Source organism: Phyllobacterium sp. 628 (assembly GCF_014189505.1).
Taxonomy (GTDB): domain Bacteria; phylum Pseudomonadota; class Alphaproteobacteria; order Rhizobiales; family Rhizobiaceae; genus Phyllobacterium.
The window spans coordinates 2,238,829-2,469,514 of sequence record NZ_CP050301.1 but is presented as its reverse complement, the minus strand read 5'-3'; the positions used below and the strand labels follow the sequence as shown (position 1 = coordinate 2,469,514).

General features: G+C 54.7%; 201 protein-coding genes, 2 tRNA genes and 9 pseudogenes (2 of these 212 running past the window's edge). 78 read left to right on the top strand and 134 right to left on the bottom strand.

The window, feature by feature from the left end; translation table 11 throughout:
- The 3 genes in view from ntrC to dusB are tightly spaced (at most 2 nt apart) and all read right to left on the bottom strand, a layout consistent with a single transcriptional unit that may run on beyond the window.
- On the bottom strand, nt 1–830 hold the 5' portion of the coding sequence (gene ntrC / locus HB779_RS13655) for a nitrogen regulation protein NR(I) (protein WP_188342909.1). It extends 637 nt beyond the left edge of the window; 830 of the gene's 1,467 nt are visible here — the first part of the coding sequence; the start codon lies at nt 828–830; its stop codon lies off the left edge, out of view.
- 2 nt (nt 831–832) lie between these two features.
- Nucleotides 833–1,987, bottom strand: a complete 1,155-nt coding sequence (locus HB779_RS13650) for a nitrogen regulation protein NR(II) (protein ID WP_188342908.1) — start codon at nt 1,985–1,987, stop codon at nt 833–835.
- Nucleotides 1,987–2,985 (bottom strand): tRNA dihydrouridine synthase DusB, encoded by a 999-nt coding sequence (gene dusB, locus HB779_RS13645; RefSeq protein ID WP_188342907.1) that lies wholly within the window; start codon nt 2,983–2,985, stop codon nt 1,987–1,989. The genes HB779_RS13650 and dusB overlap by 1 nt, the downstream gene beginning before the upstream one ends.
- Before the next feature lie 192 nt (nt 2,986–3,177).
- Between dusB and HB779_RS13640 the strand changes: the two genes are divergently transcribed.
- Both HB779_RS13640 and HB779_RS13635 read left to right on the top strand, forming a co-directional pair.
- Complete coding sequence (locus HB779_RS13640; protein WP_188345924.1) at nt 3,178–4,371, top strand: bifunctional 2-C-methyl-D-erythritol 4-phosphate cytidylyltransferase/2-C-methyl-D-erythritol 2,4-cyclodiphosphate synthase; 1,194 nt, start codon at nt 3,178–3,180, stop codon at nt 4,369–4,371.
- On the top strand, nt 4,368–4,859 hold the full coding sequence (locus HB779_RS13635; RefSeq protein ID WP_188342906.1) for a CinA family protein: 492 nt from the start codon (nt 4,368–4,370) through the stop codon (nt 4,857–4,859). The genes HB779_RS13640 and HB779_RS13635 overlap by 4 nt, the downstream gene beginning before the upstream one ends.
- Here HB779_RS13635 and HB779_RS13630 read toward each other — a convergent pair.
- The 19 genes and pseudogenes from HB779_RS13630 to tpiA all read right to left on the bottom strand — a co-directional run bounded on the left by HB779_RS13630 (nt 4,856) and on the right by tpiA (nt 21,966).
- Entirely contained in the window at nt 4,856–5,284 is a 429-nt protein-coding gene (locus HB779_RS13630; protein ID WP_188342905.1) for a GNAT family N-acetyltransferase, read from the bottom strand. The two genes, HB779_RS13635 and HB779_RS13630, sit on opposite strands and share 4 nt — an antisense overlap.
- Nucleotides 5,285–5,543: 259 nt before the next feature.
- A complete protein-coding gene (locus HB779_RS13625; protein WP_188342904.1) occupies nt 5,544–6,002 on the bottom strand; it encodes a type II toxin-antitoxin system RatA family toxin in 459 nt (152 codons plus the stop codon).
- Nucleotides 6,002–6,967, bottom strand: a complete 966-nt coding sequence (gene lipA, locus HB779_RS13620) for a lipoyl synthase (protein ID WP_188342903.1) — start codon at nt 6,965–6,967, stop codon at nt 6,002–6,004. Before lipA ends, HB779_RS13625 begins: the two co-directional genes overlap by 1 nt.
- Nucleotides 6,968–6,982: 15 nt before the next feature.
- On the bottom strand, nt 6,983–7,261 hold the full coding sequence (locus tag HB779_RS13615; RefSeq protein WP_188342902.1) for a GlsB/YeaQ/YmgE family stress response membrane protein: 279 nt from the start codon (nt 7,259–7,261) through the stop codon (nt 6,983–6,985).
- A 9-nt stretch (nt 7,262–7,270) separates the two neighbouring features.
- A complete protein-coding gene (locus tag HB779_RS13610; RefSeq protein ID WP_371823853.1) occupies nt 7,271–7,534 on the bottom strand; it encodes a hypothetical protein in 264 nt (87 codons plus the stop codon).
- 189 nt (nt 7,535–7,723) lie between these two features.
- Nucleotides 7,724–9,169: a dihydrolipoyl dehydrogenase gene (gene lpdA / locus HB779_RS13605; RefSeq protein WP_188342901.1), complete on the bottom strand. Its 1,446-nt coding sequence runs from the start codon at nt 9,167–9,169 to the stop codon at nt 7,724–7,726.
- A gap of 23 nt (nt 9,170–9,192) precedes the next feature.
- Complete coding sequence (locus tag HB779_RS13600) at nt 9,193–9,831, bottom strand: SGNH/GDSL hydrolase family protein (RefSeq protein WP_188342900.1); 639 nt, start codon at nt 9,829–9,831, stop codon at nt 9,193–9,195.
- Nucleotides 9,832–9,839: 8 nt separating this feature from the next.
- The gene (locus HB779_RS13595) at nt 9,840–11,207 is read right to left on the bottom strand and encodes a pyruvate dehydrogenase complex dihydrolipoamide acetyltransferase (RefSeq protein ID WP_188342899.1); all 1,368 of its coding nucleotides are present in this window, start codon (nt 11,205–11,207) and stop codon (nt 9,840–9,842) included.
- A 16-nt stretch (nt 11,208–11,223) separates the two neighbouring features.
- Entirely contained in the window at nt 11,224–12,621 is a 1,398-nt protein-coding gene (locus tag HB779_RS13590; protein ID WP_188342898.1) for a pyruvate dehydrogenase complex E1 component subunit beta, read from the bottom strand.
- A 13-nt stretch (nt 12,622–12,634) separates the two neighbouring features.
- Nucleotides 12,635–13,666 carry a pyruvate dehydrogenase (acetyl-transferring) E1 component subunit alpha gene (gene pdhA, locus HB779_RS13585; RefSeq protein WP_188342897.1) on the bottom strand — a complete coding sequence of 344 codons (1,032 nt, stop codon included), beginning with the start codon at nt 13,664–13,666 and terminating at the stop codon, nt 12,635–12,637.
- Nucleotides 13,667–13,794: 128 nt separating this feature from the next.
- Nucleotides 13,795–14,127 carry a septum formation initiator family protein gene (locus HB779_RS13580; RefSeq protein ID WP_188342896.1) on the bottom strand — a complete coding sequence of 111 codons (333 nt, stop codon included), beginning with the start codon at nt 14,125–14,127 and terminating at the stop codon, nt 13,795–13,797.
- A 177-nt stretch (nt 14,128–14,304) separates the two neighbouring features.
- A complete protein-coding gene (eno, locus tag HB779_RS13575) occupies nt 14,305–15,582 on the bottom strand; it encodes a phosphopyruvate hydratase (RefSeq protein ID WP_188342895.1) in 1,278 nt (425 codons plus the stop codon).
- Nucleotides 15,583–15,724: 142 nt separating this feature from the next.
- Nucleotides 15,725–16,078 carry a PRC-barrel domain-containing protein gene (locus HB779_RS13570; RefSeq protein ID WP_188342894.1) on the bottom strand — a complete coding sequence of 118 codons (354 nt, stop codon included), beginning with the start codon at nt 16,076–16,078 and terminating at the stop codon, nt 15,725–15,727.
- A 99-nt stretch (nt 16,079–16,177) separates the two neighbouring features.
- Nucleotides 16,178–17,011: a 3-deoxy-8-phosphooctulonate synthase gene (gene kdsA / locus HB779_RS13565; protein ID WP_188342893.1), complete on the bottom strand. Its 834-nt coding sequence runs from the start codon at nt 17,009–17,011 to the stop codon at nt 16,178–16,180.
- Nucleotides 17,011–17,907, bottom strand: coding sequence for a VOC family protein (locus HB779_RS13560; RefSeq protein ID WP_188342892.1), 897 nt, complete (start codon nt 17,905–17,907; stop codon nt 17,011–17,013). Before HB779_RS13560 ends, kdsA begins: the two co-directional genes overlap by 1 nt.
- 55 nt (nt 17,908–17,962) lie before the next feature.
- Nucleotides 17,963–19,592, bottom strand: a pseudogene (locus HB779_RS13555) (CTP synthase).
- Between the two features lie 145 nt (nt 19,593–19,737).
- Nucleotides 19,738–20,409 carry a L,D-transpeptidase gene (locus HB779_RS13550; RefSeq protein ID WP_188342891.1) on the bottom strand — a complete coding sequence of 224 codons (672 nt, stop codon included), beginning with the start codon at nt 20,407–20,409 and terminating at the stop codon, nt 19,738–19,740.
- A gap of 208 nt (nt 20,410–20,617) precedes the next feature.
- The gene (secG, locus tag HB779_RS13545) at nt 20,618–21,100 is read right to left on the bottom strand and encodes a preprotein translocase subunit SecG (protein WP_188342890.1); all 483 of its coding nucleotides are present in this window, start codon (nt 21,098–21,100) and stop codon (nt 20,618–20,620) included.
- A gap of 101 nt (nt 21,101–21,201) precedes the next feature.
- Nucleotides 21,202–21,966, bottom strand: coding sequence for a triose-phosphate isomerase (tpiA, locus tag HB779_RS13540; protein ID WP_188342889.1), 765 nt, complete (start codon nt 21,964–21,966; stop codon nt 21,202–21,204).
- Between the two features lie 154 nt (nt 21,967–22,120).
- On the opposite strand from tpiA, the gene HB779_RS13535 reads away from it, so the two are divergent.
- The 5 genes and pseudogenes from HB779_RS13535 (at nt 22,121) to glp (ending at nt 27,581) form a co-directional block, all read left to right on the top strand.
- Complete coding sequence (locus tag HB779_RS13535; RefSeq protein WP_188342888.1) at nt 22,121–24,013, top strand: SurA N-terminal domain-containing protein; 1,893 nt, start codon at nt 22,121–22,123, stop codon at nt 24,011–24,013.
- An 18-nt stretch (nt 24,014–24,031) separates the two neighbouring features.
- Nucleotides 24,032–25,051 (top strand): anthranilate phosphoribosyltransferase, encoded by a 1,020-nt coding sequence (trpD, locus tag HB779_RS13530; protein ID WP_188342887.1) that lies wholly within the window; start codon nt 24,032–24,034, stop codon nt 25,049–25,051.
- Between the two features lie 2 nt (nt 25,052–25,053).
- Entirely contained in the window at nt 25,054–25,872 is an 819-nt protein-coding gene (trpC, locus tag HB779_RS13525) for an indole-3-glycerol phosphate synthase TrpC (RefSeq protein WP_188342886.1), read from the top strand.
- Nucleotides 25,869–26,369, top strand: coding sequence for a cyclic pyranopterin monophosphate synthase MoaC (gene moaC, locus HB779_RS13520; protein WP_188342885.1), 501 nt, complete (start codon nt 25,869–25,871; stop codon nt 26,367–26,369). The genes trpC and moaC overlap by 4 nt, the downstream gene beginning before the upstream one ends.
- 2 nt (nt 26,370–26,371) lie before the next feature.
- A pseudogene (gene glp / locus HB779_RS13515) lies at nt 26,372–27,581 on the top strand (gephyrin-like molybdotransferase Glp).
- A 33-nt stretch (nt 27,582–27,614) separates the two neighbouring features.
- On the opposite strand, the gene HB779_RS13510 reads toward glp, so the two are convergent.
- Entirely contained in the window at nt 27,615–28,268 is a 654-nt protein-coding gene (locus HB779_RS13510) for a TetR/AcrR family transcriptional regulator (RefSeq protein WP_188342884.1), read from the bottom strand.
- 113 nt (nt 28,269–28,381) lie between these two features.
- On the opposite strand from HB779_RS13510, the gene HB779_RS13505 reads away from it, so the two are divergent.
- Nucleotides 28,382–29,575, top strand: a complete 1,194-nt coding sequence (locus HB779_RS13505) for a TCR/Tet family MFS transporter (RefSeq protein ID WP_188342883.1) — start codon at nt 28,382–28,384, stop codon at nt 29,573–29,575.
- Nucleotides 29,576–29,726: 151 nt separating this feature from the next.
- Here the strand turns inward: HB779_RS13505 and HB779_RS13500 are convergent, their stop codons facing one another.
- The 6 genes from HB779_RS13500 to HB779_RS13475 form a co-directional block, all read right to left on the bottom strand.
- Nucleotides 29,727–30,776 (bottom strand): Gfo/Idh/MocA family protein, encoded by a 1,050-nt coding sequence (locus HB779_RS13500; RefSeq protein ID WP_188342882.1) that lies wholly within the window; start codon nt 30,774–30,776, stop codon nt 29,727–29,729.
- Nucleotides 30,777–30,884: 108 nt separating this feature from the next.
- Complete coding sequence (locus HB779_RS13495) at nt 30,885–31,667, bottom strand: ThuA domain-containing protein (protein WP_188342881.1); 783 nt, start codon at nt 31,665–31,667, stop codon at nt 30,885–30,887.
- A gap of 53 nt (nt 31,668–31,720) precedes the next feature.
- On the bottom strand, nt 31,721–32,731 hold the full coding sequence (locus HB779_RS13490) for an ABC transporter ATP-binding protein (RefSeq protein ID WP_188342880.1): 1,011 nt from the start codon (nt 32,729–32,731) through the stop codon (nt 31,721–31,723).
- A 5-nt stretch (nt 32,732–32,736) separates the two neighbouring features.
- Nucleotides 32,737–33,567, bottom strand: coding sequence for a carbohydrate ABC transporter permease (locus tag HB779_RS13485; RefSeq protein ID WP_188342879.1), 831 nt, complete (start codon nt 33,565–33,567; stop codon nt 32,737–32,739).
- Nucleotides 33,567–34,514: a carbohydrate ABC transporter permease gene (locus HB779_RS13480; RefSeq protein ID WP_188342878.1), complete on the bottom strand. Its 948-nt coding sequence runs from the start codon at nt 34,512–34,514 to the stop codon at nt 33,567–33,569. The genes HB779_RS13485 and HB779_RS13480 overlap by 1 nt, the downstream gene beginning before the upstream one ends.
- A gap of 114 nt (nt 34,515–34,628) precedes the next feature.
- Nucleotides 34,629–35,891, bottom strand: a complete 1,263-nt coding sequence (locus tag HB779_RS13475; protein ID WP_188342877.1) for an ABC transporter substrate-binding protein — start codon at nt 35,889–35,891, stop codon at nt 34,629–34,631.
- A 463-nt stretch (nt 35,892–36,354) separates the two neighbouring features.
- Here HB779_RS13475 and HB779_RS13470 point away from each other — a divergent pair, with 463 nt between their 5' ends.
- The 6 genes from HB779_RS13470 to HB779_RS13450 all read left to right on the top strand — a co-directional run bounded on the left by HB779_RS13470 (nt 36,355) and on the right by HB779_RS13450 (nt 42,436).
- Complete coding sequence (locus tag HB779_RS13470) at nt 36,355–37,383, top strand: substrate-binding domain-containing protein (RefSeq protein WP_188342876.1); 1,029 nt, start codon at nt 36,355–36,357, stop codon at nt 37,381–37,383.
- 245 nt (nt 37,384–37,628) lie between these two features.
- Entirely contained in the window at nt 37,629–38,207 is a 579-nt protein-coding gene (locus tag HB779_RS13465; RefSeq protein ID WP_188342875.1) for a spore coat U domain-containing protein, read from the top strand.
- A 23-nt stretch (nt 38,208–38,230) separates the two neighbouring features.
- Complete coding sequence (locus HB779_RS13460; RefSeq protein WP_188342874.1) at nt 38,231–38,959, top strand: molecular chaperone; 729 nt, start codon at nt 38,231–38,233, stop codon at nt 38,957–38,959.
- A gap of 1 nt (nt 38,960) precedes the next feature.
- Nucleotides 38,961–40,436 carry a fimbria/pilus outer membrane usher protein gene (locus HB779_RS25435; RefSeq protein WP_244642364.1) on the top strand — a complete coding sequence of 492 codons (1,476 nt, stop codon included), beginning with the start codon at nt 38,961–38,963 and terminating at the stop codon, nt 40,434–40,436.
- Nucleotides 40,437–40,460: 24 nt separating this feature from the next.
- Nucleotides 40,461–41,369: a fimbria/pilus outer membrane usher protein gene (locus tag HB779_RS25430; RefSeq protein ID WP_371823927.1), complete on the top strand. Its 909-nt coding sequence runs from the start codon at nt 40,461–40,463 to the stop codon at nt 41,367–41,369.
- A gap of 11 nt (nt 41,370–41,380) precedes the next feature.
- On the top strand, nt 41,381–42,436 hold the full coding sequence (locus tag HB779_RS13450) for a spore coat U domain-containing protein (protein WP_188342873.1): 1,056 nt from the start codon (nt 41,381–41,383) through the stop codon (nt 42,434–42,436).
- Nucleotides 42,437–42,489: 53 nt separating this feature from the next.
- Here the strand turns inward: HB779_RS13450 and HB779_RS13445 are convergent, their stop codons facing one another.
- The gene (locus tag HB779_RS13445; protein ID WP_188342872.1) at nt 42,490–42,714 is read right to left on the bottom strand and encodes a hypothetical protein; all 225 of its coding nucleotides are present in this window, start codon (nt 42,712–42,714) and stop codon (nt 42,490–42,492) included.
- 315 nt (nt 42,715–43,029) lie between these two features.
- Between HB779_RS13445 and HB779_RS13440 the strand changes: the two genes are divergently transcribed.
- The 5 genes from HB779_RS13440 to HB779_RS13420 are packed head-to-tail and all read left to right on the top strand — an operon-like array spanning nt 43,030 to nt 47,779.
- Nucleotides 43,030–43,575: a spore coat U domain-containing protein gene (locus tag HB779_RS13440; RefSeq protein WP_188342871.1), complete on the top strand. Its 546-nt coding sequence runs from the start codon at nt 43,030–43,032 to the stop codon at nt 43,573–43,575.
- The gene (locus tag HB779_RS13435) at nt 43,575–44,321 is read left to right on the top strand and encodes a molecular chaperone (RefSeq protein WP_244642363.1); all 747 of its coding nucleotides are present in this window, start codon (nt 43,575–43,577) and stop codon (nt 44,319–44,321) included. Before HB779_RS13440 ends, HB779_RS13435 begins: the two co-directional genes overlap by 1 nt.
- Complete coding sequence (locus HB779_RS13430; protein ID WP_244642362.1) at nt 44,293–46,701, top strand: fimbria/pilus outer membrane usher protein; 2,409 nt, start codon at nt 44,293–44,295, stop codon at nt 46,699–46,701. The genes HB779_RS13435 and HB779_RS13430 overlap by 29 nt, the downstream gene beginning before the upstream one ends.
- Before the next feature lie 14 nt (nt 46,702–46,715).
- Nucleotides 46,716–47,387, top strand: coding sequence for a hypothetical protein (locus HB779_RS13425; protein ID WP_188342869.1), 672 nt, complete (start codon nt 46,716–46,718; stop codon nt 47,385–47,387).
- The gene (locus HB779_RS13420) at nt 47,384–47,779 is read left to right on the top strand and encodes a spore coat U domain-containing protein (protein WP_188342868.1); all 396 of its coding nucleotides are present in this window, start codon (nt 47,384–47,386) and stop codon (nt 47,777–47,779) included. Before HB779_RS13425 ends, HB779_RS13420 begins: the two co-directional genes overlap by 4 nt.
- A gap of 399 nt (nt 47,780–48,178) precedes the next feature.
- On the opposite strand, the gene HB779_RS13415 is transcribed toward HB779_RS13420, so the two are convergent.
- The 4 genes from HB779_RS13415 to HB779_RS13400 form a co-directional block, all read right to left on the bottom strand.
- Nucleotides 48,179–49,045: a DUF2971 domain-containing protein gene (locus tag HB779_RS13415; RefSeq protein WP_188342867.1), complete on the bottom strand. Its 867-nt coding sequence runs from the start codon at nt 49,043–49,045 to the stop codon at nt 48,179–48,181.
- 243 nt (nt 49,046–49,288) lie between these two features.
- On the bottom strand, nt 49,289–50,224 hold the full coding sequence (locus HB779_RS13410) for a Mu-like prophage major head subunit gpT family protein (protein WP_188342866.1): 936 nt from the start codon (nt 50,222–50,224) through the stop codon (nt 49,289–49,291).
- A gap of 18 nt (nt 50,225–50,242) precedes the next feature.
- Complete coding sequence (locus tag HB779_RS13405) at nt 50,243–51,274, bottom strand: phage protease (protein WP_188342865.1); 1,032 nt, start codon at nt 51,272–51,274, stop codon at nt 50,243–50,245.
- Nucleotides 51,271–51,702, bottom strand: coding sequence for a hypothetical protein (locus HB779_RS13400; RefSeq protein ID WP_188342864.1), 432 nt, complete (start codon nt 51,700–51,702; stop codon nt 51,271–51,273). Before HB779_RS13400 ends, HB779_RS13405 begins: the two co-directional genes overlap by 4 nt.
- Nucleotides 51,703–51,975: 273 nt before the next feature.
- Between HB779_RS13400 and HB779_RS13395 the strand changes: the two genes are divergently transcribed.
- Nucleotides 51,976–52,236 (top strand): hypothetical protein, encoded by a 261-nt coding sequence (locus tag HB779_RS13395; RefSeq protein ID WP_188342863.1) that lies wholly within the window; start codon nt 51,976–51,978, stop codon nt 52,234–52,236.
- 111 nt (nt 52,237–52,347) lie between these two features.
- Here HB779_RS13395 and HB779_RS13390 read toward each other — a convergent pair whose 3' ends face one another.
- The 4 genes from HB779_RS13390 to HB779_RS13375 all read right to left on the bottom strand — a co-directional run bounded on the left by HB779_RS13390 (nt 52,348) and on the right by HB779_RS13375 (nt 56,089).
- Nucleotides 52,348–52,779 (bottom strand): regulatory protein GemA, encoded by a 432-nt coding sequence (locus HB779_RS13390; RefSeq protein ID WP_188342862.1) that lies wholly within the window; start codon nt 52,777–52,779, stop codon nt 52,348–52,350.
- Nucleotides 52,779–53,198: a hypothetical protein gene (locus HB779_RS13385; protein WP_188342861.1), complete on the bottom strand. Its 420-nt coding sequence runs from the start codon at nt 53,196–53,198 to the stop codon at nt 52,779–52,781. Before HB779_RS13385 ends, HB779_RS13390 begins: the two co-directional genes overlap by 1 nt.
- 93 nt (nt 53,199–53,291) lie before the next feature.
- Nucleotides 53,292–54,068, bottom strand: coding sequence for an AAA family ATPase (locus tag HB779_RS13380; RefSeq protein WP_188342860.1), 777 nt, complete (start codon nt 54,066–54,068; stop codon nt 53,292–53,294).
- Complete coding sequence (locus HB779_RS13375) at nt 54,068–56,089, bottom strand: helix-turn-helix domain-containing protein (protein WP_188342859.1); 2,022 nt, start codon at nt 56,087–56,089, stop codon at nt 54,068–54,070. Before HB779_RS13375 ends, HB779_RS13380 begins: the two co-directional genes overlap by 1 nt.
- A 210-nt stretch (nt 56,090–56,299) precedes the next feature.
- Between HB779_RS13375 and HB779_RS25745 the strand changes: the two genes are divergently transcribed.
- Together HB779_RS25745 and lexA are read left to right on the top strand one after the other, a co-directional pair.
- Nucleotides 56,300–56,830 carry a helix-turn-helix domain-containing protein gene (locus tag HB779_RS25745; RefSeq protein ID WP_371823852.1) on the top strand — a complete coding sequence of 177 codons (531 nt, stop codon included), beginning with the start codon at nt 56,300–56,302 and terminating at the stop codon, nt 56,828–56,830.
- 366 nt (nt 56,831–57,196) lie between these two features.
- A complete protein-coding gene (lexA, locus tag HB779_RS13365; protein ID WP_188342857.1) occupies nt 57,197–57,916 on the top strand; it encodes a transcriptional repressor LexA in 720 nt (239 codons plus the stop codon).
- 7 nt (nt 57,917–57,923) lie between these two features.
- On the opposite strand, the gene HB779_RS13360 is transcribed toward lexA, so the two are convergent.
- Complete coding sequence (locus tag HB779_RS13360) at nt 57,924–60,389, bottom strand: ComEC/Rec2 family competence protein (protein WP_188342856.1); 2,466 nt, start codon at nt 60,387–60,389, stop codon at nt 57,924–57,926.
- 112 nt (nt 60,390–60,501) lie between these two features.
- Here HB779_RS13360 and gltX point away from each other — a divergent pair, with 112 nt between their 5' ends.
- Nucleotides 60,502–61,926 (top strand): glutamate--tRNA ligase, encoded by a 1,425-nt coding sequence (gene gltX / locus HB779_RS13355; RefSeq protein ID WP_188342855.1) that lies wholly within the window; start codon nt 60,502–60,504, stop codon nt 61,924–61,926.
- 263 nt (nt 61,927–62,189) lie between these two features.
- Entirely contained in the window at nt 62,190–63,482 is a 1,293-nt protein-coding gene (gene gltA, locus HB779_RS13350) for a citrate synthase (RefSeq protein WP_188342854.1), read from the top strand.
- 127 nt (nt 63,483–63,609) lie between these two features.
- On the opposite strand, the gene lpxB is transcribed toward gltA, so the two are convergent.
- The 13 genes and pseudogenes from lpxB to rpsB form a co-directional block, all read right to left on the bottom strand.
- Nucleotides 63,610–64,782 (bottom strand): lipid-A-disaccharide synthase, encoded by a 1,173-nt coding sequence (gene lpxB, locus HB779_RS13345; protein WP_188345921.1) that lies wholly within the window; start codon nt 64,780–64,782, stop codon nt 63,610–63,612.
- Nucleotides 64,779–65,669, bottom strand: a complete 891-nt coding sequence (locus tag HB779_RS13340; protein WP_188342853.1) for an LpxI family protein — start codon at nt 65,667–65,669, stop codon at nt 64,779–64,781. Before HB779_RS13340 ends, lpxB begins: the two co-directional genes overlap by 4 nt.
- Nucleotides 65,653–66,486, bottom strand: a complete 834-nt coding sequence (gene lpxA, locus HB779_RS13335; RefSeq protein ID WP_188342852.1) for an acyl-ACP--UDP-N-acetylglucosamine O-acyltransferase — start codon at nt 66,484–66,486, stop codon at nt 65,653–65,655. The genes HB779_RS13340 and lpxA overlap by 17 nt, the downstream gene beginning before the upstream one ends.
- A complete protein-coding gene (fabZ, locus tag HB779_RS13330; protein ID WP_188342851.1) occupies nt 66,486–66,971 on the bottom strand; it encodes a 3-hydroxyacyl-ACP dehydratase FabZ in 486 nt (161 codons plus the stop codon). The genes lpxA and fabZ overlap by 1 nt, the downstream gene beginning before the upstream one ends.
- Nucleotides 66,964–68,022 carry a UDP-3-O-(3-hydroxymyristoyl)glucosamine N-acyltransferase gene (lpxD, locus tag HB779_RS13325; RefSeq protein WP_188342850.1) on the bottom strand — a complete coding sequence of 353 codons (1,059 nt, stop codon included), beginning with the start codon at nt 68,020–68,022 and terminating at the stop codon, nt 66,964–66,966. The genes fabZ and lpxD overlap by 8 nt, the downstream gene beginning before the upstream one ends.
- Before the next feature lie 53 nt (nt 68,023–68,075).
- Nucleotides 68,076–70,460: an outer membrane protein assembly factor BamA gene (gene bamA, locus HB779_RS13320; RefSeq protein ID WP_188342849.1), complete on the bottom strand. Its 2,385-nt coding sequence runs from the start codon at nt 70,458–70,460 to the stop codon at nt 68,076–68,078.
- 228 nt (nt 70,461–70,688) lie between these two features.
- A complete protein-coding gene (gene rseP, locus HB779_RS13315) occupies nt 70,689–71,828 on the bottom strand; it encodes an RIP metalloprotease RseP (RefSeq protein WP_188342848.1) in 1,140 nt (379 codons plus the stop codon).
- Between the two features lie 54 nt (nt 71,829–71,882).
- Nucleotides 71,883–72,735: pseudogene (locus HB779_RS13310) on the bottom strand (phosphatidate cytidylyltransferase).
- A complete protein-coding gene (locus HB779_RS13305) occupies nt 72,732–73,451 on the bottom strand; it encodes an isoprenyl transferase (protein WP_188342847.1) in 720 nt (239 codons plus the stop codon). The pseudogene HB779_RS13310 and the gene HB779_RS13305 overlap by 4 nt, the downstream one beginning before the upstream one ends.
- 39 nt (nt 73,452–73,490) lie before the next feature.
- Nucleotides 73,491–74,051, bottom strand: a complete 561-nt coding sequence (gene frr, locus HB779_RS13300) for a ribosome recycling factor (RefSeq protein ID WP_188342846.1) — start codon at nt 74,049–74,051, stop codon at nt 73,491–73,493.
- Between the two features lie 57 nt (nt 74,052–74,108).
- Complete coding sequence (gene pyrH, locus HB779_RS13295) at nt 74,109–74,831, bottom strand: UMP kinase (protein ID WP_188342845.1); 723 nt, start codon at nt 74,829–74,831, stop codon at nt 74,109–74,111.
- 101 nt (nt 74,832–74,932) lie between these two features.
- Nucleotides 74,933–75,856: a translation elongation factor Ts gene (gene tsf, locus HB779_RS13290; RefSeq protein WP_188342844.1), complete on the bottom strand. Its 924-nt coding sequence runs from the start codon at nt 75,854–75,856 to the stop codon at nt 74,933–74,935.
- A gap of 119 nt (nt 75,857–75,975) precedes the next feature.
- Nucleotides 75,976–76,773, bottom strand: coding sequence for a 30S ribosomal protein S2 (gene rpsB / locus HB779_RS13285; RefSeq protein WP_188342843.1), 798 nt, complete (start codon nt 76,771–76,773; stop codon nt 75,976–75,978).
- A gap of 307 nt (nt 76,774–77,080) precedes the next feature.
- Here rpsB and HB779_RS13280 point away from each other — a divergent pair, with 307 nt between their 5' ends.
- Entirely contained in the window at nt 77,081–77,398 is a 318-nt protein-coding gene (locus HB779_RS13280; protein ID WP_188342842.1) for a type II toxin-antitoxin system RelE/ParE family toxin, read from the top strand.
- A gap of 5 nt (nt 77,399–77,403) precedes the next feature.
- Nucleotides 77,404–77,685, top strand: coding sequence for a helix-turn-helix domain-containing protein (locus tag HB779_RS13275; protein WP_188342841.1), 282 nt, complete (start codon nt 77,404–77,406; stop codon nt 77,683–77,685).
- 2 nt (nt 77,686–77,687) lie between these two features.
- Here HB779_RS13275 and HB779_RS13270 read toward each other — a convergent pair whose 3' ends face one another.
- On the bottom strand, nt 77,688–78,512 hold the full coding sequence (locus HB779_RS13270) for a cell envelope integrity EipB family protein (RefSeq protein WP_188342840.1): 825 nt from the start codon (nt 78,510–78,512) through the stop codon (nt 77,688–77,690).
- A gap of 119 nt (nt 78,513–78,631) precedes the next feature.
- Between HB779_RS13270 and HB779_RS13265 the strand changes: the two genes are divergently transcribed.
- The 4 genes from HB779_RS13265 (at nt 78,632) to HB779_RS13250 (ending at nt 81,638) form a co-directional block, all read left to right on the top strand.
- Nucleotides 78,632–79,096 (top strand): RidA family protein, encoded by a 465-nt coding sequence (locus tag HB779_RS13265; RefSeq protein WP_188342839.1) that lies wholly within the window; start codon nt 78,632–78,634, stop codon nt 79,094–79,096.
- 2 nt (nt 79,097–79,098) lie between these two features.
- A complete protein-coding gene (locus HB779_RS13260; RefSeq protein ID WP_188342838.1) occupies nt 79,099–79,818 on the top strand; it encodes a glycerophosphodiester phosphodiesterase in 720 nt (239 codons plus the stop codon).
- A gap of 118 nt (nt 79,819–79,936) precedes the next feature.
- Nucleotides 79,937–81,121: a GNAT family N-acetyltransferase gene (locus tag HB779_RS13255; RefSeq protein ID WP_188342837.1), complete on the top strand. Its 1,185-nt coding sequence runs from the start codon at nt 79,937–79,939 to the stop codon at nt 81,119–81,121.
- 85 nt (nt 81,122–81,206) lie between these two features.
- Entirely contained in the window at nt 81,207–81,638 is a 432-nt protein-coding gene (locus HB779_RS13250) for an HIT family protein (RefSeq protein ID WP_188342836.1), read from the top strand.
- 3 nt (nt 81,639–81,641) lie between these two features.
- Here the strand turns inward: HB779_RS13250 and HB779_RS13245 are convergent, their stop codons facing one another.
- The 5 genes from HB779_RS13245 to HB779_RS13225 form a co-directional block, all read right to left on the bottom strand.
- The gene (locus HB779_RS13245) at nt 81,642–81,989 is read right to left on the bottom strand and encodes an AzlD domain-containing protein (RefSeq protein WP_188342835.1); all 348 of its coding nucleotides are present in this window, start codon (nt 81,987–81,989) and stop codon (nt 81,642–81,644) included.
- A complete protein-coding gene (locus tag HB779_RS13240; RefSeq protein WP_188345920.1) occupies nt 81,986–82,750 on the bottom strand; it encodes an AzlC family ABC transporter permease in 765 nt (254 codons plus the stop codon). Before HB779_RS13240 ends, HB779_RS13245 begins: the two co-directional genes overlap by 4 nt.
- 66 nt (nt 82,751–82,816) lie before the next feature.
- On the bottom strand, nt 82,817–85,294 hold the full coding sequence (clpA, locus tag HB779_RS13235; protein WP_188342834.1) for an ATP-dependent Clp protease ATP-binding subunit ClpA: 2,478 nt from the start codon (nt 85,292–85,294) through the stop codon (nt 82,817–82,819).
- 6 nt (nt 85,295–85,300) lie between these two features.
- Nucleotides 85,301–85,654: an ATP-dependent Clp protease adapter ClpS gene (gene clpS / locus HB779_RS13230; RefSeq protein WP_188345919.1), complete on the bottom strand. Its 354-nt coding sequence runs from the start codon at nt 85,652–85,654 to the stop codon at nt 85,301–85,303.
- A 196-nt stretch (nt 85,655–85,850) separates the two neighbouring features.
- Nucleotides 85,851–86,183, bottom strand: coding sequence for a phasin family protein (locus HB779_RS13225; RefSeq protein WP_188345918.1), 333 nt, complete (start codon nt 86,181–86,183; stop codon nt 85,851–85,853).
- A gap of 249 nt (nt 86,184–86,432) precedes the next feature.
- Between HB779_RS13225 and HB779_RS13220 the strand changes: the two genes are divergently transcribed.
- Both HB779_RS13220 and HB779_RS13215 read left to right on the top strand, forming a co-directional pair.
- Nucleotides 86,433–87,815, top strand: coding sequence for a D-alanyl-D-alanine carboxypeptidase (locus HB779_RS13220; protein WP_188342833.1), 1,383 nt, complete (start codon nt 86,433–86,435; stop codon nt 87,813–87,815).
- A 48-nt stretch (nt 87,816–87,863) separates the two neighbouring features.
- Nucleotides 87,864–88,124: a hypothetical protein gene (locus tag HB779_RS13215; RefSeq protein WP_188342832.1), complete on the top strand. Its 261-nt coding sequence runs from the start codon at nt 87,864–87,866 to the stop codon at nt 88,122–88,124.
- 15 nt (nt 88,125–88,139) lie between these two features.
- Here HB779_RS13215 and HB779_RS13210 read toward each other — a convergent pair whose 3' ends face one another.
- From HB779_RS13210 to HB779_RS13200, 3 genes and pseudogenes are all read right to left on the bottom strand, one after another.
- On the bottom strand, nt 88,140–88,574 hold the full coding sequence (locus tag HB779_RS13210; RefSeq protein WP_188345917.1) for a DUF1489 family protein: 435 nt from the start codon (nt 88,572–88,574) through the stop codon (nt 88,140–88,142).
- 165 nt (nt 88,575–88,739) lie between these two features.
- A pseudogene (locus tag HB779_RS13205) lies at nt 88,740–90,209 on the bottom strand (nucleobase:cation symporter-2 family protein); the annotation flags it as partial.
- A gap of 152 nt (nt 90,210–90,361) precedes the next feature.
- Nucleotides 90,362–91,763, bottom strand: a pseudogene (locus HB779_RS13200) (L-serine ammonia-lyase).
- Between the two features lie 589 nt (nt 91,764–92,352).
- Between HB779_RS13200 and HB779_RS13195 the strand changes: the two are divergent.
- Entirely contained in the window at nt 92,353–93,072 is a 720-nt protein-coding gene (locus HB779_RS13195) for a DUF599 domain-containing protein (RefSeq protein WP_188342831.1), read from the top strand.
- On the opposite strand, the gene HB779_RS13190 is transcribed toward HB779_RS13195, so the two are convergent.
- Nucleotides 93,067–94,266: an MFS transporter gene (locus tag HB779_RS13190; protein WP_188342830.1), complete on the bottom strand. Its 1,200-nt coding sequence runs from the start codon at nt 94,264–94,266 to the stop codon at nt 93,067–93,069. The genes HB779_RS13195 and HB779_RS13190 overlap by 6 nt on opposite strands.
- A gap of 214 nt (nt 94,267–94,480) precedes the next feature.
- Between HB779_RS13190 and HB779_RS13185 the strand changes: the two genes are divergently transcribed.
- Nucleotides 94,481–95,455: a heparan-alpha-glucosaminide N-acetyltransferase gene (locus HB779_RS13185; protein ID WP_188342829.1), complete on the top strand. Its 975-nt coding sequence runs from the start codon at nt 94,481–94,483 to the stop codon at nt 95,453–95,455.
- A gap of 3 nt (nt 95,456–95,458) precedes the next feature.
- On the opposite strand, the gene HB779_RS13180 is transcribed toward HB779_RS13185, so the two are convergent.
- The 7 genes from HB779_RS13180 to HB779_RS13150 form a co-directional block, all read right to left on the bottom strand.
- Nucleotides 95,459–96,967, bottom strand: a complete 1,509-nt coding sequence (locus HB779_RS13180; RefSeq protein WP_188342828.1) for an FAD-dependent monooxygenase — start codon at nt 96,965–96,967, stop codon at nt 95,459–95,461.
- 453 nt (nt 96,968–97,420) lie between these two features.
- Complete coding sequence (locus tag HB779_RS13175) at nt 97,421–97,807, bottom strand: MerR family DNA-binding transcriptional regulator (RefSeq protein WP_188342827.1); 387 nt, start codon at nt 97,805–97,807, stop codon at nt 97,421–97,423.
- 127 nt (nt 97,808–97,934) lie between these two features.
- A complete protein-coding gene (gene mgtE, locus HB779_RS13170; protein WP_188342826.1) occupies nt 97,935–99,347 on the bottom strand; it encodes a magnesium transporter in 1,413 nt (470 codons plus the stop codon).
- Nucleotides 99,348–99,494: 147 nt separating this feature from the next.
- The gene (locus HB779_RS13165) at nt 99,495–100,943 is read right to left on the bottom strand and encodes an aldehyde dehydrogenase family protein (protein WP_188342825.1); all 1,449 of its coding nucleotides are present in this window, start codon (nt 100,941–100,943) and stop codon (nt 99,495–99,497) included.
- Between the two features lie 141 nt (nt 100,944–101,084).
- Nucleotides 101,085–101,687, bottom strand: coding sequence for an aminodeoxychorismate/anthranilate synthase component II (locus HB779_RS13160; RefSeq protein WP_188342824.1), 603 nt, complete (start codon nt 101,685–101,687; stop codon nt 101,085–101,087).
- Nucleotides 101,684–103,087 carry an aminodeoxychorismate synthase component I gene (gene pabB / locus HB779_RS13155; protein ID WP_188342823.1) on the bottom strand — a complete coding sequence of 468 codons (1,404 nt, stop codon included), beginning with the start codon at nt 103,085–103,087 and terminating at the stop codon, nt 101,684–101,686. The genes HB779_RS13160 and pabB overlap by 4 nt, the downstream gene beginning before the upstream one ends.
- 27 nt (nt 103,088–103,114) lie before the next feature.
- Nucleotides 103,115–103,540: an Lrp/AsnC family transcriptional regulator gene (locus HB779_RS13150; RefSeq protein ID WP_188342822.1), complete on the bottom strand. Its 426-nt coding sequence runs from the start codon at nt 103,538–103,540 to the stop codon at nt 103,115–103,117.
- A gap of 176 nt (nt 103,541–103,716) precedes the next feature.
- On the opposite strand from HB779_RS13150, the gene rocF reads away from it, so the two are divergent.
- Nucleotides 103,717–104,700, top strand: coding sequence for an arginase (gene rocF / locus HB779_RS13145; protein ID WP_371823926.1), 984 nt, complete (start codon nt 103,717–103,719; stop codon nt 104,698–104,700).
- Nucleotides 104,701–104,725: 25 nt separating this feature from the next.
- Nucleotides 104,726–105,934, top strand: coding sequence for an ornithine--oxo-acid transaminase (gene rocD / locus HB779_RS13140; RefSeq protein WP_188345915.1), 1,209 nt, complete (start codon nt 104,726–104,728; stop codon nt 105,932–105,934).
- Nucleotides 105,935–106,111: 177 nt separating this feature from the next.
- Here rocD and HB779_RS13135 read toward each other — a convergent pair whose 3' ends face one another.
- The 3 genes and pseudogenes from HB779_RS13135 to HB779_RS13125 form a co-directional block, all read right to left on the bottom strand.
- Nucleotides 106,112–108,556: an FAD-dependent oxidoreductase gene (locus tag HB779_RS13135; protein WP_188342820.1), complete on the bottom strand. Its 2,445-nt coding sequence runs from the start codon at nt 108,554–108,556 to the stop codon at nt 106,112–106,114.
- A pseudogene (locus HB779_RS13130) lies at nt 108,553–111,001 on the bottom strand (FAD-dependent oxidoreductase). The gene HB779_RS13135 and the pseudogene HB779_RS13130 overlap by 4 nt, the downstream one beginning before the upstream one ends.
- Before the next feature lie 40 nt (nt 111,002–111,041).
- Complete coding sequence (locus HB779_RS13125) at nt 111,042–112,274, bottom strand: aromatic ring-hydroxylating dioxygenase subunit alpha (RefSeq protein ID WP_188342819.1); 1,233 nt, start codon at nt 112,272–112,274, stop codon at nt 111,042–111,044.
- Between the two features lie 152 nt (nt 112,275–112,426).
- On the opposite strand from HB779_RS13125, the gene HB779_RS13120 reads away from it, so the two are divergent.
- A complete protein-coding gene (locus HB779_RS13120; RefSeq protein WP_188342818.1) occupies nt 112,427–113,323 on the top strand; it encodes a LysR substrate-binding domain-containing protein in 897 nt (298 codons plus the stop codon).
- 190 nt (nt 113,324–113,513) lie between these two features.
- On the opposite strand, the gene HB779_RS13115 is transcribed toward HB779_RS13120, so the two are convergent.
- Both HB779_RS13115 and HB779_RS13110 read right to left on the bottom strand, forming a co-directional pair.
- The gene (locus HB779_RS13115; protein ID WP_188342817.1) at nt 113,514–113,993 is read right to left on the bottom strand and encodes a thioesterase family protein; all 480 of its coding nucleotides are present in this window, start codon (nt 113,991–113,993) and stop codon (nt 113,514–113,516) included.
- 103 nt (nt 113,994–114,096) lie between these two features.
- Entirely contained in the window at nt 114,097–115,080 is a 984-nt protein-coding gene (locus HB779_RS13110) for a GlxA family transcriptional regulator (RefSeq protein WP_188342816.1), read from the bottom strand.
- Nucleotides 115,081–115,159: 79 nt separating this feature from the next.
- On the opposite strand from HB779_RS13110, the gene HB779_RS13105 reads away from it, so the two are divergent.
- From HB779_RS13105 to HB779_RS13080, 6 genes are read left to right on the top strand one after another with little or no spacing between them, the layout of a single operon-like run.
- Complete coding sequence (locus HB779_RS13105; RefSeq protein ID WP_188342815.1) at nt 115,160–116,065, top strand: 3-keto-5-aminohexanoate cleavage protein; 906 nt, start codon at nt 115,160–115,162, stop codon at nt 116,063–116,065.
- A gap of 4 nt (nt 116,066–116,069) precedes the next feature.
- Nucleotides 116,070–117,134 (top strand): carnitine 3-dehydrogenase, encoded by a 1,065-nt coding sequence (locus HB779_RS13100; protein ID WP_188342814.1) that lies wholly within the window; start codon nt 116,070–116,072, stop codon nt 117,132–117,134.
- A gap of 3 nt (nt 117,135–117,137) precedes the next feature.
- Nucleotides 117,138–118,301 (top strand): acyl-CoA dehydrogenase family protein, encoded by a 1,164-nt coding sequence (locus HB779_RS13095; protein WP_188342813.1) that lies wholly within the window; start codon nt 117,138–117,140, stop codon nt 118,299–118,301.
- Between the two features lie 8 nt (nt 118,302–118,309).
- Nucleotides 118,310–120,385 carry an acetate--CoA ligase family protein gene (locus tag HB779_RS13090; protein ID WP_188342812.1) on the top strand — a complete coding sequence of 692 codons (2,076 nt, stop codon included), beginning with the start codon at nt 118,310–118,312 and terminating at the stop codon, nt 120,383–120,385.
- The gene (locus HB779_RS13085; RefSeq protein ID WP_188342811.1) at nt 120,378–121,160 is read left to right on the top strand and encodes a carnitinyl-CoA dehydratase; all 783 of its coding nucleotides are present in this window, start codon (nt 120,378–120,380) and stop codon (nt 121,158–121,160) included. The genes HB779_RS13090 and HB779_RS13085 overlap by 8 nt, the downstream gene beginning before the upstream one ends.
- Nucleotides 121,157–122,107 carry an alpha/beta hydrolase gene (locus HB779_RS13080; RefSeq protein ID WP_188342810.1) on the top strand — a complete coding sequence of 317 codons (951 nt, stop codon included), beginning with the start codon at nt 121,157–121,159 and terminating at the stop codon, nt 122,105–122,107. Before HB779_RS13085 ends, HB779_RS13080 begins: the two co-directional genes overlap by 4 nt.
- A 164-nt stretch (nt 122,108–122,271) precedes the next feature.
- On the opposite strand, the gene HB779_RS13075 is transcribed toward HB779_RS13080, so the two are convergent.
- The 9 genes and pseudogenes from HB779_RS13075 to HB779_RS13035 form a co-directional block, all read right to left on the bottom strand.
- Nucleotides 122,272–123,933, bottom strand: a complete 1,662-nt coding sequence (locus HB779_RS13075; RefSeq protein ID WP_188342809.1) for an ABC transporter ATP-binding protein — start codon at nt 123,931–123,933, stop codon at nt 122,272–122,274.
- A complete protein-coding gene (locus tag HB779_RS13070) occupies nt 123,926–124,756 on the bottom strand; it encodes an ABC transporter permease (protein WP_188342808.1) in 831 nt (276 codons plus the stop codon). Before HB779_RS13070 ends, HB779_RS13075 begins: the two co-directional genes overlap by 8 nt.
- Before the next feature lie 8 nt (nt 124,757–124,764).
- Nucleotides 124,765–125,724 carry an ABC transporter permease gene (locus HB779_RS13065; protein WP_188342807.1) on the bottom strand — a complete coding sequence of 320 codons (960 nt, stop codon included), beginning with the start codon at nt 125,722–125,724 and terminating at the stop codon, nt 124,765–124,767.
- A gap of 5 nt (nt 125,725–125,729) precedes the next feature.
- Nucleotides 125,730–127,320 (bottom strand): annotated as a pseudogene (locus HB779_RS13060) (ABC transporter substrate-binding protein).
- 123 nt (nt 127,321–127,443) lie between these two features.
- Complete coding sequence (locus tag HB779_RS13055) at nt 127,444–129,450, bottom strand: CocE/NonD family hydrolase (protein WP_188342806.1); 2,007 nt, start codon at nt 129,448–129,450, stop codon at nt 127,444–127,446.
- A gap of 193 nt (nt 129,451–129,643) precedes the next feature.
- Nucleotides 129,644–130,483, bottom strand: coding sequence for an ABC transporter permease (locus tag HB779_RS13050; protein ID WP_244642361.1), 840 nt, complete (start codon nt 130,481–130,483; stop codon nt 129,644–129,646).
- Complete coding sequence (locus HB779_RS13045) at nt 130,483–131,148, bottom strand: ABC transporter permease (RefSeq protein WP_244642635.1); 666 nt, start codon at nt 131,146–131,148, stop codon at nt 130,483–130,485. Before HB779_RS13045 ends, HB779_RS13050 begins: the two co-directional genes overlap by 1 nt.
- Nucleotides 131,149–131,466: 318 nt before the next feature.
- Nucleotides 131,467–132,245: pseudogene (locus HB779_RS13040) on the bottom strand (transporter substrate-binding domain-containing protein).
- 59 nt (nt 132,246–132,304) lie between these two features.
- The gene (locus HB779_RS13035) at nt 132,305–133,117 is read right to left on the bottom strand and encodes an ABC transporter ATP-binding protein (RefSeq protein WP_244642632.1); all 813 of its coding nucleotides are present in this window, start codon (nt 133,115–133,117) and stop codon (nt 132,305–132,307) included.
- A gap of 179 nt (nt 133,118–133,296) precedes the next feature.
- Between HB779_RS13035 and HB779_RS13030 the strand changes: the two genes are divergently transcribed.
- The 4 genes from HB779_RS13030 to HB779_RS13015 are packed head-to-tail and all read left to right on the top strand — an operon-like array spanning nt 133,297 to nt 137,592.
- Complete coding sequence (locus HB779_RS13030; RefSeq protein WP_188342804.1) at nt 133,297–134,169, top strand: dimethylarginine dimethylaminohydrolase family protein; 873 nt, start codon at nt 133,297–133,299, stop codon at nt 134,167–134,169.
- Entirely contained in the window at nt 134,166–134,822 is a 657-nt protein-coding gene (locus HB779_RS13025; RefSeq protein ID WP_188342803.1) for a TetR family transcriptional regulator C-terminal domain-containing protein, read from the top strand. Before HB779_RS13030 ends, HB779_RS13025 begins: the two co-directional genes overlap by 4 nt.
- Nucleotides 134,822–136,009 carry a pyridoxal phosphate-dependent aminotransferase gene (locus tag HB779_RS13020; RefSeq protein ID WP_188345912.1) on the top strand — a complete coding sequence of 396 codons (1,188 nt, stop codon included), beginning with the start codon at nt 134,822–134,824 and terminating at the stop codon, nt 136,007–136,009. Before HB779_RS13025 ends, HB779_RS13020 begins: the two co-directional genes overlap by 1 nt.
- Nucleotides 136,006–137,592, top strand: a complete 1,587-nt coding sequence (locus HB779_RS13015; RefSeq protein ID WP_188342802.1) for a 5-guanidino-2-oxopentanoate decarboxylase — start codon at nt 136,006–136,008, stop codon at nt 137,590–137,592. The genes HB779_RS13020 and HB779_RS13015 overlap by 4 nt, the downstream gene beginning before the upstream one ends.
- A gap of 30 nt (nt 137,593–137,622) precedes the next feature.
- On the opposite strand, the gene HB779_RS13010 is transcribed toward HB779_RS13015, so the two are convergent.
- Complete coding sequence (locus HB779_RS13010; RefSeq protein ID WP_188342801.1) at nt 137,623–139,047, bottom strand: aldehyde dehydrogenase family protein; 1,425 nt, start codon at nt 139,045–139,047, stop codon at nt 137,623–137,625.
- Between the two features lie 365 nt (nt 139,048–139,412).
- Between HB779_RS13010 and HB779_RS13005 the strand changes: the two genes are divergently transcribed.
- The 5 genes from HB779_RS13005 (at nt 139,413) to dprA (ending at nt 144,754) form a co-directional block, all read left to right on the top strand.
- Entirely contained in the window at nt 139,413–140,414 is a 1,002-nt protein-coding gene (locus HB779_RS13005; protein ID WP_188342800.1) for an ABC transporter substrate-binding protein, read from the top strand.
- Between the two features lie 328 nt (nt 140,415–140,742).
- A complete protein-coding gene (locus tag HB779_RS13000; RefSeq protein ID WP_188342799.1) occupies nt 140,743–141,708 on the top strand; it encodes an aspartate carbamoyltransferase catalytic subunit in 966 nt (321 codons plus the stop codon).
- Entirely contained in the window at nt 141,705–142,991 is a 1,287-nt protein-coding gene (locus tag HB779_RS12995; RefSeq protein ID WP_188342798.1) for a dihydroorotase, read from the top strand. The genes HB779_RS13000 and HB779_RS12995 overlap by 4 nt, the downstream gene beginning before the upstream one ends.
- A 24-nt stretch (nt 142,992–143,015) precedes the next feature.
- Complete coding sequence (plsY, locus tag HB779_RS12990) at nt 143,016–143,624, top strand: glycerol-3-phosphate 1-O-acyltransferase PlsY (protein ID WP_188342797.1); 609 nt, start codon at nt 143,016–143,018, stop codon at nt 143,622–143,624.
- Nucleotides 143,621–144,754: a DNA-processing protein DprA gene (gene dprA / locus HB779_RS12985; RefSeq protein ID WP_371823851.1), complete on the top strand. Its 1,134-nt coding sequence runs from the start codon at nt 143,621–143,623 to the stop codon at nt 144,752–144,754. The genes plsY and dprA overlap by 4 nt, the downstream gene beginning before the upstream one ends.
- Here the strand turns inward: dprA and HB779_RS12980 are convergent.
- Entirely contained in the window at nt 144,722–144,922 is a 201-nt protein-coding gene (locus HB779_RS12980; protein WP_188342795.1) for a hypothetical protein, read from the bottom strand. The two genes, dprA and HB779_RS12980, sit on opposite strands and share 33 nt — an antisense overlap.
- 351 nt (nt 144,923–145,273) lie before the next feature.
- Between HB779_RS12980 and topA the strand changes: the two genes are divergently transcribed.
- From topA to rpmG, 8 genes are all read left to right on the top strand, one after another.
- Nucleotides 145,274–147,886, top strand: a complete 2,613-nt coding sequence (gene topA / locus HB779_RS12975; RefSeq protein WP_188342794.1) for a type I DNA topoisomerase — start codon at nt 145,274–145,276, stop codon at nt 147,884–147,886.
- Nucleotides 147,887–147,896: 10 nt separating this feature from the next.
- Complete coding sequence (gene rnr, locus HB779_RS12970) at nt 147,897–150,245, top strand: ribonuclease R (RefSeq protein WP_371823850.1); 2,349 nt, start codon at nt 147,897–147,899, stop codon at nt 150,243–150,245.
- On the top strand, nt 150,242–150,670 hold the full coding sequence (locus HB779_RS12965) for a DUF983 domain-containing protein (RefSeq protein WP_188342793.1): 429 nt from the start codon (nt 150,242–150,244) through the stop codon (nt 150,668–150,670). The genes rnr and HB779_RS12965 overlap by 4 nt, the downstream gene beginning before the upstream one ends.
- A 4-nt stretch (nt 150,671–150,674) precedes the next feature.
- Nucleotides 150,675–151,427: an NUDIX hydrolase gene (locus tag HB779_RS12960; RefSeq protein WP_244642360.1), complete on the top strand. Its 753-nt coding sequence runs from the start codon at nt 150,675–150,677 to the stop codon at nt 151,425–151,427.
- A 32-nt stretch (nt 151,428–151,459) separates the two neighbouring features.
- Complete coding sequence (locus HB779_RS12955; RefSeq protein WP_188342792.1) at nt 151,460–152,605, top strand: MFS transporter; 1,146 nt, start codon at nt 151,460–151,462, stop codon at nt 152,603–152,605.
- A 422-nt stretch (nt 152,606–153,027) separates the two neighbouring features.
- Nucleotides 153,028–156,858, top strand: coding sequence for an autotransporter domain-containing protein (locus HB779_RS12950; protein ID WP_188342791.1), 3,831 nt, complete (start codon nt 153,028–153,030; stop codon nt 156,856–156,858).
- 8 nt (nt 156,859–156,866) lie between these two features.
- Nucleotides 156,867–157,493 (top strand): 2OG-Fe(II) oxygenase, encoded by a 627-nt coding sequence (locus HB779_RS12945; protein WP_188342790.1) that lies wholly within the window; start codon nt 156,867–156,869, stop codon nt 157,491–157,493.
- A 153-nt stretch (nt 157,494–157,646) separates the two neighbouring features.
- The gene (gene rpmG, locus HB779_RS12940; protein ID WP_105735448.1) at nt 157,647–157,814 is read left to right on the top strand and encodes a 50S ribosomal protein L33; all 168 of its coding nucleotides are present in this window, start codon (nt 157,647–157,649) and stop codon (nt 157,812–157,814) included.
- 84 nt (nt 157,815–157,898) lie between these two features.
- Here the strand turns inward: rpmG and HB779_RS12935 are convergent, their stop codons facing one another.
- Nucleotides 157,899–159,278, bottom strand: coding sequence for a PleD family two-component system response regulator (locus tag HB779_RS12935; protein WP_188342789.1), 1,380 nt, complete (start codon nt 159,276–159,278; stop codon nt 157,899–157,901).
- A gap of 28 nt (nt 159,279–159,306) precedes the next feature.
- Nucleotides 159,307–159,678 (bottom strand): response regulator, encoded by a 372-nt coding sequence (locus HB779_RS12930; protein ID WP_008122893.1) that lies wholly within the window; start codon nt 159,676–159,678, stop codon nt 159,307–159,309.
- 301 nt (nt 159,679–159,979) lie between these two features.
- Between HB779_RS12930 and HB779_RS12925 the strand changes: the two genes are divergently transcribed.
- The gene (locus HB779_RS12925; RefSeq protein WP_188342788.1) at nt 159,980–160,267 is read left to right on the top strand and encodes a DUF3572 domain-containing protein; all 288 of its coding nucleotides are present in this window, start codon (nt 159,980–159,982) and stop codon (nt 160,265–160,267) included.
- Nucleotides 160,268–160,337: 70 nt separating this feature from the next.
- On the top strand, nt 160,338–161,654 hold the full coding sequence (locus HB779_RS12920) for a DNA polymerase IV (RefSeq protein WP_188345909.1): 1,317 nt from the start codon (nt 160,338–160,340) through the stop codon (nt 161,652–161,654).
- A gap of 372 nt (nt 161,655–162,026) precedes the next feature.
- Here the strand turns inward: HB779_RS12920 and HB779_RS25740 are convergent, their stop codons facing one another.
- Complete coding sequence (locus HB779_RS25740; protein ID WP_371823925.1) at nt 162,027–162,443, bottom strand: OB-fold nucleic acid binding domain-containing protein; 417 nt, start codon at nt 162,441–162,443, stop codon at nt 162,027–162,029.
- A gap of 408 nt (nt 162,444–162,851) precedes the next feature.
- Nucleotides 162,852–165,531 (bottom strand): annotated as a pseudogene (dnaE, locus tag HB779_RS12915) (DNA polymerase III subunit alpha); the annotation flags it as partial.
- A 302-nt stretch (nt 165,532–165,833) separates the two neighbouring features.
- Between dnaE and HB779_RS12910 the strand changes: the two are divergent.
- Nucleotides 165,834–166,415 carry a histidine phosphatase family protein gene (locus tag HB779_RS12910; protein WP_188342787.1) on the top strand — a complete coding sequence of 194 codons (582 nt, stop codon included), beginning with the start codon at nt 165,834–165,836 and terminating at the stop codon, nt 166,413–166,415.
- A 367-nt stretch (nt 166,416–166,782) separates the two neighbouring features.
- Here HB779_RS12910 and HB779_RS12905 read toward each other — a convergent pair whose 3' ends face one another.
- The 3 genes from HB779_RS12905 to proS are packed head-to-tail and all read right to left on the bottom strand — an operon-like array spanning nt 166,783 to nt 170,101.
- Nucleotides 166,783–167,466 carry an ABC transporter ATP-binding protein gene (locus HB779_RS12905; protein ID WP_188342786.1) on the bottom strand — a complete coding sequence of 228 codons (684 nt, stop codon included), beginning with the start codon at nt 167,464–167,466 and terminating at the stop codon, nt 166,783–166,785.
- On the bottom strand, nt 167,466–168,755 hold the full coding sequence (locus HB779_RS12900; RefSeq protein ID WP_188342785.1) for a lipoprotein-releasing ABC transporter permease subunit: 1,290 nt from the start codon (nt 168,753–168,755) through the stop codon (nt 167,466–167,468). The genes HB779_RS12905 and HB779_RS12900 overlap by 1 nt, the downstream gene beginning before the upstream one ends.
- Nucleotides 168,752–170,101 carry a proline--tRNA ligase gene (proS, locus tag HB779_RS12895; RefSeq protein ID WP_188342784.1) on the bottom strand — a complete coding sequence of 450 codons (1,350 nt, stop codon included), beginning with the start codon at nt 170,099–170,101 and terminating at the stop codon, nt 168,752–168,754. Before proS ends, HB779_RS12900 begins: the two co-directional genes overlap by 4 nt.
- Nucleotides 170,102–170,938: 837 nt before the next feature.
- Between proS and HB779_RS12890 the strand changes: the two genes are divergently transcribed.
- Nucleotides 170,939–171,937, top strand: coding sequence for a glycosyltransferase family 2 protein (locus tag HB779_RS12890; protein ID WP_188342783.1), 999 nt, complete (start codon nt 170,939–170,941; stop codon nt 171,935–171,937).
- Between the two features lie 186 nt (nt 171,938–172,123).
- Here the strand turns inward: HB779_RS12890 and HB779_RS12885 are convergent, their stop codons facing one another.
- The 23 genes from HB779_RS12885 to HB779_RS12775 all read right to left on the bottom strand — a co-directional run bounded on the left by HB779_RS12885 (nt 172,124) and on the right by HB779_RS12775 (nt 195,170).
- Nucleotides 172,124–172,393, bottom strand: coding sequence for a DUF1467 family protein (locus tag HB779_RS12885; protein WP_188342782.1), 270 nt, complete (start codon nt 172,391–172,393; stop codon nt 172,124–172,126).
- Nucleotide 172,394: 1 nt separating this feature from the next.
- Nucleotides 172,395–172,799, bottom strand: a complete 405-nt coding sequence (gene mce, locus HB779_RS12880) for a methylmalonyl-CoA epimerase (RefSeq protein ID WP_188342781.1) — start codon at nt 172,797–172,799, stop codon at nt 172,395–172,397.
- A gap of 5 nt (nt 172,800–172,804) precedes the next feature.
- Nucleotides 172,805–174,484 carry a ribonuclease J gene (locus HB779_RS12875; RefSeq protein ID WP_188342780.1) on the bottom strand — a complete coding sequence of 560 codons (1,680 nt, stop codon included), beginning with the start codon at nt 174,482–174,484 and terminating at the stop codon, nt 172,805–172,807.
- A 19-nt stretch (nt 174,485–174,503) separates the two neighbouring features.
- Nucleotides 174,504–175,334 (bottom strand): biotin--[acetyl-CoA-carboxylase] ligase, encoded by an 831-nt coding sequence (locus HB779_RS12870; RefSeq protein WP_188342779.1) that lies wholly within the window; start codon nt 175,332–175,334, stop codon nt 174,504–174,506.
- A 19-nt stretch (nt 175,335–175,353) separates the two neighbouring features.
- Nucleotides 175,354–176,790: an NADH-quinone oxidoreductase subunit NuoN gene (nuoN, locus tag HB779_RS12865; protein WP_188342778.1), complete on the bottom strand. Its 1,437-nt coding sequence runs from the start codon at nt 176,788–176,790 to the stop codon at nt 175,354–175,356.
- A gap of 19 nt (nt 176,791–176,809) precedes the next feature.
- Entirely contained in the window at nt 176,810–178,315 is a 1,506-nt protein-coding gene (locus tag HB779_RS12860; protein WP_188342777.1) for an NADH-quinone oxidoreductase subunit M, read from the bottom strand.
- Complete coding sequence (gene nuoL, locus HB779_RS12855; RefSeq protein ID WP_188342776.1) at nt 178,315–180,303, bottom strand: NADH-quinone oxidoreductase subunit L; 1,989 nt, start codon at nt 180,301–180,303, stop codon at nt 178,315–178,317. Before nuoL ends, HB779_RS12860 begins: the two co-directional genes overlap by 1 nt.
- Nucleotides 180,304–180,310: 7 nt before the next feature.
- Entirely contained in the window at nt 180,311–180,619 is a 309-nt protein-coding gene (gene nuoK / locus HB779_RS12850) for an NADH-quinone oxidoreductase subunit NuoK (protein WP_188345908.1), read from the bottom strand.
- Nucleotides 180,620–180,621: 2 nt separating this feature from the next.
- Nucleotides 180,622–181,242 carry an NADH-quinone oxidoreductase subunit J gene (locus tag HB779_RS12845; protein ID WP_188342775.1) on the bottom strand — a complete coding sequence of 207 codons (621 nt, stop codon included), beginning with the start codon at nt 181,240–181,242 and terminating at the stop codon, nt 180,622–180,624.
- A 167-nt stretch (nt 181,243–181,409) separates the two neighbouring features.
- Nucleotides 181,410–181,901, bottom strand: coding sequence for an NADH-quinone oxidoreductase subunit NuoI (gene nuoI, locus HB779_RS12840; protein WP_091883764.1), 492 nt, complete (start codon nt 181,899–181,901; stop codon nt 181,410–181,412).
- Nucleotides 181,902–181,912: 11 nt separating this feature from the next.
- On the bottom strand, nt 181,913–182,959 hold the full coding sequence (nuoH, locus tag HB779_RS12835; protein WP_188342774.1) for an NADH-quinone oxidoreductase subunit NuoH: 1,047 nt from the start codon (nt 182,957–182,959) through the stop codon (nt 181,913–181,915).
- A 16-nt stretch (nt 182,960–182,975) separates the two neighbouring features.
- On the bottom strand, nt 182,976–185,057 hold the full coding sequence (gene nuoG, locus HB779_RS12830; RefSeq protein ID WP_188342773.1) for an NADH-quinone oxidoreductase subunit NuoG: 2,082 nt from the start codon (nt 185,055–185,057) through the stop codon (nt 182,976–182,978).
- Nucleotides 185,058–185,160: 103 nt separating this feature from the next.
- Entirely contained in the window at nt 185,161–185,754 is a 594-nt protein-coding gene (locus HB779_RS12825) for a helix-hairpin-helix domain-containing protein (RefSeq protein WP_188342772.1), read from the bottom strand.
- A gap of 13 nt (nt 185,755–185,767) precedes the next feature.
- Nucleotides 185,768–187,072, bottom strand: coding sequence for an NADH-quinone oxidoreductase subunit NuoF (gene nuoF, locus HB779_RS12820; RefSeq protein WP_188342771.1), 1,305 nt, complete (start codon nt 187,070–187,072; stop codon nt 185,768–185,770).
- A 66-nt stretch (nt 187,073–187,138) separates the two neighbouring features.
- Nucleotides 187,139–188,326, bottom strand: coding sequence for an NADH-quinone oxidoreductase subunit E (locus HB779_RS12815; protein WP_188342770.1), 1,188 nt, complete (start codon nt 188,324–188,326; stop codon nt 187,139–187,141).
- On the bottom strand, nt 188,326–189,516 hold the full coding sequence (locus HB779_RS12810; protein ID WP_188342769.1) for an NADH-quinone oxidoreductase subunit D: 1,191 nt from the start codon (nt 189,514–189,516) through the stop codon (nt 188,326–188,328). Before HB779_RS12810 ends, HB779_RS12815 begins: the two co-directional genes overlap by 1 nt.
- Before the next feature lie 52 nt (nt 189,517–189,568).
- Complete coding sequence (locus HB779_RS12805; RefSeq protein ID WP_188342768.1) at nt 189,569–190,174, bottom strand: NADH-quinone oxidoreductase subunit C; 606 nt, start codon at nt 190,172–190,174, stop codon at nt 189,569–189,571.
- Between the two features lie 9 nt (nt 190,175–190,183).
- A complete protein-coding gene (locus tag HB779_RS12800) occupies nt 190,184–190,765 on the bottom strand; it encodes an NADH-quinone oxidoreductase subunit B family protein (RefSeq protein WP_188342767.1) in 582 nt (193 codons plus the stop codon).
- Complete coding sequence (locus tag HB779_RS12795) at nt 190,756–191,121, bottom strand: NADH-quinone oxidoreductase subunit A (protein ID WP_188342766.1); 366 nt, start codon at nt 191,119–191,121, stop codon at nt 190,756–190,758. Before HB779_RS12795 ends, HB779_RS12800 begins: the two co-directional genes overlap by 10 nt.
- Nucleotides 191,122–191,563: 442 nt before the next feature.
- Nucleotides 191,564–192,775, bottom strand: coding sequence for an MFS transporter (locus tag HB779_RS12790; protein ID WP_188342765.1), 1,212 nt, complete (start codon nt 192,773–192,775; stop codon nt 191,564–191,566).
- Nucleotides 192,776–192,948: 173 nt separating this feature from the next.
- A complete protein-coding gene (locus HB779_RS12785; RefSeq protein WP_188342764.1) occupies nt 192,949–194,160 on the bottom strand; it encodes a glycosyltransferase in 1,212 nt (403 codons plus the stop codon).
- Nucleotides 194,161–194,176: 16 nt separating this feature from the next.
- A complete protein-coding gene (locus tag HB779_RS12780) occupies nt 194,177–194,692 on the bottom strand; it encodes a hypothetical protein (RefSeq protein WP_188342763.1) in 516 nt (171 codons plus the stop codon).
- Nucleotides 194,670–195,170 (bottom strand): glycosyltransferase family A protein, encoded by a 501-nt coding sequence (locus HB779_RS12775; RefSeq protein WP_188342762.1) that lies wholly within the window; start codon nt 195,168–195,170, stop codon nt 194,670–194,672. Before HB779_RS12775 ends, HB779_RS12780 begins: the two co-directional genes overlap by 23 nt.
- 294 nt (nt 195,171–195,464) lie before the next feature.
- On the opposite strand from HB779_RS12775, the gene HB779_RS12770 reads away from it, so the two are divergent.
- Nucleotides 195,465–196,379, top strand: coding sequence for an NAD-dependent epimerase/dehydratase family protein (locus HB779_RS12770; protein WP_188342761.1), 915 nt, complete (start codon nt 195,465–195,467; stop codon nt 196,377–196,379).
- 271 nt (nt 196,380–196,650) lie between these two features.
- On the opposite strand, the gene HB779_RS12765 is transcribed toward HB779_RS12770, so the two are convergent.
- Nucleotides 196,651–201,726 carry an autotransporter-associated beta strand repeat-containing protein gene (locus HB779_RS12765; RefSeq protein ID WP_188342760.1) on the bottom strand — a complete coding sequence of 1,692 codons (5,076 nt, stop codon included), beginning with the start codon at nt 201,724–201,726 and terminating at the stop codon, nt 196,651–196,653.
- A 206-nt stretch (nt 201,727–201,932) separates the two neighbouring features.
- Nucleotides 201,933–202,859, bottom strand: coding sequence for a bifunctional 2-polyprenyl-6-hydroxyphenol methylase/3-demethylubiquinol 3-O-methyltransferase UbiG (locus HB779_RS12760; protein WP_188342759.1), 927 nt, complete (start codon nt 202,857–202,859; stop codon nt 201,933–201,935).
- A 65-nt stretch (nt 202,860–202,924) separates the two neighbouring features.
- Here HB779_RS12760 and HB779_RS12755 point away from each other — a divergent pair, with 65 nt between their 5' ends.
- A complete protein-coding gene (locus HB779_RS12755) occupies nt 202,925–203,758 on the top strand; it encodes a glycosyltransferase (RefSeq protein WP_210302591.1) in 834 nt (277 codons plus the stop codon).
- An 86-nt stretch (nt 203,759–203,844) separates the two neighbouring features.
- Nucleotides 203,845–205,004 (top strand): IS3 family transposase gene (locus HB779_RS12750; protein WP_188342757.1). Its coding sequence is split into 2 segments (ribosomal slippage): nt 203,845–204,109 and nt 204,109–205,004, totalling 1,161 coding nucleotides; the frame shifts between segments, so codons are not numbered across the junction.
- Between the two features lie 52 nt (nt 205,005–205,056).
- Here HB779_RS12750 and HB779_RS12745 read toward each other — a convergent pair.
- The 5 genes from HB779_RS12745 to HB779_RS12725 all read right to left on the bottom strand — a co-directional run bounded on the left by HB779_RS12745 (nt 205,057) and on the right by HB779_RS12725 (nt 210,384).
- Nucleotides 205,057–206,001, bottom strand: a complete 945-nt coding sequence (locus HB779_RS12745; RefSeq protein WP_188342756.1) for a methyltransferase domain-containing protein — start codon at nt 205,999–206,001, stop codon at nt 205,057–205,059.
- Nucleotides 206,002–206,021: 20 nt separating this feature from the next.
- Nucleotides 206,022–206,891 (bottom strand): hypothetical protein, encoded by an 870-nt coding sequence (locus tag HB779_RS12740; RefSeq protein ID WP_188342755.1) that lies wholly within the window; start codon nt 206,889–206,891, stop codon nt 206,022–206,024.
- A gap of 8 nt (nt 206,892–206,899) precedes the next feature.
- Nucleotides 206,900–208,789, bottom strand: a complete 1,890-nt coding sequence (locus tag HB779_RS12735; protein WP_188342754.1) for a class I SAM-dependent methyltransferase — start codon at nt 208,787–208,789, stop codon at nt 206,900–206,902.
- Nucleotides 208,790–209,244: 455 nt separating this feature from the next.
- Nucleotides 209,245–209,961 carry a DUF1796 family putative cysteine peptidase gene (locus HB779_RS12730; RefSeq protein ID WP_188342753.1) on the bottom strand — a complete coding sequence of 239 codons (717 nt, stop codon included), beginning with the start codon at nt 209,959–209,961 and terminating at the stop codon, nt 209,245–209,247.
- A gap of 346 nt (nt 209,962–210,307) precedes the next feature.
- Nucleotides 210,308–210,384, bottom strand: a tRNA-Asp gene (locus HB779_RS12725).
- A 188-nt stretch (nt 210,385–210,572) separates the two neighbouring features.
- On the opposite strand from HB779_RS12725, the gene HB779_RS12720 reads away from it, so the two are divergent.
- The 3 genes from HB779_RS12720 to HB779_RS12710 all read left to right on the top strand — a co-directional run bounded on the left by HB779_RS12720 (nt 210,573) and on the right by HB779_RS12710 (nt 212,399).
- Nucleotides 210,573–210,648: transfer RNA gene (locus HB779_RS12720), tRNA-Val, on the top strand.
- Nucleotides 210,649–210,866: 218 nt separating this feature from the next.
- On the top strand, nt 210,867–211,631 hold the full coding sequence (locus tag HB779_RS12715; protein WP_188342752.1) for a glycosyltransferase family 25 protein: 765 nt from the start codon (nt 210,867–210,869) through the stop codon (nt 211,629–211,631).
- A gap of 165 nt (nt 211,632–211,796) precedes the next feature.
- Complete coding sequence (locus HB779_RS12710; RefSeq protein WP_188342751.1) at nt 211,797–212,399, top strand: HupE/UreJ family protein; 603 nt, start codon at nt 211,797–211,799, stop codon at nt 212,397–212,399.
- A 65-nt stretch (nt 212,400–212,464) separates the two neighbouring features.
- Here HB779_RS12710 and lon read toward each other — a convergent pair whose 3' ends face one another.
- The 5 genes from lon to HB779_RS12685 form a co-directional block, all read right to left on the bottom strand.
- A complete protein-coding gene (gene lon, locus HB779_RS12705; RefSeq protein ID WP_188342750.1) occupies nt 212,465–214,897 on the bottom strand; it encodes an endopeptidase La in 2,433 nt (810 codons plus the stop codon).
- 746 nt (nt 214,898–215,643) lie between these two features.
- Nucleotides 215,644–216,918, bottom strand: a complete 1,275-nt coding sequence (gene clpX, locus HB779_RS12700; protein WP_188342749.1) for an ATP-dependent Clp protease ATP-binding subunit ClpX — start codon at nt 216,916–216,918, stop codon at nt 215,644–215,646.
- 228 nt (nt 216,919–217,146) lie between these two features.
- Entirely contained in the window at nt 217,147–217,776 is a 630-nt protein-coding gene (locus tag HB779_RS12695) for an ATP-dependent Clp protease proteolytic subunit (RefSeq protein ID WP_188342748.1), read from the bottom strand.
- Nucleotides 217,777–217,936: 160 nt separating this feature from the next.
- A complete protein-coding gene (locus HB779_RS12690) occupies nt 217,937–218,722 on the bottom strand; it encodes a transporter substrate-binding domain-containing protein (RefSeq protein ID WP_188342747.1) in 786 nt (261 codons plus the stop codon).
- A 38-nt stretch (nt 218,723–218,760) separates the two neighbouring features.
- Nucleotides 218,761–219,864: an FAD-binding oxidoreductase gene (locus HB779_RS12685; protein ID WP_188342746.1), complete on the bottom strand. Its 1,104-nt coding sequence runs from the start codon at nt 219,862–219,864 to the stop codon at nt 218,761–218,763.
- 40 nt (nt 219,865–219,904) lie between these two features.
- Between HB779_RS12685 and HB779_RS12680 the strand changes: the two genes are divergently transcribed.
- A complete protein-coding gene (locus HB779_RS12680; RefSeq protein ID WP_188342745.1) occupies nt 219,905–220,240 on the top strand; it encodes a barstar family protein in 336 nt (111 codons plus the stop codon).
- A 26-nt stretch (nt 220,241–220,266) separates the two neighbouring features.
- On the top strand, nt 220,267–221,517 hold the full coding sequence (locus tag HB779_RS12675; protein WP_188342744.1) for a cytochrome P450: 1,251 nt from the start codon (nt 220,267–220,269) through the stop codon (nt 221,515–221,517).
- 337 nt (nt 221,518–221,854) lie between these two features.
- On the opposite strand, the gene HB779_RS12670 is transcribed toward HB779_RS12675, so the two are convergent.
- From HB779_RS12670 to HB779_RS12650, 5 genes are all read right to left on the bottom strand, one after another.
- The gene (locus HB779_RS12670; RefSeq protein ID WP_188342743.1) at nt 221,855–222,205 is read right to left on the bottom strand and encodes a cupin domain-containing protein; all 351 of its coding nucleotides are present in this window, start codon (nt 222,203–222,205) and stop codon (nt 221,855–221,857) included.
- A 4-nt stretch (nt 222,206–222,209) separates the two neighbouring features.
- Nucleotides 222,210–223,496, bottom strand: a complete 1,287-nt coding sequence (locus HB779_RS12665) for an O-acetylhomoserine aminocarboxypropyltransferase (protein ID WP_188342742.1) — start codon at nt 223,494–223,496, stop codon at nt 222,210–222,212.
- A 62-nt stretch (nt 223,497–223,558) separates the two neighbouring features.
- A complete protein-coding gene (locus tag HB779_RS12660) occupies nt 223,559–224,083 on the bottom strand; it encodes a CoA-binding protein (protein WP_188342741.1) in 525 nt (174 codons plus the stop codon).
- Nucleotides 224,084–224,085: 2 nt separating this feature from the next.
- Nucleotides 224,086–224,901, bottom strand: coding sequence for an enoyl-CoA hydratase (locus HB779_RS12655; protein WP_188342740.1), 816 nt, complete (start codon nt 224,899–224,901; stop codon nt 224,086–224,088).
- 23 nt (nt 224,902–224,924) lie between these two features.
- Nucleotides 224,925–225,473: a hypothetical protein gene (locus HB779_RS12650; protein WP_188342739.1), complete on the bottom strand. Its 549-nt coding sequence runs from the start codon at nt 225,471–225,473 to the stop codon at nt 224,925–224,927.
- Between the two features lie 65 nt (nt 225,474–225,538).
- Here HB779_RS12650 and HB779_RS12645 point away from each other — a divergent pair, with 65 nt between their 5' ends.
- From HB779_RS12645 to HB779_RS12620, 6 genes are all read left to right on the top strand, one after another.
- A complete protein-coding gene (locus tag HB779_RS12645; RefSeq protein ID WP_188342738.1) occupies nt 225,539–225,979 on the top strand; it encodes a PaaI family thioesterase in 441 nt (146 codons plus the stop codon).
- A 293-nt stretch (nt 225,980–226,272) separates the two neighbouring features.
- Entirely contained in the window at nt 226,273–226,737 is a 465-nt protein-coding gene (gene rplM, locus HB779_RS12640) for a 50S ribosomal protein L13 (RefSeq protein WP_091883815.1), read from the top strand.
- A gap of 2 nt (nt 226,738–226,739) precedes the next feature.
- Entirely contained in the window at nt 226,740–227,216 is a 477-nt protein-coding gene (rpsI, locus tag HB779_RS12635; RefSeq protein ID WP_188342737.1) for a 30S ribosomal protein S9, read from the top strand.
- Nucleotides 227,217–227,470: 254 nt separating this feature from the next.
- A complete protein-coding gene (gene speB, locus HB779_RS12630) occupies nt 227,471–228,421 on the top strand; it encodes an agmatinase (RefSeq protein ID WP_188342736.1) in 951 nt (316 codons plus the stop codon).
- A 202-nt stretch (nt 228,422–228,623) separates the two neighbouring features.
- Nucleotides 228,624–229,559, top strand: a complete 936-nt coding sequence (argC, locus tag HB779_RS12625; RefSeq protein ID WP_188342735.1) for an N-acetyl-gamma-glutamyl-phosphate reductase — start codon at nt 228,624–228,626, stop codon at nt 229,557–229,559.
- Nucleotides 229,552–230,406: an aminoglycoside phosphotransferase family protein gene (locus HB779_RS12620; RefSeq protein WP_188342734.1), complete on the top strand. Its 855-nt coding sequence runs from the start codon at nt 229,552–229,554 to the stop codon at nt 230,404–230,406. The genes argC and HB779_RS12620 overlap by 8 nt, the downstream gene beginning before the upstream one ends.
- On the opposite strand, the gene HB779_RS25735 is transcribed toward HB779_RS12620, so the two are convergent.
- A complete protein-coding gene (locus tag HB779_RS25735) occupies nt 230,395–230,604 on the bottom strand; it encodes a hypothetical protein (RefSeq protein WP_371823849.1) in 210 nt (69 codons plus the stop codon). The genes HB779_RS12620 and HB779_RS25735 overlap by 12 nt on opposite strands.
- Nucleotides 230,544–230,686 carry the 3' end of an MFS transporter gene (locus tag HB779_RS12615; protein ID WP_371823848.1) on the bottom strand. It continues 922 nt past the right edge of the window, so 143 of the gene's 1,065 nt are visible here — the last part of the coding sequence; its start codon lies beyond the right edge, outside the window; it ends in the stop codon at nt 230,544–230,546. Before HB779_RS12615 ends, HB779_RS25735 begins: the two co-directional genes overlap by 61 nt.

Sequence of the window (230,686 nt, the reverse complement as noted above, 5' to 3'; positions counted from 1 at the left end):
ACGATCCGCACATCGGTTTTAATCGGCGTGCGTCCGCCCACGGTCATGTATTCGCCCTGCTGCAGCACCCGCAATAGCCGCGTCTGTGCTTCCATCGGCATATCGCCGATTTCATCGAGAAAGAGCGTACCGCCATCGGCCTGCTCGAAGCGTCCGCTGGAGCGGTTCTGTGCGCCTGTAAAGGCACCGCGTTCATGGCCGAACAGTTCGGATTCAATCAGGTCGCGCGGAATGGCGGCCATGTTGATGGCAACAAACGGACCCTTGCGGCGGCGGCCATATTCATGCAGCGCCTTCGCCACCAGTTCCTTGCCTGTGCCGGACTCGCCGGAGATCATCACCGTCAGGTCAGTCTGCATCATGCGGGCAAGAACCCGGTAAATGTCCTGCATGGCAGGCGAGCGCCCCACCAGCGGCATTGTATCGGGCTGTTCCTCATTGGCCCATTTTTCCGGCTTTTTCTTAGGCTCGGCCAAAGCCCGGCCGACAATGCTGACAAGCTCGGTCAGATCGAAGGGTTTCGGCAGGTATTCGTAGGCGCCTGCCTCAGAAGCGCGGATTGCCGTCATGAATGTGTTTTGCGCACTCATAACGATAACAGGCAAGTCCGGCCGTGACTTCTTGATCCGTGGCAGCAGATCAAAGGCGTTCTCGTCGGGCATGACCACATCGGTAATAACCAGATCGCCGTCTCCGGCCGAAATCCAGCGCCACAGGGTTGCTGCATTCGATGTAATGCGCACGTCATAACCGGCGCGGGAAAGCGCTTGATTGAGGACCGTTCTGATCGCCGCGTCGTCGTCCGCAACGAGAATGCTGCCCATGCTCATGATCAGTATCCTGCCTTTTTCGAAACTATCATTTCATCCGCATGATCATCGTCGGTGGGGTCGCTCTGCCATGCGGGCATCAAAATACGGAAAGTGGTCTTGCGCGGCACGGAATCGCATTCGATCACGCCGCCGTGGTCGCCGACGATCTTGGCAACGAGCGCCAGACCAAGGCCCGAACCGTTCGGCTTGGTCGTCACGAACGGATCGAACAGATGCGGCATGATATCGGGCGAGACGCCAGCCCCGGTATCCTGCACGCAGAACTCCAGCGGCAGTGAAACGCGGTTGCGAATTCCTGGAATGGACAGGCGAATACCCGGACGGAACGCTGTCGACAGGGCGATTTCGCCCGGTTCGTTCGAACCGATGGATTCAGCTGCATTCTTCACCAGATTGAGAAAGACCTGAACCAGTTGGTCGCGGTTGGCGAAGACATAAGGCAGTGACGGATCATAGTCTTCATGGAATTTGATGTGGCTGCCGAAACCGTTCTTGGCAATGGCTTTGACATGGTCAAGCACCACGTGAATGTTCACCGCCTCACGCTCAATCGGGCGTTCATCTGAAAACACTTCCATGCGATCGACAAGCGAGACGATCCGGTCGGTTTCATCGGTGATCAGCCGTGTCAGCGCACGGTCATCATCATTCAGTCCGCCTTCCAGAAGTTGTGCCGCACCGCGAATGCCCGAAAGCGGGTTCTTGATTTCATGCGCCAGCATGGATGCAAGTCCGGTGACTGAGCGCGCCGCGCCGCGATGCGTCATCTGCCGATCTAGCTTTTCTGCCATGGACCGTTCTTTGAACAGGATAACGATAGAGCCCGGCGCCTCGCTGACCGGCGTGACATAGAGATCGACGACACGGTCCTGGCCTAAACGTGGCGATGACACATCGACGCGATATTCATTGACCGGCGACGGGCTTTCCCGCACCTGCTTGACCAATGCCAGCAGCGGACTGCCGAAGGGCAGCAGCATTTCCAGCGTATTGCGGCTCAAAATGCTGGCACTGGAACGGAAAAAAGCTTCCGCATCGGCATTGGCATATGAGATGTGGCCGCTTTCATCGAGCATGATTACCGGATGACGGATCGCGTTGAGCACGATCCCTGCCAGCTTATCGCCTATCGCAACATTGTCTGCCGCTGTCATTATGCAACCTTCTTCATGTCATGTTCGTCCGGCCGCGACAGTGCGGCATGCAAGCGTTCTGCCACCAGATGCGGATTGGTTTCGGTCATGATCGATATGCGTTCCGCTGTGCTGATATCGATACCGTGCTTTTCCAGATACCAGCCGAGATGTTTGCGCGAATGGCGAATGCCGGTCTGCTCGCCGTAGTGGGCGAGCATCGCTTCGTAATGCGCCACGGCGTAATCAGCAATCATGCTTTGGTTGATGCCATTGCGGTTGCCATGCACAATCATTCCGGGGAGCCAGGGCTGGCCGTAGGAGCCGCGCCCCACCATGACAGCGTCGGCGCCCGATGCTTCCAGAATACCTGCGGCGTCGGCTCGGTTCAAAACGTCGCCATTAGCAACAAGCGGGATCGATACGGCCTGCTTGACGGCCCGAATGGCACGCCAGTCGGCTTTACCCTCATAGAACTGGCAGCGGGTGCGCCCATGCACGGTGACCATCTGAACACCAGCCTGTTCAGCGCGCGAGGCGAGTTCCGGCGCATTGATTGTATCGTTATCCCAGCCGAGCCGCATTTTCAGCGTCACGGGAATTTTTACCGCAGCAATTGTCGCTTCGATCAGCGTCAGGGCATGATCGAGATCACGCATCAGCGCCGAACCGGAAAAGCCGCCCGTTACCTTCTTGGCCGGACACCCCATATTGATATCGATGATATGCGCGCCCTCGCCCTCGGCAATGCGGGCTGCTTCCGCCATCCATTTGGTTTCGCGACCGGCGATCTGCACCACATGGGTGCCCAAACCATCACCCCGCAGCCGCAAGAGATTGCCGCGTTCGCGGGTGCACAGTTCGGCGCTGGCAACCATCTCGGACACAACCATACCCGCTCCGGCCTTCCACGCCAGCTGGCGGAACGGCAGGTCGGAAACCCCGGACATCGGTGCAAGGAACACCCGGTTGCGCAAGGTCACGCCGCCTATCTCGAGTGGGTCATTCAGATCAGTCACGTCGCTATTGCCTGTTTCGTATGCAATTTTCCAATCGCCTATCCTTTAGACAGGAACACCCGACTAGGCAAGGCAAAGAGCGCTCTTCAATGACGAGATTTCGTTTAAACCTCTGGTCTTTCGCTTCGGCAACAGGTAACGCAGTTCGGAGTTACGGAGAGAAGTGTGGCGGCAAGTACAGACGACAAGCAGATGCGGGTAGCAGCCGTCATTGTGGCGGCTGGTCGCGGCGAGCGCGCGGGCCAAAGCGTTGAAGGACCAAAGCAATATCGCAAGATCGGCGGTGAAGCGGTTCTGGCGCATACGCTGCGCGCTTTTCTGGGTTGTCCGTTCATCAATCATGTCGTTGTTGTCATTCACAAGGAAGACGAAGGCCTGTTCGCGCAAGCCGCCGGAGACTATGCGGCGCAGGTAACCTGCGTCACCGGTGGCCCTACCCGGCAGGAATCAACCCGCCTTGGGTTGCTCGCGCTGAAAGACCAGGCACCTGATCACGTGCTGATCCATGACGGCGTGCGCCCCTTCATTGCAGCCGACCTGCTGGAGCGGGTGATCTTTAACCTGACGCCGCATATCGGCGTGCTGCCGGTTCTTGCGGTTTCCGACACACTGAAAGCAGCCGGCCACGATGCCATGGTCAGCGCAACAATACCGCGCGCCGGTCTCTATGCCGCGCAGACGCCGCAGGCTTTCCCCTATGGTCCGATCATGGCGGCGCATGATGCTGCCTTCGCCATTGGACGTTCTGATTTCACCGATGATTCTGCCATCGCCGAATGGCAGGGTCTACCGGTCCGTATTGTCGAAGGTTCTGCTGACAATACAAAACTCACCTGGGCAAAGGATATCGATATGGCTGATGACCGCCTGTCCGAAAGACATGCCGCCTTTCCTGATGTGCGCACCGGCAACGGTTATGATGTGCATTCCTTCGAACCCGGCAATGGCGTGACGCTGGCCGGGGTTTTCATCAAGCATGACCGCAAGCTCAACGGCCATTCTGATGCGGATGTAGCGTTGCACGCGCTGACCGATGCGCTGCTCGCCACGCGCGGTGCAGGCGATATCGGCACGCATTTCCCGCCCTCTGATCCTCAATGGAAGGGCGCGGCCTCGCATATTTTCGTGGAGCACGCGGTGAAGATCGTCAAGGCAGCGGGCGGGCGGATCGCCAATGCGGATATTACATTGATCTGCGAGGAGCCCAAGGTTGGGCCGCACCGCGAGGCGATGACGGCGGCCCTATCAAAAATGCTCGGCATTACGCCTGACCGGGTTTCGATCAAGGCAACCACCAACGAAAAAATGGGTTTCATCGGCCGCAAGGAAGGTATCGCTGCCATCGCGACGGCGTCGGTGATCTATCCCGGCGGACTGCCGGAATGAGCGGGCTCATTGCCGAAGCAAAGGCCCTTGCGGTTCTTGAGGCCTGCCGCGCTAGAGGTATTCTGTTGGCAACAGCTGAATCCTGCACCGGCGGCCTTATTGCAGCCTCGCTGACGGACATTGCCGGATCGTCCGACGTGGTTGATCGCGGCTTCGTTACCTATTCCAACGAGGCCAAACATGAGATGCTCGGCGTTCCCTCGGAACTGATCGCGGCGCATGGTGCGGTGTCGGAGCAAGTAGCACTTGCCATGGCAACTGGCGTGCTGAACCACTCCCGCGCGGGGATTGCCGTATCAGTCACCGGCGTTGCTGGTCCCGGCGGCGGCTCGAAGGAAAAGCCGGTTGGTCTTGTCTGGTTCGGTGTCGCTCTTAAAGGACAGGCACCGGTCGCGGTCCGCCACGTCTTTGCCGACAATGGCCGCGCTGGCATTCGCCATGCGGCGGTAAATACTGCGCTTGATCTGGTGTTGAAGGCTCTGGTTTAAGCCTTGCGCACCGGCAGCGCCATGCCGATGGATGCAGGCGTCACTGGCTCGAAACCATATTTGGCATAAAGATATTGTGCCGGACCATCGGCGATCAGGCTGATATAAGCACCGGCCGGTGTCTCTGTTTTCACATAATCCACGAGCGCGGCCATGATCATCTTGCCCAAACCTTTGCCCTGATGAGCGGGATCAACAGCAATGTCGACAATCTGGTAAAAACAGCCGCCATCGCCAACAATGCGGCCCATGCCGACAGTTTCATCCTGAAAATGAATGGTCACGGCGAAGAGCGTATTCGGTAGTCCGCGCAGTGCCGCTTCCTCGCTTTTCGGGCTCATACCGGCAATCAACCGCAGCCGCCGGTAATCCTCGACGGTCGGAGTTTCAATGTGGAGCTGATAGTCGGGGTTTTCGTGTTGCATGATCAGCCAGCTCCAAGAGAATCTGTGGTTGTTAGGTAGCATCACTATTGTGCGTGGTTCGACAAGCTCACCATGAGGGAGAGGGTTTGATTGCAAAGTTGATCGAAACCGCTGCAGAATATGGCTCCTTGCAATCCTCCATCTCCCTCATGGTGAGCTTGTCGAACCACGCACAACGCCTATGCTGGCAATGAACCCACACATCCACGAGATAGATTGTTTATTTAATTAGCCAACAAAAGAACGCAAAAACCTGCCCTCAGCCATTCCGCCCATAAATCTGATCGGCGCGTTTTTCGAACGCTTCGGTAAACCTCCGGAAGGCAATATCAAACATCGATCCCATCAAAAAACCAAGTGTGCGGCTTTTGAATTCATAGTCGATATGGAATTTCACTTCGGAATGTTCCGGATTGGCGGACGGGACAAATTGCCATTTGTTGTCGAGATAGCAGAAGGGGCCGTCGATATATTTGGTCTCGATAATTCCCTCGTCGGGCTTGAGCAAAACCTGACTGGTGAATGTCTCACGGATCAGCTTGTAGCCAACCGTCATGTCCGCGATCAGCAAGGTCTTGCCGTCACGTTCCTTGCGGGAGCGCACTTTCAGGCTCTCACACATGGGCAGAAATTGCGGATAGCTTTCCACATCAGCGACCAGATCAAACATCTGCTCGGCCCGATGCACCACGGGGCGTGTCGTATCAAATTTCGGCATCAGCTGCGATTTGCGTGCAACGCCTCGCGTGCAGCTTTCAGCTTGGCAAAATCATCCCCCGCATGATGTGACGAGCGGGTCAGCGGGCTTGAGGCAACCACAAGGAAACCCTTGGTCTTGGCAATCGTCGCATAGGACTTGAACTCATCCGGCGTCACATAATTGAGAACCGGGTGATGCTTGCGCGTCGGCTGCAGATATTGGCCGATGGTCATGAAATCCACGTTGGCGGAACGCAGATCATCCATCAGCTGCAACACTTCATTGCGCTCTTCGCCGAGGCCAACCATGATGCCGGACTTTGTGAAAATGGTCGGATCGATTTCCTTGACCCGCTGCAACAGGCGGATGGAGTGGAAATAACGGGCACCCGGACGCACCTTCAGATAGTTTGACGGCACTGTTTCGAGATTGTGGTTGAACACGTCAGGACGCGCAGCAACGACGATCTCGAGAGCGCCATCCTTGCGCAGAAAATCTGGCGTCAGGATTTCAATCGTGGTGCCGGGTGAAATCTCGCGGATTGCGTTGATCACATCGGCAAAATGCTGGGCGCCGCCATCGGGAAGATCGTCACGATCAACCGAAGTGATGACAACGTGGGTCAGGCCCATCTTCTTGACAGCCTTGCCGACATTCTCGGGTTCGTTCGGATCAAGCGCAGTTGGCAGGCCTGTCGCTACGTTGCAGAATGCGCAGGCACGGGTGCAGATTTCGCCCATGATCATGAATGTGGCGTGCTTCTTGTCCCAGCACTCGCCGATATTCGGGCAGCCGGCCTCTTCACACACCGTCACCAGGTTATGCGAGCGCACGATATCGCGCGTTTCGGAATAACCCTTCGAAACAGGCGCCTTGACGCGGATCCAGTCCGGCTTCTTCAGAATCTCCGAATCCGGGCGATGCGCCTTTTCCGGGTGCCTGACGCGCTGCTTTTGGTCGATCGTATCGAGAACCGTTACCATCAAAGACTTCCTAGTTTAATTCGAGGACCTGGCTTTGCCGAAGACCCACAGAATGACAATTGCGCCTGCAGTCGCAACAATCAGATTTCCAAAAAAGCCGTAGAAGTTGAAATTCAACAATCCGGCAAGTGTACCGCCAACGAAAGAGCCGGCAATACCGACGAGAATGTTGGTGAACAGGCCATGGCTGCGGCTCATCGCTTTTTCAGCGATATAACCGGCGATGAAACCGATCAGCAGCATACCGAAGAAACCGACACCGGGCATGCTCATGATACCGACTGGCTGATCCATATGTCCTCTCTATCGTCCTGACGCAATTGCAATGGCACGAAACACCAGAGCGCATATAACACCAAAAAGGAAACCACCCAACCCGCAGGCAAGGGTCACGCTCCAGACACCGCTCCATCCGGCAATGGCAGTGCCATTGATGGATATGGTGTTGCCCGAAAGCATACTCAAGGCCGATGGCACAAACCCCAGCAGCAGGCCAATCAATGTTGACCATTTGAGGATCGCCCATGACAGGCGTATCCAGGGTTTGCCGTCCTTGATCGTGACCAACGGGCCGGGAATCCTTTCCAGTTAAACCAAATAGCACTGCCCTTATCTCCCCCCTTGTGGGGGAGAAAGGATTTTCTTGGATTTAGCCTCTTCGCTAAATGCTTAGAAAATCCCAGAGAGGGGAAATAACAGACGTTTCCAATCCCCTCACTTGCGATTTCTCTCCCGCAAGTGGAGAGATAACCAGAATCAGGCGTTCAACACACGCCCATAGGCATCCAGCACGCTTTCCTTCATCGTTTCCGAGATGGTCGGATGCGGGAAGATCGTGTGCATCAGCTCTTCTTCTGTGGTCTCAAGATTCATGGCGACAACAAACCCCTGAATGAGTTCGGTCACTTCCGCGCCGACAAGATGCGCGCCGACAAGCTGGCCGGTCTTCTTGTCGAAAATGGTCTTGACCATGCCCTGATCTTCACCAAGCGCAATGGCCTTGCCATTGGCCACGAACGGAAAGCGGCCGACGCGAATGTCATAACCTTCAGCCTTCGCCTTGGCCTCGGTCAAGCCAACCGATGCGACCTGCGGGTTGCAATAGGTACAGCCAGGAATCTTGGCCTTGTCCATAGGATGCACATTCGGCAGTCCGGCGATCTTTTCCACGCAGATGACAGCTTCATGCTCGGCCTTGTGCGCCAGCATGGGTGGACCGGCAACGTCGCCAATGGCATAGATACCGGGCACATTGGTCTTGCCGCAGCCGTCGATGACGATGCAGCCGCGATCGGTCTTGATGCCAAGTGCTTCCAAACCGATGTTTTCAATATTGCCCTGAACGCCAACGGCGGAAACCATACGGTCGGCAGTGATCTTCTCGATCTTGCCATCCTTCTTTTCCACATGCGCGGTGATGGAATTGGCCGCCTTTTCAACCTTGGTGACCTTGGCGTCGAGGATGATTTTCATACCCTGCTTTTCGAACTGCTTGCGGGCGAAGTTGGAAATCTCGGTGTCCTCAACAGGCATGACCTGCGACATCACTTCCACAACCGTCACATCAACACCCATTGTCCGGTAGAACGAAGCGAATTCGATGCCGATGGCGCCGGAGCCCATGACGAGCAGCGATTTTGGCATTTCTTCCGGCTTCATCGCCTCAAAATAGGTCCAGATCAACTTGCCATCGGGCTCGATGCCCGGCAATGCACGTGGACGCGCACCGGTGGCAATGATGATGTGCTTGGCCGTGTAGGTGCCCTCGCCCAATGTGTTCTTGGGCAGCGGCGCCTGCGGTTCCATTGGTTTCTTCGTGGTCTTGGCAACAACGATCTCGCCCGGCTTGGTCAGCTTGGCTTCGCCCCAGATTACGTCAACCTTGTTCTTCTTCATCAGGAAGCCAACGCCGCCATTCATCCGCTCGGCAATGCCGCGCGAGCGCGCAACAACCGCTTTCAAATCAGCTGTCACGGTGCCTTCGATCTTCAGACCATAATTTTTCGCATGTTCGGCATAATGAAAAATCTCAGCGGAGCGCAGCAGCGCCTTGGTCGGTATGCAGCCCCAGTTGGAGCAAATACCGGCAAGATGCTCGCGCTCGACGATTGCGGTCTTCAATCCCAGCTGTGCGGAACGGATGGCGGCGATATAGCCGCCCGGGCCGGAACCGATGATGATCACGTCGTAATTATTGGCCAAGTCTCGGTCCTCCTAAGACTGAACTAAATATCGAGTATGCCTCGAACGAGTGGTGCAACGGCCTTGCCGATTGCCCGTGTGTTGTTTGCATCCAGATGCACACCATCAACGGATGATGTCTTTGCCACCGATCCCGCATCGAAAAATTCGCAATCGGCCTGTTTGGCAGCATCTTCATAAAAAGCGGCCAGAAGGCGTGATTGTTCGATACCTTGCTCGAACACCAGCCGGAATTCCGGCCCGTCCGTCTCGCCAAGAGATGGCGGCGACATGATCAGGATCTTTGGCGGTGTCACGCTCTGCTGATACGGTGCAGTGCGGACAATTTCGATCAGCCGTTGCATACCGCGCTTGGTGCCAAGCGCATTGCCGCAGATAAAGGTCTTCATGTCGTTGGTACCGAGCATGATGATGACCAGATCGAGCGGAAAATGCGTGCCAAGCGCTGTGGTCAACGTTTTGGATGCATTGCGCTCGAAGCCGGACAGATGGTCATCGAACGCGGTCGTGCGTCCATTCAGGCCATCGGCAACAACGTGAACGCCATTGCCGAGTTCAGCCTGAAGCACTTGCGGCCAGCGGTCTGCAAGGGCATGACGCCCTGACCCGTCAGGCTTGTAGCCCCAGGTCAGAGAATCGCCATAGCAGAGCACCGTTTTCATTGTCGGCCTCAGACCAGCATGCCCATCGGATTTTCGATGTGACGCTTGAAGGCCTGAGCAAGCTCGGCACCCAAGGCTCCATCGACTGCCCGGTGATCGGTCGAGAGCGTCACGGACATGACCGTGGCAACCTTGATCTCGCCCTTCTTGACGACTGCGCGTTCTTCACCCGCACCGATTGCCAGAATGGTGGCATGCGGCGGGTTGATGATGGCGGCGAAATCCTTGACGCCGAACATGCCGAGGTTGGAAACCGCTGTGGTTCCGCCCTGATACTCTTCAGGCTTCAACTTGCGGTCACGGGCGCGCTTGGCCAGATCTTTCATCTCGTTGGAGATGGTCGACAAGGTTTTTTCTTCAGCCTTGCGGATGATCGGAGTGATCAGGCCGCCGGGGATCGACACGGCAACGCCCACATCAGAGTGCTTATGCTTGACCATGTTGGCTTCTGTCCAGGATACATTGGCATCCGGAACATCACGCAGGGCCAGAGCCATTGCCTTGATGATCATGTCATTGACCGACAGCTTGTAGGCTGGAACATCGCCCTTCTCTGTCTTGCGCATTGGCGAAGCTGCATTGATCTGGGCCCGCAACGCGAGAAGCGCGTCCAGTTCGCAATCAACCGTGAGGTAGAAATGCGGAACGGTGGATTTGGCTTCCAGCAGACGCTTGGCAATGGTCTTGCGCATACCGTCATGCGGCACGAGCTCATACGAACCCTGCTCGAACAGCTTGAGCACAGTGTCGTCGGACATGGGCTTGGGAGCCGACGCCGGTGCAGATGTACTCGCCGCTGCGGCAGGCGTTGCTTCCTTCGCACCACCACCTGAGATTGCGGCCTCGACATCCTTCTTGATCACGCGACCATGCGGGCCGGAGCCTGTTACACCAGACAGATCAATACCGGCGTCCTTGGCAATGCGACGGGCAAGCGGCGACGAGAATGGACGGTCGCCTGATTGCGCAGGCGCTGCGGCTGGCGTTACCGCTGGAGCAGGAGCAGCTTCCGGCTTCTTCTCTTCCTTGGGTGCGTCGGCCTTTGGGGCTTCAGCTGTGGCAGCGGCAGGCGCTGCTTCAGCTTTCGCCGGTGCGGCATCGCCGCCACCCTTGGCGGCAGCACCAACATCTTCGCCCTCAGCCGCCAGAATGGCGATCAGGGCGTTGACCTTGACGCCTTCCGTACCTGCCGGAACCACGATCTTGGCGACAGTGCCTTCATCGACTGCTTCGACTTCCATCGTTGCCTTGTCGGTTTCGATCTCGGCGATCACATCGCCGGGACCAACCTTATCGCCTTCCTTGACGAGCCATTTGGCAAGATTGCCCTCTTCCATCGTGGGAGAAAGCGCCGGCATGGTGATATTGATCGGCATATCGATTTCCTCCCCTTTACGCTGTGTATGTCACAGCTTTGACGGCCTCGACGATTTCAGCAACGTTCGGCAGCGCCAGCTTTTCCAGATTGGCAGCGTAAGGCATGGGAACGTCCTTGCCGGCAATCGTCAGGATCGGCGCATCGAGATAATCGAAGGCCTGCTGCATGACGCGGGTGGCAATTTCCGTACCGACCGAAGACTGTGGGTAGCCTTCCTCGATGGTGACGCAGCGGCCGGTCTTTTTGACTGATTCCACAACAGTCGGAATATCCATCGGGCGGATCGTACGCAGATCGATGATTTCTGCATCGATACCGAGCTTGGCAAGTTCTATCTCGGCCTTGACCGTGTAGTTCATGCCAATGCCGAACGAGACGAGCGTAACGTCCTTGCCCTTCTTGTGGATACGAGCCTTGCCGATCGGCAGCACGAAATCATCCAGCTTCGGCACATCGAAAGAATGACCGTAGAGGATTTCGTTTTCAAGGAAGATGACCGGGTTCGGATCGCGGATCGCAGCTTTCAGCAAGCCCTTCGCGTCGGCAGCCGTGTAAGGCATGACGACCTTGAGGCCCGGAATGTGGCTGTACCATGCGGCGTAGCACTGGGAGTGCTGTGCAGCAACGCGGGCAGCGGCGCCGCTTGGGCCGCGGAACACCATCGGTGCACCCATCTGGCCGCCAGACATATACAATGTCTTGGCTGCTGAATTGATGATCTGGTCGATCGCCTGCATGGCGAAGTTGAAGGTCATGAATTCCACGATCGGGCGCAGACCGGTCATTGCAGCACCTACACCAACACCGGCAAAACCGTGTTCGGTGATGGGCGTATCAACAACGCGCTTGGGCCCGAATTCGTCGAGCAACCCTTGCGTGATCTTGTAGGCGCCCTGATATTCCGCAACTTCTTCACCCATGATGAAGACGTTGGGGTCGCGGCGCATTTCTTCCGCCATGGCGTCGCGCAAGGCTTCACGCACGGTGGTTGAGACCATTTCAGTGCCAGCCGGAATATCGGGATCGGCAGCAATTTCGGCCTTTGGTGCAGCTGGAACAGATGCTGGCTTTTCAGCTGGCGCTTCCGCCTCCTGCTTTGGCGCTTCTTCCGCCTTGGCAGGCGCTTCTGCAGCGGCAGCTTTCGGTGCGCTGGCGGCGTCGGCACTTTCGCCTTCACCCAGGAGAACAGCGATAACGGTGTTCACCTTCACGTTGTCAGTACCTTCGGCAACAAGAATCTTGCCGATTGTGCCTTCATCGACAGCTTCCACTTCCATCGTCGCCTTATCGGTTTCGATTTCTGCGAGAACGTCGCCGGAAGTGACCTTGTCACCTTCCTTTTTCAGCCATTTTGACAGTTTGCCCTCTTCCATGGTCGGCGAGAGCGCTGGCATCAGAATATCTACAGGCATGATCGCGCCTCCCTTAGAGCAGAATGTCGGTGTAAAGCTCGGATGCATCCGGCTCCGGATCGGACTGGGCGAAATCCGCTGCATCAGCAACGATATCGCGCACATCCTTGTCGATCTTCTTGAGGTCGTCCTCAGTGGACCAGCTCTTTTCGATCAACCGGTTTTTCACCTGCTCAATAGGATCGTGGTCGGAGCGCATTTTCTGCACTTCGTCTTTCGAACGGTACTTGGCCGGATCCGACATGGAGTGACCGCGATACCGGTAGGTCTGCATTTCCAGAATCATCGGGCCCTTGCCGGAACGTGCCCATGCGGTGGCTTCTTCGCCTGCAGCCTGAACCGCACGCACATCCATGCCGTCAACCTGCATGCCTGGAATATTGAAGGAAATACCGCGACGGGAGAAATCGGTTTCGGCCGAAGCGCGGGAAACCGAGGTGCCCATGGCATAACGGTTGTTTTCAATGATGTAGATGACCGGCAACTTCCACAGCGCCGCCATATTGAAGCTTTCGTAGACCTGGCCCTGATTGGCCGCGCCGTCACCGAAATATGCGAGGGATACATTGCCGTTTTCGCGGTAGCGATTGGCAAAAGCGAGGCCCGTACCGAGCGAAACCTGCGCACCGACGATGCCGTGACCGCCGTAGAAATGCTTCTCTTTCGAGAACATGTGCATGGAGCCGCCCTTGCCTTTGGAAAGGCCGCCGCGGCGTCCGGTCAATTCAGCCATCACACCCCGGGCACTCATGCCGCAGGCCAGCATGTGGCCGTGATCGCGATAACCGGTGATGACCTGATCGCCTTCAATCAGCGCGGCCTGCATTCCGGTAACAACAGCTTCCTGACCGATATAGAGATGGCAGAAACCGCCGATGAAACCCATACCGTAGAGCTGACCGGCTTTTTCTTCGAAACGCCGGATCAGCAGCATCTCGCGGTAGGCTTCGAGCTCTTGCTCTTTGGTGAACTGGATTGGTTTTGGTGCTTTGACAGCAGAGGTCTGCGCGGGACGCGCAGGGCTTTTTTTCGCCCTCGTAGCCATATCTCACTCCCTGTTATTTTGTCGGGCGAGAATAGCAGCGAAAGCAGAACTTACAATATGCAGAATTGAATAAGAGCTATGCAAATAAGACGTTCAAAATGCACAACAAAACGTCAATTAACTGGAATTCAGTTAATAGCTAAATCACCGGAGCCACGCATAATTGTGACTTCGTCCGGCCGGGAAACGTTCAACGCTTTGCGGGCTTGTTCATCCAGCATATCCCGCTCAATTGTCCCATCATGCATAAGTTGGACCTCCCGTTCAAGCTCCGTGCGCGAAGCCTTCACTGCATCGAGCTGCGCACGCAACAATTGAGTCTGCTCCTGCAGCTTGATCGAGGAATAGAGACCGTATTCGCCGTGGTAAGCGTGGAAGCCGAAATAGGCGAAAAACATAGCGGAAAGGATCGGCACAACAAGCCGGCCGCGATTGGTTTTTCGTCTTTGTTTTGTCCACATGGCAATGACCCGAGGCAAACAGAGATCAGGTCAGAATGGCCCGATTAGTCACTACGCTATAAAACAATGTTTTGCTTAACAGCCGATTAAATTCGCAGGTTTCAGTCCATGGCTTCGTGCCGTTGAAAACAAAATGGCGGGCACAAGGCCCGCCATCGTTGCATTCTATTGCGCCTATCACAGGCTGCGGAAAATACCGCGGCCGGCATAACGAGCCTGCGGTCCAAGCTCTTCTTCGATACGGATCAGCTGATTGTACTTTGCGATCCGGTCCGAGCGCGAGAGCGAGCCGGTCTTGATCTGTCCGCAATTGGTGGCGACGGCGAGATCGGCGATTGTTGAATCTTCCGTTTCGCCCGAACGGTGCGACATGACAGAGGTGTAGCCAGCGCGATGCGCCGTATCGACCGCGTCAAAGGTTTCTGACAGCGTGCCGATCTGGTTGACCTTGACGAGGATCGAGTTACCGACACCCATCTTGATGCCATCGCGCAGGCGGGCAGAGTTGGTGACAAACAGATCATCGCCGACGAGCTGGCACTTGTCGCCGATGAGGTCCGTCAGGTATTTCCAGCCTTCCCAATCGTCTTCAGCCATACCGTCTTCGATGCTGATGATCGGATAATCGGCAGCAAGCTTGGCCAGATATTTTGCCTGAGTCTTTGGATCGCGGCTCTTCTTCTCGCCCTCATAGACGTAGTTGCCGTCCTTGAAGAATTCGGTTGCAGCGCAATCAAGACCAATGGCGATTTCTTCGCCTGGCTTGAAACCGGCCTTTTCAATCGACTCGAGGATGAAATCCAGTGCAGCCGGTGCTGTCTTCAGGTTCGGGGCGAAACCGCCCTCATCGCCCACATTGGTGTTGTGACCGGCATCCTTCAGACGCTTCTTCAGTGTATGGAACACTTCCGCTCCATAACGCACGGCTTCAGCCAGTGACGATGCGCCAACGGGCAGAATCATGAATTCCTGAAAATCGATCGGATTGTCCGCATGAGCGCCGCCGTTGATGATATTCATCATCGGCACAGGCAGCACATGGGCGTTTGGTCCGCCAAGATAACGATAGAGTGGCAGGCCGGATGCTTCAGCAGCAGCCTTGGCAACGGCCAACGAAACACCGAGAATGGCGTTGGCGCCGAGACGGCTCTTGTTGGGTGTGCCGTCGAGATCGATCATCGTCTTGTCTATGTGGATCTGGTTTTCGGCTTCAAGACCGCCGATAGCATCGAACAGCTCGCCATTGACAGCATCAACAGCCTTCAAAACACCCTTGCCGAGATAGCGTGTGCCGCCATCGCGCAATTCAACAGCCTCATGTGCACCAGTCGATGCGCCGGAGGGTACCGCAGCGCGGCCCATGGAGCCGTCTTCGAGAATGACATCGACCTCAACAGTCGGGTTCCCGCGACTATCCAGAATTTCACGGCCAATAATATCGACAATAGCAGTCATAAGGCTTTTCCTTCAATTTGCATTGGGCAACATTCGCCACTGGAATAGCGAATGAAGATGACAAGGAAAATCCCCATAAGGACGAATTGTTGGTCAAAACAGAAAAAAGCCGTCAGAGACGGCCATTTTTCGTATGAAGCCGTCAGGCCGCCTTAAAATACGAGAACGAAAGATCGCGTGCTTTGCGCCCGTCATTCTCCGTCAGCTCCGAAATCGTGTGCACCGGAGCCTGCTCCAGCTGCGAACGGGTGAACGGAACGACGTAGCCGCTGCTATCCTTGTTATAGTCGAGCATCGACCATGGAACCGCATGATATTTTTCGCCGATCCCGAGGAAACCGCCGAAGCCGACAACGGCAAACATGATGCCGTCCGCAGACTTATCGAGCATGACGTCTTCGATTTCGCCGATCTTTTCACCGCCGGTATTGTAGACGTTGGTGCCGATAACCCGCGATGCGCGGATCGCTTTTGTATGACCGGAATTGGTTGGCATTTGCTCACTCCTTTTCTGTTGTCACTGAAAGGGAAATGGGCAAAGCCACTCAAAGTTGCATAAAAATTTCGAGTTTTTCTGTAGAACCTTTGCTCACACTCAGACCGATTTGGCGATCCGGTCGAATTCCAGCAGCTTTTCCAGAAGCCGCGGCATCTGATCAAGCGGCACCATGTTCGGGCCATCCGACGGTGCATTGTCCGGATCCTGGTGCGTCTCGATGAACACACCAGCAACGCCAACGGCAACCGCCGCGCGCGACAATGTTTCAACGAATTCGCGCTGTCCGCCGGTTGAGCCACCCTGTCCGCCCGGCTGCTGCACCGAATGGGTTGCGTCGAAAATCACCGGCGCACCAAAGCCCGCCATGATCGGCAGCGAACGCATATCCGAAACAAGCGTATTGTAGCCGAAAGATGCACCGCGCTCGGTCACCATCACATTCGGATTACCGCTTTCGGTCACCTTGGCGATGACATTCTTCATGTCCCAAGGCGCAAGAAACTGACCTTTCTTGATATTGACCACCTTGCCGGTGTTGGCGGCAGCGATCAACAGATCAGTCTGGCGGCAAAGGAATGCCGGGATCTGCAGGACATCAACAACCTCGCCCAAAATCGTGCATTGTTCTTCGGTGTGCACGTCGGTCAGGGTCGGCAGACCAAATTCCTTGCGGATATCGGCAAACACCGGCAGCGAATTTTCCAGACCAAAACCGCGTTTGCCAGTCAGCGATGTGCGGTTGGCCTTGTCAAAACTGGATTTGTAGACAAGCCCGATGCCAAGCTTCCCGGTCATTTCCTTCAATGCGCCTGCCATATCAAAGGCATGCTGGCGGCTTTCCATCTGGCATGGTCCGGCAATCAGCGAAAACTGCGCTGTGTTGGAAAAGGCGACAGAGCCGGCGGAAACGGTGGAATTCAATGCAGACATCAGGAAGCCTCGAATACGATGGCCGCACCCTGTCCTGGTGCCTTATGCACTATCAGGCGGGAGCCGCGCTTTTCGGTGGAGATATTGTTGTTGGCAAGCAAAGTTTCAACCGCAGCCAGATCGGACACGCCAAGCACAAAGGCTTGCAGACGCAAACCGCGCTCGCTCTCCGGCGCGTCCATCCCAAAGAATGAGCGCAGGCCCGCCGGGGTCAGCACGGTAATATTCGCATTGGCCGCCCGCAAATCCATGCCGAAGGAATGAGCATTCACATCGCGCTGGTTGATAACTTCCTGCAAGGGATACTGAAAATCCGTGGGATTGATCTCGGACAACACGAGTTCACGCAAACCGGTCACACCGTTTTTGTGCGTTTGCAACTTGGTGCGATCGACATTGGGTGTGTTCACACGCTGGACCGTAAAGAAAAACGCGTCCGGTGCGCGCAAATCAGCCGCAAAGGCCAGCCGAAAACTTGCTATGTCCTGCGTGCCATCGGGCAGAGCAAAAGGCCGGGAGAACTCCAGCATCTTTCCAGCTGAGATGCCCGAGGCGACAAAACTCTCGTGATCCGCCTTGGCGTCCTCTGTTCCCATGACAAAGGCCGAAAAGCCCTCCTGCCCGTTGCGGAAACGGTAGGCCTGGTCCCGCGCAACAAACACATTGCCGTTTCTGGCTTCCGTCTCGCAGGTCTCTCGCTGAGCGATGGCCAACGGTTCGAGATAGGTATTGTCGCTGAAGAACACACAGGCATTTTCGGTGCCGAAGGGATGCTGAGCCGATAGCGCCACGGTAAAACCAAGCGCTTCCAGACGCTGCCGCGCCGTCTCAAGCTTTACGGTTGGCAGAACCAGATGATCAACGGGACGGGGCGTGCGTGGGGTTGTTGTGGTCATGGGGAAAGGGTGTGCCTTAAAGAGCAATGCAATTCAAGCCACACCCTGTGTTGTTTTAAACCAGCCGGCTTTGATCCATTGCCGCCTCAATGAAGGAAGCAAACAGCGGATGCGGTTCGAATGGCCGGGATTTCAGTTCCGGATGGTACTGAACGCCAATGAACCATGGATGATCGGCATATTCGATGGTTTCTGGCAGAACGCCATCCGGCGACATGCCCGAGAACACCAGACCGCATTCTTCCAGACGGTCCTTGTAGTCGATGTTCACTTCGTAGCGGTGACGATGCCGCTCGAAAATATCGGTTGAGCCGTAGATATCAGCAATACGTGTGCCGGATTTCAGCATGGCTTCATAGGCGCCAAGCCGCATCGTGCCGCCAAGATCGCCCGCTTGCGTGCGCTTCTCCAGCATGTTGCCCTTGAGCCATTCGGTCATGAGGCCGACAACCGGTTCGGATGTCGGACCGAACTCGCTGGACGATGCTTTTTCAACGCCGGCCAAGGAGCGTGCTGCCTCGATCACCGCCATCTGCATGCCGAAACAAATGCCGAAATACGGAACCTTTTTCTCACGGGCAAATTTCGCCGCCAGAATTTTGCCTTCGGAACCACGCTCGCCAAAGCCACCAGGCACCAGAATACCGTGAACCTTCTGCAGATAGGGCGTCGGGTCTTCCTGCTCGAAGATTTCCGATCTCGATCCAGTCGAGATTGACCTTCACCTTGTTGGCCATACCGCCATGGTGCAGAGCTTCGATCAGCGATTTATAGGCGTCTTTCAGGCCGGTATATTTGCCAACAATGGCAATCGTAACCTCGCCTTCCGGATTGTGGATGCGGTTGCTGACTTCGTCCCAACGCTCCATACGGGGTTTTGGTGCCGGATCGATGCCGAATGCCGCCAGAACTTCAGAATCAAGCCCTTCCTTGTGATAGGCCATCGGCACATCATAGATCGTATCGACATCGAGAGCCTGAATGACCGCCGATGCGCGGACATTGCAGAAAAGCGACAGCTTGCGGCGTTCCGATTCGGGAATCTCGCGATCCGCACGAATCAGCAGAATATCCGGCGCGATGCCGATTGAGCGCAGTTCCTTGACGGAATGCTGGGTGGGTTTGGTTTTGAGTTCGCCCGCGGCGGGGATGTAAGGCATCAAAGTCAGGTGAATGTAAACGGCGCTGCCGCGCGGCAGATCATTGCCGAGCTGGCGGATAGCCTCGAGGAACGGCATCGCTTCGATGTCGCCCACGGTGCCGCCGATTTCGCACAGAACGAAATCGTAATCCTGATTGCCGTCCACGATGAAATTCTTGATTTCATCGGTCACGTGCGGAATCACCTGAACCGTCGCACCGAGGTAATCACCCCTGCGTTCCTTCTCGATGATGTTCCGGTAAATGCGTCCGGTGGTGATATTGTCCTGCTTGTTGGCAGGACGCCCCGTGAAGCGCTCGTAATGACCAAGATCAAGGTCAGTTTCAGCGCCATCGTCGGTCACAAAGACCTCGCCGTGCTGATACGGCGACATCGTGCCGGGGTCGACGTTGAGATAAGGATCAAGCTTGCGAATCCGTACACGGTATCCACGAGCCTGGAGGAGAGCCGCCAAAGCGGCTGCAGCGATGCCTTTTCCGAGGGAAGAAACCACGCCGCCAGTGATGAAAACATATCGGGCCATGGGCTTATCTCGTTAGTCCTTTGTGAGTGATTTGGCCACAAAAAAATCGGCATGAAAGCCGTTTTTCCCGTGCAAATATTTTTTGCAAAACAACAAAACGGCCAGACGTTAGGTCTGGCCGTTTCAATCTAAAGACGAATAGTTCTTACAGAACAACCACTTCCGTGCCGACAGTGACGCGGTTGTAAAGATCGATCACATGATCATTGACCATGCGGAAACAACCGTTTGAAGCGGAGCTGCCGATTGTCCAGGGCTGAACGGTGCCGTGAATCCGGATATAGGTATCCTTGTTGCCCTGCGACAGGTAGAGCGCGCGGGCACCAAGCGGATTGCCCGGACCACCATCCATGCCATTTTCATATTTGGCATAATGGTTCGGCTCGCGCTCGATCATTTCTTTGGTCGGGATCCAACGTGGCCATTCACGCTTGGTGCGGATTTCGGCAGTGCCCTTGAATTCGAGACCTTCCTTGCCGACGGCAATGCCATAGCGGCGCGCTGTCGTGGACGATTCAACCAGATAGAGGAACTTCTGCTTTGGATCGATAACGATCGTGCCGGTCTTGTAACCGGTGAATTCGACGTCCTGTGGCAGGAACTTGGGATCAAGCGAGTAGTTGCGCTTGGGGGCGGCCGCTGCAGCACGAGCTGGCTTGCGGACCTGCGATACTTTGGTTGGCTTTGTTGTTGAAGCGGTAGGCGCCGCATCAACCTTGGTGGCATCCTCAGCCGTCGTGATGGCGGATTGAGCGAATGCCGGTCCGGTCAAGGCCAGAACGGAGATTCCGATGAGCAGAGAGCGACGTGAAATCATAATGTTAGTTCCCGGATAATATGCACGGCACCGTTACGGCGCTTGCCAGGCCCCCAAAGGCCAAACCTGATTAAGGCGATATCCGAAGAGTGATTTCTTCTCAACGCAAATCGCTGTGAACAGCGAGCCCGGCTGATTCTTCACCTCGGAGGGTTGCGAAAGCGCAACACTTTCTGCGCCTCCGCCGATATTTGTCTATTATAGCCGATTACTGCGAATTGGGAACCGGATTTGCAGGCTGTGCTGGCGTGACCGGTGCAGTTGGCGCAGGCGGCGTCGATTCGGCCGGTGCAGGAGCAGCCGGAGTGGTCGCAGGCGCTGCTGAATTGGCAGCGGCCGGTGCTGGTGTGCCCGCTGGCGGCGTTGTCGTCGCTGCACCCGGAAGCTGGTTGAGAATGCCGCCCGAACCTGGCTGCGCCGGCTGACCATTGGTTGTCGCCGGAATACGGTTCAGAATGTCTGTCGGGCTTTCGGCGTAACGCGACATGATGCCGAGTGCCAGCGACGTAATGAAAAAGCCGGTTGCCAGAATTGCAGTCGTACGGGTCAGCACGTTTGCCGCACCGCGGGCGCTCATGAAACCGGAGCCGCCGCCAACTCCCAGACCACCACCTTCGGAGCGCTGCATGAGCACAACTCCAACGAGGGCAAGTACAATCAGAAGATGAATGACGATAACGACGGTTTGCATGGGGTATTTCTGCTTTCTAGGTATCGGACGCGGCTCTTTACACTGTATCTGTCAATAAACCAAGCCCGTCAGTTGACAGTTTCTCGCGCTTTTAAGGCCGATTAGAGTGAATGGTATGTTTCACAGATGGCCAGGAAGTCGGTCGCTTTCAAGCTTGCGCCGCCAACAAGTGCCCCATCGACGTTTGCAATGCCGAGAAGTTCAACCGCATTGGCAGGTTTTACCGAGCCGCCATAGAGAATGCGCAGCTTTGCCCCTTCCGCCCCGAAGCGCTTGACCAGAGCGGCGCGAATGAAGGCATGAACCTCGCGTACATCCTCGGCGGTTGGGGTTAATCCGGTACCGATCGCCCATACGGGTTCATAGGCAATAACCGTATTTTTGGCGGTTGCAGCGCCGGGAATCGATCCGGCAAGCTGGGTTGCAATAATATCGAGTGTTTCGCCCGCTTTGCGCTGCGCTTCGGTTTCGCCAATGCAGATAATGGCAATGAGATCGGAATCCCAGGCCGCCGATGCCTTGGCATTGACCATTGCATCAGTTTCGTCGTGGTCGGTGCGGCGCTCCGAGTGGCCGACAATCACATGCGATGCACCGGCATCTTTCAACATGGCCGCAGAGATATCGCCCGTATGCGCGCCGGACTTTTTCGCGTGGCAATCTTCACCGCCAATAGCCAAAGCTTCACCCTCGACAGATTGGGCAGCACGGAAAACCAGTGTAGCCGGCACACAAATCAGCGCGTCGATCTTCTCGCCAATAGCGGAATTCGGGCGATTGACGATAATGCGCAATTCTTCCAGAGACTCTCCCGTCCCGTTCATTTTCCAGTTTCCGGCGACAAGTGGACGGATATCAGGGGTCATTCGGCGTTCCTCGAGGCGATAGATTTGATCATTTCTCGTTCATTTGAGTGTCTGACTAGCAAATTCACTTGATAAAGCAATCGACACAAGCCCTGCATGACGCTATTCCCCTATGCAATTCAATTTGAGCCTCATACTGTTACGGTGACTTTCTATGCTCGACTCTCTACGCGACGTGGCCCAGACTTGGGTGGCAAAGCTGCTTCTTGGCCTTCTTGGTGTTAGTTTTGTTGGATGGGGTGTCTCCAATACAATTTTGAGTGCGGTTGGCAATGGCTCGGCCATGAGCGCCGGGAGCTCGACTGTTTCTCCGGTCGAATACCGCCTCGCCTATGATCGTCAGCTTGCCTCGCTCCAGCAGCGCTTCGGCCAGCGCTTTACGCGCGAACAGGCCGATGCCATTGGCGTCAGCAAACAAGTCCAGAGCCAGCTTGTCGCCGGCGTGGTGCTCGATGAACAGGCGCGCAAGATGTCGCTTGGCCTGTCGAAAGACCGTCTGGCGCAGCTTGCTGCCGAAGATCCGGCATTCCAGGGTGTTGATGGACGCTTTAATCCCACACAGTTCGATGTGGTGCTGCGCAATGCCGGCATGACCCCGCAGGCTTATCTCGACAATCGCGGCAAGGTTGCACGCCGTCAGCAGATCGTTGAAGCGGTTGCCGATGGAATCGCCGTACCCAATACGCTGCTCAAGGCTGTCGCTCTCTATAAGGGTGAATCGCGCACGGTTGATTATGTCTCGATGCCGAAGTCTTTCATCACCGACGTTCCAGCGCCGACAGATGCGGAGCTCAAGACCTATTACGACGCGAACAAGGAAGCCTATGGCGCTCCGCAATATCGCAAAATCACCTATGTGAAACTTGAGCCAAAGGACATTGCCGACGAAGCTTCGGTTTCACCAGAGGAGATCAAGGCGGAATATGACAAGAATATTTCGCGTTACACCTCGCCGGAAAGCCGCACCATCGAACAGTTGACCTTTGCCAATGCCGATGCCGCCAAGGCAGCGCATGATCGCTTGGCCGCAGGCACCTCGTTTGATGACGAAGTGAAGTCTGAAGGCAAATCCATGAATGATGTCGCGCTTGGCACGTTCCAGAAGAACGCCCTGCCCGACCAGACTATTGCCGATGCGATTTTCAAATTGCAGGCCGGAAATGTCAGCGATGTGCTCACTGGCACTTTTGGACCTGTCATCGTTCGTGTGACTGCAGCTGCGCCGCAGGTGATCAAGCCGCTCTCCGAAGTCGAGAAGGACATTCGCGAGACGATTGCTCTCGCTATTGCCGCTTCGTCTGTCATGACCGTGCATGATGCCTACGAAAGTGCCCGCGCCGACGGTGCAACCATGGCAGATGCCGCTGCCAAGCAAAATCTCAAGATGGTCACCATCGATGCGATTGATCAGTCCGGCCGTGGACTGGACGAAAAAGAAATCCCGAACATTCCCTATGGCGAAAATCTGCTGACTGCGGCCTTTCTTGCCGATCAGGGTTTTGACAATGAACCGCTCAATGTCGGTTCCAACAGCTTCCTCTGGTATGATGTGGCCGGCATTACTCCGGCGCGCGACCGTACCCTCGATGAAGTGAAGGCTCGCGTAACCGAGAACTGGCGCACTGCCGAGCTCGAAAAGCGCCTGAACGAAAAGGCCGAGGAAGTCCGCAAGCGGGTGGCTGCCGGCACGTCGCTTGACGATATCGCCGCTGAGTTCAAATTCACCAAGGAAACCAAGCGTGGCATCACCCGCCAGTCGAAAGACACGGATCTGGGCGAAGGCGGCGTAGCTTCCGTATTCGATGGACCTCAGGGCGTTGTCGGCGTGACAGAATCCGCAGCCGACCAGTCGAAGTTGATCTTCAAGGTCACGGAATCGATTGAACCGCTGGATGCCGGACCGGATTCGATCAGCAAGGCCGAGAAGGATTCGTTCACCTCGCGTCTTTCCGACGATCTGCTCGACCAGTTGGTCATGCAGTTGCAGACGGTTTACCCCGTCACCGTCAACAAGACCGTTATTGATCAGGCGCTGGCCCGCCAATGAGTGTTATGAGACCGAACAATGGCTGAGCTGAAGCGTTTTATCGGAATTGCAGCGGCGGGAAAGGCTCTTTCCCGCGAAGAAGCGGTCGAAGCTTTCGACATCATGATGTCGGGACAGGCGACACCGGCACAGATCGGCGCGCTACTGATGGCGCTGCGTGTGCGCGGCGAAAATGTGGATGAGATCGCCGGTGCCGTCTCTGCCATGCGTTCCAAGATGCTGAAAGTAACAGCTGTGCCCGGCGCTATCGATATCGTCGGTACCGGCGGCGACCAGTCCGGCTCCTATAATGTATCCACCTGTGCGGCTTTTGTAGCGGCCGGTGCAGGCGTACCCGTTGCCAAGCATGGCAATCGCGCTTTGTCGTCCCGCTCCGGTGCTGCCGATACATTGGCGGCGCTTGGCATCAATATCGAAATCGGGCCGGACCTGATCTCAACCTGCATCAAGGAAGCTGGTATCGGCTTCATGTTTGCTCCATCGCATCATCCGGCGATGAAACATGTCGGTCCTGCCCGGGTGGAACTCGGCACGCGCACCATTTTCAATCTGCTTGGGCCTTTGACCAATCCTGCTGGGGTCAAGCGCCAACTGGTTGGTGTCTACGCGCCGGAATGGGTGGAACCGATTGCGCACGTGCTGAAAAACCTGGGGTCCGAATCCGTATGGGTTGTGCACGGCGACGGTCTCGATGAAATCACCACGGCAGGAATCACCAAAGTTGCAGCGCTCGAAAACGGTGCGATCCGTACCTTTGAGATCGAACCGGAAGCCTTTGGCCTGCGCCGCGTTGATCCGCAGGATCTCAAAGGCGGCACCGCCGATGAAAACGCGGTTTCGCTTCTATCCGTTCTGGATGGTGCGCATGGCGCTTATCGCGACATCACCCTGTTCAATGCGGGCGCCGGCCTTGTCGTAGCCGGTGCTGCAGAAGATCTGAAGACCGGCATCAGCATGGCTGCCCATTCAATCGACAGCGGCGCCGCACGGAATGTGCTAAAGAAGCTGATCCATGTATCCAACAGCGAGGCGGTCTGAATATGGTTGATATTCTTCGCAAGATCGAAGCCTACAAGCGTGAAGAAATTGCTGCCGCCAAGGCCCGTATCTCGGTTGATGAGCTCAAGGCACAGATTAAGGATCAGGACGCGCCACGTGGTTTTCTCGTTGCCTTGCAGAGGAAGCGTGCGGCCAACGAATTTGGACTGATTGCTGAAATCAAGAAGGCCAGCCCTTCCAAGGGTCTCATTCGTCCGGATTTCGATCCGCCTGCACTGGCAAAGGCGTATGAAGCAGGTGGTGCAGCCTGTCTTTCAGTTTTGACCGATGCGCCATCCTTTCAGGGTGCGCCGGAATTCCTGACGGCGGCCCGTGCGGCTGGCAACCTGCCCGCTTTGCGCAAGGATTTCCTCTTTGACACTTATCAGGTTTACGAAGCCCGCAGTTGGGGTGCCGATTGCATCCTGATCATCATGGCCAGCGTTGATGATGGACTGGCCAAGGCGCTGGAAGATACAGCCCTGTTGCTCGGCATGGATGTGCTGGTTGAAGTGCATGACGAAGCCGAGATGGAACGGGCGCTGAAACTTACCTCGCCGCTTCTCGGCATCAACAATCGCGACCTGCGGACGTTCAATGTCGATCTGGCTGTGTCGGAACGCCTGGCGACGATGGTACCTGCAGATAAGCTGCTGGTCAGTGAAAGCGGCGTCTTCACCCACGCGGATTGCCAGCGTCTGGCAAAATCCGATATCGGCACATTCCTTGTCGGCGAAAGTCTGATGCGGCAGGACGATGTGGCTGCGGCGACGAAGATTCTGCTGCATGGTACAACAGAGCGGCAGACAAGCGCCGCATGAGCACCGCGCCGAAACTCACCCATCTCGACAGTGCCGGCGCGGCACATATGGTCGATGTTGGCGACAAAGCCGAGACGGAGCGCGTTGCTGTGGCGGAAGGCTCCGTGCTGATGCAGCCGGAAACACTTGAGCTTATTCTCTCGGGTAACGCCAAGAAGGGTGATGTTATCGGCACTGCCCGTATCGCCGGGATCATGGCTGCCAAAAAAACCCACGAGCTTATCCCGCTTTGCCATCCCTTGCTCCTCAGCAAGATTACCGTCGATATCGACGCCGATGCAAAACTGCCGGGACTGCGCGTCCGCGCCACGGTGAAGCTGACTGGCAAGACGGGTGTTGAGATGGAGGCGCTGACTGCCGTTTCCGTCGCCTGCCTTACCGTCTATGACATGGCAAAAGCCGTTGATAAAGGCATGATTATTCAGGATATTCGGCTTTTGCAGAAATCCGGCGGCAAGTCCGGAGACTGGGCAGCAGAAGCCACAGACAGGAAATGAACATGGCAGGCCTGCTCCCCGTTGCCGAAGCGCTGAGGCGTATTCTTGCCAATGTCGAATTGCTGGAAGCAGAAACTGTTCCCCTGAATGAAGCGGGCGGACGTGTTCTGGCAGCCGATATGCAGGCCAAGCGCCAGCAGCCGCCATTTGCCGCCTCGGCCATGGATGGTTATGCGGTGCGTGCTGCCGATGTCACCGCTGTTCCCGTCCGTCTGAAACTTGTTGGACAATCCGCTGCAGGCCATGCCTTTCACGGCCAGCTTCAGGCAGGTGAAGCAATCCGTATCTTTACTGGCGCACCGGTGCCGGAAGGTGCCGACAGTGTGGTCATTCAGGAAAATACTGTTGCACACGGCACTGAGATCGAGATTGTCGAAACGATCACTTTAGGCCGCAATATCCGCAAAGCCGGTCTCGATTTCAACAAGGGCGATGTGTTGCTCGATGCGGGCCGCCAGCTTGATTCATCCGCAGTCGCCCTCGCCGCCTCGGCCGATCATCCGCAGCTATCGGTTATCCGCCGCCCGCGTGTAGCCATTCTTGCGACCGGGGACGAACTTGTCAGTCCGGGTGAGCCCTACCGGCCGGACCAGATCATTGCTTCCAACAGCTACGGCCTTGCCGAGATTGTCCGCAATTCCGGTGGTACAGCTATCGATCTTGGCATTGCCGAGGACAGTCTGGAAGCCCTGAGCGCAGCGCTGGACCGCGCCATCGCTGCCAAGGCCGATATTCTTGTGACGCTTGGCGGTGCCTCCGTCGGAGATCACGATCTGGTACAGCCCGCCCTCGCCGCACGCGGCATGGAACTGGACTTCTGGAAGATCGCACTGCGCCCCGGCAAACCGCTGATGTTCGGGCATCTGCAAGGCATGCGCATTCTTGGCCTGCCGGGTAATCCCGTATCCAGTCTGATCTGCGCCCATATTTTCCTGACACCGCTGATCCGCGCTTTTACCGGCTTGCCCCATGCACCGGATTTGCGCGCTGCTGTGCTTGGTGCCGATATGAACACCAATGACCAGAGGCAGGATTACGTCCGGGCACGCATCACCACCGGCGCCGACGGCACACTGACGGCAACGCCGTTTGAACTGCAGGATCTCGTCCATGCTGAAATTTCTTGCCGACGCCAATGGACTGATCATACGCGAGCCGCATGCGCCATCGCTGCCCGCTGGCGCGCCCTGCACCATACTGATGCTGCGCTGACCGCAAATATCACCGCCATCCGGAGTTGGTCGATCAGGCGTAAGACGTGCCCGCCATTGCAGCTTTCAAGCCGATTGTTCCCTTATCAATAAGAGCGAGAAAGATGGCTTCCGCTTGCTCTGTATTGCTCCCCTGCCGAAACGCGCGGTGTCCTTCGATAAAGGCCACGCTCCACATTGCCAGAAGCAAACCCGCCACCAGATGAGCGTCGGGATCGGCAGATCCCCGCCCGGCGGATTCGGATAGCCCCACCGTAACGACTTGCACGAGTTCGTCGCGTATGGCCCTCGCTCGCGCCTTGAGGGTTTCACTGCTTTGAATCGTCACTATGAAATCTTGGCTTCTGGTCGAAAACTCGACATAGGGGCGCTGTTCCGCCACCAACTGATAGGCAAGCAGGCGCAGTGCCTCAATCGGCGCGACATGATCATCGCGCTGCCGCAAGGCTTCGCGCAAGGTGTCACGCGCTTCCTCATCGCGATCAAAGAACATGTCCTCCTTGCGGGGAAAATGATTGAACACTGTCATCCGGCCAACGTCAGCTGCTGCCGCGATCTCGTCCACCGTCACATTTTCGAAGCCCCGCTCCCGAAAAAGGCGGTCAGCAACCTGCGAGATAGCGCGTCGCGTGGCGAGTCGTTTACGGGATCGGCGGTCAGATGGGATTGAGTCGGAAGATGGGGTCATGACGTCCTGATAGCACATTTTTATACTGAGTACACATTTTGGTTGACATATGAGTTCAGCAGGTACATTTATGTACTGAGTATACATTAACACTAGGTACATAAATAGCCATCATGAACAAAGCTCTCATCGTCATTTTTGCAACCATAAGCCTCGACGCCGTCGGTATCGGGCTTATCTTCCCCATTCTGCCACGACTGATCGAGGACGTGACGCATACCGGCAACGTGGCAGCCTATATCGGCATCATGACCGCGCTCTACGCGGTGATGCAGTTCATTTTTGCCCCAATACTTGGCGCACTCAGCGACCGGCTCGGCCGCCGACCCGTGCTCCTGATCTCGCTCGGCGGTGCCGCCGTCAATTATTTGATCATGGCATTTGCACCGCAGCTCTGGATGCTGCTGATCGGCCGCGCGATCGCCGGTTTGACCAGTGCCAACATGTCCGTTGCTACGGCCTACCTCACCGATATCTCGGCTGAAGACACCCGGGCACGCCGTTTTGGGTTGTTCAACGCGATGTTTGGCGTCGGCTTCATCATCGGGCCGGTTCTTGGCGGCATACTTGGCGATTACTGGCTGCGACTGCCATTCATTGCTGCGGCGGTTCTTAATGCCGGCAATCTGCTGCTGGCCTTGTTCGTCCTGCCGGAGTCGCGCACACCCAGCCGTGAGAAGATCGACTTTATGGCGCTCAATCCGCTCCGCCCGTTCCGCTGGATGTTCTCAGTGCAGCGTCTGCTGCCGGTCATCATCGTGTTCTTCATTTTCAGCGGTGTCGGCGAAGTTTACGGCATCTGCTGGGCATTGTGGGGTTACGACGTGTTCGGATGGAACGGACTGTGGATCGGCCTCTCGCTCGGAACCTATGGCGCGTGCCAAGCGCTTGCGCAGGCGTTCCTGCCGGGACCTGCCGTGAAGCTGCTCGGTGAGCGTGCAACGATCCTCACCGGTCTTGCCGGCACAAGCGTGGCATTGATCGTCATGGCCTTCACGACACAACCCTGGGTGGTCTTTGCTATCATGCCAGTGTTCGTTCTTGGCGGTATTGGCGTGCCATCGCTTCAATCACTGGCAACCCGCATGGTCGACGACGACAGCCAGGGTCAGTTTCAAGGCGTGCTGGCCTCAGCCATCAGTCTCGCGTCGATTATAGCGCCGCTTGGCTTTTCCAGCTTTTACTTCGTTGTGCAGAAGCAATGGCCGGGCGCAATCTGGCTGTCCGTGGTCGCTATCTACGCAATTACCGTACCGCTGGTGCTCAGCCTTCATATTCCCAAAGTAAAAACCGCTGCCGCCATCTGATCTTAACGATCGAAAGTCACCGGTTTCAGATGTGTATTTCAGGTTTTGATGGACAGGATGGGAACGTTGCAACCGGACAGGCCATGTCTCTTCACATGGCCTGTCCGAAGGGTGCTGCCTGAGAGCAACCCAAGGCAACACCGATAGTCTGTCAAACGCCGAGGCGATGTTCCCGGCGGTCGCTTTCCGTTACATTGGCAAGATCGATCGCCTTTTGCAACCTAGCCGCGTGGCGGAAGGATGGTTCCAGCGTCTTGCCCTGCTTCACGGCTTCAACAAAGCGCTGATAATTGGTTGCCACCGGCTCAACCTCGACCTCTTTCCAGATTGCATTCTCGACATCTTCACCAAGGCAAACCGACAGTTTTGAGCCGTCATGGCGGTGTACGACTTCAAAAGCACCCTTGTCGCCATAAACGCGCAGGCGCAGCTCGTTGACGTGCCCTGTGGCCCAGCGGCTTGAATGCACCACACCAAGCGCGCCATTGGTAAAGCTCACCGTCATAGTGAAACTGTCATTGGCGTCGAGTTCATACTCGCCAATGCGATTGTCCGGCGCCTTGTCAAAAGCCTTGAGCCGGCAAAACACCTCGTCGATTTCGGTATCGGTGCCATAGACGACAAAATCAAGGATATGCACGCCGACATCACCGAGCGTGCCATTAGAGCCGTGCTTCTTCGACAGACGCCAGAGCCAGCGGCTTTCCGTTTGCCAGTCACCCCACATTTTGGAGACGAGCCAGCTTTGCAAGTAGGAAGCCTCGACGTGCTTGACCTTGCCGATCTGGCCGCTCGTTACCAGTTTGCGTGCCGCCTGCAATTGCGCCACGTTGCGGTAGGTCAGATTGACCATGCCAACCAGATTGCCTGCCTCGATTTTATCCGCCATTTCGGTAGCGTCTTCGTAATTGGCTGCAAGCGGCTTTTCGCAGAATACGTGTTTGCCAGCCGCGATACATTGCAGCGTGGTGGTGTGGTGAATGCTGTCGGGCGTCACATTGGCGACGGAATCGAACTCGCCCCATGCCAGCGCATCCTCAAGAGAGGTGAACGCACGTTCGATGTTGTATTGTGCACGAAATGCTTCAGCCCGTCCGGGATCGACATCAACTGCGCCAGCCAGAGTTACGCCTTCAATTTCCGAGAAATTCCTGGCGTGGGAATTGGCCATACTGCCGGTACCCAAGATCAAAAGACGCATCGGTCCAGTCCTTCAAAAAATATGCTGCGCACTCGTGAGGGTGCGCCGGGATTACGATAGTTGTTAGTCCGGGCGGCAATCAAGCCGCCGCTTTGTTCTGGAACTAACTCAGCGGAAGCCTTCTTCGCCGGATTCGTGCAAGCTGCCACCGCGCGCTGTGATCGGCTCAATCGATTTTTCCACCGGCGTATTCGGCGCTGTGTTGAGCTCGGGATAGCGATTGACATTATAAGCCCAGTTCACCGCGTTGCGCAGCACAAGGCCAACCATCTCGTCGTGATAGGTCGGATAGGTTTCATGGCCGGGCCGGAAATAGAACACATTGCCCGCGCCCTTGCGGTAGGTCAGACCGGAACGAAACACTTCGCCGCCCTGAAACCACGATACGAACACGGTTTCGAGCGGTTCCGGCACGGAAAACGGCTCGCCGTACATTTCCTCGTTCTCAAGCTCGAAATAGCGCGGCAGACCCTTGGCGATGGGATGGCCGGGATTGACCACCCAGAGCCGCTCACGTTCGCCGGCTTCGCGCCAATGCAGCGCACAGGGTGAACCCATCAGGCGCTTGAAGATTTTGGAGAAATGGCCGGAGTGCAGGATGATGATACCCATGCCTTCCCAGACGCGTTTCGCCACGCGTTCCACCACTTCATCGGCCACATCGCCATGCGCGCGATGGCCCCACCAGATCAAAACATCCGTCTCATCCAGCACCTTGTCAGTGAGACCGTGTTCGGATTCCTGCAAGGTGGTGGTCTTGACGGAAATATTGCCGTCGGATTCGAGAAGCTTGGCAATCTGGTTGTGCATGCCTTCAGGATAAATCTCTGCGACGGTCTTGTTCATCTTCTCATGAACATTTTCGCCCCAGACGAGCGTACGGATAGTCATTTTCGTCTTCCTATTCATTCCTTAAGCGTCGGGAGGATGCTTAATTTCTGCTTTCAGTTTGACGCTGCCGGCCTGCCTGACTGATCAAAGCGGTGGACATTGTCGTTGATCGGCGAAATGTGGAGCAGCTCGCCGGGCTGCTGGCTTGCAGTTCCATCCTGCCTGACGACAAGCGGGTCCTTCGCGCCAATATCGATGTAGAGATAGGTTTCCGAACCGAGATTTTCGGACAGGATCAGCTTGCCGTTCCAGGCACCGCCCTTGTCCTTGACCTCGAGGTGTTCCGGCCGCACGCCAAGCGTATGCGCCCGGTAGGTTTCAGCGTGTTTCTCCGTGAGGAAATTCATCTTCGGTGAACCGATAAAGCCCGCAACAAAAATCGATTGCGGCTTTTCATACAGCTCGAGCGGCGTGCCCACCTGCTCGACAATGCCGTCGCGCAGCACGCAGATCCGGTCCGCCAGCGTCATCGCTTCCACCTGATCGTGGGTGACATAGATCATCGTGGTTTCGTGCATCTTGGCGTGGAGTTTGGCGATTTCGAGCCGTGTCTGTACGCGCAAAGCCGCATCCAGATTGGACAGCGGCTCATCGAACAGGAACACTTTCGGATCGCGCACAATCGCCCGGCCAATGGCCACGCGCTGACGCTGACCGCCCGAGAGCTGCTTTGGCAGACGGTCGAGATAGGCGGTGATCTGCAGCATTTCCGCTGCCTCATTCACCCGCCGCTTGATCTCGTCCGTGCCACCCTTGGCGAGCTTCAGGCCAAAAGCCATGTTGTCGAAGACGGTCATATGCGGATAGAGCGCATAGGACTGGAACACCATGGCGATGCCGCGCTGCGACGGCGTCAAGCTGTTGACCACCTTTTCGTCAAAGGCGAGCGTGCCGTCCGTGATATCTTCCAGCCCGGCAATCAGACGCAGCAGCGTGGACTTGCCGCAGCCTGACGGGCCAACGAATACCATGAATTCACTGGGCTGGATTTCAAGGTCAACACCCTTGATCACATCGAATGTACCGAACGACTTGCGAACATTATTGAGATGAATAGCTGTCATTTGAGTTACCCCTTGACGCCGCCGGCAGTGAGGCCGGAAATGATTTTGCGTTGGAAAATCAGGACGAGAACAACGAGCGGCACCGTCACAATGACGGATGCAGCCATGATCGTGCCCCACGGGATTTCATGTGAACTGGCCCCAGAGAGAAGTGCTATGGTGACAGGCACCGTGCGCACCTCTGTCGATGAGGTAAAGGTCAGGGCAAAGAGGAATTCGTTCCATGCCGCGATGAAAGCAAGCAGCCCTGTTGTCACCATGGCCGGCCACATCAGTGGCAGGAAAACCTTGGTGATGATCACCCATGGCGATGCGCCATCGACGATCGCTGCCTCTTCGATTTCAATCGGCAGATCACGCATGAAGGTGGTGAGCACCCAGACGGTGAACGGCAGCGTGAAAATCGTATAGGAGAAGACCAGGCTCCACAGGGTGTTGTAAACACCGAGGAAGCGAACGACTTCGAACAGGCCCGCCAGCACCGCAATCTGCGGGAACATGGAAACGGACAGGATTGTCAGCAGCAGCAGCGAACGGCCGCGAAACCGGACACGGGCCAACGCAAAGGATGCGGTGACGGCAATCAGCAGCGCCAGCAGAACCACCAACGTCGAAACAATCAGTGAATTGAGCAGATTGCGGCTGAAACTGCCTGCCTTGATGACCGACACATAATTCTCGAAAGAGAAGGATGTCGGAAAATACTCGACGGTGAAAAGTGCACTGCCGGTTTTGAAGCTGGTGATGATGGCGTAATAGAACGGAAAGACCGCCAGAACGACAATCAGAACCACGAGTGCATAAAAGGCGGTGCCTTTGGTGAGTTTCCACAACATCAGCGGTCTCCTCCATCCAGACGGACGCGGCCGAGCCAGATTGCCAGCACAGTCATCAAAGCAATCAGCAGGAACAACAGGGTCGATTGCGCCGAGCCATAGGCAAACTTGTCGAACTCGATGAGATTTTCACGTGCCAGCACCGACATCGTCTTTGTCTGCGAGCTGTTAGGCGTCAAAACATAGATCAGATCAAAAATGCGCATGGCATCGAGCAGGCGGAAGATGATCGCTACCATCAGTGCCGGTTTGATCAGCGGCAAAGTAATGCGGAAGAACTGGCGGACCGGGTGGACGCCGTCGATATGCGCCGCTTCGTAAATGTCTTTTGGAACCATCTGCAGCCCGGCCAGAATAAGCAGCGCCATAAATGGTGTGGTCTTCCAGACATCCACGATCAGCACCGCTGTCATGGCCGTGTCGGCACTGGCAGTCCAGGCGATGGGCTGGCTGATGAAACCGAGACGCAGGAACAGATCGTTGAGAATGCCGAACTGATCGTTGAGCATCCAGCCCCAAAGGCGCGCAGACACAATCGTCGGGATCGCCCATGGGATAAGGATGGCGGCACGGACAATGCCCCTGCCCTTAAATTCGGCATTGAGTACAAGCGCGACGATCATGCCCAGAAAGGCTTCAAGGGCCACGGAAATGATGCTGAAACGCACCGTATTCCAGACGGCGTTCCACCACGTTGGATCGACCAGCAAGCCGGAATAGATGGTGCGGCCGCTTTTCAGCTGGATCCACGACAGGTAGTTTTTGAAACCTACCCATTTCGCCGCGCCCATATTGGTGAGCGAGGCATCGGTGAAGGAGAAGTAAATGGTGCGAAGCAATGGCCAGCCGGCCACAACAGCCAGCGCGACAATCATCGGGATGAGAAACAGCTGCGCCGACCGGACGCGCTGCTTGAGAAGTTCGGAACGTGCGGTGGAATGCGTCATGTCGTTTCCTGCCCGTATTGGTTCTGGTTGAGCGAAAATGTCAGGCAAACGGTGCGAACGAAGTTCGGGAGGTGATGAACACCATCCGCACCGTGCCCTTCTGCCGGCAGAGGTCTACCAGCTGTCTCCTTTAAGCTCCGTCAGCTTGGCTTCCAGAAGCTCAAAGTTTTCAGCGCCGGTTCCATTACCCGATAATGTATCGTGGACGGCGCTCCAGAACATGTTGGACACTTCGTTGTATTTAACCTTCGTTGGTGCGGACGGACGCGGAACGGCGCTTTCAAACACCTGCTTCCAGTTTGGAATCAGCGGTTGGGCAGCAGCGATATCCTTGTCATCGTAGAGGGCTTTGATTGTCGGCATGCTGGCCTGCGAGATGGCGCGCGCCTTCTGCTGTTCGGGCGAACCGAGGAACAAAGCGAGTTTAATGGCTTCGTCAGGTGCCTTGGAATATTTTGACACGGCCAAATTCCAGCCGCCGAGTGTTGCTGCGGAGCTCTGACCTTCCTTGCTGCTTGGCAGCGGTGCTACATCAAACTTACCTTTGACTGTGCTGCCTTCGGCTGTGCCCAGAGCATAAGCGTAAGGCCAGTTGCGCATGAAAACCGAATTGCCGGTCTGCCAGACGCCACGTGCTTCTTCTTCCGTATAGGCAAGCACGCCCTTGGGCGAAATCGTGTCGATCCATCCTTTGGCACGATCGACAGCTGCTGCTGCCTCGGGATTGTTGATGGAAATCGTGCCATCGGCTTCGACAATCTGGCCGCCGCCCGAGGATTTTACCCATTCCAGAGCATTGCAGGTCAGGCCCTCATAGGCATTGGCCTGAAATACGAAACCGAACATACCCTTGTTGCCGGCCGAGCGTTCACCATCCTGAATTTCCTTGGCGGTTGCCGCCATCTCATCCCAGGTTTTCGGCACGGGCTTCTTGTACTTCTCAAGCAGGTCCTTCCGATAATACAGTGCCGGCGCGTCGGTATACATCGGCAGAGCTACAAGCTTGCCGTCCACCGTCTGGCTTTCGATGATCGATGGAATGTGCTGATCGATTACGTCTTTCGCGGCGGCTTTCAAATCAAGAAACTGGTCGGCCAATTGCGGCGCCCAGATCACATCGGTGCGATACACGTCGATATCGCTGTTACCGGCAGCCAGCCAAAGCCGGTACTGACCGAAATTGTCGGAACTGTTGGCGGGCATCGCCACAATGGAAACCTTATTGCCGGTTTCCTTTTCAAACTGATCAAGCTGCTTGCGCAGGAATTCGCGCCCATTGCCGGTATCACCGGAAACAATTGCCAGATTGGCGGCAAATGCCCCCGAAGCCAGCAACGTCGTGGTCAAAAGGGTAGCGATAAATGACTTGGCTTTCATGATTTCCTCCCAAAAATCGGAACGGATTCGGACATCCCACGTGTGAGCAATGTCAGTCCCCTCGTTTAAAATTCCTCCTCAAAGCGCTTTGGATCTTACTTTCATTTCGAAAATTCAAAGCGCTTTGAATGAAAAATGACAAAGCTCTCCATGACTGTCAAGTTGCAATTTTCGAGAAATGGAATGCGTTGATAAACGATTGATCGACCAATTCCATTATATAACGCAAATTCAATGGCCTATTGGAAATTTCTAACCGCGCAATTTCTGCCGGGGTTCGAGGACAAAAGATCGTTTGATAATAGTTTGATCACTAAATATTGATGTTTCATTCAAAGCGCTTTGAATTTATGCTATAGTTGTGCTTAGTATTTGGAGTCATATCTCGGCTATGGATGTTTCGCTCCGGTAACACGAACGCGCATCTTTAACGCTGAACCATACTGCGCATTGGATCGCTGCCATGAAACTGAAGGACTTGGCTGAACAACTCGGGCTCTCCCAGACGACAGTCAGCCGTGCCCTGAACGGTTATCCCGAGGTCAACAAGGCGACCCGTGAACGGGTTGCCCAGGCGGCACAGAAATTCGGTTACAGCGCCAATGCCAATGCCCGCCGTCTGGCTATCGGCCGGGTTGGCGCCATTGGTATTTTAATGCCGCGCGACCGCAGCCAGCGCTTTGGCCCGCATACGAGCGAATTCTTTTCCGGTCTGGCCGAGCGGTTATCTCTGGACGAAATGGATCTGTTGATGAGCCCGGTCGTCAACAATGACGAACTTGGCGCCTACCGGCGGCTGATTTCCAGCAAGCGCGTCGATGGTATCATTGTCACGGGCCCTACCCTGATGGATGAGCGCGTGGCGATGCTGATCGAGGCGAAGTTTCCCTTCGTCCTGCATGGCCGCACCAATATCCAGGCGCCGCATGCCTGGCTTGATATCGACAATGCCGGCGCGTTTCGCCAGGCTACATCGCATCTGATCGACATCGGTCACCGCCGCATAGCCATGATCGACGGCCACAAGGGCCATACATTCTCGGAGCACAGGGAAACCGGTTATCGCGAAGCACTGCTTGAGCGGCGTATTCCTGTCGATCCGCGTTTTATCGCACACGAACACTTTTCCGATGAGACCGGCTTTCATGAGGCGCAACGGCTTCTATCCTACGATCCGCATCCAACCGCGATTCTTGCCGGCTCCATGATGACGGCGCTGGGGGTTTTCCGCGCCATCCGTTCAAAGGGCTATGAACTGGGCAAAGAAGTTTCCGTTATCGCCCATGATGACGTTTTTCCCTATCTCAATGCCAGCAATATGGTTCCGGCCATGACAACAACGCGCTCATCGATACGCTCGGCCGGTTCGCGCATTGCCGAGCTGCTTGTCCAAATCATCGATGGCGAGCCAGTAGAAAACATTCATGAGATCTGGCCGGTCGAGCTGATTCTGCGGCAATCAAGCGGACCTCCGGTTCCGCCGCGCCGTTAAGATCGCTCAAAAAAGCTCAAATATTATCTGCTGAAGCGGCCGCTCAAGTGCCTGATGCTATGCATCCGCACTATTTCCATGGCTGGAAGTTCGCAATCTCACGGTCAGCAACACGCCACCGTTCTCTCAAATCCATAAAATCTTCTCCTCCTGCCACATGGCAGTACCGGCCCAACTGGCTCGTTCCTATTGAGATGGAAAGTCAGGGGTTTGGCACATCGTCATAATTCAATTGACCAGGAAAAATGGAGAAGATGATGAAAATTTGCCACCTCTTATTCACAACTGCCGCCGTAATTGCGGCAGGCCTGCCTGCCGTTGCGAATGCTGGTACCGCCACCGGTACATTGGAAGTCAAGGTCATCATACAGGCGGGTTGCACTGTGAATTTCGCCGGAAACGCCAATGCTCAGAACGCGGTTCTGGATTTCGGCACTCGAAGCCATTTGGCTGGAGATAAGGCTGGTGGCGCAGATGCTCAGACGGACGCGACAAGTTCAGGCGCTATCCGGGTACGGTGCACCAAGGGTCAGAAATACAGCATCGGTTTGGGCAACGGCAAGAATTACGACACCACAAGCAACAGCCGAAGGATGTCGAACAACGCTGCCGCTGGTCCAGAATTTATCAATTACGCACTCTACAAGGATTCGGCACGCACGCTTCCCTGGGGTGATACCAATGATAGCGACAAATACGTTTCGAGCACTGACGACGCCTCCGTAGAGGATCACACCTACGCGATTTATGGGCGAATTCCACAGAAAGACCTTCCGACTGCGGGACTGTATACCGACACCGTTGCCATTAACGTGACCTATTGATGCGTGCGGGAAAGATGTCCGTCATGCGTGGTTGTTTTGCCCTGATTGGCCTTTCCGCCAGTCTGCTGGTTGCACAAGGGTGTCAGGCTGCCTCACTTCAGGTGTCGCCGGTTACCCTTGATCTGACCGCGCCTGCACAATCCGCTACCCTCAATTTACGCAATATGGGCGACAGTCCGGTCAATGTTCAGGTCCGTGCCTATCATTGGGCTCAGGTTGGCGGCGAGGATCAGCTGATTCCTGCCAAGGACGTCGTTGCCAGCCCTCCCGCCGCAAAGCTGCAGCCGGGCACGACCTATACAATCCGGGTTGTCCGGATGGGGCCGCCGGTTGTCAAAGGCGAGGAAGCGTACCGGCTGATGATTGACGAACTGCCGGAGGTCAACCTCCGGCGGCCAGCCAATTCCATCAATGTGGATATCCGTTATTCCATTCCTGTTTTCTTTACAGCAGCACATGGAGCCGGCGCCGATGTGCACTGGAAGGTTGCTCGCGACAGCAGTCACTTGACTGTTGAGGGAAGCAACACAGGCAACCGTCATGCCAAGATCGCCGATTTGGCGTTGGCCTCGCCGACTGGAACCATTTCCGTCGGTGGTTCGGGGCTGAATGGTTATGTCCTGCCGGGCTCCACGCGCCGCTGGGCGACCACCAGAGGGATGCAGCGCATTCAACCGGGCAGCAGCGTCCGCGTGACAGCCAAGGGCGATGATTACGCGGTCAATCAGCCGGTGGCTGTCGAGAAGCATTGATATGCGGGCGGGCGTTTGGATTATAACTCTCGCTGCGTGGGGAGTTGCCTCACCCACTATGGCGCAGGATGTGCCCGGCGATAGCGTTTCGTCGGCTGACGTCCAGGACCTTATGCTGGGCGTTACCATGAATGATCATGGCACCCGCACCGTGGCCACGTTTAAGCGCTTGCCGGATGGCGAGCTGGAGGCAGCTCCTGACGATCTGCGGACAGCCGGCATAAAGCCGGAAATGGGTACAACTGATGCCCGTGGGTGGATCCCGCTTGATAGTCTCAAAGGCGTAACCTGGCGCTACGATGAACCGGCGCAGATGGTATTTTTTCAAGCTCCCGACAGCGCTCGGGAGCCCGCCAAAATCAATGTCAGCAATGCAACAGGCCCAATTGATTTTTCCACGGTTCGCTCCAATCTCGGTTTTGTCCTGAACTATACTTTGTATGGTACGTCTGACTATGACTGGGGATATAGCGGTGCGACCAGCAGCAGCTTGAATGGCAGTTTCGATGCACGATTGCTGACGCATTTTGGCACCGGATCAACCACCCTACTGGCACGCCTCAACCCATTTGAGAATTTTGATATGTTTGACCGTCCAAACGGTAGTTTCACCCGACTGGACAGTTCCTGGCGCTACACGGATCCGGAAAATCTGCTGGTTTATCAGTTGGGCGATGCCATATCGGGGTCGTTGCCGTGGAGTTCATCCTATCGCTTTGGCGGCTTTCAGTTGAAACGCAACTTTAATTTGCGCCCGGATTTAATCACGAGCCCTGTGCCAAACTTAAGCGGTTCCGCCTCGGTGCCCTCAACGCTTGATCTGTACCTGAATAACATGAAGGTATTTTCCGGTGAGGTGCCCGCAGGACCTTTCGATTTCACCGGCCTTCCCTTTCTTGGTGGCGGCGGTGACGCGCGTATTGTCATGCGCGACGCGCTTGGCCGCGAGGTGGTAACACAACGGCAATATTTCTTTGCACCCAATATGTTGAGCCGGGGCATAGCCGATTTTTCGGTCGATGCGGGATTTGTGCGCCTCGGCTTCGGCGATCAGTCATTTCTGTACGATCGAAACGTCGCCGGATCCGCCAGCATCCGCTATGGTCTCAGTGATTGGGTGACGCTGGAAGGTCATGCGGAAGCCACGCGCGGCCTGATAAATGGCGGTGCCGGTGTCGCTTTGGGGCTGGGTTCCTACGGCTCGCTCAGCAGTTCGTTTGCGGGCAGCAGCTACAACAGTCAATTAGGCGGCAAGGCATCGGCCTTCTATCAGGCATCGTACAAAGGCTATTCCTTTTATATCGGCGCCGATCGCACCTTTGGTGATTATAGTGATGTTGGTCTGGCCATTGATCGCAGCCGCGATAATGACATCCCTATTTCTGCCAGCGCCCAGAAAGTCGACCGTATCGGTTTTTCATTTCCGCTTGGCTTCGATCCTTCATCGCTCAATCTCAGTTTTTCCCGTATTCGCTGAGCCGGCAGGGACAACGATTCAAGCATTCTGACGGGATCCTGGTCCCGCACGATTTTCAAGAACATTTCAACCTATGTCACCGCCTATACAGATCTCAACCACCACAACCAGAATGGTATTTATGCCGGCTTCAACGTCTCATTCGACAATGGCCTGTCCGCCTCAAGCAATGTTTCCACCAGCGGCGACCACATCAATTTCAGCAACAGCCTGTCCAAATCAGGCAACCGGCAGGGTAATGCATTTGGCTGGTCCGTACAGGACAACGAGGCAGCTGACGGGGATGGCGGAAGCCGTTCTGTCAACGCCAGTTATCAGACAGATCTGGCATCCCTGTCCGGATCGGTCGATCAATCGGATAATCAGGGCCGCATTACTGGCACCGTTGAAGGGGCAGTTGTTGCAGCGGGTGGCGGTGTATTTTTAAGCCATACGGTCGATGACGCCTTTGCTGTCATCAAAGCAGGCGGGCCGGATGTCGATGTCTCGCTGAACCATGCTCATGCTGCCAAAACCAACAAATCCGGCCGCGCACTGATTTCCAATCTGAATTCTTATCAAAGGAACAGGATTTCCATCGATCCGGCCAATCTTCCGCTCGATATCCAGCCAGAAACCACCGAAGAGATTGTAATTCCGGCGGATCGTTCCGGCGTTGTGGTGGATTTTGGCACGAGGCAAGTCAGCGCTGCCGTGGTGGACTTTACCGGTCCCGATGGGAAGGCGCTCCCGGTTGGCGCGGGCGTGCTGCTCGATGGCGTCGGAGAGCCGACAATCGCCGGCTATGACGGCCGCACTTACCTTACCGGCCTGGCTGGTCACAACAGCGTCACCGTCACTTTGCCGGACAATGCCGGGACATGCCGCGCAACATTCGATTTCCATTCCATTGCGGGCACACAACCCGAAATTGGCCCCGTTTCATGCCGTTGACGGAGATTTTTATGCGCCTTGTTCATTTGCTCCGAAACGCTGGAAGTGGATCGGCGTTCCGCACATTTATATTTGTCTCGATTGCAGCAACCATGTTGATGATTTCAACGGAGGCAAGTTTCGCCAAAACGTGCACCTTTAATCCCATGCCCGCATTGCCAGATGTTGCTCTCGATATTGTTGTCAGCCGTACCTACAGCTCCTCAGAAAGCACAACGAATGTTACCATGAATTGTGAAACGGCTTTGATTTCACTCGCTACCAAGGCTTGCATCCTCCTCGACACTGATCAGGCGCCGATATCTTCAAAAACAGATATGGGGGAAACTATTTTCTTTTTATCCAAAGCTGGTTCAACAGCGAATAACGCTTCCCGCCTTGCTATAAAGGTTATGGTGGACGGCGTTGCACTGGGAAGAAAAGAAGGAAGCTTTATGGGAAAAACGGCAGCTACAGTGGCTGAGGGCTTTCCTGTACAGATAGCCATAGGATGGGTGCGGCAAAAAATTAGTTTCGGCAAAATTGGATTTCAAGTCGTTCCCCGAGAATCTCAGGACCTGGTCAGCGAGGGCACCTATACGGGCAGTTTCAGGATATATGGCCAATATGGCGGCTATTTTATGCGCGACGACTGTTCAAACGGAAGTTTGATAACCAGCGAATATTTCACAATTACCGCAAGAGTTCAAAAAACGTGTCAGTTTGAAAATATGAAAAATATTGATTTCGGCACCATTGAATTATCCCAAGCGCAGGCAAGCGCGACAGGCAATATCGGCGTTCGCTGCACCTATCAAACACCCTATAAAATCAGCATCGGCAGCGGCAAAAACCCCACGGATACCGGCATAAGACGCATGGCAAATAACGGCAATCTCCTGCCGTACGAGTTGTTTCAGCAGGATTGCAAAACTCCCTGGACGGCAAATTCAACGCTTTCCGGTCAAGGCACCAGGGTGAACGATCTCAACAACCATTCCGTATGCGCAAAACTATCCCTGCCGAAGACCGGGGGAGTTATGCCCGGAGCCTATGCCGATGAGGTCATCACCACGATTGAATTTTAGGAATAAACTGAAGCCCCTCGAGGGCTCGTTTATTTTTTGACTCGGCGCGCCATTCATTCGGCACGGCCATCACTGTATCGCTTGCTGCGACCTTGCCCAATTTGATCTGGAGCGCGGTGCTGTTTGGCTGTCTGCATGCGAACGTGCCAAGGGCTTCCGGCAGCACCCCCTGATAGGCTGTCGATATAGCCTTGAATACGATCTCCGGATTTAAGCCCCGCCACGCTGACAAAACAAAACATAATTAATAGGTCCTGCCCCTCAGCGCGCAGCGCCATGGCCAAATATCCTTACCATTGCCAGCAGTTGCTGACGTGCCAAGGATCGGGCCTGAAACCATCCCTTTCAAGAATGACTGCGGTTGTATTCAAATCTACGTTCATTAATTCGCGAATCTTGCTATACATACATACAGCAAAAATCATTATCCAATGAGTTATACCAAAGTATTACTGTTTGTTTTAAATAAAAACGCATACCTATATTTAGTTATTTGATTTTACACTTAAGTATCATGGAATTATCCGATGTTTTTTTGATAAAGCTTTTTCCAGGCGAGCATGAGCGCCATCACGAATATATCTGGAGTAATTATGAAAATTAATTTCGCAATACTTGCGACAGTTTCCGTTGTGGCAACCGGCGTATCGTCGAATGTGAATGCCGGGTCGTCGACCGGTAATTTGGAGGTGAAGATCGTCATCACCAAAGAATGCCAGGTTAATGTGGGATCGGGCGGTACTGTTTCAAACGCCGTGCTGGATTTTGGGTCCAAGGGCGTTCTCAACAAGGCCGTGGATGGTGAGACAGCAGCTAAGGGGACCGGCTCCATTCAGGTGCAATGTACAAATGGAACTGCTCTCAAGATCGGACTTGGTGCCGGAACCAATGCATCCACTGCCAACGATGTGAATACCCGCCGCATGAAAAGCGGCACTGAATTTATCAGCTATCAGCTTTATCAGGATACGGCACACAAGTCGGTTTGGGGCAATACGACTGACACGGCGAGCAATGTGGTCTCCCTGACTGCGGATGGCACAATACAATCCAAACAAATATTTGGTCAGATTCCGGCTCAGACCACCCCTGCAGACGGAACCTACACAGATACCGTCGTTGTTTCTGTCAGCTACTGATGCGTTTGTATCAGCCATCGGCCATGCGGACGCTTATCGCACTTTTTGCTTTGTCAACCGGGCTGTTTTCCGTACAGGAAAGTCAGGCGGCATTCCTGCAAGTGTCACCTGTTACCCTTGATCTGACTGCTCCAGCGCAAACTGCTTCGGTCAATCTGCGCAATAATGGCGACCGTCCGGTCAACGTTCAGGTGCGGGTTTACCGCTGGACACAAAACAGCAATCAAGATTTTCTGACACCCGCCACAGACGTTGTCGCCAGCCCTCCTGCGGCTACTTTGCAGCCGGGAACGACCTATACGATTCGGGTAGCCCGTACCGCCGCTCCGGTTGAAAGCGGAGAAGAAACCTATCGCCTCCTCATCGACGAATTGCCGGAGATTAATGTCCGGCGCCGGGCGGAATCCGTCAATCTAGCCATTCAGTATTCAATTCCCGTGTTCTTTTCAGATCGCGGCGCCGGGGCCGATCTGCACTGGAAAGTGGAGCGCGAAGGCAATCGTCTGGCAGTCGAAGTCACGAATACGGGCAACCGCCACGCCAAAATTGCCGATCTCGCAGTTACATCTCCGTCGGCAAAAGTCTCACTGGGCGAAGGGCTCAACGGTTATGCATTACCCGGTGCAACCCGCCGATGGACGGTGACATCAGGCGCACAGCGTATCCTGCCCGGAAGCAATGTCAGCATTACCGCAGCGGGTAATGACTTCGCAGTGCGTGAGCCGGTGGTTGTCGGACGGCAATGAAATGCAAGCCGGTGCATGGTTGCTGCCTGTCATATTCGGAACGGTTGCTTCGGCAATGGCGCAGGATATGGCCGCCACTCAAGACCTCCTGCTTGAGGTGGTAATCAACGGCCAAGCCACCGGCAATATGGCCATGTTCAAGCGCCTGCCGAACGGCAAGCTTGCCGCTTCCCCCGCAGATTTGCAAAAAGCCGGGATAAAATTAAAACCCGGACACATCAATGCCGATGGTTTGATTCCGCTGGACAGCCTGAAGAGGGTGACGTGGGTTTATGATGAACCAAGGCAGATGATCTTTTTTCAGGCTGTCGATGGTGCCAGAGAATCCACAAAGCTTGATGTAAATGCCGCGAGCCGCCCGGTTGATTTCTCATCGGTTCACTCTGATTTCGGCCTTGTCGTCAATTACGTCTTGTATGGCACATCTGACGTCCGCTGGGGTGGCGATACCAACAGCAATTTGAGTGGCGATTTTGACAGCCGTTTGCTGACACCTTTTGGCACAGTCTCAGCCACAGCACTGGCTCGCCTGAACACTTTCGATACAACGGACACCTGCTTTCAGCTCAATAGCGGTCTGACCCGGCTGGAAACCGGATGGCGTTACACCGATCCGGAAAACCAGCTGGTTTATCAGGCCGGGGATTCCGTTTCCGGTTCCCTGTCGTGGAATTCGTCCTATCGCTTCGGCGGCTTGCAGTTGAAACGCAATTTCAATATCCGCCCCGACCTGATCACCAGTCCGGTACCGGCCTTGGGCGGTTCCGCATCGCTGCCTTCGACGCTTGATCTCTACCTCAACAATATCAAGGTTTTTTCCGGCGACGTCCCGGCTGGTCCGTTTGATTTCACCGGTCTTCCCTTCCTTGGCGGCGGCGGTGATGCCCGTATTGTCATGCGTGATGAGCTTGGCCGCGAGGTGGTTTCACAACGCAAATATTTCTTTGCACCGAATATGCTGCGCAGCGGCTATCTGGATTTTTCCACGGAGATCGGCTTCGTTCGCCGAGGCTATGGGGAAGAGTCGTTCGTATACGATCACAATCTCGCTGGCTCGGTGAGTGCCCGTTATGGTCTCAACGACAGCATCACACTGGAAAGCCATGCCGAAACGATACGCAGCCTGATCAATGGCGGCGTGGGTGCCTCCGTCGGGCTTGGGCCCTACGGTGCTGTCAACGCTTCCTTTGCCGCCAGTACCTATAACAGCGAGATGGGTGGAAAGGCATCGGCGTTCTATCAGGTATCGCGCAACGGCTATTCGTTTTATGTCGGCGCGGACCGCACGTTCGGTGAATACAATGATGTGGGCCTTGTGGTTGACCGCCACCATGACGATGATATTCCGATTTCTGTCCGTGCACGCAAGATCGATCGCGTCGGCTTCTCCTTTCCACTCGGCTTTGATACCTCCTCGCTCAGCCTTGGTTTTTCGCGCATTCGCGGTGGCGGTAAAGGCGACGATTCCAGCATCCTCACCTCGTCATGGTCACGGACGGTTTTCAACGACGCCAGTATTTACGTCACCGGGTACATGGATTTCGATAACCATGGAAACAATGGCGTATTCGCCGGCCTAACCATTCCTTTTGCCGGTGGTCTTACCGCATCCAGCAATGTTTCGCTCAATGGAAATCATGCCAGTTTCGATAACAGTTTGTCGAAGACAGCGGGACAGGAAGATGGAGCTTTCGGCTGGTCCGTCCACGATCAGGAAAACGCCGATGGCATCGGCGGCAGCCGCTCTGTCAACGTCAATTACCGTGCGGAAACAGCGGAACTATCCGGATCAGTCGATCAATCCGACGATCAGGCCCGCATCACCGGCACGGTCGAAGGCGCCATTGTTGCTGCGGGCGGCGGGATATTCATGGCCAATCGCATCGACGATGCTTTTGCCGTGGTCAAAGCTGGCGGCCCGAATGTCGACGTCTCGCTCAACAATCGGCGTGTTGCCACCACCAACAAATCCGGCCGGGCACTGATTTCCTATCTGCAGTCCTATCAGAACAACACCGTTTCGATAGAACCAGCCAATCTTCCGCTCGATATCCAGCCAGAGTCCACGCAAGCCACGGTAATACCCGCCGACCGTTCCGGCGTGGTCGTGGATTTCGGTGTCAAACAGGTAAGCGCCGCCGTCGTTACTATCACAGGACCTGACGGCAAAGCGCTGCCGGTGGGTTCGCTGGTGCAACTCGATGGCAATGGCTTGCCTGCAGTGGCCGGCTATGACGGGCGAACCTACCTCATTGGCCTGGCAAACCGGAATGCTGTCACCGTCGCCTTGCCGGAGAACGCTGGTTCTTGCCGCGCCACATTTGAATTTCAGCCTGTCCAAGGCATGCAACCTGAGATCGGCCCGATAGAATGTCGCTGAATAGAGAGTTTCTCATGCCCCCTGTTCTTTCCCGCAATACAGCAGGGCTGAAAGCGCTGCTTTGTGTTCTGGTTCTTTCGTTTCTTCTGCCGGTTAAGGTTTATGCATTACCACCTGAAGTAGCGGGAACCTGTACAGCTACAACACCCAGCTTTGGCACAGTCACTCTGGATGTTGTATCGAATGAAACTCTGGAGACATCAACGACTGGTCAATTAAAAATCACCTGCAGCAGTTCCACCCTTGTTCCCTTCAAATTTGCTGCAGTATGCCTTTATATTCGAGCGACTGAGAACCAAAACGGCTCAGATAATTATTCTTTTTACCAAACCCAGACGGGGTCAGTGGCGACCGACACGTCTCGCCTCGCATGGAAAATTGTCGACCACACAGCAAGCGGTTTTAACAGACTGTTAGCTCGCGAGGATGACGCCGGGAGAGCAACTGGTGGCCTGAAAATTGCCGCGGTTATGTTCGGAGAGTTTGTAACCACCCTTACGAGATCATTGGATATTAATCCGAAAGTCAGCTTTTTAGATAGAAAATTTCAAGATCGAGTGCGTCCTGGAACTTATACCGGTAACTACTCACTGGTTTTTCGATATTATTTATTTAACGATACTGCAGAGGTCCCTTGTAGTGGCGGTCTTCCCTCCACAGTTCATTCATTGTACCTTTCACCTTGACGACAATTGTTTCCACCAAATGCCAGTTCGAGAATTTCGGGAATATCGATTTTGGCACTGTGGGAGCTCTATCCTCGGCAAAGGTGAAAGCGACAGGCAATATCGGTGTGCGCTGCACCTACGAGACACCCTACAAGATCACCATTAATGATGGGCAAAATGCCAGCAATGGCGTCAGGCGAATGAAGGGCGAAAAAAGCTTCCTGCCATATGAGCTGTTTCAGCAGGACTGCAAGACATCCTGGACCAACGCTTCTCCGCTTTCCGGTAAAGGCACCACTGTCAACACAATCAACAATCATCCAGTCTGTGCGAAGATTGTCGCCCCTCTGGCTACAGCTCCGGACAGTGGAACCTATACAGATACGGTGATCGCGACGATTACTTTCTGAGAATCAAGAATGGTTGACCCTCCCGCCTGCCGAGGAAGAATCACACTGAACGGCGACAGCTTTTAGCGAAGATCAGATGAAAAATGGCATGCCTGTACTTGGCGTATTGATTTTATGCTTCCGGTTCAAGGAGAAAGCGTTACTTCGCGCATCAAGCGCATTGCCTGATAAAATGTCGTTAGAATCCCATAAATTGCGCGTATATCACTGCATTCTGCCGCGATGACTTTGCATCCATCGTCCGGAGACCGCGATCCCGCATTCCCAACAGATCCATGTACTTATTACATTTAAATCGGAACGAACGAGTTTATGCGGGAATATCTGGGATTTCGCGGGAACAACTGATTACACACAATTCAATATTGAAATCAGCGAATTTATAAACCGATGCAAAGACTAATCGATCTCTACTGAGAACGAGTTTGTGGAAAGACGCGCCCTTCGAATGGGCAAATGTGCCAACCGCGATTGGCTCACCAAATCACGCAAGCGCTCTTCATCGACCGACGACATACGCGGTCCCAATATAATAGAAACGAGACCCTCTTCCAAAAAGTTCACGGCAGGACGCTTCGACATATCGTAGATAATTCTCATCTCGCATTCATATTCCCAGTCTGATGCTTTGCAGAAGAACTGCATTTTCTCTAGTTCAAATTCGTATACAGAACGAAGACTGGCTTTCTTGGAGCTATGGGAGACGCGCAGCGCTAAACTAAGGGGCAAAGTTGGCCTATGAGCCGAGTAACTCACGTAAAAGGGCGTATACCCTTTAAAGCCACGTCCTAAAAAATGGAGGCACGCGCCTCTATAACTATTAGCATAATGCGACCAAAGAAGCGGCGAATCTGAACGCTCACAAAAACAGATTATGCGAGAATTCTGTACACGTAGATTAAGAAATTCCTTGGCTTCTTCACGATAAGGTTCAAGGTCTGAATACGTTTCATCCACCGAGGGTATCGGCTGGCCTCGCAGCCTATAGTCAAGTGGAGAAAGCGGTATAATGCCCAGAGCCGAGTGAATAACTTTCGGGCGTAGATCATCGAAAACGTGAGGTGACAATTCAAAAGGATCATTTAGTGCTTGAGCGCTTGAACCAACGAGCTCCAATTTATTGAGCATATCTCCAAAAAAAGTCCACGATGTTTCACTATTCAAACCAATATACTTGAAAATGGACTGATGCGCGTTAACAGGACGATGAGCCAAACCGCCTGATAGCAAGGTCAATTCTCTGCCTGCCCAATCCTCGAAGTCCATTTTATCTCCGATACTAACGAAACTCGCATGAGCACCCGATCAGTTGGTCTATTCGCACTCAACTGTGATCGGCAGTTAACGATGCTCTTTTATAAGAAGCGGCGACTTGGGAGAAATCAAGCCGCCGCAACCGTAGGGCCACAATAATTACAGGGTGCGGCTCCCAAAATCCCATGGCTGATTATTGACCATGGGCTTGTATTGCGCGGAAACTGAGTCGCCAAACAACGTCCGCGCAAACTGTTATGCAGCATTCGCCCAGACTGTAACGATGGGCTTTGCCGTATTGGCCCATTCGTTCTGTACGGAAATGGGAGTTGTCCCGCCGCTACCATTGTCCACGGACACAATACGAGTGCCATTGTTAAGCAGCCGCATTGCCGCCCCTTCAAGGGTCGTCGGGACAACCAGAACATTGGGCTTGATGCCCAACGGCCTGCCCTCATCGCCCGTCAAGTTCAACATCCGTTGTCGGGCCAGTTCATAGTTTTCGGCGTTCAGTTCGGCCTTGGAGGCATAGGCAAGCTGCCAGAGACCAAAACCCGCGTTTGCACGCGCTCGCACGCCATAGATGTATTCATCTTGGAAAAACACATTCGCATCGCGATCATCATCAAGAGCGGTCAGCTTGTAGGGAATACGTTCTTGATAAATCAGCGGCTTCATGGCGCGGCTAGTATCCATCAAAAACCACGCAGGACCGGAACCGGTTTGCATATTGGTAACAGATACGGGATCACCTGCTGCATTCCTGACAAGATGATCGGCGTCGAAGAAGTATTGACCGTCATAGCACTTGGTGGAAAATCCGTTCGCCAGAAGTGTGAAGATCAGCTCGTCAGGATGCTCTTTTGCAGCTCTACCCATGTCAACAAAGAACGGCGCATAAATTCCGTAATTGTCATCTTCGATACTGGGCCTGTCCACTGAGACCGTATCTTCAAACTTCCGGTTCTTGATGGCAAAGCCATGCAGTTCCAGATTCTTAATGATGCGATCCCCAATCCATTCACGCATCTTCGGCATCTGACCGAGCCAACCATATTGCTCACTGGTATTGGTTGACGGAACTGTCATTGCAACTTCGGCGTAGGCGCTCGCGGCGCTCTCAAAGCCCTTGTTGTACGCACCTTTAAAACCAGTGAATATCTCGCCAAGATTTTGTTTATTGATAATCATTTTCTTCTCCGAACTGGGTTAAGCGTCGTTTCGCGCTTTGGTGAATTCTTCCGCTGTCAACCCCATTTTGGAGCATATGGCATTGGCTGTTTCATCGAGCGCATGGCGCTCTGTTTCACGTCGGTTCATTGATAGCCGCGTCGTCTGCGGTTCAATAATTGCCCGAAAAGCCGGACCAGTATTGGCGGCAAAGCTATCAAAAGCTGGCATGTTGACCTTGCACAACGAGACGGCCCAATCTTTGAGGAATGGCGCAAGAACGCCACGCCGGATGTGATCCTCTACATGCGATAAGGCGGCCTGTTCCGTAACGCCCTGGCGAAGTTGATTAGCGTCAGCAACCACCCGTTCAAATTCGCTAATTGGCACATACTTGGCGGGATCAGGTCTTGCTGAATTCTCTGCAGGAGTTAGCTGTTCATCGCCAGTTAGAGCGGCAAGATCAGTTGCTATTTGCACAAGAGGCCTGAGAACATCAATCATTGCCTTTGCGTCAGTATCGGCAGGCAACCCAAGCACTTTGGCCGCATTCGCAACTAGCTCAGCAATTTTGTCATTGGACATAGGAAACTCCGTTCGGCAAATTGCCGTCAATTGATCAAGATTGGGCGAGTTGGTCAGAGCGACGTTGATAATGCCGACAACTGTTCCGTCTTCTCGGTGAGTAAAGACCGGAGAAAGATAGCGGTATTGACGGCTGGCGATCTGGGCAGCGGCTTCCTTCGTCCATTCGACAAGGCCCCAAATACCGTCCCGTCGTGCATCTAGGTCGATTATCCATCCAGCTGCCGGGGCAGGTTTGCCATTGTTTTTGGTGTTGATACTCTGGTGTTCATAGTCAACGACGATCTGTGTTTTGCCGTGGTATGACTTTGTGCTCTTGATCACGGATGCGGCACTGAGTGTGATGAAAGGACCGCGACCATCACGCCCTGAGAATGTGCCGCTTGGCACTAGGTGCACCCACGATCTGCGATCCGAAGATGCAGACATTACTTCGATGCGTAGGGACGCGATGTTAGTATGTGCATGTTCGCCCACGTTGCTCATGCCAGATCAACCTTGGCACGTTCAAAATACTCTTTTGAGTTCAAGGTCGCATCACGCAGATATTGATCACTCCTGCGATATTTTCTGGCAGTGACATCGGTGATGCGCAGAATTCGTGTAATCTCGCGCATTGACCGCCCTTGTGAGGTCAAATATCGAACCATGAATTTTGTTGCTAAGGGAATGCGCATCCATCCCAAATCGCCAAAACAGTCACCTAGTTTCCGAACGACCTCTTCGCCTAGAATTCGGAGTACGGCATTGTTTGCATTTGGTCCGCGTTTTCCGACATAAATCATTGAGCCGCCGAAATTTAGGAAGAAATCGGCAGCGTCATCGAGACCTAGAGCTTCAACAAACGGCTGTACATTCGCTTCAATGCGACCTGATAGGTAGTTTCCGTCGTGATCAGTCCATGAGATTTCCATGGAGAGACGGATATACCGGCAAAGACTTGCGCTATAGACACAAACCCTTGCGGGTACGTGGTAAAATCAAGCTGGGGGAAGGTTTAGAGAACTTCTCTTCATAAACCCTCACACTGAAAATCGCAATGAAGCCGACAATACGGACATTAAGCCGATATCAAAACTGTGTGCGAAATGAAGCAAGGGATTACTCGGCCATTGCGAACGCCCTACCCTTATTTTGAACTCGAAAGATTCGCCCGCTCAAAGCAATTCAATCCAGTGAGGGAAGCCATGGCATGCAGTGATGATATGTTTGAAGTGCTGACCGCAACATATGGCAATGGTCTCGGCTTCAAAGCTATTCATGTCAGTCTGAAAGAGTGGGTACGCCCGCCGGGTTTCTCCAAGGATAAGTACATCGTCTGCCTGACAAATGAAGCCATTACCGCGGAGGAATTTGATCAGTCCATTGATGAAGTCATCAACCAGCTACAGGCGCTCAAAGCCAAGGGTCGCAAAAAGCTGGCTGCATTGCAAAAAACCGCGATCTGAGTTTTTTCACTAGAAACGCCCTGTCGCGAGGTTCCACGCCCACAATGAGGAAACGCCGCTCCATTTCTGAAACGGCGTTCCATGGGCTTTGAAAGCACTTCGAAACCGATTTTAAACGCGAGCCACCATCGCCTTTAGCGCTGCAATGACCTTGGTGGCTTTTTGGACATCGACAAACCGCAGAGCCGCAACTTTCTGAAAACGATTCAGCCATGCATTCAAGCCGGAGTCACTGGGATCGTCTTCGCCGGTATACTGCCGCCACAGTGATCGGATCAGATCAATTTGCGCAGGGCTTGCCATCCCACGACGTTCACCAAAAGTACGCTTGGTCCAGTCAGAGCGGAAACCAAGTGCAGTGAAGTATTTCATCACGTGATCGAAGCCAAAGGCATCGAGCTCCTTACTGCTGCTACAACCACCAAAACGTAGAAGGATATCGCGGTAAGTCTCGTCGTCCAATGCAAGGTCGCGCTTGGCCACGTGCAGCAACGCAATCTGCTTTTTTCCGACAGCACCACTAATTTTTGAATGTGCTACCATTACTGGGCGCTCCGCGTGTTGGCATGGGCAACCTCATCGCCAAAAGCTTCATTGAAGCCCTGTACCGCCATATTTGTGTTGGCATCAGATGGAGCGGAAGAATTGTGCACGCGGATGCCAGTAGCCATTCCGACGACCGTTTCTACTACCTTCCGGGAAAGACCCGTCCATTGGGCAATCTGATCAAAATCCCGGCAAGCAAGTTTGCTTTCGAGCAATGCTCTGGCATTGCCACGAACCGCCGTAAGGGCACCATCTAAACCATCACTCTGTTGCCCCAATAACAGGTACATTCCACGCGCATGTCTGCTGATATCTGTGCCCGTCTGAACGGTGTGAACCAACATTTCATTGAAAGCGCGGATTGCATCTGCCGCGTCGTCAAGATCGTCGATTGTATCAAATATACCGGTATTCATATTGTTCTCCTGCTTAAACTGGTTAGATGGGAGCGCAACGCGAAACAAATACGCAGGATGGGTTGAACAAGGCATGCAAGGCGGTTGCAGCGGTTAAGCTGCAACCGATTGTTGAAGCTGCAAATTGGTAAGGTCAGGCTTGGCCTTGAGAACCGTCTGGATATGATGGAGACGAATGCCGCCTGTTCCAGAGGTCAGCATTTTGGCGTCGTTTAGCAAACGCCCAAGAAAGCGAGCATTTGTGCGGCTACCAAAATCGGCAATGGCATTATAGGTATCCATACCTTCGACGCCGTAGGCAGCGCCCATAAGGTCACAATCCTGCCTGTCTAACCGTGGAAGCTTGATCTTCATGCCAAGACGTTCATCCACCTGTTTCCACGCGGTGTGATCAACCTTCGTTCTGGCTAGCCGTGTTCCGTTTCCGCTGATCACAAGAGCAAGGTTGCAGGTCTCCTGAATATTCTGAAGCTCGCGCTGTGCGGTTGCTTCCAGTGTCTGGATTTCGTCAACAATCAACAGCTTGCGCGGCTCGTGCTCAAGTGCATATTCCGATGGCCGGAGGCTGCGAATGAGCACACCGTAAAGGTCACGGGTATAGTTGCAGTCGTGATAGATACCGCAAGCGGCTAGCAGCATCCGGTACATATCCGGGACGCTTTTATGAGATTGGCCAACATGGCAATAAACTCCGCCCATATCTTTGGCGAGATAGTATAGAGCAGTGGTTTTACCGTATCCGGGATCGCTGACGATCTGGACCGGCGAACCGATATTTTGCGCATACTGGATACCGTCGCGAATACGCTTTACGGCGCTGATCTCCACGAATAATTCCTGCTTTGGCACGTAGGGATGAACCAATTCCATCAGCTTGCCCTCTTGTTCATAGCCGCCGCTGCATTGACGAGGAGCGAACGTGCTTCATCGACAACACGCTGCTCGTCTTCCATTTGCTGGCGGGTTTTCTTTTCCGATCTGGACGGCACGATTGCGCGCTCGTCCACGTCGTTCATTGCAACGGAAATTACTCCGGCCGGTTCATTAGGTATGATGGGGACGGCATGTGCGCCGATCTCAATCAGTTTGCCCAAAACATCGATTTCCGGCACCGACCGCTTCATATCACGCAGTGCTTTACGCCGATCCTTGTCGCGCGCAGCACTGGTTTGTGCACCGCGTGGATCGAGATAATTGAATTTCCGGTCTGGTGTTGCCCAACCGATATGCTTGCCGCCAGTTGTTTCAACAAGTAACTGATTGAAGCCGTGATATGCTGGAACGCGAACCGACACCGTGCGTTCGAAACAGCAATCAAGTTCGTGGCAACTCCAAAGCCGACCACCCAAACGAAACGCATGTTTCTCAAGTTTACGGGTCTCAGATTTGGAGAAGGCAAGATAGAACCGTTCTTCATCTATCACGGTCGCGGCCCATCCGGCATTGACATGTGATTCAAACACTTGCGACGGTGATTTGCCTTCAAGTGCGCCCTTTTGCGGGATTTGCTCATAGGTTTTTAGAAGCTGAAAGACGAGTTTCCAGAATTCTTCGATACCGTTTTCATAAGGCGGCATTACTTTGCCAAGCTCACGGCGTTTTGGGTTCATCCGGTTGTCGTCAATCCAACCGGGAACGTACCGGAAAAACTGCTGGTTCATCTGCCGGAAAAAGCCTTCCACGACTTTTGCTGAGGCATTATAGGGCTTGGCTCTGATGATCCTGTTGCGGTCGGCATCGGTGAAAGGCGTGACGCGGCAGTTGAGCTTTAAGGCGTCTTCTAGATAGTCTGCAAACCCATACTCGGAACCATTATCGCAATAGAGTGTTTCCGGCATGCCGAAGGCGGAATGCTGGCACATCCGTTTGAAAGCCTCGATAACATCAATATTGCGGACACCGCCGCGCTCGTTAAGAAAGACGATTTCACCAAAAACCCGGTTGGTGCCAACATCGTGAAATGCCAAAAACTTCGGACTAGCCACGGTACCGTCTGCGCGCCGTACCATGACGTTGATGTGGTGAACGTCCATCACGACAATTTCCATTGGCGCAATACCGGCAATGGTGCGTTGAATGCGCGGCTTGTTGTCCTCGCTGGCCTTGCGGTCGAAATCATGCCGGTAGACGGCCTTGAACCGCGTTTCAGCAGTCACGATCTCGTCAGGAATGTTGAAAACCTTAACCGCGACTAATGGATCATTGACCGAGAAACCATACGCGGCGGTCAAGCGGCGCAATTCATCGGAAGCCATGTAGCGAATAAGCTTTCGGGTTGTTCCCTTCACGATCAATCCGCGAATGAACTGGGTGATGTCTTCGGCAATCACTTTCTTTGTCGCCTCATCAAATGATACGGCTTTTGACCACGCCCGGTTGATGAAAACCTTTTTTAAGCCCCTGTCGCTGCGGACCTTTTGAGCAAGGCCATGAATGCCCTCAAACTCGTAGATGTCGATCCATTTATAAAGTGTGGTTCGCGTCAGCCGCCGCCGCTGGCCTGTCCAATCCAGCCGCATAATTCCGTGCAGGCGATCAATTTCAGCCTTACGCTCAGAGCTATGTTTCGGATGCACAAGCGCAGCGCTGATAACTTCATACTTCCATGCGCGTTCGAATTGCGCCTCTTCACCGAAACGAAGCTTCGAAACGCCTTCATCAGATGATTCAAGGGCCTTTAAACGGTCTTGAAGATGGACAGGAAGGCTGGAAACTTTAACCTGATACTGAATGCCAGAGCGGCCACCACAGCCATGAGCGATACGTACTTGGAGCGTGTGACTACGCCACGCATACTTAGGGTCGGCCGAACACTTTTTAAGCAGGCGCGCAGCACGTTCACGAGTAATACCGGCCAACTTGCAAAATGTGCGTGTAGAAACATATCCCATCAGCGTTCATACTCTGGAAAAGCGCTGGAGATGGCTTCCTCAACTAAATTCAATGCCCGTTTACTGGTACTGAGGCCTTTAAGTGCTTTCTCAACAGATTGCCTATTGATACCACGTTGCAAGGACCATTGATTTAATGAGGTGCCTTGGTTGACAAAACCTGCCCGTACAGCGGAATAGAGGTCCGACGAGCCAATAACGGAAATCTGTATGGTTTTCTTTAATTGGTGCATGATGCATGAATTTATACACCTAATTAGGTATACGTCAATGAGCAACCTAGACCAAAAAATCCGGGACGGATTAAAAAATACGCTTTCCCGTATCGACTGGACCATGCGCGACCTGAGCGAAGCCACCGATATCCCATACCGGACGCTTCAAAATTACTTATCGGGTAAAACCAAAATGCCTGCATCCACTCTTATCGCTATTTGCGACTTGTTGAGGATCGACTTGAAGTTCATTTTGGAAGGCGAGTTCGACGTTGCACATTGGCCTCTATATGACGCGCTATGGGCAACATTTGGAGATTTTCTTCTGGACCTGAAGCAAAAAGATGATCTCATAGGCCTTGAAAACATGGAACTTCATAATAAAAAGCGCGAACATGCAGACGCATACTCAAAGCTAATCAAGCGCTACTATCAAGATTACAGATACAGAAATTTTGAAATGCTGCGGCACTCGAGGTCGTGTAGCAGCCGAGAACGAACTCGACGATCATGGTCCAGTTCATAGGTAGGTCACCAATAGGGTCACCAATAATCATTCCGCGAGACTTACAACAGCGCATTAGTCACCAATAAACCCAGCAAAATCAATGCATTGACAAATAAGCGGGAATGAACACTTTCAAATAGTTCCACTGCCGTATTGGGGACCCCTTTTTTGGTCAAAAAGAGCTAATAAATTCAACAAAAATTGGTCGTTTTCATTCCCGTTTAAATGTCTACGTTTTGGGCGGTTCATTCCCGAATAGCTTTCGCGCCTCCATCCACACCGCCCGGTATAGGCAACGGAATATTAAGCACTTGTAGAACAATGCTGGAACAGATAGTGTTTGTTCTGGTTTTGTTTTTCCGATTCCCTGCTAAAGGATCGCCGATGCTCACGCGTAAACAACATGAACTTCTTCTCTTCATTCATGAGCGTCTGAAGGAGACGGGCATCCCGCCATCCTTCGACGAAATGAAGGATGCGCTGGATCTGGCGTCCAAATCCGGCATCCACCGGCTGATCACCGCGCTGGAAGAGCGTGGTTTCATTCGCCGGCTTGCCAACAGGGCCCGTGCGCTGGAAGTGTTGCGCCTGCCCGATTCCATTGCCCCCGGCCTCAACAGCCAGCGCAAGTTCGAACCAAGCGTTATCGAAGGCAGTCTGGGCCGCAACATCGCGCCGCCACGGCCACTGCAGCACAGTTCGAGCGACCGTGATATGCCGGCCAATGTCAGCATCCCGGTCATGGGCCGCATCGCCGCCGGTGTGCCGATCTCTGCCATCCAGAACCAGACCCATATGTTGAGCCTGCCGCCGGATATGATCGGCAGTGGTGAACATTACGCCCTTGAGGTCAAGGGTGACTCAATGATCGAAGCCGGTATTTTTGACGGCGACACGGTTGTCATCAAGCGCGGCGATACGGCCAGCCCCGGCGAGATCATCGTGGCTCTTGTCGATGATGAGGAAGCAACGCTCAAGCGGTTTCGCCGCAAGGGTGCATCCATTGCGCTTGAAGCTGCCAATCCTGCCTACGAAACCCGGATTTTCGGACCAGACCGGGTTCAGGTGCAGGGCAAGCTCGTCGGATTGATCCGCCGTTATTGATTGTCGGCTATTCATCAATTGGCGCGCCCCGTCCGGCACTGTCCGGGGCGCTTTTATCAGTCCTTGGCTTGTGTACTCGTTCCGGCAGATTACGCGACGCCAATGAATGAATGCGATAGGTATTCCATGGCCGTTCGGGCGGGCCGACTGCATAGGTGATCTCGGCTGAATGCAGACGGTCTGCCAGCGCTTTGCGGGTTGCATCCGCATCCGAATTGGCGTCTTCCCCCTGCCCGCTCATCTGACGCATGGCCTCAAAGCGAATTTCAGCCGCGCCGTTCAATGCAAGATCTTGCCGGGTAATGACGCGCACCGCGCCGTTCGAGCATGTGGTGTTCGCGCCGGCAAAGGCCAGAATAGCAATATCCCCCTCGCTGCACGCCGCTTCCCGCTGGGCCGGATCGTCGGTATAAGCCACAATCAGGCCACCCGGTTCTCGCACAACACAGAGCTTTTCCGCACATTCAAACCCGCCTTCCCCGCCATTGCTTTCGGCCTTTACTGGTTTGCTCACTGCACCAAGACTATAACCTTGCTGCCAGTTCCTGAGGCTGAATGTTCCGCCCAATGCCCGGTTGACCAGCAGGTTACCGCCCTCGCGCACGCCAACCAGCCTGCCATCCTCGGACAAGATGATATCCGGCGGTGTGGTTCGCGCCATGATCAGGAGTCCGGCTGCAAAGAGCGGCAGACTGCACAGACGCAGCCACGACGAAAGCAACAGAATGATTACCAGTCCCGCACTCAACAGGATCAGGCTTGTCTGCGGCATAAGCCCCGGATTGCTTGCGGGCGATAGCGCAGCAATGTGATTGGCTATGATGGTGACGAGTTCGAGCCCCTCTCCCATCACCTGGAATGGCAGCCAGTCGAGATCGAATGGCATCATAAGCAGCGCCAGCACGGCGAATGGCATGACCAGAACCGAAATAACCGGCAATGCCAGTCCATTGCCAAACAGGCCTAGCGGTGCAGTGTTGTTGAAATGATAGGCGGCAAAAATCGCACTGGCCGATCCCGCAACCAGAGATGTCATGGCGGCATCGGTGACGTGATCCATAATCTTACCCGGCAATATCAGGAGGAAGCCATTGCTGCGTTTGGCCTGCCCTTTCCTGTTTGCCTTCCTCCGTGCCCGCCAACCGTAAAATGCGATGAGCGCTGCGGTAGCAGAATAAGACATCTGGAAACTCGGCCCGAGAATTTCGTGCGGCGCGATCGCGATCGTCACCAAGGCCGCAAGAGCGACGTTGCGCAGCGAGAGAGCCGCCCGGTCGACCGTCATGGCCAGAAGCATGATTGCCAGCATGACGAAGCTGCGCTGGGCCGCCACGTCCAGTCCTGAAAGCAATAGGTAGAAGGCCGAGGCGATCAGCGCGATAATCGCGCCAAACTTCTTGATCGGGTAGCGCGCGGCAAAACCCGGAAAGAATGCCATGCATGCCCGCAGAGAGCCAATAACCAGTGCCGCGACAAGCGCCATGTGAAAACCGGAAATCGACAGTACATGTGACAGGCCGCTCAAGCGCATCGCATTGTTGGTTTCGTCGCTGATACCGTCCCGTTGTCCGGTAATGAGTGATGCCGCGATGGCTCCGGGCTCGCCATGGATATTGCGTTGAATGCGGCTGGACAGTTGCTGGCGCATCGCCGCGACGGTGATCAGGATTTCCGCAGTGATACCAGGCGGATCGGCAAGTTGCAGGCTTTCCGGTTTGCCAAGGAAAAAACCGTTGCCGCCAATGCCGCGATAATAGTTGTAAAAGGCAAAATCGTAATTGCCTGGCCGAACCGGTCCCGATTGCGGCCGCAAATGCACGAGCCCGCGCACGCCGCCGCCAATATGAATATCCGGCGGCAATGAACGGGCTGATATCGTCAACCGCTCGGGGGCGAAACGCAGTTGCGGGCGCTCGGTGGCTATCACATCCATGGTCAACCGCCAGCCACCCTTCTCACCTTGGCTGATTGCAACGATACGGCCGGTTAGGCGCGTGGTGATGCTGGAGCCCAGCATGACAGTGTCCATGCGCAATGTTTCCAACTTGCCGCAGAGCATTCCGGCAATGATAGTCAATGCAATTGTCAGACTGAATTTTATCCGCTGGCGGTTCTCTGCCAAAAACCGCAATCCGGTCAGCGTGGTCAGGCCAAAAAGCATGGCGCTGAGCTTCGGCTCCTCCGGCAGGTTGAAATAGCCGATTGCGCCGCCACCGGCAAAGACCGGCACAAACAGGAAGAAACTGCCGCGATCATATTCCCGCGCCAATGCCCGCGGAAAGGCAAGGAGCACCAGCCGGAAGTACAAGCGGGCTCGGATTGCCAGCCGACGCTCCCGGGCCGCCAAGCTTTCGCCTGCCGATGCAACAATCTCATTCTGCGTCGTTTGACCGGCAATAGCCACTTCATCCGCCATCGGAGGCAGAAAAAAGTGCCGTTCACTCGTTTGTGTATCCGTCTCCCGACGTTGCATGGGCCCTCAAATCCGCCAATGCCCTTGCACAGTGGCGCTCCTATGCTACATCAACGCCAGATCAAATCGATTGGATGTTAGGTTAATGGCCGACGCGTCTATTGGAGTCCTTATGTCATCACCTGTTGTTACCCGTTTTGCCCCTTCTCCGACCGGTTACCTGCATATTGGCGGTGCCCGCACGGCCCTGTTCAACTGGCTCTATGCCAAACATACGGGTGGCAAGATGCTGCTGCGTATTGAAGATACGGATCGCGAACGTTCCTCGGAAGCCGCTGTCACCGCCATTCTTGACGGTTTGAAGTGGATCGGGCTCGACTGGGACGGCGATGCCGTTTCGCAGTTTGAGCGCGCACCGCGCCACCGCGAAGTAGCAGAAGAACTCGTCACCAAGGGCAAAGCCTATTATTGCTATGCCTCACAGGCCGAGCTTGAGGAAATGCGCGAAAAGGCCCGGGCCGAAGGCCGCCCGCCCCGGTATGACGGCCGCTGGCGTGACCGCGACCCGAGCGAGGCACCTGCTGACGTCAAGCCGGTTATCCGCATTAAAGCGCCGCAGGAAGGCGAAACCCTCGTGCGCGATCTGGTGCAGGGCGATGTGCGCTTTCCGAACAAGGATCTCGATGATTTCATCATCCTGCGCTCCGATGGCAATCCGACCTATATGCACGCAGTCGTTGTGGACGATCATGACATGGGCGTCACGCACATTATCCGTGGTGACGATCACCTGACCAATGCGGCACGTCAGACCGTGATTTACACTGCCATGGGCTGGGATGTGCCTGTCATGGGCCATATCCCACTGATCCATGGTGCCGATGGCGCGAAGCTATCCAAGCGCCACGGCGCGCTGGGTGTCGAAGCGTACCGTGCCATGGGTTATCTACCTGCAGCCCTGCGCAATTATCTTGTCCGCCTCGGCTGGAGCCATGGCGACGATGAAATCATGTCCGATGCGCAGATGATCGAATGGTTCGAGATTTCCGATATCAATCGCGGTGCCTCGCGCTTTGATTTCCAGAAGCTGGAGGCTATCAACGGTCACTATATGCGCATTTCCGAAGATGCCGGTCTGGTGAAGGCCATGATTGACATTCTGCCGGAAATCGAAGGTGGCGCAGAAATTCTGGCGCGCCTCAACGACCGCACCAAACAGCAATTGCTGGCAGCAATGCCCGGCCTGAAGGAGCGCGCCAAAACGCTTGTTGAACTGGCAGACAGCGCAAAATACCTCTTTGCACAACGCCCGCTTGCGCTTGACGAAAAGGCAGTTGCATTGCTCAACGAGGAAGGCAAAAGCGTCCTTTCCGGCGTTCTTCCGTCGCTTGCCTGTGTGAATGACTGGAGTGCCGAAGCTCTGGACGCGGCGGTGCGTGTTCACGCGGAAGCGACAGGCCTGAAACTCGGTAAAATTGCCCAACCTTTGCGTGCTGCATTGACCGGAAGAGCAACATCTCCGGGTGTTTTCGACGTTTTGGCTGTGCTTGGCCGCGAGGAATCATTGGGCCGTATCGAGGATCAGATAAAAGGTTAATTCGGCACTGTCGCGGTGCATTTTTTGCATTGCAACATTACGCCGTTCGAGTACGGTGGCGTGCCTGAGGATATCAGGATAAGTACCTCGTGAAGGGGTCAGCGCTTTGGGCCAGTATGCTGAACAAAGAGGTCATGCTGGAATGTGAAGTAACTCGTGTCCTTTCAGTTCCGAAGTTCGACGAGAGTCTACTGCTTATGCAGCGAACTTCGGGAATCGGTACACGAGATGTCAGCGGGAGCTGAAGCAAGAAAGGAACTGCAATGTCTGAGAACAACGTCAACATCGATCTGAATGGTCATGAGTTTGCGTTACCGATTAAAAAAGGGACCATCGGACCTGATGTCGTAGACATTGGAACACTCTACAAGAACACCGGTGCCTTCACGTATGATCCGGGTTTTACCTCAACAGCCTCCTGCGAGTCGCAGATCACCTATATCGATGGTGATGAAGGCATTTTGCTGCATCGCGGCTACCCTATCGAACAGCTCGCCGAAAAGGGCGATTTTCTCGAAACCTGCTATCTCCTGCTCTACGGCGAACTGCCGACCAAGAGCCAGAAGCATGATTTCGACTTCCGCGTAACGCACCACACCATGGTGCATGAACAGATGTCGCGCTTCTTCAGCGGCTTCCGCCGTGATGCCCATCCCATGGCAGTCATGGTTGGCTGTGTTGGCGCCCTGTCGGCCTTCTATCACGATTCAACCGATATCTCCGATCCGCATCAACGCATGGTTGCGTCGATCCGTATGATCGCCAAGATTCCGACCCTGGCCGCCATGGCCTACAAGTATCATATCGGTCAACCCTTCGTTTACCCGAAGAACAATCTCGATTTCGCAACCAACTTTTTGCACATGTGCTTTGCTGTGCCATGTGAAGATTACGTGCCAAATCCGGTTCTTGCTCGCGCAATGGACCGGATTTTCATTTTGCACGCTGATCACGAACAGAACGCTTCGACATCAACAGTGCGCCTTGCCGGCTCATCCGGTGCCAATCCGTTCGCGTGCATTGCAGCCGGCATTGCCTGCCTCTGGGGTCCTGCCCATGGCGGCGCCAATGAAGCCGCACTCACCATGCTCGGCGAAATTGGTACGGTCGACCGTATTCCGGAATTCATCGCCCGCGCCAAGGACAAGAACGATCCGTTCCGCCTGATGGGCTTTGGCCACCGCGTTTACAAGAACTACGATCCGCGCGCCAAGATCATGCAGCAGACCACCAAGGAAGTTCTGGCCGAACTCGGCATCAAGGACGATCCATTGCTCGACGTCGCCATGGAGTTGGAACGCATTGCCCTGACCGATGAATATTTCATCGAAAAGAAGCTTTACCCGAATGTCGATTTCTATTCCGGTATCACCTTGAAGGCTCTCGGCTTCCCCACCACCATGTTCACCGTTCTGTTCGCCGTTGCGCGCACCGTCGGCTGGCTGGCCCAGTGGAAGGAAATGATCGAAGATCCGCATCAGAAGATTGGCCGTCCGCGCCAGCTCTATACCGGCGCAACCCAGCGCGATTATGTGCCGGTCGGCAACCGCAAATAAAAGCCCTTAAAACCGGCATTAAAAAAGGCGCCACATGGCGCCTTTTTTGTGTTTGAAACCCTTTGGATTGTGGCGAAAAAGTGGAATCCGTTGACTTGGTGTATCTGGGAATGGCGCTTTTGATGCTTTAACGCAGGTGCGCAAGCACCACATCGGCCGCAATTTCACCCGACGGACGCTCGGTCTGCATCAGATTGGCGATCTTGTCGAAGCCCTGTAACTGGGCCGTGCGGTAGATGCTGGGTCGCAAAAGCTGCTCGATCTGACGCGCAAGCGGCCCTGGGCGCACGAACTGATTGAAATATTCCGGCACAACCGGCTCATCGGCAATAATGTTTGGCAGCGCAGCGCTCCATATCTTGATGCGCGGTGCAATGATCAGACGGGCCAGCCAGTCAGGTCTGTAGGATAAAACCGTTGGTATCCGCGCCAATGCCAGCTCCAGTGAAACCGTGCCTGATGCGGCCAGAGCAGCATCCGCAGCAGCAAATGCTTTCAATCTTTCTGCTTCGCCAACGACGATATTAGGCTTAACTTTCCATCCTGCCGTGAGCTCGCGTACCAGATTTTCGACTTTTGGCAGGGTTGGCAGCGTGATTCTAAGGCGATTGCCGCGATCAATCAAAAGCTCAACAGTTTCGCCGAAAGCTTTGGCAAGACTTGTGATTTCCGACCGACGTGAGCCCGGAAGTACCACGAGGCTACGCTCGGATGTATTCGCCAGCTCAGTTTCACGTGCCAGGTTTTGTGCCGCCGCCGCCATGAGCGGCGCATAGGTGACAAGCCGATGTCCGACATAGGTGGCAGATGGCCCATCCAGATCCTTCAGCGCCTGCACTTCGAACGGCAGGATGGCAAGAACGTGGTCGATATATCCACGCATGGCCTTGGCGCGTTCCGGCCGCCAAGCCCAGACCGACGGGCTGATATAGTTGATAATCGGGATCGACGGATCAGCAGCGCGCACCTTGCGCGCAACCCGATGGGTGAAATCCGGGCTGTCGATAATAACGAGACAATCCGGCTTGGCTTCTATAATGGCACTGGCCAATTGCGCGATGCGGCGGATGAGTTGCGGCAGTTTGGTGACGATTGCCGAAATACCCATAAGGGCAATTTCATGCTGATCAAACAAAGACTTAAGCCCAAGTACAGCAAGGTGTTCACCGCCAAGACCGGTCAAAGTCACCTCGCCCGGATACTTCCGCCGCAATGTTTGAACGAGATCCGCGCCCAGCAGGTCGCCGGATTCTTCGCCAGTAACAATCGCCAGCCGAAGCGGTCTGGTTGCGGCCATTATTTGGCCTCCTGCTCGAAGGTCTCGATAAAAATACCTGCTGCGTTGGCTGCCGCGATCGTCTCGCCATACCCTAGAATCAACGTGCGCCGCGCTTCGATCGCGATGCCCTTTAAACCCGCTTTGACAGCGTTTTCAATGGTGCTAACCCCGATGGCTGGCAAATCCGCCCGCACTTCCTGCTGCGGTTTGGCGCATTTCACCAAAACGCCACCCTTGCGATTGATGCGCTTGGCACTGCGCAATTCAGCCACCCGTTGCAGCATTGCGTCGGTGCCTTCGACCCCTTCGAGGGCAACCACACGTCGACCAACAGCTATCGCGGCCTGTCCGATGTCAAGCGAGCCAATCAGTACAGCTGCTTCGCGCGCAGCGTGCATATCAGCCTGGCTTTCCTTATCAGCGCGTTTTCTGGTGATCGTGCCAACATCCGGTGCAAGAATGTCCGGAACGATCTCATGGGCGCCCAAAACTCGGAAACCGTAGGATTCAATGGTGGAAATCACGGCCCGAAGCAAGCCGTCATCCCCGAGCCTAAATGCACGCAGGAAGCGAAACAGGGCCACGAGATTGCCATTACCAGGATGCAGCGCGGCTTTGAATTCCGGACGGTGTCGCACGCCGCCAGCCAGCACAACATTGGTAATGCCTTCGGATTTCAGGATTTTCATCAAGCCGCCAAGCTCGACAATGGAAATCTCGGCATGCTTTGCAGCGTGGATTTCGGGGGAAGCCTCACCCTTTATCGCAATGATCAGAGGGTTAGTGCCATGTTTTTGCAGGCTTTCTGCAATCGCAATGGGGAGCAGGCCATTGCCGGCGACAATCGCCGTGCGGCCTGTTATGGCCGCTGGCAAACCTGTATCCGGGGTTTTAGCTTTTGTCGTCACTGTCGCTTGTCTCGATTCCGGAACCGAGGGGCGGTGTGCAATAGGCGCGCTTTGTATCCGTCGTGATGAAATCGATCAGATCTGCAACCGCAGGTGATTGCGGAAATGCCTCCCGCACATCATCAGCCCGTGCGCGCACCGGCTTGCTGCGATCAAACAACATGCGCACGGCACGCCGCATATTGTGGATCTCCGGTCGTGCCATGCCGGAGCGTTTCATGCCGACAATGTTTAACCCGCCGAGATAGGCGTGATTGCCGATAACCATACCGTAGGGAATGACATCCAGCGCCACGGCGGCAAGCCCGCCGATAAATGCGTGATGGCCAACACGAACGAACTGGTGCAAGGCGGCACCGCCGCCAATAATAACATTATTTCCGATAGTTACGTGGCCGCCAATCATGACATTGTTCGAGAACGTCACGCTGTTGCCGATCTCGCAATCATGTGCGACATGCGAATACGCCAGAAACATGCAGTTGTCGCCCACCGTCGTCGTGCCACGGCTGCTATCCGTGCCACGGTGCATGGTAACACCTTCACGGATCACGCAATTCTTGCCGATGATCAGCGTTGTCCGTCCACCCTTGTGCTTGGTGTTCTGCGGATCACCGCCCAGAATGGCATGCGGAAACACCTCGGCGCCATCACCAAGGGTTGTAGCGCCCAAGATGACCACGTGGCTGGCAATCTCGACGTCGTTGCCGATAACAGCTTCAGAACCGATATGGCAGAACGGACCAATATTTACCCTGTCACCAATTTTTGCGCCCGCTTCAATAATAGCAGTCGGATGAATGCTGGGATTGGACATCAGGCTCCGGTCTCGTCGTCTTCTGGAAAACTGACCATTGCTGCAACTTCAGCTTCCGCGACCTTGAAGCCATCAACTTCGGCGACACAGGCATATTTATGAATATTGCCGCGCTGCTTAAGTTTGGTGACGCGCAGCTTGAGCTGGTCGCCGGGAACAACAGGCCGTCTGAATTTCGCACCGTCAATGGTCATGAAAAAGACCTTGCCCGGTTTGCCGCTTCCGTTATGGAGCAGCACGATGGCACCGGCCGTCTGAGCCATGGCTTCGATGATCAGAACACCAGGCATAATCGGCAATTCCGGAAAATGTCCGGCAAAATGCGGCTCGTTGATACTAACGTTCTTGATGCCTGTCGCCGAGACGTCGCGATCGATATCTACGATACGGTCGATCAGCAAAAAGGGATAGCGATGCGGCAGGCTTGCCAGAAGCTTCTGGATGTCCGCGACGCCAAGGCTGCTTGCTTGTACATTATCACTCATCTGAGCTGCTCTCCTTCTTGGTTCTGGTCATCGCGCGGACACTCGCAATTTCACGGAACCATTGCTTGAATGGCTGGGCGGGCGCTCCGGCCCATCTCTCGCCATCCGGAATATCATTCATCACACCGCTTGCCGCGGCAATTTCAACGCCTGAGCCAATATTGACATGGTCCTTGATGCCAACACTGCCACCAAGCCTCGTCATGTCGCCGAGCACTACGCTACCGGAAATGCCACATTGTGCAGCTATCACGCAATGGCGTCCGATATGAACATTGTGGGCAATTTGCACAAGATTATCGATTTTTGTGCCTTCACCAATAACGGTGTCGCCTAAAGCACCACGATCAACCGTCGTGTTGGCGCCAATCTCGACATTATCCTGGATAATGACACGGCCAAGCTGCGGCATCTTATCGAGTCCCGCCTTGCCCGGCACATAGCCGAAACCATCCTGGCCTATGCGCACACCCGGGTGCAGCAGTACTTTGTTGCCAAGAAATGCATACTGAACAGAACTGCTTGGGGCGATATAGCAATCACGTCCAATCTTGCAGCCATTGCCAATCACCACGCTGGCGGCAATGACGGTGCCGGAGCCAATGGAGACATTGCTGCCAATGATGACGCCCGGTTCGATCGTAACACCGGCTTCGATCTCAGCTGTCGGATGAATGATTGCGTGCGGTGAAATACCTGTTTCGCCGCCACTCCATAGATGCGCATTCACCGCATGAGGATAAAGCGCCCGGCCAACGGCTGCGAAATCCTGCTGCGGATGGCGAGTCACTATAATTGCGATGTTTTTGGGAATGCTTGATTTGACGTCGTCGGTGCAAAGCACGCAAGCCGCCTTCAAATTCTCAAGATTGTGCGCGTTCTTCTTGCCATCAATGAAAACAAGTGCATCAGGTCCAGCATCCGACAACGATGCGAGGCGTACAACAGGTCTGTTTGCAAGGGAGCTGTCAACAAGAACGCCATTGGTCAGACCGGCGATCTGACCAATAGTCACATTCAACAGTGGCTCATAAAAAATCGGATCGGCCATCGACTAACTTTCTCCCCCGGGGAAATATGCTCCCCCGGGAGGTCAGCAATCTATCAGAATTTGCTCGACATGCCGAAGTTGAAGTTCTGGACCTGATCGCCTTCAACCTTCTTGACCGGAATAGCGTAGTCGAAGCGCAGCGGACCGAACGGCGATGCCCACATGATACTTGCACCAACGGACGCACGCCATTCCATGCCAGTGGTATCAACGGGGCTCTTCGCCTGAGCAAGATCACTTCCATAGAGTGTTGCCGCATCAGCAAACAATGCACCGCGAATACCAAGGCTCTCGGGAACAACTGGCAACGGGAACTGTGTTTCAACACTTGCGTTGAAATACGTGGTGCCGCCGAGGAAGCTTCCCTTATCGTCTAGACCGGGCCGACCGTCACGCGGACCGATACCAGCGTACTTGAAGCCGCGAATCATGTCCTGATTGTTCTTGAATGTATCAAAAACGCGCAGCGGTTCGTCGCCGAAGCCCTTGATATAGCCGGCACCTACGCCAACGAGACCGACAATGTCCATCTCTTGCGAAAGCGTCTTGTAATAACTACCCTTGAAGGTTGTCTTCAGGTAATTCGCATCACCGCCGACGCCAGCATATTCCTGATTGAATTTCGCATAGAGACCATCACGTGGATTCTTGCGATCATCAATCGTATCATACACTAACGACCAGCTAACTGATGATTTGATCCAGGTACCGCGATTCGCCGCATCAGCAAAAGCCTGCGAAATCTCGTCCAGATTGACAGAGCCATCAGGGTTACGAGCTTTATCATCGATCTCGTACTTTTCCTGAGTCAGGTTGTACGCGACACCAGCAGTCAAAGTTTCCGTGATCGGCAGACCAAAGCGGATCGTGCCGCCGGTCAAATCGGTCTCATACTTGTCGTTCACACCGGACTGACGCTTGAACAGATCGAAACCAGCCGAAATGCGCTGACCGAGGAAGTATGGCTCGGTGAACGACAGCGAATAGGTACGGTTGTTGTTCAGGCCACCACCGGCGCCAATACGAATGAACTGACCGCGACCGAGGAAGTTGCGCTCGGTGATCGAGCCTTCCACTGTTGGTCCGGGGCTTTCGCCGCCCGTTGTATAACCGCCGCCGATGGAAAACTCACCGGTTGACTTCTCGATAACATCAACAACCAGAACAACCTGATCAGGCTGCGAACCAGGAGCAGTCGTGATGTTGACTGTCTGGAAGAAATCAAGGTTTTCAAGACGCTTCTTGGCGCGCTGGATGAGAACCTGATTGAATGCATCGCCTTCGCTGACATCGAATTCACGACGAATGACATAGTCGCGTGTCTTTTCGTTGCCACGGATCTCAATGCGCTCAAGATAGGCGCGCGGACCCTGATCGATGTTGTAGACAACCGAAATCGTGTGGTTCTCGAAATTGCGATCACCGCGTGGCTCTACCTTGGCAAAGGCATAACCCTGACCAGCTACCTTTTCAGAAAGCTTGATGATCGAATTTTCGACTTCCTTGGCGTTGTATGTCGAACCCTGGCTGGTTTCTACAAGACCGCCGAGCTTGGACGCATCAACACCCTCAACCGAGCTCTGAACCTCTACACCGCCGAATGTGTACTTCTCACCTTCTTCAACTGTAACGGTGATCGTGTATTCATTGGTCGCCGCATCGAGATTGGCTGTCGATGAGATAACGCGGAAATCCGCATAACCACGGTTGTAATAGAAACGGCGCAATGCCTCTTCGTCAGCGCGCATACGATCTTCGCTATAGACGTCGTTGCGTGTCAGCCAAGACAAAGGATTGGACTTCTTGGTCGAAATCACGTCGCGCAAGCGGCGTTCGCCAAAGGCATTGTTGCCAACAAAGACAATGTTGTCGATCTTTGTACGGTCGCCTTCGTTGATTTCATAAACAACGTTAACCCGGCCCTGCCCCAAATCCATGATGCGCGAGTTTACCGTAGCATCGCTACGTCCGATGTTGCGATAAGCAGCGCGGACGGCCTCCGTGTCGGCATCAAGCGTCTGCTGATTGAAAGCATCACGCGACTTCAACTGCACAGCACTGGAGAGCTGAACGTCCTTGATCTTCTTGTTGCCTTGGAAAATGACCTGATTGACAACCTGGTGCTCGGAAACCGTAACGATCAGAGCGCCACCGGACTGAGTAATGCGCACATCGCCGAACAGGTTTGTTGCAAACAAACGCTTGGTGGCAGCATCGATATCATTATTGGAGAAAGGCTTGCCTGGCGTAATGCCGAGATTGTCCTTGACCGTCTGTGCGTCAACACGGGAATTCCCGCGCACTTCAATACGGCTGACGGTTGCTGCCTGGGCTGTTGTTACCCCGGCAATCGTTGCGACGATTGCACCTGGGCCCACAAGAGCCGCTGAAATGGCGAGCGCCGACGCTGCACCAACGAATTTTGAACTTGCCGCCATAGGCCTACTAAACCTTTGTTTCTCGTTGTCCCCGGGCGAGATCCCGGACTAAGCACTTACTCGCACACCGTCATAACCGGTTTTTACATACACGCAAGGCTTACGGTTAAAATCTGTTTACTTCGCACGAAAGCGTGGCATCCATGCCACTCCATTCACAGCTTATAGTAAACAGATCATAACGCTTTTCCAGCCCACCTGCATATTTTCACTAATGTTTAATTTTTCTCACCGGCAGGCGAAAAGGTCATTAAACACCACAAATCCCATAAATCCCAACACCAGCAAGAAGCCAACTCGGAAGAAAATCTCCTGAATGGCGGGTTTGACGGGTCTGCGTATGACAGCTTCTACTGCATAAAAGATCAAATGACCGCCGTCCAGCGGCGGCAATGGAAATAGATTAAGCAGTCCAATGCCAATTGAAAGCATGGCCGTTAGCTGAATAAGCCAGTCAATACCCTGACTTGCCGCCTGTCCCGCCATGGTTGCTATCTTTACCGGACCGCCGAGCTGACACTTATCTTCGCGGCCGGCAAAGAATCGGCTGAAAAATTGGCCTGTACGCGCAATAATAAACCCGCTCTCGCGCACCGCCTGCCCCACTGATTCGACAGGGTTATAGGTGATCCGGCGAAAGTTCCCGACTTCCTGATTGTTGACGACGCCAATAGCTGCAATTTTGACGGTGTTACCCAAGGGATCTTTTTGCTCAACCAGTTCCGGCGTAGCGGTGAGATCAACCTGCTGCCCGTTGCGCTCCACGACAAACTTAAGAGAATCACCCGCACGGGCGGAAACGTGCCGCTGCACGTCGGAAAATGTATAAACCTTGTCGCCGTCAACGCTGATGAACCGGTCACCCGGCTGAAAGCCTGCAACAGCCGCTGGTCCGCCCGGGCGCACTTCCGCAACGATCGGGTCCGCAACCATGCGTCCATAGAGTGCAAAGAATACGGAAAAGATCGCAACTGTAAGAAGAATATTGAAGGCGGGTCCGGCAAACACCGTTGCCGCCCGTTTCCATACGGGTTGCGTGTGAAATGCGACGGCACGTTCTGCCGCGCTCATGTTTTCCGGCAAGGTTACGGGTGAACTCGCAACGCTTTCATCGCCTGCAAACTTCACATATCCGCCAAGCGGAATCGCCGAAAGCTTCCAGCGCGTTCCATTTCGGTCATTGAAACCAAACAGCTCCGGTCCAAATCCAATCGAGAAAGCCTGCACCCCAATGCCGCACCAGCGGCCAACGAGGTAATGGCCCATCTCATGAACAAAGACGACAACGGTCAATATGACCAGGAAGGGTAGAATTGTACCAATAAGCAAACTGTGAGGGCCGAAAAGATAGCTCAGCGTATCCGTCAAAATGTCCTCCGGGCGTTGCTATAAACCCGCAGAGGGTTGCCGAAGCGCGGCCAGCTAGAAAAGAATATCGTAGGGCGTTTCCGGTTTAACCAGAATTGCTCCGATGAGGTACAGCAATGCCGCTGCTGCTACAAGTCCGTCCACCCGGTCCATCACGCCACCGTGACCGGGGATCATATGCCCCAGAATCTTTCACGCCAAACCTGCGCTTGACCCATGATTCCCCCAGATCGCCAATCTGAGCCGTAACGGACAGCACGAATGCGATCAATGGAATGGGAACACCGCCTGCCGGCGTTATGAAGGCTGCACAGGCAACACCGGCAGCAATGCCGGCTGCGGCTCCGCCAATGGCTCCTGCCCACGTCTTGTTGGGTGAGAAACGCGGCGCCAGCTTTGGTCCTCCCAATGCGCGCCCGTTGAAATAGGCAAAAATGTCCGTGGACCAGACAACAGCAAACAAAAACAGGACTGCCGCAAACCCATCCCCCGTGTCACCACGCACAAATGTCAATGCAATGGCGGGGAAACCGGCATAGAGCAGCCCCGTCGCCGGCCAATAGCCTGACGCCCTGCCTCCAAGCACAGCCACTATGGCCGCTCCTGCCAGCAGCACAGCAATAATCAGCAGTCCATTATGGGAAAACAGCAGCATTCCAAGGACCACGATCAGACAGATCCACGCGACACTGCGGGTCAACGCAGTTGAACGCGGCGCCGTGATCGAATGCCACTCGTAGAAGACGCCGAGCCCGATAGCGCATGCCATCAGGGTAAACGGCAGACCGCCGATCCATGTGAGGGCTAGAGCAATGGCAATAAGGATGATGGCGCTAAAGGTGCGTTTGTACAGATTTGAGAACCGGCTGCCTGTCTTGACCGGCGGAGTGGGCTCTGCAGCCGTCACAGGGCTATTTCCTGTTGATTTACCCCACCGAACCGGCGTTCGCGCATATGGAACGTCTCAATCGCTTCAGCGAGGTGCGTAGAGCGGAAATCAGGCCAATAACACGGCAGGAACATGAATTCTGAATAGGCAGCCTGCCAAAGCAGGAAATTTGAAAGACGCATCTCGCCGCTGGTGCGGATAATGAGGTCCGGATCAGGGATATCGGCTGTATCGAGCCGGGCAGAGATGGCTTCGGCTGTCACGTCCGCTTGGGTGATGACACCCGCACTCACGTCTGCCAGCAGTTGCTGAACCGCACGGGTAATCTCATTGCGTGAGCCGTAGTTGAAGGCAATGACCAGAGTCAAACCCGTATTGCGACCCGTCAGCGTCTCGGCTTCCATCAGAAGGCCGCGAATATCCTTCGCCAGCCCTTCCCGCTCGCCAATGATACGCACGCGCACATTCTCACGATGCAATTCAGCAAGATCGCGGCGGATGAAAAGCTTGAGCAATCCCATCAAATCCGAAACTTCAGACCGTGGACGCGACCAGTTTTCCGACGAAAACGCAAACAGCGTCAAAAATGGAATGCCCATTTTACCGGCCGCACGGATCGTATCGCGCAGCGCTTCCAAGCCGGCCTTGTGCCCCGCCGCACGCGGCAAGCCCCGTGCCTTTGCCCAACGGCCATTTCCATCCATGATGATGGCAATGTGGCTCGGATTGGACATAGTATTCAACCTCCGGTGGCAACAATATTGGGCAGCAGGTTAAACCTGCATAATTTCCGCCTGCTTGACGGCAACGACCTTGTCCATCTCGGTAATCGTCTCGTCCGTCATTTTCTGGACTTTTTCCGAAAGGACCCGGTTGTCATCCTGACTGATATCGCCGTCCTTTTCGAGCTTCTTCAATTCGTCCATGCCGTCGCGGCGTACATGGCGGGCGGCAACCTTTGCCTGCTCAACATATTGGTGGGCGATCTTGACCAGTTCCTTGCGGCGCTGTTCGTTGAGTTCCGGCAATGGAATACGAAGATTATTGCCATCCGTAATAGGATTGAGGCCAAGACCGGATTCGCGAATCGCCCGTTCCACCTTACCGACCATGGACTTGTCCCAGACGGAGACGGCCAGCATGCGGGATTCAGGGACCGTAATATTGGCAACCTGATTGAGTGGCATATGTGAGCCGTAGGCTTCAACGGTGATTGGTTCAAGCAAGCTTGCCGAAGCTCGCCCCGTACGAAGACCGTTAAGGTCATGTTTCAAAGCCTGCACAGCGCCATCCATGCGGCGCTTCAGATCATTCAAATCGAGTGCATCACTCATACTCAATGCTCCTATATTCTTTCCGGTATTCCGCTCAACCTGTGCGGGAATGTTGGATCATTCGTCAGAAACGATGGTCGCACGCCCTCTGCCCTGCAGAACTTCCGCAAAACCACCTTTTTCGTGGATTGAATAAACAATTATTGGGATATTGTTCTCGCGCGCAAGAGCAACAGCCGTTGTATCCATTACAGAAAGGCCGCGATCCAGCATCTCCTTGTGGGTAAGTCGGTCAAACCGGACGGCATTCGGGTCTTTCTTGGGGTCAGCGGTGTAAACACCGTCAACCTGCGTGCCCTTGAAGAGAGCATCGGCGCCAACTTCGGCCGCGCGCAAGGCTGCAGCCGAGTCAGTGGTAAAAAATGGATTGCCTGTACCGCCGGCAAAAATCACGACTTTTCCCATATCCATATAAGCCGTTGCCTGTCTCTGCGAGAAAGTCTCGCACAATTCAGGCATGGCGATGGCAGAAAGTACAACTGTATCAATACCAATCTTGACGAGGGATGTGCGCAGCGCCAATGAATTGATGACTGTCGCGAGCATGCCCATATGGTCGCCGGTTACCCGGTCGCCGCCCTTGGACGCCACAGCGACGCCGCGGAAAATATTACCGCCGCCGATAACAACGCCAACTTCTACACCCAATGCACGCGCTTCAGCGATATCGCTGGCAATACGGTCGGCAACCGTGACGTCGATACCGAAGCCCTGATCACCCATAAGAGCTTCACCGGAGGCCTTGAGCAGAACGCGTTTATACACAGCCGTACCAGCCATAAAACCTCCCTCAGAGTCGTGCATGTCAGATATTTGAAGTCCGGATACACCAAGGGCACCGCGTTGTCACGCGGTGCCCCCGGATTTAGTCAGTCGTGAAATTACTTCTTCACAGCTGCTGCGACTTCAGCAGCGAAATCGGTTGCTTCTTTCTCGATACCTTCACCGAGAGCGAAACGCACGAATGCTGTGATTTTTGCCGGTGCGCCGATTGCCTTTTCCGCATCCTTGAGAGCGGCTTCAACAGTCAGGTCAGGATTGATGACGAAAGCCTGAGAAAGCAGCACAACTTCTTCGTAGAACTTGCGCAGGCGGCCTTCGACCATCTTTTCGATAATGTTTTCCGGCTTGCCGGACTGACGAGCGGATTCGGTGAAAACCGCCTTTTCACGCTCAACAGCTGCCGGATCAACTTCAGCTGGTGTCAAAGCAAGCGGGTTGGTTGCAGCAACATGCATTGCAACCTGACGGCCGAATGCGTTTGCAGCGTCCGCATCGCCTGCGGTCTCGATTGCAACGAGAACACCAAGCTTGCCAAGGCCGTCAGAAACGCCGTTGTGGATGTAGGTTGCCACAACGCCTTCGCTGACGCTGAGCGCAGCAGAGCGGCGGAACGAGAGGTTTTCACCGATCGTGCCAACAGCGTCCTTGATCGTATCGACAACCGACTTGCCGGAAGCTGGATAGGTCGCAGCGGCAACGGCAGCTGTCGAACCATCTGTCGTAAGGGCCACATTGGCTACGTTGCGGACGATGTCCTGGAACGCGTCATTGCGGGCAACGAAATCGGTTTCGGAGTTGACTTCGACAACGACGGACTTTTTGCCGTTCGAAGCAACACCAACCAGACCTTCGGCAGCCGTACGGCCTGCCTTCTTGTCAGCCTTGGAAATGCCTTTTGCGCGCAGCCAGTCAACGGCGGCTTCCATGTCGCCATTGGTTTCAGTCAGGGCTGCCTTGCAGTCCATCATGCCAGCGCCGCTGATTTCGCGGAGTTCTTTTACCTGTGATGCAGAAATGCTCATTATGTCGCCTCTTCTCAAAGCGAAGGCATACTGGGGAAACCAGCATGCCAACTTTTGCGGCGCGTCATGCGCCAATCGATATGGTTTTAATCACCCGATTAAGACGGGTGTATGAAGCCTCAAGCGGAGGCTTCACCTTCCTGTGCAGGAGCTTCGGCAGCCGGAGCTTCGAGCGTTGGCTCAACAGGAGCTTCTTCCTGAGCGCCGACATCGATGCCGAGCGAACCCTGCTGGCGCAGAATGCCATCAAGAGCAGCCTTGGCAATCAGATCGCAATACAGCGAAATAGCGCGCGATGCATCGTCGTTGCCTGGGATCGGGAAGTCGATCTGGTCCGGATCGCAATTGGAATCGATAACGGCTACAACCGGAATACCAAGACGCTTGGCTTCCTGAATAGCAATCGCTTCCTTGTTGGTATCGATGATGAAGATGAGGTCCGGAACCGAACCCATGTTCTTGATACCGCCGAGAGCGCGGTTGAGCTTCTCACGTTCGCGATCAAGATTCAGACGTTCCTTCTTGGTGAAGCCCTGTGCTTCGCTGGAAAGAAGTTCGTCGAGCTTGCGCAGACGCTGGATGGAATTCGAAATCGTCTTCCAGTTGGTCATCATGCCGCCGAGCCAGCGGGCGTTGACGTAGTACTGAGCCGAACGGGTTGCGGCATCAGCAATGATGTCCGAAGCCTGACGCTTGGTGCCAACGAACAGAACGCGGCCGCCACGGGCAACGGTGTCCGAAACCTTCTTCAGCGCGGTGTGCAGCAGAGGATAGGTCTGGGCCAGGTCAAGAATGTGAATATTGTTGCGGGAACCATAAATATATGGTGCCATTTTCGGGTTCCAGCGATGTGTCTGGTGGCCGAAGTGAACGCCAGCTTCAAGGAGCTGACGCATGCTGAAATCAGGCAATGCCATCTCTTAGTTTTCCTTTTCCGGTTGAACCTCCACGGGAAAGAGGCGGAAACCCGCCACCGGAGGCCATATCGGATTTCTCCCGATATCAACCCAAATCCCGTGTGTGGAATGAAGCGGCTGTTAAGCGATATTCCCGGCAAACGCAAGAGCAAGGGAGAGAAAAGGTAGTTTCACGTCGGATTTATTGGGTTTATGAGCGTGCGTCAGTGGTTTGCTGTCGCTACTATCGGGGAATATCCTTCTGGTTGCCACGCCGCTATCGTCTTGTCAGACTTATACAAAAACTGATATAAAAAGAGGCGATATTTTGAAGCGCTTGGAATTTCTCGGAGATTCACTGGTTCGATTGCGTGACTTTCCTGAAACCATTCGAAGGGAGATCGGCGTGCAATTGCATAAGGTGCAGCTTGGGTTGGAACCAAGTGATTGGAAGCCAATGGCCACCATTGGCACAGGTGTTGGTGAAATCCGCGTTCGAGACCATCAGGGAGCGTTTAGAGTGCTCTACGTCGTGAAGCTCGCAGAAACGATATATGTTTTGCACGCCTTCCAAAAGAAAACGCAAAAAACGATAAAGCGCGACTTGGATATCGCTGCTCTGCGTCTGAGACAAATCCAGGAGTGAAAACGATGGAACGCTTGAGTTTTGGTAATGTATGGGATGCGCTGGAAAACAATCCTGCTGAAGCGGCCAATATGTCGATGCGGTCCAATCTCATGATCGCTATAGAACAGCAGATAAACAGCTGGAAACTGACCCAAACCGAGGCCGCGCGCCGTTTGGGAATAACGCAGCCTCGTTTGAATGATCTACTGAAGGGTAGAATTATGAATTTTAGCTTGGATACACTCATCAACATTGCCACGGATGCCGGGCTTTCCGTGCGAATGGATATCACTCTGGCCGCGTAATTCTATTTCGAGCACTTCGGTGCGTCAAACAGCTCCAAATTGACCAGCTTGCCGATCATGGAGAAATCGCCGTAATCCATTTTCAGATCGCGCGTTACGCCATTGCGATACATTTTGAAATTGATGCGATAGCTTGGCAGGCCTTCTGATTTGTCCTTGTCATCAAAATAGGCAATCGATACGGGCCAGGTGTTTTCCTTTTCCAGCGGCCCCATCTTCTTCGTCTCGTCATCGGAGTCACCTACCCCCGGTTTGCCAATGACAACGGTCGTCGCCATGACCTTGTCGGCATCTTCAGAGCCATCGAACAGTTTGGTCTGATAAAACACATCGCCGGCAATCGCCTTTTCGATCAATTCCTGCATGTGCCGAGTTGGAAATTGCGAGAGTTCGAGATTTTCCTTGTTTGCCTCTGGTTTGGTCAGCGCAACTTCGGTCTTGTCTTTGGCAAGGAGCGCATCGCCGCGAACTTCCTTTGTCAGGCTCTGGTCAACGAAAGTCTTGTTGACGAACCGAAACTTTGCGCCGTCGCCTGATTCAAAAGTCGTTGTCTGCTGGTCCGTCACGCGTTGCGGCTGTTCTTCCATATCCACGCGGGTAACGAAGCGGAAATTTGTCGTATAACCTTCGCAATCCGATCCATTGAACTCATAGACCATGCGGCCTGTCAGCCCCGTGATACCACTGCTTTCCTGCGCATTATCCAGTTTGAGATCATAAATGGCGCGGTGTGGCACGAGAGTCGCTGTTCCAGCGGCTAGAGCCATGGATGATCCGGACAGACCCATGGCGCTGAGGCTGAAAACGAGGACAGGAATTAGACGCATTGACAAGATTCTCCAATTTTCGAATGTCATATTAAAAAAACTCTTGGCGGAAGCGAGGCAAAAATCGCAACTTCCATCACAATCAATTGCGATTCCGCAACATAAGGACAGGAAAGCCCATGACCAATACCATCGAAAGCCGCCTGAGCGAGCTTGGAATCACTCTCCCGGTCGCAGCGGCACCCGCCGCAAACTACGTTCCGTTTGCTCAAAGCGGCTCATGGCTGCTGACTTCAGGTCAGTTGCCATTGGCTGCAGGAAAACTCATCCACACCGGTTTATTGGGTGGTGAATTGACCGTTGCGCAGGGGCAGGAAGCCGCCAAGGCCTGTGCCATCAATATTCTTGCGCAAGCCAAGGCTGCGCTTGGCGATCTGGAAAAGATTGCCCGCATCGTCAAAATCACCGTATTTGTGGCGTCGAAGCCTGATTTCACTGAACAGCATCTTGTTGCCAATGGTGCATCTGATCTGTTGGTTGCCGTGCTGGGCGATACTGGCCGCCACGCGCGATCTGCCGTCGGCACAGCGTCCCTGCCGCTGAACGCACCGGTCGAAATCGAAGCCATCATTGAGGTCAAGTAATCATGCCTTCTCCTGATTGGCTCGCAAAAGCTCCGATTGCCCATCGCGGATTGCATGATCTCAATAAAATCCGGTGGGAAAACACCCTTTCGGCTTTTGATGCCGCAGCAAGTGCCGGATTTGCCATCGAATGCGACGTTCATCTTTCGGCTGACGGGGAAGCGCTGGTCTTTCACGATGGAACACTGGACCGGCTTGTTGGCAAGCCGGGCAACATTCATGACATGACCGTCGCTGCGGCAGCGGCGTTACGGGTGGGTGGTACAAAAGATCACGTGCCTACATTGGCCGAAGCGCTCCGGCTGATTGCTGGCCGGGTTCCCATTATCATTGAACTCAAAGGCATTCCCGGCCGCGATGACGGTCTCGTTAAAGCTGTTGCCAGGGATTTAGCCGGTTATGAAGGCGATGCTGCGATTATGTCCTTCGATCACCACCTCATCCGCTTGTTCGGCAAAGATGCTCCGGGCATACCGGCCGGGTTGACTGCTGAAGGGTTGAAAGACAGCGATCTCGAAGCGCATTTTTCCATGCTTGCCTATGATATCGATTTTGTCTCGTACAATGTCCATCACCTCGAAAATCATTTCGTCGCGTTTGTGCGAGGCAAGCTTGACCTCCCGGTCATTTCATGGACGGTGCGCAGCCCTGATGACAAGGCGAAGAGCGATGCCCATGTGAATCAAATCACCTTTGAAGGGTTCGATCCGCGAACCGCCTAATGCCGCGGATGTTCCACATTATTGCCTCTTGTATCGCCGGGTGAAATACCTAGCTTAGACCAAGGGGCAGCGACGTGTTCATCGTCCTGCCGGCAACGTCAGGAAGCCAAATTCACCAATGCCAAATCTTGATCAGGGCGAGTTCACCTTGCGCGTTGGCGACGGCATCGGCGCGTTTACGCCGGAGGAATGGTCAAAACTGACCGGGACATCAAGAGATGCGCCGGATTACAATCCATTTCTTTCTCAAGCATTTCTATCATCACTCGAAGATTCCGGCTGCGTTGCCCGTAAATCCGGCTGGCTGCCACAGTTTTTACGCCTTGAAGATGCGACCGGTGCCGTCATCGGAGCAGTTCCTTGTTATCTGAAGGGTCACAGCCAGGGCGAGTATGTCTTCGACCACGGCTGGGCCGATGCTTTTGAGCGCGCCGGTGGCCGGTACTATCCGAAACTGCAGGCCAGTATCCCATTCACCCCTGCAACAGGCCCTCGTCTGCTTGTCCATCGCAACTGGGACGGCGCCGCCGTGCGCGCCGCACTTGCCAATGGACTGCGGCAATTGACCGGACAGCTTGGTGTTTCATCAGCACATTCAACGTTCGTCAATTCGGATGATTTACCAGCATTCGATGAAGCTGGCTTCCTGCACCGCATCGATCAACAGTTTCACTTCTTCAATAAAGGCTATGAAACATATGATGATTTTCTGGAAAGTCTGGCGGCACGCAAGCGCAAGGCGTTAAAACGCGAACGGCGCGAAGCGCTGGCCAACGATATCACCATTGACCGACTGACAGGCAGCGCCCTGACAGAGGCCGTGTGGGATGATTTCTATACATTCTATACGGACACGGGCAATCGCAAATGGGGTCAGCCCTATCTCAACCGCGCGTTCTACCGGCTCATCGGCGAGCGTATGCCTGACGATATTGTGTTGATAATGGCAAAGCGCGACGGCCGCTATATTGCCGGGGCGATCAATTTTATCGGTTCAGACCGGCTTTTTGGCCGGCATTGGGGCTGCATCGAAGATCATCGCTTCCTGCATTTCGAGGTTTGCTACCATCAGGCCATCGATTTCGCCATTGAACGCAAACTGAAGGTAGTGGAGGCAGGCGCGCAGGGTGAACACAAGCTGGCGCGGGGCTATCTGCCAGTTACGACCCATTCTGCCCACTACATTGCACACGAGGGCCTGCGCCGCGCTGTCGCTGACTTTCTGAAACACGAGCGCAACGACGTCGCCCAAATGAGCGAGATTCTGAATGAGCACGCACCGTTCAAAAAATCTGATTGCTGAGGGCATCTTTTGATCCACACGGCTTGACCTTCGCGTCTCTGATGGCGAAACATCGGGTTCATTCGACAGAACAGACAGGTGCCTTATGAGCCAGCCCTACGAAGACAACAATGTGTTTGCCAAAATCCTTCGTGGTGAGATTCCATCCCACAAGCTCTATGAAGATGCCGACACTTACGCTTTCATGGATGTCATGCCGCAGGGTAATGGTCACTGTCTGGTCATTCCCAAATTACCTTCGCGCAATATTCTGGATGTTGCGCCGGATAGTCTGGCGGCAGTCATTGCCACCACACAGAAACTGGCACGTGCGGTAAAAGCGGCTTTCGATGCCGATGGCGTCACTGTGATACAATTCAACGAGCCTGCCGCAGGCCAGACCGTATTTCACCTGCACTTTCACATCATTCCACGCTTCGACGGCATTGCCTTGAAACCGCATACGGGACAGATGGAAGATCAGGGCGTTCTCGCCGCCAATGCAGAGAAGATCCGGCAGGCATTGGCCAGCCTTTGAAACTCAGGAAAACAGCAGACCGGCAATCAATACAATCTCGGCCGCAATCACACTGACGATCACATGACGACCGAGACGTAGATATGCCACGAACCCGACAGCCGCCGCGCCAATACGCAGAAAAACCGACGATTCGGCCAGCGATCCGCTGGGATACAGGATCAATTGCGCAATCACTCCGGCAACAAGCGCTGTCGCAACAGCGCGAACAGCAATGAGCGCCTCCAGATCTTCGCGCACTCGGCCGCCAATCAGTACGCCGAGATAGCGCCAGATATCGGTAGGGAGCCATCCGGCGAGCAGGATGAAGAGGTACGGCCACCACCAGTCCGTCAGGCTATGCCACGTCATGCCGCCTGCCCCCTCGCCTTGGCCCATCGCACATAGGCCATTGTAACGATCCCTCCGGCAAAACCGGTCAGCAGCAGGTCATAGGCTGGTGCAAGGTGATGGATCAGCGGAAACAGCAGCAATCCGGAAACCATGGCCACATGAATCGAGCGATCACGCGCTGACCCCCATAACGATGTCAGGAAATACATCGGTGTCAGGAAGAACAGCGCTGCAAAGACGATGGGCGGAAAGTCAGTCGAGAGAAAATAGACGAGCGCCACGACCAGGGAATTGGTCAATGTCAGCGTCATTCCAAGACCGGCAAAATAGCTGGTGCGCATATTGCGGGGAATGTGTTGAAAGCGCTCCATCCCCATAACCCACGCGGTCACAGCAATAAAATGGCACAGCAAAAGCAGCGTAATTTTACGTGTTTTCGGCCCACGCAATTCCGGAATGAACGCTGCAACCATCGGCATCAGCCGGATTGACGACAGAGCCACCGCAATGGCGGCTCCCACAAGCGAATAGCCTCCTGAGATCGCGCCAATAAGGACAATATTGGCTGGCAATGCCCAGATCGTCGCCACCATGAACGACGCCTGTAACAAAGACACGCCATTCTCGCTGGCAAAACCGGCAAAGCCGACATGTGCCGTCATGAGAATGAAAGCAGGTACGCTGATGATTCCAGATACCCCTGAAAGAAACCAGGAAAATCTGGTTTTCAGATCGTCATCATCCTGATCTTGCGGCGGAGAAAGTGCGGAATCGGCCATGCCATCATCGATAACCCGAAGCGGCGGTGCCAGCAAGAAAAAGGCCGCCCGGAGGCGGCCTTCTGATTACTTCTTGCGCGGTACCTTGGGTACCGAAGCCTTGCCACGCGAAGGCGGTGCAGGCTCATCAAAAACCGACGGTCCAGCCGACGCTTTCTCGAGTACAGGCTTTTTCGGCGCTGGCTTCTTCTTCGCAACCGGTTTTTTCTCGACCGCGATCTCTTTCTTCGGCTTCACCACGACTTCGTCGGCGATGTAATCGAGAACAAGACCCTTCGAACCATCGGTCTTCTCGGCAACCGAGACAACAACCGTGCCACCCTTCTTCAGCCTGCCGAAGAGCACTTCATCAGCCAGAGGCTTCTTGATGTACTCCTGAATGACACGGCCAAGCGGACGGGCACCCATGCGATCATCGTAGCCTTTTTCAGCCAGCCAGGCGATTGCCTCAGGCTTCAGATCGAAGGTCACGCCGCGATCAGCCAACTGGGCTTCAAGCTGAATGACGAACTTCTGCACCACCTGATGAATAACCGGAACCGGCAAAGGACCGAATGGAATGATCGCATCGAGACGGTTGCGGAATTCCGGTGTGAACAACCGGTTGATCGCTTCCATATCGTCGCCTTCACGACGGGAAGAACCGAAACCGATCGCCGACCGTGCAGCATCCGAAGCACCCGCATTGGTTGTCATAATTAGAATGACATTGCGGAAATCGATCTGCTTGCCGTTATGGTCGGTCAGCTTGCCGTGATCCATGACCTGCAACAGGATGTTGAACAGATCCGGATGCGCCTTCTCGATTTCATCGAGCAGCAGCACGCAATGCGGATGCTGATCAACGCCGTCGGTCAGAAGCCCCCCCTGATCGAAACCGACATAGCCGGGAGGTGCACCAAGCAAACGCGATACCGTGTGACGCTCCATATATTCGGACATGTCAAAACGCAGGAGTTCCACGCCGAGCGACAGCGCGAGCTGCTTGGCCACTTCGGTCTTGCCTACGCCGGTAGGACCGGAGAACAGGTAAGAGCCGATTGGCTTTTCCGGTTCACGCAGACCAGCACGTGCCAGTTTGATCGACGATGACAGCGCTTCGATGGCCAGATCCTGACCGTAAACAACGCGCTTCAGTTCAGCCTCAAGATTGGACAGAACGGCTTCGTCATCCTTGGAGACAGTCTTTGGCGGGATGCGGGCCATCGTGGCAATCGTTGCCTCGATTTCTTTGACGCCAATCGACTTCTTGCGCTTCGACTCAGGCAACAGCATCTGGCTGGCACCTGTTTCGTCGATCACATCGATTGCCTTGTCCGGCAACTTGCGGTCGTTGATATAGCGCGCTGACAGTTCCACAGCCGATTTAATGGCTTCCACAGTGTACTTGACCTTATGGAAGTCTTCGAAATACGGGCGAAGACCCTTCATGATCTCAATGGCATCCGGGATGGATGGCTCGTTGACATCAATTTTCTGGAAGCGGCGAACAAGCGCCCTGTCCTTTTCAAAGAACTGGCGGAATTCCTTGTATGTCGTTGAACCGATGCAACGAATCGCACCCGAAGACAGAGCCGGCTTCAGAAGGTTCGACGCATCCATTGCGCCACCTGACGTTGCACCCGCACCGATGATGGTGTGAATCTCGTCGATGAACAGGATCGCACCTGGGAACTCCTCGAGCTCCTTGATGACCTGCTTCAGGCGTTCTTCGAAATCACCGCGATAGCGTGTACCGGCAAGCAACGTGCCCATATCCAGCGAAAACACTGTGGCATCGGCCAATACGGACGGAACCTTGCCTTCGACAATACGCTTGGCGAGACCTTCGGCGATGGCAGTCTTGCCAACACCGGGATCACCGACATAGAGCGGATTGTTCTTCGAGCGGCGGCACAGAATCTGAATAGTCCGGTTGATCTCCTGATCACGGCCGATCAATGGATCGATCTTGCCCGCTTTCGCCCGGTCATTCAGGTTGTTGCAGTAAGCCGTCAGTGCGTCCTGCTTCTTCTTCGTTGCGCCACCCTCTTCCGACTCGGGCGCGTGGTTTTCTTCATTGTTGCTCTCGGCACCCAGCGGGGTGCGTGGCTCCGATGCGCCTGGACGCTTCGAAATCCCGTGCGAGATATAGTTGACCGCGTCATAGCGGGTCATCTGCTGTTCCTGCAGGAAGAATGCCGCATGGCTTTCCCGCTCGGCGAAAATAGCGACAAGGACATTGGCCCCGGTCACTTCTTCACGGTTGGAGGATTGGACGTGGATAACGGCACGCTGGATGACGCGCTGGAACGCGGCAGTCGGCTTTGAATCCTCGTCATACCCGGTGACAAGGTTATCCAGCTCGTGATCGACATAATCGGTCACGGTGCGCGTCAACTGTGCGAGGTCAACATTGCAGGCGCGCATGACACTGCTCGCATCCTGATCATCGATCAATGCAAGGAGCAAATGCTCCAGCGTTGCATATTCATGATGATGCTCGTTCGCGATTGTCAGCGCCTGGTGGAGGGCTCGCTCCAGACTAGGTGAGAAGGATGGCATGAAACCTCACTTTTTCTCCATCACGCATTGCAGCGGATGTTGGTTTTGCCGCGCATAGTCCATGACTTGGGTCATCTTGGACTCGGCGACCTCATAGGTAAAGACACCACATTCGCCTACCCCATGATTATGCACATGAAGCATGATGCGCGTGGCATCTTCTTTGTTCTTCTGGAAAAAACGTTCCAGAACATGAATGACGAATTCCATGGGAGTGTAATCGTCATTCAGGAGCAACACCCGGTAAAGACTCGGTTTCTTCAGTTTAGGCTTGGTTCTTGTGATGACAGCCGTTCCCCGGCCGGGGCCATTGCCGCTGCCTTTGTCGTCATCCTGCATTATGGGTGCAAACCGCTTCATCTCTTCCAGTACCCGCATTTCGTGTCGTGAGTTGCCCTGTGTATCCTATGTAGGTCGCAACGCGTCAATTTTAAGCCCTCTCCCGAAGCATGCAATATCAACTTGCCGCTGCACAGTGCGATTTGATGTACAGAAACAAAAAAAGTCCGGTTGCGCGGGCAACCGGACCTTATTTACGCCAGAAAAGCGACTGGATTTATTTTGTGACCTTGGCCACGGCAGCCTCGTAAGGCTTGTAGGCTTCCTTGGCGAGATCAGCATAGAGTTCGCCGAACTTGGTTGCCTGAGCAACAAATGCCTCGTAGGCCTTCTTCGAAAACGCGGTGTGCGTTTCGTAAAGCTGTTCTACCGACTTGGTCGCGCCCAGCTTTTCAACCAATGCTGTGCCTTCCTCGAGGGACTTCTTCGAGTACGCAGCTGCTTCATTGGCGATTGTCTGCAAGCCCTGCGAAAGAACATTGACGCTCTTCAGGGAATTGTTGACAAATTCTTTGCTGGATTCATTCAGAGTTTCGAACGGATTGGCCATGACAGGTCCTTTCACAAATTGAATTTCCTCTTGGCCGTCATTTAGGGTGCGCTGCACAAAAAGTCAATAATATTGTGCACTGCAATATTTCATTAACTTTGAAACCAAATGCCACCTAATGTGTGAACTTTCCGGTTACCATAAACAGTTTGGTAACGCTGTTGCAGCTAAAGTCTCGACATCCGTATCTGAGGCTTCTTTGCCGTCAGTTGAATTCCATTATACGCTTCGTATGAGCAGGTGTTGATTGTGCTTTATCCAGCCGGCCAAGGTTCCAGACTTTTTACCAAACTAACGCATGCCTTTCTGGCTTTGACGCTCGCTTCCGGAATAAGTTTGATCGAGACGCCGTCCGCGTCGGCGGCAAGTAAGGCGTCGGCCGTTGTCGTTGATGCCAACACCGGCAAGACGCTGTATTCATCCAATGCCGATGCACAGCGTTTTCCTGCGTCGCTCACGAAGATGATGACGCTTTACATGCTCTTTGAGGCGATGGACTCGGGCAAAGTATCCAAATCGACACCGATACCTGTTTCAGCCTATGCCGCAGCGCAGCCCCCGACAAAAATCGGCTTCAAGCCCGGTCAGACTATCAGTGCAGAGGCAGCGATTCTCTCCATCATCACGAAATCGGCAAACGACTCGGCAACCGCAATCGGCGAATTTCTTGGCGGATCAGAACAGCGCTTTGCGCAGATGATGACCAACAAGGCGCGCCAGCTTGGCATGCGCAACACCACATTCCGCAATGCATCGGGACTTCCCAATCCGCAGCAGCATTCCTCTGCACGCGATCTGGCTATCCTTGGCATCGCGCTGCGTGAACATTTTCCGCAATATTATGATTATTTCTCCGCGCGCAGCTTCAGCTATCGCGGCCGCCGGATCGCTGGTCATAACCGGCTTCTGGGCAAGGTGCGCGGTGTGGATGGCATCAAGACCGGTTACACGCGCGACTCAGGCTTCAATCTTGTTTCCTCGGTCAATGTCGATGGCAAGAAAATGGTAGCCGTAGTCATGGGTGGAACCAGTGGCGGTGCGCGCGATGCACAGATGGCCAAGCTGATTGAACAATATCTTCCCGGCGCATCCCGCCGCAACGGCGGCAATCTCCTAGCATCGCGCAAGAACAGCAAAGTTCAGGTTGCTGCAGTAGATCTGCCGGAAGATGATGACGCACCTATGCCCATTCAGCGCGAAGAAGTGGTGGCAAAGACCAGCAATGTCGTGACGGCCTATGCGGCAGCCACACCATCGTCCCCCACCGCGCAAATCCTCACAGTTCCCACCCCGACAGCACGGGTCCAGGTTGCTGACGCCGAAGACGAAAACGATGTTGATCCGGTTACCACCGCTTCCGCATCAGGTCAGAGTTCCGCAAGCGGCTGGATGATCCAGATTGGATCGATGGGAAGCACGGACGAAGCCAAAGCCATTCTGGCGCGCGCAGCATCAGAAGTGGGCGGTCCTGTTGCTTCTTTGTCCACCTATACCGAAAAATTCCAGAAGGGCTCAGCGACCTATTACCGGGCCCGCTTCACCGGCATTGCATCGGCCAAGGCTGCAAACAGTGCCTGTGTTGCTCTCAAGCGCCAAAATTTCAACTGCTTCGCGATTGCGCCGCAATCGTAAAGCTACTGATCCGAAAGACCCGGATGTACCGAGTAGAGGGTTTTGCGAATGTCTAGTGTAAACGACTACCACGGCCCCGTTGCCAAAGAATCCCGTTCACTGTTCGGGGGTGTATACGCCCTACAGCAAGCGGCCCAGCGTATCGCTGATCTGCGGCGGGGCAATTCTGCATTCAAGACCATGGATCTGGTGAATGTGCTGTTGTGCCAGGCGGCCAGAACACGGCGTGCGGCAATGCCTCCTGTGACCCTCCGCATCCGTTCAAACAATCACAACGGCGTCTCGGCAGTCAGGCTGCGTATTTCCTGATCATGGCCGGGTTGGTTAGAGCAGCCCCAGGGACGCAAGCTCATTGCGTAGCTCGGGTGGCAGTTTGGCCCTGCCCCTACCTTGGCCTTCATCTGGCGGCACATCGTCACTTGTAAGATAGCGCCATCCCTGGAAAGCACGGCGGGGTTGCCATTCCGTGGCTATTACCCGCGGGTCCAGCACCAGATGACAGCGTGATATACCCTCATTGTCGGTAAAGGTGCGAATGTCGGTCAAAACCTGACGGCACTGGATATTGCCCTTGATCACCCAATAGAGCGAACCGCCTGCGAGCAATTCCTCGCCGCGTTTGGGCACCATACGTGTTGTATGAAACTGCTCCGCGGAAAGTCCGGCGCGCCTGCGTTCGTCGAGACGAAAGTCGATCCACGCGACGAGATCTTCGATCGCTGTGCAGCCGACGCAAAGTTTGACGAGATTGAGAGCCATCGTAGAGATTTGACGCTTTCCGGTTGTAACGTCAACCATATCGCACCGCTTCTCCACAAACCCGTAGCGAACGGCGCATGCAGCGCCATTCGCTGTCGTTGCTCAACTGTGTCCTGTGGCAGCCGCCAGTGTCGATGGTCCCGGCCGCCGTGCCGAAGACGTGGAGTGGCTTTCCGGCACCTCAACAGGCACTTCAACACCTTTCGCATCGTACAGCTTGCCGTTGAGGAAATAATCGCCGTCGTGCAACTGCGCGATATCCTGATAGCGCAAGGTTCGTTCTGTTCCGGCGACGAAAACCGATTGCTGATCCGAGTTTCCAGCCGTCAGATGGTTGAACACGAGGTTTAACACAATCGCCATGACGGCAGCCGAACTGATGCCCGAATGGAAGATGGTGGCAAACCAGACCGGAAAATGATCATAAAAGCCCGGCGAGGCGATGGTTATCATGCCGAAGCCAAGCGACGTCGCCACAATGATAAGGTTCATATTGTTGCTGTAATCCACCTTGGACAGCGTCCGGATGCCGCTGGCAGCCACTGCACCGAACAGGACTATGCCTGCACCGCCAAGAACAGCACTGGGCACGGCAGCGACGATACGGCCCATCACAGGCAGCAAGCCAAGGGCGACAAGAAAAACCCCGCCTGTCGCCACGACATAGCGGCTTTTGATACCGGTGACCGCAACCAGTCCGACGTTCTGGGCAAATGCGCTTTGCGTGAATGAGCCGAAGACCGGGGCGATCATACTGGAAAGCATATCAGCGCGCAGACCATCACCGAGGCGGCTTGAGTCGACCTTGGTTTCAATGATCTCTCCCACCGCCAGAATATCAGCTGATGTTTCGACAAGGGTCACCATAATGACGATGAACATCGAAACAATCGCCGCGATATGAAAGGTCGGATACCCCCACTGGAAAATAGATGGCAGCGCGATAAACGGTCCTTCGCTGACTTTTGAAAAATCAGTCATTCCAAGCGCCAAGGCGATCAACGTCCCGATGACGATGGCTAACAAGATGGAAAGCCGTGAAATTCGTGCACTGCCGACCTTGCTGAGCAGAAGGACAATGACCAAAGTCATCGCCGCCAGCTGAATATTGGCCATACTGCCAAAATCCGGTGCCTTGCTGTTACCGCCCATTGCCCAGCGCGCCGCAACCGGCATCAGCGTCAGACCGATGGTTGTGATCACGATGCCGGTAACCAATGGCGGAAAAAACCGGGTAATTCTGGAAAAAATCGGCGTGATCAGCAGTCCGATAAGCGAGGCCACCATGACAGCGCCCAGCACCGCTTCAATGCCGCCATTGCCTGTTATGGCGACCATAGTCGCCACGCCGGAGAACGATACGCCCTGAACGAGCGGCAAGCGGCAGCCAAAGAACGGTAAGCCTATCGTTTGCAGGATTGTTGCCAACCCTCCGGCAAATAGCGATGCGGTAATCAATTGCCCGATTTCGGATGATGATAGTCCTGCAGCCTGACCCAGAATCAGGGGAACCGCGATAATCCCGCCATACATAGTCAGTACATGTTGCAGGCCGTAGGCCATATTGGATCCGAGGCCCAGATTTTCGTCTTCAGGTCGCTCTTGTGGTGAATTCCCGATTGGATTTGATGCCAAGGTAGTGTCCTCCCAATACCTTTGTGCAGCCCAACCAACAATGTCAGTCGGGCGGGAGCAAACTATGGCACCATTTTGGGATTAGACTGTATCTGAATTATTGAAAGTCTTTGCGGCAATGCGCAGGTATTGGCACGGCCCGAACTATCGCGTCAGCATTCAACCACATTGACGGCAAGGCCACCAAGGCTGGTTTCCTTGTAGCGTTCGTTCATGTCCCTGCCTGTCTGACGCATCGTTTCGATACAGGCATCCAGCGGCACAAAATGCGTGCCATCGCCTTTGATTGCGAGTGACGCGGCGGTGACAGCCTTGACCGCTCCAAGCGCATTCCGTTCGATACACGGAACCTGCACGAGCCCCGCCACAGGATCACAGGTCATGCCCAGATGATGTTCAAGCGCGATTTCCGCAGCATTTTCGATTTGCGCGGCAGAGCCGCCCATAACAGCAGCCAAGCCGGCAGCCGCCATAGCGGAAGCAGATCCGACTTCGCCCTGACATCCGACTTCCGCGCCCGAAATCGAAGCGTTGTGCTTGATCACGCCGCCGACTGCGGCAGACGTCAGCAGAAAGTCCCTGATACCATCGGCATCGGCATCCTCATGGAAATGCAGGTAATAACGCAGCACGGCCGGAACAACGCCAGCGGCACCATTGGTTGGGGCTGTCACAACGCGCCCACCTGCAGCATTCTCCTCGTTGACAGCCATGGCGTAAACCGAGAGCCAATCATTGGCGAGCAGAGGATTCATACGGTTCTGCCGCCATTCCTCCTGCAGCCGGTCATGCAGATAACGGGCGCGGCGTTTGACCTTCAGCCCTCCCGGCATGATGCCCTCCTGCTCCAGTCCCCGGTCAATACACGAGCGCATGGCTGACCAGATACGATCGAGACCGGTGTTCAGGTCGTCGCGACTCATGAACATTTCTTCATTGCGTCGTTTCATTTCAGCAATGGAAAGCCCGCTTTGCTCAGCCATGGCCAGCATCTGCGCCGCATTCTTGAACGGAAACGGTACCGGATTCTCCGCTTTCGGCGCAGTCCGGGTTTTTGCGCTTTCAAGCTCTTCTTCAGTCACGACAAACCCGCCGCCGATGGAATAGAAAATACGACGCAGCAACAGACGTTCATCCGCATCATAGGCTTCGAATGCCATCCCATTGGCATGGCCGGGCAGTGGCGTTCTACGATCCATGATCAGATCAGTGGCGGGATCGAAGCGATAGATCGGATGCCCTTCAGGTCGAATGCGCTTTTCCTGTTTCACCGTTTCCAGCAAGGTGTCCATCGCATTTGGATCAATTGTTGCTGGCAGCAGCCCGCAAAGCCCCAGAGATCACCGCGCGGTCGGTTGCATGGCCGATTCCCGTGAAAGCCAGTGAGCCATGCAGGTGCACGCGCAGGCGATCGACTTTCACACCAGTCGGGCGCGGCCATTGCCCGCTCTTCAATTCATCAAGGAATTGACCGGCAGCCGTCATCGGGCCCATCGTATGGGAACTGGAAGGACCAATGCCGATTTTATAAAGATCGAAAACCGACAGGAACATTCAGGGCTACCTCCACGGGTGAAATTACATACGGCACATAATGGCCGGTCTGGTGCGAATGCCGCAGCCAGCAACCGACCTGACCTTGCGTTTCTACGACATGCCAGACCAAAGAAAAAGGGTGCAGACACGCTGCACCCTCACAAAGGAACTTTATTCCGGCTCAACTGAACGGGAGCCTGTTGTTTTGCTTCAGTGAATGGCCACGAGATAGGTAATCAACATAATCACTGCGAAACCTAGAACTGCCCAGGCTGTAATGCCCCAGCAGGATTTTTGAACGCTATCGTCCATGAAATTTGTATTTCCCTGTTTCTTTCGGAAGGTCACGATTCTTGTCAAACGCTCCCTCTCTGGGAGAATGGGTATAACCACCTGTGCCCCGCTTCGCAACGGCAAACATGGCAAAATCAGGGCATAGTCACGCATAACAGCATTGTGCTCGGCGCATGACTTCAATAATATCAACACCTTATATAATTTTTCTTGCAATCCGCCCGTTTACGATTGGGGTAAATTCATGTTGAGTGAATCTGCAAACGGAGTAACCTTTGCCCGATAGCCTTTGCTTCAACAGCGAGACAGCCGCATGCAATCTGTAACCTATATTTCCTATTGGCTCGATGCTCTGGCACTGGTGTATTTTTTCGCCGTTTGGGGGCTTTATTCCCATACGACTGCCAACGGCTTTCTCAATCGCCGCTCTCTTACGTCGGAGATGAACCTGGCCCGGCGGCAATGGATGACGACCATGTCGAGCCGCGAATTGCGCATGATCGACACCAGTATCATGATTGGCTTGCAGCAAGGCACCGGCTTTTTTGCGTCAACGTCGATTCTGGCCATCGGCGGTTGTTTTGGTCTGTTGAATTCCTCCGGCCGGGTGGTGACACTCTTCCACGAATTGTCTTTTTTAGGCGAAACCACGGAGCGATTGTTCGAAACAAAAGTGCTCGGATTGCTGGTGTTGTTTGCCTATGCGTTTTTCAAATTCGCGTGGGCATACCGGCTGTTCAACTATTGCTCGATCCTGATCGGCGGCGTGCCGATGGCGCGCGACAAGGCGCCGGATGATCCGCAGGTCGTATTCGCCGTCAATCGTGCAGCAGAAATCAACATTCTTGCAGGCCAGCACTTCAACAGCGGATTGCGCGGCATCTTCTTTTCCATCGGCTATCTCGGATGGTTCCTCGACCCGATCCTCTTCATGATCACAACAAGCCTTGTAGCTATTGTCCTGCTGCGGCGTCAGTTCTTCTCAAATGCCCGCGATGCACTCATGCGCAACGACGTGAACTCCGGCTTATAGACCGCGCGGCAGATACCGCCAGACAACAATCGCCGTAAACACCATCAAGGTTCCGAGCGCGATGAAGATCGCGCCGAGACCGAAGAACGTGAGAATGATCGAATAGAAAAATGCAGGCAGAAGTTCGGAAAAGTCGAGATATGTCCGGTAGACAGAAGTCATCTGCGCCCGTTCATGCGGATGCACCGCACGGATAAATGTCGTTGAAGCCAGTGTGTCCAGCGCCACGCAGAAGAACGCACCCGCGAGCAGCATTATTGCCGCAATCATCGGATGCGTTTCACCCGCAAGCCCTGCTCCCGCCAAGGCTGTTGCAAGCAGCAGGAAAACGCCTGAAATGGTACGCATCAGCCCCTTGGCCATGCCAACCTTGCCCCACAGGATAGAGCCAAGCAAAAACAGGTTGCCCAACGATACGAGCAGCCCGCCGGCGAGTTTACCCTGCCCTGTCGCCACCATCAGAATGGGCCCATAGACAAAGAATGTGCTCCAATAGCAGGACCGGGAAAAAGCAATCAGCCAAGCCAGCCGCAATCTTGGCTGCGCGATGAATCGTCGAACATTGGCGATGGGATTGGCCGCCCGGCTCGGGCCTTTCTGCAGGGCGGGATTGTCACTGAGCCGAAAGTACCAGAACAGGGTCAGAAGCAACAGCGAGAAGCCAATTGACAGAAGGAAAGGCGCGATCATGCCAATCGTGCTGTACAGGAATACACCAAGGAATGGGCCCGCGGTCCATGCGACGGTGGCCGTTGCCATACGCACGGATTCAGCGCGAACCAGTTCGCCCCGTTTGATATGATCCATGATGTAGAGGCTGAGCGTGATCGACAGGGTTCCGGCGCCAAATGTGCGCAGGAAAAGCCCCGCGGCCTGCCCAGGAACCGTATCAAGTGCAAAGGCACCGCACCCCAGCATCAAAGACACCGCCCCGGCCGTATAGACCCAGCGGCGTGGTATGCGGACAATAAGCAACGGAATGGACAGCGTCACGATCAGCCCAAGCATCGACATAATTGTATAGAGGATGCTGACGCTGCGTTCGCTTTGCAGCAGATCGTAGGTCTGTATCGGCACGACACTGGTGATGATCGCTCGCGCCATGGATTCAATGCCGAACAGGATCGCAAACACCCGCGCTGTCGGACGTTTGGCCGAGCTGATCCAAATAGGATGACGAACTTGATTGATCACTGGTTTGACTATCGGGAGCGTATTGATTTGAGTGCCCGGAGAATGTCGGGCTTAACGCAAGGGATAGCAGTCAATGCAGCGACATAATATGTCTGTTTCATATAAACTATTGAAACAAGTGCGAAATAACTCGTGTACTGACCTGAAGAAAGGTCATGGATTTTGTTTTGCATCTCCCCTAGCCTTGCGCACATAACAATAGAGATTCCATGCCATGAGCCAAACCGAGACGCTGACCCCGCCTGCAAAGTCCCGTCTCGGCAAGCTGGATGTTTTGCGCGGCATAGCGCTCATTGCCATGGCCACCTATCACAGCGGCTGGGATTTTGAGTTCTTCGGCTATATGGAGCCCGGCACCACCGGCCACGGCCTTTGGAAACTTTACGCCCGTATCATTGCCTCGACGTTCCTGATGCTCGTTGGTTTCAGCCTCGTTCTGGCGCACCGCAACGGCGTTCGCTGGCGGCCTTTCGGCATTCGCCTTGCGCAGATCTTGGTTGCTGCACTGGCGATTACTTTGGTCACCCGGTATTTTACCCCTGACAGCTTTGTATTCTTTGGAATCCTGCATGAAATCGCAGCAGCCAGTGTCCTTGGTCTGCTCTTCCTGCGGCTTCCAGCACTTATCGTTGCCGTGGCAGCGGCAGCCGTCATTGCCGCCCCGCATTTTCTGGCATCAGCAAACTTCGATGCGCCGGTATTCTGGGCATTGGGTCTCTCGGAAATACCCATCCGCTCGAATGACTATGTGCCGATATTTCCTTGGTTTGGTGCGGCGCTGGCGGGTATGGCTCTCGCCAAGACGCTCTTGCACTTCAACCTGATGAATGTTTTCTCAGGTGGTATCCGGCCTGATTGGCTGGATCGCGGATTGCGGTTTATCGGCCGCCACAGTCTGGCGTTTTACCTTATCCATCAGCCAGTGCTGATCGGCTGTGTCTTTCTGATCTCACACGTTTTCCCGCCTGCAACGCTCACGCCGCACGAGGTCTTTGACCGTGAATGCACGCGCAGTTGCTCTGTGGAGAGTGACAAAGCGTTCTGTGAACGCTTCTGCACCTGCACAATGAGCCAATTGGAAACAAAGAAACTTTTCGATGACGTCTATTCAGGCAAGCGCAGTCAGGACAATGACCCACAGGTGCAGGATGTCATCGGCATGTGCTCGCAGGAAGCGCTGCAGCCTTAAGTATCAGCTACCGGGTTGTGTCTCGGCGGTGCCGAACCAGGTGCTCATCGCTTCTTGAAGACCATCCTGTGTCCCTTCGCCCACCCACGCCACATATCCATCGGGCCGGATCAACACTGCAGTGGGAGCGGTAACCACGCCGAGCGCCGGCAGCTCCCATGAACCATCATAGTTGGCGCAAACCAACTGGACGCGGTTTGACCACGGCGCAATATCCAAACTGCCGGATGCGCCGAGATTCAAAAGCACGGGCCGTGCATTTTGGAGAAGCGTGAAGATACGCGTGGGACCATCGGGGGTGACCAGATCGAGGTCAGGCATGCGACGGCCAAGCAATGGATGCCCTTCGCCGAGATAGTAATGGATCCCAAGTCCTGACATTTCGGCAGCGATGCGTTTACGAGACTCGTCAATGCCGAGAAGCTCCAATACGATTTCACGCAGGGCGTCAGTGCGATCATCGGTGCGCTGTAATGCAACCTGCGCCATTGTCGTGCGCAACACGCGGGCTGCAATCGGATGCCGTTCGGCGTGATAGGTATCGAGCAAGCTTTCGGGCGAAGTTCCTTTCACGACCTGTGCCAGCTTCCAACCCAAATTCACTGCATCCTGCACACCCGTATTGAGGCCTTGTCCGCCCACCGGAGAGTGCACATGTGCGGCATCACCAGCCAAGAAAACCCGGCCCTTGCGGTAAGCCGCCGCCTGCCGCGACATGTCGCTGAACCTGGAAATCCAGGTTGGACTATGAATGCCGTAGTCTGTTCCGAATGCAGTGATGAGCGCTTCGCTGATATCCTGCAGCGAAGGCTCGCTTGTGCCGCGGACATCCTTTTCAGGTACCATGACACCCACGGGACCTTCATTGGCAAAGACGACCTTGCCGTCACGGATTTCGTACTCTTCCCTGCCGAAGGCAAAGAGGCCGAGCGCTGTGCGGTGGACTCCCAATGGCAGCTCCTCCGTCATCTCGACCTCAGCGAGAATATTGCTGGTCGTTGCATCCCATCCCGGAAACTCAATGCCAGCCGTTTTGCGAACCAGACTGCGGCCTCCATCGCAGCCGATGAGATAGCTCGCCCGCAAAGGCCCACCATCGGATAGTTCGATGGTGACGCCAGTGGAGTCTTGCGTGAAACCCGTTAATTCACGGCCACGATAGATCGGCACCTGCAACTCGCTTACCCATTCAGCCAGAATGCGTTCAATATGCTTTTGCCTCAGCGCCAGCCCATAATTGTGCCTGGTCGGAAAATCGCTGATGTCCAAACGGGTGACCGCGAATCCTGCGACTTGAGCCTTTTGTCCTTCCGCGAGAAACCGGTCCACGATTCCACGCTGATCCAAAACCTCAAGAGTGCGTGAGCTCAGACCACCGGCACGCGAACCGGCCAGCTTCTGGTTGGGGCGGCGTTCAACAATGGCCACGCCGATGCCTGCCAAGGCCAGTTCACCCGCAAGCATCAGGCCTGTCGGACCTGCTCCAACAATCACGACTGCATGGTCTGTCACGCGTAAACTCCCTTGGCGATTTCGGCTACAACCGCCTGAAACATGGCTTTGAGAACGGCACCCGCATTGGCACGATTCGCTGGAAACAAAAGAAGGTTTTGACGACGTTTATATGGCCAAGCGCTGTCAGGACAATGACTAGCAGGGGCAGGATGTTATCGGCATGTGCTCGCAGGAAGCTTTGAAGCCCTGATTTGATGGCACAAGCAGCGTGCGTGGTTCGCCCTAATGCCAATCGGAAAGATTGCAGAAGATGGTGCCGCTATCTCTCCCCTTGCGGGAGAGAACGGATTTTCTTGGATTTAGCCTCTCTTTGCTAAATCCTTAGAAAATCCAAGTGAGGGGGAAATTGCGGTTTACGTAAAATCCCCTCTCTTGCGATTTCTAGCACTTAGCCAAGTGGCTAAGATGCTGAAATCGCTTTCTCCCCACAAGGGGGGAGATAAATAACAGTCAGGTATTAACCCCAAGCTCAGCCAATCGTTCGATACACGCTTCCTCAACCTGATCGAGTTCCGTCAGCGTTTCCTCGATATCACGGCGCTTCTGGCGCAAGTCACCACGTTTTTCTTCCACGCGCTTCATCAAGAGGTGCAGTTGTCCCATTTCGCCCGGCGGGTCCCGGTACATCTGCACGATTTCATGGATTTCGGCGATGGAAAAACCGAGGCGCTTGCCGCGCAAAATCTGCTTGAGAAGATGCCGGTCCGATGGGCGGAACAAGCGCGTACGACCACGGCGAACCGGGTGGATCAGGCCTTCATCTTCATAAAACCGCAATGTCCGCGTCGAAACGCCGAACTCCCGTGTCAGCTCAGTAATGGAATAATATTCGCGCATGACAGACACTGCTCTGTTTTTTCTAATTGTTTCCTTTGAATGTTTGGCCATGCAATTACGTAAAAGTCAATTGCACCTTTGTAAGTACAAACAGACTTTAGTTTCAAAAGTCGGAAGCAATGCGCGATCAGCCCAACCCGAACCACCACGTCGCCAGTCCCAAAAATGAGAAAAAGCCGACAACATCCGTCACCGTTGTTACAAATACAGCGGAAGAAATAGCAGGATCAGCGCCAAACTTATCGAGCAGAAGCGGGATCAGGATGCCGCCAAGCGCCGCCGCCATCATGTTGATAATCATGGCTGTTGCGATGATACCGCCGAGTTCGGCATTCTGAAACCACAGGCCCGCCACCAATCCAATCATCAAGGCAAACAGTAAACCGTTGATCAACCCGACTGACGCCTCACGCCGAATAATGCGGCCCGCATTGTAGATGTCCATGTCGCGTGTCGCCAAAGCGCGCACGGTCACGGTCATTGTTTGCGTCGCGGCATTGCCGCCCATGGAGGCGACAATCGGCATCAAAACCGCCAGCGCCACCATCTGCTGGATTGTTCCGTCAAACAGCCCGATGATGGAAGCAGACAGAAATGCGGTAAACAGATTGACCACCAGCCATGGTGTACGCGAGCGTGACGTGGACAGGACAGAATCGGACAGTTCTTCGTCGCCGACGCCGCCGAGCCGCATGATGTCTTCTTCAGCTTCTTCCTGAATAACGTCGACGATGTTCTCAATGGTCAGAACACCAACGAGCCGCTCGTTTTCATCGACAACAGCGGCCGAGAGCAGATCGTACTGCTCGAAAATCTGCGCCGCTTCTTCCTGATCCATGGTGGCCGGGATCGCATGGCGCGTCTCGTGCATGATCTCATCGATCTTTGCATCCCGGCCTGCCCGCAGGATACGGTCAAGATCAATGGCGCCAAGCAACCGGAACATGGGATCAATAACAAAAATCTGCGAAAAGGATTCCGGGAGATCCGCATTGTTGCGCATATAGTCTATCGTCTGCCCGACCGTCCAGAACGGTGGCACCGCAACAAACTCGGTCTGCATACGCCGTCCGGCAGTCTCTTCCGGATAGCCCAAAGAACGGCGCAGACGAACCCGCTCGGTGAACGGCAACTGCGCCAGAATCTCGTCACGGTCTTCCTGCTCGAGATCTTCAAGAATGTAGACGGCGTCATCGGAATCAAGATCCTGGACACCTTCGGCAATCTGTCGATTCGGCAGCGCATCGACGATTTCAAGACGAACAGCTTCATCAACTTCGGTCAGCGCGGCAAAGTCGAACTCATCACCGAGCAGTTCGACAAGTGCGGCACGCTGCTCCGATTGCAGCGCCTCCAGAACGTGACCAAGCTCGGATTGGTGCAGCTTGGCGACGTGAGACCGCAGAAACAGGACATCGCGATCCGCAATGGCGGCGCCGACACGTGCGAGATAGGACGACCGGATAGCACCGTCTTCGCCATAAATGTCAGCGTCACGCTCATCATGTGCGGACGGAAGCAATGTTTCTGTTTCATCCATCAGTCCGCACCTGCCTTCCCGACGCGCGTTGCATATCGTCAGTTAGCGCATAACCCACGGAAACCAAATCGATTTCTGCGCGGATTATGCGCAAATTCAGAGCGTTACCGCGTCCGTGCGTCGATTGAATGACACACGGCTGGAAGATTACGCAGCGCTGTCTTCCCAGCCACTGATGGCCTTGACCTCAAGAAAATCTTCGAGGCCCCAATGCCCACCTTCACGGCCGATTCCCGACTGCTTATAACCGCCGAAAGGAGCGTCTGCCTTGTGCGAGGCGCCGTTGATGCGAACCATACCGGCACGAAGCTGTTTAGACACGCGCTTGATGCGCTCGCGATCACCCGATTGGATATAGGCAGCAAGCCCGTATGGCGTGTCATTTGCGATCTCGATTGCCTCTTCTTCCGTGTCGAACGGAATCATCGCAAGGACCGGACCAAAGATTTCCTCGCGGGCAATGGTCATGTCGTTATTGACGTCAGCAAACACAGTCGGGCGAACGAAATAACCGCGGTTGAAACCTTCAGGACGGCCGGTGCCGCCGGCGATCAGCCGAGCGCCTTCCTTGATGCCCTGTTCAATCAGACCTTGCACCTTGTTGAACTGCATTTCCGAAACGAGCGGGCCCATATGGTCGCCGTCCTGCGATGGATCGCCGACGACGGTAGCCTTGGCCGTCGCGGCGGCAACTTCCGTTGCCTGATCGTAGACGGAACGCTCTACCAGCATGCGCGTGGGCGCATTGCATGACTGGCCGGTATTGTTGAAGACATGCAGAACGCCGCGCTTGACTGCTGCTTCAACATCACTATCGGCAAAAACGATGTTGGGCGACTTGCCGCCGAGCTCAAGCGACACGCGCTTGACTGTGTCAGCTGCTGCCTTGGTAACAGCGATACCCGCACGGGTTGAGCCGGTGAAGGACATCATATCAATGCCGGGATGGCCGGACATCGCTGCGCCAACCGATGGACCGTCGCCGTTGATCATGTTGAACACGCCGGCAGGCAGACCGGATGCATCGATCATTTCAGCAAAGACAATCGAGGAAATCGGTGCGATTTCAGATGGCTTGAGTACAACGGTGCAACCGGCGGCAATAGCGGGAACAACCTTGAGGACGACCTGATTCATCGGCCAGTTCCAGGGCGTAATCAATCCGCAAACACCGATGGGCTCATAGGCGATCAGCACATTCTTGTTGTGCGCATCAAGCGGACGCTCAAATTTGAAATCCTTCAGGGCGCGAAGAAAGGCTTTGAGGTGGCCGGTGCCTGAAGCCGCCTGCTCTTCCAGAGCCATCTTGATCGGCGCGCCCATTTCGGACGAGATTGCCTGCGCCATATCATTGATACGGGCTTCATAAACGGCGATCAGACGCTCCAGCCATGCAAGCCGCTCTTCCCGGCTGGTTACACTCCACTTTGCGAAAGCTTTACGCGCAGCCGCAACCGCCGCATCAACATCCGCAGCAGATCCCACAGAAATGACAGCAAAAGGCTGCTCATCGGCAGGGTTGATCACATCGAGATCGCGTGCCACGGCCGGGGCGGTCCATTTTCCATTGATATAGAAATCGGTCTTGCGAAGCATGGCTGGTCTCCTGCCTGTTGTGTTCGGATTGGTGGTTTTAAAGCCGGATGTGCATCCGGTCGGTCTTCGATTGTGTATCTAACGGATGAATAGGTTCCCAGCCAATAGCAATATCGAACAAAGAGGCGAAAATAGCGGCGCTTAACGATAATCAGTTGTTGTTCGGTTGTGGAACTGACGCACGAGCCGCAGAAAATTACCCAGCATCGCATGCCCGTATTCCGTCAGAACCGACTCTGGATGGAATTGCACGCCGTAGGTCGGGTGGCTTCGATGCGCGAGGCCCATGATTTCGCCCTTGTCCGAGCGGGCCGTGATCGCGAGCGATCCATTACTCTCGTCCGATACAACGATCAGCGAATGGTAGCGTCCCGCCTTGAATGGGCTCGGCAAGCCTTTGAAAACGCCGGTACCATTATGCCGGATCAGCGACGAGCGCCCATGCATGGGTTCCTGCGCGCGTACAACCTTCCCGCCAAAAGCTTCACCAATGCATTGGTGCCCCAGACAGATGCCCAAAATGGGAATGCTGCCACTGAACTTTTCAATAATTGGAAGTGATTGCCCGGCTTCGCGTGGTCCGCAAGGACCGGGTGAAATCACCAGAGCCGCTGGTTTTTCCCTCTCGATTTCCTCTGGGGTAATCGCATCATTACGCACAACCCTTGTCTGCTCGCCAAGTTCAGCAAAATAGCGTGCAACCGTGAAGACGAAGGAGTCGTAATTGTCGATGATCAGGATCATGACCGGACTTCTCCGGCAGTGGCAAAAACATCGAAAATGCGGGCCGCCTTGTCGAGTGTTTCCTGATATTCTGCCGATGGATCCGACAATGCAGTGATACCGCCACCCGCCTGAAACACCGCTTTACCGCCCTGAAACAGCACCGTTCGGATGGCGATATTCGTATCAAGATTGCCATTAAACCCGATGAAACCGATCGAGCCGCAATAAACACCCCGCGCTTCCTGTTCAGTCTCCGTGATAATTTCCATCGCCCGCAATTTGGGCGCACCCGTGATTGACCCGCCCGGAAATGCCGCTTTGATCAAATCCGGCAAGGCTTTCCCATCACCGAGACGGCCGGTAACGACCGATACAAGATGGTGGACACTGGCATAGGATTCCAGACCGCACAGAACAGGCGTCAGCACTGAATGCGGATTGCAGACGTGCGAAAGGTCATTGCGCATCAAATCGACAATCATCAGATTTTCAGCGCGATCTTTCTCCGAGGCAAGCAGCGCGTCCGCAAGCGTTCGGTCTTTTTCCGGATCAGATGAACGTGGAACTGTCCCCTTGATCGGCCGTGTTTCCACATCACGTCCCCGCACCGACAAAAACCGCTCCGGCGAGCTCGATGCGACAACGATATCTCCATGATCGAGATAGGCGGCAAACGTGGCTGCATTTCTCCGGCGCAAAGCTTTATAGAAAGACCAGCTCGAATAGTTTTGCGGCATCTCAGCAATAAATCGCTGGGCAATATTGGCCTGAAAAATATCGCCGTCGAGAATATATTCCACGACCTTTGCAACGGCTTGCTTATAAGCATCACGGCCGAAATTGGATTGCCAGGCATCTCGGGCAATCCGAGGTAAAATCGTGCTTTGCGTTTTCGGCACCTTCGCCAGTTCTGCAATGATTACATCTGCCCGCCTGATGGACAGTGCGGTCCGTTCCGCTTCTGCGTGTTCCGGCAGGCCGGACGATATCAGCCAGACCTTTTGTTTCAGGTGATCAAAGGCAAAGACGACATCATAAAAGCTCCATATGGCATCTGGAACGTTCCCCTGCTTTTGCTTCACTGGTTCAGGAAGACGTTCCAATAACCTGCCGAATTCATAGGAAAAATAGCCAACTGCGCCACCTTGGAACGGTGGCAGATCAGGCTGATTATCGAGCTGATATAAATCCAGATAATATGACAAGGCCTCCAGCGGCGGCATATCCAGCTCTTCATCATTCCAGCTCGCCTTGCCATCCTGCACAACGAGTTTTCCGAAGGGATCGGCAGCGACATAGGAATAGCGCCCAAGCTGATCATGACGCATGGCACTATCAAGAAAGCTTAGTCCGCCAAGCGGTTTCAAGCGCTCCGCTGCCTCAACAGGCTCCAACCATGGGATTTCACGGATATGCATCCGCCTCACGCCTTTCGAAGGGTAAACCTATCCGCTCTTGCGGGTCGACAGAAGGATACTTGTCTCGGTTGAAGTGATTCCGTCAATATGACGAATATCCCGCAATGTCCGATCGAAAGCTTCCAGTGTCTCCACTTCGATCTCGGCCACAATATCCCAACGGCCGTTGGTCGTATGCAGCGCGCGAATTTCCGGAAACCCCTGCAGGCGCCGGATCACCTTTTCCGCACCCTGCCCGGCCACCTCGATCATCGCAATAGCCCGTACACCATAGACGCCGGTCCCCGCTTTAAGCGTGATGGTAAATCCCTGAATGGTGCCGTCTGTCGTCAGCTTGTCAACCCGGGCACGAACCGTGGCGCGCGAAATGCCCAGAACCGTTGCCATCGAAGAAACCGGCATGCGGCAGTCGTCACGCAGCAAAGACAACAACCGGCGGTCAAGATCATCCATATCTATTTCCAATTTGTATAATTCATGTGCGCAAAATGCACATTAAGCCGCGCATTTCTATCAGGATGCTGTCTATTTGTCACCAGCCCAGGGTGGCAGTATACTAGCCGTTACGCAGAATCCCGCTGCTCCCATAATTGACCATTCAAACGCGAAAGTGGCGCTTGTTGATGAACATGCTCGGCAACTTTGAGAACGACCAAAAACAAAAACTGATGATTGTCGGCGCGCCCGTCGAAGAAGGCGCTGGCCGTCTTGGCGCGGTGATGGGACCAGCTGCGCTCCGCACCGCTGGCCTCGTGCGCACACTCGAAGAAATGGGCCATCCCATCGATGATCACGGTGATCTGCGCCTGCCGCAGACATTGCCAGCCGTCCCGCCGGTTGAAGGGCTCGCTCATCACATTGAAAAGATCGCCGCCTGGTCACGCATGCTGTGCGTTGAGACCTATGAAGCGATGAAAGATGGCAGTTTTCCTGTCATTCTCGGCGGTGATCATGCCCTGTCCATGGGCTCGGTTGCCGGTGTTGCGCGCTACTGTCAGGAGAATAACCGCGAACTTTTCGTGCTCTGGCTCGACGCCCATTCCGATTTCAACACCCCGGTTACCTCGCCTTCCGGCAACATGCACGGCATGTCCGCAGCGCTTTTGTGCAATGAACCCGGCCTTGAAGGCGTGTTTGGTGATGAGCCGCATGGTCTGATCAAACCCGAAAACCTACATCTCTTCGGCATCCGCTCCATCGATACTGTTGAACGCAAACTTCTGCGGCAGCGCGGCATCGATGTGATCGACATGCGCCTGATCGATGAATTCGGCGTTGCAAAGCTCATGCGCCGTATCATTGAGCGGGTGCAGAAGGCCAATGGCATCCTGCATGTCAGTTTTGATGTGGATTTCATCGATCCTTCATTGGCTCCCGGTGTTGGCACACCCGTTCCCGGTGGTGCGACATACCGTGAAGCCCATCTCGTTATGGAAATGCTGCATGATTCCGGCGTTGTCGGCTCGCTTGATGTCGTTGAACTCAATCCGTTCCTCGATGATTGCGGCAAGAGCGCAATGCTGCTCGTCGATCTTGTTGCCAGCCTGTTTGGCCGCCAGGTTTTTGAACGGTCCAGCCTTTCTGATCAGAGCGCCACGACTCTGAACGTCTAAATCTGGCAAATAGGAGGATATTTTGCTGCAAACAGCCGCCCAACTGATTTCGACCGAGTCCCGTCTTGGCGCTCATAATTACAAGCCGCTTGATGTGGTTCTGTCGCGTGGTGAAGGCGTGCATGTCTGGGATATCGATGGAAACCGGTATCTCGACTGTCTGTCAGCATATTCCGCCGTCAACCAGGGTCATTGCCATCCGAAAATTCTGGCGGCAATGACCGAACAGGCGTCCAAACTGACCCTGACCTCCCGTGCTTTCCGCAACGACCAGCTCGCTTTGTTTTACGAAGAGCTGGCTGCACTGACCGGCTCGCACAAAATCCTGCCGATGAACAGCGGTGCCGAAGCTGTTGAAACAGCAATCAAAGCCGTCCGCAAATGGGGCTATGAGATCAAGGGCGTGCCGGAGAACGCCGCCGAGATTATCGTCTGCTCGGACAATTTTCATGGCCGCACCATGGGCATTGTCGGTTTCAGTACCGATCCGTCAGCGCGCGAAAACTTCGGTCCGTTTGCACCCGGCTTCAAGGTCGTGCCGTTTGGCGATATCGACGCGTTCACGAATGCGTTGACGCCAAATACTGTGGCATTCCTTGTCGAACCGATCCAGGGCGAAGCTGGCGTGATCATCCCGCCAAAAGGCTACTTCACCAAGGTGCGCGAACTCTGCACTCAGAACAACGTCACGCTCATTCTCGATGAAATCCAGACGGGCCTTGGCCGTACAGGTGCCCTGCTCGCAGAAGCGCATGAAGGCATCGAAGCGGATGTGACGCTGATCGGCAAAGCGCTGTCAGGCGGTTTTTATCCGGTCTCGGCTGTGCTTTCGAACAGCGACGTCCTTGGCGTTTTGAAGCCGGGACAGCATGGCAGCACGTTCGGCGGCAATCCGCTCGCCTGCGCCATTGCCCGCGCCGCCTTACGCGTTCTGACCGAAGAAAACATGATCGAGAATTCCCGCATCGAGGGCGAGTACTTCCTTCAGCAGCTCCGGGGCATCCGCAGCAATATTGTTCGCGAAGTGCGTGGCCGCGGTCTGATGCTCGCCATCGAGCTGCATCCGGAAGCTGGCGGCGCCAACCGGTTCTGTTACGAGTTGAAGGAACGCGGCATTCTCGCCAAGGACACTCACGGCGATACAATCCGTATTGCTCCGCCACTGGTCATCAAGCGCGATCAAATCGACTGGGCGCTGGAACAGTTTGATGAAGTGCTGACTAGTATGAATTGATGCGGGTGTTTCACCCCCCTCTGTCCTGTCGGACATCTCCCCCACAAGGGGGAGATCAGCCTTCGTGACGGTTTCAAATAGTTCTGAGATATTGCTAAGTAAGCGACCGTGTTGATGTCGATGTGATCTCCCCCCTTGTGGGGGAGATGTCCGACAGGACAGAGGGGGGTGAAACAACTACATCCTCACCCGCTCAGCCTTGGGATCATACATCGGCTTCAGCGACACTTCAGCTTTGACCCGTTCTCCGGCAATCTCAATTTCATAGCTGGAGGCCAGAACCTCTTCCGCGCTTTCGCCCCTGCAACTGACATAACCAAGACCAATTGCTCCACCGAGAGAATGGCCGTAATTGCCTGAGGTGATGGTTCCAACGATCTCCCCGTCGCGCACGATTGCCTCATTGTGAAACAACAGCGGTTCGGGATCGGCAAGCCTGAACTGCACCAGCCGGCGATCCAGCCCATTCTCCTGCTTTTTCAACACTGCATCGCGCCCGATGAAATCACCCTTTGCGGTTTTGACGGCAAAGCCCAATCCTGCCTCCAGAACATGATCTTCGTCAGTAATATCATGGCCGAAATGCCGGAAAGCCTTTTCGATGCGGCAGGAATCCAGCGTATGCAAACCGCATAGTTTGAGACCCAAATCTTTCCCCGCATCTTCCAAAGCCTCAAAGACGTGCGCTGTCTGGTCAGACGAGACATAGAGTTCCCAGCCAAGCTCGCCCACATAGGTCACCCGATGTGCCCGCGCCAGCCCCATGCCGATTTCGATTTCCCGCGCCGTGCCGAAAGGATGACCGGCATTGGAAAAATCGTTGGGGCTGATCTTTTCGATGACTTCGCGTGATTTCGGGCCCATGAGACAGAGCACAGATTCGGCCGCCGTCACATCGGTGATGACGACAAACTCATCCTTGAGATGCTTGCGCAACCACGCGAGATCGCGCTGCAAGGTTGCGCCGGGTACCACAGCAAAGAAGGCAGTCTCCGACAGGCGTGTAATCGTCAGATCGCTTTCAATGCCGCCACGGTTGTTGAGCATCTGGGTGTAGACGATCCTGCCCGGCTCCACGTCCAGTTGGTTGGCACACAGCCTTTGCAGGAACGGCAAGGCATCACGCCCCTCAATACGGATTTTGCCAAATGACGTCATGTCGAACAGGCCAACACCGTTGCGCACAGCCAGATGCTCATCGCGCTGGTTATCGAACCAGTTCTGCCTTTTCCAGGAATAGCGGTATTCGCGCTCCTGTCCGTCTTTTGCAAACCAGTTGGCGCGCTCCCATCCCGCCACTTCACCGAAAACCGCACCACGTGCCTTCAAGTGCTCATGTAATGGCGACCGGCGGATGTTGCGGGAGGTTGCCATCTGCCGGTAGGGAAAATGATCCGCATAGAGCAGGCCAAGCGTTTCAGACACGCGTTCTTTCAGATAACGCCGGTTCTTCTGGAAAGGCTGCGCCCGGCGGATATCCACCTCCCACAGATCAAACGGCGCTTCGCCATCGTGTATCCACTGCGCCAGCGCCATACCGGCGCCACCGGATGACACAATACCGATGGAATTATAGCCCGCAGCCACCCAATAGCCGCCCAATTCTGGTGCTTCGCCGAGATAATAGCGGTCATCCGGGGTGAAACTCTCCGGGCCATTGAAGAACGTATGAATGCCTGCGGTGCCAAGCATCGGCATGCGGTTGACACCCATTTCGAGTATTGGCTCGAAATGCTCGAAATCTTCCGGCAATTGATCAAAGCAGAAATCTTCGGAAATGCCATTCATGCCCCAAGGCTTGGCAACCGGCTCAAAAGCGCCAAGCATCATCTTGCCGGCATCTTCCTTGTAGTAGGCGCATTCGTCTGGAACACGCAGAACAGGGAGACGTCCCAGCCCCTGAATGGCTTCTGTTACGAGGTAAAAATGCTCGCAGGCGTGCAAAGGAACGGTTACGCCTGACATCGATGCCAGATCACGCGCCCACATTCCAGCGCAGTTGATTACCACATCGGTTTCGATTGTGCCCTGTTCCTCACCTTTAGCCCATGAAACACCAGACACACGGCCACTCGTCTTGTGAATGTCCGTGACCTTGACGTTCTCGAATATTCTGGCGCCGCGCTGCCGTGCGCCCTTGGCAAGCGCCATGGCTATGTTGGCAGGATCGCACTGTCCATCGAGCGGCAAATGCACCGCTCCAATCACATCCTCGATATTAAGATGCGGGTACATCTCTTTGACTTCACTTGGAGAAATTTCCCGTACGTCCACATTGAAGGCACGGGCGAGCGAGGCCTGCCGGTAAATCTCATGCTTGCGCTCTTCTGTCAAAGCCACCGTGATCGAGCCCACCTGCCGCATCCCCGTGGCAACACCGGTTTCCTCTTCCAGCTTGACATAAAGATCGGCAGAATATTTGGCGAGCCGTGTCATGTTCTGCGAGGCACGCAACTGGCCGATCAGTCCTGCCGCATGCCATGTGGTGCCGGACGTAAGCTGTTTGCGTTCCAGCAGGACAATGTCTGTCCAGCCCAATTTGGCGAGATGATAAGCAACGGAACAGCCTGAAATGCCGCCGCCAATGATGACGGCGCGGGCCTTGACCGGAAGAGAACTCATGCGCGGATTCTTTCGTTAGCGGGGTCCCAGAGCGGCTGATCGGGATGAACGGTCGCCTTGAAGCGTTCGCCAAAAATCTCGACTTCAACTTCGGTGCCGGGTTCAGTCAGCTCAGTCTTCAACATGCCAAGCGCGATCGACTTATCGATCCGGTGCCCCCAGCCGCCCGAGGTGGTTTCACCGACAATGCTGCCCTTGTGCCAGAGCGTCGACATATAGGGCGCATCACAATCCCCGGCGTCGACGGTTAGCGTGACAAAGCGCTTCTTCACGCCCTGCTGTTTTTCGCTTTCCAGCGCGGCTTTGCCGATAAAAGCGGGTTTTTCCCATTTGATGAAGCGCTCAAGCCCGCTTTGCAGCGGCGTATAGTCAGTGGAAAGATCGCCCTTCCAGGCGCGGTAACCTTTTTCCAAACGGAGCGAGTCCAATGCGTACATGCCGAACGGTTTGAGGCCATATGGCTGTCCCGCCTGCCAGACCGCATCAAAAACGGCCGCTGTATCGGCTATTTTCGTATGAATTTCCCAGCCCAACTCACCGGCGAATGACACTCGAACCAACTGGCAATAGCGCCCGGCGATCTGCGTTGTCTGGTGCGACAGCCAGGATTTGCTGAGGTCCGCATCACAAATACCGGCAAAAAGGTCGCGCGCCTTTGGACCCGTGACGATCTGGCATGAGAACTGCTCGGTGACATTGCTGATCGTTATAGCGCTACCCCTGGGCAGATGATTCTGCAGCCATTCCAGATCGTGCCACTCGGCAACACCCGCAGTGGTGAGAAAGAATACATCCTCATCAAGGGCCATGATGGACATTTCGGTGACCACTCGGCCCTTCTCGTCGGAGAAATAGCCAAGGCCGATACGTCCCGGCTTTGGCACCAGCCCGGTGGTCAGGCCTGACAGCCAGTCCCGCGCGCCCGTACCGCTCACCTTGAAGCGCGAAAAGCCGGGAAGATCGAGAATGCCGACCGCATCGCGCACCGCATGGCACTCCTCGCGGATGCGCTGCTGCCATGGCCCTTCCCGCGTAAATGTCTGGGTTGATTCTTCCGACGTGTCATCGCCGGGCTTCGCATACCAGTTTGCCCGCTCCCAGCCATTATAAGCGCCGAACTGCGCGCCAAGTTTGGCAACGCGGTCATGCAGCGGCGAGATTTTTTTGTTGCGGCCAGCCGGCCACGTATAGCGCGGAAAATGGATGGCATATTCGTGGCCATAGACCTCAACGCCCTTGGCAATGCTATAATCACGATCGGCAAAGGCGGTGAAGCGGCGCGGATCGCAGGACCACATGTCCCACTCTGTTGCGCCTTCCATGACCCATTCGGCCAGAACCTTGCCTGCGCCACCAGCCTGCGCGATGCCAAACGTGAAAACACAGGCTTCGAATGCATTGGGAACGCCGGGCATGGGTCCAATCAGCGGGTTGCCGTCCGGCGCATAAGGAATGGGACCATTGATCACCTTCGACAGGCCTGCTGTTCCAAGAATGGGCACCCGGGCAATGGCATCGTTCAAATACCAGTCCAGCCGTTCCAGATCATCCGGGAACAGCTGGAACGAAAAAGTCATCCGGCATCGGATCGTCGGCGGTTGCCCAATGCGCCCGGCAATTGCGCTCGTAGGGTCCAAGATTCATGCCGTTCTTTTCCTGCCGGAGGTAATAGGACGAATCCACATCACGCAGCAGCGGCAACTTGTGGCCCTGCTCTTTGCTCCACGCGGCGATCTCAGGAATTTCATCGAACAGCAGATACTGATGGCTCATGACCATCATCGGTACATCACGGCCAAACAGTTTGCCGATCTCCTGTGCGCGGTAACCGGCGGCATTGACCACATATTCGCAGCGGATATCGCCCTGCGGCGTGGAAATCACCCATTCATCGCCGTCCCGCCGCGCACCCGTGACAGGACAAAAGCGGATGATCTTTGCGCCCATGTCACGCGCGCCCTTGGCCAATGCCTGTGTCAGCTGTGCCGGATCGATGTCGCCATCATTGGGATCGTAGAGCGCGCCCTGCAGATCATGGGTCGACAGAAAGGGATAGCGGCTATTGATTTCATCAACGCCAAGCACATCGATATCCATGCCCTGATAGCGGCCCATGCTTTTGACACGCTGGAATTCACGCATCCGCTCCTTGCCATGGGCCAACCGCAGCGAACCCGTGACGTGATAGTTCATGGGATAATCAACTTCCTGCGCCAGTCGCCGGTACAGCTCGGCGGAGTAACGCTGCATGTTCATCACGGACCACGATGCCGAGAATGTCGGCACATTACCCGCCGCATGCCAAGTGGAGCCCGATGTGAGTTCGTTCTTCTCAAGCAATACGCAATCGGTCCATCCCGCCTTGGCAAGATGATACAGCGACGAGACGCCCACCGCCCCGCCGCCAATAATGACGACACGCGCCGAGGTTGGAAATTCAGACATACAAGTTCTCCCGTCGTCTCAGTCTTTTCTTTAGAACCGGTCAAGCCCGGGCGATTTCATCGAGGTACCACTGGATGTATCGCAACTCGTTATATTCCATTGGTGCAATGGGCCCCGGCACAAAGTAGTGCGAGCGAACACCGCGCGCAGTGTGCTCAATGATCGTCTTGTCCTCGGCGGTGGTCACCTTCCAAAGCCAGGTGAGTTTATCCAGATCGTAATCCCTGCCCTCTTCCGCATCACCGCGCACCAGCCAGATCAACTCCATTTCGCACGTATCAACTGTCTTGGGGATGAAGCGGTAAATCATGCCGTGGTCGGGGTAACAGACCAGAAAGCTGGTGCCGCCAAGGTGAATGGAGGTGACACCACCGTCAAATTCGGTGAACCGGCCCATCAATGGGCCAATGGGCGAGCCGTCCTCGCTGCCGCTCGATACGCCGTCATAAAGCGCATAGCGGAATGTGTGGATCGTCTCCTGCCCCTGCGCAGAACTCTGCCAATGGTCACCCGTAGCAATGTCGATGCCCAGCGCGCAAGTGCGCTGCTCCATCCGGGCATTGAGTTCGACAATCTTTTCAGCGGGTTGTTCGAGCGCATGGGTCTGCGAATATTCCGGATGTGCCGGACCGCAATGATAGCACTCTACATAGTTTTCGACCGCCAGTTTCCAATTGGCGTCTACCGGATAGGTTTCCCGGTGCGCCACCTTGGCATCGGCCCAGCCATATTGCCCGCAGGTCGTGCGCAATGATTGCTCTATGATGTCAAAATTCAGTGGTTCATCGGCAAAACAGATAAAGATCAGCCCTTCGGCCACCCGCACATGCAGCTTTTTCAAGCCATGGGCGCTGCGGTCAAAATCCCTTGGCATCAGCCGCGCCGCACGCAAACTCCCATCGTTCATGTAAGTCCAAGCATGGTAGGGGCAGACGAAAAAGCGGGCATTGCCCTTCTGCTGGGTGCAGACTTCGGCACCGCGATGCCGGCAGACATTGAGAAAGGCGTGGACCGAACCATCCTCGGTGCGCGAGACGATTACAGCTTCCGTGTCGATCTTGAACAATTCGAAATCACCAACATTGGGAATGATACTGGCGTGGCCGATGCAGTGCCAATGACGGCGGAATACGCGCTCCATGTCCCTGATATAAACATCCGGGTCCATATAGAATGCACGCACAAGCCCATGACCAGCCTTATGATCAGCAATCATGCGATCGATCTTGTCGCCTGCTGGTGCAATCTCGGCCAGTGCCTGTTCTGAGCCCATTTCCGCCTCGCTTAAAAGATTGTTCCCGGACGCTTATTGTTTCCCGGATGCGTCGCAGATTAGAATGATTCCGCATTGGGCGCCGTTCAAGCGATGGTTGCTCATCAAGACATGAATTATTCTCAACCGTCGAATGTACAGGACGCAACGCTATGATGTCGAAGCCCAGAATACCGCCGCTCGGCTCGTTGCGTGCGTTCGAAGCTTCGGCGCGATTGTTGAGTTTTCGCCTCGCGGGCGATGAGCTTGGCGTGACGCAATCGGCGATCAGCCATCGCATTTCCGAACTGGAAGCGATTCTCGGCGTCAAACTTTTCGAACGCTTGCCGCGCGGTGTGGCGCTCACCGATGCCGGGACATTGTATTACCCCTACATGCGCGATGCTTTCGAGAAGATTGCCCGTGGCACGGCGCTGATCAACCGTCTTGGCACGACGGACGATCTGGCACTGGAAACCTATGCGACCTTCGCCATTCGCTGGCTCATTCCGCGCCTGACGGATTTTCGCAAGGTCAATCAGAACCTCGCCATTCGCATTGGCACCAGCCAGCTTGATTGGGAACTCAATATCGACAGTTGCGATATTGGCATCATCCACACGACCCGGCCCGAGCGGATGAATTTGCACTACCGCCTATTGATCAAGGCGCAGATGTTCCCCGTCTGCAGTGCGCAAGTCGCGGCGCGTATCGAGGGCGATGCCGGAGCCAAGGCGCTGAACAAGGTGCCGCGACTGGCACTTTATACGGCGCCGGAGGATTGGGGCACGTGGCTGGAAGCGGCTGGCATTCCCGATAGCGGTCAGGCGGTAACGCTGAAATTCGACACCTATCTTGCTGCCCTGCAATCGGCGCTTGATGGTCAGGGACTTGCAGTTGCACCGGATTTTCTCGTGGCCGATGATTTGAAGGCTGGGCGTCTGGTCGCACCATTTGCGCTGAAAGTGCCGCAGCCCGGCGCGTGGTACATGATCTGCCGCAAGGAGCGTGTCAATGAAGCCCGCATTCGTCAGTTTGAGAAATGGCTGGTGGAGCAGTTCGGGGCTTGATTTGGCTGCAAGACAATCGTGCGTGGTTCGACAAGCTCACCATGAGGGAGAGTGAGGGTTGCAGAGAGCTGTATTCTGCAATGCAGATGATTGGCGGGTTCTGCAATGTTGCCGATTAGTTTTGCAGCCCACCCATCTCCCTCATGGTGAGCTTGTCGAACCACGAACCACGCACAATGCTCATGCGAACCTACTTCCTCTTAATTCCGATCGATTTTCCAACACGTTCCGGCATCCCAAGCTTTGCATGTGCAGCTTTGTAAAACTCGAGCGTTGGCAGCACGTCATCCGGAAACGGCACGACCTTGGGGCCGTTCATATCCACATGCAGCGACAGAACCTCGGATGTCGCAGCCACCCAGCCATCGACATGAATGATTTCGTTGTAGGTATGCAGACGCTTGCCGTCGAAATCGATCAACTGGCTCGTCACGGTCACCAGATGGTCGAGATGAATTTCCTGCACGTAGCAGATATGCACTTCGGCGGTGTAGATTGTCAGCTTGCGCTCTGCCGCATATTTCGGGCCAAAACCCAACTCGGCCAGAAACTCATCGCCGCCCCGGTCAAACACCACGTTGTAGTAGGCCATGTTCAGGTGGCCGTTGTAATCGATCCATTCCTTTTCCATCGCAATCGGGGCGGAGCGATACAATTCACCTTCGGACATGCTGGAGTTCCCTGTTTTGAATTGGGCTGACAAATCTGGGCGGCATTTGAACCATGGCTGCCAGCAATCCGTTGTGTCAAAAGCGACTGATAATGGCGGTCCATCATCGACTGCCCGACCGGAAACTGCTGGGTGGCTTGCCCTCAAAGCTGCGAAACGTGCGGGTAAAGGCAGCAGCGGAGGAGAATCCGGTGCGGGCCGCAATATCCGCCAATGGAGCTTTCGTATCGGTGATCAATCGCCGCGCCACCTTGAGCCGCAGGCGCAGATAATAACGGCCCGGCCCCTCACCGACGGCTTTGGCAAATATCTTTTCGAGACTGCGTGCACTCAAACCGCAGCGTTTGGCAATCGCACCAATGGTCAGCGGCGCGTCGAGATGCCCTTCCATGAGGCGGATGGCAGTGGCGAGTTTCGGATGCACATCGTCAAGCCGCCCCAACGAGACAAGCGGCTGCGCGTCATTGGAAGCATGCGCCTCATCATAGATGAACACGCTCGCCACATCGAGCGCCACGGACATGCCGCAACGCGACCGGATGAGATGCAGCATGAGATCGAAGGTCGGTGAAGCGCCGCCTGTGGTGAACACTGGTCCGTCGATAACATAGCGATCCGGTCGCACATTCGCATCGGGAAACTCCGCTGTGAATTCCTCCATATCCTCCCAATGCGTCGTCGCGTTGCGTCCGCGCAGCAATCCGGCGCGGCCAAGCAGCCAGGAACCGGCTTCGATGCCGCCGATCATCTGATAATGGTGCACGGCGCGGCGCAGACTGGCTGTGAATGTCGTGCGTGAAATGTCCGAGGTGCCAAAACCGCCGATCATCAGCAGCATATCCGCCTTATCCGACGGATTAAATGCACCCGAAACTGCGATTGGCAGCCCGCAGGTTGTGATGGCCGGGTTCCCGTCCAGCGAAACGATCTGCCATTTGAACAGGTTGCTTCCGGACACGCGGTTGGCCGCACGCATTGGATCAATCGTCGATGCCACGCACATGAGCGAAGCGCCGCTGAAGACGAGAACTGTCACATCAAGCGTTTTTGGATTGGGTAAAAAGAGTGGCGATATTTCGCTATTCATCAATTTCAATTCGTATATTGCAAAGCATCTCTTTGCAACACCTGCATGATTTCCCCAACGACAAAATGGGAGCAAAGCAATGGGACTCACCCCCAATCGCGACGTATTTATTACCTGTGCCGTGACCGGTGCAGGCGACACAACCAGCCGTTCCGACAAGGTTCCGATTACACCGCGCCAGATTGCGGATGAGTGCATTTCAGCGGCCAATGCAGGCGCTGCTGTTGCGCACATCCATGTGCGTGATCCAAAGACCGGCAAGGGTTCGCGCGATGTCGCGCTCTATGCGGAAGTGGTTGAACTGATCAAGGCGTCCGGTGTGGACATGGTCCTCAACCTGACTGCCGGCATGGGCGGTGACCTCACGCTTGGCAGCACCGAACAGCCAATGCCACCCTCGCCTGCGGGCACGGATATGGTTGGCGCCACTGAACGCCTTGTGCATGTGGCAAAGTTGCGGCCGGAAATCTGCACGCTCGATTGCGGCACCATGAATTTCGGTGAAGGCGATTACGTCATGACCAATACGCCTGCCATGCTCAAAGACATGGCGGCGCAGATCAAGGCGCTGGGCGTGCGGCCCGAAGTTGAAATCTTTGATACCGGTCATCTCCTCCTTGCCAAATGGCTCTATGACCAGAAATTGCTGGAAGATCCTGTCATGGTGCAGCTCTGCATGGGCATTCCATGGGGTGCGCCGGATGATATCAACACCCTTTTGGCACTGACGAATAACCTGCCGTCCAACTGGACCTTTTCAGCCTTTTCCATTGGCCGCAATCAGCTGCCCTACGCCGCAATGGCGATGCTGGCTGGTGGTAATATCCGCGTCGGTCTTGAAGATAATATCTGGCTCGACAAGGGCGTTCTCGCGACCAACGGCCAGTTGGTCGAGCGCGCCGTGAAGGTTGCCGAAGGTATGGGTGCCAGGATTCTTGGCCCGGACGAGGTCCGTACCCGCATGAAACTGACAAAGGGCTGGTGAGAACATGAGCGTCATTCTTAAAGCGGCGGCTGTTGGCGGCGGTGTCATCGGTGCAGGCTGGGTTGCCCGTCTCATTCTCAACGGCATTGACGTTTCGATCTTTGATCCGGATCCGGAAGCCGAGCGCAAGGTCAGCGAGGTGATGAAAAACTCACGCCGCGCCTACAAGACCATGGTTCCCGGCGGCCTGCCGAAAGAGGGTAAGCTGACCTTCGCCAAAACAATTGCCGATGCGGTTGCCGGGGCAAACTTCATTCAGGAAAGCGTGCCGGAACGGCTGGACCTGAAACACAAAGTGCTGGCGGAAATCGACAAGCACGCAGCCGTTGATGCGATCATCGGTTCGTCCACCTCAGGCATTCTGCCGTCCGACATGCAGACATCAATGCAGCACCCGGAACGGCTGGTCGTTGGCCATCCCTATAATCCGGTCTATCTGCTTCCTCTCGTTGAAATCGTCGGCGGCAAACTGACATCACCGGAGGCTGTTGAAAAGGCACGCGAGCTTTATGCCTCCATCGGCATGAAGCCGGTTGTTATCCGCAAGGAAATCGAAGCCTTTGTCGGTGATCGCCTGCTTGAAGCGGTCTGGCGCGAAGCGCTATGGCTGATCAAGGACGATATCACGACCGTCGAGGAACTCGACGATATCATGCGCTATTCCTTCGGCATTCGCTGGGCGCAGATGGGCATGTTCCAGGTCTATCGCGTTGCTGGCGGCGAAGCCGGTATGCGCCACTTCATGGCCCAGTTCGGCCCGTGCCTGTCCTGGCCCTGGACCAAGTTGATGGACGTGCCTGAATTGACCGATGAGCTGGTGGACAAGATCGCCACGCAGTCGGACGAACAGGCGCATGGCCTCTCCATCCGCGAGCTTGAACGTATTCGCGATGACAATCTGGTTGCCATCATGGACGCCCTCTCCCGCCAGAACAAGGGTAAGGGCTGGGGTGCTGGCGCACTCTACAAGGATTATACCAAGCAATTGTCCAAGCTAGCCAAGAAGCCTGCCGTTTCCAAAGCGGCTGAAAAGGCCGTTTCCAGCAAGCCTAAGAAAAAGAAGGGCTGAACCATGGATTTCGGTCTTTCAGAGGAGCAAAGGCTGATTGTCGAAACGACACGCGCTTTTGTCGAGAACGAACTTTATCCGCATGAAGCAGAAGTCGAGCGCACAGGCATATTGCGCAAGGATCTTGCGGATGAGCTGAAAGGGAAAGCCATTGCCGCTGGTCTTTATGCGGCTAATATGCCGGAATCGGTCGGCGGCGCCGGTCTCGATACGGTGACATGGCTGCTGTATGAAAAGGAACTTGGCCGCGCCAATTATGCGCTGCACTGGTCCTGTGTCGGCCGTCCGTCCAATATCCTGCTGGCAGGCACGGAAGCACAGAAGGAAAAATACCTTTATCCCTGCATTCGCGGCGAAAAATCGGATTGCCTTGCCATGACCGAACCGGGAGCCGGTTCTGATTTGCGCGGCATGAAGGCGACGGCTGTCGAAAAAGGCGGCGACTGGCTCGTCAACGGCACCAAACATTTCATCAGCCATGCAATGGAAGCGGATTTTGTGATCCTTTTCGTCGCATCCGGCGAAGAAGATACGCCGCGCGGTAAGAAGAAGAAAATCACCGCCTTCTTTGTCGACAAAGATCACCCCGGCATGACCATTCGCGAAGGATATCGCAACGTTTCGCATCGGGGTTATACCAACGCCATCATCGAATTCGATGATTGCCGTTTGCCCGCAGAGGCCATTCTTGGTGAAGTGCACAAGGGTTTTGACGTTGCCAATACCTGGCTGGGGGCGACACGCCTTCAGGTCGCAGCGACCTGTCTTGGCCGCGCAGAACGCGCTCTTGGCCACGCCATCGAATATGCCGCGCAGCGGGTGCAATTCGGCCAGCAGATCGGCAAATTTCAGGGTGTTTCATTCAAGCTGGCCGATATGGCAACAGAACTGAAAGCTGCTGACCTCCTCACTTTCGAGGCGGGCTGGAAATTTGATCAGGGAACCGTCACTGATCAGGATATGGCCATGGCCAAGCTCAAGGCAACGGAAATGCTGGCTTTTGTCGCGGATGAAGCCATCCAGATTCATGGCGGCATGGGCCTGATGGATGACCTGCCATTGGAACGTATCTGGCGCGATGCCCGCGTCGAGCGCATCTGGGAAGGCACGTCCGAAATCCAGCGCCATATCATATCGCGCGCCCTGCTTCGCCCGCACGGAGCGTAAACCGGAGCATGGCAAACCTCGACCGTCTGCTACGCCCCAAAACAATTGCTGTCTTCGGCGGTCTTCAGGCCACCGAAGTCATCAGGCAATCGCAAAAGATGGGATTTTCCGGTGAAATATGGCCGGTACATCCCAAACATGACGAAATTCTTGGCCTCAAGGCTTACCGCTCTGTCGCCGATCTGCCCGGCAGTCCCGATGCGGCCTTTGTCGGGGTCAATCGTTTTCTGACACTTGATATCGTCAGACAGTTGCGGGAACGCGGCGCGGGCGTGGCAGTCTGTTACGCCGCCGGCTTTCTCGAAGCCGGTGCCGATGACGCCGACGGCGCACGCCTGCAGGAAGAACTGATAGAGGCTGCAGGCGATATGCCGATTATCGGGCCCAACTGTTATGGCCTGATCAATTATTGCGATGGCGCCCTGCTCTGGCCCGACCAGCACGGCGGCAGGCGGCTGGCACCTGATGAGCGCGGTGTCGCTATCATTACGCAGTCGTCCAACATCGCGATCAACATGACCATGCAGACGCGCGGCCTGCCCGTTGCCCACGTGATGACCGCCGGCAATCAGGCCCAGACCGGCCTGCCTGATATGGCGATTGCCTTGCTGGAAGACGAGCGTGTCACAGCGCTTGGCCTTCACATCGAAGCCTTTCAGTCGGCAGCAAAATTCGAGGCACTGGCAAAACGCGCGCGGGAATTGAACAAGCCCATTGTCGCCATGAAAGTCGGCCGTTCGGAACAAGCACGCGCCGCAACAGTTTCCCATACTGCTTCACTGGCAGGATCAGATGCAGCTTCGGATGCGTTTCTGAAGCGGCTTGGGATTGCCCGCGTCAACTCCATCGCCTCGTTCCTTGAAACTCTGAAGCTTCTGCATGTGCACGGACCGCTCGACGGCAACACGTTGAGTTCCATGAGCTGTTCCGGCGGCGAAGCTTCCGTGATGGCCGACAGCGCGGAAGGGCGTGATGTCCACTTTCCTGCACTCACACCGGAGCATCGCGCCAGGGTCAAATCCACACTCGGACCCCTCGTTGCCGTTGCCAACCCGCTCGATTATCACACCTTCATCTGGAACAATGAACCGGCACTGACCGCAACCTTTACCGCCATGGCAGCTGGCGGATTTTCACTCAATTGTCTGGTGCTCGATTTCCCGCGCAAAGACCGCTGTTCGGACGTGGACTGGTGGTCAACTGTACGCGGGTTCAAATCCGCGTTGAAAACCAACAGTGCCAAGGGTGCTATCGTCGCTTCGCTGCCAGAGAACATCCCCGAAGAATATATGGCTGGCCTGATGGCGCAGGGTATCGCGCCGCTCTGCGGGATCACCGAAGCGTTCGATGCGGCGGAAGCTGCAGCTTTCATCGGAAAAGCATGGAAAATGCCGCTTGCAATCCCCGTTGTGCTGCCGGAAACCGGCGTTCAAGCAGATATTCTGTCGCAGGATGAAGCCGAAGCCAAAGCGATACTCAAACGGCAAGGTTTGCCCGTACCTGCGGGTCGGCGTTGCGTGAATGTTGACGAAGCCATAGCTGCGTCCGGGCAACTGGGTTTCCCCGTGGCGCTCAAAGCACTTGGCGTGGCGCATAAGTCCGAACTTAACGCCGTGCGGCTCAACCTGAAAGACGCAGCATCTGTAAAATCAGCTGCCACCGATCTCATCGCTCTCGGAACCGGTCTTTACGTCGAACGGATGGTGACAAATGCGGTTGCCGAACTCATCGTCGGCATTGTCGATGACCAGCAGTTCGGACCACTGATGACACTTGGTACCGGAGGTGTGCTGGTGGAATTGCTCAAGGACAGCGTGACCTTGCTTCTACCTTCCAGCCGCGCAGAGATTGAAACGGCCTTGCGCTCACTGCGCATGTTCCCGTTGCTTGACGGTTATCGCGGCAAGCCAAAGGCCGATCTTGACGCCGCACTTGACGCAATCCTCGGCATCGCCAACTTTGCCGTCAAGAATGCCGGCCGGATTACCGAACTTGATATCAATCCGTTGCTTGTTTGCAGCAGCGGGCAAGGCGCGTGGATAGCCGATGCGCTGTTAATCACCAGGGGAGAGTTGCATGAGTGATGTAGTCAGGACGCGCCGCGAAGGCGGCATTCTCGAAATCACGCTGGACCGTCCGAAAGCCAATGCGATCGACCTGAAAACGAGCCGCCTGCTGGGTGAAACCTTTCAAAAATTCCGTGATGATCCTGAGTTGCGTGTCGCAATCGTCCAGACCAAAGGTGACAAGTTCTTTTGCGCCGGATGGGATCTGAAAGCTGCTGCCAGCGGCGATGCCGTCGATGGTGATTACGGTGTCGGCGGCTTTGGCGGCCTGCAGGAATTGCGGGATTTCAACAAGCCGGTTATCGCAGCGGTCAATGGCATGGCCGTGGGAGGCGGGTTCGAACTCGCCCTTTCCTGCGACCTGATCTATGCATCCGATCATTCCAGCTTTGCCCTGCCCGAAATTCGCGCCGGAACATTGGCCGATGCAGCGACGGTGAAACTCCCGAAGCGTATCCCCTATCATGTCGCCATGGACCTGCTGCTGACAGGCCGCTGGATGGACGTTGCTGAGGCGCATCGCTGGGGTCTCGTCAACGAAGTCCTGCCAAAGGATAAGCTGATGGAGCGCGTCTGGGAAATCGCCCGCCTGCTCGCAAGCGGCCCGCCATTGGTGTTCGCCGCAATCAAGGAAGTAGCGCGCGAAGCCGAAGACATGAGCTTTCAGGACGCGATGAACTGGATTACCAAGCGCAAATTCCGTACCGTCGATGTGCTTTACGCATCGGAAGACGGTCAGGAAGGTTTTAAAGCCTTTGCCGAAAAGCGCGATCCCGTCTGGAAGGGTAAATGACCACAGAATATGCAGCATTAATCGATCAGGAAACCTGGGCTTTTATTGAGAAGACACTCAGCTTTTATCCACCCGATGCGGTAGACCATACAGTCGCGCAGCAGCGTGATGTCTATAACACCATGTGCAAGGCATTCTTTGCGGGATATCCCGAGAGCGTGTCTTCCTCCGATCAGTTTGTACAAGCTGACGGACGGCAAATCCCTGTTCGCACCTATGAAAAGGAAGCCACCAGCCCCGAGGCAATCTGCCTGTATTTCCACGGTGGCGGCTTTGTTGTTGGCGGGCTCGACAGCCACGATGATGTCTGCGCGGAGATTTGCGAATATACAGGCTTTCGCGTTGTCGCGGTCGATTACCGGCTGGCACCGGAACACCCACACCCTGCTTCATTTGAGGATTGCCTTGCGGCATTCGAGCACGTGGCGGCGACATCCAGTCTGCCGATTGTTTTGTGCGGTGACAGTGCCGGCGGCAATCTGGTAGCGGCGGTTTCGCATAATGTTCGCGGCCACAGCCGGACGCCTGTTGGTCAGGTCTTGATTTATCCGGGCCTCGGCGGTGTGCAGAGCCAAGGCTCTTACATTACGCACCGGCATGCGCCAATGCTGAGTACCCGTGACACGCTCTACTACGCAAAAGTCAGAAGCGCAGCCCGTGACTGGTCAAACGATCCGCGATTCTTCCCGTTGGCCGATACCGATTTTACCAATCTTCCCGACACCGTCATCATTTCCGCCGAATGCGATCCATTGTCAGATGACGGGCGGCATTATTGCGACCGGGTTTCAGCAGCCGGCGGTAAGGCGATCTGGAACAACGAGCCGGGCCTTGTGCATGGCTATCTGCGCGCTCGCCACAGTGTGACGCGCGCCCGCTCCAGCTTCCGCCGCATCTGCACCGCCGTGCACCTGCTCGGGCAAGGGAGATGGCCGGGCCAGCTTTGAAATCAAATTGCATTGCTATGGTTCGTGGTTCGACAAGCTCACCATGAGGAAGAGTGAGGATTGCAGGGAGCCATATTCTGCAATGCCTCGGATTGACTTTACAGCTTCACTCTCCCTCATGGTGAGCTTGTCGAACCACGAACCACGCACACTGCTGATGCAACTTAATTCCCGGCGCTCGCCATGCGCCGGTTTTTCACCGCGCCTTCGAGCCAGCCCAATTCCATTTCTGGGACCGAAGACAACAGCAAATCCGTATAGGCATCGAACGGCGGCTTCAGAACCTGCGATTTCGGACCATAACGCACCACCTCGCCCCGGAACATCACAGCGATGGAATCGGCAATCGATTTCACCGTGGCCAGATCGTGGGTAATGAAGAGGTAGGCGACGTGCTCATCCGCCTGCAAATCGAGCAGCAGTTTCAGGATACCATCAGCCACAAGCGGATCGAGCGCACTCGTCACTTCATCACAGATGATCAGCTTCGGCTTGGCTGCAAGTGCACGCGCAATGCAGACGCGCTGTTTCTGCCCGCCGGAAAGTTCGGCGGGATAGCGGTCGATAAAACCTTTGCCCATCTCGATCTTCTCAAGCAGTTCCGCTATGCGGGCGTCTCGTTCCTTGCCACGCATGCCGAAATAGAATTCAAGCGGCCTGCCAATGATCGTTCCAATGGTCTGGCGCGGGTTCATCGCCACATCGGCCATCTGATAAATCATCTGCAATTCACGCAGATCATTGCGTTTGCGATTGGCGAGTCTTGGCGACAGCGTACGGCCGTCGAAAGTGATCGACCCTTCCATGGGCGGCAGCAGTCCCGTTATGGCGCGCGCCAAAGTGGACTTGCCCGAGCCTGATTCACCGACAACGGCCAATGTCTGTCCGGCATGTAGATCAACCGAAACGTTTTTCAGAACCTTGACGAGTCCGCCAGCATAGGCTGCCGTGATATTTTTCACGGAAAGGATCGGCGTTCCGCCTGGCGTCTTCTCCTGATGCGGGATGTGATGCACCGAAACCAGCTGCCGCGTATAATCCTGATGCGGCTCCTTGATGATCTGGTGCGTACTGCCATATTCCACCATCTTGCCGTGGCGCAGAACCATGATGTCGTCGGCGACTTGTGCCACTACCGCAAGGTCGTGGGTAATATAGAGCGCTGCCACATTGGTATCGCGGATGGCATCCTTGATCGAGGCCAGTACGTCGATCTGTGTGGTCACATCGAGTGCAGTCGTTGGTTCATCGAATACGATCAGATCCGGTTCGGAACACAGTGCCATCGCCGTCATGGCGCGTTGCAGCTGGCCGCCGGAAACCTGATGCGGAAAGCGCTGACCAAAAGTCTCCGGGTTTGGCAAACCGAGCTTCTTGAACAGGCCGACAGCACGCTTTTCCGCCTCGGCTTTCGTGGTGATCTTATGTTGAAGCGCCGCTTCGATCACCTGATCCATCAGCTTACGCGCCGGATTGAAGGCTGCTGCCGCTGACTGCGCGACATAGCATACTTCGCGGCCGCGAATTTGCCGGAGCGTTTTTGCGCCCCCCTTGAGGATGTCCCGGCCATTCAGCAGCACTTCGCCGCCGGTGATGCGCACGCCCCCACGGCCAAAGCCCATACCGGAAAGACCAATGGTGGACTTCCCCGCACCGGATTCGCCGATCAGCCCCAGCACCTTGCCACGCTCGACCTTGACCGAGATATCGTCGACAATCACCACGTTGCGGGGTGCTTCGCCCGGCGGATAGCTTGTCGCTTCAATGCGCAGGTTGCGGATATCGAGAAGCAGACCGGTCTTGTCTTTCGCTGGTGCTTTAGCCATTGCCGCGTCCGCCCTTCAAGCTTGTGGTTCGATTGAGAATCCAGTCCGCAACAAGATTGACCGAGATGGCCAGCACCGAGATTGCCGCTGCGGGAATGAGCGCAGCCGGAATGCCGAAGACAATGCCCTCCTTGTTTTCCTTGACCATGCCGCCCCAATCCGCATCCGGCGGCTGAACGCCAAGACCAAGGAACGAGAGGGCTGAAAGGAATAGAACGGCGAAGATGAAACGCAGACCGAGTTCAGCGATCAGCGGCGTCAAAGCATTGGGCAGGATTTCCCGGAAAATGATCCAAATCCGCCCCTCGCCGCGCAGCTTTGCCGCCTCGACGAAATCCATGACATTGATATCGACCGCCACAGCCCGTGCCAGACGGTAGACGCGCGTTGCATCGAGCAGGCCCATCACGAGGATCAGTGTTGTAACATTGGCGGGCAGAACCGAGAGCACGACGAGCGCAAAAATTAGTGTCGGGATAGCCATGATCAGATCGACGAAACGCGACATGAGCTGATCGAACCAGCCGCCGATAACAGCGGCAGCAAAACCCAGCACCGAGCCGAGAATAAACGAAAGCGCCGTAGCAGTGGCAGCGATGAAGATGGTGATGCGGGCGCCATAGATCATGCGTGAGAGCAGATCACGCCCGAGATTATCCGTGCCAAGCCAATATTTGGCCGACATGGGTTCCCAGACGTCGCCAACCGTTTCGCCGACCGAATAAGGCGCGACCCATGGTGCAAAAATTGCGGCGAACAGAAAGATCGCGGTAATGATCAGACCGATCCAGGCGCTGATGGGAATGTTTCTGAGACTTTTCATGGCGCGCCTCACTTGGGATGTCTGAGGCGGGGATTGGAAACAATCGCCACGATGTCAGCAATAATGTTGAGGCTGATATAGACAGCCGCGAAAACCAGCCCGCAAGCCTGAACGACAGGCACGTCACGCTTGGCCACGTGATCGACCAGATATTGCCCCATGCCGGGATAAACGAAGATCACTTCCACCACGACCACGCCGACAATAAGAAATGCCAGATTGAGCATCACCACGTTAACGATCGGTGCGATTGCATTGGGAAAAGCATGGCGGGCGATGATCTGAAACGGTGTGAGACCTTTCAGTTCCGCCGTTTCGATATAGGCGGACTGCATCACGTTGAGGATTGCCGCTCTGGTCATACGCATCATGTGCGCCAGAACAACCAGTGTCAGCACTGTCACCGGCAAGGCAATGGCGCTTAAGCGTTCGCCAAACGGCATGCCGTCATAAACCGTGGAAACACTGGGAAACCATTGCAGGCGCACGGCAACAAAATAGATCAGGAGATAGCCGGTGAAAAACTCCGGCAGCGAGGTCGAGGCAAGTCCAAGACCCGAGATAAGCCTGTCGATAAACCCGTTGCGATAGCGCACCGCCAGCAACCCCAGCCCGATTGCCAGCGGAATGGACACAACCGCTGCCCAGAAGGCCAGGAACAGCGTGTTCCACAGGCGGCCTTTCAGAGAAGTAGCAATATCCTGTCCGCTTGACAGTGCCGTACCAAGGTCACCCGTCAACGCGCCGCCCAGCCAATGGAAGTAACGGATATAAGCCGGATCATTCAGCCCCATGTCACGCCGCAGGTTTGCAAGTGCCTCCGGCGTGGCCGACTGGCCGAGAATGGATTGCGCAACGTCTCCCGGCAATATCTGCGTGCCTGCAAAAATCAGCACCGATACCGCCAGAAGAAGGAGAAGACCCATCGTAATGCGTTGGGCCACCAGTTTAAGGACAGGCGTACTCATCCGGTCTAGGCCATCAGCCAGCAACGCGACAATGCGTAACCGCCGCTCATTTCCTGATTGCCGTCCTTGACCCAACCGCCAACCTTGGCGCTGGTCGCATCGATGAAGTCATTGAACATCGGCACGATGACGCCGCCTTCATCCCGCACTGTCACCGACATATCGCGGTACATCTGCTTGCGCTTGGCCGTATCGAGTTCGCCGCGTGCTGCGATCAGTGTCTTGTCGAACTTCTCATTGAAGAAGCGCGTGTCGTTCCAGTCTGCGGTCGACAAATATGCTGTCGAATACATCTGGTCCTGTGTTGGACGGCCACCCCAGTAGGATTCCGAAAATGGCTGCTTGTTCCAGACTTCCGACCAATAGCCATCGCCCGGCTCACGCTTGACCTCGATCTTGATGCCAGCCTTGGCCGCGCTCTGCTGATAAAGCTGTGCGGCATCAACAGCACCCGGGAAGGCAACGTCGGATGTGCGCAGCAGTACCGTGCCGTCATGGCCGGACTTCTTGAAGTGGAAGGCCGCCTTGTCAGGATCGTAAGCGCGCTGCTCGATATCATCGGAGAACAGCGGATAGGCCTTGTTGATCGGGAAATCGTTGCCGACCGAGCCGTAGCCGCGCAGGATTTTCTGCACCATTTCTTCGCGGTTCATCGCGTATTTCAGCGCCAGACGCAGGTCATTGTTGTTGAACGGCGCAGTGTTGCAATGGGCGATGAACACGTAATGTCCCTTGCCCGCCACGTTCTGAATGGTCACACCCGGCACGCGCTTGACCAGATCAACGATCTTGGGTTCAACGCGGTTGATCATATGCACCTGACCGGACTGCAACGCGGATGTACGCGCCGTCGCATCGTTGATGACGATGATTTCGATCTGTGCCGCATGGCCACGGTTGTCGCCATCCCAATAATTGGCAAACTTTTCACCGATGTGGCGCACGCCCGGCTCGTCAGTGACAACCTTGTACGGACCTGTACCAATGCCCGCAGTCGGCTTGTCCTTGCCACCATTCGGCTGGATCATCAGATGGTAATCGTCCATCAGGAACGGCAGATCGGCATTTGGCTCTTTCAGTGTGAAAACAACGGTATCACCGTCTTTCTTCACGCTGTCGATGCCCTTCATGACACCCAAGGCGCCGGACTTTGAATTGGCATCAGAATGGCGCTCCATTGTGGCAACGACGTCATCGACTGACATGTCCTTGCCGTTGTGGAACTGCACGCCCTTGCAGAATCTTGAACGTCCATACTTTGGCATCGGGGGATGCACCCCATTCTTCAGCCAGTTTCGGCTTGAGTGTACCGTCTGCCTGGATTTCAACAAGCTGTTCGCCCCACTGGCGGCCGAACTTGTATGGCACCTGGCTCTGCCATGTTGCGGGATCTAGGCTGTCTGTCGACGCACCACCCTGCATACCCGCCTTGAGTGTGCCGCCCTTTACCGGACCTTCAGCCAAAGCACCGCTGGACAGCAAAGAATTGGCGAAAACGCTGGTTACGCCAAGTGCAGCGGCGCGGCCGAGGAAATCACGCCGTGACAAATGTCCGCGAGCGACCTTGCGGCTTAGATAATCGAGTTCTTTTGACATACTCATTCCCCTTTTGTTGCTTGGGACGCCATGCGCCCAGAATTTGGTTTTGGTGAATTATGCGACTTGATACCCGTAAACTTCAACCCATTAACTCAGCTGTTTAATGCAGACCTCCACTCATCATATGCATTGACGCGCGATCGTCTCGGCGAAATTTCGCTCGAAAACCAGTTCGTCATTCTCGTAGGCTTCGATGCGGCCGGTCAGATGAAAGTTCTGCGTATCCGACCGCATCGTCGTGAACGTTTCTGTGCGGACGCGCCATTCATCGCGGCCGGACAGTTCCGTCCAATGGGTTTCACCGTAGGCGGAGAGTGGATCATCCGCGTGGATTTCCCAACGCTCGCGCGCAATTCCGCCGTGAATCAAGCCGTGATCCTGATCCCGTGCTTCGCCGAAATCATCCGTAATGGTCAGAACAATCTTGCCACTCACCTGATCATGCTCGATCAAACGGCTGTTATTGCCCTGACGCAACGTGTCGATCTGCCATGGCGATGCCGCTTCCGGCTCGGGAAATGTCCATTCATCGCCTTTGGCTAGATCACGCGAGGGAAGATTGAGCGCGCCCGACTGCAATGTGAGGCTGACCGCTTCCGGCGATGGCCAGACCATGGGCCAATAGCTCGAGGAAACCGCGATACGCAGCCGGTGTCCCGCTGGAACGCGATAGGCAATATCATCCAGCTTGAATGTCACCTCGACAGACTTATTCGGTTCCAGCGGTTCGGGCTTTTCATGGCTGTTGCGGTGACAGAGGTTGAAAACACCATAGGTGATGCGCGTTGATGCCCCGTCCGGATGCACGTCACACAGACGCACCGCAACCATGGCAACGGGTTTGTCGCTGGAAAGCGTGAGCGTAATTTCCGGCGCGCCAACAATATCGATTGGCTGCTCAAGTGCTTCACCATCGTAACAAACAGACAGCGCATCGTCGCGGCGCTGATCACCGGGAAGTTCCGGTCCAAGCCAGATGGCACAATATTCGCCGCCCATCATGCCGCAATCCTGCGGTGACGCGACGAGATGGGAGAACGTGGTGGATGGACCACCACCCAGCGACTTGTTCGCCTGCAGGTGCAGCACTTCAGTTTTGATCGTTTGCGAAGGCCATTGCGGCTCGGCAATCCAATAGCCCGGACGTTCCGTATACCAGCTCTTTGGCCGGACGGAATCCATGAGGTAGCCGCGATAGGCCGGATCGTTTTCAACGCCCGTATCAATGTCTTTCAGCCAGCGGTCCCACCAGCGCAAGGCCTCCTGCAGAAAGCCGATACGCGGTGCCGGAACGGCAAAATGCGGATATTTGTGTACCCACGGACCGATAATGCCTTTGACCGGTGCCGAGATGCCTTCCATCAAACGTGGGACAGCGTTTTTGTAGGCATCGCCCCATCCGCCGACGGCCAGCGTCGCCGCCTTGATTGCGGAAAAATCTTCACAGATTGATCCGCGTTTCCAATAGGCATCGCGCGTCTGGTGCGCCAGCCAGACGGCTGGCAGAAACGGTTCATGATCAAGACGGTCCAGCCACATCGCTCGCCATTTATCACTGACAAGCATCGGGTCTGGCGAACGGGAGGAATAGGCGAGCATGGTCGCGCCCCACCCCAAATTTTCGTTCAGCAACAAACCACCTTTGTAATGAATATCATCGGCATAACGGTCATCGGTCGAGCAAAGTGTGATGATGGCTTTCAGCGCTTCAGGCTGCAAAGCTGCCACCTGCAGCGAATTGAACCCGCCCCATGAAATACCCATCATGCCGACCTTGCCGGTCGACCAGGGCTGAGCCGCTATCCATTTGATCACATCAACCGCGTCATTCAGTTCCTGAACGGAATACTCATCCTCCATCAACCCCTCAGGATCGCCATTGCCGCGCATATCCACACGCAGACAGGCATAACCGTGTCCGGCAAAATAGGGATGGGTGAGATTATCGCGCGCTGTCGTTCCGTCGCGCTTGCGATAGGGCAGAAATTCGAGAATGGCGGGAACCGGATTTTCATTCGCGTCTTCCGGCATCCACACGCGAGCCGAAAGACGGCAGCCATCGGGCAAAACGATACCCAGATCGGCGTCTTCTTTCACTGGATGCTTAAAATTCTCGACAGTCCGCATTATCACCTTTCGCCCTCACAACGGGTTTGAAAACAGATAATGCACACCGGGCGAAACACCCCGTGAAACATGAATCCCATTTTCTCGTCTTTTGCGAGGTGTTCCTTTGTATTGTACTATGCGCATCTGTCCGTCGGTGCGGGTCAAACACTTGCGACATATGTGCCGTCATTTGCGTCACGATGCGAAAGTCTCATCCGAGCTTGGAGGGGATGAGCTTTTCAAGGCGCCGGAAGAGAAAAACAATGATGCCGGTTATAACCAGATAACCGGCGGCCAGCAGCAAAAGCGGCTCGTAGGTGATGAACGTATCCTGCCTTACACGCGAGGCAACCGAATAGAGATCGACGACGGTAATAGTCGCGACGAGCGGGGTGGATTTCAATTGCAGCACCGCCTCACCCGCCAGTGTCGGCAAAGCGCGATGGATCGCTTGCGGCAGCCAGATACGGCGGAAAATCGTGAAACGCCGCATGCCAAAAGCGCGGGCGGATTCCAGCTGTCCCTTGGGCACGCCGGCAAAGGCACCGCGCATCACTTCGCCTTCGTAACCGGCATAAGATAGCGTCAGCGCCAGAACAGCGTAGGGCCAAGCCTGCCGCAGATAAGGCCAAAGTTCAGAGCTGCGTATCCACGGATATTGCGGAAATAGTGAGCCGAGGCCGTAATAGAGCAGCCATAGCTGCAGCAGCAGCGGTGTGCCGCGAATGATCGTACAGAAAATCCGCGCCGGAACAGCCAGAATAGCCGGACCTGCAGCCTGCGCCAGTCCAAGCGGAACGGCCAGCAGGAAGCCGAGAATAACAGTGACAACAAGAATCCATAACGTGCGCCACAATCCGTGCAGGATCAGATCGCCATAATCAGGCAGCCAGTTCCAGCGCATGAAAAAGACCGCAGAGGCTATCAGCGCAAGGCCGATCAGAATCAGGACAATCCGGTGCGGCGGAAATTTGCGTGTCTGACCGCTCGTGTAGCTGTCCTTGTGGATGGGGAATGTTTCAATCGGTGTTTCCAGCGGCGTTTCAACCATTATCGCGCCTCCTTGACCGAAGGCATACCGCGGCGTGCCCATTTCTCGACTTTGGCAAGGATGACATTGGAAAACAGCGTGATCAGCAGGTAGAGCGCACCAGCCGCAATAAAGAACAGGAAATAAGCCTTTGTTGTGCCCGCCGCCTGCCGGGTCACGAGAGTCAACTCGCTGAAACCGACGACAGCCAGCAAGGCCGTATCCTTGGTTGAGATCAGCCACAGATTGGCAAGGCCGGGCAAGGCGTGCGGCAACATGGCTGGCAGGGTGATGCGGCGCATCATCAGCGTTGGCGACATGCCATAGGCTCTCGCCGCCTCGATTTCCCCCTGCGGTATAGCCTTGATCGCGCCGCGCAGCACCTCGGTTGCATAGGCACCCTGCACGAAGCCCAGCACCACAATCCCGGCAACGAGCCCACTGATATCAACCCGCTGATAGCCAATACCTTCAAGAATACGATTGATGAGGTCTGTCCCCGCATAATACAGCAGCAGGATCAGCACCAGCTCGGGCACTGCGCGCACGATCGTCGTATAGATGGCCGCGATATCACGGACAACCGGCCCGCCATAGAGTTTGCCATAGGCTCCAACCGTGCCGATCAGCAATCCCATGCCAAAGGCACCAAAAGCGATCTGCAGCGAATTCAGGAGGCCGCGCAACAAGTTGCCGCCCCAACCCGGAGGAGAAGGCGACAGAAGGTCAAACATGCCGGCTATTGCGGCAGGGGCAATCGATGCGTCGGCCAAGCGATCCTCGATTCAAAACAATGTGTTACCATTCTCACAGGGCTCGTGGTGCGTGGTGCTGGTGCGTGGTTCGACAAGCTCACCATGAGGGAGAGTGGTGCTGTAAGGCTAACCGGAAAGATTGCCATCTGAACGATCTCGCAGAACTTAGCTCCCTGAAGTCCTCACTCTCCCTCATGGTGAGCTTGTCGAACCACGCACCAGCACCAGCACCACGATCAGGTGAGCGCTTTACCCGCCGTAAATATCGAAGTTGAAGTATTTCTTCGAAATCTCGTCATATTTGCCGTTGGCGCGAATATCCTTGATGGCAGTGTTGATCTTGCCCTTCAATTCGCTATCGCCCTTGCGCAAGCCTATGCCCACACCCGGTCCGAGCACTTCGAGATCAGGCGCAACCTTGCCTTTGATTTCGCAGCAGGCCTTGCCCGCGTCCGTCTGGGCAAATGCCTCAAGTGCCAGCGATCCGCCTGTGTGGCGTCAATGCGTCCGGCAGCCAGATCCTGATTGGCTTCATCCTGTGTCTGGTATTCCTTGATTTCAGCAGCTGTCGCGCCGAAGTGCTTTTTCGCGTAGACCTGATGAATGGTTGAAACCTGCACGCCGATCACCTTGCCCTTCAATCCCTCGGGTGAAGCGTCCATCTTGACGTCCTTCGCACCAAGAATAACCGTCGGGGTGTTGTAATATTTGTCCGAAAAATCGATCGTCTTCTCGCGTTCCGGCGTAATTGACATCGAAGCGGCGATCATATCGATCTTCTTGGTGGTCAGTGCCGGAATGATACCATCCCACGAGACCGGCGTGATCACACAGTCGAGCTTGGCTTGTGCGCAAACCGCCAGGGCAAGATCAACTTCCCAGCCTTCCCATTTGCCCGATGCATCCGGTGAAGCAAAAGGCGGATAGGGTTCGGCGGCAATGCCGACCTTGAGTTGTTCGGCGCCGGCAACACCCATTCCAGCCACCAGCACAGCAGCTGCTACCGCTGTTTTCAAAAAAGCTTTCATTCTTATCTCCATTCTTCTGTTTGTTCCCCAGGATTATTCCCTGTATTTTTTCATGCGACTTATGAAACAGTGCGAATAAACTGCTTCAAACGTTCGGATTTTGGCGATCCGAACAATTCTTCCGGTGGCCCCTCTTCCTCGACAATGCCATTGTGCAAATACATGACGTGGCTTGCCACTTCGCGGGCGAATTTCATCTCGTGAGTGACCAGAAGCATCGTCCGGCCTTCCGTTGCCAGATCACCGATAACTCTAAGCACCTCGCCCACCAGTTCCGGATCAAGCGCCGAGGTAGGCTCGTCGAACAGCATGACACGCGGCTGGATCGCCAGCGCCCGGGCAATCGCCCCGCGCTGCTGCTGACCGCCGGAGAGATAAGCCGGATAGACGTCGCGTTTGGCAGAAAGACCCACCCGCTCCAGCAATTGCTCGCCAATGACCATGGCTTCATCGCGCTTCATGCCAAGAACATGCACAGGCACTTCGATGACATTCTGGATGAGCGTCATATGCTGCCAGAGGTTGAAATTCTGGAACACCATGCCGAGACGGCTACGGATACGTTCGATCTGGCGGCGGTTGGCCGGGTACTGCCCGCCTTCGCCGTCGCTGACCATCTGCACGTCTTCGCCATTGATGCGAATGACGCCGCTCGTGGGATTTTCGAGAAAATTGATGCAACGCAGAAAGGTGGACTTGCCGGAACCACTGCCGCCGATCATGGCGACCACGTCGCCGTCCTTGGCCGTTAAAGAAACGCCCTTGAGAACCTCAAGGGCACCGAACTTCTTGTGCAAGTTCCAGACATGAATGGCTTCGGCGCGTTCGTCCGTGACCGGTTGGAGAGGATCCGTTAGACCGGCTGCGAGCATCGCCTCCGTCATCGTGCGGTTTCCATTGGTTGTCTTGCACCCACTGTCATGACACCACTCATCTGCCTGTTTTGTCAGCACAAGGCTTTTCTGCCTCATTTAAGTCATCACACCACTTGCGCTCTAATTATGCAAGCGTATAAATACTCGTAATGCAATTTTTACGAGAGAGTAGTCGCATGAGCGCATTTGGTTCCCAGTCCATGGCCCTTCCCCTGAAACGCGTCATCATGCGCATGCCCGACCGTGTCATGTCAGGAGCCGAACGCGACGTGTGGCACTATGGTCCACAGTTTGATCCGCGCAAAGCATCCGAACAGCACCGCGTTTTTGCTGACCTCGTGGCTCAATCCGGCGCCGATATTACCTGGATCAAAGATGGCAATGACGGATTGTCGGATTCTGTGTTTACCCATGATCCCTCGCTGGTTACCAACAAGGGCGCCATTCTCCTGCGCATGGGCAAACCCCTGCGTCTCGATGAAACCGATCTGCATCATGAAACCTACAGTCAGATGGATGTGCCTGTGCTTGGCCGCATCGTCGCACCCGGTACGGTTGAAGGCGGCGATTGCGTCTGGGTAGACAGCAAGACGCTGGCCATTGGCCGCGGCGTTCGCACCAATCAGGCTGGTATCGAGCAGATGGCCGCCATTCTTGAACCATTGGGTGTGGCGGTTCTGGGTTTCGATCTGCCGCTCTGGCAAGGTGAAGAGGCCTGCCTGCATCTGATGTCAATCATATCCCCGCTCGCAGAGGATCTGGCGCTTGTATATCTGCCGCTGCTTCCTGCTGCCTTTTATCAATTGCTGAAAGAGCGCGGCATTCGTTTGATTGCAGCACCGGACGACGAGTTTGCGGCCAGCAACGGGCTTAATCTCAATGTTCTGCCGACAGCGCCCTATGAAGTCATCGCCGTCGCAGGTTTTGAGAAAACCAAGGCAGCCATGGAATCTGCCGGATGCACCGTGACCACCTTCGAAGCGGATGCGCTCTGCATCGCCTGTGAAGGCGGCCCGACTTGCCTGACCCGTCCGGTTTTCCGCCAATGAATGCACAATCGGCCACACGCAAAACCTTCCGCCGTGAAGGCGAAGACAAGCGCCGCGAGGATTTGATTGCCGCGACGCTGGAATGTGTGGCCGAGCGCGGTCTTGCCGGTGCAACTGTGCGCGAAATAGCAATGCGTGCGGACGTTACGGCCGGGCTGATCCGCTATTACTTTCCCACAAAGGATGACCTCATCAGTGCGGCCTATCGCGCCGTGATGAATCGGATGACGGTGCAGGCAAGTGATGCTTTGCAGAATGCCGCCAATGATCCACGCGCCCGCTTGCAGGCCTTTGTCACCGCCAATCTGGGCGAACCGATTATGGACCCGCATAATCTGTCGCTCTGGGCGGGTTTCATTGCGCTGGTTCACGCTGATCCGGTCATGGCCGCTGCGCACCGCGATGGCTATCTCGGATTTCGCGATGAGCTGGAAATCCTCATCCGCGAAGCCTTGATCGCGACGGGGAAACCGGCTGAGCGTGTTCATACCCGCCGCCACGCCATCGCCATCAATGCGATCATCGACGGATTGTGGCTGGAAGGCTGTCTTGCCCGCGATATTTTCGCCGAAGGGGAATTGGCTGAAACCGGCATTATCGCTATTGAAGCCGTACTTGGAATTTCACTTACTGCTGAAGGAGACGCCCGATGATGCGCTACGCGTCCGTCACCGACCGTTTGGCCGGACTGGGATCAGATAAATGGGCTGTGCATATCCGTGCGCGCGAAATGAAACGCGCCGGCCATGAGATCATTGAGCTCACCATTGGCGAACCTGATATTCCAACACCGACTGACATGATGGATGTGGCTGAACGCTCCATGCGTGCCGGCCGTACCGGCTATTCCAACGGCCGCGGCGAACCGGGTGTTCTTGCTGCCCTTTCGAAAAAATACACTGGGCGTACCGGCCGCGCGATCGGCCCTGAACACCTCATGTGCTTTCCGGGTACGCAGACCGCATTGTCTCTCGTCATGCTGGGGCTTGCCGAAGAAGGCGATGAAATCATCACCGGCGATCCGCTCTATGCGACCTATGACGGCGTTGTCCGCGCAACGGGCGCAACACGGGTTTCTGTTCCCCTGCGGCCGGAAAACGGCTTCCGCATGCAGGCGGCCGACCTTGAAAAGGTGATCACCCCGAAAGCCAAAGTATTGCTCCTCAATACGCCGCATAACCCGACCGGCGCTGTGCTGAGCGAAAAGGAAGTGGCCGAGATCGGCGAAGTTTGCCGCAAGCACAATCTCTGGATCGTTTCCGACGAAGTCTATGAGTTGATGATTTTTGACGGCAAATTCGCCTCGCCGCTGGATCGCCCTGAACTGGCGGACCGGACTATCGCTGTCGCCTCAATCTCCAAATCGCATGCTGCTCCCGGTTTCCGCAGCGGCTGGTGTGTCGGTCCGGCAGAATTCACGCAGAAACTGCTGCCGCTGTCGGAATCCATGCTGTTTGGCGTTCAACCGTTTATCGCTGACATGACGGCCTACGCGCTCGGCCAGCCTTCGGCCGCTGCCGCAACGATGCGCGAAAGCTATTCCCGGCGGGCCCAATTGATCTCAAAGCGGCTCGATGGCGTGGCCGGTATTGGCTGCGAGGTGCCGCAGGCGGGTATGTTCATCCTTGCCGATATCCGTGCAACCGGCCTCAGCGGCAATGATTTCGCCATGCGTCTTCTCGAAGAGGAACACGTTGCCGTAATGCCGGGTGAATCCTTCGGAGACAATCTTGCAGGGTATTTGCGTCTTAGCCTCAGCGTTGCCGATGACAAGATCGACGCGGCCTGCGCCGGTATCGTTCGCCTCGCATCGCGCCTCCAGCAACGGAAATCCGCATGACCACTGTCGGCGAAGCCCTCGTCCACCTGCTTGAATCCTATAATGTCGATACGGTTTTCGGTATTCCTGGCGTCCACACTATCGAGCTTTATCGTGGACTGGCCGCTTCGAAAATCCGCCATATCACCCCGCGCCATGAACAAGGTGCGGGCTTTATGGCCGATGGCTACGCGCGGGCAACCGGCAAGCCCGGCGTCGCCTTTGTCATTACGGGACCCGGCATCACCAACACAATTACCGCGATGGGTCAGGCCCGCGCCGATTCCATTCCCATGCTGGTGATATCAGGCGTGAACCAGCGGGAATCCCTCGGCAAAGGTATGGGTTTCCTGCATGAACTCCCCAATCAGCGCGCTATGCTACAAACTGTTGCAATGTTCTCGCATCGCATTGAAAAAGCGGATGAATTGCCAATTGTGCTCGCCCGTGCTTTTGCGCTGTTTGCCTCGCGGCGTCCCGGCCCCGTCCACATTGAGATACCGCTGGATGTGATGGCGCAGCCGCTGGATGGTGCCAGTATCCAGCAGTCAGATGCGCCGATTCCTTATGCTTCTGCCGAAACAATGGCTGAATTGACCCGTCAATGTCTTACAGCGGAGCGTCCGGTCATCTTGATCGGTGGCGGCGCAAAACACGCAGCCTTTGAACTGAAAGAGCTAGCTGAGAAGCTCGATGCACCTGTGGTGGCAACCACCAATGCGCGCGGTATCCTGCACAATCATCCGCTGCTTATCCCGGCCAGCGCCAGCCTGACTGCCGTGCGCAATCTTTTGGCTGAAAGCGATCTCGTCATTGCCGTTGGTACTGAAATGGGACCAACCGATTACGACATGTATGGCGACGGCGGTTTCCCCGAGCTGAAGCGGCTTGTGCGGATCGATATCGATGCCGGGCAGCTTGATCGCCACCCCGCTTTCATGCCCATTGAGGCATCAGCCAAGGAAACGGTTCAAACACTCGCGGCGACCCTGCCCGAGTGCCGCAACACGCGTTCCGGCGAAGATCGTGCGCGGGCGACCCGTGATGCGGCATGGGCCGAAGTCGGCCCGAGAACCCAAAGCCATGTGCGCTTCCTCAATATTCTGCGTGATACGCTGCCAAATTCGCAGATCGTTGGCGATTCCACGCAAGCCATCTATTCCGGCAATCTCTATTACGATCACGACCGGGTTGGCGGCTGGTTCAACGCCGCCACCGGTTTTGGCGCCCTTGGCTTCGGCCCGCCTGCCGCAATCGGTGCCGCACTCGGCAAACTCGAAACATCCACCATCTGCATTGTCGGCGATGGCGGTTTTCAGTTTGTGCTGGGCGAACTTGGCGCAGCCGTCGACGAAAAAGTGCCCGTCATTTTCATTGTCTGGAACAATCAGGGCTATCAGGAGATCGAACGCGCCATGCGCGACGTTCATATCAATCCCGTTGGCGTACGCCCGTCAGCACCCGACTATCTCAAGATCGCGGATGCCTACGGCGTGGCATCGCGCAAGCTGCAAACACTTGAAGAGCTGCCCGATGCCTTGCTCAAAGCTAAGGCGAGCGGGCAGCCCTATCTGATTGAAATCGATGAAACATTGATAGGTTGATGGCCCCTAGCCACCAACCATTTCCACCGGCTACGGCCGGTGGATCGTCTTGACCTCGAGAAAATCCTCAAGCCCGAATTTTCCACCTTCACGGCCATTGCCCGACTGCTTGTAGCCACCGAACGGACTGCCGTAACGGTGTGCCCCGCCATTGATATGCACCATGCCAGCCTTGAGCTTCGACGCGACGCGCTCGGCGCGCTCCGCGTCACCCGTCTGCACGTAAGCGGCGAGACCGTACGGCGTATCGTTGGCGATTGCGATGGCTTCTTCCTCCGTATCAAACGGGATCAGCGCCAATACCGGCCCGAACACCTCTTCCTTGGCGATACGCATGTCATTGCGCACGTCGGCGAAGATCGTCGGGCGGACAAAATAGCCGGTCTCGTAGCCTTCCGGCTTGCCTGCACCGCCAACCAGCACGCGCGCACCTTCGGAAATACCCGCTTCGATCAGGTTCTGCACGCGGCCGTACTGGATATGACTGACGAGCGGGCCAATATGATCGCCCTCTTCCTCCGGATTGCCAACACGCGCCTCCTTGCCGGTGGCTTCGGCGATCTTGACCGCCTTGTCATAGACCGAGCGCTGCACCAGCATGCGCGTTGGCGCATCGCAGGATTGGCCGCTATTGTTGAAACATTCCAGCACGCTGCCAGCAACACGATCTTCAAGATCAGCGTCCTCGAAGACAATGTTGGGTGATTTGCCGCCGAGTTCCAGCGTCACCCGCTTGACCGTTTCGGCCGCATCCTTGCTGACGGCGATACCCGCCCGGGTTGAACCGGTGAACGACATCATATCGACGTCCTTGTGTTTGGATAGAGCCGCTCCAACCGTCAGACCATCGCCATTGACCAGATTGAATACGCCAGCCGGGAAACCGGCCTCATGCACCATTTCCGCATAAAGCAGCGCATTCAGCGGCGTAAATTCACTCGGCTTCAACACGCAGGTGCTGCCGGTCGCAAGCGCCGGGACGACCTTTAGCGCGATCTGGTTGATCGGCCAGTTCCATGGTGTGATCAGACCGCAAACGCCGATAGGTTCACGCACCAGGAGATCGCCGTTCGGAAGATCCTCGCGCATATGCAGGGACTTCAGCGCATCGATAAAGCCCTGCAAATGGCCAACACCCACATCCGCCTGCTGCTGCGTGCTCATCGTGATCGGTGCACCCAGTTCCAGCGTGATGGTCTGCGCCATCTCGTCATAACGGCGCTTGTAGATATCAAGCAGCTTTTCCAAGAGCGCCAGCCGTTCCTCAACCGATGTTTGACTATAGGTGTGAAAGGCTTTCTTGGCGGCAGCGACAGCACGGTCGATATCGGCTGCTGTGCCCATTGAGATAATGGCAATCGGCTTTTCCGTCGCCGGATTGATCACTTCCAGATCGTTGGGCTGTAGAGGCGGCACCCATTCGCCGTTGATATAGAAATCCCGCTTGATGAGCATGTGTGCCTCCTGTCGACTGCTGACTGTAGTGGAAATGGTATGGGGCTTTTCGTTTGGTTGCTAGAAAGAAAAACGACGGAAAGTTTAGGCGATGGTGGTTTGACCATTTGAGCAAAAGCAAACCACCCGCTCAACCGTTCAAATGCATCTCGATCGTGCGTGCAAAGAGATCAGAGTCATGTCGCTGAGAACAAAGCATGTGGCGCGTTCGGGCTTCTTGACCACCCCATACAGGGTTATCGTTTGCCCATGGTCCAGCCTTCTTCCCATCGGCTTTTCACGGACCGGATGCAGCCATGTGTCCGGCGCCAGTGCAGATGACCATCTTCAAGACACATATCAAAAAACAACAAAGGGGTTCTCAGATGAAGGCATTATTGATGAGCGGCGTGATGGCATTTGCCCTGCTTGGAGCAGCGGGCGGTGCATCGGCGGCTGAATGCGGCGATGTCACCATCGCCAGCATGAATTGGCAGTCCGCCGAAGTTCTCGCCAATCTTGACAAGATTATTCTCAACGCGGGCTATGGCTGCAATGCCGATATTGTCCAGGGCGATACGATCCCAACCCTGACCTCCATGACCGAAAAAGGCCAGCCGGACATCGCTCCCGAAGGCTGGGTCGACTTCATGCGCGATATTCTGGACAAGGCCGTAGCCGATGGCAAACTTGTCTATACCGGCAAGTCCCTGTCCGACGGTGGTGTTCAGGGCTGGTGGATACCGAAATATCTGGCCGACGCCCATCCTGATATCAAAACCATCGATGATGCGCTGAAGCATCCGGAACTCTTCCCCGCGCCGGAAGATTCGTCCAAGGGCGCTGTCTTCAATGGCCCTCCCGGCTGGGGCGGCACACTTGCCACCACTCAATTCTTCAAAGCCTACGACGCCGAGAAGAAGAACTTTACACTGGTTGATACCGGTTCAGCTGCAGGCCTCGACGGTTCACTCGCCAAGGCCTACGAGCGCAAGGAAGGCTGGGTCGGTTACTATTGGGAACCGACTGCGCTGCTCGGCAAGTATCAGATGGTCAAGCTGGATCATGGTGTGCCGTTCGATTCAGCCGAATGGAAGCGCTGCAACACGGTTGCCGATTGCCCGGATCCCAAGAAAAACGCCTGGGAACTGGCTGAAGTCGATACGGTGGTCACCAAGAAGTTCAGCGAAAAATCCGGCCCGATCATGGATTATCTCAAGGCGCGTTCGTGGTCCAACAAGACTCTCAACGACCTTCTCGCCTGGATGACAGACAATCAGGCCACAGGCGAAGATGGTGCAAAATATTTCCTCAAGAACAATGAGGATATCTGGACCAAATGGGTCAGCGCCGATGTGGCAACCAAGGTGAAGGCATCGCTGAAGTAACGCTGGCTGATGTCGATTATCTCCCCCCTTGTGGGGGAGATATGCTTCAATAAATGCCTTCCTAGCTAATTTTTTCTGCAGTTGCATTGCGCGTGGTTCGACAAGCTCACCATGAGGGAGAGGGTTTGGCTGCAAGCCAAGCGCCAGCATTGCAGAATCTAGTTCCCTGCAATTATCCATCTCCCTCATGGTGAGCTTGTCGAACCACGCACGGCAGGAATGCAGCGTATTAGTGTGTAAGAACCGAGGATTTTATTGGGGAACATGGCAGGATATCATGCCGGGCGCTTGCGAGGCGGCGGCATCCGGCCTATAGGGGGGACTTGATATGACATCAAAAACGCTCCCCTCCCTGTTTCCCCACCGCCACTTGCTTGGCATCAAGAATCTTTCTCCCCAGGACATCAATATTCTTCTCGATCTTGCTGACAGCGAGGTGGCGGTTTCGCGCCAGTCGGAGAAGAAGAAAAGTGTGCTGCGCGGGCGAACCCAGATCAATCTGTTCTTCGAGGCATCGACCCGGACGCAATCGTCGTTCGAGCTGGCCGGCAAGCGTCTTGGCGCTGACGTGATGAACATGTCGGTCGGCAATTCCTCGGTGAAAAAGGGCGAAACGCTGATCGATACCGCCATGACGCTGAATGCGATGCGGCCGGATATCCTGATCATCCGGCACGGCTCGGCAGGTGCTGCGGCGCTCCTTGCACAAAAGGTCGGCTGCTCCGTGGTCAATGCCGGTGATGGCGCGCATGAACACCCGACACAGGCGCTGCTCGACGCGCTGACGATCCGGCGCGCCAAGGGTAAGGTCGAACGGCTGACCGTCGCCATTTGCGGCGATGTGCTGCATTCGCGTGTGGCCCGCTCCAACATTCTTCTGCTCAATGCGCTCGGCGCACGGGTGCGGGTGATTGCCCCGTCAACCCTGCTGCCTGCCGGGATCAGCCAGATGGGTGTGGAAGTGTTCAACTCAATGGAAAAAGGACTTGAAGACGCGGATGTCGTCATGATGCTTCGGTTGCAGCGCGAGCGGATGGCCGGAGCTTTCGTACCTTCGGTGCGCGAATATTTCCATTATCACGGGCTTGACCGGGAGAAGCTGAAATATGCCAAACCCGATGCGTTGGTGATGCATCCCGGTCCGATGAACCGCGGCGTCGAGATTGCCTCCGATGTGGCCGACGGTTCGCAGAGTGTTATTCAGGAACAGGTCGAGATGGGTGTTGCCGTGCGCATGGCAGTGATGGAAGCGCTGCTCGATCCACGCCGTAATCCGGAAGGAGTTGCCGGATGAGCACGACTGTCCTGCAGAATGCCCGGATCGTTGATCCCTCACGCGGCCTCGATGAGACAGGCACGCTTATCATGAAAGATGGCGTCATTGTCGCCAGCGGTGCCGGTGCCCGCAATCAGGGCACGCCCGAGGGCGCAACCATTGTTGATTGCATGGGCAAGACGATCCTGCCCGGTTTGGTCGATGCCCGTGTATTTATCGGTGAACCCGGCGCGGAACACCGGGAAACCATTGCATCGGCCAGCCATGCGGCGGCAGCGGGCGGTGTCACCTCGATCATCATGATGCCGGATACAGATCCCGTTATCGACAATGTGGCACTGGTCGAGTTTGTTCGGCGCACAGCCCGCGATACGGCGGTGGTCAATGTTTATCCTGCTGCAGCGGTGACAAAAGGTCTGCATGGCCAGGAAATGACGGAAATCGGCCTGTTGCGTGCGGCCGGTGCTGTTGCCATCACCGAAGGGCGTAATTCCATCGCCGATACGCAGTTGATGCGCCGCGCCCTCACCTATGCCCGTGATTTCGGCGTTGTCCTGTCCCATGAGACGCAGGATCCCTATCTCGGCATCACTGGCGTGATGAACGAAGGGCTTTATGCCAGCTGGCTTGGTCTTTCCGGCAGCCCGCGTGAGGCGGAAGTGATTCCGCTTGAACGCGACCTGCGGCTGGCGGCACTGACCAGCGGCACATATCATGCGGCGCAAATTTCCACGGCCATGTCGGCCGAAGTCGTGGCGCGGGCCAAGCAGAATGGCGTCAATGCCACTGCCGCCGTGTCTATCAACCATCTGTCACTGAATGAAAACGACATCGGCGAGTTCCGCACCTTCTTCCGTTTGCAGCCACCGCTGCGGCTTGAGGAAGACCGGCTTGCCATGGTCGAGGCGCTGCGCAACGGCACCATTGACATTATCGTGTCGTCGCATGACCCGCAGGATGTGGATACAAAGCGTCTGCCATTCGCCGATGCGGCGGCCGGCGCCATCGGCCTTGAAACCCTGCTCGGCGCAGCCCTGCGGCTTCATCACAATGGTGACGTGCCGCTGATCCAAATTGTCGAGGCACTGTCCAGTGGTCCGGCCAAAATTTTTGGGCTGGATGCGGGCACATTGAAGCCGGGTGCACGCGCGGATGTGACCATAGTCGATCTTGACGAACCGTGGATTGTGAAGGAAGAAGATTTGCGTTCACGCTCCAAGAACAGTTGTTTTGAAAGCGCACGTTTTCAGGGCCGCGTGGTTCAAACTTTTGTTGCAGGCAAGTCGGTTTTCACCATCTGAATAAACATAACCGGGGAAGAGCGCATGTCGGATTTCATCAATGGGCAGGCCGGAACGCTTATTGCGGCACTGGTTTTCGGTTATCTGCTGGGCTCTATCCCATTTGGTCTGATCCTGACCCGCATGGCGGGCCTCGGTGATGTGCGCAGCATCGGCTCCGGCAATATCGGCGCCACCAATGTTTTGCGGACGGGCAACAAGAAACTGGCAGCCGCAACCCTCGTGCTCGATATGCTGAAAGGCACTGCAGCGGTGCTGATTGCAGCAACGTTCAGCCCGCAGGCAGCGATTATTGCCGGGCTTGGCGCGTTTCTTGGCCATATTTTTCCGGTCTGGCTGAAATTCAAAGGCGGCAAGGGCGTAGCCACCTATCTTGGCGTGCTGCTTGGTCTCGTCTGGCAAGTGGCACTGATCTTTGCCGCGATCTGGATCATCATTGCCTATGCAACGCGCTATTCGTCGCTTGCCGCGCTGGTTGCAGCCGTTACGACACCCATTGCGCTGTATCTGCTTGGATACCACCAGGTCGCCCTGCTCTTTCTTGTGTTGACGATCGTCGTTTTCATCAAGCATCGCACCAATATCGAGCGATTGCTTGCCGGCAACGAAGGCAAGATCGGGTCCAAGGGGTGATGGACGAGAAGAAAGGCATACGCCTTTCTGAAAGCCAGCGGCTCAGCTGGCTTCGACTGATCCGCAGCGAGAATGTCGGACCTGTCACCTTTCGTCACCTGATTGCCCATTGCGGCTCTGCTTCCAATGCGCTGGAAATGCTGCCGGAACTGGTGCGGCGTGGCGGCGCACGGCGGCCAATCCGGATTATCAGCGTTGCCGAAGCTGAGCGGGAAATGGCCCTTGCAGCGCAGATGGGCGCTGTTTTCACGTGTATTGGCGAACCAGACTACCCGCATTATCTGCGTCTGTCTGATAATCCTCCCCCACTCGTTGCCATTAAGGGCAATCCGAATGTGTTCCGTCTCCCGGCTGTCGCGATTGTCGGCGCGCGCAATGCCTCGCTCATCGGGATGAAATTGGCACGGATCATGGCGCGTGAACTGGGTGAAGCGGGCTATGCCGTTATTTCAGGCCTTGCCCGTGGCATAGACAGGGTCGCGCACGAAGCAAGTCTCGAAAGCGGAACAGTTGCTGTCATGGCCGGGGGATTGGATAGGCCATATCCTCCAGAGAATATCGCTCTTTACAATGAAATTGCTGGCCGTGATGGTGCGGTGATCAGCGAGATGCCATTTGGATGGGAACCACGCGCCAGGGATTTTCCACGGCGGAACAGGATCATCGCCGCCCTTTCCCTTGGGCTGCTTGTGGTCGAGGCAGCCGAGCGATCAGGTTCGCTGATCAGCGCCCGGCTTGCTGGCGAACTCGGGCGTCTGGTTTTTGCCATACCCGGTTCTCCCCTCGATCCAAGAGCAAAGGGCACCAATGCCTTGCTGAAAAACGGCGCCATTCTTGTGACTGACACCGCCGACATTCTATCCGCCCTTCGCCCGCTGCTTGACCGGCCGACCCCCGACGACACGGCATTTTTAGCCCCTGATATAGACTTTCCGCCTATTACGCCCCCCAATGAGACAGATCGCGATCATGTCATAAATCTTTTAGGCCCCGTCCCTATAGACACTGATGACCTCATCCGAACCAGCGGATTACATCCTTCGGTCGTAATTCTTATTCTGCTCGAACTCGACCTGGCTGGACGTTTGCATCGACAATCAGGTTGTCATGTTTCGCTGATTGACCCCTGAGGTTGTGTGTGTATCCTTGTTCAGGAGGTCGCTGCTTTCAATATAAGCAATTTCAATCAGGTAAGCCAACATATCCAACCGGTTTATCTTGGCCATGCCACGCAACTCGCCTAGCATCTGCTGAATATATCTAGCGTTTTCCGTCCGACTGAATTTTGTTTCACCCATGACTTCGTCCTTAAATACGCATCTATATTGAAATGAAATTTAATTTTATTATCTGTGGTTATATTGCAGTAGGTTTTACAGTCTGCTGGTCTGAACCTCCATAAAATCAATGAAATAATCATCCGCAGGCGTGAATGAGACATGACTCACCCACGCATACAATATAACGCTGAACCCCTGAGAAGAACATCCTTAATTGCATTATTTCAATCAACAACTTTAAGTTGCATTTAACGATTTTTCGCGAGCAGGCCTTGACGTCGTGAGCAAGCCTGTTCATTTCACAGACCTGTTTCGAAGTAAAAACTGTGCTTTTGTAATCTGACAAGAGCAGGAAAGCCCAACTCCACAATGAATGTAGTCGTCGTCGAATCGCCCGCCAAGGCTAAAACAATCAACAAGTATCTGGGTTCAGGCTATACGGTTCTGGCCTCGTTCGGTCACGTGCGTGATCTGCCTGCCAAGGATGGATCCGTCCTGCCGGACGACGATTTCGCCATGTCCTGGGAAGTGGATGCTGCGTCATCCAAACGGCTCGGGGATATCGTCAAGGCGCTGAAGGACAGCGACGGCCTTATTCTCGCAACCGATCCGGATCGCGAAGGGGAAGCCATTTCCTGGCACGTGTTGGAAGTCTTGCGGCAGAAGAAGGCTATCGGCACCAAGCCGGTGAAACGCGTTGTCTTTAACGCCATCACCAAAAGTGCTGTTCTGGAAGCCATGGCCAACCCGCGCGATATCGATATGCCGCTGGTCGATGCCTATCTGGCCCGGCGCGCACTGGATTATCTTTTCGGCTTCACGCTGTCCCCGGTGCTGTGGCGCAAGCTGCCCGGTGCCCGTTCGGCCGGCCGTGTGCAGTCAGTCGCTCTGCGTCTGGTTGCGGATCGCGAATCCGAAATCGAGCGATTCGTCCGCGAAGAATATTGGAACATTGCAGCGTTGTTGAAGACACCGCGCAATGATGGCTTTGAAGCAAGGCTTGTCACGTTCGACGGCAAGAAGCTCGGCAAGCTCGACATCAAGAACGGTGAACAGGCGGGCGAAATGCGCGCCATGCTGGAAGGCGCAGCATTCAAGGCGGCCAGCGTCGAAGCCAAGCCGACAAAGCGCAATCCCGGCCCGCCCTTTACCACATCGACCCTGCAGCAGGCCGCATCAGGCCAGCTCGGTTTTTCGGCAACGCGCACCATGCAGATTGCCCAGCGCCTGTATGAAGGTATGGACCTTGGCGGCGAAACGGCCGGTCTGATTACCTATATGCGTACTGACGGCGTGCAAATGGCCCCCGAAGCGGTTGAGGCCGCGCGGCAGACAATCGGTAAGGTGTTCGGCGACAAATATGTTCCGGACAAGCCGCGCTTTTATTCGACCAAGGCCAAGAACGCCCAGGAAGCGCACGAAGCCGTACGTCCAACCGATTTCAACCGCCATCCGAAGGATGTGCACCAGTTCCTCGATGCGGATCAGGCGAAGCTTTATGAGTTGATCTGGAAGCGCGCCATCGCCAGCCAGATGCAATCGGCTGATATTGAGCGCACGACTGTTGAAATCGAAGCCCAAAACGGCTCACGTCAGGCACAGTTGCGTGCCACGGGTTCTGTGGTGAAGTTCGACGGTTTCCTTGGTGCCTATACGGATCACCGCGAGGAAGAGGATGTCGATGAAGACGGTGGCCGTCTTCCGGAAATTCGCGCCGGCGAAGCTTTGGCCCGCGAGAAGATCAATGCGACACAGCATTCGACCGAACCGCCGCCGCGTTATTCGGAAGCTACGCTGATCAAGAAGATGGAAGAGATCGGCATTGGCCGTCCTTCCACTTACACAGCGATCCTGAAGACGCTTGTGGACCGCGAATACGTGGTCGTCGAAAAGCGCAAGCTGATCCCGGAGACCAAAGGCCGTCTGCTGACCGCGTTCCTTGAAAGCTTCTTCAAGCGCTATGTGGAATTCGACTTCACCGCCGGCCTTGAGGAAAAGCTCGACGAGATTTCCGACGGCAAGCTGAAGTGGAAGGACGTGCTGCGTGATTTCTGGACAGATTTCTTCGGCTCGGTCGATGGCATCAAGGAACTTCGGGTTACCAATGTCCTCGACGCGCTGAATGACCAGCTCGGCCCGCTCGTTTTCCCGCCACGGGAAGACGGTGGTGATCCACGGGTTTGCCAGCTCTGCGGAACCGGTACCCTGTCACTGAAACTCGGCAAATACGGTGCTTTCGTTGGCTGCTCGAACTATCCCGAGTGCAAGTTCACCCGCCAGCTTGGCGGCAGCGAAGCCTCGAGCGAGAACGGCAATGGCGGCGACGAGCCGAAAGTGCTGGGCAAGGACCCCTATACCAACGAGGACGTCACCGTTCGCGGCGGTCGTTTTGGTCCCTATGTCCAGCGCGGCGAAGGCAAGGAAGCCAAACGCGCCAGCCTGCCGAAAGGCTGGACCATTGAGAGCACCGATCACGAAAAGGCTCTCGCGCTGCTTTCATTGCCGCGCGACGTCGGTCAGCATCCCGAATCCACCAAGATGATTTCGGCGGGTATCGGGCGCTATGGTCCCTATCTTTCCCATGATGGCACCTATGCTAATCTGGAGAGTGCGGAAGATGTGTTTTCAATTGGTCTCAATCGCGCTGTGACGGTGCTGGCCGAAAAGCTGGCCAAGGGTCCGGGACGCGGACGCAGCACACCGGCAGCGCTGAAAGAACTGGGCGAACATCCCGATGGTGGTCCGATCACCGTGCGCGATGGCAAGTATGGTCCTTATGTCAACTGGGCCAAGGTCAATGCGACCCTGCCCAAAGGCAAGGACCCGGCAACGGTGACGGTTGAGGAAGCCCTGCTTCTGATCACCGAAAAAGCCGGAGTCAAGGGCGGCAAGAAAGCCCCTGCCCGCAAGGCAGCGGCGACGAAGAAACCCGCCGCCAAGAAGCCAGCTGCCAAAAAAGCGGCACCGAAAAAAGCAAGTTAGGACAGAATAATTGGCACGCCGTATCTCTCCACCCAACGGAAAAAAGCGGTCTGCCAGTTTCGCGACCGGTTCTGAGGACAATTCCGCACCCTTGGGTAAAGAACCCTATATGCCCGGCCGCGAACAGATTCTCCAGTTCATCACGGAGAATCCGGATCGCGCCGGCAAGCGTGACATCGCCAAGGCATTCAACCTCAAGGGTGATGCCCGTATCGCGCTGAAGGATATTTTGCGCGATCTTGCCGATGACGGGCTGGTTGAAAAGCGGGCCAAGCAGCTTGCGGTTCCCGGCAGTCTTCCGAGCATCAGCGTCCTCGATATTACCGGTCGCGACGGCGATGGCGGACTGATTGCCAAACCAGCTGAATGGCCAGTCGATCATGAAGAACGTCCGCCGACCGTTTTCATCCGTGCATCGCGCAATCAAAAGGGTCCGACGCCCGGTGTCGGCGACCGCGTTCTGGCGCGTATCTTTCGCAGCAAAGATCCATCCGGCCCCGCTTATACGGCGCGCGTTATCAAGAAGATCGAACATCGCAAGGATGCGGTGCTCGGCGTATTGCGCCATCTCGACAATGGCGAATGGCGCATCGAACCGGTCGAACGGCGCCAGACAGAGCTTTCCGTCGATCCCAACCAGCTGAATAACGCGAAAGCCAATGATCTCGTTGAAGTCGAAGTAACCAAGATCGGCCGCTTCGGCCTGCCGCTTGCACGGATCAGCCAGATTATCGGCTCGATCTCCGGCGAAAAAGCGCTGTCGATGATCGCCATCCACGAACATGAAATTCCGCATGTATTCCCGGAAAGCGTGATCGAGGAATCCGAGGCAGCCAAACCGGCAACCATGGCGCATCGCGAGGACTGGCGGCATGTGCCGCTGGTGACCATCGATCCCGCCGATGCCAAGGACCATGACGATGCGATCTTCGCCGAAGCCGACACGGACGAGAAAAACCCCGGCGGTTTTATCGCAACTGTCGCCATTGCCGATGTCGCCGCCTATGTAACACCCGACTCGGCGCTCGACCGCGAAGCCTTGAAGCGCGGCAACTCTGTCTATTTTCCCGATCGCGTTGTGCCAATGCTGCCGGAGCGTATTTCCAATGATCTATGCTCGCTGAAAGAGCTGGTGGACCGGCCTGCCCTTGCCGTGCGCATGACGTTCGGCGCCAATGGCAAAAAGATTTCGCACACGTTCCACCGGATCATGATGCGCTCGCATGCCCGCTTGTCCTACCCGCAGGCACAGGCAGCGATTGACGGCGCGACGGACGAGAAGACCGCTCCGATCCTCGAAACGATCCTGAAGCCCGTATGGGACGCCTATGCGGTGCTGAAGCGCGGACGCGATGCGCGCGAACCGCTGGAACTCGATCTGCCGGAAAAGAAAATCCTGCTGACGCCGGAAGGCAAAGTCGACAAGGTAGTGATTCCGCCGCGCCTCGATGCACATAAGCTCATCGAAGAATTCATGATTCAGGCCAATGTCGCCGCAGCCGAAACGCTGGAGCGCAAGAAGCAGCCGCTGATTTTCCGTATCCACGATGCGCCGTCGCTGGCCAAGCAGGAAACGTTGCGGGAGTTTCTGCGTACGCTCGACATTTCGCTGGCACGTGGAGCGGAGCTGCGCCCGAACCGATTCAATCAGATTCTGAAACGCGTCGAGAACAGCGAACAGCAGGAACTGGTCAATCAGGTGGTGCTGCGCTCGCAATCACAGGCGGAATACAACCCCGAAAATATCGGGCATTTCGGTCTTAACCTGCAGAAATATGCACACTTTACCTCGCCGATCCGGCGCTATGCGGATCTGATCGTGCACCGTGCGCTGATCGCGGCGCTGGGTCTCGGGCCGGATGGAATTACGCACAAGGAAGAAGAGGATTTGCCGGAAATTGCCGCGTTGATCTCGACCTCCGAGCGGCGCGCCATGGCGGCGGAACGCGATACGGTTGACCGGCTGATCGCCCACCATCTTTCCGGGCAGGTTGGCAGTACTTTCCAGGGCCGCATTTCCGGCGTGACCAAATCCGGGCTGTTCGTTGCGCTTGCGACATATGGTGCCGACGGGTTTATTCCCATTTCAACCCTGGGTGATGATTACTATCATTACGATGAAACCAACCACGCCCTTTCAGGCGAACGGAGCGGCAAAGGCTTCCGGATGGGTGATATCGTCGAGGTCCGCCTGATCGAAGCCCTGCCGGTGGCGGGCGCGTTGCGGTTCGAAATGCTGACCGAACCGCATGACGTGCCCAGCGGCGTGCGTTCGCACCACAAGGCAACACGTTTTACGCGTGGAAACCAGAAGCGTCCCAGCGGCAATTTCCGTGGTGGACGAAAAGGTCGAAAATGACAGAGCAGATTTTTGGCTCAGATACGGCCCCGGTGAGGCCCGCCCGTCCGGTGGGTCTGGCCATGTGGCGCGGTTTGTGCAGCCGTTGTCCGCATTGCGGCCAAGGCAAGCTGTTTCGTGCCTTCGTCAAATCGGTCGACAATTGCGCCGTCTGCGGTGAAGATTACACCCATCAGCAAGCCGATGATTTTCCTGCTTATATAACCATCACAATTGTAGGCCATATTGTGCTGGGTGGATTCCTTGCGGTGGAAACGCTCGTGCTGCTTCCAAATTGGATGCATCTGGCGATCTGGGCACCGCTGACGGTGATCCTGTCGATTGCCCTGCTTCAACCCATCAAGGGTGCGATTATTGGATTGCAATGGGCCAATTACATGCATGGTTTCGGCGAAACCAACGAACTGGAACCGCCGGAACGGTGATCTCATGCCCCTGAATGACCTCAACACACCTGCGCCGGAGACGGCAGCACCAAAAACAGCCCGTATGCGGCCGCGCGATGCCGCATCGCTGCTGATTATCGACCGTTCGAGCAAGGACCTGCGCATTCTCATGGGCAAGCGCCACATGCGCCATGTGTTCATGCCGGGAAAATTCGTGTTTCCGGGCGGGCGCACCGAGCGAACTGACGGGCGCGTCGTTGCCGCTCATGAACTCTCCGAAGCCGATCAAGCCAAACTGCTTATGGGTATGGGAACAAGGCCAAGCAACCGGCGCTGCCGTGCGCTAGCCCTTTCCGCTATCCGCGAGACCTATGAGGAAGCGGGATTGTTCCTGGGCAACCGCACACACGCTGCTCACGCCAACAACGCTACCAGCCATCCGGACTGGGCGGCCTTTGCCGAGCGGAACATCCTGCCCGACCTTTCCGTCATGCGCTATTTTGCCAGGGCAACCACCCCGCCCGGACGCACCCGGCGTTTCGATACGCGCTTCTTCATGGTGTTCCGCGATGCGGTCGCCGACAGCCTGCCGGAGGCCACCGGCCCGTCGCAGGAACTGGAAGAATTGTGCTGGCTGCCTTTCGCGCAAGCTTTGCAACTCGATATTCCCACGATCACCCGTGCCATCATCGAGGAAGCCAAGGCATTTCTCGCCGATAATCCTGATTTGTCACCCGGTCACAGCATTGTTCAATACGGCATGAAGTACGGCCGCTTCGTCCGAGAGGTTTTCTAGTGGACTCATTGCAGCAGACGACGGACACAATTGTGGTCCGGTCCTCCTGGCGCGCGCTTGTTGCGGCCATTGCAACGATCAGCGCCGTTGGTGTTGCCATCGGTCTGGGCATTCCGCTCCTGAGCGTGATTCTGGAAAGCCGTGGGCATTCCGCCACGATGATCGGCCTGAATGCCGCTGTGGCCGGTATTGCCTCGATCGTTGCCGCACCTTTTGCAGCACCCATCGCTGCCCGCCTCGGCGTCGTGCCGACCTTGCTGCTGATGCTGTTTATCGGAGCGGTATCCTTCTTCGGCTTTTATGTCTTCACCGATTTCTGGATGTGGGTGGTCCTGCGTGTTTTCCTGCACTTTGCGCTGACCATGCTATTCATCCTGTCGGAATACTGGATCAATACCGCCGCCCCGCCTGAAAAGCGCGGACTGGTGCTTGGCGTTTATGCCACCGTGCTGTCGATGGGGTTTGCGCTCGGCCCCTGGCTGTTTTCGCGCATTGGCAGCGGCGGTATCACGCCGTTTGCCGTTGGCTTCGGCATCATCATCTTTGCCATGATCCCGGTGCTGCTCGCGTGGAAGGAAAGCCCGGATTTTCATGAGGAAGAGCACGTGCCTTTCGCGCCGTTTATCTGGGCGGTGCCGACAGCAACAGCGGCTGTATTCGTGTTCGGCGCGGTGGAAACCGGTGGCTTTGCCCTGTTTCCCGTCTATGGCGCGCGGATCGGCTATAGCGAGGCCAATGCTGCTCTGCTGTTGACGACGATCGGCCTCGGCAATGTGCTGATGCAGATACCCATCGGCTTGCTCAGCGACCATGTGCAGGACCGCCGGAAGATATTGCTGGTCTGCGCGCTGGTTGGCCTTGCGGGTATGTGCGTGCTGCCATTCATTGCTTCCAACTGGTATCTTGTCGCCGCCCTGCTGTTTGTCTGGGGCGGCGTGGTTGCAGGCCTCTATACGGTCGGGCTGGCGCATCTCGGCTCGCAATTGACCGGCCGGGAACTTGCCTCGGCCAATGCAGCCTTTGTGTTCTGTTACGCGGTTGGTATGCTTGTCGGCCCGCAGGCGCTGGGTATCGGCATGGACCTGATGGGTCCGGGCGGCTTTGGCGTGTCGCTCGCGATATTCTTCGCCGCCTACGCACTGCTTGTCGGGTCGAGATTGGTCCGGCGCAAGAGTTAGGTCGGCAATGCAAACCCGGCTGATAGCAAGGTATTCCTAAGGGTTATTAATACCATAGAATAATATCATTATTCAGTAGCGTCAGGTTGTGTCTAAATTCCCCCTGAGGACTCATACTAAACTCAATATAATTCAAGGGGATAGTTGGTATGAATAAAAGGTAGTTCTGATTCATTCATTTCAGGCCGCACAAAACTGGTCAAATTTTTCGGCGATTGTCAGCCATCTCAACGACAGGCGTAGAAAGCTGTGCAGGCGCTGCATCAGTTGATTAATGATGCAATGACGCCAATTTTCACGACAGCACCCCGCAAGGGGTAACTGGCAATAGTCATTTCCGCCTTTTCCTAATGTATTTTTCCCGCTCGTCCCTTTGGCGACCGAGCGATGGAACAGTTATTTCATGATCTGAGGGGATTTCAATGAACACGCAATTTATCCAGAATTCCGCATCCCAACGTCCACACCACCTTGCTCGCCTCCGCAAACATCTTCTGACCAGCGTTGTTCCGGCACTTCTTTTGACAGCCGCCATGGCTAATCCGGCAACTGCTCAACAAGCCGCCGACCCCTATAGCAGCGCCAATATTTTGCAATTGTTGCAACAGGTGACGCCCGACGACCTCCCAAAGGGCCTTAAAAAAAGCGGGTTGAAGGCAGCGGCTGATGAGATTGCCGGCATTTTGGCTAAATCAAAAGATCTACGGTTCGACCAGCAGTGGCCGCTAGGCCGAGCATTGCTATCGAAATTGACGGGCTATCGCGAAAGCAGCCTAGGCAACCAGCAATATCCCTTTGGTCACATCACACAGGACGAAGCACTCGCCATCACGGCTATTGCCAACAAATTGCGTAACCTCTTGCCTGCTCTGCAAGCTTATCAGGAACCGGGGCGTTTGGGTGATCCCGCCAGCTGGATAACACCGGAATTCAAGGAAAACTTTGGCCTCGCAGCGACGAATACCCAATACGCCTATGCTTACAACAAGAATGGCTTCAACGGCATTACCGGCAAGGGAGTAAAAGTCGGTGTCCTTGATTCCGGTATTCTATCCACCCATCGGGAATTTCCCAACGGCCGGTTGCATCTGGTTGATGTAAAAGGAGTTTATGGCACGGACCAGCCCAAATATGTGGAGGGTAAGGACGATACGCTTGCCAATCCGCTCGAATTCATCAAAGCGGGAACTGCCTTCGATATTAGTGGAGAATTCAACCCACGCATCAATGCGCCGCACGGCACTGAAATGACCGGAACTATAGGCGCAGCACGCGATGGCGAAGGCATGCATGGTGTGGCTTATGATGCCGATCTTTACGTCGCCAACACTGGCGGTACAGACGACAACCGCCACTTCGGATCGAACGATCTCGACTATAATTACTTCAAGGCAGCCTATGAGGGTCTTGGCGATGCGGGCGTGCGGGTCGTCAACAACAGTTGGGGGCAGGATTCGCGTATTGGGCTGGAAGCCACAACCGGTGACGCAACATATCCTGAAGCCAGCATTTCCAATCTGACATATGCTTATAGAGGCTTTGCCAAGGGTAGCGCCCTCCCTGATATCAATGGCAAAACCGGAAGCAAGACATGGCTTGATGCAGCGGCTGAATCCGCACTGAAATACCATTATATCCAAGTCTTTTCTGCTGATAATCAAGATGGAGCGCTCAATCCAGACCTTGGTGCCAGTAAACCGTTCTTCAATCCGGAATTGGAAGGTCTCTGGGTCGCAGCAACGGGCTATGACGAGACCGGGGCCCAAGTGTATAACCCGTGCGGTGTCGCCAAATGGTGGTGCATCATGGGTCCTTCAGGCATGACCTCCACCATGCCGGGAGGCATGTACACCGACAATTCAAACGGCACGTCAGCCTCATCACCGAATATCTCTGGCGACGTTGCCCTTGTTATGCAGCGTTTCCCTTACCTGACGTCCGAGCAGGCTTTGTCAGTCTTGTTCACCACAGCGCAAAACAAGGTTGTCGCACCTGAGCAAACGGGTGGGAATGGTGAGAAAACGCAAGGATTACTGACGCAGGTCATTGATGGCACTTCAGGCGTACCGACTGATATTGGCGGCTGGGGTCTGCCGGATATGAAGAAAGCCATGGATGGCCCGGGGCAATTTTTCGGTCATTTTGCGCCTGCTCTACCGGGTGGAACCAGCGATACCTGGTCAAACGACATATCCGATGCAGCTATTATAGCGCGTCAGGCCGATGACAAGCAGGTGGTGGCTAAGCTTCACAAGATATTGAGCGACGGCCATTGGGAGATTAGCGGCATGGCCGACATATTGGCACTTGGGCGTTGGCCTGTCGCAAATTATGGCGGAGCACTCACCCCAGATGACGAGAAAGATCTGCAGGCACTTGTCGATAGCAAGGGAGCTCTGAGCGATGACGATAAGGCCCTGTTGAACAAGCTGATCGCCACGTGGGACAATGCGGTAGCAACCCGTGGCCTCGATCCTTTGACCGGCAAGACCTATGTCGGCAGTCTTGAAAAACTTGGTGACGGTCAGCTGATCCTTGAGGGCAAGAATACCTATACGGGAAGTACCTGGGTGCGCGGCGGCACGCTGAGCGTCAATGGGTCCCTCACCTCCGATGTCACTGTCGATGGCAGCGGCATTGGCGTTGTTGATCCGCAGACCGGCATTGCAACCACAACAGGCGGCATTCTTGGTGGCAATGGTTTTGTCGGCGGGTTGATGGTGCATGCAGGCGGTATGGTTGCGCCGGGCAATTCGGTTGGTGTTCTGACTGCCAATGGCGATGCGAGCTTCGATCCGGGCAGCTGGTTTGCCGTTGAAGTCAATGGCAATGGCGGGGCGGACAAGCTTGCCGTCGGCGGCAAGACAACTCTGCTCGGCGGCATCGTCACGGTTTCGCCAGAGAACGGCAAGGTGCCTTTGACCCCAGCAGAAACCTTGGCGCTTTTGAACAAGAGCTACACGATCCTCACCTCTGCTGGCGGTGTCTCCGGTGCCTTCGACAGCGTTCTTCCCGCCTATCTCTTCATCGGCGGGGCACTGGCCTATGATCCCAATGATGTGATGCTGACCCTGTCACGCAATGGCGTGGCCTTTGCCGATGTGGGTGAAACAAAGAACCAGAAGTCGGTGGGTAATGCTCTCGAGGCGCTCGGGCTTGGCAACACGCTCTATGACACGGTGGCCACGGCAACCTATGCTGCCAATCTTCCGGCCGACTTTGACAGCCTTTCCGGCGAAATCCATGCCTCGCTCCAGGGTGTGCTTGCCGAAGACAGCCGCTTTGTCCGCGATGCAGCATCAAACCGGATCAGGGCAGCCTTTGGCGACGGAACAGGTGCCAAGGCATCAGCTCCGGTGCTGGCCTATGGGCCGGATGGTGCTGATAAAGCCGGGACACTGGCTGCTGCCGATACCAAAACCACTGCAATCTGGGCGGAAGGCTATGGTTCATGGAGCCAGCGGGATGGGACAAGCAATGCATCCGGGCTTTCCCGCAATGTCGGCGGCTTCGTCACCGGGCTTGATGGCATCATTGCCGACGGGTTGTTCCATTCCGATTGGCGCTTTGGCCTTCTGGCCGGCTATGGCAACACATCCATCCATACGGATCGCGGTCATGGCTCTGCCGACAGCTATCAGGTTGGTGTCTATGGCGGCACCAAGCTTGATGCCATGACCTTGAGCCTTGGGGCCAGCCTTGCCCATCATGCAATCGATACCAGCCGCAGAGCACATCTTCTGACCATCGATGAAGGCGATGATGCCGCCTATACGGCCAAGTCCGTGCAGGTGTTCGGTGAAGCCTCCTACCGCATCGATACGCCCTATGCGGCACTCGAACCCTTTGCCGGGGCAGCTTACGTGCATCTGAAGACCGATGGCTTTGCCGAAACCGGCGGTTTGACGGCGCTCTCATCCACTGGCGACACAACGGATCTGACCACCACAACGCTCGGCCTCAGGGCCTCACACGGCTTTGCCATCTCCGATGCCACCCTCCTTACCGCCCATGGCATGGCGGGCTGGCGGCATGCTTTTGGCGACACGACACCCACGGCCAATCTCGCCTTTGCCGGTGGTTCGGCTTTTTCCATCGACGGCCTGCCGATTGCACAGGACACAGCGCTCGTTGAAGCCGGGTTTGATGTCAATATCGGCAAAGCCACCAGCCTTGGCATCAGCTATAACGGCCAGTTCTCATCAAATGCCCACGACAATGCCGTCAAAGCCGATCTGACCGTGAGGTTTTAGGGGAGATAATGATGACGGAATCGTCTGATAAAACCGCGACGCCATGGCAGGGCATTACTGTTATCGAGAACCTGCTGAATCCTACCGAGCAGCAGGCGCTCTACACGTTTCTCGTTGGCGGCGGCTGGGGTTATGGCTGGCGATCTCATAGCGGTGAAGGCGCCCAGACGTTTTGGCATAAACATTTTGCCGGAGCGCTGGGCGATGCGGATCAGGGCGATATCGACCGGCAGAAGCAAAGTGATGACTGCGCCGCCGAACTGGCGGCCAGAGCCCCGCTTATCCATGCATTCTGGCAAAAGCTCAGTCAGACCGCACTGAAAGGACATTTGCTGCAGCGCTGTTATGCCAATGGCCTGCCCTATGGCAATGATGGCGCAACCCATACGGATTCGCTGCAACCCGGCGCTTGCACTGCCGTTTATTACCCGCATGAAAGCTGGGACCCGGACTGGGGCGGCGAAACCATCCTGTTCAATCAGGACAAGAGCGATATTCTGGCTGCCATTTACGCCAAGCCCAATCGCCTGCTGATTTTCCCGGGCTTCGTCCATCATGTCGCCCGCGGCGTCTCGCGGGTTTGCCCGCACATGCGCATTACGCTTATGTTCAAGACGCGGGTTAAACTGGAATGAGACTTAACAAGAGCCCCACTCACTGCGAGATTATGGCCGCTCTAGGCTTGACTTTTTGGCGGGTGTTGGTATGTGTCCGCCTGAATTTCCGCTTATAGCCACGTTGTTGGACTGAACGGCGGTCCTCTTCTATTAAAGACAGGTAAACTGAAAATGGCTAAGGCTGCAAATATCAAGATCAAGCTTCTGTCGACCGCTGATACCGGTTTCTTTTACGTTACGAGCAAGAACAGCCGTACGAAGACAGAGAAGTTCTCTTTCCGCAAGTACGATCCAGTCGTACGCAAGCATGTTGAATTCAAGGAAACCAAGATCAAGTAATCCTGGATTTTCCAACGTGATCAATGCCGCCTCCGGGCGGCATTTTCATATCTGGACGATTGATTCGGTGTTTTGGCCGATCTTTCAGGCTGCTGCCGAGACGACCTTGTTTCGTCCGGAAGCCTTTGCACCATACAGCGCCTCATCGGCACGCTTGAGCATATTGGCCACGCTGTCATCCTTTGACTGAACGCTGGCAATGCCGACGCTGATCGTTACCGGAACGCTGGTAATACCCTCATTGACAAAAAACGGTGTCGAAGCCACTTCGCGGCGGATACGCTCGGCGACAATGGCCGCCATGGTCAAATCCGTATCCGGCATGACGATGAAGAATTCTTCCCCGCCATAACGGCTGGCCAGATCGCTGCCGCGCACATTACGGCGCAGACGCCGGGCAAATTCCCGCAAGACTTCGTCGCCGCCATCATGCCCATGGGTGTCATTGATCAGCTTGAACCGGTCAATGTCGGTCATCAGAATCGATAGGGGGCGGCGGCGGTCCATAGCACGTTTGAACAATGTCGCGAGATGCGTTTCGAGATAAAGCCGGTTGTGCAAGCCGGTCAGGCTGTCAGTAACGGCCATCTCATAGGTTTTGACCACACTGGCCCGCAGGCCATCATGATAGGCCTTGCGGCGCAATTGCGTACGCAGGCGCGCCAGCAACTCGTTGGGATTGAGCGGACGGACGAGATAATCGTTGATACCCAGTTCCAGCGCACGCCTGATCTTGGTCTCCTCACCCTGATCCGCCACAAGAATAATGGGCATCGAGCGGGTATTGTCGAGCGAGCGCAGCTGTGCGCAAATCCGCAGCGGATCAAAATCGGCGAAATTCGATGCAATGATCAGACAATCATGATTCCCCTGGATGGCATCAAAGAAACCTGTCTGTGGATCGGTCTGCACATCGACGATGCATTCTTCTGAAAGGACGTTTTGAATACGTTCGACACTGGTGGGACGCTCGTCGATCAACAGAACCCGTGCATCGTGTGAAATACCTTCAATACCGCTGGGGAATCGCAGGATCGTTTCCAGGCCGACATCGCGGGTTGTCGCAACACGCAAGCGCAGCTCGTCCGTGAGATTCTTCAGGCGGACAAGACTTTTTACCCGGGCCAGCAATTGCAGGTCATTGACCGGCTTGGTCAGAAAATCATCGGCGCCAAAATTCAACCCGATGATCCGATCGGTATCCTGATCCAGCGCTGTTACAAGTATAACGGGAATATGTGCCGTACTGGATTGTGATTTCAGGCGCCGGCAAACTTCGAATCCATCCATGCCGGGCATCATCACATCAAGCAGAATGACATCGACACTGTTGTTTTCGCAATATTCCAAGGCCTCGTAGCCATTCGAGGCAGTGACAACTTCATAATATTCCGCACTCAACCGCGCTTCCAGAAGCTTCACATTGGCTGGAACGTCATCAACAACAAGTATTCGGGCCGTCATACTTCACTTCTCCGGTAAAAACTGACGGCTAGGCATCGCCAAGGTAGGATTTGATTGTTTCGATGAATTTCGGCACTGAGATTGGCTTGGATATATAGGCCTCGCATCCGCCCTGCCGGATGCGTTCTTCGTCGCCCTTCATGGCAAAGGCGGTGACGGCGATAATCGGTATGACATGGAGATCATCATCGGCTTTGAGCCATTTGGTGACTTCCAAGCCGGAAACCTCCGGCAGCTGGATATCCATGAGGATGAGATCAGGGCGATGTTCGCGTGCAAGATCAAGGGCTTCCAGTCCGTTGCGGGTCCGGATTGTCTCATAACCGCTGGCTTCGATAAGATCGCGGAAGAGCTTCATATTGAGCTCATTATCCTCGACGATCATGACTTTCTTCACCATTGGTAGTTTCCTGTTGATCATGCGCGAAACGCGAATGCCACATTGACACGGATCCTGTGGCAGCCCCATTGACTGGATGCAGTTGATAGCGTGTTTTGATTGATGAAAAGGAAACTCTTCATGTCGATCAAAAAATGCTGCAGATCATGTTTAACCAAGGCTTTATTGAACATGTAAATTTACCGAGATTCAATTGCTCACTGCACATTTGCACCCGGCGAAGCACTGCAAATGCCCTCCAGATGCAAATATTGTTGGCAAAGGTGCTTTGTTAGGCACACATTTCAGGCAGATCAGAAAAATGAAACAGCAAATGAACCTTAATGCGGCCCAGGATCTGGCAATCCAATCCTTGGTATTTCTGGCACAGGACGCGGAATTGCTGCCACGGTTTCTTGCCCTTACCGGCATCACCGCCGACCAGATCCGTCAAGCGGCACAGGAACCGGGCTTTCTTGCCGGCGTCCTGCAATTCTATCTCGCGCATGAGCCCACCCTGATGAAATTTTGCGAAGCCAATGAAACCGACCCTGCCCTGTTTCAGGAGGCACTGCGATTGTTGCCGGGCGGGCGTCAGGATGTGTATTGAGCGCTAAACGGCTTGCCAGACTCTGCCTGCTTGATTAAGTTTACGATGTTCTATCTATGTTCCGGGCATGATGGCAAAGCTGAACGAACCCTCCCACGGATTTTGCCGCGACTGTCTGACCGCTCAGCAGTCGGAAGGACGCCGGTGTCATAGTTGTGGCAGCCCGCGCCTTTTGCGCCACACGGAACTCTACCAGCTTTCCATCGCCCATGTGGACTGCGATGCCTTCTACGCCTCCGTGGAAAAGCGTGACAATCCTGAATTGCGCGACAAGCCTGTCATCATCGGCGGCGGCAAGCGCGGTGTTGTCTCAACCGCATGCTATATCGCCCGGATTCACGGGGTGAAATCCGCCATGCCGATGTTCAAGGCGCTGGAGGCCTGTCCACACGCGGTGGTGATCAGCCCGGATATGGAGAAATATGTGCGCGTCGGGCGACAAATTCGCCAGATGATGCGCGATCTGACACCGCAAGTGGAACCTCTGTCGATCGACGAGGCATTTCTTGATCTTTCCGGTACAGAACGGCTGCACCATGATCCACCCGTGCGCGTCATGGCGCAATTTTCCAACCGGGTGGAGAAGGAAATGGGACTGTCGGTTTCGGTTGGGCTCTCCTATTGCAAGTTTCTGGCCAAGATCGCCTCGGATTTCGACAAACCGCGCGGTTTTTCCGTCATTGGCGAAGCGGAGACACCGACTTTTCTCTACGACAAGCCGGTGACGATGATCTGGGGTGTTGGTAAAGTGTTCGCGGCGACGCTGGAGAAGGATGGTATCCGCACCGTTGGCCAATTACAGACCATGGAATTGGGCACACTGATGGCCGCTTATGGTTCGATGGGTCAACGGCTCTATCAATTGTCGCGCGGTATCGACACACGCCGGGTGGAACCGGACAGTGAAACCAAGAGCGTTTCAGCTGAAACCACGTTCAATCAGGATATTGGTGGTCTTGAAGACCTTGTTCCGATTTTGCGTTCCCTGTCTGAAAAAGTCTCCCGCCGGCTTAAAGCTGCCGATATTGCGGGTAGAACCGTGGTCCTCAAACTCAAATCAAGTGATTTCAAACTCAAAACCCGCAACAGGCAGTTGGCCGACCCGACACAACTCGCCGACCGGATTTTCCGCACAGGACTGGCGCTGCTGGAAAAGGAAATCGACGGCACCCGTTTTCGCCTGATCGGGATTGGAGTGAGCGATCTCAGCGATGACGGCCGCGCCGATCCACTTGATCTGGTGGATGTGCAGGCAACCAAGCGCGCGGTCGCAGAGACGGCTATCGACAAACTGCGCGGGAAATTCGGCAACAATGCAGTCGAGACCGGCTATACGTTCGGCAAGATCAGGCAACGGACACGGCCGGTTATTGATGAAATTGATTGATTTGATTCAGATGGTTATTGGATATTTTTGAGATATTGAATCCGGATTGTTGCTGCATCAAGATTGTGCGTGGTTCGCTCTTCGACAAGCTCAGGAAGCTCACCATGAGGGAGAGTGAGGATTTTCCAGAACGTTGCAGAATTGTCTTCTTGGCACCTCCTTCTCCGTCATCCTCGGGCTTGACCCGAGGACCCATGGTTGAGGAGCGCCAAGGTATCCGTTTGCGTCATGTGTTCCAGCTGGGCAGACTCTACAATGGAGCCTGACACCGTTTGCTTAGCTAACTCGATTGGATTGCAATTGGTACAACATGCACCGCCTCTTAGCCGTGGGTCCTCGGGTCAAGCCCGAGGATGACGGAGAAGGAGGTACCTACACCATCTCCACATCAACAATGCCGGGAATAGCCTTCATGGCGCTGGCGACCTGCGGGCCGACGCGGTAACGGTTGGGCAGTTCGATCTCCACTTCACTGGCACCGTTCTGTTTGATCAGGATCAAACTGACAATCTGACCATCATTCTGCGGAGCAAGGTAAGGCGTGATGGCATTGAGCGGTTCGCAGGAGCGCATATACAGCCGCAAGGCTTTCTGGATGCGCGTCGCTTCGTCTTCCAGTGACTGCGCCGTCTGGATGCGTAGGCTGATGCCTTCCGGGCGGTCTTCCGCACCAACGGTCACGACAACGGAACGTCCGGGCTCGAGCAGATCGCGATATTGTGCCAAGGCTTCGGAAAACAGCACCGCTTCGAACTGACCGGAGGAATCGGAAAACTGGATGATACCCATCTTGTTGCCGGTCTTGGTCTTGCGTTCCTGCTTGGCGGTGATGGTTCCGGCCAGACGCCCGGCATTGGCGCCGCGTTTGACCGCCGCGGAGAATTCCGCCCAAGTCTGCACCCGCATCTTGTCCAGCACCTGCTGGTATTCATCAAGCGGATGGGCAGAAAGGTAAAAACCGGCTGCCTCGAACTCGCGGCGCAATTTTTCCGACGAGAGCCACGGTGCAGCATTGGGCAATTGCAGGCCCTGCGAGCCGCCGGCAGCCATGCCGCCGAAAATATCCGCCTGACCGCTGACACTGTCTTCCTGCGTACGCTGGGCGTGGCCGATGATGCGGTCGAGACCGGCAATCAGGGCTGGACGCTCCCGTCCGAAACAATCGAAAGCACCGGCATTGATCAGGCTTTCGAAAACGCGCCGGTTGACGACGCGCGGGTCGATACGCTCACAGAAATCCTCAAGGCTGACATAAGGTATATCACCCCCGCTTCTCGACGATATGATCGACGGCGGCTTCGCCAACGCCCTTGATGGCGGCGAGTGAATAGAAAATGCGGTTTTCGCCCACTTCAAACAGGCGGAACGAGGTATTGACCGACGGTGTGACCACCTCGATACCAAGGCGCAGAGCTTCGCGGCGGAAGTCATTGAGTTTGTCGGTATTCGACATATCATAGGTCATGGACGAAGCCAGGAACTCGACCGGATAATGCGCCTTCATATAGGCGGTCTGGAACGAGACGATGGCATAGGCCGCGGCGTGCGATTTGTTGAAGCCGTAATCGGCGAATTTGGCCAGCAGGTCGAAAATGAAATTCGCCTGTGGCTTGGTCACGCCGCGCTCAATCGCACCATCAACGAAGCGCTCACGCTGCTTGTCCATTTCGGCGCGAATCTTCTTACCCATGGCGCGGCGCAAAAGATCGGCTTCACCCAGCGTATAGCCGGACATTTCCTGCGCAATCTGCATCACCTGTTCCTGATAGATGATGACGCCCTGGGTTTCCTTGACGAGATGGTCGATCTTGGGATGGATCGAAGCCATCTCCTCGTCGCCATTCTTGCGCGCGTTGTAGGTGGGAATGTTTTCCATCGGACCCGGGCGGTACAGCGCGACAAGCGCAATAATATCCTCGATCCGGTCGGGTTTCATGCCGATCAGCGCCTTGCGCATGCCGGTGCTTTCCACCTGAAACACGCCGACCGTCTCGCCGCGTGACAGCATCTCATAGCTGAGCTTGTCATCCAGCGGCAGGTTGGACAAATCCACTGTGATGTTACGGCGCTTGACCAGATTGACGGCGGTTTGCAGCACGGTCAGCGTTTTAAGGCCAAGAAAGTCGAATTTGACCAGCCCGGCCTCTTCCACCATTTTCATGTTGAACTGCGTGACCGGCATATCGGAGCGCGGGTCGCGGTACATCGGCACAAGTTCAGACAGCGGGCGGTCACCGATGACGATACCCGCGGCGTGGGTCGAGGCATGGCGGTACAGGCCTTCGAGTTTCAGCGCGATATCCAGAAGGCGCTCGACCACCGGCTCCTTGTCGCGCTCCTCGCGCAGCCTCGGTTCATCCTCGATGGCCTTGGCCAGCGTAACGGGATTGGCCGGGTTGGCCGGCACCATCTTGGTCAGTCGGTCAACCTGACCATAGGGCATTTCAAGCACGCGCCCAACGTCGCGCAGCACGGCACGGGCCTGCAGCGATCCAAAGGTGATAATCTGCGCCACCTGATCGCGGCCATATTTGGCCTGAACATAGCGGATGACCTCGTCGCGCCGTTCCTGACAGAAGTCGATATCAAAGTCGGGCATCGAGACGCGGTCCGGATTGAGGAAGCGTTCGAACAGCAAAGAAAAGCGCAAAGGATCAACATCGGTAATCGTCAGCGCATAGGCAACGAGCGAGCCCGCACCGGAACCACGGCCGGGACCAACCGGAATGTCATGGGCCTTCGCCCATTTAATAAAGTCGGAAACGATGAGGAAGTAACCCGGATATTTCATCCGGGTGATGATGGAAATTTCGTATTCCAGCCGTTCGGCATATTCCTCGCGGGTATGACCGTCGGCCATGCCAAGCGTCTCGATGCGCAGCGCAAGCCCCTCGCGTGCCTGCCGGGCCAGTTCATCAGCTTCCGCCTGCAGGGCGATTTCCGGGTCACCCGTGCTGTCGCCGGTGAAACGCGGCAGGATCGGCGCGCGGTTCTTGGGATAATAGGAACAGCGCATCGCGATTTCGACGGTGTTCTGCAATGCTTCTGGAATATCGGCAAACAGCGCCACCATCTCGTCTTCGGTCTTGAGATAGTGATCAGGTGTCAGGCGGCGGCGGTCATCGATGGAGAGAAGCGAACCGGCTGCAATAGCCAGCAATGCATCATGCGCCTCATAATCGGCACTCTTGGAGAAAAACACGTCATTGGTGGCGACAAGCGGCAATTCCAGCTCATAGGCAAGTTCGATCTGTGTGGCTTCCAGATTGCGGTCATACCCGCGATGCCGCTGCAATTCGATATAGAGCCGGTCGCCAAAGAGCGAGCGCAGATGGATCAGACGCTGGCGGGCGCGGTCCACCCGCTCATCCTTGATAGCCTTGGCAATGCTGCCTTCGGGGCCGCCGGACAGAACAATGATTCCGTCGGTGAAACCCGGCAGCCAAGCAGCCGGAACGTGAACCGGATCACCCGCCGGTGTTTCCAGATAGGCACGACTGACCAGCCGGACGAGATTAGCATAGCCCTCCTCCGTCGCTGCCAGCAGGACAAGCGGTGCCAGTCCAAGCGCTTCGCGCCTGTTTGGACTACGGCTTTCCTCGGCCTGATCGTGAAATGCAATATCAAGCTGACAACCGATGATTGGCTGCAGGCCGGATTTCGACCCCTTCTGGGCAAATTCCAGCGCACCGAAAAGGTTATTGGTGTCGGTAATGGCAATGGCCGGTGCATTGTTGGCAACGGCAAGATCAATGACCTTGGCAACCTGCAAGGCGCCTTCGAGCAGGGAATAAGCCGAATGGACCCTCAGATGAACGAAACGAAGCGCCTGCTTGACTGCATTGCCTTCGCTGCCGTTGCCATGTCCATCTACCACTTTATCTATCTCCGGAAACTTTAGACGGAGAAGTTGATTCACCGTTCGCGCATTCTCAGGCAATGGTCCCTGTGAGTCCACCGCAATTGCATGCCAGAGGTACTTCAACAGTGGATGGTGTTGAAAGTTTGAGCACGGCGACGCGTTTCAGCTTTGAGTTGTTCGCATCGTCAAACCGCCCGCCAACATTCCCTCGCTTTCGCGCCAGCCGGGCGTTTATTCGATGCGCCCAATGCCTATACTTCCGCTGGCGGATCATGCCAGTGTGAGGTCTGACATGCGCCATCGAAAGGTTCCCCTGAATGAGCACTGCCTATCCCGAAATCTATCTTGTCCGGCATGGTGAAACGGAATGGAGCGCTTCCGGCAAACATACAGGCCGAACTGACATACCCTTGACGCCAGCCGGTGAAGAGGCAGCGCGGCAAGTCGCAAGCCGCCTCAAAGGCCTATCCTTCTCCACCGTCTGGTCCAGTCCATCGCAGCGCGCATCGAATACCTGCGCCCTCGCCGGTTTTGGCAATGCCCGCGTGATCAAGGATGATCTGGCCGAATGGGATTACGGTGCCTATGAGGGTCTGACCACCAAGCAGATTCTTGTCGAGCGTCCGGGTTGGCAATTGTTTCGCGATGGAGCGCCGCAGGGCGAAATGGCTGCGGATGTGGGTGCGCGCGCGGACCGGATTATTGGACAGCTGCGTGCCACGGATGGCACGGTTCTCGTCTTTTCAAGCTCGCACTTTTTAAGAGTGCTTGCAGCGCGCTGGCTCGGCTTGCCGCCGGAATCAGGCTCGCTGTTTGTTCTGGATACAACCAGCGTGAGTGTGCTTGGTTATGAACACGATCTCACCGAACCGGTGATCCGCAAGTGGAACCAGAAATAGGTACAGCGCACGCACTGAACACCCGCTGGCAGGAAGGAGAAAACCGGGACCGTTTACTCATCGTCCCGATTCCGGTCTCAAATAGCACTGACCCACATGGCGAATGTCGCAATGAACAGGCTGACTGTAACGAATGACATGACGTCCTGGAAAAGTTCGCTCATCGGTAAAACCCTTCTTCGTTTGTGTTGTGTATATGTTTTGTTCTATTTTTGTTCCAAAGTCAAGCGCACCAAAGCCCCCATTTGGGCTATGGTTGTCGAATTCCTAACAAGGGGTAAAAGAGATTAACGCGAGGCGCGGTCTGATGAACACACTGCAGCCTTCGGCCTGCGCCGAAGGCTGGTAATCTGATCGAACCCGGTGATCAGATTGTGGTGATCTTGCCGTCCTTGAGGGTCACCCGGCGATCCATGCGCAGAGCCAATTCATGGTTGTGCGTGGCGATCATGGCGGAAAGGCCGGACTGGCGCACCAGGGCTTCCAACGCCTCGAACACATAGGCCGCCGTCACCGGATCAAGATTGCCGGTCGGTTCATCCGCAAGCAGAACAAGCGGCGCATTGGCCACAGCACGGGCGATGGCCACGCGCTGCTGCTCACCACCGGAAAGCTCGGACGGGCGATGCGATGCACGGGCACCCACCTTCATATAATCAAGCAGCTGCTGGGCCCGTTCGGAAGCCACACGTGGTTTCATGCCACGGATCATCTGCGGCATCATCACGTTTTCCAGTGCCGAGAATTCCGGCAAAAGATGATGGAACTGATAGACGAAGCCAATATCGTTGCGACGGATTGCCGTGCGCTCCTCATCGGACAGCGAGCCGCAGGAACGGCCGTCGAGAATCACATCGCCATTGTCCGGGCGCTCGAGCAGGCCCGCCGTGTGCAGCAGGGTGGATTTGCCTGCACCTGACGGCGCGACCAGAGCCACCATCTCGCCCTTGCCGAGCGAAAAGCTGGCATCATCGAGAATGGTCAGTTCGCGGCCAATCTCATTGTACCGGCGGCCGACATTGGTCAGCTGAAGAATAGTTCCGGCAGCCATTATTCGTACCTCAGGGCTTCAACAGGATCGAGCTTGGCCGCCCGCCATGCGGGAAACAGCGTAGCCAGAAAGGACAGGACAAGCGCCATCAGAATCACCGTGAAGGTTTCGTTGAAATCCATCTTGGCGGGCAATGTGCTCAGGAAATACAGTTCCGGATTGAACAGGGTTGTACCTGACAACCACGAGAAGAACTGGCGGATGCGTTCGACATTGAGGCAGACGAGCACGCCAAGAGCCACCCCGGCAATCGTGCCGGTGACACCGATGGCCGCACCGGTCATCAGGAAGATACGCATGACCGAGTTTCGCGTCGCACCCATGGTTCGCAGAATGGCGATATCGCGCCCCTTATCCTTCACGAGCATGATGAGGCCTGAAATGATATTCAGCGCTGCGACAAGCACGATCAGTGTCAGAATCATGAACATGACGTTGCGTTCCACCTGCAGCGCAGAAAAGAACGTCACGTTGCGCTGGCGCCAGTCGGTGAGCATAAGCGGTCGCTGGGCAGCATCTTCAATGGGCTTTTTCAGCGCGTCGACATTGTCAGGATTGTTGGCAAAAATCTCGATCGACTGGACCTTGCCTTCCTGATTGAAATAAAGCTGCGCTTCGTCCAGCGGCATGATGGCGATGGACGCATCATATTCCGACATGCCGATCTGGAAAATGGCCACCACAGGATAGGATTTGACACGCGGCGATACACCAAGCGGTGTCACATCACCATCGAGCGACATCAACGTCAGCTTGTCACCGATGCCAAGACCAAGATTTTCCGCCATGCGGGTGCCGATGGCCACACCCCCGGCCTTGTCAAAGTTTTCGAAAGTGCCCTGCTTGACGTTTTTGGCGACAAGCTGGAGTTTCTGGATGTCTTCTGCACGCAGACCCCGCACAAGCGTACCGGCGCCCTGCCCAACATTGCCCTGCCCCAGGACCTGCCCTTCAATGACCGGAATGGCAAAGGACACGCCGGGAACAGCATCGATCCGCTTGATCACATTGTCATAGTCATCCAGCGGACGGTCCACCGGCTGCATGATGACATGGCCGTTGATCCCAAGAATGCGGGTCAGAAGCTCGGCGCGAAAGCCATTCATCACCGCCATGACGATGATGAGCGTGGCAACGCCGAGCATGATGCCGGTAAAAGAGAAACCGGCAATCACCGAGATAAACGTTTCCTTGCGGCGGGCGCGCAAATAGCGCCATGCAATCATCCGCTCATAGGCAGAGAACGGTTTTGGACCCGATTGTGCGACAGTGACGGCCGATTCAGTCATAGAGTTCCTGCCCTAAAGTCCGCAGGTCCTGCGAGCTTGTTAATTGCAGATTCAATGGTCAGGGTTTCGCGCTCACCCGTTGCACGATCCTTGATTTCGACTTCGCCCCCAGCGACGCTGCGCGGACCAATAATGACCTGAGTGGGCAGGCCGATCAAATCCATCTTGGCAAACTTTGCGCCCGCACGGTCATCGGTATCATCGAGCAGTGGCTCAAGACCTGCATTGGTCAGAGCCTCATAAATCCTGGTAGATACGGCATCGCAGCCCTCATCACCGGGCTTCATGTTGACAATGCCCGCACCGAAAGGCGCAACAGCCTTTGGCCAGATGATGCCGTTTTCGTCGTGCGAGGCTTCAACAATGGCCGCAACAACGCGCGACGGCCCGATACCGTAGGAGCCCATCGACACCATATGTTCCTTGCCGTCAGGGCCATTGACCTTGGCGCCCATCGGTTCGGAGTATTTTGTGCCGAAATGGAAGATATGGCCGACTTCAATACCGCGTGCAGCAAGCTGATCGCCGCCAGCCACCTTGTCCCATGCCACTTCATCGTGCATTTCGTCCGTCGCCGCATAGGGCGTCGTCCATTTGGTCACGATATCGGCGATCTGGGCATTGTCGTCGAAATTGGTGTCGGCTCCGGGCACCGGCAGATCGAGATAGGCGCGATCGCAGTAAACCTGGCTTTCGCCGGTTTCGGCCAGAATGATGAATTCATGGCTGAGTTCACCGCCAATCGGGCCGGTATCGGCGCGCATTGGTATGACCTTGATCCCCAGCCGCGAGAACGTGCGCAGATAGGCGACGAACATACGGTTATAGGCGGCCTTGGCCCCTTCAAAATCCAGATCGAAGGAATAGGCATCCTTCATCAGGAATTCGCGCGAACGCATGACGCCAAAGCGCGGACGGCGCTCATCGCGGAACTTCCACTGGATATGATAGAGATTCAGCGGCAGATCCTTGTAGGACTTTACATAGGCGCGGAAAATCTCGGTGATCATTTCCTCGTTGGTCGGGCCGAACAGCATTTCGCGGTCGCCACGATCCTTGATGCGCAGCATCTCATCGCCATAGGCATCATAGCGGCCGCTTTCGCGCCACAAATCCGCAGACTGGATGGTCGGCATCAGCAATTCAATCGCACCGGAACGGTTCTGTTCCTCGCGGATGATGTTGGACACCTTGTTGAGGATGCGCAAGCCTGCCGGCAGCCAGGCATAGATGCCAGCCGATTCCTGACGGATCAGGCCAGCACGCAACATCAGCCGGTGCGAGACGATTTCCGCCTCTTTAGGATTCTCTTTTAAGATAGGCAGAAAATAACGGGAAAGCCGCATTGAGATCACCAAATTGAAACACAGCCTGAATGCTTGAAGAATCAGGCAAAACCAAGTGCAAAGTTAGCGCATACCCCTAAAAATCATCTGGGATTTTCTGGAACGGATTACGGGCCACTCGAAGCGTTGCTGCAACCCTCGCATATCCAAGTAAATGCACGGCGCAGTACTGTTTCTTAACGGCTTAAAGTCTGGTTGGAAACCCGCCAAACGCAAATGAAAAACATCTCAGTTTTGTGACAGATTTATCGCCTTGCCAGATTTGTAAGCAAAAAATGACTGTATCGAATATTTTTCGTGACATTTCGAAGGCAGTCCGCTATTTTTTTAAGCATAATGAGAAAGTAAGAATAATTCTGCTTTCCAGCGCGGTCAAAGTCTTGGGAGGATGTGACCTTTGGCGCGGTTATACGCAGCCACCACGCAAGTGGAATAAGGTCAGACGCGATCTACAATGCAAGGCGAAAGCCTTGCATTTTTTTTGTTTATTTTTTTGAATACAATAACTTACACAGAAAAGTTAAACTCGAAATACGCTGCAAGTACATGACTTGCAGCCAATACTTCAGTTCTATTTGATTGATAAGTCACACGCGTAATGATATTACGCGGTCACTTGAGTTTTTTAGAACCAATATCTTTTGCCAGATTATGATTTTGAAACAGTTGTGGATTGTTCCGATTTCATGCTCCGGCGATTCGTATTTCAGCCAATTCGACGTGTGTTTTTCAGTTTGCCGTAATTTTCACATCAGGAAGACACGCTAAATTTTCAATGACGATTCGAGTCGGTTCGCTGACTTGTATTTTCTTTTTGCATTGTCCGGGGGGACAAACATGGTCACGACGAAGATCAACGCAACGAATCCGCGTAAGCGGAGGATATGTGTCAGCACCGTTACCCGCAATCGGCCGCGCATGCTGGAAGATTTGCTGCAATCCTATCTCGAGTTGCAGGTCCCCCAAGATATCGATCTGCTTTTTCTCATTGTCGAGAACAATGAAGAAGCGACGCTTGATGCCATTATCGACCAGTTTCGCCAGCAAACGGACCGGCCGGTTCAATATGAGATCGAGCCATGGTTGGGGATCGCCTGTGCGCGCAACCACGCGCTGGAATGTGCCCTCGCCGCCGGATATGATCTTCTGACCTTTGCCGACGATGACGAACAAGTGCAGTCTGACTGGCTTATCGAGTTGTTGGCCGAGCGAGACCGGTGCGATCTCGATATTGTCGGCTCGCCGGTACGCTGCGCGCCCATATCGTCCGATGCCGGCTTTTCTGCCCGGCTTGTTTGGGCTGGATTGAACCGCCGCAACCGGCGGCACGAGCTGAAAGCTTCAAACAGGCGCGCGCACAATGCAGCCCACACGATATTGCTGGCAACCGGGAGTTGGATGGGCAAGCTGGATTTCTTCCGCCGTACGGGATTGCGCTTTGACAATACGCTTGGGTTGGCGGGCGGTGAGGATTGGCGCCTGTACCGCGAAGCCCGCAAGCTTGGGGCGAAAACCGGCTGGACTCCGCATGCCATTGCTTATGAGACCGTGCCGCTGGACCGGCTGACATTCCGCTACCATTTCCGGCGCGACCGGGACAACAGTGCCGTGGAAATATGCGCAAAGCTCGCCAGTTGCCGTATCACCACGCTGCTGCGGCTGCCGGGTTCGCTTGCCGGGCGCGTGTTCAAGCTCTGCACTTATATGATGGCTGCGCCATTTACCCGTGGTGAAGCATTGCTGCGTGTCGTTGCCTGCATGGGCAGTATTGCCGGAATTTTCCAGGGATGTCTTGGCAAAGCATCGTCACACTACAAGCGTACGACGGGGTCTTGAGGATTCAAGGGATTGCAGCAGCATCGTGCGTGGTTCGACAAGCTCACCATGAGGGAGAGAGGTGCTGCAATTATCTGATGCAGTTCAGAACGTGGCTCCCTGCAATCAGCGCTCTCCCTCATGGTGAGCTTGTCGAACCACGGAAAATGCCCCTGCCGCGAAACTAAGCCTAGTGCGGCCTTAACACTAATCCAGCTTGGGAAAAAACACCGGAATGTCATCAACACCAAAGCCGAGCTTTTGATTGACCACATAAAAGATCACAAAAATGCCGGCGGAGATGATCGTCGTCAGCAAAAATACCCGGCCCATGCGATGCTTGTGGGGCGCGCTGGCGGTTGTGCCCAACGTAACATCATCCTCATCAGCCTGCGTGCGCAGGCCAATTGGCAGGACTGTAAACAGCGTCAACCACCAGAAAATGAAGTAAATGGCCATTCCCGTTGCAATGGGCATGTCAGATTTGCTCCAGTTCAATCAGCGTGCCGTTGAAATCCTTCGGATGAAGGAACAGCACCGGCTTGCCATGGGCACCGATCTTCGGTTCGCCATCGCCGAGAATGCGGGCACCCTGCTCTTTTAGATGATTTCGCGCCGCCAGAATATCGGTCACTTCGTAGCACACATGATGCATGCCGCCGGACGGGTTCTTGGTGAGGAACGCAGCAATGGGCGAATCCGCGTTCAACGGCTCGAGCAGTTCGATCTTGGTGTTGCCAACATCGATAAAAACCACTGTAACGCCATGTTCCGGCAAAACCTGCGGCTCGGTGAGTTTCGCACCGAGCGTATCGCGATAAACTGCCGAGGCGGCAGCAAGATCGGGAACGGCAATAGCCACATGGTTGAGACGGCCGAGCATGCGATTTATCCCTGTACGCGGGTGACGAAGACAGTGACGATCGGCTTCTTGCCCCAAACTTCATTGGAAGCGGAACGCACAGCCCGGCGCACGGCTTCGCGAACCATGGCCAAATCCTTGCGCTTCTCGCGCGGTATATTCTGTACCGCACTAACCGCCGCGTCATAAAGCAGATCTTCGAGAAGCTCGCCCTCATCATCATTTTCCGGCAGACCGACAGGCACAATCTCCGGATCTTCGATAATGTTGAATTTAGCATCAAGCAGCATCGATACGGCGACGTGACCGACATAGGACAGCTTGCGGCGGTCAACGATGCCGACTTCTTCCTCATCACCGATCAGTCTGCCATCCTTGATCAGACGGCCGAATGGCGCCTGATCAATGATTTCAGCTTTCCCCGGGGCCAGACGCAGAATGTCGCCATTGCGCACCTGCGGCACTTCTGGAATGCCAGCCATGGCAGCCAATGAGCCCTGCGCGACCAGATGGGCAGCTTCGCCGTGTACCGGCACGAGGATGCGCGGGCGTACCCACTCATACATCCGTTTCAGCTCATTACGGCGCGGATGGCCGGAAACATGTACCAGCTGATCGTCATCGGAGATGATGTGGATGCCTTGCTCGATCAGCAGGTTTTTGGTCTCGATAATCGGCTTTTCGTTGCCGGGGATCGTACGCGAGGAGTAGATGACAGTGTCACCGGCCGACAATGCCACATTGCGCATTTCATCACGGGCAAGCTTGGCAAGCGCGGCGCGGGATTCGCCCTGGCTGCCGGTGAGGATAATCACGATGTTTTCGCGCGGAATGAAACCGTAGTCTTCTTCCGACAGAAACTCCGGAATGCCGTCGAGATAGCCAAGCTCGCTCGCCACATCGATCATACGCTTCATGGAGCGGCCAAGCACCAGCACCTGACGGCCCGCATCACGGGCGGCGATGGCAATGGAGCGGATACGTCCAACATTCGACGAGAAGGTGGTGATCGCGACGCGGCCACGGGCATTCTCGATAATATCGCGCAGACTGTCGCCGACTTCCCGCTCGGATGGTGATTCACCTTCGCGCAGCGCATTGGTGGAATCACACATCATCGCCAGCACACCCTCATCGCCAAGCGCGCGAAAGCGAGCTTCGTCGATCAAGGGTCCAAGCGACGGTTCAGGGTCCATCTTCCAGTCGCCAGTATGGATAACCGTCCCGAGCGGCGATTTGATCGCCAATGAAACAGGTTCGGGGATGGAGTGGGTAACCGCCAGTGCTTCGAATTCGAAGGGGCCGACATTGAATTTTTCACCGGCACGATAAATCGTCACCGGAATATCCGGGGCGCCCGGTTCAGAATGGCGCTTGGCTTCCAGCAATCCCGCCGTGAACGGCGTGGCATAGACCGGAACATTCAGCAGCGGCCACAGATCGAGCAGCGCGCCGTAATGGTCCTCGTGCGCATGCGTTATGACAATGCCTTTGAGATTGTTGCGTTCAGCCTGCAGAAAACGGATATCCGGCAGCACAAGGTCAGCGCCTGGAAGATCCGGTCCGGCAAAGGTGACGCCCATATCGACGACCACCCATTCGCGTTTTTGTGCGGGACCATAGCCATACAGGGCCAGATTCATCCCGATTTCACCAACACCGCCCAGAGGCAGGAACACCAGTTCCGCCTGATCGGAATTTGCCATTTATACTCCTAACAACCGGCTATCCGGCACTTGCCGATGCAACTGCACCGAAATGAACATCGCCGGCAGCAATCTTCACCCGCTCTCCATCATTATCGCGTATGACAAAACGACAGTCTTCGTCAATTGTTTCAAATATACCACGCAGAATATCGCCGTCGACCCGGACTGCGACTTCACCGCCAATTCCTGCGGCACGCTTGAGCCAGCGCTTGCGAATATCCGCAAGGCCCCGCCCCTCGTTCCAGATGCGGCTGTTTTCCTGCCACGCATCCGACAGAGCCAGAAACAGCGTTTCCGCGTCGCATGTCGCGCCAAGCTTGGCCAGCGAGGTCGCGGGATATGGCACATCTTCGGGGTAAGCCACCACATTGACGCCAATGCCAATGACAATGGCGAAGCGGCCGTCGGGCAATTGGGTCGATTCAAGCAGGATGCCGGAGAGCTTTGCGCCATTGGCAAGGACGTCGTTGGGCCATTTCAGCTCGATCTGCATGGCTTCCCTGCGGGAGCCTGCTCCATCCATGCCAATGGCAACGTCCGCTTGCGGGCAAACCGCATCAAGGGCGTCGGCAAGCGAAAGCCCGGCGACGAAGCCGAGCGTTGCCGCCATTTTCAGTTCGAAATGACCGACAATGAGCAGCGACGCCGCGAGATTCCCGTGGGATGTTGCCCAAGCGCGGCCGCGTCTGCCGCGTCCGCTTTCCTGTTTCTTGGAGACAATCCAGAGCTTTCCGGGATCGTTTTCCTGCGCCCGCTCCAGCGCGATGGCGTTGGTCGAACCAACCGTCTCAAATGCCTCGAGACGGAAACCATTTTGCTGCGCCACTGGCGAGAGCGAGAATCCCATAAATCAGGGTTCCCCGCCTCTAGAAAAACGTCTTGGCGGCAGCTTGCGCATAGGTGCTGATCGGTCCGCCAATCAGTACATAACCAAGAACCAACAAGCCAGACACACCCATAACAAGACGTAGCTCGCCTGCAACCGGAACAAAGCCGCCTGCTGGTTCATCGAACCACATGATCTTGATGATGCGCAAATAGTAGAACGCGCCAACGACCGAAGCGACGATCCCAATAATAGCCAGTGCATAGAGATTGGCCTGCATCGCGGCTAGGAAGGTATACCACTTGCCCCAGAACCCGGCGAGCGGCGGAATACCAGCCAACGAGAACATGAGGATAGTGAAGATGGTCGCCATAATAGGATTGGTACGGGACAGGCCAGCGAGATCTTCGATCAACTCGACATTGCCGGTCTTGCGGCGCATGGCAAGAATGAAAGCAAACACGCCGAGCGTCGTGATCAAATAGATCAGCATGTAAATGACAACGCCCTTTACACCGACCTGCGTTCCCGCAGCCAGACCAACGAGCGCATAGCCCATGTGACTGATCGACGAATAGGCCATCAGACGCTTGATGTTGCGCTGACCAATCGCAGCAAAGGCACCCAGAACCATCGAGGCAATCGCAATGAAGACGATGATCTGCTGCCAGTCGTGGACAATCGGCTGGAAGGTTTCGACGGCAACGCGGGTGAGCAGAGCCATGGCCGCCATCTTTGGTGCGGTGGCGAAGAATGCAGTAACCGGAGTCGGCGCGCCTTCATAAACGTCTGGCGTCCACATGTGGAATGGTACTGCGGAAATCTTGAATGCCAGACCGGCAAAGATAAACACGAGACCGAAGACAACGCCAAGCTGGCGCTCGCCGCCAGCAAGAACCTGGGCAATGCCCTCAAAGCCGGTATGGCCGGTGAAGCCATAAATGAGCGAGATACCGTACAAAAGCATGCCGGATGACAGGGCACCGAGCACGAAATACTTCAGGCCGGCTTCTGTCGATTTGGCGCTGTCACGGTTGATCGCGGCAACAACGTAGAGTGCAAGAGACTGCAATTCGAGGCCGAGATAGAGCGACAGGGTGTCATTGGCCGAGATCATCAGCAGCATGCCGAGTGTCGACAACAGGATGAGGATCGGGAATTCGAATTTGTCGAACTTTTCGGCCTTGGCAAAACCCACCGACATGACGAGCGTCACAATGGCACCGACAAGGGTCAGCACCTTCATGAAGCGCGAGAACGGGTCAGAGACAAAGGCGCGGCCGAAAACATGACCGTCCTGCGGGAACAGAACAACGAGTGCCAGTGCTGCAAGCAGCAAGGCAACCGCCAGTCCATTGACCACGGCATTGGCCCGTTCACCGGAAAAGGCCCCGATCATCAGAAGAGCCAAGGCACCCACTGCAATCAGCAGTTCAGGAGCCATAAGCGTCAGGTTGGCAATCATGTCGGTCTGCATCGGCCTTGGCCTCTTCCTGCTACTTCAGCGCCAGTGTGGCGGCTGCGGACAGCGCGTTATTGTATTGATTGATAAGGGCATGAACCGAGCTCGCCGTCGCATCGAAAACGGGCATCGGATAAATACCGTAGAAAATGGTGAGGATCACCAAGGGATAGACCACCAGTTTTTCACGCGGTGACATATCCAGAAGTGCCTTCAGGCTTTCCTTGTCGAGCGAACCGAACACCACACGGCGATAGAGCCAAAGGGCATAGGCTGCCGAGAAAATCACGCCTGATGTTGCAAACAGCGCGACCCATGTGTTGACGCGGAACACACCCATCAAGGTCAGGAATTCACCGATGAAGCCTGATGTACCCGGCAGACCAACATTGGCCATGGTCAGGATCAGGAACACCACCGCATATTTCGGCATGTTGTTGACGAGGCCGCCATAGGCCGAGATGTCACGGGTATGGGTGCGGTCATAGACAACGCCAACACACAGGAACAGCGCAGCTGAAACGAGGCCATGCGACAGCATCTGGAACAATGCGCCCTGAATGCCCTGCTCGTTGGCAGCAAAGATACCCATGGTCACGTAGCCCATATGCGCCACTGACGAATAGGCGATCAGCTTCTTGATGTCTTCCTGCATCAGCGCGACCAACGACGTGTAGATGATGGCAACGACCGAAAGCGTGTAGATCAACGGTGCAAAGTCAGCTGATGCAACCGGGAACATCGGCAGGGAGAAGCGCAGGAAACCGTAACCGCCAAGCTTCAACAGGATGCCGGCCAGGATGGCAGAGGCAGCGGTCGGTGCTTCGACGTGCGCGTCCGGCAACCATGTATGCACCGGCCACATCGGCATCTTGACCGCGAAGGAGGCAAAGAACGCCAGCCACAGCCAGGTCTGCATCGAAACCGGGAAGGAATGAGCCAGCAGGGTTGGAATGTCTGTCGTGCCAGCCTGCCAGTACATGGCCATGATAGCCAGGAGCATCAACACCGAGCCGAGCAACGTGTAGAGGAAGAACTTGAAGCTGGCATAGACGCGGCGCTTGCCGCCCCACACACCAATGATGATGAACATCGGCACCAGCACGGCTTCAAAGAATACGTAGAAGAGCACGATATCCAGTGCGCAGAACACACCGATCATCAGTGTTTCCAGCACGAGGAAGGCAATCATATATTCCTTGACGCGCGTCTGGATGGCTTCCCAGCTTGCCAGAATGCATAGCGGCATCAGGAATGTCGTCAGGATGACGAACAGCATCGAAATGCCATCAACACCCATGTGATAGGAAATGCCGGAGTCGAGCCAGGCAGCTTTTTCCACGAACTGGAAACCGGCATGGCCCTTGTCGAAATAATACCAGATCGGCAGGGAAATCAGGAATGTGATGACTGTCGTCCACAGTGCCACGTTGCGGATGTTCCGCCGCGCGGATTCACTGTCATCCCGGATCAGAAGGATCAGGAATGCACCGACCAATGGCAGGAAGGTAACAGTCGAGAGAATTGGCCAGTCGGTCATCAGAAGTTGCTCCCGAGCATCATCCACGTGACGAGTGCGGCGACCCCAATGAGCATCGCGAACGCATAATGATAGAGGTAACCGGTCTGCAGGCGCACCACGCGGTTGGTGACATCGACGACACGCGCCGAGATACCGTCCGGACCATGGCCGTCAATCAGCCAGCCATCGCCCTTCTTCCAGAGGAACTTGCCAAGGGCCATCGCCGGACGCACAAACAGGAAGTTGTAGAGTTCGTCGAAATACCACTTGTTGAGCAAGAACTGGTAGAGGCCACGATGCTGCTCGGCAAGCCGGACCGGTGTCTGCGGCGAGCGGATGTAGAAATACCAGGACAGGATGAACCCGGCGAGCATTGCAATGAATGGCGACGCGGCGACCAGAGCAGGCACATGGTGATGCAGCTCAAGAATTTCGTTTTCTTTCCCGGTGAACAGCGCGCCCTTCCAGAACTCGGCATATTCATGACCGAAGAAGTATTCATGGAATACAACGCCGGCGAACAGCGCGCCGATAGCGAGAATGAACAGCGGCACCAGCATGACGTAAGGCGATTCATGCACGTGATGCATGACTTCGTGTGAAGCACGCGGCTTGCCATGGAACGTCATGAAAATCAAACGCCATGAATAGAAGCTGGTGAACAGCGCGGCGACTACAAGCAGGACGAAGGCATAACCGGCAGCCGGGCTTGTCGATGCATAGGCGGATTCAATAATCGCATCCTTGGAGAAGAACCCGGCAGTGCCGATGGAGGTGCCGGGAATGCCGAGACCTGTCAGGGCAATCGTGCCAATGACCATCATCCAGTAGGTTTGCGGGATCAGCTTGCGCAGACCACCCATGTTGCGCATGTCCTGTTCATCCGAAACCGCATGAATAACCGAACCGGCACCAAGGAACAGCAGCGCCTTGAAGAAGGCGTGCGTGAACAGGTGGAAAATAGCCGCGCCGTAAGCGCCGAGACCCAGCGCAACGAACATGTAGCCGAGCTGCGAACAGGTCGAATAGGCAATAACGCGTTTGATGTCGTTCTGCACCAGACCGACAGTCGCCGCGAAGAACGCTGTTGTCGCGCCGACAACGGTCACGACGATCAGGGCGGTGTGCGACAATTCGAAGATCGGCGACAGACGCGCCACCATGAACACACCGGCGGTAACCATCGTTGCCGCATGGATCAGCGCGGACACGGGTGTCGGGCCTTCCATGGCATCAGGCAGCCAGGTGTGCAGCAGGAACTGTGCGGACTTGCCCATGGCGCCCATGAACAGCAACAGACAGGCAACGGTGATGGCTTCCTGTTTGCCCAAGGCATAACCGAGGAAATTCAGGACGACCTTGCCATCGCCAGCTCCTTCCGCAGGCAGATACTGCGCGGCGGAAGCGAACAGCGTGTCAAACTGGACCGTATCAAACAGGACGAACAGGGAGAAAATGCCGAGCAGAAAACCAAAGTCACCGACGCGGTTGACGATGAAGGCCTTCATCGCAGCGGCATTGGCCGATGGCTTCTTGAACCAGAAACCGATGAGCAGGTACGAGGCAAGACCCACACCCTCCCAGCCGAAGAACATCTGGACCAAGTTGTCGCCGGTCACAAGCATCAGCATGGCGAAGGTAAAGAGCGAGAGATATGCAAAGAAGCGCGGACGATGCGGATCGTGATGCATGTAGCCGATCGAATAGGTATGCACGAGTGCAGATACCGTATTGACGACGATCAGCACGACAGCAGTCAGCGTATCGATGCGCAGAGCCCAGTCAAAGCTTAGCGAACCGGATTCGACCCAGTGCAGAACCGGGATCTTGAATGCTTCACCATGACCGAGTGCGACGGTGGTGAATGCAATCCACGAGAGGACCGCAACCACGATCATCAGACCGGTGGTGACATACTCGCTCGCCTTCGCGCCGATGGACGAGCCGAACAGACCCGCGATCAGAAAACCAAGCAGCGGAAGGAAGACAATCGCCAGATACAGCATGCCCCCGTCAACCTTTCATCATGTTGACGTCTTCCACGGCAATCGACCCACGATTGCGGTAGAACACGACGAGAATAGCAAGTCCGATGGCAGCCTCGGCTGCGGCAACGGTCAAAACAAACAATGCAAAAACCTGACCTACCAGATCGCCGAGAGCGGCGGAGAAGGCCACGAAGTTCAGGTTGACTGCGAGCAGGATCAATTCAACCGACATCAGGATAACGATGACGTTCTTCCGGTTGAGGAAGATGCCGAAGATGCCGAGCGTGAACAGCAGCGCGGAAACTGTCAGATAATGTGCGATACCGATTACCATCATCAAATCCCCTTGCCCGTTTCAACTTTCTTGATCTCGATCGCAGTCTCGGGTGTGCGTCCGACCTGCTGCGAAATGTTCTGGCGCTTGACACCTTCCTTGTGGCGCAGCGTCAGCACAATCGCACCGATCATGGCAACCAGAAGCACGAGACCGGCAATCTGGAAGTAGTAAATGTAATCCGTGTAAAGAATGTCGCCGAGGGCCGCCGTGTTGGTGCGGGTGGCAATATTCGGGGTCGGCTGAACAACCACACGGCCAATGGTTGGCGTGAAGACGGAACCGGCCAAAACAATGATCAGTTCGGCTGCCAGGATAATACCGACGAGCGCGCCGACGGGTGCATATTGCAGCGCGCCGCGCTTCAGCTCGGTGAAATCCACGTCCAGCATCATCACAACGAAGAGGAACAGAACCGCGACCGCGCCGACATACACGACGAGCAGGATCATCGCCAGGAATTCAGCACCGGTCAGCAGGAAAAGTCCCGCTGCATTGAAGAAGGCGAGGATAAGAAACAGCACGGAGTGCACGGGATTACGCGCCGCAATCACCATGAACGCACTGGCGACGGTGATGAAGGCGAATAGGTAAAAAAACGCCGCCGCAATACCTGTCAGCATGGGTTCCCCCGATTTCCATTCCGGCAGACTGTTCTGCCATTTTTAAAGCGATTCACGGAGTTTCCGTGTGGTCGCAGCCTCTTAACGCATGTTCCGGCCGGGTAGAAGCACCCTTCCCTAAGACACAAGCGCGCACTCGGATGAAGCACCGCCTCATCCACTCATTTTTACCGGTACGGTGCATCCATAGCGATGTTGCGTGCCAGTTCACGTTCCCAGCGATCGCCATTGGCGAGCAGCCGGTCCTTGTCGTAGTAAAGTTCTTCACGGGTTTCCGTGGCGAACTCGAAATTCGGCCCTTCGACGATAGCGTCAACCGGGCAGGCTTCCTGACAGAAGCCGCAATAAATGCACTTCACCATGTCAATGTCATAACGCACCGTGCGGCGCGTTCCGTCATTGCGGCGCGGGCCAGCCTCGATGGTAATGGCCTGTGCCGGGCAGATCGCTTCGCAGAGCTTGCAGGCAATGCAGCGTTCTTCGCCGTTGGGATAACGGCGCAGCGCGTGCTCGCCGCGAAAACGCGGGCTGAGCGGACCCTTTTCGTAAGGGTAGTTCAATGTCGCCTTCGGGGCGAAGAACTGACGCATCGAGAGAAAGAATGCGCCGACGAACTCCGCCAGAAGCAGGGATTTAGCAGCTTGTGCGAGTTGTGCCATGCTGATGCTCCTTACGGTGTCAGGCCAGTGATTTTAAGAAACGCGGCTGTCGCAATGACCATGAACAGCGAGATCGGCAGGAACACTTTCCAGCCCAGACGCATCAATTGATCGTAGCGGTAGCGCGGAACGAATGCCTTCACCATGGCGATCATGAAGAAGACGAAGAAGAGCTTGAGCATGAACCAGATGATGCCGGGTACCCAATTGAGGAACCACACATCAACCGGTGGCAGCCAGCCGCCGAGGAACAGGATCGTGGTCAGCGCGCACATCAATGTGATGGCGACATACTCACCGAGGAAGAACAGCAGGAACGCAGTCGACGAATACTCGATCATGTGACCGGCAACGAGTTCCGATTCCGCTTCGACCAGATCGAAAGGCGGGCGGTTGGTTTCGGCCAGAGCCGAGATGAAGAATATGACGAACATCGGAAACAAGCCAAGCCAATGCCAGTCAAGGAAAGTATTAGGCAGGCCAACCATGGTGCCAAGGCCGGTCTTCTGCGACAGGACGATATCGGTGAGGTTCAACGAGCCCACACACAACAGCACCGTAACAATGACAAACCCGATGGAGACTTCGTAGGATACCATCTGCGCAGCGGAGCGAAGCGCACCAAGAAACGGATACTTGGAGTTCGATGCCCAGCCGGCCATGATCACGCCGTAGACTTCCAGCGAGGAAATCGCCAGCACGTAGAGAATGCCGACATTGACGTTGGCAATCGCCCAACCCTCGTTCACCGGAATAACCGCCCAAGCAGCCATGGCGAGAACCGAGGAAACCAGCGGCGCCAGAAGGAAAATACCTTTATTCGCACCGGAAGGAATAATCGGTTCCTTCACCACGAACTTCAGGAGATCGGCGAATGACTGGAACAGGCCGAACGGGCCAACCACGTTCGGACCACGGCGCAACTGAACAGCCGCCCAGATCTTGCGATCTGCCAGAAGCAGATAAGCGATGATGAGCAGCATCACCACGAGCAGCAGTACTGATTTTCCGAGGATAATCAGCAGCGGCACAATGTAGGTTGCGAAAATGTCTTCCATCTCAGTCTTTCCCCGCCTACTCGGCCGCCTGCTTGAAGCCACCCTTGGCCAGCGCAGAACATTCAGCCATTACGGCTGATGCGCGAGCGATAGGGTTGGTCAAGTAGAAGTCTTGCACCGGTGATACGAAGGCGGTCTTTTCGACGGCGCCTGACGCATTCGCCAGTTTCTTGATGTCGGCAGCATCGCCCGCCTGAATAGCGTCGACAACAGCCAGATGCGGATGCTCCGCGTAGAGTTTGGCGCGCAGGGCGGCCAGTGTGTCGAATGGCAGCTTGTGGCCGAGCACATCGGAGAGTGCGCGCAGGATCGCCCAATCTTCCTTGGCATTGCCCGGGGCAAAACCGGCACGGCTGGTCATCTGCACACGGCCTTCCGTGTTGACGAATGTGCCGGATTTTTCGGTGTAGGTTGCGCCCGGCAGGATCACATCAGCATTGTGCGCGCCCTGATCGCCGTGCGTGCCGATGTAAACGGTAAAGGCATTGCCCTTATCCGCCCAGTTCAGCTCATCGGCGCCGAGCAGGAACAGCACGTCGAGTGCGCCCTTCATCTGGGCAACCGACTTGCCGCCCTCGCCCGGTACAAAACCGATATCGAGCGCACCAACGCGGCTTGCAGCCGTATGAATGATACCAAAACCATTCCAGTCATCGGCAAGCGCGCCGGTGTCGGCGGCAATCTTGGCAGCAAGCGCAAGAACCGCAGCACCATCAGCGCGGCTGAGAGCACCCTGACCGACAATGATCATCGGCTTCTTGGCCTTCTTCAGTACCGCATGGAATTTCAGTGAACCATTGGCGAGTTCAGACAGGGTGTCTGCTCCGGCACCGAGATATTCATAGCTGAAACGCAGGTCAGCCTGTTCGCCGATCAAGGCAACCGGTGTTCCGGCAGCGCGCCAGCGCTTGCGCAGACGGGCATTGAGCAGCGAGGCTTCAAAGCGCGGATTGGAACCGATGATCAGGATCGCGTCGGCTTCTTCGATGCCGTCAATGCTTGGATTGAAGATGTAGGAAGCGCGGCCATTGGCTGTGTTCAACACCGAACCGTCCTGACGCGCATCGATATGGGCCGAACCCAAGGACGCAACGAGCTGCTTCAGCGCATACATTTCTTCAACACTGGCAAGGTCACCGGCAATCGCGCCGATCTTGTCGCCGGTGGTCTTGGCGATAGCCGCTTTGATCGCGTCGAATGCTTCCGGCCATGTTGCCGGTAGCAGGCGGCCATCCTTGCGCACATAGGGGCGGTCGAGGCGCTGCGTGCGCAAACCGTCCCAGATGAAGCGGGTCTTGTCGGAAATCCATTCCTCATTCACCGATTCATTGATGCGCGGCAGGATGCGCATCACTTCGCGGCCACGGGTATCAACGCGGATGGCTGAACCAACAGCGTCCATCACGTCGATGGATTCGGTCTTGGTCAGTTCCCATGGGCGCGCCTGAAACGCATAAGGCTTCGATGTCAGGGCGCCGACCGGGCAAAGGTCAATCACATTGCCCTGCAGTTCCGAAGTCATGGCCTGTTCGAGATAAGTGGTGATCTCGGCATCTTCACCGCGGCCAATGAGGCCCAGCTCGGAAATGCCGGCAACTTCCGTCGTGAAGCGGACGCAACGAGTGCAGTGAATGCAGCGCGTCATGATCGTCTTGACGAGCGGTCCAATGTACTTGTCTTCGACGGCGCGCTTGTTTTCGGTGTAGCGCGAGGAATCGACACCAAAGGCCATCGCCTGGTCCTGCAGATCGCACTCGCCGCCCTGATCGCAAATCGGGCAATCCAGGGGGTGGTTGATCAAAAGGAATTCCATCACGCCTTCGCGGGCCTTCTTGACCATGGGTGTGTTGGTGAAAATCTCGGGCGTTTCGCCATTCGGGCCGGGGCGCAGATCGCGCACGCCCATAGCACAGGAAGCTGCAGGCTTCGGTGGTCCGCCCTTCACTTCGATCAGGCACATGCGGCAATTGCCGGCAATCGACAAGCGCTCATGGAAACAGAACCGTGGCACCTCGGCACCCGCCGTTTCTGCAGCCTGCAGAAGCGTGTAGTGATCCGGTACTTCGATTTCCCTACCGTCGACTTTGATCTTCGCCATCGTCTGTCCAACCTCGCGGAACATTCCGCATTTTCATTTGGCATTCCCGCGACATCGCTGAAATACCTTCAATTGCTCCATGCCGGTCGAAGCCAGCATGGCTTTATTCAGGCTTCCCCTCTGCCAAAGCAGCGGATTGTTTGCCCCACTCATCACGTACTATACGTCCGCCAAATTTCAGATGATCATCCATCCAGGTGATTTCCTGCGGTGACCATGCTGCAATCTGCGCGTAGGTGTAGATACCAAGTCCGTTCAGAACCTGTTCCAGTTTCGGACCAACGCCGGAAATGCGCTTCAAATCGTCCGCAATGACCGGCTTGGCGATTGCTTCGGGCTTTGCCGGCCCTCTTGAAATCTTGGCAACTGCCGCCTTGGGTGTTTTAACAGCAGCCGGTTTTGGTGCTGGCACCGCTGTTTGCTTGCGGATAATCGTCTTCAATTGATCAACATCTGGCACGACGTGCGCCTCAGGCTCAGTAGGTTGCGGCTTTACCCGCGTATTTGCATCGATCATACCGGCAAGCGCACCTGCCCACAGACCCCACATCTGGGTGGCGATGCCAATGCTCAAAACAGACGCAGCAGCTATCGCGCCCATGGGCGGCGACAGCAGATTGGCAGCCGGAATCGCCTGCTTCGGCATCACTGCCGACCAGTCCGCGCCCGATCTTGTGTCTGTCTTGTTGTCCGGCATCGTCCCTTCAACCCTATTCCGCTGCGACAAGCACAGGGCTTGCCGAGGAAGCGTTGCGTGAAAACTCGTCGATACGGCGTTCGATTTCCGGACGGAAATGCCGGATCAGACCCTGTACCGGCCATGCGGCAGCATCGCCCAGCGCACAGATTGTGTGGCCTTCAATCTGCTTGGTCACATCGAGCAGCATGTCGATTTCACGCTTCTGCGCATTACCGACAGCCATGCGCTCCATGACGCGCCACATCCAGCCGGTGCCTTCGCGGCAAGGCGTGCACTGGCCGCAGCTCTCATGCTTGAAGAAGTAGGACAGGCGGGCAATTGCACGAACGATATCGGTGGACTTGTCCATGACGATTGCAGCAGCCGTACCGAAGGACGACTTAACGTTGCGCAGACCATCGAAATCCATCGGACAATCGATGATATCAGCAGCCGGAACAACCGGGCAGGATGCACCGCCGGGAATGACCGCGAGCAGATTGTCCCAGCCGCCGCGAATGCCGCCAGCGTGCTTTTCGATGAGTTCGCGGAACGTGATGCCCATGGCTTCTTCAACCGTGCAAGGACGATTGACGTGGCCGGAGATCATGAACAGCTTGGTGCCGACATTGTTCGGACGGCCAATGCCAGAGAACCATGCAGCGCCACGGCGCAGGATGGTCGGAGCAACGGCAACAGACTCGACATTGTTGACGGTTGTCGGGCAGCCATAGAGACCCATATTCGCCGGGAATGGCGGCTTCAGGCGCGGCTGGCCCTTCTTGCCCTCAAGGCTTTCCAGCAATGCGGTTTCTTCACCGCAGATATAAGCGCCGGCACCGTGATGAACGAAAATATCGTAGTCCCAGCCGTTCTTGTTGTTCTTGCCAAGCAGCTTGGCATCGTAACATTCGTCAATGGCTGCCTGCAGGGCTTCGCGCTCGCGGATATATTCGCCGCGCACATAGATGTAGCAGGTATTGGCACCCATCGCGAAACCGGCAATCAGACAGCCTTCGATCAGCGTATGCGGATCGTGGCGCATGATATCGCGGTCTTTACAGGTGCCCGGCTCGGACTCATCCGCATTGATAACGAGATAATGCGGGCGGCCATCGCTTTCTTTGGGCATGAAGGACCACTTCAAACCCGTGGGGAAGCCAGCGCCACCACGGCCACGCAGGCCGGATGCCTTCATCTCGTTGATAATCCAATCACGGCCCTTGGCAATGATGCCTGCGGTACCATCCCAGTGGCCGCGCGACATTGCACCTTTCAACGATTTGTCGAAAAGGCCGTAAATATTGGTGAAGATGCGGTCTTTATCAGCGAGCATTTCGCACCCGTCCTACTCTCTTCGTCCATTCTGCAGCGAAAACGCGTATCGTTTTCGCCAATGATATTATCGCGGCTTTTTGCCGAAAACCTTGATGTATTCGGCTTCGCCGCCCTTGGCCAAGGCCTTGGCTTGCTTCACCCAATCATCACGTTCGATACGGCCCTTGAAGTTCAGGTAACCGTCTACCCATTCGCGTTCAGCCTTTTTCCAGCTGGCAACTTGAGCATATGTATAAATGCCAAGCTCATTCAGTATGCCCGCAATCTTCGGCCCAACGCCTGAAATAAGTTCGAGGTCGTCCACGACGGCGGGCTTCTCGATGGCTGCAGGACGATTCTTGTCCTCGAGCGAAACCGATTGAGCCGCGGGGGCCTTGATAGTCTGGACCGCAGGCTTTTCGCCCAGCGAACCCTCAGCGATTGGCGGGTTTTTGATGGCGCGTGCCGCTGGAGGCGTTACTTCTGCTGGTTTTGACGCAGCGTCTTCCGCTGCCTTCGATGCCTTGGCCTTGGACGGCGACTTGATAGCGTCACTGGTCGTCACATCATGCGTGACCGGCTTGGCGGCATTGGTCGGCGGAACGGCAGCAGCATCCCCATCAACGGTGCTTTTCGCAGCGCGCTTTGGCTTGGCAGCGCCATTGCCATCGGTCAGCGAAGTCCGCTCACCCAGCGGTGCCGAGAAATGACGGTCGATCTGCGGACCGGGTGTGATGGTGTCACCCTTCCCGGCTTCGAATGCGTCGATGATTTCTTCGAGGCGTTCCGGTGTCAGATCCTCATAGGTATCCTTGAACACCATGACCATTGGCGCATTCACGCAGGCACCAAGGCATTCCACCTCTTCCCACGACAATGTGCCGGTCTCATTCATGTGGAATGGATCGTGATGGATACGGTGCTGGCAGACCTTCTTCAGATCTTCCGCGCCGCGGAGCATGCACGGCGTGGTGCCGCAAATCTGGATGTGAGCGCGGGTACCGACGGGCTTGAGCTGGAACTGCGTATAGAACGTCGCAACTTCGAGAACACGGATCATCGGCATGTCGAGCATGATGGCGACATGTTCAATGGCGGCCTTGGTGACCCAGCCATCCTGTTCCTGCGCGCGCATCAGCAGCGGAATAACCGCAGACTGTTCACGGCCCTTTGGATATTTCTTGATAGTCAGCTTAGCCCAGGCAGTGTTTTCGCGATTGAACGCAAACGCTGCTGGTTGGACGCTATCTTCTGCAAGACGACGGACGGACATTAGCGATCAACCTCACCAAAAACGATATCGAGCGAACCGAGAATAGCGGATACGTCGCCCAGCATGTGACCACGGCACAAGAAGTCCATGGCTTGAATATGAGCAAACCCCGGTGCGCGCAGTTTGACGCGGTACGGCTTGTTGGACCCATCCGAAACAAGGAACACGCCGAATTCACCCTTCGGTGCCTCGACGGCGGCATACACTTCACCAGCCGGGACATGGTAGCCCTCGGTGTAGAGCTTGAAATGATGAATCAGCGCTTCCATCGACCGCTTCATCTCACCGCGCTTGGGCGGAACGATCTTGGCTGATGTGTTGGACACCGGCCCTACCCGCTCTTTGCCCAGCAGCAGATCAACGCACTGACGCATGATGCGCACCGACTGGCGCATTTCTTCCATGCGGATCAGATAACGGTCGTAGCAATCGCCATTCTTGCCGATCGGAACATCGAATTCCATTTCTGAATAGCATTCATAGGGCTGTGACTTGCGCAGATCCCATGCGGCGCCCGAACCACGAACCATGACACCGGAAAAGCCCCATGCCCAGGCATCTTCCAGCTTGACGACGCCGATATCGACGTTGCGCTGCTTGAAAATACGGTTTGGGGTGATCAGATCATCGAGGTTCTTGACGGTCTGCAGGAATGGATCGCACCACTTGCCGATATCCTCGACAAGTTTGTCCGGAATATCCTGATGCACACCGCCTGGACGGAAATAGGCTGCGTGCATGCGCGCACCACAGGCACGCTCGTAAAACACCATCAGCTTTTCGCGCTCTTCAAAACCCCAGAGCGGCGGCGTCAGCGCGCCAACGTCCATAGCCTGCGTGGTCACGTTCAGAAGATGCGATAGGATACGGCCGATTTCCGAATAAAGAACGCGGATCAACTGGCCGCGCTTTGGCACCTCAAGGCCGAGCAGACGTTCGACCGCCAGTGCATAGGCGTGTTCCTGATTCATCGGCGCCACATAGTCGAGGCGGTCGAGATAAGGCACTGCCTGCAGATAGGTCTTGGCTTCCATCAACTTCTCGGTGCCGCGATGCAGAAGACCGATATGCGGGTCTACGCGCGCGACCACTTCACCATCCAGCTCAAGCACAAGGCGCAAAACGCCGTGCGCCGCAGGATGTTGCGGGCCGAAGTTAATGTTAAAGTTGCGGACGCTGTGTTCAGTCATATTTCGCTCCGCGAAATGTGAGTAGTGAATGGTGAGTAGCTGTCATCGCCCATCACTGTTTGGCCTTTTCATCACCCGGCAGCACATAGTCCGTGCCTTCCCATGGTGACTGGAAGTCGAAATTCCGGAATTCCTGCCGCAGTTCGACGGGCTCATACACCACGCGCTTGACCTCATCATCATAACGGACTTCGACGAAGCCTGTCAGCGGGAAGTCTTTGCGCAGGGGATGCCCTTCAAAACCATAATCCGTCAGGATGCGGCGCAGATCCGGATGACCGGAAAACAGAACGCCGTAAAGATCGTAGGTTTCGCGCTCATACCAGTCAGCCCCAGGGAATACCGGCGTGGCGGATGGTACCGGCGTGTCTTCATCAGTCGCAACCTTGACGCGGATGCGCAGGTTCTGACGCGGAGACAGGAGATGATAAACCACATCGAAACGATGGGTGCGTGACGGATAATCCACACCGCTGATATCAATCAGCGAAATGAACTGGCATTGCACATCGTCACGCAGGAAGGTCAGGACATCCAGCAGCTTAGCGGCGTCAACTTCCACGCTCAGATCGCCATAGGCCAGCGCCACGTTTTGCAAGGACGAACCAAGCTTTTCCTGGAGATAGCTGGAGAGTTCATTCAATGCTTCTTCAAACATCGCCCTCTCCTATCGTTCAATCGTGCCGGTGCGGCGGATTTTCTTCTGCAGCATCAGAACACCGTAAAGCAGGGCTTCAGCCGTGGGCGGGCAACCCGGCACATAAATATCAACCGGAACCACGCGATCGCAGCCACGCACCACCGAATAGGAATAGTGGTAGTAACCGCCACCATTGGCGCAGGAGCCCATCGAAATGACATAACGCGGCTCAGGCATCTGGTCATAAACCTTGCGCAGTGCTGGGGCCATCTTGTTGGTCAGCGTGCCGGCAACGATCATCACATCAGACTGACGCGGTGACGCGCGCGGTGCGAAACCGAAACGCTCGCCGTCATAACGCGGCATGGACGTGTGCATCATCTCGACGGCGCAGCAGGCAAGACCGAAAGTCATCCACATAAGCGAGCCGGTACGCGCCCATGTGACCAGCGCATCAGCGGAAGTGACGAGAAATCCCTTATCGGCGAGTTCGCTGTTGATCTCACCAAAAAACGCATCATCGGAACCGAGAGGCTTGCCCGTATTAGGGTCAATGATGCCTTTGGGTTTCGGTGCAACGAGGGTGGTTTGGCTAGCGGTCAATCCCATTCCAGCGCTCCCTTTTTCCACTCATAAATAAAGCCGATTGTCAGCACGCCGAGGAAGATCATCATAGACCAGAAACCGAACCAGCCAATCTTGCTGAAGGCAACCGCCCACGGAAACAGGAAGGCCACTTCGAGATCGAAGATGATGAACAGAATCGAAACAAGATAGAAGCGAATATCGAACTTCATACGGGCATCATCGAATGCGTTGAAGCCGCACTCATAGGCCGACAATTTTTCCGGGTCCGGCGACTTGTATGCGACCAGAAAAGGCGCAACCAACAGTGCCAAACCGATTACCAGCGCTACCCCGATAAAGATAACGATGGGCAGGTAGGAACTTAAAAGCTCGTTCATGATCCGACTTTTTCCGCCTTGTGAACTCAGGCTGACAAGAATGCCATGTTATGCACATGACTGCCACCAATAGGCGACAGACCGCGCCAGCTTTGATGCCGGTGCGATGCGGCGAGGGTTAGCGCGTTAGCGCCATGCGCGCAAGTGCAACAATCGTCCTTCCAGCGCCACGCATGTACAGTCATTTGCAGACTCCGAATGGCAAAAAGCCGCAAAAACCGAGGTTATGAGCCGATTTCATCAACAAAACGCGCCTGAATCGCTTTTTAGAATGATATTAATGTGACTTGCCGCGCTGTTCGTTCGCGACGTTGATTTTAGAACTGCGACATTCGGTCCTATAACCGATTTAGAGCAAAGCACAGATATGTCGCGCGCGCCAAAACAGCACCCGTGCCGAGGCGCGGATACTGTGTTGTATTCCCGGGAATTGAGGGCGCGCCTAGAGGCCTGCGAGAGGCTCCAGGCTTAGGCGTTCGCCCTCTTTGGAATTATAGTGTTTGCGCTGCGCCTTGCGGTCGAGCATTTGCGACCAGATGGCCACACCAAGTCCGAGCAAGGCAAGCGCCGAACCCACGAAGGGAAGGTTCTGATAAGTTACACCAGAGGTCAGCGCCACGCCGCCAATCCACGCACCCGCGGCGTTGCCGACATTGAATGCACCCTGGTTGAGCGTTGCTGCCAGGTTCGGCGCTTCGCTGGCGGTTTCAACCACCCGCATCTGCAATGGCGGTACGATAACGAAGGTCAAGATGCCCCAGAGAAAGATCACCGCAATGGCTGCGACGGCAAAGCCGCTGACTTCCGCAAGCAGGGCGTGGGTCAGAACGACGGCAACCATGGTGCCGATGACAGTTGGCATCAGCTTCCAGTCGGCCAGCTTGCCACCGACGACATTGCCAATGGTCATGCCTGCGCCAAACAGCAGCAGCACCCATGTAACCGCCGAGGTGGATACGCCGGATACATCCGTGAGAATCGGCTTGATATAAGTAAAGACGGCAAAGAGGCTGCCGGAGGCCAGTGCAGAGATCAGCATGGCAAGCCAAACCTGCAATTTGCCGAGAACCTTGATCTCGCTCAAAATGCCCCCGCCCTGCTCTTCTTCCTTGGCCGCAGGCACGAGCAGCGCAATGGCAATGACCGCAGCAATGCCGATGCCGACCACGGCATAGAAAGTGGCACGCCAGCCATAGGCTTCACCCAGTGCCGTACCGGCAGGAACACCAAGGATGTTGGCGAGCGTCAGGCCAGCGAACATCAATGCAATGGCACTGGCGCGCTTATTGCGCGGCACCAGATTGGCGGCAACGACGGAACCGATGCCGAAGAAAGCGCCATGGCCGAATGCGGTGACAACTCGTGCGATCATCAGCATCCAGTAATTGGGCGCGATGGCACAGAACAGATTGCCGATAACGAAAAGCATGGCGAGACCGATCAGGACCGGCTTGCGCGGCAAGGAGGCAGTTGCAATGGCGATGATCGGCGCACCGATGACGACACCCAAGGCATAACCGGTGACGAGCAGACCGGCATGGGGAATACTGACATTCAGATCCAGAGCCACTTCCGGCAGCAGGCCCATAATGACAAATTCAGTGGTGCCAATGCAAAACGAGGCAATGGCGAGAGCAAGAATTGGCAAGGGCATGGGCAGCAACCATCAGAATCCGGAGTAAAGAATGATGCTGCCTAGCAAATAAAGGTTTCACAATTGATTTTTGTGCAACGCAGCAATGCGTTTTTGAGGGGGTGAATTGCGAACAGCGCTCAACCCAAAAACAATTCCACAATATCAATGGTGCTTGTTACCCAATTGCGCAATCAGAGCGTTTTGAGAAATTTAGCGACTTCGTCGGCTTCGTTTTCCCAACTGCTGTTCTGGCTATGCGCTAAAGCGGCAGAAGCTTTTTTCTTCGCTTCCACAGGGTTCTTCAGAACGTTCACGATCGTAGCAGCAATAGACTCCACACTTAGTTCACAATAATTCGCTTCTTCGTTCGAAAGCAGCCAATTTGATTGCGGGTTGTCATTGAGAACCACAGGACAACCGCAAGCAGCAACCTCTAGAGGAAGCAATGAGAGATTGGTGGCTGACAGGATCAATGCGACGTCGCATTGCGCGTAAATGTTGGGAAGTTGAGCAACAGAAACCCCGCCGTGGCTAACATGAGGAAAAGGAATGTGGTAACCCTTCACGTCCCATCCGGCAAAAACCACCGACGTGTTCGGCATTGCTTCACAGACTTTTCTAAGTGCCAGCAATCCAATTTCAAAACAGCGCCTTGGCGTCACTGGACGAGCATAGAAAAATATCTGCTTCGTAGAGTTCTCATGCCGGATGCCAGGCTTGTACAATTCAGTATCGCAAGCAAATGAATACGAAAAAGTTTTCATTCCATATTCATCGGCGAGCTTATCGGCGAGCCATGATCCAGCGGTTATTCCAGTCAAACCCAAGCGGTAGGTATTCTCTGCAAAATAGTAGTCGCTACCCTGAGAATAGAATGCGGGTTCAAAATCCTGAACGAAATAAAGCTTGTGCAACGTATCCTTGTACTTCGACACCCAATAGGCTGTCTGCCAACCCGTAGCAACCAGATATGCGCAAGGTTCGATCGAGCGAACCCCAAGTGATACTGTAATACCATAATCACCAAATGAGCGGGATAACGCTGCCTGCGCCTCCTCTACCGACGACCATCGATATGGTTCCATGATAACAACGTGTTGGTTGGGAAAACCTCTATCTTTCAGAAGTTGAATCATGCGGAAGATATTAATATGGCCCCCAGACTGGGCTTCAAAATCTGGAATTAACCATGTGATCGAACTCTGATCTAAATTTTCTGAGGTAAGTTTTAATCCAAAGCCCGATTCCTCACCCAGAAGAAACTCATAATGCTTAATTGGGTCCGGTATGGAATTCAAACCACCCGAGGTTTGGGCAAGGAGGCGTCTTATAACCTTCTTGGCTGCAACACGGACACCGTCACGCCTCACAACTCGATTAAAAGCTCTAATATTGTTAAGCATCAGATTTCCATAAACATTATTTTGCTTGAATTTTTTTATCGCGCGATAGGAACACGACTTGGCTGGAAGAAAGTTCCGATTTGATCGATCCCAGATAGTGACCAATCTGTCGAGCCATATTGTCGAATGGCATCTTTAATGTCGCCAGTGGATGACGAATAATCCAACCGTTCCGGATTGCGAGACGTATGTCACGAAGAGTGGTGCCTATAGCGCGTCTTAAAGCCAACGATTTAAATTCACACAATCTATAACCGAACAATCTACGAAACGCTCGTGCCTCATCATAGCTTCGCTGCAGTCGCTCCCACGGCGAGTAATTATGCGAATGTACGACGATTGAATTCCAGGCGAAAGCTTTGGTATAACCAGCTTCAACAATTTGCTTTGCCCACAATTGATCTTCAGCAAAATCGACATCTGGATACGGAATTGTTGCCCATACTGACTTGCGTAAACACGATGAATTATCTGAATAAAAATGATAAATCTGCCTCAACCCTTCGTTGCTAGCATACGAACGGGCATCCACAATTTTTACACTTGGCCAATTGGCCAGGCCAGAAAAAATGCGTCTCTAATTCCCAACGGGTAAATGGTGAAGCATCGGGATAGGCAATGTGCCGGCCGAAAACACCTGCAACTTCGTCATTTTCGCGAAGTGGCTTGACTAGTTCGGCAAGCCAATATTCATCGGCCGGAACAGCATCATGAGTTAAAAAAGCACAAAACTCCCCACGAGCCAGACTTGCTCCAAGATTACGTGTTTTTCCGTGCCCAAAGTCAGCAGACGAAATCTCGATCAGGCGAAAGCGCGGATCATCTTGTGGCACTATTTCCTTTGAGCCGTCTCTTGACCCCGAATCTATTACGATGACTTCGAACTCAGCATCAAATTTTTGACGGGACAGCATTTCGATTACGCGTCGAAACTGAGGCAAACCGTTTTTTACTGGTATGATAATGGAGACGAGAGGCGTCACTTGATCAATGCCTATTGTATTCTTCATCAGCGAGACTCCTACGACACTCGCGCGTCGCAAGCATTGACAATTGATCCACAAGATTACGCAACATCACACACTGGTCCGAAAAATGAGATATGGGAACCGGGTAACTGCGTCAAGGGTTGAGTTTACGTTCACAATTGCACCAGAACGGCAAAACACAACACTGGCTTTCAAGCTGAATCTCTGTATTACGTGATCAGAACGATCGAGTTTTGCAAGTAGCTTGATCCTGATCATCATTTTGAGAAGCCCATACTACTGACGATAATGGTGCGAACGAGACCGAGGCTTTCAATGATTGGAATTTACGGCGCAAATGGCTTTATAGGTCGTCACCTTGTTAGACGTTTGGCAAATGAAAATGCACTAATAAGAGCTGTCTCACGAAAATTCGATAAACCGTTTGTACAAACTTTCGGCGATCAAATTGAGTTTGTTGAAGCTGATTTCCGACAACCTCTAGATATGGCCTCTACTCTTCAAGATGTTGATACTGTAGTGCAGCTGATTTCAACATCCAGCCCTGGAATGAAAAATGATTACGCGATTGCTGATATTTCGGAAAACGTCATACCGCACGTCCAATTCCTGCAAGCATGCATCCAAGCAGGTGTAAGGCGCTACATTTTCATATCTTCAGGGGGGACCGTCTATGGGCCAGGCGCGCCAATACCGACGCCTGAAACCAGTTTGACGCGACCAATAAATTCACACGGGATAACAAAACTTACTGTCGAAAAATATATTGAAATGCATGGATACATTGACCAACTGGAATATGTAATTCTTCGCGTAGCAAATCCGTTTGGCCCAGGACAGGAGTTTCGTAAAGGGCAAGGACTTATTCCGGCTGTACTTGATCACTGGCGCAAGGATTTGCCAATTAAGATTCTTGGCACGGGATCTGCCTTGAGAGACTATATTTTCATTGATGATTTGGTGGACGCCATACAACGCTCAACAACGCTTCCTGGCAAACCACAATTGATAATGAACATTGGCAGTGGCCAAGTTCGTTCTGTTTTGCAAGTTATCGAAACGATCGAAATGGCAACCGGCTATCAGTTTAAAAGAGAATATTCTGAAGCCCGAACAACTGATGTCGATGTTGCTAGCTTGGACATAGAGTTGGCAAAAAAAGCACTAAACTGGGCGCCAATAACTAATTTTGATGACGGCATTCGGAAGACCATTGCAGAGAAACGATGAATATTGGCAACATCTTGTGCAGCATCGACTCAAAAAACAGTCTCTGAGTCACGTGTTTATTTAGCCAATTGAATAATTTGAGATTAAATTGGTGATTTACCGATAGGGTGTGTCAGATAGAGTCCAAATTTTTGTAAACTTCTCTCGCGGCCAGCACGGAACAAACATACCGTATTCAGTGTAAGATCGTATTTAGCTCATTAAAAATATCAAACTGGGAACGACATCTCCCATTTCATTTTGCAAGACACTGTGTGTTTGTCGGGCAACCTCAAAACTGCATTCTGAACTGGGCCGTCACAGAGCCGCCGACGATATCTTCGCCGTACTGCACGTCGCCGCGAACGCTGCCGATTACCAACCGTTCGACGCCATTGATCTTACCCGTGAGGGCGAGCAGATTCATACCAAAACTTGCTTCCCCATAGGTTTTCAGCCGTTCGGTTTTTACAGGCAATACAACTGGTCTCGAACTGCTTGGGTCCATCGTCAAGGTTGCATCGATGTCACCGGCAAAATCATGATAAGCCGTCAATGTCACGAAGGGCGAGAGGCGAATACGATCGTCGGAGAAGAAGAAATTCTTTGATACTGTAATACCACCAAAGCCAATCATGCTCTCGACATCAGAGAAACGGACCCGCCCTTCATTTTGATTGAGCACAATATTTTGAGGAATGATCAAGTCGTCAGTGCTGCTTTTGGAATAGGTAAAACCTGTAGCCGGAATGAATGACCAATCGTTATGTGTGAGTGTATAGGAAGTCGAACCGCCGATCGATGTGCGTTTGCCTTTAACATCAGCACCATTGATCTTGAAAATAGGATCATCGACGTGAACGGTGTAATCCATCAGCTCCTGACGAACCTGCACATCGACGAAAAATGGACCTTTGGTGTAGGCGGCATAACCGCCATAAAACACCGAGTTGAAGTCTGTCGTGTTGGCGTAATTCTTCTGGTCCGATTTACCAAAAATCTGACCGCCGGTAAGACCAAAATTCAGATTGGCACCACTGTCCTGAATGTTGAAAACACCCGCATCCATGCCGACCTGGTAGCCGTAATAGCTGGTTTCGATCGTTGCGGGAGCATCAACAGACGTGCCATCTGGTTGATAGATTGTACCATTTGTATCAATTTTTGACATACCGCCATTGGTCCGCATCCAAGGCGCCAAACCAAACTGATTCTTTTCCGGAGCAACGGGTGCCGAAATCAAACCACTCGATGGCTTGAAAAAGGAAGAGCCGATGACATTCTGAGCGGCAATGAATCCGGAGACCACGCTACTTGCCGCGGACCCGTTAATACCCGAACGAATAACAAATCGCGAAGGGTCGCTGCCGGATCCGCCGATGCGGGCGACATCATATTGCACCACACCACCTGACGGGAGGCCCGAAACGGTGACTGTTCCGTCCCCACCTTGCGCTGCATCCAGAATGAGAATTGTCTTTCCGAAAGCAGTCGGCGCTTGCCCCTCAGTCAAGGCGTTAAGCTTCAGGTTTGTCGTTCCCATCAGAACACCACCAATGGTAACAGCGTCGGCAGTTGAGTTGTCAAAGTTGACATCGAGAGCAATATTGGAGCCTGCGTGCCCTACATAATTGCCAGAAATTGCCAACTTGTCACCAACGACACCATTGACCAGACTGATCTCGCCGCCTGCATTGTTTTCAAAACGCTCCAGACCGTTAATCTGGGTGTTACCAGTGGCTTTTAATAAACCATAATTCTGGATAACATCGTTAGTGCCCAGCAAATTCGAAACACCCGAATTACCCATATCCCAAACGCCACCGGACATATTGTTGACGAGTGTCTGTGCACCTGTTCCCGATGCCAGCACACCCTGCATCTGCCCGCCTGAGTAGTTGTTCAGAATAGCTTGACCAGCAACATTGTCGAGCAAGATCAGGCCGGACGCGTTTCCAGATGCGGATTTGATCGTCGAATAATTGTCGAACGTCACCACACCGCTACTGTTACTGCGCAACGCCGTTTGACCCGCGGTGATGCTCTGATCAAGTAAGGCGTGGGAATTGGTCGTTTCGCCCTGGAACGAAACAGCCGTATTGTCAGCAAATACCGCCCCGCCAAGGTCAAGTTCCATAGCGCCATTGCCGGTAGTTTCGAGAGCTATAGCGGTGTTGCCACTAATCGTATTGTCAGTCTTGACGGAGATGTCTCCATTTTGAGACTGTACAAAAACACCATGGCTGCCGCCTTTTATCGCCCCTGACCCGATAACAGATACTCGGCCGCCTGCAGAGCCCGCAGAGATAGCGGCACCACTCGTGCTCTGAACCACAGCGTAATTTTCAATGTTCACATTCCCGGTACCAGTGGCATAGGCATCAATGCCCGTTGCACCAGTTACATTTGCACCCGTCCGGATATTTGTTTCGCCTGTTGTCTCTCGCGTGACAATTGCTGTCCCCGCAGAATTGCTGATTGTGCCATCCCCGGTCGTCCATACGCTAAGACCATTTCCCGTGTTGGAAACATTGACACCAAAGGGCGATAATGTGGAAATTGTTCCAAGGTCTGCTCGGGCCCTGATATCCGCAATAACCGTGCCCGAAACATCGCCGCCTGTCTGCCCAAACGCTTTTGTGACAACCTTACCGCTACTAACAAGCGAACCTCCGCTCATCAGGTAGCTGTTCGTCACAACTGAACCCTGCATTGTGCCGCCAGTTTGGCTAAACGTGTTGGTCGTTGCATCTCCAGTAAAACCACCATCGCCCGACAGAACATAAGTGTTCGCCTGAACGTCGCCAGACATGATCCCGCTAGATTGAGAATAAAGAACGGTGAACGCACTTCCTTTCATACTGCCGCCAACCTGCGAGATAGTGCTGCTAGTGCTGATCAAACCGGTTTGTTGAACTGTTCCGCCATCACGAATCGTTGCTGTTTCAGCGGTCACCTTGCCTCGCAAACTACCACCAGAAAGATCGTAGTTTTTTGCAAAGTTATTCTGACCTTCAAGGAATCCTCCTGTCTGGTTGATAGCAATCGCTGCACTGATTGTGCCTCTCGCCGTCCCGCCAGATAAGGTATACGTCGGTGCAAGCGCGATGCCTTGCATAAGACCGCCGCTTTGCGAAATACTCGCAGCGGTGATGGTGCCCGTATTGGTAACAGTACCACTGTCAAGATTATAGGCATTGGTTGTAACCAACCCGCGTACCGTGCCGCCTGATTGCAATACACTTGTGGTAGCAACCAATTGGCCATTGGCAAGAATTTCGCCATCGTTGCTGATGGTCGCGGTATTGGTGTTAACTTTACCCGTACCGGCCAGCAAACCATCCGACATATTATAATCTTGAGTCGTTGCGGTGCCCTCAATTGAACCGCCGGTTTGCTTGATACTGGTAGCAGCGTTCAATTTACCGCCCGCCAAAACAACACCATTACCACGAATTGTTGCGGTCTTGGTTTCAACAACACCCGTACCTGCAATCAGACCGCCAGAAAAATCATAATCCTTGGTCGTCGCGGTGCCTTCCATCGAACCGCCAGTTTGCGCAATGCTGGTGACGGCGTTCAATTTACCGCCAGCTTTGACAATACCAAGACCATTGATCTTTGCAGTATCGGTCTCGACGAGGCCGGTACTGGCAATTGTGCCATTCGAAAGCTCATAAGCTTTGGTCGTCGCAGTGCCCTCAATTGAACCGCCAGTTTGCTTAATACTGGTTTCAGCGTTCAATTGGCCGCCAGCCAAAACAACACCATTACCACGAATTGTTGCGGTCTTGGTTTCAACAACACCCGTACCTGCAATCAGACCGCCAGAAAAATCATAATCCTTGGTCGTCGCAGTGCCTTCCATCGAACCGCCAGTTTGCTCAATGCTGGTGACGGCGTTCAATTTACCACCAGCTTTGACAATACCGAGACCACGAATTGTCGCCGTATCGCTGTTAACAACACCAGTGCCCGCAATCAGACCACCAGAAAAATCATAATCACTGGTTGTTGCGGTGCCCTCAATGGAACCACCGCTTTGTGCGATGCTGGTATCAGCTTTGAATTTACCGCCGGCTTGAACAATACCGAGGCCGCTAATCGTTGCCGTCTTTGTTTCAACAACACCCGTACCTGCAATCAGACCGCCAGAAAAATCATAATTCTTGGTCGTCGCGGTGCCCTCCATGGAACCACCGCTTTGCGTGATACTTGTATCAGCATTCAATTTACCTCCAGCTTGAACAATACCGAGGCCACGAATTGTTGCCTTATCAGTTTCAACAACACCTGTGCCGGCAATCAGACCGCCAGAAAAATCATAATTCTTGGTCGTCGCGGTGCCCTCCATGGAACCACCGCTTTGCGTGATACTTGTATCAGCATTCAATTTACCTCCGGCTTGAACAATACCGAGGCCGTTAATCGTTGCCGTATCGGTTTTTACCTCGCCGGTAGCCGCAAGCACACCTCCGGACAATTGATAATCGCTGGTATTTGCTTTGCCTGCCAGCGTTCCGCCGGACTGCTTTATACTATCATCAGCATTTAGGGTTGTGCCTGCAGTAATAGTGCCTGTTCCACTGATGGTAGCCGTATCAACCCGTATCGTACCATTCGTGACTGATCCGGCGCTTACGTCCAAAGCCTTTTGCCGCTGCGTTGCTGCCCCAAGGTCCAGCGTACCCCCGGTCACACTCGTAAAACCGTTTATACTGCCAAGAGGGCCATTACCAAATTGGCTCGAACCCTGGAGTTTTAGCGTCCCGGCTCGAACTTCGGTTCCACCGGTGTAGTTATTGCCCGTATTGGTTAAAGTAACAGTCCCAAGACCGTCCTTGACGAATTGCGCATTGTTACCACCCTTAATTTGAGTATTTATCACTGCGTTTACTGCTGCATCAGCCGTAACAAGCGTTTCAGTTTTGGAGAGTTCCAGCGCACCCAAGCCACCAAGGACATAATTATCTGTCTTGAAGGTTAGTCCTCCAATCTCCTGAGTGCTGAGAATATTGACGCCGACGTTTCCAGACGCCCCCGTAAAAACAGCAGTACTACCATCGACCCAGCCGGCACCAGCTGTTGTTCCACCCGAATCTACCCAACTGGAGCTGTTCCAACTCCCGGAACCGCCATCAACTGCATTATTTGGGACCGCGCCACCACCGACGTTGTCGCCATCCCAATATTGCTCGCCTGCATGAAGCAAACCAGGGGAAAACAGATTCAACCCAACGGATATCAGACCCGATGCAAAAGCAGTCCGGCCCAAACTAGTCGCTGATCGCAAGTGACGGATGAGTCGGCTATTCACCAAACCGGATTTCTGACGGCTATGAAAGGAAGGCATTTCTTGCTCGTTCAATGAATTGAGTTCCGTTGGATAGACTCTGTTGAAGCAAATCATGGGCTATATTGCATGCGCAAGCTATACAAGGAGAATAAAGCGTTCAAGTCAGAGATCCACTTACATTGACAAAGTTGCAATTATGTATCTCGCGGTACTTTTGCTCATCAAAACAGTCAAAAGTTTCAACGACCTGCTACGGCAGAACTGGGCTTGTGCTGGGGCTATACAAAGCTGCGATCAATTGGCCGGGACAGCGGTGCTAGTTTTTCCCAAGCCTCAATCTGCTCTCTCATAATATTTAGCGAAAGCTCTTTCTTCATTGATTGAAAGCGAGAAATTGACTCGTCTACGTAAGCTCTACGTTCGAGTATTACGAGAAACTCACACCCCCTGGCTCGCGTTAGCAATTCTACCTTCATCTCGGTCATTCTCAAGAAACGCAGTTCTTCCATTATTAAGTAAAAACTTGAGGGAGTAAAAAAATACTCGTGAGCATCAACGTATTCAGTCATTTGAACTGCTCTCTTCGACGAGTCATATCTCGAAATTGGGTCTGATCTCATCATGTTCACATCCATGACAAATCCTTGCCACCACGCAATTATATCCTTCTGGTCGTAACGGGCGGTCACTTGGGACTCTTCTCTGTACAATGCGCCCAGAGAATGCCGGGACGCATTGGAAAAGTCATCTTCAAGAGTCTTTGCAGTGTCGGTCAGACTCTGAAAAATGTCGAAGCAGAATCGTTTATCCGGGACAATCAGCATTAGCTTGCCGCCAGGACTCAACAATTTGGAGCTCTCATTAATGAACTGGATAAAATTTGTCATATGCTCTACGACATGCGAAGCGAATATGACATCAAAACTGTTCCCTTGAACCAATTCGCTGAGTGGCTCGCCTGCCCATACAAAATCAACATCCTCGATGAAGGATGTATTGACGTTAAGCGCACCATATTTTTCCCGCAGATCTGGTGCATTTGCGTGATCCACGATTGAAACATCATAACCGTCACGGCGCGGAAATACCGGCATGTAGCTAGGACCAATTTCTAAAACTCGCGATGATTTTGAAACAAGATTTCTAACATACCCCCTGAAATCGCCTACGTGATGATCCTGAAGATCGTCATCGCTTGGAGACAAAAAAACATAAAACACTCCTCACCAATTTCAGCTTTGTCTTGAGATAACGCCAATGGGCATGCTAATTGTCAAGCCATACAACTGTTCCTACTGCATGGGCTGAGCACGAAAAACTTATGACACATTTCTCCTCATTTATTGTGAATAGTGTAAACGAAAAAAAGTTTTCAAAATTCAACACTGGCTTGGCAGCTTCTGTAAGTACCCCATATGAAATCATTCGTATAAGCGACGCGCAATCAATGGCGGAAGGCCTCAATCGAGGAGCATCGATGGCAAAGGGCGACATTCTTATCTTTTGTCACGATGATATTGATTTTGTTACCAAAGAACCAATTGCCAAAGTCATCCGCGACCTAAATTATTACGATATAACAGGTGTGGCCGGTACGGAACGCTTAGTGAGTGGCAACTGGTATGACGCAGGGCAACCATACCTCCAAGGTAGCATACTTGCCCCATCGTCTGTTCCCGGTAAATTTGAATTGCAGGTCTTTGGTCAGGGCCGCTCTAAAGTTTTTAACGGAACGAAGGCATTGGATGGCGTATTTATAGCATGCCGAAGAGAAACATTCGAAATGCTGGGAGGTTTTGATGCTGAAACATTTAACAGTTGGCATGGATACGATATTGATTTCACGTTTCGTGGCTATTTAGCGGGTGCTAAGCTTTGTGTAACAGCCGATATCTTGCTTTATCATGAATCACATCCGGCAACTTTTTCGCAAGAAAAGCTGAATGAATTCGCTGCCGCGCAAGCTTCGATATTTAATAAATTCTCAGATAGGTTAGATACTGAGCCCGGCGTTCGAACGCATACTAATTTTGAAGTCGGCAATTGGGACGAGGCATTGAAAAGATTTTACGGAAACCGTAATAAATTTCTAAGTCCAAGTTAAGAGATTTACCCGCTTCCTGCTGGCCTGCCCCCTTGAAAGTGGTCCTTTATGAAGTATGGCTTTTGAGCCGATAAAGGATATTGAGAATGCCAAGCAAACGACACAAGCCCGAAGAGATTGTCATGAAACTGCGTCAGGTAGATGTTCTAAGTTCGCAGGGGAAGTCGATGGCAGAAGCCATTCGATCGATAGGTGTGACGGAAGTAACATATTACCGGTGGCGGGCCGAATACGGCGGCTTGAAGGGTGATCAGGTCAAGCGGCTGAAAGAACTGGAAGCGGAGAATGCGCGTCTTCGGCGGGCTGTTTCGGATCTGACGCTGGACAAGATGATCCTTGCTGAGGCCGCAAAGGGAAACTTTTAAGCCCCGCACGCCGCCGTGCCTGTGTGGAGCATGTGGTTGAGGAATTTGACGTGTCCGAACGACGGGCATGCCGGGTTCTTGGCCAGCATCGATCCACACAGCGCAAGCTCTTGAAAACACCGGACGATGAAGCGGCACTGACCGCCGACATCATTGCACTTGCTCTCCAATATGGCCGCTACGGATATCGCCGCATCACAGCGATGCTGCATCGTGCGGGTTGGGTGGTGAATGTGAAACGGGTTGAGCGGATATGGCGGCGTGAGGGGCTCAAAGTTCCACACAGACAACCCAAGCGCACACGTTTATGGCTGAATGAGAGTTCGTGCATCCGGCTTCGACCGGAATACCCCAACCATGTCTGGTCCTATGACTTTGTTGAGGCTCGCACGCACAATGGAAGGAAAATCCGTATGCTCAATGTGATCGACGAATTCACACGGGAATGTATTGCCATCAGGGTGGACAGAAAGTTGAAGGCGACGGATGTCATCGACGTTCTGTCTGATCTGTTTATCCTGCGCGGCATTCCTGGTCACATCCGGTCCGACAATGGCCCTGAATTCATCGCCAAGGCCTTGAGAGAGTGGATTGCTGCCGTCGGTGCCAAAACCGCCTACATCATGCCGGGTAGTCCATGGGAGAACGGCTATTGTGAGAGTTTCAATTCAAAGCTTCGGGATGAACTGCTCAACGGAGAAATCTTCTACACACTTAAGGAGGCACAAATCGTCATCGAGAATTGGCGACGGCATTACAATACTATCCGACCCCACTCATCCTTGGGTTACAGATCACCTGCTCCCGTGGCTATTGTCTGGCCGTCTCAAAATGGGCCAGCCTCAACGCCAGTGATGGCAATCAGACCAAGTCTGCACTAACATTAAACCCGGATCGCCTCATGGGGGCAGGCCACTGCTTTTATCAATCCGCTTACCTTCGAAAAATATTAACAACTCCGCGCAAAGGTGACGTCAAGCGCCAGCTCGTCGATCTGCTTATGGCTTCCAAATCATAGGATAGCATGTTTGCTCTCTCAATTTCACTTGCAAGCCTCTGCTGCAAATCGTCAGCCCTCACCTTCTCCTGTTTTGCATTTGTTGCCAGTTGGGAAAGCAAACTCTGCGCATTTATAAGGTCTGATTGGAGTTTTTGCACGACCTGAGTTGTTTCTTCCAATTCGCCCTTAAGCTGCTGGGATGAAGCGTCCAGATCCTTCACGTGCGAGTCCAACCTATGGGCAATAAGAGTGTCTTCTCCATAAGGATCCAGATTTGTCACATCGGATTCACCGCCGCGACGAACATTCGTAGCTGCGGAAAATTCATCAAGTAAATAAGATGTTCTTACCGGGGAATTTCCACCCGTTTTTTTAAAAACCGCGATAAAATCATTCCAGACGTCGCCATCACGTTTCAATATTCCGCTTTCGACGAGCTCTATGTCTCGGCCATTCAAGCGGGCCCAACTCACCAAGGCAACACCCGCGTCGGGATAGAAACGCCAGTTATCTGTAGGATATGTATGGTAAGGACCGTTGGAAGGAGCATTCAAATAGAAATATCCGCCATCCTTTAGCGCATCAACCACGTTCAGGAAAGTCTGCCAAAACAGCGGGTCATGTTCGAAACAAGAAGTAGACACGCAGAAATCGAATGAATTGTCATCAACTGGTAAACGATCGCCAATGTTATAAACAATATCCACACCCGGACCGGCCTCCAGGTCAACTCCGACATATTCAACGGCGGATGGGGCTGCAGACCGTAAGCTTCCATTCACGTCCATTGCGCCAATGTCGAGCAAACGGACTTTTTGGGCAGGATCAACGTAGGAGTTCAGAAAAGCGGCTCCTGCGCGGCGGGCAGTATCGTGCATTTGAGCTGTCTCCAGTGGAATTAAAGTGAGATTTTATGGCATCGAGCATAACACTGCTCGATAAATTTCAACACACTAAGGGATCGGTGTGAGTCATCATCAAATGGCAACGAGGCATGGTCTTCCAAATGCCTTGATATATCATTCACTGACCAAGACTCGGTTTCAAATATCTGGTTCTTGAACAATCTGGGTTTGGCCGAAAGAGGTTCGGTGAGAACAGTTGCACCGCAAGCAGCAGCAAGATAGATTCTTGGCTCAATGGCACCTTGCCCATCGGCATGCACATTCACAACGATACGGGACTGCCTGCATATACTGGCAAGTTCTCGTCCCGACACTCCGTGCGCAATCCAGATGAATCGAAAAGGCGCTGTACGAAGGAAATCAAGCCGCCAATTCCGATGCGGCGTAGCCTTTCCCACAAACGAAACGTCCCACCGCTTGTGTACTCTAGTGGACGGGCAAAACCACTTTGTATTGATAGGCAGTTCGCGATATTCATCTATAGGAAACCCCAGCTTCTCTATCGACGTTTTTTTACTTGGATCATAAAAAACCTTCCAATGAAAGCAATCCCAAGCGAGTCTGCGGTATACCAGCAATCGTAATTTCGTTTCGTCAGTTTCAACAAACTGCCCATCAGCAATGTTGGGAACAGGCTCCGAAAGGAACGCAATTCTTATGCCAGGAATTCTCAGAACATATTCTCGCGGATACAGCTCGGGACGATAAAATAACGTTATATCCGGCCGAAAATTGTGAACGATGTTTAACCAGCCGTAATGACCTTCATCAACATCGGCACAAAGAATATCAGGATTATTTTCCCAACCCTCGGGAAAATGATTCTCGAAGTACGTTTTCGGGCCTACGACAGCAATACGCATATACCTGCCTATCGTAGCCGGGATATCAGTGCGCGTAGAGGACGAGTTAATCTCCAACTTGTCGAATTCAGAACTGCGGCTCTATCGTGTCGAGCTCCGTCAAGTTGGCTATTTGCTTCAGCCAGTCTTCTTTCGAGTTCGCCGACATGCTGCGAGGCATCCGCCCATCCCATTCGTTCCGGCAGCCCCTGAGCAACTAACGAAATCAAATCTCTATAAAACAACCACTGTTCTGGTGTTTCTTTGAGACCAGACAATAGTGCAATACGCGGATCCTTTGAATCAAGGAACAAGACACCCAACCCATGTGAATGAAAAAATTCCAGCGTGAAATAATTTTCAGACAATTCTTTCCACAAACGATGCACGCCGAAACCGCGGTCATGAACGTTGGTATCATGAAACATCACCACACCTTGCGATGACATCCCGGTTACCCATGTGTCGAAGTCTTCCTTGACTGCTTCATATGTATGCAAGCCATCAATATGTAAAAGATCAATTGATCCTGCAGAAAATGTTGGCCGTGCTTCATGAAAATAGCTTCTGATAAGCCGCGCATTTTCAAATGTCCGCTCGGTATAGGAACGTAGATCGTTATATAAATCGTCGCCATCGTAATGTCCGGCATGGTCATCGCCGAACCAGCAATCAATTCCGAAAAGTTGAGTATTCAACTGATATTGCTTGGCTGCGGTACACGCCGCAATAAAGCTTGCACCATTGTGAACACCGAGCTCAACATAGCTTCGCGGGCGGAGCAGTTTAAAAAGCACAAAAAGAAAAGGTATATGGCCCGACCAAGCAGTTGTAGGCATCTTTGTAGGAAGGCTAAAGAGTGGCTCGATCAGATTGGAAAACACATCAGGTTTATTGTCCGTCGGAATAATATTTGCCACGGATGCGATTTTCAATTTGTCCATCTTCATCGGTTTTTTCTCTATCTTTTTGTCAGAAAGCATAATTTTTCCGCTGCTCCCAATAAGGGTGAATGAGTAGTCATTCGATTCATCAACCACATTCACATCAGATAACAGTGCTATTGATGACATCATCACATAGTCCGAACTTTCCATATATTTTGATTTTATATATGGAAATGTAAAATCGAGTTCCTGCTCGTCGGATTGACCGCTCATTGCAGGATAATTGAGAGCTAAATCAACGAGAAAATCATCAGAATGCTTGCGAAAACGTAGTTCATTTGCAAGATCTTTCCAATGTGTTCCCTCTTTCTTCTTTAGCAGCCCTCCTTCCAATACCAGTCTGTTATGACCAGCCACGAGCTTGAAGGTTATTTGAACGCGACTTCTGATAGGGATATGTAGTAGCCAGCTTTTGCCGGGCTTTCCCACGGTCAAATTATGTCCGGGCGCCACAACAGCGTGATAGCCTTGATGCACTTTTAAATTGTCTGCTTTTTGATGGGCGCTTTTCGAAAGGATCACTTTCACATATTTCGAGGGTTCTATTCCTCGGCGAAACGAGCGCTCGAATATATTGCCACCTGCAAGATCATTCGGGCAGATGTTCAACCAAGGCAATTCAATTATATCATGGCCTTGATTGTCTAAAAGGAAGGCCTCAAGTGCCGCTCTATTGGAGAACGGCAAAAACTCATCGCAATCAAGAAAAAAAACATAATCGGCTTGGCTGCTATCAAACGCGTGATGAGCAAAAAACGTTGCCAGTTCAGATTGCGGGTAACCTCGGGACACTAAGTTAAACAGTTGCAATCCGGACAGGCCGTAATTTTCTGCCAGCTCTAAGGACTTATCAGTGGATGAATGGTCGACAAGATACAACGTATCGAAAAATTCGGCGCACTGATCCAGAAATGGCTCTATAATAGGGGATTCATTGCGCATCATACAAAAGCACGCGATATTCAAACCCATATGGCAGTCCATCAATCTCGTATTGAATTTGTGGGCATGATATCATTTTTGAATCACGCGTGTGCGGTTGCATCGATACCCTATGGTGGGGGCCTGTCAAGCATTTAATACGGGTGCTCAGCAGAGGTGACCGGCGAACTTTGACAAGACAGTAAGTCGATTCTCTGCCCAAAATGAGCCAGAGGACCCACGAACAGGAACTGCACCCATCTACAAATGTGGAAGCGGTTTCAGTTGCTATATACTGATGCCTTCACTGTCACGTTAGGCCCCGACGTGTTACAGATCGAATCTCAAAAGGTGGTGGTGGAACAGAATAAAATCAAAGTTGCAGCTATTGAAAAATGGCGGACGAAATTGCGGAAATCCACCACTTTACAAAAGCTATTATCGAACTGATTTACTTAAGAGATAAAAGTGACGCGTTTAATGTACTTATAGATTTCCATTATTATTTAAAAATAATTAGGAGACACATAGTAAACAGGTTCTTGAAATTGCAATTTACCGCGCATCTGCTGCAAAATGCGCACTCTTTCAAACATGGCTCCCCAAACGCTGGTGTTTCCCATCCACGTAAAGGCATCGTTGGGAAGAAACGGCATGCGCATTAGCATGATTTGGGAACTGAGTTTATCGAGATCGAGATTATACGGAACAATGGGGTCTTGCCACAGGTATAAAAGGCTTATGTTATTCGCAGGATATTTTCTTCGCAGCAAATGAACAAGGTGGTTTAGATCAGCTTCACTGCGTGGGTTTAATTCGCGCATATGAGGCACAGCGGTAGCCGGTTCCGCGGTGCCGCCAAAGCGGATGAAGAGCACAGAGCCCCCACCTTCCAGAGTCGCAGCCATCTTATTGTGTTTGTAGAGTAATTTTGACCGGCAGTTTATCAACTGCTCATTTGTAACAACTGGCTTACCCGATGAGCCCTTCTTGAACTCGTGGGCATAGAGAACTCCGTAATGGTCACATTTTATGCATTCCGAAAAAGGATCGTAAGTGCCAGCGAGACCAAAGTGAGACCCGTTTGTTTCAAGAATCGATATTAACGCATCCCAAGGCGTGACCAACCAATCAAAGCAACTCTTCGTATATGGTAAAACATGTTCTTTAATTTGGTATGTTGTTTGGCACCATGAGCCAAGACTAACTACATGATCAAACATTATTCCCCCGAATATTAATGATCCTCATAGTAGTATATATCATAGGCTGCAGACTGTGTATTGCTTTTAGGTTTTAAGTATCAGAGAAAAACCACTTGAGATTTTTGCTTATGCGCATCGCCCTTTCCATGCGCTTTTCGGAGGATGGCAGTATCCACGAATCTAAAGTAGCTGGACCAAACGCGCGCTGCTATCCGCCCGAATGTGGCACGGATATAATACGTCGAGCAGGCAGAATTAATATTCGTGAGAAGAAATGACGTTCAAAAGTCAGAACATCTGGTCTGACGCCCCAACTTTTCCTCGAAGGCTAAGTTTCAATGTTATTGATTTTAAAGGGCAAAAGTGGCGCGAGTGACGGGGCTCGAACCCGCGACCTCCGGCGTGACAGGCCGGCACTCTAACCAACTGAGCTACACCCGCGCACTTTGCAAACCAGAAGTTCATCTGGTGTGAGGCGTCGTTTAAGGGGTTCGCACAGGAGTGTCAAGCGCTACTAAACACGAAAAATGTGATTGTGAAAAACTCTTCAAACAAATCATAAAAGTGTCGCACACCCCCTTGCCAATCTTTCGCGAAACGCCTAAACGCTCCCCATATACCCTTGCGTAGGGCGATTAGCTCAGTTGGTAGAGCGCTTCGTTTACACCGAAGATGTCGGGAGTTCGAGTCTCTCATCGCCCACCATTCCTTTTTCCGGTATCTTGCATTTAGATTTAAAGCAGTGGGTTTATTGCATCTGCTGCGGAGCAAATTTTCGTTTTAAGAATCACTTCGATCCTTCAGAGCTATCACTGGGGTAACTGGCCCGCGGATATTTTTATTCGGTCCGCATTCTGAATTTAGTAAAAAAAATCAAACCGCGCGTTATCACGAGGTGGACGCACATTGATGCGGATATTGGGATGAAATGTTATTTGATTAATTTGGATCGTTCGGGAGAACGTCTTTCACACATGCAGACATTGTTTGCTGCCTATTACGTCCCATTCGAGCGTGTTGCCGCTGTTGATGGCCGAATCTTGACAGATGAGGACATGGCCAGATGGGTGCGGCTTCCCCAGGGGGAACCGCCGATAACGCAGTCCGAAGTTGGTTGTTTTCTCAGTCATCAAAAATGTTTTCAACTGATTGCTGAAGGCGGCGCGGAGTATGCTGCGATATTTGAGGATGATGCCGTGCTTTCGCCCGACATCGGCACATGGGTCGGCAGTGATCATTGGATACCGCGCGATGCAGATATCGTAAAACTGGAAACAACCGGCGCAAAAGCTCTAACCGGCAGTCCTGCCAGCATATTTGACAATGGACGGGTTTTGGCGCGCCTGCTTAGCAGGCACAATTGTACTGCTGGCTACATTGTGTCCAAAGATTGCGCTCAACGGTTACTCGTCGAAACAAAGTTCGTCACAACCGGTATTGACGAGCTGCTTTTCAATCCAGACTATAGAGTGTTCAACAGGCTCCGCATTTATCAAATCAGTCCGGCCTTGTGCAAACAGTCATTGGTACAATCGACGATCGACAGATATGAAGTACCAAGGGTTAAATTGGCAGGGCGAATCTGCAGAGAGACCGTACGACCGCTCCTGCAAGTCTATGAACTGCTGTGGCGCGGCTGGATCAAAATGCGCAAAGGCCAATCATGGCGCAGAATACCGTTTGCATAAGTTTTTTTGGCTCTAAAGACTAACGGTGCAGGGATACAAGCTGGAGAAAGCCCCGCTCACATAGCAACGAATGCCGCTGCGCTATTTTGCGCTTTGCGCCCGCCCGTTTCTGCTGCAACATTGATGTTCTCCTTCCAAGAGCAAACCAATAACGGGAACTTTCACATGCTATCGCGCAGCACATTACGAATCGCCACTGCCTCCCTCGCTTCACTCACCCCTGCCCTTGCCTATGCGCATGTGGGCGTGGGTGAAACGAGCGGCTTCGCCCACGGCTTCAGCCATCCGATCTCCGGGCTCGACCACGTACTGGCGATGGTCCTCGTCGGCATCTTTGCCTTCCAACTCGGCGGACGCGCTCTGTGGCTCGTTCCTGCGGCTTTTGTGGGTATGATGGCTATTGGCGGCGCGCTCGGCGTTGCCGGCGTCGGAGTACCTTTCGTGGAGCTCGGAATTGCTGTGTCAGTTATCGTGCTCGGCGCGGCTGTCGCCTTTGAGATCAAGGCATCGGTTGCCATCGCTGTCACGCTGGTCGGATTGTTTGCCGTGTTCCATGGCCATGCACACGGTGCAGAAATGCCTGAAAGCGCCGGAGGCCTTGCCTATGCCGGTGGCTTCATGATCGCGACAGCCCTGCTCCACGTGGCGGGTATCGCCATTGGCTTTGCCATCGGCAAGATCAGCCAGCGTGTCGGCCCCAGCGTTGTGCGGGTCATTGGCGGGCTCGTAGCGCTTGCCGGTGTCGGTATTCTGACTGGCGCTCTGTAAAACGACCCATACGAATCAAAAAAGCCGGGCAATTTCTTGCCCGGCTTTTTTATGACGCGTGTTGCTTAGTGCGCGATCTGCGCGGCAGCATCATCCTCAGCGGAGGTGGCTGCTGCCGGCACATGCAGCGGTTCGGTCCATTCGATCGGCACAGGCGCGCGAACAAGCGTATGCTTGAGCACTTCGTTGGCGTGGCTGACCGGAATGATCTCAAGGCCGTTCTTCACATTGTCCGGAATCTCCGCCAGATCCTTGGCGTTTTCTTCCGGGATCAGAACCGTCTTGATGCCACCGCGCAGTGCGGCAAGCAGTTTTTCCTTCAGACCACCGATCGGCAGAACCCTGCCGCGCAGTGTGATCTCGCCGGTCATGGCGATGTCCTTGCGAACCGGAATACCGGTCAGGATCGAGACGATCGCCGTTACCATGGCAATACCAGCCGATGGACCATCCTTGGGCGTTGCACCTTCCGGCACATGCACGTGGATATCCCTGCGGTCGAAGAGCGGAGGCTCGACGCCGAAATCGATTGCCCTTGAGCGGACATAGGATGCCGCTGCGGAGATCGATTCCTTCATCACGTCGCGCAGGTTGCCTGTTACGGTCATGCGGCCCTTGCCGGGCATCATGACGCCTTCAATGGTCAGCAATTCGCCGCCCACTTCTGTCCAGGCAAGACCTGTGACAACACCAACCTGATCTTCGCCGTCGATCTGGCCAAAGCGGAACTTCTGCACGCCGAGATAATCGTTGATGTTGGCTTCCGTCACCTTCACCGTCTTTATCTTGGACTTCGACTTCAGAATTTCCGTCACTGCCTTACGGGCAAGCTTCATCAATTCGCGTTCGAGACTGCGCACACCAGCTTCCCGCGTATAATCGCGGACGATAGCGCGAATGGCGCCTTCCGAAACCGAGAACTCCTTCGGCTGCAGCGCATGATCGCGGATAGCCTTGGGCAGCAAGTGCCGCTTGGCAATCTCGACCTTCTCGTCTTCCGTGTAACCGGCGATACGGATGATCTCCATACGATCCATCAAAGGACCAGGAATGTTCAGCGTATTGGCAGTCGTCACGAACATCACATTCGAAAGGTCATATTCGACCTCCAGATAATGATCCATGAAGGTTGAGTTCTGTTCCGGATCAAGCACCTCGAGCAGAGCCGATGACGGATCACCGCGGAAGTCCTGGCCCATCTTGTCGATTTCATCGAGCAGGAAGAGCGGGTTGGACTTCTTTGCCTTCTTCATCGACTGAATGACCTTGCCGGGCATCGAGCCAATGTATGTACGGCGGTGACCGCGGATTTCAGCCTCGTCACGCACGCCGCCGAGCGACATACGGATGTATTCACGGCCGGTAGCCTTGGCGATCGAACGGGCGAGCGAAGTCTTGCCGACGCCGGGAGGACCAACGAGGCACAGGATCGGACCTTTGATCTTGGTCGACCGCGCCTGCACGGCGAGATATTCCACGATCCGGTCTTTCACCTTGTCGAGACCATAATGCTCGGCATCCAGAACCTCGTCAGCGAGGTTCAGGTCGTTCTTGACCTTGGACTTCTTGTTCCACGGAATGGTCAGCAGCCAGTCGAGATAGTTGCGAACAACCGTCGCCTCGGCCGACATCGGGCTCATCTGACGAAGCTTCTTTAGCTCCTGATTTGCTTTCTCGCGTGCTTCCTTGGAGAACTTCGTCTTCTTGATGCGCTCTTCCAGCTCGGCAGCCTCGTCGCGGCCGTCTTCGCCGTCGCCAAGTTCCTTCTGGATCGCCTTCATCTGTTCGTTGAGGTAGTATTCGCGCTGGGTCTTCTCCATCTGACGCTTGACGCGCGAACGGATACGCTTTTCCACCTGAAGAACGGAAATTTCCGACTCCATGAATGACATGGCCTTCTCCAGCCGTGCGCGCACGGAGAGAATGGAGAGCATGTCCTGCTTTTCAGGAATCTTGATCGCGAGATGTGAGGCGACCGTATCGGCCAGCTTCGAGTAATCCTCGATCTGTCCGGCAGCGCCAACGACTTCTGGCGAAATCTTCTTGTTCAGCTTCACGTAGTTTTCGAAATCCGACACCACAGAGCGGGCCAGAGCTTCGATTTCAACCGGATCTTCGGCCGGTTCTTTAAGCGTTACGGCGTTGGCTTCGTGGTAATCCTCGCGCTCGCTGAAACTGGTAATTTCAGCGCGGGCAATACCCTCAACCAGAACCTTGACCGTACCATCCGGCAATTTCAGCAATTGCAGGACGTTGGCAATGGTGCCGATATTGTAAATAGCGTCAGCCTGCGGATCATCATCCGCAGCGTTCTTCTGTGTGGCAAGCAGGATTTGCTTGTCGACGCCCATCACTTCCTCGAGTGCGCGAATGGATTTCTCGCGACCGACAAAGAGCGGAACGATCATGTGTGGGAAGACAACGATGTCGCGCAGCGGCAAAACGGCATAAAGCCCGTTTTCTCCACCCGCCGGTGTCTTCTTGCTTGCAACCGTCATTTCATGTCCTTTCTCAGGCCAATCGGCCTAAATCGCCACATCCGGGTACCCTTTGGTGCATGATCTTTTTCCAAAAATCGGGATCCATTTTTAGGATCATGCGTAGAGCGGCGTACTACCAGTTGTGCAGCTTAACCTTTACTTGGAGTGGCGGAGCTCTTGTTTCAAGCGCCCCGGTTTCAAGCTTGGTCACAGAATCGTAATCTATCCTGCTCCCACCAAAGTCCAAGCGCAATCTTTTGCGACGCAGCACAGCTCTGAAGAGGATGATTTTCGTGGAAATCATCGATCGACCGGGACAATACTGCCCACTGAAGGTCTTCTGGCCTACGTGGCTCTGCAAAAAGAGTGCGCCCCTCATGGTTAATCAATCGTAAATATTGTTTCGTGGCGCAATTAGGACGTCAACTCATAAATCTGGCTGAAATGGCGCCTGAAACGGCAAAAGATGCGAGGAGAGGCGCGAAGGGCGGGGCCTTTCCCCCGGCTGAGCGGCTCGACACTGCAGCTTGCAGCCGTTTCGGCGTCCGGAGGATATGGTCCATTTGCCCGGCTACATCGTCGCAAAGGACTTGAGAATGGATAAACATTCCCATCGCCTTTGCTCCTCGTATCCGAACAAATGGCCTCATACCATTTCGACCATATTTACGAGTGGACGTCCTAAGTCACGCAACAAATGCGATATCAAAAACAAAGGGCCCCGATATACGGAGCCCTTGCTTTTCTGACATTGGTCCGGCGTATCAAGCCGAAACATTGCCCTTTTCTTCCTTGCGCTCCGCATAGATGTAGAGCGGACGCGAATTGCCCTCGACGACATCGCCGGAGATAACCACTTCCTGCACGCCATCAAGCGTTGGCAGTTCGTACATCGTATCAAGCAGGATCTTTTCCATGATCGAACGCAGTCCGCGGGCACCGGTCTTACGCAGGATAGCGCGCTTGGCGATGGCCTTGAGAGCATCCTCATGGAATGTCAGCTCAACATTCTCCATGTCGAACAGACGCTGATATTGCTTGACCAGAGCGTTCTTTGGTTCGGAGAGAATCTGAACCAGAGCGACTTCATCGAGATCTTCCAGCGTTGCGATAACCGGCAGACGACCGACGAACTCGGGGATCAGACCGAACTTCAGGAGATCTTCGGGCTCAAGTTCGCGGAAGATTGCGCCAACGCGGCGCTCGTCCGGGCTCTTGACCGCAGCACTGAAGCCGATGGAGGTCTTTTCACCACGCGCCGAGATGATCTTGTCGAGACCGGCAAAGGCACCGCCGCAGATGAACAGGATATTGGTTGTATCCACCTGCAGGAATTCCTGCTGTGGGTGCTTGCGCCCGCCCTGTGGCGGAACGGAAGCAACCGTACCTTCCATGATCTTCAACAGCGCCTGCTGCACGCCCTCGCCAGATACGTCCCGGGTGATCGACGGATTGTCAGACTTGCGGCTGATCTTGTCGACTTCGTCGATATAGACAATTCCGCGCTGTGCCCGCTCGACATTGTAATCGGCAGACTGGAGCAGCTTGAGAATGATGTTCTCGACGTCCTCACCGACATAACCAGCTTCCGTCAGCGTCGTCGCGTCTGCCATTGTAAACGGCACGTCGATGATGCGGGCGAGCGATTGCGCCAGATAGGTCTTGCCGCAACCGGTTGGACCAACAAGGAGGATGTTGGACTTGGCCAATTCGACTTCATTGTTTTTCGATGCGTGGGCCAACCGCTTGTAGTGGTTGTGCACCGCGACAGAGAGAACACGCTTGGCATGACTCTGACCGATGACATAATCATCGAGTACAGCCATGATTTCCTGCGGCGTCGGAACGCCTTCGCGGGATTTCACCATCGAGGATTTGTTTTCCTCGCGGATGATGTCCATGCACAGCTCAACGCATTCATCGCAGATGAATACAGTCGGGCCCGCAATCAACTTGCGAACTTCGTGCTGGCTCTTCCCGCAAAACGAGCAATAAAGCGTATTCTTGGAATCACCGCCGCCGTTGCTGACTTTGCTCATTGCAGTTTCCTTTCAGTATCGGCGCCCTGTTTGGCCGGGAACCGGTCACCCCCTCGGACTATGCCCTGCGGGGAATGATTCGAATAGTAATTCGAAGAATAGGCTTCCTCTACTCACCAATGACTTAACGTAACGTCTGTTGGCCTGCATGCAAGCCAGTTGTGTGGCAGAAAGTACGCATCCGGGTCAAAAAAGTTCATTTCTGACCCGGTGCGGCCATTTAGCCGGTTACTTTGTATCCCCTTCGAGGACCGCACGCGACTCAAGCACCTTGTCGATGAGGCCGAACTCAAGTGATTCCTGCGCCGTCATGAAGTGATCGCGGTCGAGTGTCCGCTCGATTGTTTCGAGATCGCGTCCGGTATGTTTGACGTAAATCTCGTTCAAACGGCGCTTCATCTTGATGATATCCTGCGCATGGCGCTCGATATCGGATGCCTGGCCCTGGAAGCCGCCGGATGGCTGGTGCAGCATGACCCGCGCGTTCGGCAGAACGAAGCGCATGTCCTTTTCACCGGCTGTCAACAGCAGCGAACCCATGGACGCAGCCTGACCGAAGCAAAGGGTCGAGACGGCAGGACGGATGAACTGCATGGTGTCATAGATCGCCATACCTGACGTGACGACGCCGCCGGGGGAATTGATATAGAGGTTGATTTCCTTCTTCGGGTTTTCCGATTCAAGGAACAGAAGCTGGGCGCAAACCAGCGTCGACATACCGTCCTCGATCGGTCCGGTAATGAAAATGATGCGTTCTTTCAGCAGGCGCGAAAAAATATCATAGGCCCGCTCGCCCCGGTTGGTCTGTTCGACGACCATCGGTACGAGGTTCATTGCTGTTTCGATTGGATCTCTCATCGGTGGGCCTCAGCTTTTGGAGAATAAGGGGTTTGAACGCCCCCAGATTCGTGGATTACTAATTCGATACATAGGGTGTCGCCACCCTGTTCCGCAAGATGTTCTGCAGCCTTGCATGCCTGATCGTGACGGCAAAATGACACTATCGGGTCCGGATCTGTCATTTGAACCATTTGTCATAGGTCTTGCCATAGGCACCGGTCTCGATGGATTGATGCAGCCACTGATCCACAAAGCCCTTCAGACCGATATCCCGCTGGATCCAATAGGCCTTCTCGGCGAAGTTGAACGGCGTATCAGGGTGAACAGCACACAACACACCCGCATGCAGCTTTTCCTGATAACGGGTTTCCGACGCGTCGGTCATCATCAAATCGGCCCGGCCAGCGGCTACTTCATCAAATATCTTGGTATTGTCAGGGAAAATGACAATCTTTGCCTGTTTCAGGCTGGCGCGCGCGAATTTTTCGTTGGTGCCGCCCGGATTGGCAATAACCGTCACCTCGGGCTTGTCGATTTCAGCCAGCGTCTCAAACTTGCCCTTGTCAGCGCAGCGGGCAATTGGTGTCTTGCCTTCACGCATATAGGGGATGGAGAAGAGACCCTTTTTCTGGCGGTCAAAGGTGATGGAAACGCCGCCCATGGCAACGTCAAACTTTTCAGCCTCGAAATCCTGCATCATCTGCGGCCACGAGGTCGGTACGATTTCAAGCTTTACGCCCAAAGTATCGGCAAGGTTTTTGGCAAGATCGATGTCGAAGCCGGAAAACTCGCCGGTTGCCGGGTCCTTGTAACTGAACGGCTTGTAGTCCCCGGTGGAGCCGACTTTCAGAACGCCGGCTTCAACAATGGCATCCAGCCGGGAACCCAGCTGCATGTCTTTGGCGTAGGCGGCTGGTACGCTTGCCAACAGCAGGCTGAAAAAGACAATAATAGAACGAAACATCACTCTCTCCCTTGATTGGATGTTATCAGGCTTGCGATTTAGGCGGCCTCGGCCCGCAACCAGCGCTTGAGCAGAGGCACGTCGCCTGTGCCCAGAGCCTGTGCCACACGCCGTCCCACCGCCGCACCAAACTTGTAGCCGTGGCCCGAACAGGCGGAAACAATCAGGCACTTGTCTTTCTCAGTCGCAAAAAACCGCTCGTCATCCGTAAAGGTGTAGGCGCACGTGACAACATTGGTGACCTTGTATTCGCCAAGCCGTTTCATCGGCGGCGCGAACAGATCACGGATGGCTTCGCCCTCACCTGGCTCCGGAATGCGGCTTGCATCGGCGTCAGCGGATTTGCGTTTGTGCAGACCGGAGCCGAATTTCAGGCCACCGCCACCGCTTGACGGAATGATGTAGCCGTCAGTGCGCCCGCCCACATCCAATATAACCGGGGAATTATCCCAAGCGGCTTTGAGGTCTGCTGGCGGATCGAGATAGACAACCGCGGTGCGATACGTGGTGAGCGAGGACACCAGATCCGGGAAAAGCTTCGTTGCCCAGGCACCGGCAGTGACGACAACCTTATCGGCAGCAATGACAGTTCCATCAGCCAGGGTCACCGACCCTGCCGCCGCATCGACGGCCGTTACCTTGGTATTTTCCAGCAATGTGGCGCCATGGGCACGGAGCCAGCGGGCAATATCCGTCGCGATCTTCTTGCAATGCAGTGCGCCGCCTTCCGGCGAGAAAAATGCGTAGCGGAAAGTGCCCTCTTCCAAATAGGCATAGCGCTTGATCGCTTCCGCGGGCTCGTAGAGTTCCAGCGGATAACCGCCATGTTCGAGCCCAGCGCGATATTCCTCCGCCTCGTCGCCTGCTTCGCGCGAGATGCAAATGAAGCCGCGCGGATCAAGGTGGGTCACTCCAATATCCTGCCAGAGTTCATCCCAAGCCTCATAAGCTTCAGAAATTGCGTCGGCGTAGCCACCTGCTGCACCATAGGCGCGGCGAATGATACGGTGATGATCGCCGGAGGCGGCCAGCGGGTTGGGAATCGGACCCTGCTCGATCAGCGTGACAGAATGCCCGGCCTTGGTCAGCGACCATGCACTGGACAACCCGGCAATTCCTGCCCCGACAATGGTGATTTTCATGATTGGGTCCTGCTATGACTTGGAACGGAGGGAGATTCGCATGCAATATGAGACCATTCGCATCGATTGCTCAAACATTTTCGACGAAAAAAGCTTTCACAGCGTATTTGCGGCAACCTTTGGCCTTCCCGGCTTTTACGGCGCCAATATGGATGCGTGGATCGATTGCATGACATCCCTTGATGAGCCGGACGACGGCATGACCAAAATCACTGTTGAAAAAGGCGGTATGGTGGTGTTGCAACTGGATGCCATCGATCAGATGCGCGAACATTGCCGCCGTGCCTATGACGACCTTCTGGAATGCGCCGCTTTTGTGAATTGGCGGCGTATGGAAGCTGGTCTTAAACCTGTCCTCTGTCTGGCCTTCGCCTGACTGCTTCATCCCACGGTAAACATGACATGACCCTTGTAACGCGCACATCCCTGCACTTTGATCAAGCCACTCGCCGTTTGCAGCTTGATCCACATGACCAGCATTTTGTGCAGGACCCGTACCAAACCTATGCTTTGTTGCATGCACAGACATCGGCGTTTTTCTGGGAGGAATACGGGTTCTGGTGTTTCATCGGCTATGACAGTGTCAGCAAGTTGCTGCGTGATCGCCGGTTTGGCCGGGAACGGCGGAACAGCGCGGCCGATTCGCAGGGCAATGCCGATGACCGTTCGCATCTGAAAGACTTCGACCATGTCGAGACATTCTCGATGCTCGAGCTTGAGCCGCCCACGCATACGCGGCTGCGCACGCTGGTCAACCGGGCTTTTGTTTCGCGGCAGGTGGAGCGGTTGCGTCCGCGCATTGAGACCTTGGCACACGCGTTGATCGACCGGTTCGAGATGAAAGGCGAAGCCGAGCTGATCGCTGATTTTGCCACACCAATCCCCGTGACGGTGATCGCCGAAATGCTCGGCGTTCCTACCGAAGCAGCGCCGCAGTTGCTCGACTGGTCGCACCGCATGGTGGCGATGTATATGCACGGCCGCGACAGGCGATCTGAAGACAGCGCCAATGCGGCAGCTGTCGAGTTCTCGGGCTTTCTGCGTGAATATGCGGGCAAACGGCGTTCAGAGCCTGCGGATGATCTGTTGAGCCTCTTGCTTGCGGCGGAGGCCGATGGCGCAAAACTTTCCGAAGACGAACTGATCACCACTGCGATCCTGTTGCTGAATGCCGGGCACGAGGCCACCGTGCACCAGACCGGCAATGCGGTGAAGACAATTCTCGAAAGCGGGCGAAACCCTGCGGACTTGTTTGCTGATGCGGAGCACACAGCAAACACGGTTGAGGAATGCCTGCGGTTCGATGCACCGCTGCATATGTTCACCCGCTATGCCTATGAGGAGATCGATCTGGGCGATAGCATCGTAGTCAAACCCGGCCACCAGATCGGGTTGATGCTCGGTGCCGGCAATCGCGATCCCAAAGCCTTTGCCGATTCAGACGCTTTTAGACCTGACAGGACCGATCAGAAAAATCTGTCATTTGGCGCGGGCATTCATTTTTGTATCGGCGCTCCGCTGGCGCGGCTGGAGCTGCAGGTCTCGCTTAAAGTGCTGTTTGACCGCCTGCCGGGAATTCGATGCAAGGAGCCACCCCGGTTTAAGGATACATATCACTTCCATGGATTGGAACGCTTGGCGGTGGAATGGTGAGATGATGACAAGAGCATTACCACGCATGATGTGAAGGCATGCCTTTGCTGTTCTTCCTTGATCACAAATACCGCTCTCTCCGTCATCCTCGGGCTTGACCCGAGGACCCATGGCAAAGAAGAAAAGGCCTTAGTCCCAGATTCCATTGTATCCAGATACGTCCTCACTTCATTGAAGCCGCGATTTACTGGAACACTTTGCACGAGTTGTAATCTCGGTGCTCCTCACCCATGGGTCCTCGGGTCAAGCCCGAGGATGACGGAAATAGTTGGGCTTTACGATAACAAAGAAAAATCTCACAAGGGCCAAACACCTTCAGGAAATGCTGGTATCGAATTCACAACCTAATTACATATTCCTTGCGCGTGGTTTCCAGCACTTCCCACGTCCCGCGAAATCCCGGACGCAGGACAAAACTGTCTCCCGCTTCCAGATGTTTTTCCTCGCCGCCTTCTTCCGTAACGATCGAGCGGCCGGACAGGATGTGGCAGAATTCCCATTCATCATAGACGATGCGCCACTTGCCCGGCGTTGCTTCCCAAATCCCGGCATAGAGACCTCCTTCGGCTTCGTCGCAATTCCATGTACGGAATTTCGGATCGCCCGAGATAATCCGGTCAGGTGCAGGTGCGCCGTGCTCGGGGTCAATATTGCCGAAATCAATCCGGACAAAATGGCTCACTGTCATGATATTATCCTGCCTTTGCCAGAGCCTGTTCAAGATCGGAAATCAGATCCTCGACCGTCTCGATGCCGATGGACAACCGCACCACGTCAGGTCCGGCACCTGCTGCAATCTTCTGTGCGTCGCTGAGCTGCCGGTGCGTGGTGGAAGCCGGGTGAATGATCAGCGACTTGGTGTCGCCGATATTGGCGAGGTGCGAAAACAGCTGCAGATTTTCGACGAGTTTTACCCCGGCTTCATAGCCGCTTTTCAAACCGAAGGTGAAAACAGCGCCCGCGCCCTTCGGCGCGTATTTCTGTTGCAAGGCGTGGTAAGGATCGTTGGAAAGTCCGGCATAACTGACCCAGGCCACTTTTGGATGCGTTGACAGCCATTCGGCTATCGTCAAAGCGTTATCCGCATGACGTTGCATCCGCAGCGGCAACGTTTCGATACCGGTTAAAATCTGGAACGCATTGAACGGCGAAAGGGCTGGTCCGAGATCACGCAAACCCAGCACCCGGCAGGCGATGGCAAAGGCAAAATTGCCAAAGGTCTCATGCAGGACAATGCCATTATATTCGCTGCGCGGTTGCGACAGCAGCGGATAGTTGCCTGACTTCGACCAGTCAAACGTGCCGCAATCAACAATGACACCGCCCATGGAATTGCCATGACCGCCAAGAAATTTGGTCATGGAATGCACGATGATATCAGCGCCATGCTCGATGGGCCGGATCAGATAGGGCGATGCGAGCGTATTGTCTACGATCAGCGGCAGCCCATGCTTGTGGGCTATTTCGGCAATCGCTTCGATATCGGTGACAATGCCACCGGGATTGGCAAAGCTCTCAATGAAAATGGCGCGTGTGTGCGCATCAATCTGCGCTTCTAACGAGGCGAGATCATCGGGCTCAGCCCAGCGGACCTGCCAATCAAAGGATTTAAACGACTGGCCGAACTGATTAATTGAACCGCCATAGAGTTTCTTTGAGGCGATGAAATTATCACCGGGCTGCATCAGCGTGTGGAACACCAGAAACTGCGCCGCATGGCCGGATGCCACAGCCAACGCAGCGGTGCCGCCTTCGAGTGCAGCCACGCGTTCTTCCAGCACGGCATTGGTGGGGTTGGTGATGCGGGTATAGATATTGCCGAAGGCTTTCAGGCCAAACAGCGAGGCGGCATGGTCGGCATCATCGAAAACAAAGGCCGTGGTCTGATAGATCGGCGTGGCGCGTGCCCCGGTTGCCGGATCAGGCTGAGCGCCCGCATGGACGGCAAGAGTTTCAATTCCGGGTGCGCGATGCGCCATGGTTTATCTCCCTATCATGACTGATTTGGGTCAGGCTATGGGATTGTGACCGCCACGCCAAATCATTTTGGCTGACGCAAGCCAAAACTTTGAAAGCCTGAACGCAGTTGCGGCTTTTTCGACGACAACACCCGCGAATTGACGCCGCTCCAGCCGATTTCGCCGCACAGGCGGGCATATTCGATTTTAGGACAGCGATTCATCACCACCTGGATACCAGCCGCCTCGGCTTTGCGCGCCGCTTCATCGTGGCGCACGGTCAACTGCATCCAGATGGCTTTCGGCCGCGGGTTCAATGCGAGAACTTCATCGACAATGCCAGGCACGGCGTCGGAGGCACGGAATATGTCGATCATATCAATCGTATCTGGAATATCGGCAAGGCGGGCATAGACCAGTTGGCCGAGAATCTCCTTGCCTGCCTGCCCGGGATTAACAGGCATGACACGATAGCCCTTCGCCATCAGATATTTCATCACAAAAAAGCTGGGCCGAACCTCGTTTGCCGATGCGCCGACCATGGCAACGGTTTTGACCGATGACAGGATGCCATGGATGTAATCATCGGGATAATGATCGTGATCCATGGCTATTCACCCGTCCATTCCGGCTTACGCTTTTCAATGAAAGCATTGATGCCCTCTTCCGCATCGCGCGCCAGCATGTTTTCCACCATCACGCGTGCGGTGTAGTCATAGGCATCAGAAAGGCCCATTTCAGCCTGATTGTAAAAAGCTTCCTTGCCGATCTTGACGGTCAAAGTTGATTTTTCTGCAATGGTTTGGGCGTATTTCCTGACAATCGGATTCAGATATTCCTGCGGGACGACCCGGTTAATCAAACCGAATTCACGTGCGCTTGAAGCGTCGATGGTCTCGCCGGTCAGCAGCATTTCCATGGCCTGCTTGCGCGAGACATTGCGCGACAGGGCAACCATTGGCGTGGAACAGAACAGACCGATATTGACACCCGGCGTGCAGAAGGTCGCCTTGTCCGAGCAAATGGCAAGATCACACGAGGCGACAAGCTGGCAGCCCGCCGCTGTAGCCAGCCCGCCAACTGCAGCGATAACCGGCCGGGGATGACGAACGATCGCCTGCATCAATTCGGCGCAAAGCAGCATGGTCTGCTCGAAGAACGCCCGCCCCCGGTCGGCGTCCTGCCGGTGCGCGGTGAGTTCCTTCAGATCATGACCCGCAGAAAACAGCTTTTGCGCCGAATCGATGATGATCACCCGGGCCGCCTTGTCTTCGCGCGCAGCCGTCAAATGATCCAGCAACAACTGCATCATCGCTATGGAAAGGGCGTTGGCTGGCGGATTTTGCAATGTCAGGCGCAAAACGCCCGAAGCCAGCTCATATCCGACAATCGGTTCATCCTTGCGAATGACGTGAACTTCTCCCATGGCATTCCTCATTGCGTTTTCTGTCAGCGGGTGGACCACTGATTATAGAGTGGTTTGATAGAACCAAGGTGGCGTTTGACGACAGCCAGGTTTTCCGGCGACGGCCGGGCATTTTCAACCGTTGCTAGCCCTGCCTTCAAGCCGTCAATCATGTTGGCTTTCTCTTTGTCCGACAGGTTGGGCATTGTGGGAATGGTGGCAAGGGCTTTTTCCACTTCCTCGCGCGGATCGGGATTGGTCGCCCAATGATACGTTACCATGATGGTTCGGGTGGTCTCACCCCAATCTTCGAAGTTTTTGAAACCGTATTCTGCCGCCTTCTTATCGAGCTTGGCCGTTTCCTCCGGTGCGACGGCAGCCCCGGCCACTTCTTTCATCAAAGCACCGACGGGGGCAAAGCTGTAGAGATAGCGCTTGATAATATCCTGATTGAGCGCCACTGGCTTTGCCGGCAGACTGAATGGCTCAATCAGCGGCGCTGGCGCTGTTTGTGCGTGCGATGGTGCCACAAACGAAGCTGAGGCAATCGTCATGACAAAAAGCGAACCGGCAAATGATCGAAGCGATTTCATAACTGGCTTCCTTGCAAAGGAGACGCGGATGGCTAGGAATATCAGCGAATGCCGCGAGAGAACAGATGGAGAGTACCTTGGGAACTGCGTTGGATGTCGAAGGGTTAACGGCGTTTCTTGAACGGGAATTCCCGCAAGTGAATGCCGACGGCATTGCCTATACAGTCACCGGCGCAGGGCCGGGATATGCTACAATGCGGCTCGATCCAGCGGAAAAGCACTTGCGTCCGGGCGGCACTGTTTCCGGGCCAACGCTTTTCGCACTTGCCGATATCGCCGCCTATGTTGCGATTCTTGCCCAGATCGGGCCGGTTGCGCTGGCTGTCACGACAAACCTCAACATCAATTTCCTGCGTAAGCCGGAGCTCGGACCGGTGAATGCTACCGCAAAGCTGCTCAAACTCGGTAAAAGACTGGCGGTCGTTGATATCTCTCTGACCAGCGCGGGAAATGATGAACTGGTGGCGCATGCCACGGCGACCTATTCGATTCCACCGCGGGACTGATGGCCTCAATTTCCGGGTTTCACGGGTATTTCGAGCCGAAAACCGGCAAAGCCTAGCTCGAGAATGTGTGGTAATATAATACCTTTTTACTAAGACATTGATTCTGCTTTATTATTTTTGAAATCAAACAAAAACCTTTGCTTGACGTGATCAAGCGGCCCCGGTATTGAACCCTCGACTGCGGTGGGTCTCTTCCTGCCGCATTTCATTGTTGTGCGATTGCAAGATCGGCACAACGTTAAGCAACAAGAAAAGCCTTCCTTTAGTGAAGGATGATGTCAAGGACGAACACAATGGCTACTTTTACACAAAAGCCAGCAGATGTGACGAAAAAGTGGATCCTGATTGACGCCGAAGGTCTCGTCGTCGGCCGTCTCGCTTCCATCGTCGCCAACATTCTGCGCGGCAAGCACAAAGCAACCTTCACCCCTCACGTTGACGATGGCGACAATGTCATCATCATCAATGCAGAGAAGGTAGCACTCACCGGTAAGAAGTTTACCGACAAGGTTTACTACTGGCACACCGGCCACCCAGGTGGCATCAAGGAACGCACTGCACGTCAGCTGCTCGAAGGCCGTTTTCCGGAACGCGTCGTTGAAAAGGCTATCGAGCGCATGGTTCCCCGTGGTCCCCTCGGCCGTCGCCAGATGAAGAACCTCCGCGTTTACGCAGGTTCCAATCACCCACATGAAGCTCAGGCACCAGAAGTCCTCGACGTTGGCGCGCTGAATTCCAAGAACAAAAGGAGCGCATAAGAATGGCTGAGCTCAACTCGCTCGCAGAACTCGGTACTGCTGCCGCATCGACGCAGGCTGCTGCACCGGTTCATGTCCAGAAGCTTGATGCCAAGGGCCGTGCCTATGCAACCGGCAAGCGTAAGGATGCGGTTGCCCGCGTCTGGATCAAGCCAGGTTCCGGCAAGATCATCGTCAACGACAAGGAATACGGCAAGTATTTTGCCCGTCCGGTTCTGCAGATGATCCTGCAGCAGCCAATCGTTGCCTCTAACCGTGCTGGTCAGTATGACATCATTGCTACCGTTGCCGGTGGTGGTCTGTCCGGTCAGGCCGGTGCCGTTCGTCACGGCATCTCCAAGGCTCTCACCTACTTCGAACCTGCTCTGCGCGGCGTTCTGAAGAAGGGTGGTTTCCTCACACGCGATAGCCGCGTTGTTGAACGCAAGAAGTACGGCAAGGCGAAGGCCCGTCGTTCCTTCCAGTTCTCGAAGCGCTAAACCAGCGTTTCAATTGGACAGAACAGAAAGCGGGCCCTCGGGTCCGCTTTTTTGTTGCGCTGAACAGAGTTTTAGATAGCGTCGCTGCATATGTGGTACGTGGTTCGACAAGCTCACCATGAGGGAAGACGGTGCTGTAAGGGTAACCGGAAATATTGCAGAATATAGCTCCCTGCAATCCTCACTCTCCCTCATGGTGAGCTTGTCGAACCACGTATCTTGGTAGTGCCAGAATCTCCGGAGTTATAAATCCAATGCCCTCGAAGACTATCGATCACGCCTTCACTGCACGGACATTGACCAGTGCCGCCACGGACCCCACCCATGCGGGTGCGTTGTCGTTCATGCGCCGGCGTTACACCAAGAATTTGAACGGTGCGGAAGTCGTAGTCTGGGGCATTCCCTTCGATGCGGCGGTTTCCAACCGGCCGGGAGCACGGTTTGGCCCGCAGGCTATCCGGCGGGCATCGGCCATTTTTGACAATGACCCGCAATATCCGTTCCAGCGCGATCTCTTCGAGGATCTGGCTGTGATCGATTACGGCGATTGCCTGCTCGATTATGGCAACCATCAGAAAACACCGGCAATCATCGAACGGGAAGCCGCCAAGATTATCAAATCGGGGGCGTTCCTGCTGTCCATGGGCGGCGATCATTTCGTCACCTGGCCGATTCTGAAAGCCCATGCAGCCAAACACGGGCCAGTTGCGCTGGTGCAGTTCGATGCGCATCAGGACACATGGTATGATGACGGCAAGCGGATTGACCACGGTTCGTTTGTCGGACGGGCCGCCCGCGATGGCGTAATTGATCCCGCCCATTCCATTCAGGTTGGCATCCGCACCCATGCACCGGATGATTGCGGTCTGCAGATCGTCTATGGCTATGAAGTCGAGGAAATGTCTGCTGCCGAGATCGCCAAGGCGATTGTCAAGCGCACTGCAGGCAAGCCGGTCTATTTGACGTTTGATATCGATTGTCTTGACCCGGCTTTTGCTCCCGGTACAGGCACACCAGTTGCTGGCGGCCCGTCATCGGCGAAAATCCTCTCAGTGCTGCGGCACCTGACAGAATTGAACATTGTCGGTGCCGACGTTGTTGAAGTTGCCCCCGCCTATGATCATGCGGATGTGACGGCCATCGCCGGTGCCACAATAGCGATGTACTATCTGGGTATATTGGCGGAGAAAAAAGCCAAGCGATGAAGCTTGGAACAATCCATCCTGATGGCGACCTGATGCGATTTTCTGCGCTTCCGGTGCTCATGGACGAAAATGTCCACTGCGCTCCGGTTCTCGAAAACCACACCAGTTGCCTCATCAGGGCTGAATTTTCAAAACCTTGTTCCTATATTGAATCCGGTTTTCTCGATAACCCACTGAATACCAAGCTTCAAAGGCATATAACATGAAACCGAAAATCTTCATCGACGGCGAACACGGCACCACCGGTCTGCAGATCCGGACCCGGCTGGCAAACCGTCACGATCTGGAAGTCCTATCCATTCCAGAAGCCGAGCGGCGCAACAAGGAATTGCGTGCCGACTTTCTGAAGGGCGCAGACGTCGCCATTCTCTGTCTACCGGATGATGCATCCAAGGAAGCCGTTTCGATCCTCGAAGGTCACAACTCGACGCGGATTATCGACACATCCACAGCGCACCGGATTCATCCGGACTGGGCCTATGGCTTCGCCGAACTGGACCATGCCCAGCGGCAGAAAATCGCCGACGCGCGTCTGGTTGCCAACCCCGGTTGCTATCCAACCGGCGCGATCTCGCTTGCGCGGCCACTGCGCGATGCGGGTATCCTTCCCGGCGACTATCCAATCACTGTCAATGCGGTTTCCGGTTATACCGGTGGCGGCAAGCAGATGATTGCGCAGATGGAAGACCCTGCCAATCCGGAGCACATCAGCGCCAATAATTTCCTCTATGGTCTGCCGCTCAAGCACAAGCACGTGCCGGAATTGCAGACGCATGGCCATCTGGATCGCCGTCCTATTTTCAGTCCGAGCGTGGGCCGCTTTGCACAGGGCATGATCGTACAAGTTCCTGTCTTTACCGGTGATCTCAATGGAAATGCATCATTGGAAAGCATCCATGCGGCTCTGCAGGCGCATTATGACGGCCAAGATATCGTGCAGGTCGTACCGTTGGCCGAAAGCGCCGGTCTGGTCCGGATCGACGCGGAAGAACTGCGCGATACGGACATTATGAAGCTGTTTGTACTGGGTACCCCGGGTCAGGGAGAGGTCAATCTGGTGGCGCTTCTCGACAATCTCGGCAAAGGTGCTTCAGGCGCGGCAGTGCAAAATCTGGATCTTATGTTGAAGCATGGCTGATAGCATACACGAGACCTTTCCTGCCGAATGGCAGATATCTTCTCCTGAATTGCTCGTTGAAACCCATACCAGCCGCATCATCAAGGTGCGGCTGGCGGATGGTTCGCCTGCGATCGTCAAGGCGCTCAACAAGATCGGGGTGGAGAACGAATTACGCGGCGTCCATTATCTGGACTGGCACGATGGCAATGGTGCCATCCGTGTGCTGGCTGAGCACGGCAATCTGCTTCTGCTCGAATATGCTGGTAGCCGTACATTGCTCGATCATCTGAACGAGCATGGCGATAATGCTGCAACTGCAATTTCTGTGGATGTGCTGTTGAATCTGTTGGCCAATACAGGCAAAGGCAAATCCTTTGCATCTGACCTGAAGCCGCTACGGGAACAATATATCAGCCTGTTCACCAAGGCCGTTATTGACCGGAAGAACGGCTCTGACAGTCTGTTTGTCGAGGCTGCTGCCGTCGCCGATAATCTCCTGAGCAACCCGGTGGACACTCAGCCGCTGCATGGCGACGTGCATCATGAAAATATTCTGCTCGGCGAACGTGGCTGGCTGGCAATCGATCCTCAGGGGCTGCTCGGTGATCCTATGTATGACGTCGCCAATATGTTCTACAATCCAGTCGAACGGCAGGATTTGCGCGCCAATGATACGCGCGTTGCGACGATGGCGCTCACATTCTCCAGAGCATTCGACAGGGATATTCGGGCAATCCTCGGATATGCCATGTCACACGCCTGCCTTTCGGCATCGTGGCACACGGAAGACGAGAATTTCGAGGAAGCAGAACGCAGCCTTGATGTCGCCAGAGCGGTACAGCGCGTCCGCACGTCACTGGGTTGAGCGCCGCACCAGCCGGGCGACGCTGAAAAATGTTGCGACGCCGAGAACACCGACCGTGGCAGCCACCGACAATGCCAGTGTTGGTCCCAGCTTCTGCATGATGAAGGCAAAGATAAACGGCGCGGATGACGAAACGATCAACCGTGCCGAGGTGATCTTGCCAAGAACTTCGCCGTATCCCTGATGGCCGAACAGCACCAGCGGCAATGTCCCCTGCACGATGCTGTTGAGCCCAGACCCCATGCCGAAAAGCATAGCGAACAACACAGCGCCCACACCA

Coding starts and splice junctions, on each gene's coding strand:
- HB779_RS12655 (WP_188342740.1), bottom strand. CDS start 224,901: ATGGGAGAAGTTCACGTCATTCGCAAGGATGAACCGATTGTCGGATAT.
- clpS (WP_188345919.1), bottom strand. CDS start 85,654: ATGAAGCGGTTTGCACCCATAATGCAGGATGACGACAAAGGCAGCGGC.
- argC (WP_188342735.1), top strand. CDS start 228,624: ATGAAACCGAAAATCTTCATCGACGGCGAACACGGCACCACCGGTCTG.
- HB779_RS12870 (WP_188342779.1), bottom strand. CDS start 175,334: ATGGGATTCTCGCTCTCGCCAGTGGCGCAGCAAAATGGTTTCCGTCTC.
- HB779_RS13225 (WP_188345918.1), bottom strand. CDS start 86,183: ATGGCCAATCCGTTCGAAACTCTGAATGAATCCAGCAAAGAATTTGTC.
- HB779_RS12740 (WP_188342755.1), bottom strand. CDS start 206,891: ATGCGTATTGCTGTCGTAGGCCCGAAAACGTACTTCGAGAATCATTTT.
- HB779_RS13435 (WP_244642363.1), top strand. CDS start 43,575: ATGCGTTTGTATCAGCCATCGGCCATGCGGACGCTTATCGCACTTTTT.
- eno (WP_188342895.1), bottom strand. CDS start 15,582: ATGACTGCTATTGTCGATATTATTGGCCGTGAAATTCTGGATAGTCGC.
- HB779_RS12795 (WP_188342766.1), bottom strand. CDS start 191,121: ATGAACGAGCTTTTAAGTTCCTACCTGCCCATCGTTATCTTTATCGGG.
- HB779_RS12735 (WP_188342754.1), bottom strand. CDS start 208,789: ATGGGTTTGAATATCGCGTGCTTTTGTATGATGCGCAATGAATCCCCT.
- kdsA (WP_188342893.1), bottom strand. CDS start 17,011: ATGTCTGCATTGAATTCCACCGTTTCCGCCGGCTCTGTCGCCTTTTCC.
- HB779_RS12745 (WP_188342756.1), bottom strand. CDS start 206,001: ATGCACGATACTGCCCGCCGCGCAGGAGCCGCTTTTCTGAACTCCTAC.
- HB779_RS25740 (WP_371823925.1), bottom strand. CDS start 162,443: ATGGGTATCATCCAGTTTTCCGATTCCTCCGGTCAGTTCGAAGCGGTG.
- HB779_RS12800 (WP_188342767.1), bottom strand. CDS start 190,765: ATGGGATTGACCGCTAGCCAAACCACCCTCGTTGCACCGAAACCCAAA.
- HB779_RS13390 (WP_188342862.1), bottom strand. CDS start 52,779: ATGGTAGCACATTCAAAAATTAGTGGTGCTGTCGGAAAAAAGCAGATT.
- HB779_RS12825 (WP_188342772.1), bottom strand. CDS start 185,754: ATGCCGGACAACAAGACAGACACAAGATCGGGCGCGGACTGGTCGGCA.
- HB779_RS12790 (WP_188342765.1), bottom strand. CDS start 192,775: ATGCCCTTGCCAATTCTTGCTCTCGCCATTGCCTCGTTTTGCATTGGC.
- HB779_RS12875 (WP_188342780.1), bottom strand. CDS start 174,484: ATGGCAAATTCCGATCAGGCGGAACTGGTGTTCCTGCCTCTGGGCGGT.
- HB779_RS13590 (WP_188342898.1), bottom strand. CDS start 12,621: ATGCCTGTAGATATTCTGATGCCAGCGCTCTCGCCGACCATGGAAGAG.
- HB779_RS12650 (WP_188342739.1), bottom strand. CDS start 225,473: ATGAAATCGCTTCGATCATTTGCCGGTTCGCTTTTTGTCATGACGATT.
- rplM (WP_091883815.1), top strand. CDS start 226,273: ATGGCTACTTTTACACAAAAGCCAGCAGATGTGACGAAAAAGTGGATC.
- HB779_RS13560 (WP_188342892.1), bottom strand. CDS start 17,907: ATGACCACAACAACCCCACGCACGCCCCGTCCCGTTGATCATCTGGTT.
- HB779_RS13425 (WP_188342869.1), top strand. CDS start 46,716: ATGCCCCCTGTTCTTTCCCGCAATACAGCAGGGCTGAAAGCGCTGCTT.
- HB779_RS13480 (WP_188342878.1), bottom strand. CDS start 34,514: ATGACGCATTCCACCGCACGTTCCGAACTTCTCAAGCAGCGCGTCCGG.
- HB779_RS13305 (WP_188342847.1), bottom strand. CDS start 73,451: ATGTCCAATCCGAGCCACATTGCCATCATCATGGATGGAAATGGCCGT.
- HB779_RS12945 (WP_188342790.1), top strand. CDS start 156,867: ATGATGACGGAATCGTCTGATAAAACCGCGACGCCATGGCAGGGCATT.
- HB779_RS12910 (WP_188342787.1), top strand. CDS start 165,834: ATGAGCACTGCCTATCCCGAAATCTATCTTGTCCGGCATGGTGAAACG.
- HB779_RS13055 (WP_188342806.1), bottom strand. CDS start 129,450: ATGCGGACTGTCGAGAATTTTAAGCATCCAGTGAAAGAAGACGCCGAT.
- HB779_RS13450 (WP_188342873.1), top strand. CDS start 41,381: ATGCGCCTTGTTCATTTGCTCCGAAACGCTGGAAGTGGATCGGCGTTC.
- HB779_RS13385 (WP_188342861.1), bottom strand. CDS start 53,198: ATGAATACCGGTATATTTGATACAATCGACGATCTTGACGACGCGGCA.
- HB779_RS13100 (WP_188342814.1), top strand. CDS start 116,070: ATGAGCGTCATTCTTAAAGCGGCGGCTGTTGGCGGCGGTGTCATCGGT.
- HB779_RS13440 (WP_188342871.1), top strand. CDS start 43,030: ATGAAAATTAATTTCGCAATACTTGCGACAGTTTCCGTTGTGGCAACC.
- nuoH (WP_188342774.1), bottom strand. CDS start 182,959: ATGGAAGACATTTTCGCAACCTACATTGTGCCGCTGCTGATTATCCTC.
- HB779_RS12890 (WP_188342783.1), top strand. CDS start 170,939: ATGGTCACGACGAAGATCAACGCAACGAATCCGCGTAAGCGGAGGATA.
- speB (WP_188342736.1), top strand. CDS start 227,471: ATGCCCTCGAAGACTATCGATCACGCCTTCACTGCACGGACATTGACC.
- HB779_RS12715 (WP_188342752.1), top strand. CDS start 210,867: ATGAAATGTTATTTGATTAATTTGGATCGTTCGGGAGAACGTCTTTCA.
- lexA (WP_188342857.1), top strand. CDS start 57,197: ATGCTCACGCGTAAACAACATGAACTTCTTCTCTTCATTCATGAGCGT.
- HB779_RS13470 (WP_188342876.1), top strand. CDS start 36,355: ATGAAACTGAAGGACTTGGCTGAACAACTCGGGCTCTCCCAGACGACA.
- nuoN (WP_188342778.1), bottom strand. CDS start 176,790: ATGCAGACCGACATGATTGCCAACCTGACGCTTATGGCTCCTGAACTG.
- HB779_RS13240 (WP_188345920.1), bottom strand. CDS start 82,750: ATGGCCGATTCCGCACTTTCTCCGCCGCAAGATCAGGATGATGACGAT.
- HB779_RS12810 (WP_188342769.1), bottom strand. CDS start 189,516: ATGACTGAACACAGCGTCCGCAACTTTAACATTAACTTCGGCCCGCAA.
- HB779_RS25745 (WP_371823852.1), top strand. CDS start 56,300: ATGGTTTTCTTTAATTGGTGCATGATGCATGAATTTATACACCTAATT.
- HB779_RS12935 (WP_188342789.1), bottom strand. CDS start 159,278: ATGACGGCCCGAATACTTGTTGTTGATGACGTTCCAGCCAATGTGAAG.
- nuoF (WP_188342771.1), bottom strand. CDS start 187,072: ATGCTCGCTGATAAAGACCGCATCTTCACCAATATTTACGGCCTTTTC.
- HB779_RS13135 (WP_188342820.1), bottom strand. CDS start 108,556: ATGAGTTCTCTTCCGGTCAAGGCCCGCGCCGTCATCATTGGCGGCGGC.
- HB779_RS12965 (WP_188342793.1), top strand. CDS start 150,242: ATGACAGAGCAGATTTTTGGCTCAGATACGGCCCCGGTGAGGCCCGCC.
- HB779_RS12770 (WP_188342761.1), top strand. CDS start 195,465: ATGATTGGAATTTACGGCGCAAATGGCTTTATAGGTCGTCACCTTGTT.
- HB779_RS13035 (WP_244642632.1), bottom strand. CDS start 133,117: ATGCTCGCAGCCGGTCTAACGGATCCTCTCCAACCGGTCACGGACGAA.
- HB779_RS13595 (WP_188342899.1), bottom strand. CDS start 11,207: ATGCCGATCAATATCACCATGCCGGCGCTTTCTCCCACGATGGAAGAG.
- HB779_RS13650 (WP_188342908.1), bottom strand. CDS start 1,987: ATGACAGCGGCAGACAATGTTGCGATAGGCGATAAGCTGGCAGGGATC.
- topA (WP_188342794.1), top strand. CDS start 145,274: ATGAATGTAGTCGTCGTCGAATCGCCCGCCAAGGCTAAAACAATCAAC.
- HB779_RS13600 (WP_188342900.1), bottom strand. CDS start 9,831: ATGAAAACGGTGCTCTGCTATGGCGATTCTCTGACCTGGGGCTACAAG.
- HB779_RS13105 (WP_188342815.1), top strand. CDS start 115,160: ATGGGACTCACCCCCAATCGCGACGTATTTATTACCTGTGCCGTGACC.
- HB779_RS13265 (WP_188342839.1), top strand. CDS start 78,632: ATGACCAATACCATCGAAAGCCGCCTGAGCGAGCTTGGAATCACTCTC.
- HB779_RS13115 (WP_188342817.1), bottom strand. CDS start 113,993: ATGTCCGAAGGTGAATTGTATCGCTCCGCCCCGATTGCGATGGAAAAG.
- HB779_RS13210 (WP_188345917.1), bottom strand. CDS start 88,574: ATGGCTCTCAATCTCGTCAAACTTTGCGTCGGCTGCACAGCGATCGAA.
- pyrH (WP_188342845.1), bottom strand. CDS start 74,831: ATGGCTGGTACGGCTGTGTATAAACGCGTTCTGCTCAAGGCCTCCGGT.
- HB779_RS12775 (WP_188342762.1), bottom strand. CDS start 195,170: ATGAAGAATACAATAGGCATTGATCAAGTGACGCCTCTCGTCTCCATT.
- HB779_RS12905 (WP_188342786.1), bottom strand. CDS start 167,466: ATGGCTGCCGGAACTATTCTTCAGCTGACCAATGTCGGCCGCCGGTAC.
- HB779_RS13070 (WP_188342808.1), bottom strand. CDS start 124,756: ATGAAAAGTCTCAGAAACATTCCCATCAGCGCCTGGATCGGTCTGATC.
- HB779_RS13275 (WP_188342841.1), top strand. CDS start 77,404: ATGGAACGCTTGAGTTTTGGTAATGTATGGGATGCGCTGGAAAACAAT.
- gltA (WP_188342854.1), top strand. CDS start 62,190: ATGTCTGAGAACAACGTCAACATCGATCTGAATGGTCATGAGTTTGCG.
- HB779_RS13405 (WP_188342865.1), bottom strand. CDS start 51,274: ATGAGCAACGTGGGCGAACATGCACATACTAACATCGCGTCCCTACGC.
- HB779_RS12695 (WP_188342748.1), bottom strand. CDS start 217,776: ATGAGAGATCCAATCGAAACAGCAATGAACCTCGTACCGATGGTCGTC.
- HB779_RS13465 (WP_188342875.1), top strand. CDS start 37,629: ATGGAGAAGATGATGAAAATTTGCCACCTCTTATTCACAACTGCCGCC.
- HB779_RS12885 (WP_188342782.1), bottom strand. CDS start 172,393: ATGCCCATTGCAACGGGAATGGCCATTTACTTCATTTTCTGGTGGTTG.
- HB779_RS13550 (WP_188342891.1), bottom strand. CDS start 20,409: ATGATTTCACGTCGCTCTCTGCTCATCGGAATCTCCGTTCTGGCCTTG.
- rocF (WP_371823926.1), top strand. CDS start 103,717: ATGCTCGGCAACTTTGAGAACGACCAAAAACAAAAACTGATGATTGTC.
- rpsB (WP_188342843.1), bottom strand. CDS start 76,773: ATGGCATTGCCTGATTTCAGCATGCGTCAGCTCCTTGAAGCTGGCGTT.
- HB779_RS13490 (WP_188342880.1), bottom strand. CDS start 32,731: ATGACAGCTATTCATCTCAATAATGTTCGCAAGTCGTTCGGTACATTC.
- HB779_RS12920 (WP_188345909.1), top strand. CDS start 160,338: ATGGCAAAGCTGAACGAACCCTCCCACGGATTTTGCCGCGACTGTCTG.
- HB779_RS12845 (WP_188342775.1), bottom strand. CDS start 181,242: ATGCTGACAGGTATTGCGGCGGCGTTTTTTTACCTATTCGCCTTCATC.
- HB779_RS12620 (WP_188342734.1), top strand. CDS start 229,552: ATGGCTGATAGCATACACGAGACCTTTCCTGCCGAATGGCAGATATCT.
- HB779_RS13020 (WP_188345912.1), top strand. CDS start 134,822: ATGCGCTACGCGTCCGTCACCGACCGTTTGGCCGGACTGGGATCAGAT.
- mce (WP_188342781.1), bottom strand. CDS start 172,799: ATGCTCGGCCGTCTCAACCATGTGGCTATTGCCGTTCCCGATCTTGCT.
- HB779_RS13485 (WP_188342879.1), bottom strand. CDS start 33,567: ATGTTGTGGAAACTCACCAAAGGCACCGCCTTTTATGCACTCGTGGTT.
- HB779_RS13005 (WP_188342800.1), top strand. CDS start 139,413: ATGAAGGCATTATTGATGAGCGGCGTGATGGCATTTGCCCTGCTTGGA.
- HB779_RS12805 (WP_188342768.1), bottom strand. CDS start 190,174: ATGTTTGAAGAAGCATTGAATGAACTCTCCAGCTATCTCCAGGAAAAG.
- HB779_RS13270 (WP_188342840.1), bottom strand. CDS start 78,512: ATGCGTCTAATTCCTGTCCTCGTTTTCAGCCTCAGCGCCATGGGTCTG.
- HB779_RS13395 (WP_188342863.1), top strand. CDS start 51,976: ATGGCATGCAGTGATGATATGTTTGAAGTGCTGACCGCAACATATGGC.
- HB779_RS13255 (WP_188342837.1), top strand. CDS start 79,937: ATGCCAAATCTTGATCAGGGCGAGTTCACCTTGCGCGTTGGCGACGGC.
- HB779_RS13250 (WP_188342836.1), top strand. CDS start 81,207: ATGAGCCAGCCCTACGAAGACAACAATGTGTTTGCCAAAATCCTTCGT.
- tsf (WP_188342844.1), bottom strand. CDS start 75,856: ATGAGCATTTCTGCATCACAGGTAAAAGAACTCCGCGAAATCAGCGGC.
- HB779_RS13000 (WP_188342799.1), top strand. CDS start 140,743: ATGACATCAAAAACGCTCCCCTCCCTGTTTCCCCACCGCCACTTGCTT.
- HB779_RS12785 (WP_188342764.1), bottom strand. CDS start 194,160: ATGCTTAACAATATTAGAGCTTTTAATCGAGTTGTGAGGCGTGACGGT.
- HB779_RS13245 (WP_188342835.1), bottom strand. CDS start 81,989: ATGACGTGGCATAGCCTGACGGACTGGTGGTGGCCGTACCTCTTCATC.
- HB779_RS13090 (WP_188342812.1), top strand. CDS start 118,310: ATGGCAAACCTCGACCGTCTGCTACGCCCCAAAACAATTGCTGTCTTC.
- HB779_RS13375 (WP_188342859.1), bottom strand. CDS start 56,089: ATGGGATATGTTTCTACACGCACATTTTGCAAGTTGGCCGGTATTACT.
- HB779_RS12860 (WP_188342777.1), bottom strand. CDS start 178,315: ATGACCGACTGGCCAATTCTCTCGACTGTTACCTTCCTGCCATTGGTC.
- HB779_RS13025 (WP_188342803.1), top strand. CDS start 134,166: ATGAATGCACAATCGGCCACACGCAAAACCTTCCGCCGTGAAGGCGAA.
- HB779_RS12685 (WP_188342746.1), bottom strand. CDS start 219,864: ATGAAAATCACCATTGTCGGGGCAGGAATTGCCGGGTTGTCCAGTGCA.
- clpA (WP_188342834.1), bottom strand. CDS start 85,294: ATGCCATCCTTCTCACCTAGTCTGGAGCGAGCCCTCCACCAGGCGCTG.
- HB779_RS13120 (WP_188342818.1), top strand. CDS start 112,427: ATGATGTCGAAGCCCAGAATACCGCCGCTCGGCTCGTTGCGTGCGTTC.
- HB779_RS13085 (WP_188342811.1), top strand. CDS start 120,378: ATGAGTGATGTAGTCAGGACGCGCCGCGAAGGCGGCATTCTCGAAATC.
- HB779_RS13185 (WP_188342829.1), top strand. CDS start 94,481: ATGAGCCAAACCGAGACGCTGACCCCGCCTGCAAAGTCCCGTCTCGGC.
- lon (WP_188342750.1), bottom strand. CDS start 214,897: ATGACGGTTGCAAGCAAGAAGACACCGGCGGGTGGAGAAAACGGGCTT.
- HB779_RS13500 (WP_188342882.1), bottom strand. CDS start 30,776: ATGCGTCTTTTGATCTTGGGTACCGGCAGTATGGCCAATTCCCACGCC.
- HB779_RS13570 (WP_188342894.1), bottom strand. CDS start 16,078: ATGCCAACCAATTCCGGTCATACAAAAGCGATCCGCGCATCGCGGGTT.
- HB779_RS25435 (WP_244642364.1), top strand. CDS start 38,961: ATGCGGGCGGGCGTTTGGATTATAACTCTCGCTGCGTGGGGAGTTGCC.
- gltX (WP_188342855.1), top strand. CDS start 60,502: ATGTCATCACCTGTTGTTACCCGTTTTGCCCCTTCTCCGACCGGTTAC.
- secG (WP_188342890.1), bottom strand. CDS start 21,100: ATGCAAACCGTCGTTATCGTCATTCATCTTCTGATTGTACTTGCCCTC.
- HB779_RS13415 (WP_188342867.1), bottom strand. CDS start 49,045: ATGGACTTCGAGGATTGGGCAGGCAGAGAATTGACCTTGCTATCAGGC.
- HB779_RS13175 (WP_188342827.1), bottom strand. CDS start 97,807: ATGCGCGAATATTATTCCATTACTGAGCTGACACGGGAGTTCGGCGTT.
- moaC (WP_188342885.1), top strand. CDS start 25,869: ATGAGCACCGCGCCGAAACTCACCCATCTCGACAGTGCCGGCGCGGCA.
- HB779_RS12960 (WP_244642360.1), top strand. CDS start 150,675: ATGCCCCTGAATGACCTCAACACACCTGCGCCGGAGACGGCAGCACCA.
- trpC (WP_188342886.1), top strand. CDS start 25,054: ATGGTTGATATTCTTCGCAAGATCGAAGCCTACAAGCGTGAAGAAATT.
- HB779_RS13380 (WP_188342860.1), bottom strand. CDS start 54,068: ATGGAATTGGTTCATCCCTACGTGCCAAAGCAGGAATTATTCGTGGAG.
- tpiA (WP_188342889.1), bottom strand. CDS start 21,966: ATGACCCCTGATATCCGTCCACTTGTCGCCGGAAACTGGAAAATGAAC.
- HB779_RS12675 (WP_188342744.1), top strand. CDS start 220,267: ATGACCCTTGTAACGCGCACATCCCTGCACTTTGATCAAGCCACTCGC.
- HB779_RS12925 (WP_188342788.1), top strand. CDS start 159,980: ATGAAACAGCAAATGAACCTTAATGCGGCCCAGGATCTGGCAATCCAA.
- HB779_RS13075 (WP_188342809.1), bottom strand. CDS start 123,933: ATGGCTAAAGCACCAGCGAAAGACAAGACCGGTCTGCTTCTCGATATC.
- HB779_RS12645 (WP_188342738.1), top strand. CDS start 225,539: ATGGAGAGTACCTTGGGAACTGCGTTGGATGTCGAAGGGTTAACGGCG.
- HB779_RS12665 (WP_188342742.1), bottom strand. CDS start 223,496: ATGGCGCATCGCGCACCCGGAATTGAAACTCTTGCCGTCCATGCGGGC.
- HB779_RS13050 (WP_244642361.1), bottom strand. CDS start 130,483: ATGGTTGAAACGCCGCTGGAAACACCGATTGAAACATTCCCCATCCAC.
- HB779_RS12815 (WP_188342770.1), bottom strand. CDS start 188,326: ATGTCCGTCCGTCGTCTTGCAGAAGATAGCGTCCAACCAGCAGCGTTT.
- HB779_RS12995 (WP_188342798.1), top strand. CDS start 141,705: ATGAGCACGACTGTCCTGCAGAATGCCCGGATCGTTGATCCCTCACGC.
- trpD (WP_188342887.1), top strand. CDS start 24,032: ATGGCTGAGCTGAAGCGTTTTATCGGAATTGCAGCGGCGGGAAAGGCT.
- HB779_RS13640 (WP_188345924.1), top strand. CDS start 3,178: ATGCGGGTAGCAGCCGTCATTGTGGCGGCTGGTCGCGGCGAGCGCGCG.
- HB779_RS13635 (WP_188342906.1), top strand. CDS start 4,368: ATGAGCGGGCTCATTGCCGAAGCAAAGGCCCTTGCGGTTCTTGAGGCC.
- lpxD (WP_188342850.1), bottom strand. CDS start 68,022: ATGGCCGATCCGATTTTTTATGAGCCACTGTTGAATGTGACTATTGGT.
- HB779_RS13630 (WP_188342905.1), bottom strand. CDS start 5,284: ATGCAACACGAAAACCCCGACTATCAGCTCCACATTGAAACTCCGACC.
- HB779_RS13445 (WP_188342872.1), bottom strand. CDS start 42,714: ATGGCGCTGCGCGCTGAGGGGCAGGACCTATTAATTATGTTTTGTTTT.
- HB779_RS13195 (WP_188342831.1), top strand. CDS start 92,353: ATGCAATCTGTAACCTATATTTCCTATTGGCTCGATGCTCTGGCACTG.
- HB779_RS12690 (WP_188342747.1), bottom strand. CDS start 218,722: ATGTTTCGTTCTATTATTGTCTTTTTCAGCCTGCTGTTGGCAAGCGTA.
- proS (WP_188342784.1), bottom strand. CDS start 170,101: ATGCGGCTTTCCCGTTATTTTCTGCCTATCTTAAAAGAGAATCCTAAA.
- HB779_RS13160 (WP_188342824.1), bottom strand. CDS start 101,687: ATGATCCTGATCATCGACAATTACGACTCCTTCGTCTTCACGGTTGCA.
- HB779_RS13150 (WP_188342822.1), bottom strand. CDS start 103,540: ATGGATGATCTTGACCGCCGGTTGTTGTCTTTGCTGCGTGACGACTGC.
- HB779_RS13400 (WP_188342864.1), bottom strand. CDS start 51,702: ATGGAAATCTCATGGACTGATCACGACGGAAACTACCTATCAGGTCGC.
- HB779_RS13080 (WP_188342810.1), top strand. CDS start 121,157: ATGACCACAGAATATGCAGCATTAATCGATCAGGAAACCTGGGCTTTT.
- HB779_RS13030 (WP_188342804.1), top strand. CDS start 133,297: ATGAGCGCATTTGGTTCCCAGTCCATGGCCCTTCCCCTGAAACGCGTC.
- HB779_RS12900 (WP_188342785.1), bottom strand. CDS start 168,755: ATGACTGAATCGGCCGTCACTGTCGCACAATCGGGTCCAAAACCGTTC.
- HB779_RS12950 (WP_188342791.1), top strand. CDS start 153,028: ATGAACACGCAATTTATCCAGAATTCCGCATCCCAACGTCCACACCAC.
- HB779_RS12670 (WP_188342743.1), bottom strand. CDS start 222,205: ATGACAGTGAGCCATTTTGTCCGGATTGATTTCGGCAATATTGACCCC.
- nuoK (WP_188345908.1), bottom strand. CDS start 180,619: ATGGTAATCGGTATCGCACATTATCTGACAGTTTCCGCGCTGCTGTTC.
- HB779_RS13580 (WP_188342896.1), bottom strand. CDS start 14,127: ATGTGGACAAAACAAAGACGAAAAACCAATCGCGGCCGGCTTGTTGTG.
- HB779_RS13110 (WP_188342816.1), bottom strand. CDS start 115,080: ATGAATAGCGAAATATCGCCACTCTTTTTACCCAATCCAAAAACGCTT.
- fabZ (WP_188342851.1), bottom strand. CDS start 66,971: ATGAGTGATAATGTACAAGCAAGCAGCCTTGGCGTCGCGGACATCCAG.
- clpX (WP_188342749.1), bottom strand. CDS start 216,918: ATGAGCAAAGTCAGCAACGGCGGCGGTGATTCCAAGAATACGCTTTAT.
- HB779_RS12660 (WP_188342741.1), bottom strand. CDS start 224,083: ATGGATCACGATCATTATCCCGATGATTACATCCATGGCATCCTGTCA.
- rpsI (WP_188342737.1), top strand. CDS start 226,740: ATGGCTGAGCTCAACTCGCTCGCAGAACTCGGTACTGCTGCCGCATCG.
- HB779_RS13475 (WP_188342877.1), bottom strand. CDS start 35,891: ATGAAAGCCAAGTCATTTATCGCTACCCTTTTGACCACGACGTTGCTG.
- HB779_RS13010 (WP_188342801.1), bottom strand. CDS start 139,047: ATGCTCATCAAGCGGGATTTCTATATCAACGGCGAATGGGTGCCGCCT.
- nuoG (WP_188342773.1), bottom strand. CDS start 185,057: ATGGCGAAGATCAAAGTCGACGGTAGGGAAATCGAAGTACCGGATCAC.
- HB779_RS12680 (WP_188342745.1), top strand. CDS start 219,905: ATGCAATATGAGACCATTCGCATCGATTGCTCAAACATTTTCGACGAA.
- HB779_RS13165 (WP_188342825.1), bottom strand. CDS start 100,943: ATGCTTCGCAAGACCGATTTCTATATCAATGGAAAATGGACCGCCCCG.
- HB779_RS13215 (WP_188342832.1), top strand. CDS start 87,864: ATGTCTAGTGTAAACGACTACCACGGCCCCGTTGCCAAAGAATCCCGT.
- HB779_RS12980 (WP_188342795.1), bottom strand. CDS start 144,922: ATGGGTGAAACAAAATTCAGTCGGACGGAAAACGCTAGATATATTCAG.
- HB779_RS13015 (WP_188342802.1), top strand. CDS start 136,006: ATGACCACTGTCGGCGAAGCCCTCGTCCACCTGCTTGAATCCTATAAT.
- rpmG (WP_105735448.1), top strand. CDS start 157,647: ATGGCTAAGGCTGCAAATATCAAGATCAAGCTTCTGTCGACCGCTGAT.
- HB779_RS13095 (WP_188342813.1), top strand. CDS start 117,138: ATGGATTTCGGTCTTTCAGAGGAGCAAAGGCTGATTGTCGAAACGACA.
- HB779_RS12730 (WP_188342753.1), bottom strand. CDS start 209,961: ATGTTTGATCATGTAGTTAGTCTTGGCTCATGGTGCCAAACAACATAC.
- HB779_RS12710 (WP_188342751.1), top strand. CDS start 211,797: ATGCTATCGCGCAGCACATTACGAATCGCCACTGCCTCCCTCGCTTCA.
- HB779_RS13505 (WP_188342883.1), top strand. CDS start 28,382: ATGAACAAAGCTCTCATCGTCATTTTTGCAACCATAAGCCTCGACGCC.
- HB779_RS13535 (WP_188342888.1), top strand. CDS start 22,121: ATGCTCGACTCTCTACGCGACGTGGCCCAGACTTGGGTGGCAAAGCTG.
- HB779_RS13510 (WP_188342884.1), bottom strand. CDS start 28,268: ATGACCCCATCTTCCGACTCAATCCCATCTGACCGCCGATCCCGTAAA.
- lpxA (WP_188342852.1), bottom strand. CDS start 66,486: ATGTCCAATCCCAGCATTCATCCGACTGCTATTATTGAAGCGGGCGCA.
- HB779_RS13410 (WP_188342866.1), bottom strand. CDS start 50,224: ATGATTATCAATAAACAAAATCTTGGCGAGATATTCACTGGTTTTAAA.
- pdhA (WP_188342897.1), bottom strand. CDS start 13,666: ATGGCTACGAGGGCGAAAAAAAGCCCTGCGCGTCCCGCGCAGACCTCT.
- HB779_RS12930 (WP_008122893.1), bottom strand. CDS start 159,678: ATGGTGAAGAAAGTCATGATCGTCGAGGATAATGAGCTCAATATGAAG.
- HB779_RS13460 (WP_188342874.1), top strand. CDS start 38,231: ATGCGTGGTTGTTTTGCCCTGATTGGCCTTTCCGCCAGTCTGCTGGTT.
- nuoI (WP_091883764.1), bottom strand. CDS start 181,901: ATGGCACAACTCGCACAAGCTGCTAAATCCCTGCTTCTGGCGGAGTTC.
- HB779_RS13125 (WP_188342819.1), bottom strand. CDS start 112,274: ATGGGCTCAGAACAGGCACTGGCCGAGATTGCACCAGCAGGCGACAAG.
- bamA (WP_188342849.1), bottom strand. CDS start 70,460: ATGGCGGCAAGTTCAAAATTCGTTGGTGCAGCGTCGGCGCTCGCCATT.
- HB779_RS13260 (WP_188342838.1), top strand. CDS start 79,099: ATGCCTTCTCCTGATTGGCTCGCAAAAGCTCCGATTGCCCATCGCGGA.
- HB779_RS13495 (WP_188342881.1), bottom strand. CDS start 31,667: ATGACTATCCGTACGCTCGTCTGGGGCGAAAATGTTCATGAGAAGATG.
- lipA (WP_188342903.1), bottom strand. CDS start 6,967: ATGGTAACGGTTCTCGATACGATCGACCAAAAGCAGCGCGTCAGGCAC.
- HB779_RS13360 (WP_188342856.1), bottom strand. CDS start 60,389: ATGCAACGTCGGGAGACGGATACACAAACGAGTGAACGGCACTTTTTT.
- nuoL (WP_188342776.1), bottom strand. CDS start 180,303: ATGCTGTATCTGGCGATTGTCTTCCTTCCGCTGCTTGGTTTTCTGATC.
- plsY (WP_188342797.1), top strand. CDS start 143,016: ATGTCGGATTTCATCAATGGGCAGGCCGGAACGCTTATTGCGGCACTG.
- HB779_RS13615 (WP_188342902.1), bottom strand. CDS start 7,261: ATGGATCAGCCAGTCGGTATCATGAGCATGCCCGGTGTCGGTTTCTTC.
- HB779_RS13625 (WP_188342904.1), bottom strand. CDS start 6,002: ATGCCGAAATTTGATACGACACGCCCCGTGGTGCATCGGGCCGAGCAG.
- HB779_RS13065 (WP_188342807.1), bottom strand. CDS start 125,724: ATGAGTACGCCTGTCCTTAAACTGGTGGCCCAACGCATTACGATGGGT.
- pabB (WP_188342823.1), bottom strand. CDS start 103,087: ATGCATATCCGTGAAATCCCATGGTTGGAGCCTGTTGAGGCAGCGGAG.
- frr (WP_188342846.1), bottom strand. CDS start 74,051: ATGAGTGATGCACTCGATTTGAATGATCTGAAGCGCCGCATGGATGGC.
- mgtE (WP_188342826.1), bottom strand. CDS start 99,347: ATGGATGAAACAGAAACATTGCTTCCGTCCGCACATGATGAGCGTGAC.